Here is a 208,712-nt window from a genome sequence, read left to right on the forward strand (position 1 = left end):
CGAGATCACGTTGGGATTGGTCGCCCCGATCCGGTCCAGCACCGCCCCGAAGGCGACACCGATCACGATTGCCAGAAGGATTTCCATCGTTCAGCCCTCCTTGTACATCATCATTGCGGTGGGAATGGCGGCGGCAAAGGCCCCGGCGGCGAAGATGTAGCCTGACAGAGCGGTCTGCATCATGCCCGACATCATGTGCCCCGAGGTACAGCCCCCCGCCAGACGCGCGCCGTAGAGCACGACAAACCCGCCCAGAAAGGCCACGGCATAGCGTTTCCACGGCGTGTCACCGAAATTGGCCTCCCAGATCTGCGGCAACCGTTTTTCGGCCCGTCCGACGCCCCCGCGCGAAAAGGCCGAAAGCGCAGCACCCGCTGCCATCGCCAAAACGAAGATGAACGAGTAGTTCAGCGGATTGGCCGCACTCTTGGCATATTTGCCCGACGACTTGGCCATGTAGGCATTGGTCGAGGTATATCCGTCCTCGGTCTGAGTGATGAAATCCGGGTTGACCGCATCCGCCACAATCCCGTCCAGGATCACGAATTGCGTCGAGACACCGATGGGCTTGACCAGCAGCACCGCCGCAAAGAAGACGACGCCCAAGAGCACGCCTCCAAGTTTCCAGTCGAGAGTCATGCGCTCTCTCCCCCTTTGTATTTACATTCCACTTTCAGAATATCACTCGAGCAAGGAGGGGCGGATGATCCAGATCAATGCGCAACTTAAAATGTGCAAGAAACAGAATGTTTCGTTCGGATCGTGAAACGGGAAAAGCCCCCGGCGCGTGCCGGGGGCTTGTCCCATGTTCAGAGGGCAGGATCAGGTATCGGTCAAAAGCGGGGTGATCCGGCGGACGGCGGCGCGTCGGTTGGCCTGTTCCGCCTGGTCGGTCACGACCAGCAGATCGCTTTCGCCGTAGCCCTGCAGCACCAGATTCTCCGGCGGCACGCCGAAATACTCGATCAGGGCCAGGGCCACCGATTCAGCCCGCCGGTCGGACAGCGACAGGTTGTAGGCCTCCTGCCCGCGCGCATCCGTGTGCCCCTCGATCAGAAAGACCTCGCCCGGATCAAGGGCGATCGCCTCCAGCATGGCATAGCCCAGCGCGGCCAGTTCCTCGGCTTCTTCCGGTCGGATCGCGGCAGAGTTCGAGGCAAAGTGGATCGTGTCGATGTTGATCCCCGGCGCCATCTTGCGCACGGCGTCGATGTCACGCACCTGCGCCAGCGAGAACAGCCGCCCCGCATCGACGGCAGTCTCGGCGCCCAGCGCCCCGTTCACGTCGCTGTCGCTTTGATAGGCGACGACGCTGGGCCCCTTGACCTCTGGCAGGTTGGTGACGACCACCTGGTCACTCTGCTGCGTGTCGTCGAACAGCACGACCTCGGTCCCGTCGGGCGCGATGGTGGACCGGCGCAGCACGCGCCCGTCCGGTGCGCGCACCGTCTCGACCTGGCTGCCATCCTGGTAGAGCATCACGTTGCGAGTGGAGCCGTCCTTGTACTGAAAGGTCTGCACGTTGGTGCCGGGCCGGTTCAACAGCACGTCGTCGTTGCGCAACACGCGCATGACACCGTTGTTCTGCACCACCATGCGGTCACCGCTGTTGGTGATGACCTTGTCACCGTTCTGCAGAACCTTGCCCAGGTCCACGCGGCGGAAATCCAGCGTGCCGGTCCTGATACCGATCTGGCGGGCCACCTTGTCGAAGTCCTCGGACGAGCGGCGCACGTCCTCGGCGGTCAGCGTCCGGTCCAGCACCTTGACCGCCCCGGCCGCGATGCCGACGGCCGCGGCCACCTTGGCCACGTCACGCAGGGCCACGATATCGGCCTGTCGCTGGCTGGACCCCAGGTCGATGCTGCCGACCGGCAGTCGCACGGTCTTGCCCGGGCGCGGCGCGATCTTGACCCCGCCGGAGGGCTTGCCGCCGACGATATCCTTGGCAAGCTGCTTTCGCAGCGCATCCAGGTCCACGGCACCGGGCTTGACCGTGACCTTGCCGCCGGGCGCGACCTTGATGGCGGGCTGGCGGGTTTTGGGCGGGATCGCGATCGTGACGTCCGGCACCTTGACGCCCGGCGCGATTGTCCCGGTGGGCACACGGATGGTCGGTGTCTTGCCCTTCGGGCGCACGATCTGGACGTCGGGCACCCGCACCTTGGGCGTCACCTGCTTGGGGATGACGACCTGCGCGGGGCGCTTCTTGGGCTGCGGGGTCACGATGACCTGGGGCACCGGGATGGTCTTTTTCGGGGTGCGTAAGGTCTTTTGCGGCGGCTGAACGATCACCTGCGGCGTCTTCTTGACCTGAGGCACCCGGCGGATCGTGCCCCTGTCGAGATCGCACTTGATGCCCAGCGCGGGATTGCAGAGTTGCTTGAGGTCAAAGTTCTGGGCCGCGGCGGGGCCGGCAAAGCCAACCGTCAGCAGGCCAAGCGCAGCCGAGGCGAGGAGGAGGCGTTTCATTCGGCAATTCCTTTCCAGCAAAGGCATGGACGGAGGTAAAGTCCTTGTCGCACCAGTCTCGACACCGAATGCGCGGCCCTGCCCGGTTAGGGCGGCCAGCAATGAAAACAATACTCCCGGCAGCGGGTCTGGTGACGTGGCGTCATCAAACCCCGTCCGACGATTTCGGACAACGGAGGTATTCCAGACCCGCAAAGGAAGACCCCCGGCAGAGGCTCTGCCGGGGGTCCGGAAATGGGCGGATCGTGAGCGTCAGCGCGCCGCAAGCAGCGGCGTGATCCGGCGCACCGCGGCGCGGCGATTGGCACGTTCCGCATCCTCTGTGCGCACCAGAAGGTCGCCCTCGCCATAGCCCTGCAACACGAGGTTCTCCGGCGGCACGGCGAAATACTCGGTCAGGGCCAGGGCCACGGATTCCGCGCGGCGGTCCGACAGGGCCAGGTTATAGGCAAAGCCCCCCACCGCATCGGTGTGCCCCTCGATCAGGAAGACCTCGCCGGGGTTCTTTGCGATGGCCCTTCGCATGGCCTCGCCCAGCACCGCCAGCGCCTGTGCCTCCTCGGGCCGGATCGCCGCCGAGTTGGTCTCGAAGTTGATCGTATCCACCGTGATCTCGGGGACCAGGTGGCGCACGGCGTCGATGTTGCGCACCTGCGCCAGCGAAAAGCTGCGGTTCACGCCATCGGCCCCGGTCGCAGCCAGCGCACGCGCCAGCGACTCCGCCGTGGTGTCGCGATAGTCGATGCGGTTGCGCTCGGTCACGCGGGGCAGTTCGCTTACCTCCACCCGGGGACTGACCTGGGTGTCATCGAAGAGAACCGCCTCGGTGCCGTCCGGCAGGACACGCACCCGACGCAGGACCCGGCCATCGGCGGCGCGGATGGTCTCGACGACAGAGCCGTCTTCGTAGCGCACGCGCGTGCGGGTCGATCCATCGTCGAACCGGCGGGTCTCGACCTCGGCACCGGGGCGGCGCAGCAGGACGTCGTCATTGCGCAGAACGCGGAACTGGCCATCCTGTTCGACAACCACCCGGTCGCCCGAGTTGGAGACCACGCGGTCATCCTCGTCCAGGATCTCGGAGAGGGCCACGGCGCCAAGGCCCAGCAGGGCTGCCTTGGCCCAGGGTTCCAGCCCGTCGTCGTCGCCATTGTCCTTGCGCGCTTCGGCGCCCGGCTTCACCGCGCCGTCCAGTCCGGTGCGGAAATCCTCGTCCGAGCGGCGCACGTCGCCCTCGTCCAGGGTTTCCTCGACCAGTTCGCCGTCGTCGCGCGGATCCGTGGCCGCCGCGGCGGGCGAACCTTCCAGCAGGCGCCGCAGGGCATCGACCTGGGCCTGGGGATCACGCCTCTCCGGGGCGGGCGCCGCTTCGGCGGCCTCGGGCGGATCCTGCGCCTCGGGGGCCGGATCCTTTGGCGCATCCGCGGTTTCGGGCGCGGGCTCTGGCGCTTCGGGTGCCTCGGGCACCAGGACATCGCCGGGATCGGCTGTCTCGGGCGGATCCGTTGCCTCGGGGGCCGGGTCTTTCGGCACATCCGCCGTCTCCGGCGCATCGGGTTCCGGCGGGTCCGCCGGTTCCGCAACTTCGGGCTCCGGTGTCTCGGCCGGCTCCGCAGCTTCCGGCGGCTTGGGCACATCGGCGGTCTCGGGCGGCGCGGGTTGAGCCGGTTTCAGCGCATCGGCCGGGTCCGCCGCCGGGTCCACGTCGGCCTGGTCCGGCTTGTCCTTGCCGCCGCCTTTGTTCTGCAGCGCCTCGGCCACATCATCGCAGGTCAGCCCGTCCGGCAGGTTGCCACCGACTTCGCAGATTCCGCTCAGCAGTTCCAGTTGCGCCGGGGGTAGGCGTTTGGCGGCGTTTGCACCGTCCTGCCCCTGCGCCATCGCGCTCCCTCCGACGACGAGCGTCAGGGCTCCGGCCAGCGCCGTGGCGTTGCGAATGGGGGTCATGGCAGTCTCCTTTCCTTGTGCCCGCGTGGGGCTTGGACAGGAAACGCACGATGCACCGCCCCGGGTTCCCCCGGATCTTAAGGACAGGCGGCAACCCGCCTAGAGCAGTTTCATCAGCCGCGCCTTTTCTCCCAGGTCGTCGGGGCGCGAGATCGCCTCGGCCAGGTCTTCCAGCGAGGCTATGGAATGTCCGGCGCGGAAACTGTCCACATGCGGCAGCATGGCCCGGATACCCGTCGCCTTGGGCGCGAAGCCGTCCCAGCGCAAGAGCGGGTTCAGCCAGATCAGACGGCGCGCCGACAGATGCAGCCGTTCCATCTCCTTTTCCAGCGCGCCCGCATCGTCGCGGTCCAGCCCGTCGGTGATCACCAGCACGACCGCCCCCTGCCCCATGACCCGGCGCGACCAGTCGCGGTTGAAATCATGCAGGCAGGCCCCGATCCGCGTGCCGCCTTCCCAGTCCTGCGCCTCGGCGCCTGCCGACTTCAGCGCCGCGTCGACGTCGCGGGTGGCCAGGTGCCGGGTGATGTTGGTCAGCCGGGTGCCAAAGGTGAAGGCATGGACCTTGGCCCAGCCCTGCCCCTTTTCATTGGCCACCGCGTGCAGGAAATGCAGCACCATGCGGGAATACTGGCTCATCGAGCCGGAAATATCGCAGAGCACCACCAGGTTCGGCCAGCGCGGCCGCCTCTTGGCCCGGGCGATGGAGTGGATCTCTCCGCCCTTGCGCAGCGCGTCGCGGATCGTCTTGCGCGCATCCATCCGGTGGCCAAGGTGCGATCCCATCAGGCGGCGGCTCTCGATCGGCTTTACGGGCAGCGTCAGCCGCGCCAGCATCCGCTTGGCCTGGGCGATTTCCTCTGTCGACATCTGCTCGAAATCGAGGCTGCGCAGCTTTTCCTCGGCGGACATGGTCATCGAGGCGTCGACCTCGATCTGGGTGCCCTCTTCTTCCTCTTCCTCGGTGGGCACTTCGGGCATCTGGTCACCCAACAGGGCCTGCGCCGCCCGTTTCTCGGCGGCCACGGCAGAGTGATCCTCCTGCACGCCACGAATGGCGGGCAGCATCATCGACATCATGTGTTCCAGGAATCGCGGATCGCGCCAGTAGAGGCGGAAGATCTGGGCAAAGACGACGCGATGCTCGGGCCGGTTCACGAAACAGGCGTGCAGGGTCCAGTAGAAATCCATCCGCTCGGTAAAGCCCGCCGCCTCGACCGCGCGGATGGCGTCGATCACCCGCCCCGGTCCCACGGGCAACCCGGCCCGGCGCAGGGCGCGTGCGAAATGGATGATGTTCTGCGCAAGGCGCGGGTTTTCCGGGATTTCAAGCGGCAGGTATTCAGGCATGACGGGTACCTTCGCAGTCTGACCGCCCAAGACAAGGCGACTTTCGGGTGATAGCCTGCGCCCTCAGGGGCCCGGCCGGGTCAGGAGACCTTCGATGAACCTTTTCACCTCGCAACAGGCGCCGGCCATCCTGGCGGTCATCCTCTCGGTCATCGGCTTCTACATCTCGACCGTCATCGCGGAAATCCGCAGCCAGCCGGTCGTGACCTATCGCTTCAGCCAGTCTGCTGACGGCACCGCCCAATTGCGGCTCAAGAACGTCTCGCTGGCGCAGGTTGTTGCGGACGCCAGGTTCGAAATCGCCTGCACCGACGGGCGCGAGGATTGTCTCATGGCACAGCCCTCCGGCGGCTATGCCTTGCTTGACCGGACACCTCCGGTATCGCCGACGAATGTCACGCTCGAGGCCGGCCCGCGCGAGGCGGCGATCCGGGCGAACCTCGTGCCAGGCGCCGTGGTTGCCCTTGCGGTCCGGCAGGCGCCGACGGCGAACGCCGTGCCGCTGGAGTTCTACTATACCGCCTCGAAAACCGCGCCGGAGGCACTGTTGCTCTTCGACGCCCGCAGTCTGACCGCCCTTTTCGTCGATAATTATTTCACCCTCATGCTGGTCGTCTTCCTCGTGGCCGCCGCCGCGCTGACACTGGTGATCGTCGTTCCACCCCTCGTTGCCCTCAGAACGCGAAGGACCGGGCCGGAAGACCCGGGCCAACCTGCGCCTCCCGAGGGCTGAGGCACCCCGCTCACGCGGCCTCGATGGTGGCCCTGGCCTCTTCGAGGATGCGCTTGGCCTCGGAGCCTTCGATTTTCGCGATGTCGTCCTGGTACTTCAGGATCGCGCCCAGCGTGTCGCTGATCACCTCGGGGGACAGGTCCACCACGTCCAGCGCCAGCAGGCATTTCGCCCAGTCGATGGTTTCCGCCACCCCCGGCTTCTTGAAGATGTCCTCGGTGCGCAGGGACTGCACAAAGGCCACGATCTCGCGGCTCAGCGTCTCGGAGACATCCGGTTCGCGGGCGTTGAGGATTTCCACCTCGCGGTCGAAGCCCGGGTAGTCGACCCAGTGATAGAGGCAGCGCCGCTTGAGCGCGTCATGCACCTCTCGCGTGCGGTTCGAGGTCAAGATGACGATGGGCGGCTCGGGCGCCTTGATGGTGCCGATCTCGGGGATCGTGACCTGGAAATCCGACAGCGCCTCCAGCAAGAAGGCCTCGAAGGGTTCGTCCGTCCGGTCCAGCTCGTCGATCAGAAGGATCGGCGCGCCGTGTTCATCCGGGCGCATCGCCTGCAACAGGGGACGTTCGATCAGGAAATCCGGACCGAAAAGCTCTCGGTTCAGGACGTCGCGGTCTGCACTGCCCTGCGCCTCGGCGGTGCGGATGGCGATCATCTGGGCCGGGAAGTTCCATTCGTAGACCGCGCTCGAGGCGTCCAGCCCCTCGTAGCATTGCAGCCGGATCAGGCGCCGTCCCAGCGCCGCGGACAGCGCCTTGGCGATCTCGGTCTTGCCAACCCCGGCCTCACCCTCGAGGAACAGGGGCCGGCCCAGGCGCAGCGACAGGAACACGACGGTGGCCAGCGCCCGGCCACAGACATAGCCCGTGGCGCCCAGCGTTTCCTGAACTTCGTCGATTGATGCAGGCAATGTCATGGCGGTCCTCCTGCCCCCGGTTTCCCAAGCCCCGCGAGGGGCGTCAATAGGACGGAAGTCACGCCCCGATGCCCTTGACGACGGCGCGGATTGACGGGGTGCTCACGGAATGTCATGATTCGGGTTATAAAATCCGGGAAGAAACCCGGGGTTCTGGCAGACGAGCAGACATGGCTGATATCAAGGCGGGCGCCGCGCGGCGCATCACCGCTGTAACCTGCGTGAAGAACGAGGGCCCGTTCCTGTTGGAATGGATCGCCTTTCATCGTCTTCTGGGCATCAGTGATTTCCTGTTCTATTCCAACGACTGTACCGATGGCACCGATGCGCTGCTGGACGCGCTTGCCGCATCCGATCGTCCGGAAACCGGCCATGTCGTGCACCTGCCCAACCCCGCCGAGGGCCGCAACTACCAGATGGAGGCGCTGAAGGCGGCGGCGAAACACCCGCTGGTGACGGGCGCCGACTGGGTCTGGATCGCCGATGTCGACGAGTTCCTGAACGTGCACGTGGGCGATCACACCATCCCCGCGCTGATCGCCGCATGTGGTAATCCGCAGGCGATTTCCGTCAATTTCCAGTTCTTTGCCAACGATGGCGTGACGGATTTCGTTGATCGTCCGGTGATTGCCCAGTTCACCCGGTCCCACAATCCCGATCTCTGGTGCGCCGAAACCGCGATAGAGGTCAAAAGCCTCGTGCGCCGCGATTTCCCCCTGCAGTATTTCGGCGCGCATCGGCCCTTTTTCCGCAAGTCCCTGCCAGAAGACAAGTTGCCGGCCTGGACCGATGCCTCGGGGCGCAAGGTCCCGCCCAAGTTCCTGGCGGCCGCCAATCCGCGCCGCATCCGCAAGTTTCCCGCCGCCGGGGCGCGCAATTTCGCGACGCTCAATCACTATGCCCTGCGCTCGCTGGACAGTTACCTGGTCAAGAACGACAGGGGCGACGTGAACCGCGAGGGCCGCGTCTTTGACGACACCTATTGGCGCGAGCGCAACGATGCCGCCGTCGAGGATCGCTCGATCCTGCGCTACCTGCCGCGGCTCGAGACCGCGCTGGACACCCTGAAGGCGGACCCGGACATCGCGCGCCTGCACGGCGACTGCGTGCGCCTGCACCGCGAAAGGCGCGATGCTCTGATGGCGCAGGCGGACTACGCCAAGATGTACGCGCACCTGGCGGCCCTGCCCGCGCTTCCGCCCGGCGAGGCGGACCTGATCGAGGCGCTGGGACTATGAGCGACCTGACCGTCAAGCTGGTGAACCTCGGCCTGCCCAAGACGGGCACCACGACGCTGGCCCATGCCTTGAACGAAGGCGGCTGGCGGGCGGCGGATCACAAGGTGCGCCGGGTGCATTGCCGGACCCCCGGCCTGGGCGGCACCTCCATCGCGCGGCAGCTGTATAACGGCTATTTCGAAACCGGCGACCCCTTTGCCCATCTCGACGGGCTTTACGATGCGCTGACGGAAATCAGCATGTTGAACTCGTCGGCCTCGCTCTGGCCGCAATGCGATTACACGATGATCAAGGCAATGCGCCTGGCGCGGCCCGACATGCTGTTCGTGGCCACCTGGCGCCCGTCGGCAGAGATTTCGGACAGCATGCGCCGCTGGGGCAATCTCGGGCAGGATCGCCTGCCCGGCGGGGCCATCCCGGGTCTGCCACAGGGCTATGGCGCCAACGACGACCAGCGCATCCGCTGGATCGAGGGGCATTATGCCATGCTGCGCGACCTCTTTGGCGAGGATCCGCGCTTTCTGGAATTGCCGGTGGGCGCCGCCGATGCACGGCAGCGGCTCTCGGCACATCTCAGGATCGACCTGCCCTGGTGGGGCAGGCTGAACAAGAACCCCGAAACGGGGACGACAGGCAAGAAAACCAAGGCCGGAACGGCACGAGGGGCAGCGTGATGAGGATCTATCTACATATCGGGCCGGATGGTCCGTCCAGCGACCGGATACAGAGGGTTCTCGACGCCAAGCGCGGGCGGCTCAGGGACGAGGGCGTTCTTTACGCCCGCAGCCCCGGCGCCCGAAATCACACACGCCTGTTCATGGCCGTCAGCGACCCGGACCGCCCGGATGTGCTGCGCTTCAACCGCGGCCTGATGCTGCCCGAGAAACAGCAGACCCTGCGTAACGAGGTGGCCCGCCAGTTGGCGCATGAGGTCGCCCGTGACGCGCCGCAGGCCCTGATCCTCTCGGCGCATCAACTGGGAACCTCGCTGAGCACCCGGGCCGAGCTGGAGCGCCTGCGCGACCTGCTGGCGCCGATCTCGACCGATGTCCGCATCGTTGCCTGGCTGGACGAACCGGCCCGTGCGTTGGTCGCACGTTATGGCGCGCAAGTCCTGGACGGGCGGGCGCGCTCTCTGGACCTGGAACTGGGCCTGTTGGCGGCCCCGGACTACTGGCAGGCCGCGCTGGACACCCGGCCCGAGACCGCGCCCCTGGCCGGGCTGTTCGGCGAGGTGCAGGGCGCCAACTTCTGGCTGGACTACACCCGCCTGCAAGAGGAATGGGAGGCGGTCTTTGGCCCCGACACGGTGCAGTTCCGCTCGATCAACCGCGACCGGCTCTGGGCAGAGGAGGCCACGGATGAACTGCGCGCCGCCTTCGGCATTTCCGCCCAGATCGGCAAGGCCGAGGCAGAGGATCTGCCGCGCCTGCCCGCGGCGGCCTGGCTGACCCGCGCGCGGCTGTTCAACGACGCGGTGCTGCGCCTTCTCGACCGACAGGACATCCTGCTGCCCCGTCCGCTCTGGCGCAAGCTGCTGGCAGAGATCAAGGTGCCCGGCGGCGCGATCCTTGCGGGCGGCCTCTCGGCCCTTTCCATGCGCTTCGAAGAGGACATCGCCGCCCTTTGCGCCGCCCATCCCGGCATGTCGCCCGAGGACATGGAGGCCGACCCCATGTGCGGCGACTGGACAGAGACGGACCCGACGCGTGGTTTCCGCGCGACGCAGTACCTGATGGCCTTCCGCTGGCGCATCGCCCAGGGCGACAAGGAAGAGCGTGCTGCCCGGGCCGAGGAACTGGCCCATCTGACCGGCGACACCCCGGCAGAGCCGGACACACCGCCCCTGACCGACGCCGCGGCAGAGACCCTGCCCGCGCAGGCAAAGCAGAATTTCGTGCGGCTGCACGGCTCGCCCTACGCCCCACACAACAAGCTGGGCCGCGTCAACGAAGAGGACCTGGCCGCCGCCTTCACCCCTGCCCCGCATCGCCTTTTGCCCAAGGGGTCGACCGGCAATGTGGTCGTGGCCTGCATGAAGAACGAGGGGCCCTATATCCTCGAATGGATCGCCTATCACCGCGCGGTCGGTTTCGACAATTTCCTGATCTATACCAACGATTGTTCCGACGGCACGGTCGAGATCCTGCAGCGGCTGGATGCCCTGGGCATCGTCCATCACCGCGACAACAACACCTGGTCCGGCAAGTCCCCGCAACAGCACGCGCTGGATGCCGCGCTAGACGAGGAGGTGATCAGGCAGGCCGACTGGATCGCCCATATCGACGTCGATGAATTCGTCAACATCCGCTGCGGCAATGGCACGCTCTCGGACGTGTTCCAGCGGGTGCCGGACGCCACCAATATCGCGATGACCTGGCGGCTGTTCGGGCACAATGGCGTGCGCCGTTTCCAGGACCGTTTCGTGATCGAGCAATTCGACACCTGCGCCCCGAAATACTGCCCCAAGCCGCACACGGTCTGGGGCTTCAAGACCATGTTCCGCAACATAGGCGCCTACGAAAAGATCTCGTGCCACCGGCCCAACAAGCTGGCCGAGGGGTTCGAGGACCGCGTGAAATGGGTCAACGGCTCGGGCCGCGACATGACGGAGGCGGCGATCCGCAACGGCTGGCGTAGTCCCAAGCGGACCATCGGCTATGACCTGATCCAACTCAACCATTACGCCCTGCGGTCCGCCGAAAGCTTCCTGATCAAGCGTCAGAGGGGCCGCGCCCTGCATGTCGACCGCAACATCGGGCTGAACTACTGGATCCGCATGGACTGGTCGGTGCACCGTGACATCACCATCAAGCGCAACATCCCCCGCGTCCGGGCCGAATACGACCGGCTGATGCGTGACGACACCCTGCGCGCCGCGCATCACCGGGCCCTGGAATGGCACCGCGCCAAGGCCGCCGAACTGCACGGCATGCCCGAGTTCGAGGAACTCTACCGGCAGGCGCTGGCGCTGGACCTGACGGAAACCGAACGCGTGGCCTATGCGCTCGCCCTCGACATGGAGACCTGAGATGGACGGCGCCGAGCCCGCCCCCCGCGATCCCTACCTGCACTCGCGCGGGCTGAAGATCCCCAAGCATCCGCAGATCACCAAGGGCCGCATTCGCGGCGCACTGAAATCCGACGCCTACGAGCGCAAGGAATGCGACGCGGTCATGCGCGTCGTGCGCCCGGGCGACCGGGTGCTGGAGCTGGGCGGCGGCATCGGCTACATGTCCACGCTTCTCTCGGTGAAGAAACAGGTCGCGCGCGTGGTCAGCTACGAGGCGAACCCGGCGCTGATCCCCTACATCCGCTCTGTCCACGCGGCCAACGGGGTGGAAAACGTCGACCTGCGCAACGCGCTGCTGTCACCGCAAGCGGGCGATCCCGTCCCCTTCTACGTCCGCAGGAACTTCCTCGCCTCCTCGATGGACCGCGAGGCCGACCCGGACAGCGTGACAGAGGAAGTCTCGATCATGCAGCACGCCATCGCCCCGGTGCTGGAGGCGGAAACGCCCGATGTCCTGGTCTGCGACATCGAGGGCGCCGAGGCCGATCTGCTGCCGGCCGGCGACTGGTCCGGCTTGCGCGCCGCCGTGATCGAGCTGCACCCGCAATGGATCGGGCAGTCGGGCGTGCAGGCGGTCTTTGACACCATGCACCGCGCCGGGCTGACCTATTTCCCCAAGGCCTCCGAGGCCAAGGTCGTCACCTTCCGCAAGGGCTGGTGATGGCTCTCGGGACATGTCCCCGTCCCGGCCTCTGCGCCGGGACCTTCCGCCACGGGGGCGCCGCGTGAAGATCACCGCCGTTCTCTGTGTCCGTAACGAGGGCGCCTTCCTGCTGGACTGGCTGGCGCATCACCTGGCCTGTGGCGTGACCCATGTGGTCGCGCTCTCGAACGATTGCCAGGACGGCACCGACGCGATCCTCGACCGGCTGGCACAGGTCGCGCCGCTGACCCATATTCGCAACGATGGCCCCCATGACGAACGCGGCATCCAGTTCACCGGGTTGAAACTGGCCGACGCGGCGCCCGCCGTCACCGGGGCCGACTGGCTGCTGGCGCTGGACATCGACGAATACGTCAATGTCCACGCAGGCGACCGCACCCTGCCCGCGCTGATCGCCGCCCTGCCCGAGGCCACGGCCATCACGCTCACCTGGCGGCTCTTCGGCAATGCCGGGGTGGCGCGGTACGCCGATGCGCCGATCACCGGGCAATTCACCGCCGCCGCGCCGGTGGTCATGCACTGGCCCTGGCGCGCGGCGATGTTCAAGACGCTCTACCGCAATGACGGCACCTATGCCCGGCTGGGCGTCCACCGCCCCCGCGCGCTCGACAAGTCAAGGCTCGACTACGCGCGCTGGTTCGACGGCGAGGGCCGCGAGCTGGACGACCAGTTCCGCACCCGCCGCATCTTTTCCCAGTACGGCCGGTCGAACTATGCGCTGGCCCAGCTGAATCACTACGCCCTCGGCGCGATGGAAAGCTACCTGCTCAAGGCCGACCGGGGCCGCGCGGTCCATTCGGACCACGCGCTTGGCATGGACTACTGGGTCGAGCGCAACTGGTGCAACGAGGAAGACCGCAGCATCCTGTCCCTGCCCGGCGTGGCAGAGCGCCGCGCCGCGTTCGCCGCCGACCCGGAGCTGGCCCGGCTGCACGCCGGGGCGGTCGCCTGGCGCCACCAGAGGCTGGAGGCCTTGCTGGCCCAGGAACCCTACCGCGCTCTCTTTGCGCGCCTGCTGATGACTCCGCCCTCACGCCCGGTGCCGATCCAGGCCGCGCGCGTGCTGGCCCGTCACGCCACCCACGCAAGACAGGCCGGCGACCAGCATTGATTTCGCGCGGCTGCGTGTGCACGCGGATCGGACGTCAAGGATAAAATGTTTTTTCTTTTTGCACCTTTTTCGGCTGAACGGTTGAATCCTCAACCTGAAACCCTAGCAATTCAATGGGTTGAACGTTCCAACTTTTTGCTAAGGAGATTTACATGCCCACCAACTACGAAGCACAGGGCAATGTCCTGCTGTCCGGCGTCACATTCAACGGCACCGAAGGTGCCCCGGGCAGCAGCCTGAACTGGGGTGGCCTGTTTTCCGCCGATGACACTTCGGGCACAATCGTGGACCAGGACGACGACGGCCGGCTGGACGCGGGCGTCGACACCTTCGCCAGCGGCGGAGCAACCTTCACCGGCTACACGATTTCGGGCGGCGACGGTGTCGAATACCCCGTCTTTACCGACGGTGGCGGCAACTATGCGCTGGTCATTCCCGATGCGACAACGCAGACGCTGGTTGCCAATTCCGGCACCTCGAACACGTTCCAATCCGAAACCAGCGACAGCAACGTCTACCTCTGCTTCGGCAAGGGCACCCTGATCTCGACCCCCGAGGGCGCGCGCGCCGTGGAAACCCTGTCGATGGGTGACCCCGTGCTCACGCCCGATGGCCGCAGCGTGCCGGTGAAATGGGTCTGGACGCAGGAAGTCTCGACCCGCTTCGGCCCGGCCGACCGCCTGCAACCCGTGCGCCTGCGCGCGGGCGCCCTTGGCGATGGCCTGCCGCAGCGTGACCTGGTACTGACCGCCGACCATGCGCTGCTGATCGACGGGATGCTGGTCAATGCCAGTGCGCTGGTCAACGGCGATACAATCGACTGGCTGCCGCTGTCCGAGCTTGGCGAGAGCTTTGCCGTCTATCACATCGAGACCGAGGACCACGAGATCATCCTGGCCGAGGCCACGCCGTCGGAAACCTATATCGACCACGTCGGCCGCCGCAGCTTTGACAACTACGCCGACTACATCGCGCAGTTCGGCGAAGAACCGGCGCTTGCCGAGATGCCGATGCCGCGTGTCAGCTCGCGCCGCCTGCTGCCCCCGGCGCTCAAGGCACGCCTGGCTGGCAACCGCGCCGCCTGAGGCAACACACAGAACCAAGCGCCGCCCTCACAGGGCGGCGCTTTCACATCACGGCGCCGCCGCACCCTTTTGCCACCCGCGCACCACAATCTCGCCGAAAATACCGGGTATATTCGCCTCAAATCCGCGTCTTATTTTGCGGAATACGAGGGACCGCCCGGTATGGAATCGCACCAAAGCACTTTTGCCCCCGACCTCAGCCACCTCTCCCGCAGCGAGTGGCTTGGCGCGCTCAGGCGCATCGGAGAGGAACAGGGGTTTGCCGAACCGATGGGCAAGACCCATGCCGCCATCTTCGTCGAGGACGGCGACACGCTGATCGTGAGCTTTGAAAGCATGTCGGGGATCGAGGCGCTGTCGGAAACCCGCACCCCCATCGGGTTCGACATGGTGGGCGGCGCGGGCTGGTCCTCGCTCTCGTTGCTCAGCCACGGCGACACATGGTTCCGCGATCCCCGCGTCTATGCCTTTTTCGACCAGCTGCAGGACGACGGTTTCTTCGACGAGTTCGAGACGGTGCTGTTCTACGGCGCCGGTCCCTGCGGCTATGCCGCCGGCGCCTATTCCGTCACCGCCCCCGGCGCCCGCGTCCTGATGCTGCAACCGCAGGCCACGCTGGACCCGCGCGTCGCCGAATGGGACGACCGCTTTGCCGAGGAACGCCGCCGGGACTTCACCTCGCGCTACGGGTTCGCGCCGGAAATGATCGACGCCGCCGACAAGGCCTGGGTGATCTACGACCCCCGCGAACGGCTGGATGCGATGCATTCCGCCCTGTTCGAAAAACCCAATGTCGCCCGCTACCGCGCGCCCTTCATGGGCGGCGCGCTGCAGGCCGATTTCCGGGCGCTCGACCTGCTGCCCGGCCTGCTCTCCGCCGCCGCGGAGGACCGCCTGTCCCCGGCGCTCTTTGCCTCGATGCTGCGCGCCCGGCGGGACCACCCGCCCTACCTGCGCCGCCTGCTGCATCGGCTGGACGCCGATGGCCGGACGGAACTGGCCCGCATCCTGTGCGAGAACGTGGTGGCGCGGATGCATGCCCCCCGCTTCCGTCGCCGCCTGGCCCAGATCGAGGCCACCGACGACAGCGCCTGAGACGCCCCACGACAGGCTGGCGCGGCGCCGGTCCGCGTGCTAACGGCTCCGGCATGGAACAGATCAGCATCCGCCGCCCCGACGACTGGCACCTGCACCTGCGCGACGGCGCCATGCTGCAGGGAATCGCCCCCGAAAGCGCCCGCGACTTCGCCCGCGCCATCATCATGCCCAACCTCGTGCCGCCCGTCGTGACCGGCGACCAGGCCGCCGCATACCGCGACCGCATCCTGGCCGCCCTGCCCGAGGGCGCCGACTTCAAGCCGCTGATGACGCTCTACCTGACAGAGGAAACCGACCCCCACGACGTGGTCCGCGCCCATGCGGACGGCATCGTGACGGCGGTGAAACTCTACCCGGCGGGCGCCACGACCAACTCTGCCTCCGGCGTGCGCGACTTCGACAAGGTGCGCGGCGTGCTCGAGGCGATGGCAGAGGCGGGCATTCCCCTCTGCGTGCATGGCGAAGTGGTCGACGCGGATGTCGACATCTTCGACCGCGAGGCCGTCTTCATCGACCGCATCCTGGACCCGGTCCGCCGGGCCACCCCCGGCCTGCGCGTCGTGATGGAACATATCACCACCCGCCAGGGTGCCGACTACGCCCGCGCGGGCGGCGATGACCTGGGGGCCACGATCACCACGCATCACCTGGTCATCAACCGCAACGCCATCCTGGTGGGCGGGATCAAGCCGCATTACTATTGCCTGCCCGTCGCCAAGCGCGAGGAACACCGGCTGGCGCTGCGCGCCGCCGCCACCTCGGGCGACGCCAGCTTTTTCCTGGGCACCGACAGCGCACCGCACATCGACCCGCTCAAGGAAAACGCCTGCGGCTGCGCGGGCTGTTTCACCGCCACCAACACCCTGTCGATCCTCGCCGAGGTCTTTGAACAGGACGGCGCGCTTGACCGGCTTGAGGCGTTCACCTCGCTCAACGGCCCGGCCTTCTACCGCCTGCCCCCGAACGAGACGCGCGTGACCCTGACCAAGGGCGAACCGGTCAGCTACCCCGACAAGATCGAGACCGGCGACGGCCCGGTGACGGTCTTCAATCCAATGATGCCCCTGCACTGGCGCGTGGGCTGAGCGGCACACCCGCGGCCCTTGCCCCCGAGTACAGCCGATCACGCGTGGCCGGATCATGGATCGCGCGGGCGACAGCATAGGTGTCCAGGCTGAAATCGGGTTTCAGTTCAAGCAGGCGATCCCTTGCGGCCTCTGCCGCGGGCTGGTCGCCCAGATGCGCCGCCGCCGCCGCGGTATAAAGATGGCGCTCGATGAAATCGGGCGCCTCTTCCAGCGCCAAGATGGCCGCGCGGTACTGGCCAAGGTTGAACCGCGACAGACCCGCGCCCACGGCGTACCAGGCCGGCCAGTCCGGGTTGAGCACCTTGGACCGATCCGACCAGGCGACGGAATCCTCGCCCAGTTCGCCGCGCCAGTTCCCGATCCAGGCGGCCTCGGCCAGGATGTCGGGGTTGTTGGGCGCCAGCTCCACCGCCCGCCGCAACAGCTGCTCGGCGCGCAGCGTCTCGCCCCGGTGACCGGCCAGCCAGTTCATCTGTACCAGCACCTGCGGTTCTTCCGGTGCCAGGCGCGCCGCCATCTCGATCGCCTCGATCCGGTCCGCAAAGATCGGTGCTAGCGCCTCGGGCGTGGCCGCGTTGCTGCCGCGCAGGGCATGCACGACCGCCAGTGTACCCCAGGCCTGAACAAACTGCGGGTCCAGTGCGATGGCCGTTTCAAGATGGGCCACGGCGATCTCGTAGTCGGCGGGGGTAAATCGGTGCTTGTGCTCGGTTCCGATCAGGAAATGTTCATAGGCGTCGAGGTTCTCGGTCCCGCGCCGATGCACCGCGCGGCGGTCGTTGCTGGCAATCGCACCGGTCCATGTCCCGCGCAGCGCGCCGGTCACACGGTCGGTGATCGCATCCTGGATTGCAAAGAATCCGCCCGTCCCGTCTCGCCATGTTTCGCCCCAGACGATCTCTCCGCTGGACACTTCCACAAGGCGCGCCTGCACGGCGATCCGGTCGCCCTCGGCCTGGATGCTGCCGGCAAGCCGATAGCGGGCCGCGCCCTGTTCGCCCTCGATCACGCGCAACCACCCCTCATCCGACAAGGTATTGGCAATATCCCCCGCCAGGGCCCGGCCCAGTCGGTCCCAGCGTGCGTCGTCGCTGTCGTTGCGGAACGCCCCGACCAGCACGGAAGGACGTTCTGCCAGTGAGGCCTCGCCCTTGAGACCCGGCCAAAGCAGCACGGCCAGCGCGACAAGCATCCCTCCGGCCAGCACACCCAAACCCAGCAGGGCCGCGCCGCCCGGTCGGGCGACCTGCCCCGAACCGGGACCCGCGCCCGCCTCTTCGCCCGTAGCCTCCAGTACCAGCCGATAACCCCGGCGCGGTACGGTTTGCAGCGCCATTCCAGCATGATCTTTCAGCGCCCTGCGCAGTTCCGAAACGCATTGATACAACGAGTTCTCGGAAACATGCGTCTCGGGCCAGACTGCATCCAGAAGCTCTTCCTTGCTGACCACCTCACCCGGACGAGCACGGAAGTAAGCCAGCATCGCGGCCGCATGGGGCCGCAGCGCACTGTCATCAAATTCCCTACCCGACGTCGTGTCGGCCTGCTGCGATTCGGCAATCATTTCGGGCAATCACGCTCCTATAGCCCTCAAATTAGCAGAGTTTGGCGAGAATTCAGAAAACTTTCAGGACCAGTTCAGGACTTTCCGGCCGTTCGCGTCTCAGACTCCTGGCATTTGCAAGGGAGACTTTGGTCGTGGATATCCTCATCGACGCATTGCTCGCCTGGATTGGCGAAGAGACAGACTATGACACCCATGACCTGCCGCACCCGATTGTGCGCGTCATGAGCCCGCAGGAGCTGACCCGCGAATATTACAGCGGCGTCGCCCACCTGATGCCCGAGGACGGGGTAGACGACCGTCTGAACGCGCTCTTTGCACGCACCGACGGCCCCAATGGCACGATCTACCTGTTGGCCCCGGCCCATATCGACTATGCCGAAGACTTCGACAGCCCCACGGACAACCCCCTGTGGCGAGAGATCCTGCTGCACGAACTGGTCCACTACGTTCAATGGAAAAGCGGCGCCTCGCAAAGCTGGGACTGTCTCGCGATGGGCGAGCCGGAGGCCTACACCCTGGGCGGGCGCTACCTGAAGAAAACGCGCACCACCGACCCGCTTCCGAACCGGATGTTCTGGGGCCGGATCTACGCCCGCTGCTGAGCACTGCGCACGGTTTGTACAAAATGCGGATTTCGGCGTACAAAACGTACGTTTTGTACAAGACCCGCGGGATGCGATCCCCCCTTCAAAACCGGCGCGCAACGCGCTAATCCGGCGCGACCCAGACAGCCGGAGCACGCGCCATGATCCCCTCGACCTATCCCACCGCCGAAGAAATGGCCCGCCTGACCGCGCGGATGCTCTGGGAAATCGAGGCGGTCAACTTCATGACCGATGAACCGTTCAAGCTCGCCTCCGGCCAGCTGTCGCCCGTCTACATCGACTGCCGCAAGCTGATCTCCTTCCCGCGCATCCGCTCGACCCTGATGGATTTCCTGACCGTCACAGTCATGCGCAACGCAGGCTTCGAGGCCTTCGACAACATCGCCGGGGGCGAAACCGCAGGCATCCCCTTTGCCGCCCTGGTGGCCGAGCGCATGGGCCTGCCCATGACCTATGTGCGCAAGAAACCAAAGGGTTACGGTCGGAATGCCCGGATCGAGGGCGCCATGACCGAAGGCCAGCGCGTGCTGCTGGTCGAGGACCTGACCACCGACGGCGGCTCGAAACTCAGCTTTGTCGATGCCATTCGCGACACCGGCGCCACCTGTGGCCACACGGCGGTGATCTTTTACTACGGCATCTTCCCCGAGACGATCAAAACCCTGGGCGACCACGGCGTAGACCTGCACCACCTCTGCACCTGGTGGGAGGTGCTGGCCGAGGCCCCCGCGAAACATGCCGGCGTCCTGTCCGAGGTCGAGTCGTTCCTCAAGGATCCCCACGCCTGGCGCGCCGCCCGCGCCGAGGGTTAACCACGCGTTAAGCTCTGCAAAGAGCACGTTGCCTGTGGCACACCCACCACAGCCCCGAGTCGTGCTGTCAAGATATTGACGGCAGGGCGCCCCGGCTGGCAATATCATGTGGTGGGGAGCGTCCCCGGCTTATCCCCAGAAACATACATTTTGCACCCCGGCGGCTGCGCTTGCTATGCCGCCATCCCGAGCAGTGGGGGAGAAAAATGAACGAGATCGCCACAATCAATCCGACCGGAATCGAGGTCCAATCCGCCGAGACCATGCCCCATTCGATCGAGGCCGAGCAGCAGCTCCTGGGCGCGATCCTGACCGAGAACGACATCTACGACCGCATTGCCGCGATCATCAGCGCGCAGCACTTCTACGATCCCGTGCACGCCCGTATTTTCGAAATCGCCGCTGCACGCATCGCCAAGAACAACCTCGCCTCGCCGGTCACGCTCAAGGCCTTTATGGAGGACGACGAGGGTCTCAAGGAACTGGGCGGCACCGCCTATCTCGCCCGGCTTGCCGGCTCCGCCGTCTCGACCTTCGCGGTGCGCGACTACGCGCAGATGATCTATGACCTGGCCGTGCGCCGTGACCTGATCCGCCTGGGCAAGAACATCTCGGACAAGGCGGCCAAGGTCGACGTGAAATCCGAGCCGCGCGAACAGATCGTCGAGGCGGAACAGGCGCTTTACAAGCTGGCGGAACAGGGTCAGACCGAAAGCGGATTTCAAAGCTTTCTCAAGGCCGTAACAGAGGCGGTTAATGTCGCCAACGCGGCCTACCAGCGCGAAGGCGGGCTTGCCGGCATCTCGACCGGGCTGATCGACATGGACAAGAAGCTGGGAGGACTCCATCCCTCGGACCTTCTGATCCTCGCCGGACGCCCCTCGATGGGCAAGACCTCGCTGGCCACCAACATCGCCTTCAACATCGCCAAGGCCTACAGGAAGGGCGAACGCCCGGACGGCAGTACCGGCGCAATCGACGGCGGTGTCGTCGGCTTTTTCAGCCTGGAAATGAGCGCCGAGCAGCTGGCGGGCCGGATCCTGGCCGAGGCCTCGGAAATCTCCAGCCACAAGATCCGCCAGGGTGACATGGACGAAACCGAGTTTCGCCGCTTCGTCCAGGCCGCCAAGGATCTCGAGGCCTGCCCGCTTTACATCGACGACACGCCCGCCCTGCCGATCAGCCAGGTGGCGGCGCGGTCGCGCCGTCTGAAACGGACGCACGGGCTGGACCTGATCATCGTCGACTACCTGCAACTGCTGCGCGGCACCGCCGACAACCGGGTTCAGGAGATCGCGGAAATCTCGATGGGTCTCAAGGCCATCGCCAAGGAATTGAACATCCCGGTCATCGCCCTGTCCCAGCTCTCGCGCCAGGTCGAAAGCCGCGACGACAAGCGGCCCCAGCTTTCTGACCTGCGGGAATCGGGCTCGATCGAGCAGGACGCGGACGTGGTCATGTTCGTGTTCCGCGAGGAATATTACGCCGAACGGGAAAAACCCTCGGACGACCGGCTGGACGAAATGGCCGCCTGGCAGGAACGCATGAGCCGGTTGCACGGCAAGGCCGAGGTCATCATCGGCAAGCAGCGCCACGGCCCCATCGGCACGGTCGAACTCTCCTTCGAAAGCCAGTTCACCCGCTTCGGCAACCTCGTCAAGCCGTGGCAGCACGGCGACGCGGGCCAGGTGTAATCGAACGACCGTCGGGCAGACCGGCAATCCGACCCGGGACAAGAGGCGTCAGATCCGCCGGGCCGGGTTGCCGAAGGCTGAAAGAGACGCCTTCGTGCGCCACCTGAAGACCGCCATGCAATGGCCTGATATTACACTTGAAACCAGATAATTAACCCGAGGTAGAACCCGAGTTCTCCGAACAGGACGGACCCACCCAGGCAATCGCCGGTATATCCACCGATCCGCGCCACGCAGACCGCCCGGAACGCCTGCGCCAACAGGATCGCCCCGATGAATGCGCAGAGCACCGCGCCGCCCCCCAGCGGCATCAAGACCAGCGCCAGCACCATCAGCGTGCAGGCCAGCGCGACACGATATCCGTCGGGCGTGACCTTGGGGACGAATTTCTGCATCCCCTCGCTGCGGGCATGAACGGTGATCAACGTGACATGCACCGCCGCCATCCGGCCCACCGCATGCGCGGCGATCAGCGCCAGGCAAGCCTGCCCCAGCGACATCCCCGCCAGGAGCGTCAGTTTCAGCCCCAGGACAACGGCCAGCGTCAGGGCGCCATAGGTGCCCAGCCGGGTGTGATCCATGATCTGGATGACCTCGGCCCGGTCTTGGCCCACAGACAGCCCCTCGGCCGCATCGGCCAGCCCGGCCTCGTGAAATCCCGCCGTCGCCAGCAGGGTGGCGGCCAGCGACAGGATCACCGCCGTGGACCAGGGCAGGACGGGCGCCGCCGCCCAAAGCACCAATGCCCCGATCCCGCCCACCAGCGCGCCCACGGCGGGGTGGTATTTCACCGCCCGCACCATCAGGTCGTCCGAGACCGGCAGCCCCCGCGGCACCGGAATACGGGTCAGATAGCGCAGCGCCAGGAGGAACAGCAGACCCTCAAGCCGCAATGCCGCATACATTCCTGACCCTCCCGTACCGTCCGGAAACCCAGCATAAGCGGCAAAGGCCCGCCGTCCAGCCCGCACGCGCGGCGATTTCGCGCTTGACCCTCACCCAGAACCTGAGAAAGACAGCGGGCATGGCTCAGGCACGTCTTACCATCGATCTCGCGGCGCTGCGCGCCAACTGGCGTTCACTTGCCGACATGGCACAGGCCGAGGCCGGCGCCGTGGTCAAGGCGGATGCCTATGGCCTCGGGCTGTCACAGGTCGCCCCGGCGCTGGCCGCCGAAGGCGCGCGGCGGTTCTTTGTCGCCATCGCCGAAGAAGGCGCCGAGTTGCGCCGCATCCTGGGCCCGGGTCCGGAAATCTGCGTCTTTTCCGGCCACATGGCGGGCGATGCCGGGTTGATCCGCGATGCGCAGCTGACCCCGATGATCAATTCCATCGACCAGATGCTGCGCCATGTGGAAAGCCTGCCGGGCCACGGATTCGGCATCCAGCTGGACAGCGGCATGAACCGTCTGGGGATGGAACCCGCAGAGTGGAGCGCGCTGCGCGACATCGCCCTGTCGCAGCACCCTGCCCTCATCATGAGCCACCTTGCCTGCGCCGATGAACCCGATCATCCGATGAATGCCCGCCAGTTGCAGGCCTTCCGCCAGATGACCGACGGGATCGAGGCGCCCCGGTCCTTGTCGGCCACCGGCGGGGTGTTGCTGGGGCCGGATTATCATTTCGAGATCACCCGTCCCGGGATCGGCGTCTATGGCGGTCTGCCCTTCGTCGATGCGCGGCCCGTGGCCTTTGTCGATCTGCCGGTGATCCAGGTCCGCGACGTCGAACCGGGCGAAACCGTGGGCTATGGCAACACCTGGACCGCCCAAAGGCCGACCCGGGTCGCCACCGTTGCCGCCGGCTATGCCGACGGCATCCTGCGCACAATGAGCCACAAAGCCCATCTCTGGGCGGGGGAAACCCGGTGCGAGGTACTGGGCCGCATCTCGATGGACCTGATAGGCGTCGACGTGACGGCGGTGGCGGAAACGCCGGAAAGCCTTGAACTGCTGGGCCGTCACCAGAGCGTCGACACACTGGCCGACTGGGCCGGCAGCATCGGCTACGAGATCCTGACCTCGCTGGGTGCGCGTTACGCCCGCACCTACACCGGCGCGTGATCCTGCTGTCGCCCTTCGGCGCGCTGGGGCGCGCCACGCTGGCGCTGATGGCCGTCGTCGGGCGTGTCACGCTCTTTGCTCTGACCGCGCTCAGCCACGTGCTGCGCCCGCCTTTCTATGGCCGCGAACTGGGCCTGGCGCTGTTGAACATCGGCTGGCTCTCGCTGCCGGTCGTCGGGCTGACGGCGATCTTTACCGGCGCAGCCCTGGCGCTGCAGATCTATTCCGGCGGCGCGCGTTTCAACGCCGAGGCGGTGGTGCCCCAGATTGTCGCCATCGGCATGGTGCGCGAGCTGGGCCCGGTACTTGTGGGCCTGATGATCGCCGCACGCGTGACCTCCAGCATCGCGGCAGAAATCGCCACCATGAAGGTGACGGAACAGATTGACGCGCTGGTTACGCTGTCCACCGATCCGATGAAATACCTCGTCGCGCCGCGAGTGCTGGCCGGGCTGATCGTGGTGCCGCTTTTGGTGGCGGTGGGGGATGTGATCGGTATCTTCGGCGGCTACGCGGTGGCGACCGGTTCGCTGGGGTTCAACCCGGCCGCCTATCTCAAGAACACGATGGATTTCCTGGAACCGCTCGACGTGATTTCCTCGCTGGTCAAGGGCTGCGCCTTTGGCGGGCTGGCGACGCTGATGGGCTGCTATTTCGGCATGGCCTCAGGCCGCGGCGCCCAGGGCGTGGGCCGCGCCACCAAGGGCTCGGTCGAGGCGGCGGCGGTGCTGATCCTGGCCGCGAACTTCCTGCTGACGGGGGCGTTCTTTTCGCTATGAGCGTCAGCTTGCGCAACCGATTGGCCAAAGGCCGAAAAAGCGTCTTGGAAGACGCTTTCCAAGCGCGTTCGAACGCGCTTGTCCCTGGCCCCTTGGATGGTGCCTCATGATCGACCTCAGCCATGTCTCCAAGGCCTTTGGCGACAACCACGTCTTGCGCGACGTGAACCTGACCATCGACAAGGGCAGCTCGATGGTCATCATCGGCGGCTCGGGCACCGGCAAATCGGTGCTGCTGAAATGCATCCTGGGCCTCGTCCCCCCCGACAGCGGCACCATCACGCTGGACGGACAGGACGTGACCAAGGCCGACCGCGACGCCTTTCTGGCCCGCTTCGGGATGCTATTCCAGGGCGCGGCATTGTTCGACAGCCTGCCTGTCTGGCAGAATGTGGCCTTTCGCCTGCTGCGCGGCTCGCTCAAGAAACCGCGCGACGAGGCCCGCGCCGTCGCGATCGAGAAACTCCGTCGCGTGGGCCTGAAACCCGATGTGGCCGACCGCCTGCCGGCGGAGCTTTCGGGCGGGATGCAGAAACGGGTCGGCCTTGCCCGCGCCATCGCCGCAGAGCCGGAAATCATCTTTTTTGACGAACCGACAACCGGGCTGGACCCGATCATGGCCGGGGTCATCAACGAGCTGATCCGCGAGATCGTGACCGAGATGGGCGCCACCGCCATGACCATCACCCATGACATGACCAGCGTCCGCGCCATCGCCGACCGCGTGGCCATGCTGCACGATGGCGTCATCCAGTGGACCGGCCCCGTGTCACAGCTGGACAGCAGCGGCGACCCTTACGTCGACCAGTTCATCTCTGGCCGCGCCGAGGGCCCGATCGAGGCGGTGCGATGAACGGCATCTTCCAGCCCGATCCGGTGGTTCTTTTCTTTCTCTTCGCCAAGAAGTTCCTCTACCTGGAAGTCCTGGCGATCCTCGCACTCTTGCGTCTGTTGCTCGGCCGGGGCCTTGCCCAGGGACTGGCGCTGGTGGCGTTCATGATGTCGCTGGCCGGCGTCGCGACGGTCTTTGCGCCCGCTTTCGGCCTCAACAACGGGGTTCTCTACACGGCTGCCGCACGCACCATGGCCGAGGGCGGCGGCCTGCCCGTCCTTGTCGTGCCCTCCATCATCCTGGGCCTGAGCGGGACGCTGCCCGGTGTCCGGGCCCGCTGGATCGATCTCATACACCTGGCGATGCTGGCCGGGCTCGTGGGTCTGTGGTGGTGGACCTCGTGACAGCGGCCTCGGGGGCCGCGGACTGGCGCCGCCACCTGCGCTGGCTCAACCTCTTGCTGTTCCTGCTCTACCCGATTTCCTGGTTTGCACCACTGATGCGTGCCGGGTTGCTGCCGCTGTTCGGCATGAGCGAGATAAGCCTGGTCTCGGGTTTGCAGTCACTTTGGGGTACGGATGTATTCCTGGCACTGCTGGTGACGCTCTTTGCGCTGGTGGCGCCACTGATCAAGACACTGGGGCTGGCGCTGGTACAGTTCGGCTTTCTGAACAGGCGCGCCCTGCCCGCCCTGAACGTGATCGGACGCCTGGGGATGGCGGATGTCTTCCTGATTGCGCTTTACATCACGCTGGCGCAGGGCATGGGCGTGGGCCGGGTCGAAACCGCCTGGGGGCTCTACCTGTTCACCGGCTGCATCCTTGGATCGGTCGTGCTGGGCCTTGTGGAAAAGTCCCGGCCGTTGGGTTGACCCAACCGGGTCAGGGGGCGCTGCCCCCTCTGGACCTGCGGCCCATTCACCCCCGGAGGTATTTTCGGCCCAAAGAAACACGCGCGCGTCGCAAGGCTCCGCCGCCCCATTGGCCCCGGCGGCGGGATGCGGCATAAGCCCCCCGTGACCTGCCAGCGGAGACCACATGGCCAAAGCTTCGACCCGTTTCGTCTGCCAGTCCTGCGGCGCCGTCGGCACCAAGTGGGCGGGCCGCTGCGAGACCTGTGGCGAGTGGAACACCATCGTCGAGGAAAAGCCGCTGAGCCAGGGTCCTTCGGGCAAGAGCCTGGGCAAGTCGCGTGGCCGCGCCGTGGTGCTGAGCGACCTGTCCACCAAGGAAGATCCGCCGCCGCGCACCGCCAGCGGCCTGGACGAGTTCGACCGTGTCCTGGGCGGCGGGCTGGTGCCTGCAAGCGCCGTGCTGATGGCGGGCGACCCGGGGATCGGCAAGTCGACACTCCTGTTGCAGGCGGCGGCGGCCTTTGCCAATGCCGGGCTGAAGGTCGTCTATATCTCGGGCGAGGAAGCCAGCGCACAGGTGCGGCTGCGCGCCCGCCGGCTGGGCCTTGAAAAGGCGCCGGTGAAACTGGCGACGGAAACCAACCTGAGGGACATCCTGACGACCCTGGACGAAAGCCGCCCCGACTTGGCGATCATCGATTCGATCCAGACCATGTGGGCCGACAACGTCGACAGCGTGCCGGGATCGGTCAGCCAGGTGCGCGCCGCCGCGCATGAGCTGACAACCTTTGCCAAGCGCACCGGCAGCGCCGTCATGATGGTCGGCCACGTGACCAAGGAGGGCCAGCTGGCGGGCCCCCGCGTGGTCGAGCACATGGTCGACAGCGTGATCTACTTCGAGGGCGAGCGCGGGCACCAGTTCCGCATCCTGCGCAGCGTCAAGAACCGCTTTGGCCCCACCGATGAGATCGGCGTCTTCGAGATGACCGGCGGCGGCCTGTCGGAAGTGCCCAACCCCTCGGCCCTGTTCCTCGCCGAACGCGGCCAACCGGCGCCGGGATCGGTGGTCTTTGCCGGGATCGAGGGCACGCGGCCCGTTCTGGTCGAATTCCAGGCCCTTGTCGCCCCCAGCCCGCACAGCCAGCCGCGCCGGACCGTGGTGGGATGGGACGGCGGGCGGCTGGCGATGATCCTGGCGGTTCTCGAATCGCGCTGCGGAATCCCCTTTGCCGGTCTGGACGTCTACCTGAACGTGGCGGGCGGCATGCGCGTGGGCGAACCGGCCGCCGATCTTGCTGTGGCCGCTGCGCTACTTTCCGCCCGTGAGGACGCCCCGCTGCCCCCGGATACTGTCGTTTTCGGCGAAATCAGCCTATCAGGGAGCCTGCGTCCCGTCGGGCAGTCCGAAAACCGATTGAAAGAGGCGCGCAAACTTGGTTTCTCCAAGGCGATCCTGCCGGAGGGAGGAAAGGCCACGGCGTCCGGCGGCATGGCGCTGACCCGGATGCCCGATCTGACCGCTTTTGTCGGCGATGTCTTCGGTGCGGGATAGCGGACCGGGGGAAACCACGGTAACAGTCACGACAAAGTGGCCAGAGGGCCCGAGCAGAAGAGGCGGACGCGGCAGATGGAAGGCTTTACAATCGTCGATGGCGTGGTGGGCGTCGTCATCCTGCTTTCGGCGTTGCTGGCCTATTCCCGTGGCCTGGTGCGCGAGACGATGGCGATCCTGGGCTGGGTCGCCGCCGCCATCGTGGCCTTTCTCTTTGCCGATCAACTGCAACCGCTGGTCAAGGAGATCCCGGTCATCGGCGAATTCCTGGCCGACAGCTGCGAACTGGCGGTGATCGCCAGCTTTGCCGCCATCTTTACCCTGGCGCTTGTGGTCGTGTCGCTGTTCACGCCGCTGTTTTCCTCGCTCATCAAGCGGTCTGCGCTTGGCGGGCTGGACCAGGCGCTTGGCTTTCTCTTCGGCGTGGCGCGCGGCATCCTGCTGGTTGCCATCGCCTTCTTCGTCTACGAAGTGGTGATCACCTCGCAGGATATTCCGATGATCAACGACTCGCGGTCGGCGGCGGTCTTTGCCCAGTTCACCGACCAGATCGAGGAACAGAACCCCGAGCAAGCGCTTGGCTGGATCACCGCGCAGTACGAACAACTGGTCAGCGTCTGCGAAGCGCCCTGACCTGAGCCCCGAAATCACCCCCAATCTGTTCCCCGGCTCGCCTGTAGTTGGCAGAGCCCGCAAAAAGGCGCGTGGTGCCGACATTCGGCTGCCTCCATCCTGTTTGCAGGATGCAAAACGGGGCAGCAAAGGGTCCCGGGGCGGGATCATGCAACCATCGAAAGAATAGCCCCAGGCCAAAAGAGACGCAGAGGTTGTGCAACCGGCCCTTTGAGCGGGTCTGCGCCGCCGCCCAAGGCCGAGGCTGCGAAACCTCTTGTAATCGTTTCGTGACATTCGGCGCGCTGGCGACTAAGTAATGCTGCAAATGCGAAGCGGATTCGGAGCTGCTCTTGTCCGACCCTATTTTCCCACCGGCACATCCTTTCGATTTCGACGCCGTCCGCGATCCGGACGATGGCGACAAGCTGAAAGAGGAATGCGGTATCTTCGGCGTGGTCGGTGTGACCGACGCCGCCAACTTCGTCGCGCTCGGCCTGCACGCCCTGCAGCACCGGGGACAGGAGGCGGGCGGCATCGTCTCGCACCACCCCGACCACGGGTTCAACTCTGCCCGGCGCTTCGGCTACGTGCGCGACAACTTCACCCGCGCCTCGTTGATGGAAACGCTACCCGGCCAGCTCGCCATCGGCCACGTCCGCTATTCCACCGCCGGCTCGAAGGGCCAGACCCAGATCCGCGACGTGCAGCCCTTCTTCGGCGAATTCAGCATGGGCGGTGCGGCGATTGCCCATAACGGCAACATCACCAATGCCGAGGCCCTGCGGCGCGAGCTGATCGAGCGTGGCTCGATCTTCCAGTCCTCCTCGGACAGCGAATGCATCATCCACTTGATGGCCCGGTCCCTGCAACGAGACATCCCGGCCCGGATGGAAGACGCGCTGCGCCGTGTCGAAGGCGCCTTCAGCGTCGTTGCCATGACCCGGACCAAGCTGATCGGCGTACGCGACCCGCTGGGTGTGCGCCCGCTGGTTCTGGGCAAGGTGGGCGACGGCTGGTGCCTGTCGTCCGAAACCTGCGCGCTGGACATCATCGGCGCCGAATTCGTACGCGAGATCGAACCGGGCGAAATGGTGGTCATCACCGCCGAGAAGGGCGTGGAATCGTCGCGCCCCTTCCGCCCGGCGAAACCGCGGTTTTGCATCTTCGAACATGTCTATTTCTCGCGCCCCGATTCGATCATCGGCGGCCGGTCCGTCTACGAAACCCGCCGCCAGATCGGCGTGGAACTGGCCCGAGAGGCGCCGGTTGACGCGGACCTGGTCTGCCCGGTGCCCGACAGCGGCACCCCCGCCGCCATCGGTTTCGCCCATGAAAGCGGCATTCCCTACGGCATGGGCATCGTGCGCAACCAGTACATGGGCCGCACCTTCATCGAGCCGACAGAGCAGATCCGCAACATGGGTGTGCGGCTGAAACTCAACGTCAACCGCGCGCTGATCAAGGGCAAGAGGGTGATCCTCGTGGACGATTCCGTCGTGCGCGGCACCACCAGCCGCAAGATCAAGGAAATGATCCTGGACGCCGGCGCCGCCGAGGTGCATTTCCGCATCGCCAGCCCGCCGACCGCCTGGCCCTGTTTCTACGGCGTGGACACGCCCCAGCGCGAAAAGCTGCTGGCCGCCACCATGTCCGAGGACGAGATGTGCGCCCACCTGGGCGTCGACAGCCTGAAATTCATCTCGCTCGACGGTCTCTACCGCGCCGTGGGCGAGGCCGAAGGCCGCGACACCAAGTGCCCGCAATACTGTGACGCCTGTTTCTCGGGGGAATACCCGGTGGAACCGGCGGACATGATCGAAAAGGGCTTTCAGATGAAGGCGGCGGAATAGCCGCCTTCGCCTGCACCCCGCGATAGCGGAAAAGCGCCCAGGACGGAGGCCGCACCGGCAGGCCTCCGCACATGCCAGTGTGCCGCTCTTCCCCCTGATGCTGCACCGCAGTATGGCCCCTGATCTGTTCAAAACGGAACCAGGACATGGCACAGGAAACCGCAACACCGCAGGCCGTCATCGCGGCGGCCACCACGCCCGCGACGGGCAACCTCGACAAGCTGATCCTCTTGGGCACCTTCGGCGGCGGCGAGGCCCGCAAGGCCCTTGTGCGGACCTCACGAGGCAAGGTCGTCACGCTGAAAGCCGGTGACAAGATCGGCCGCGACCCGATCGTGGCTATCGAGGATGGCCGCATCGCCCTGCTGCAACAGGGCAAGACCCGCTGGCTGACCCAGCCCGTCGCGCAATAAGGTCAGCTGGTCACGTCGCGACAGCGCGTCCAGCTGACGGGCGCGCCTTCGCCGAAACTGACCAGCGCCTCTTCCTCCGACAATTGCCGGATCACGACGGTCACGCCCGCGTCGTGCCCTCCCTCGGGCATGACGAACTGATAGCGATGGCGGCTGTATTGGCCATCGGTCTCGATCCCCGAGGGGGCGACCACCCGGCTACCCTTGATGGTCAGCATCTGCCCGTCCGGCGCGCACCAGTTGCCCGAGATCTCATCCGCCGCCAGGGTCCCCGGCACCAGCAAGGCACAGACCATCAGACTCCGTTTCAGCATCGTCACTCTCCAGTCTTTCCCATGCCACCAGCATGCCGCAAGGCGGACTGGCTGCCCAGCCTCTTGACCACCCCGGCAAAGCGCCGCACACCAGAGCCATGACCCTTCTTGCCCTCGACAGCCGCTGGCGCCGTTTCAATGACCCCGACCGGGCCTGCCCCTGCTGCGGGCGACAGTTTTCCGGCATCTACGACATCGGGTTCGACGCGCCGGACGACTGGCCGCACGGGCCGCGCCCGGATGAGGACGACCTTGAAATCGGGGACGACCGGCTGGGGCCGGAGTTCTGCCGCATCGGGGCGCGCTATTTCCTGCGCGCGGTGCTGACCCTGCCCCTGCGTGGCAGCGACGACGTGTTCTCCTTCGGTCCCTGGGTCGAGGTGCCCGAACCGGTGTTTCGCGCCTATCTGGCCACGGTCGATAACCCGGACCAGCCCTTCGGCCCCGCCGAGGGGCTATTGGCCAACGCCCTTCCCCTGTTTGAGGACGAGGCCGATAGCGCGGTCACCCTGACCCTGCCCGACCCGGCGCAGCGCCCGCAGGTGACGGCGACAGACGGCCCGCTGGCCGAGGCGCAGGCCCAGGGGATTTCCTTTGACGACCTGCTGGAGATCTACGCTGCCTGCGGCGACGACATCCGCCCCCACCTGGCCGCGGATTGAGGCAACGCGCCGCGCTTGACGCGCCCGCGAAAGCCCGGCACATGGCCTGACATGACCAAGCTCGCCCTCATCACCGGCGCCTCTCGTGGCCTGGGCTTTGCCCTGGCAGAGGCGCTTGCGCCCGATTTTCACATCATCGCCGTGGCCCGCACCGTCGGCGGGCTCGAAGAGCTCGATGACCGCATCAAGGCAAAGGGCGGCCAGGCCACCCTGGCGCCGATGGATGTCACCGACCGCGACGCGATGGCCCACCTCTGCCGCTCGATCCATGACCGCTGGTCGCCCGAGACGCCCGAGGGCGAGGGCACGCTGGCGCTCTGGGCACATACGGCGGTTCATGCCAGTGCGCTGACCCCGGCGGTCCATATCGACCCGAAGGAATGGCAGAAATCGCTGGCCACCAATGCCGACGCGATGGGCCACCTGGTGCCTTTCGTGGCCCCCCTGCTGGGCGAGACCGGCCAGGCGCTGTTCTTCGACGATCCGGTGAAGGGACAGAAATTCTACGGTCTCTATGGCACCACAAAGGCCGCGCAGATCGCCCTGGCCCGCAGCTGGGCGGCGGAATCCGAACGCACCGGCCCCCGTGTCCATGTGCTGGAACCGCGCCCGATGGCCACCGCCGTACGCGCCCGGTTCCATCCCGGTGAAAACCGCGACGCCCTGGCCACGCCAGAGGCAGAGGCCGCGCGCCTGCTGGCCGCACTCGCCTGACAATCCGTGGCTTCGGCACCTCGCCCCCGAGGTGCCGGACCTCAGCGCCCATGATAGGGTTGCAACGCAGGCGCCCCAGCCCCTAGAGAAGAACAAATCAGCACGGGCACGCCTTTCATGCGCATTCTCATCACCAACGACGACGGCATCAACGCGCCGGGTCTCAAGGTTCTTTCCGACATCGCCGCCGAGTTGGCCGGGCCATCGGGCGAGGTCTGGACCGTGGCCCCCGCCTTTGAACAATCGGGCGTGGCGCATTGCATATCCTACAGCCACCCGACGATGATCGCCCAACTGGACGAACGTACCTTCGCCGCAGAAGGCAGCCCGGCAGACTGCGTGCTGGCCGGGTTGCACGACGTGCTGAAGGACAATGCGCCGGACCTGGTGCTGTCGGGGGTGAACCGGGGCAACAACTCTGCCGAGAACGCGCTTTATTCCGGAACGCTGGGCGGCGCGATGGAGGCCGCACTCCAGGGCCTGCCCGCCATTGCCCTGTCGCAATATTACGGCCCCGCCAATGCCCAGGCCGACAATCCCTTCGAAGCCTCGGCAAAACATGGCGCCGCCACGGTGCGTGCCATCCTGGCCGCCGATCCCGCCCACGCGGGCGGCTATCGCCGTTTCTACAACGTGAACTTTCCGCCGGTCCCAGCCGCTGACGTGGCGGGCACCACCGTCGCGCCGCAGGGCCTGCGCCGCGACACCCGCTTTTCGGTCGAGGCGACGCATTCGCCGTCCGGCCGGCGGTTCCTCTGGGTACGCGGCGGCGACCAGCGGGCCGCGACCGACAGCGGCACCGACGCGGACATGAACCTCAAGGGCTGGATCACGGTCACGCCGATGCTGGCCGACCTGACCGACCACGCAGCGCTGAACAGCCTGAAAGACGCCTTTTCATGAGCTTCGACGCCGAAGCCAAGATGCAATTCCTCTTTGCGCTGCGCTCGAAGGGCGTGACGGACAAAGCCGTGCTGAACGCAATGGAAAGCATCGACCGCGGGCGTTTCATCCAGGGCTATTTCACCGACCGCGCCTATGACGACATGCCCCTGCCCATTGCCTGCGGTCAGACCATCTCTCAGCCCTCCGTCGTGGGCCTGATGACCCAGGCGCTGAAGATCGGGCCGCGCGACAAGGTGCTGGAGGTGGGCACCGGATCGGGCTACCAGGCGGCGATCCTGTCGCAGCTGGCACGGCGGGTCTACACGGTCGACCGGCACCGGCGGCTGGTCCACGCCGCGCGCCAGGTCTTCGAGGCGCTGGAACTGACCAACATCACCGCTTTCACCGCCGATGGCTCTTTCGGATTGCCCGACCAGGCGCCTTTTGACCGCATTATTGTGACCGCAGCCGCCGAAGACCCGCCCGGCCCCCTATTGGCGCAACTGAAGATTGGCGGTATCATGGTCGTGCCGGTGGGCCAGTCCGACGCCGTGCAAAGCCTGATCCGCGTGACGCGGACGGACAGTGGGTACGAGTATCACGAGATGCGTCCGGTGCGTTTCGTTCCCCTGGTCGAAGGGCTTGGCAAGGACTGACCGCCCGGTGTGGTGTCGGACAGGCGCCGCCAACCTGTGACGCCCCGGAGACAAGGGGTGCATGTGAGGATATCGAGATGACACTTGCCTCCCGCCCCATGACGGCTCTTGCCCTTGTTGCCCTGCTTTCCGCCTGTTCCGACGGGCTCGATTTCGACCTGCGCGGCGGGATCGGCGGTGGCGTCGACACCACCGATGCCGCGCTCAAGGCGACAACCGCCCGGCCGGAACCGGACAATCGCGGCATCATTTCCTACCCCAGCTACCAGGTCGCCGTGGCCCAGCGGGGCGATACATTGGCCGACGTGGCCGCCCGCATCGGACTGCCGGCCGATGAGCTGGGCCGGTACAACGGCATCCGTCCGAACGATCCGTTGCGCCGGGGCGAGATCATCGCCCTGCCCCGCCGCGTGGCGGAACCCTCGCCCGCGACCGGCGCCACCACCACCGGCCCGATCCGTCCGCCGTCCAGCGTGGACGTGACCACCCTGGCCTCCAACGCGATCGACGGCGCCCCGGACACCTCGCGCCGCTCAGCCGACCCGCAAACCGGCGTCGAACCCGTCCGGCACAAGGTCGCGCGTGGCGAAACCGCCTTTACCATCGCCCGGCTCTACAACGTGTCGCCGCGCGCCCTGTCGGAATGGAACGGGCTGGACCGGGATTTCGCGATCCGCGAAGGCCAGTACCTGCTGATCCCCGTCGCCAAGCCGACGGAGCCGCGCAGCAGCGCCCCCGCGACCACGCCCCCGGGATCGGGGTCTCCAACGCCGGTGCCGCCCTCGGCTGCGGCGCCGCTGCCCGCGGAGACACCGAAACCGCGCGGCACCGCCGACCCGACGCCCAAGCCCGAAGAACCCGTGGCCGACATCGGCCAGAACAAGGCCAAGGCCAAGGGCAGCATGACCATGCCGGTCTCCGGCTCGATCATCCGCGAATACAATCCCGGCTCGAACCCTGGCATCGACATCAGCGCCTCGCCCGGCACGCCGGTTTCGGCCGCCGCCGCCGGATCGGTCATCAGCGTGTCGAAAAAGACCAACGGCTCCAGCTTCATCATCGTCCGTCACCCGGACAACGTGAACACGGTCTACCTGAACGTCGCGGACATCAGCGTGAACGTGGGCGATTCCGTCAGCCGTGGACAGCAGATCGCGCGCGTCGCCCCGGGCGAGGTCGGCTTCCTGCACTTCGAAGTGCGCCAGGGTCTCGACAGCGCGGACCCGATGTCCTACCTGCGCTGATCCCGCAAGCATAGTATTGGCCCCGTCGCCTTGCGACGGGGCCGGTCCGTTTGCCCCCCGGACTCAGGCGGACTGCGGTCCTTTGGTCCAGACCGCGATATGCGCGGGCGCCGGAAACGCCACGCTGCCGTCACCGCCGACAAATCTCGCCAGGCGCTGTTCTGCCGCTGTCACCAGGGCCTCGAACCCCGCGTCATCGATGAACTCCGACAGGGTCCATCCCCTGACATCCGTGCGCACCCAGTCGCGGATCGAGGCAAAACGCGCTGTGCCGGTCAAGGTGGTGACATGCGCCCCGCCCAGCCCGCCGGCCTCGAGCACCTCCCTGACCGCCGCCATGTCGCCAAGCACAAAAGGCGCGCGCAGCGCCCCGGCGGCATCGGCACCGAACATCTCGTCGATGAGCGCGATCATGGCGGCATAGCCCGGCGAGTTGGCGACACGGTCCCAGACCGACAGGGCAATCCTGCCGCCGGGACGCAGCACCCGCCGCATTTCACCGATCGCCGCCACCCGGTCGTCAAGGAACATCAGGCCGAACTGGCACAACACCACGTCTAGACTTTCCGGCGCAAAGGGCAGGTCCTCGGCAGGGCCTTCGACCCAGGTGATGCCGGCCTCGTTCCGGCGGGCCACGGCAATCATGCCGTCATTGCGGTCAAGCCCGGTGACCTGCCCCCGGTCGCCGGCCCGGTGCGCCGCCTCTCGGGTTGTCGCTCCGGTGCCGCAGGCGACATCCAGCACGCGGTTGCCCGCCTCGATTCCCGCAGCGTCACAGAGCGGCCCGGCCCAGGCGCCAAACAGGGCCGGGACAAAGAAGGCGTCGTAGATTTCGGCGGCCGATGTCGAAACTTGTCCGGCCGCAGCAGTGGATGTGGTCATGGTCCGTCCTCCAAGGCTGTTGGCTTGTCCCCTGAAGGTGACGCACGGAGGCCCATGCGGTATAGTTCAAGATCTGTAGCAACGGGGGCCGGCGTGAAATCCTACGGCCAGTTCTGTCCGGTCGCCAAGGCGGCGGAGCTTTTTTGCGAGCGCTGGAACGCGCTGATCGTCCGCGATCTCGCCGCCGGTCCGCGCCGCTTCAGCGAGTTGAAACGCGGTGTGCCGCTGATGTCCCCCTCGCTGCTGTCGTCCCGCCTGAAATGGCTGATCGAGGAAGGCGTCATCGAACGCTACGATATGGGAGAAAAACGCCCCGGCTACCGCCTGACCGAAGCGGGGGAGGAGTTCGTACCGCTGGTCGAGGCCCTGGGCATCTGGGGCCAGCGTTGGACCCGCCGCGCGCTGAAAGAACACGAGATCGACCTGGGCCTGCTTGTCTGGGGGCTGGAAAGCGGCAGCGATCCGGGGGCCTTCGGTCCCGGGCGCTGCCTGGTCCGGCTCGACCTGACCGACCAGGTCGACTCGAAACGTTTCTGGTGGTTCCTGAACCAGAAAGGCACCTGTGAGCTTTGTGTCGACGATCCGGGCGGCGAGGTGAACCTCTACCTCGCCTGCACGCTGCCGGATGCGATTTATCTGCTGCGCGGAGACATCAGCCCCTCCCGGGCGGTCGAAACCCGGCGGCTGGAAGTTCTGGGAGACAGCTGGGCGATGCGGCGCTTGCCCGAGTGGCTCAACCTCGGCCCGCTGACCCGGATCGCCTCACGCCGTGGCGAACGCCCGGGGGCCTAGAGTTCACCCCAGCGAGACGCCCTTGCGACCCGCCAGGTCGGTAAAGAACTGCCAGGCCACCCGGCCAGACCGCGCCCCGCGCGTCGCTTGCCATTCCACCGCTTCGGCGCGCAGCTCGTCCTCGACCACGCTGACACCATAGGCGTCGCAATAGCCCCGGATCATCTCGAGGTACTCGTCCTGCGAACAGGGGTGGAAGCCCAGCCACAGGCCAAACCGATCCGACAGCGACACCTTTTCCTCGACCGCCTCCGACGGGTTGATGGCCGTGGACCGTTCGTTCTCGATCATGTCGCGCGGCATCAGGTGGCGGCGGTTCGACGTGGCATAGAACAGAACGTTTTCGGGCCGTCCCTCGATGCCACCGTCCAGCACGGCCTTGAGGCTCTTGTAGTGCTCGTCGTCATGGCTAAACGACAGGTCGTCGCAGAACAGCACAAAGCGATGATCGGTGCTCCGCAACACGTTCAGCAGACGACCGACAGAAGCCAGGTCCTCGCGCTGCAACTCGACCAGTTTCAGGTCGTGCCCCTCTGTGCGGACGGCGGCGTGGATCGCCTTGACGATGCTCGACTTGCCCATGCCCCGCGCGCCCCAAAGCAGCGCGTTGTTGGCCGGCAGGCCACGGGCGAACTGGCGGGTGTTCTCCAGCAGCGTGTCCCGGGACCGGTCGATCCCCACCAGCAACGCCAGCGGGATGCGGTTGACCTGAGGCACAGGCACCAGCCGGTCCGGCTCTACATGCCAGACAAAGGCTTCTGCCCCGTCAAACTCCGGCTCTGCCTGCGGTGCCGGCGACATCCGTTCCAGCGCCGCGGCGATGCGTTCCAGCGCCGCGGTGCTCTTGGCCTTCTTTCCGCTCATTTCTGGCGGCCCTCGCCTTCGTCGAATTCTTCTTCGTCGAACTCGTCCATCAGCGGATCATTCTCGGTGTCGGGTTCTTCCTCGAACCACAGACCCTGTTCTTTCAGGTCGGCCTCGCGCTTCTTCTCGACGCGGCGCACCAGGATGATCGAGATCTCGTAGAGACCGTAGACCACCGTGAACAGGATCACCTGCGTGACCACGTCCGGCGGCGTCACCAGCGCGGCCAGCACCAGGATGCCGACCATCGCGTATTTGCGCACGCTGCCAAGACCATCGGCCGAGACCAGCCCCGCCTTGCCCATCAGCGTCAAGAGAACCGGCAGCTGAAAGCACAGGCCGAAGGCCATGATGAAGACCAGGGAGGTTTGCAGGCTCTCGTTGACCTTGCCGAAGAAGGTGATCTTCAGCCCTTCGCTCGTCTCTGGCACCACGGCGGCGGCGATCCCGTCAGGGTCGACCGTGCCCGACATGAGGTTGGCAAAGACCGAAGGCGCATCGGTGAACCCCAGGAAAAAGGCCATTGCCAGCGGCGTCACCACGAAATGCGCAAAGCTTGCCCCCAACAGGAACATGACCGGCGAGGCCACGAGGAAGGGCAGAAAGGCGCTTTTCTCGGACCGGTAGAGGCCCGGCGCCACGAAGCGCCACATCTGGTGCGCGATGACCGGAAAGGCCATCGCGAAGCCAAAGACCAGACCGATGCGGAACAGCACGAACAGGTATTCCTGCGGGCTGGTGTATTGCAGCGTCGGCGAGGGGTCTCCCAGCGCGCGCAGCGTCGTTTCGATCGGGACCAGCAGGAACCGCAGGATGTGTTCGGCGATGAAATCGCCGCCCAGCGGGATGAAACAGATGCAGATACCGATCAGCAGCGCCACCACCGACCGGATCAGTCGCGTGCGCAGCTCTGCCAGATGCTCGATCAGCGGGGCCGAGCTGTCCTCGATCTCGTCCTGGGCATTGTTCATGCCGGTTTGTCCCCTTCGTCCGGGGCCGCCTTGGGCGCGGCCGCCTCATCGGGAGCCTTCAGAGAGGCCTCCAGTTCCTCGGCCCGGCGCGCGGCCTCTTCGGCCTCGCGCTGCTTGCGCTCGGCGGCCTTGCGCGCGGCGTTGGCCTCGATCTTCTTCCTGGCCTCGTCGCGTTCCTTCGCCAGCTTGCCGGTCTCGCTGTCTGGGTCCAGGTTGGTCATGGACTTGGCGGCGTCCTTGACGCCGTCCATCGCGCTGCTGACCGGGTTGGTGGCCGTCTTGAAGGTCTTGGCCACGTCGCGCATGCCGGATTCATCCGCCGCGTCGTTCATCGCGCGACTGAACTCGCGCGCCATGCCGCGCGCCTTGCCCATGAACCGGCCCACGTTGCGAAAGAGCACCGGCAGGTCCTTGGGACCGACGATGATCAGCGCAACGATGCCGATGACCAGCAGTTCGCCGAAGCCGAGATCGAACATGGTGGCTTACACCTTGTCCTTGTCTTTGCTTTCCTCGGCGGGGGTCACGTCCTTGGCCTCGTCCGCCTTCTGGTCTTCCAGTTCCTGCTGGCCGTCGCTCACGCCTTTCTTGAAGGCGGTGATGCCTTTGCCCACTTCGCCCATCAGCGACGAGATCTTGCCGCGGCCGAACAGCACCAGCACGACGACGGCGATCAGCAGAAGGCCGGGAAGGCCGATGTTTCCGATACCCATGATATCTCTCCTCAGGTCGGCGGAGACCGCACCGGCTCCGCGCATCAATGCCACTGCGGCTATCTATATAGACTTTGAGCCCCGAAAAAGGGCCAAAGCGCCGCGCTCGCGCACTCGTTTTGTCATGAGCTTGTCAGTTGTCAGGATTTTGTCAGTATGTACGCGGCTTCTTGCTCGGAATCGCCCACCGCGACACCGGGCAACAGGCGCGAATCCCGGCCCCGCTCGCCGGTTGGACAAAGGAAAGGACGCAGGCGGATGAACCGCAAGGACCGGCTATATGCGCTGACCCAGCGCCTGCGCGACGGCAAGCTGCACACCGCCGAGGCGATGGCCCAGGACCTGGGGGTCTCGGTGCGGACGATCTACCGCGACATGGAAGTTCTGGCCGCCTCTGGCGTGCCCGTCGAGGGCGCGCGCGGATACGGCTATACGGTGCAGGCAGCGATCACCCTGCCGCCGCTGAACCTGACCGAGGACGAGCTGGAGGCGCTGCACCTCGCGTTGGCCGCGCTGGGGGCTTCCGACCTGCCGGAACAGGCCGGTGCCGCGCGGTCCCTGGCGGCCAAGATCGAGGCGGTCCTGCCAGAGGACGCAGGCCCCGCCCCCGCCCCTTTCGGCTTTGCCACGGAATCCTTTGCCGAGGCGGCGCGCGGTTTTGTCCATATGCCGGTGATCCGCGCGGCGATCCGCGCCCGTCAGCGCCTGCGGGTGAGTACCGGCGGCAAGAGCCATGACATCCGCCCCCTGCACCTGGATTACTTCGGCCGGGTCTGGACCTGCGTCGGCTGGGACGAGACAGAGGGCGGGTTCCTAAGCCTGCGGGTCGATCGGATCGACGATCTCACCCCTTTGCCCGGACTCTTCGTGGACGAACCCGGCAAGACGCTGGCCGACTGGCGGCGCGGCACGTCCGGATGAGGCAGGCATGAAATGACCCCGGTGCGGGAGGGGAGCACCGGGGTCTTCGGGGCTGGCGCGGCCAGGAGGAACGTGGGGATGGCCGCGCTCGGACCAGCCCGAAATCAGTACTTGTAGGCCGAGCCGCCGTAGCCGCCGCCATAGCCCCCGGTGTAGCCGCCGGCGTGACCGGCATAGCCGCTGCCATAGCCCAAAGTCGGCACTTTCTTGTGGCTGCCATAGGCAGGGGCCTTGTGGCCGTAGCCCTTGGCCGGCTTGTAGCCATCATAGCCGCCGTTGTAGCCGGTCTTGACGTCCTGGTAGCCGCTCACGATGCAGGACCAGGGCGCGCTCTGGTCGCCGCCGACCCGGATCACCTCACGCGAGAAGGTGGTGATTTCGTTGGTGCTCTTGGCGTAGTTCTGCACGCATTCCATCTGGCCGACATAGGCGGTGTTCCAGTCGGCGTAGCCATAGCTTTCATGCGCCGCAGCGGTCCAGGTCTGGATGGTGACGATCTTGGCCTGTTGCTGGGAATGGCCGTATCCCATCGCGGTGATCTTGTCCCCCTGCCCTGCGGCAGCGGAGGTGGCGGTCAGGGCGAGGGCGGCGAAGGCGATCTTGGCAAAGTTTTTCACGGGTTTGTTCCTTTGACTAAAAAGCTTGGTCCTGGGTCCTTGGTCCGTCCGGGGGCGGTTGCGTCCTGCCTTGGTCCGAACGTCGAATATGAGACGCAAGATAGGCGGCAATCCTTGGCCCGCGCAGGTGTGGAAAACCCCCGTCCGGCGCCAAGCACCTGAAATCACGGCAAAGCTTTCCGGAAAACTCGCGACAGATCAGCAAAAAGCCCCGCGTCCGGTGTGGACGCGGGGCTGATTTGACTGTCGGCTACTGCCGTGGATCAGGCGGAAGCCTTGTAGATCTTGTCGATGTTCGCCGCCAGCGCCGCGTTGAACTCGGCATCCGAGAGCTGCTTGGTCAGCCCTTCCGCCAGCGCGCGGCTGAACGAGGCGATCATCTTGGGCTGGCGCGCCAGGCGCTCGCAGGCCTCGTCGGTGGAATAGCCGCCGGACAGGGCCACCACGCGGATCACGCGGGGATGGTCGGCCAGGTCGTCATAGAGACCGTCCTCGGTCGGGATCGTCAGTTTCAGCATCACGTCCTGCCCCTCGGCCAGCTGATCGAGATGCGCCTTGATCTCGGCCTTGAGCAGTGCCTCGGCCTCGGCCTTGGTGGCCGAGTTGATGTCAACCTCGGGCTCCAGGATCGGCACAAGGCCCGCGGCCAGCACGGTCATGCCCAGCTCGAACTGCTGAGCGACGATGGCCTTGATGCCCTCGGGGTTCGCCTCGTGGATGACGGACCGTTCCTTGGTGCCGAAGATGCCGAACTCGGCGGCCTCTTTCAGGGTCTCCTCGACGCCCGGGATCGGCTTCATCAGCTGGACGCCGTTCGCCTTGTCTTCCAGCCCCTTGTCGATCTTCAGGAAGGGCACGATGCCGCGCACGTCCCAGAGCGCCTGCGGCGTTGGCCGGCCCTCGACCTCGCCGCGCATTGTGCGTTCGAACAGGATGGCGCCGATGACCTTGGCATTGGTGAAATCCGGGGCCGTGATGATTCGGCTGCGCATCTCGTGGATCTCGCCGAACATGGCGTCTTCGCCGTCATACATGTCCTCGGTCACGCCGTAGAGACGCAGCGCCTTGGGCGTAGAGCCCCCGGACTGGTCCAGCGCGGCGATGAAACCGGCTCCGGTGCGCATCTGGTCGACCTGTTTGGCAAAGGTGGCGGCGTCCTGTCCCATGAAATCCTCGTGTGATGAGAAGAAAGGCGTTTGCCGCTTCGATAGCGCAGGCCGTGCGGTGGGTATAGTGGCCGCGACAAGGGTTATCGCTAACTGCGACGCACAGACGGGATTTCGCCGGTATTCCGCCTCAGCGCCGCGTCACATGCAGCCAGATCCCGTCACGCGACCGCACGGTCAGATGCGCCTCGGGCACCGGTTCGCGGCCCGCGACCGGCGTCACCCGCAGGTCGCGCAGGATCAACGAGAGCAGCAAAACGCCCTCGACCATCGCGAAACCGGCCCCGGTACAGACGCGCGGCCCGGCGGAAAAGGGCATGTAGGCCTCACGCCCGCAGCGCTTGCCGTTCTCGGTCTGCCAGCGGGCGGGATCGAAACCGTCGGGGTTGTCCCACAGCCCCTCGTGACGGTGCAGGTGCCAGGGGCTGAGCACCATCTGCGCGCCTTGCGGGATGTCGCGATCCCTGAACCGTTCCGGGCAGGTGGTTTCGCGCACCATCATCGGCACCGGCGGGTAGAGGCGCAACGCCTCGCGGAAGACGTCGCGGCTGATCCGCAGTTTCGAGATGTCGGCGAAATCGCAGGTCGTCAGCACCTGGGCCTCTTCGGCCACCTTCTCCTGCCACTCGGGATGCGTCGCCATGAGGTACAGCGCCCAGCCCAGGGCCGAGGCGCTGGTTTCATGCCCCGCAAGGAAGAAGATCGCCACCTGGTCCACCATCTCCTGAGCGCTGAAGGTCTGGCCCGTCTCAGGATCGCGCGTCGTCATGATCTTGGTGGCCAAGTCGTCGGGCGCGGTCCCGGCGGCAATCGCCACCTGCCGGTCCTCGGTCAGCCGGGTGATGAGTCCCCGAATGCGCCGGGCGGCGGCCTTGGTGTCCCGCCGGAAGAACCGAGGCATCCAGCGCGGAACCGGGATGAAGGCGGCCAGGTTCAGGATCGGCTGGGTGCGCTGGTAGGCGCGGAACTCGTGAAAGACCTCTTGCGCGATCTCGTCCTCGATGGGGATGGAAAACAAGGTGCGAAAGATCACGTCCGCCGCCGCGTGGCTGGTGATCTCCTCGATCTCCACCTCTTGCCCTGCCCGCGCGGTCAGACGCGCCAGCGCGGCCTGCGCGGCGTCCCACATGGCCGGATAGGTCTCACGCAGGCGCCCGCCCTCGAAGGCCGGGTCGATGATGCGCCTTTGCCGCAGCCAGGTTTCGCCATTGGTCAGGAAGACGGACTCGCCCAGCAGGGGCCGCAGCCCCTCGCCGATACGGTCGGATTTCGGGAAATCCATCGGGCGATCCTTGAGCACCGTCTTCACGAGGTCAGGCTGGTTCAGCAGGTAGGAGCGAAAGAAGGGCGTGCGGAACTCGGCCATCTTGGCCCGGTACAGCCGCGCGGGCTGGGCCGAGAGGATGTCCTGCCGGAAGAGCTTGATATAGCGCCAGAGCGAGACCCGGTCAGGCCGCGCCGCCGGTTTCGGTGGGGTCATGCGGCAATGCTCGTGTATTTCGACACCGCCACGTCGATCCGGCTGGCCGAGGGCGGACGGTTCGCATAGCGCGTGCCCAGGCTGACCGGCCCGGCGGTGATCTGGAAATAGTCGTAGTCCAACGGTCGGTCGAAGGCGCAGAGGTACTGGAAATGCAGGCGAAAGAACTTCCACCGCAGTTCCTTCCAACGCTCGGGCGACAGCGAGCGCGTGAACTGCGCCGAAAAAACCAGCGGCCAGCGCTTGTTCCCTGGCGCCACACCCGAAACGCTGACCGGATCGCAAAGCGCAAAGGCACAGCCATCGCCCGGCGCCGTCACGTCGACCCAGGTCAGTTCCTCGCGCGCGCTGAGGTATCGCAGGTCAGCCCGCAACCGGTGCGCGTCGCGCAGGAAAGAGACCATAGGCACCACTTGCCCAAGGCTCAGGAACGCCAGTTTAGGGCCATCGGCGGGCACCCGTCCCGCGCGGATCAGGTCGGCCAGGATCGAGACCGCCAGATGCGCGCCGGAGGAATGTCCGACCACCAGCACCTCGTCCACATCGTCGCGCAACGCCTCGGCGATGATCCCGGCGAACTCGCCCATGCGCGCCTCCAGCTCGGGCGGGTTTGCCCCCCGGAACCGGGCCGAATAGGCGTAGTCATGCATCAGGTAATAGGCGAACAGCTTGCCGTCCTTCTTCTTGAACCAGCGCAGCAGCGCCCAGGCGATGCTGCCCCAGACGAGCAGGCCCAGTGCGTTTGCCCCGATGCCCCGCCAAGGCGACAGCTGCGCGATCAGCGCGAACCCGGCCCACCCCACCAGCAGAGCCAAACCCAATTGCAGCAAGAGCATTCCGATCGGGTAAAGCGCAGCAATCACCGGCCCTTTGCGCAGCCGCATCAACCGGAACAGCGCGCCGGACGCGATATACTCCCAGGCGGTGCGGACAAGCTGTGCGTAGGTGGCGGGGATGGAGGTCGACATGCTGTCGCGCACGATGTCGGACCAGACCAGAACCTCGACATCCGCCGAGACCTGCTGCCCCGCCATCACGCTTTCGACATGCCAGCCGTAGAGCCCGCCGGTGCGCTTGGGCTTCAGCCCGATCTCGTAGCCGGAGATCGCCGCCTGTGTGGCGCCCTCCTTGCGGTAAAGCTCGCGGTAGCGGCGCGGATGAATCGGATCGTAGCCGGGAATATAGAAGACCCGGCGCCTGCTGACGTCCTGCGATGTTTCGGCCTGACCAATGCCCATCGTCCGCACCTCATTGTTGCGACAATGGTAACGGGGCTTTTCGGCGAGAGTAAGGCAGCAGCCTCAGCCCAGGGTCGCCAGCGCCGGGAAGGTTTCCAGCAGCCAGAAGGACAGCGACGAGAAGCCGCCCGTCAGCATCAAGAGCCCGATGGTCCACAGAAGCAGGCCCATCGCCCGCTCGATCTGTTCCATGTGCCGTTTCATCCAGCCCATGAGGCCGCCAAGCCGGGGCAGGAAGGCCGCGACCAGCAGAAAGGGAATGCCCAGTCCCGCCGCGTAGACCCCCAGCAAGACCGTGCCGCGCGTAACCGAGGCCTCGGAGGCGGCAAGGCTCAGGATCGCGCCCAGTTGCGGACCGATGCAGGGGGTCCAGCCAAAAGCGAAGGCCAGGCCCAGGATATAGGCGCCAAAGGCCGAACCGCCCCGGTCGCCCGCGTCCAGCCGCGCCTCGCGGTCGAGAAAGCCGATCCGGTAGACACCCACGAAATGCGCACCAAAGACCATGACGGTGATGCCCGCGGCGGTGTTGAACCAGTCCTGGTACTGCAAAAAGGCCGCGCCCACCGCCGAGGCGGCAAATCCCATCAGCAGAAAGACCGTCGACAGGCCCAGCACGAAGAACAGCGCCGGCATCAGCGCCTTGTTCCGTGTCGCCCCCGCGCGGTCGCCCAGATCCGTCAGGGACACCCCGCTCATATAGGCAAGGTAAGGCGGCACCACGGGCAGCACGCAGGGGCTGAGAAAGGAAATGACCCCGGCCAGAAGCGCCACGAACATGGCGGGCAAAAGCGATGCGTCGATGATCTCGATTCCGAACATGGGTCCGACATAGGCTATTGGCGCGGCGGCGTCACCTGACCTCTCTGTCACATCTCCGGCATGGCGCGAGAGCGCTTTTCTTTGCCGGGACAAGCGGCTAGATCAGGCGCATGACGCATGAACTCGACGCCCTCGGCCTGCTTTGCCCCCTGCCCGTCCTGAAGGCCCGCAAGCGCCTGCAGGGCATCGCCCCGGGCGAGCTTCTGCTGCTGATGACGGACGACCCGGCAGCGGTGGTGGACGTGCCGCATTTCTGCGTCGAGGCCGGGCATGTGCTGGAAGGCCACGAGGAAGCGGACGGCGCAATCACCTGGCGCATCCGCAAGGGATGACGGCTGACATGTCCCGGCGCCGGGCCGATTTGCCCAGCCTCGGTCGTAAGGCTTGGTGACTGGGACCAAAGCTGTATAGTGGCGTCACAATTTGGCTGTCCGCCTGCGGCGGCGCCCCTTCAGTTTGTGAAAAAGGATACGATCATGGGCAGCTTCACGGCCACCTACTCCGTCACCTATGAGAACGGCGCGCTGGCAGGCGCCGCGGTCCAGGGGCCGTTCAACGAGGTTTTGACGGATGGTGAAGCCGACACCAGTTTCGAGATCGGCGACAGTGTCAATGCGTTCTCAAGTGGCTATACCTACGTCGGTACGGCGGTCGTGAACGGCAAGGTCTGGCCGGTGTTCAACTGGGACTCCGATCCGACCTACGACGTCGTCTTCATGGACGAGGTCCCTGCTGGCCCACCGGCCACCTACACTGACAATGGCGCGACCTTCACCGGCGCCTGCTTTGCCCCCGGTACGCTGATCGCAACACCGGGAGGAGAGGTTGCAGTCGAGCGGTTGCGGTCCGGCGATCTTGTCGCCACGGATGAGGGCGGCGCAACACAGGTGATCTGGATCGGCGTCGTGACACGGTTGAACGCGGTGGCGGGCAACGCCCTGCAGGCCGTTTGCGTTCGTGCCGGGGCATTGGGCAATGGCTTGCCCCACAGCGATCTGATTGTTACGGCAGATCACGGCCTGATCGTGGACGGACTTGTCGTGAACGCGGCTGCCCTTGTGAACGGCGACAGCATCGCCTTTGTTCCCATGTCTCAGCTCCCCGAACGCGTGACCTATTTCCATATCGAAACCGCCGCCCATGACGTGATCCTGGCCAACGGGGCCCCGGCCGAAACATTCGTGGACGCGGTCGCCCGCAGCCAGTTCGACAATTTCCAGGAATATCTGGACCTCTACGGGGCGGAGCGGATCATTCCCGAAATGAACCGGCCCCGCGTCTCTTCGCGCCGCCTGCTGCCCGCCGAGATTCGCGATCGGCTGGATCGCACGATTGAGGCGACTCGCCTGACCGCGTAAGCCACGGCCTCCGGGAAAACGAAAAAGGCCCCGCCGGTTCGGCGGGGCCTTTTTCTTGTTTCATTATCGGATCAGCGGCCCAGGGACCACCAACCGCGCCGCTTGGGCTTGTCCTCAGCCTCGGCGGTTTCCGTCACCGGTTCCGGTGCCTCTTCGGCCACAGGTTCCGCAGGCGCTGCGGCGGCCTCTGGCTGAGCCTCTTCCGATGCGTCTTCGGTCGTTTCCTCGGGTGCCGAGGCCGGTTCCACGGCGGTTTCCGCGACCGGGGTGCCAACCACGGCAGCAATCACGTCAGAGGCCTTGCGACGCGTGCGCGCGCGCTTGGGCTTGTCCTCGGTCGTTTCCGCTGCGGGCTCGGCCGAGGCTTCGCTCACCTCGGGTTCGGGCGCTTCCGCTGTCTCTGCGACAGGCGCCGCCTCGGCGACTGGCTCCGCCACTTCGGCGGCGGGCGCCTCGGTGGCTTTCGGTGTCGGCTCCGGTGTCGCTTCGGGCTTGGCCTCGGCGGTCTCGGCTACTGCCACCTCCACCTCGTCCGTCTCGGTCTGGGCATCGGCGGGTTTGCTGCGCGTGCGGCGCGACCGGGTGCGAGTCCGCTTGGGCTTGGCCGTATCCTCACCCTCGTCTGCCTTGGGCGCATCCGCCTCAGCCGCCTCGGAGGTCTTGGCTTCATCCGCAGCCTCGGCAGCCTCGACCGGCTTCTCGGCCTCCTTGGCCGAGTCGTCCTTGTCGGTGCTGCCCTCTGCGCCGGACTCCGATCCCTCACCGTTGTCCTTGGACTTCGACTTGCGGCGGCGGCGGCGACGGCGCTTCTTGGGCTTGCCCTCGTCACCATTGTCGTCAGAGGGGGTCTCCGGCTTTTCGGCCTGGGGCGCCTCTTCCTCTTCTTCCTGCTCGGCCTCGGTGTCCTCGTCGACCTGATCCATCAACGACGTGTCGACAGACACAACGGGTGCGGTGGCCTCGGGCACGACGCGGGTCGCGGTCTTGAACTTCTCCATCGAGAAGTCGGGCGCCACCAGATGCGGGTCACCCTCGATGCGCACGGACATGCCGTAGCGCGCCTCGATCATGGCGACATGTTCGCGCTTCTGGTTCATCAGGTAGTTGGCGATGCCGATGGGGCATTTCACCAGCACCTCGCGCGAACGGCGGCGCACGCCTTCTTCCTCGATCTGGCGCAGGATCTGCAGCGCCATGTTGTCGTCCGAGCGGATCAGGCCGGTGCCGTGGCAGGCGGCGCAGGGCTGCGTCGTCGCCTCGATCATGCCGGGGCGCAGGCGTTGGCGCGACATTTCCAACAGGCCAAAGCCCGAGATGCGGCCCACCTGGATGCGGGCGCGGTCGGTCTTGAGCTTGTCCTTCAATTTCTTCTCGACGGCGGCGTTGTTCTTGCGCTCGTCCATGTCGATGAAGTCGATGACGATCAGACCCGCGAGATCGCGCAGACGCAACTGGCGCGCCACCTCCTCGGCAGCCTCCAGGTTGGTCTTGGTCGCGGTCTCCTCGATCGAGCCTTCCTTGGTGGCGCGGCCCGAGTTCACGTCGATAGCCACCAGCGCCTCGGTTACGCCGATCACGATGTAACCACCGGATTTCAGCTGCACGGTCGGGTTGAACATCCCGCCCAGGTAGCTTTCCACCTGGTAGCGCGCGAAAAGCGGCATCTGTTCGTTGTAGTGTTTCACGTTCTTGGCGTGGGACGGCATGATCATCTTCATGAAGTCCTTCGCGACCCGGTATCCCCGTTCGCCTTCCACAAGGACTTCATCGATTTCGCGCGAATAGAGATCGCGGATCGACCGTTTGATCAGGTCGCCTTCCTCGTAGATCTTGGCCGGCGCGATGCTCTTCAGCGTCAGTTCGCGGATCTGCTCCCACAAACGCTGCAGGTACTCGTAGTCGCGCTTGATCTCGGTCTTGGTGCGCTTGGCGCCTGCCGTCCGGATGATCAGGCCCGCACCCTTGGGCACGTCGATCGACTGCGCGATTTCCTTGAGCTTGGAACGGTCGGTCGCATTGGTGATCTTGCGGCTGATGCCACCGCCACGTGCCGTGTTGGGCATGAGCACGCAATAGCGGCCCGCCAGGGACAGGTAGGTGGTCAGCGCAGCGCCCTTGTTGCCACGCTCTTCCTTGACGACCTGCACCAGCATGATCTGGCGGACCTTGATGACCTCCTGGATCTTGTAGCGGCGCGGGCGCGGCTTGCGGACCGGGCGGATGTCCTCTTCGGTGTCGTCGTCGGCCACGGACTCGATCGAGGCATCGCGCGCCGCGGCATCGTCCTTGTCGTCTTCGTCTTCTTCGTCGTCATCGTCCGACGCCTCGGGCGCGAGGTCGTCCTCGGCACTGTCCTCCGCCACGGGGGCAGGATCGGCCTCTGCGACAACCTCGGCCACCGGCTCTGACGCGTCGGGCGCCTCGACCGGGGTCTCTTCCGCAGTTTCTTCAGGCGTTACGGTATCATCGCCGGTGTCCGGCTCTTGCGAGACGACGGCGGCCTCGTCCTTGGTGCCTTCTGCGATGGGGCGCGGCGGCGTTTCGCTCTCGGGTGCGTCCTCGGGCTCTGCCGCTTCGGCGGTGTCCTCGTCGTCCGGGGTCGGCGCCGGTTCGGCGGCGGCCTCGGTGTCCAGAGGCGTCAAGGCCTCGGTCGCCGGGGCGGGGTCCGCCGCGGTTTCGGAACCGGGCACCTCGGGCGCCTCGGCAGGAGCGGGCACTTCGGCCGGGGCCGGGTCGGCCTGGGGCTCAGGCTGCACAGGCGTTTCGACGGGCGCGGGTTCCGGCGCCGGATCGGTTTCGACCGGGGTTTCCTGAGGGGCGGGATCAGCGGCCTCCGGCTCTTCAACCGGGGTCTCGTGCACGGTTTCCATCGGCGACAGGCCCTCGCCCGGCTCGCCGGTTTCCAGGTCGTCGTCGAGGTCGATGGTTTCCATGCCGCTGGGTTCGCGCGGCTTGGTTTCCTTGGCGGTCTCGGCCTGCTTGTCGGCCTTCTCCGCCTTGTCCGTCTTGTCGGATGCCTTCGTGGACCGCTTGCGCGAGCGCGAGCGGGACTTCTTGGGCTTTTCCTCTTCCTCGGCAGCGGCGCGCGCGGCCTCTTCCTCTTCCTCCATCAGCGCCTGACGGTCGGCGATGGGGATCTGGTAGTAGTCGGGGTGGATTTCCGAGAAGGCCAGGAAGCCGTGACGGTTGCCGCCGTAATCGACGAACGCCGCCTGCAGCGAGGGTTCGACCCGTGTGACCTTGGCTAGATAGATGTTGCCGGCGAGCTGCCGCTTGTTCTCGGACTCGAAGTCGAATTCCTCGACCTTGTTTCCGTCCACCACCACGACGCGGGTCTCTTCCGCGTGGGTGGCGTCGATGAGCATTTTCTTTGCCATGTTATCCGTTTGCACACCCAACGCACCGCCGGCCCCGGGGGGCGCGCGGCGGTTGAAGCGTGTCTTGTCTGGGCGAGATGGTGCGCGATGGCATGGCGGGAAACCGATGTCCCTGCCTCATGCCTCATGTCAGTCGCGCGCTTCATCGCGGTTCTTCTCCGACGCGCGTCTGCGGCATTGGGCCGGGACGGCGCCCATTCATTGCGCCCGTCGCTTGTGGCGGTCCGGGCAGGGACTATGGCCTTGCGGCCCGATCGGTCTGGCCGGGTCCGGTATGTCAGGGTCCACGGTCAGCGAAATCTTCGGCGCGGCATGATCTGCGCGCAACCTGACCGCTAACATAAGGCCAGCAGGATGGGAATGACAATAGCGATTGCGACGCGCGTGGCCCCTCGTCCCGCTCTCAGCGCGTTTCAAGGGCCTCGCGCAGGGTCCGGGCCAGCACAAGCGGCGTGCAGGGTTTCTGCAGGTGGCGGAACCGGGGACCGGCCGCGCCCACGTCCGGATGCAGGGCAAACCCCGACATCAGGATCACGGGGCGCGCCGGGTCACGCGCGGCGACGCGTTCCGCGAGGTCCAGCCCGGACAGGCCCCCGGGCATGAAGACATCGGTCAACAGCAGGTCATAGGCCTGCCCGGCTTCGATCAGCGCCCAGGCCGCCTGCGCCGTGGGCGCCGTGACGACCTCGTACCCCAACCGCTGCAGCAGTCCCCGGGTGAGATCAAGCAGATCCGGCTCATCCTCGACCAGCAACACCGTCTCTCCCGCCCCGGCAGGTATGTCGGCCCAGCTGTCCGCCACTGTCAGACCCGGGGTTCCGGCGACACGCGGCAGCGTCAGCCGCACGGTCGTCCCCTGCCCCGGGACCGAGTAGATCCGCATGTCCCCGCCGGACTGCTGGACAAAACCATAGACCATCGCCAGCCCCAGCCCGGTGCCGCCGTGGCCGCGGCGGGTGGTAAAGAACGGGTCAGCCGCGCGGCGGCGCACCTCGTCCGACATGCCTTCGCCATCGTCGCCGACCGACAGTTCGACAAGATCATCGCCAACCGCCCGCGCGCCAAGCGTGATGGTCCCGGCCCTGACCGCCCCCCGGATCGCGTCCCGCGCGTTCAGGACAAGGTTCAGCAAGGCATTCTGCAATTGCCCCGGATCGCATCGTACCTGCAGCTGCGGTTCTTCGGGCAAAAGTTTCAGCGCGACCTCACCGCTGAGGGCCGCACGCGACAGGATCTCAATATCTTCCAGTACACCGTCGACGGCACAGACCTCGACCCGGCCGGGTTGTTGCCGGGCAAAGGCCAACAACCGGTCCGTCAGGCCGCGACCGGACCAGACCGCCTCTCGTGCGCGACGCAGCAGCGATGCGGCGCGTTCGGATTGTTCTTCTTGCAAAGCAAGTTCCATCGAAAACAGAAGAGTGGCCAAAAGGTTGTTGAAATCATGCGCAATTCCGCCTGACAGCTGCCCCAGCGCATCCAACCGGCTGTCACGTTCGATCACCTGCCGGTTGCGTTCTTCCAGGGTCACGTCCTGCATGTAGAGCAGCGCGCTCAACCGGGTGCCCGGCAGGTTGATCCGGGCACTGCCAAGCCGCATGTAACGATCCGGTTCCTGCCCGATCGCGATACGAAGCTGCCGGACTTCTTCACCGTTGGACCCGGCGGACATCGCCCATGTGACGGGATCCAGGGGCGGTTCATCCCCCTCCGGGCCGGACGGCAGGCTGACATGTTCCGGCCAGTCAAATGGCACCGCGCGATCGCCGACATGCAGGAACCGGCGCGCCGTGGGGTTGATCAGAACGATCTGCCCGGCCTCGTCGAATCCCACCAGTCCGCCCGTCAACGCGGCAAAGATGGCATCCAGCTGGGCCTGCCGTTCCATCGCGGCCCGGAAATCGCGACGGGCGGCCAGCAGGAACCAGACCGAAAGCACCAGCGGAAACAGCACTCCGACAAGGGTCATCGCGGCGTAGTCACGCTGCAGCGCGGTCAAACGGTCGTCCAGGGTTTGCCGCGCAAGGTCCAGCGTGGCGCGCAGGCCTTCGACCGCCGGTTCATCGTCATAGCGCACCAGGACATCGATCTGGCCAGCGCTCAGGCCCCGGTCATGCGCCGCGCGCACCCGGTCCACCCGGGCGCCGTAATCCGCCGCCGACGCCCGGACAGCGGCCAGGTCCAGGACCAGCCCGTTCGCCTCGGCCACCTCGTCCATGCGATCCAATACCGCCAGCGCGCGGCGAGCCTCGACCTCGGCCTTGTCGCAATATGCAGGCTCGGTGGCACCGCGCAGAACGCAATTCTTGAAGTCATGGATCATGCCATCGAAGCCGATGGCGCCCAACAGCTCCTGCGACAGGTCGGACAGGCGAAGCTCGGCCTCGCGCAGCCGGGTCGAATCCACGTGGCTCCGGTAGAAACCGGCTGTCAGCACTCCGACCGCCAGCAGCGCCGCTCCGGCCCCGAGCATCAGAAGGGCACTGGATCTGGGTCGGTAGGGCATCCGCTCCGATCAGCCGGGGGCCCGGCGCAGCGCCAGGTCCCCGGCAAAAGCCATCGGCCTTACCCCATCGCCCGCAGGCGCTTGATCAGCGAGGACGTGTCCCAGCGCCCGCCGCCCAGTTTCTGCACGTCCTTGTAGAACTGGTCGACCAGCGCTGTCACCGGCAGCGAGGCGCCGTTTTCATTTGCGGTGCGCAGGCAGATATCCAGGTCCTTGCGCATCCAGTCGACGGCGAACCCGTGCTCGAACTCGTCGGCGATCATCGTCTGGTAGCGATTGACCATCTGCCAGGACCCAGCAGCCCCGCCGCCGATCACATCGACCACCGCGGCACCGTCCAGCCCCGCCTTCTCGGCAAAGTGCAGCCCTTCGGACAGGCCCTGCACGAGACCCGCGATACAGATCTGGTTGACCATCTTGCACAATTGCCCGGCGCCGCTGTCGCCCAGGCGTTTGCACAGCTTGGCATAGGATTGCATGATCGGCTCTGCCGCGTCGTAGTTCGACTGATCGCCGCCGCACATGATGACAAGCTGGCCGTTCTCGGCCCCCGCCTGCCCGCCGGACACCGGCGCATCGACGAATCCCAACCCGCGCTCCGCCGCCTGTTCGGCCAGTTCCAGCGTCACCTGCTGGGACACGGTAGTGTGATCGACAAAGGTCGCGCCCGAGGACATGCCGGCAAAGGCACCGTCTTCGCCGGTGCAGATCCCGCGCAGGTCATCGTCGTTGCCGACACAGGCCATGACGAAATCCGCGCCCTGCGCCGCCTCGCGCGGGGTTGCCGCCGCTGCGCCGCCGTATTCGGCCACCCATTTGTCGGCCTTGGCGGCGGTCCGGTTGTAAACCGTGACCTCGTGCCCGGCCTTGGCCATGTGGCCCGCCATCGGATAGCCCATCACCCCAAGGCCCAGAAACGCCGTTTTCGCCATCTTGTTCTCCCCTCGTCGCGTCAGCCAGCCTGCCCTTGGCAAGCCCGGGCTGGCAAGTTAATCCCGGTGCGATCTGACCTAGCCCATATGGACGGAGAACGAAATGGCGGTTGTGTTCCGATGGCTGTTGCGGCTGGCCAGCCTGGCCGTCGCCCTGATCGTCATCGGCGTGGCACTTGCCTACTACCTCGGGTCCCGCTCGCTGCCCGACTACGACAAGACCCTGCCCGTGGCCGGGATCACCGCCGATATCGAGATCGTGCGCGACAATTCCGCCGTTCCGCATATCATGGCCCTGTCGGACCGCGACGCATTCTTCGGGCTGGGCTACGTGCACGCGCAGGACCGGCTGTGGCAGCTGATGATGATGCGCCGCACCGCGCAGGGCCGCCTGTCGGAACTCTTTGGCCGCCGCACCCTGCGCACCGACACGCTCTTGCGCCGGCTGGACATCTACACCGCCGCCAAGGCCTCGGTCGAGCATCAGGACGCGCGCACGCTGGACGCGCTGGAAGCTTATTCCGCCGGCATCAACGCGCGCATCGCCGAGATCAACGCCAACAGCCTGGGACGCGGCGCGCCCGAGTTCTTTCTCTTCGAGGCGGAAATCGCGCCCTGGCAACCGGCGGATTCGCTGGCGGTGATCAAGCTGATGGCGCTGCAACTGTCGGGCCAGATCGGGGACGAGGTGCTGCGCGCCCGGACCTCCCTGCTGTTGGGGGATGAACAACGCCTGTCCGACATCCTGCCCGACATGCCCGGCAGCGGTGTCGCCGCCCTGCCCCGTGTCGCGCAACTGCCGCAGGGCAGCGGCACGCGCCAGGCCAGTGCCGCGCCGGTGGGGGGGGATTTCCTGTGGCCGGTGCCGCGGCGCGGGCTGGCGGGCGCGTCCAACGTCTGGGCCGCCGCGCCGGAACGCTCGGCCTCGGGCGGGACGCTGCTGGCCAATGACCCGCACCTTGGCTTTACCGCGCCGACCTTCTGGTATCTTGCCCGGATGCAGTTGAAATCCGGCGGCGTGATCGGCGCCTCGATCCCCGGCATTCCGGCCCTGATGGTGGGCCGGTCCGAGCAACTGGCCTGGGGCATCACCTCGTCCTACCTCGACGATCAGGACTTGTACTTTGAAGAGCTGAACCCGGACGCCCAGGGCGAGTATCGCACGCCCGACGGCTTCAAACCCTTCGAAACCCGCCAATCCATCATCCGCATCAAGGGTGAGGCGCCGGTCACGCTGAACCTGCTGTGGACGGACAACGGCCCGATCCTGCCCGCCTCGCAATTCAACCTGGACAAGATCACGCCGCCGGGGCACCTGGTCTCGCTGGCCTGGACCGCGCTCAGCCACCAGGACACCTCGGCCTCCGCCGCCATCGGGCTGATGATGTCGCAATCGGTCGAAGAGGCGATGGAAGCGTCCCGCCTCTATGTCGCGCCCTCGCAGAACCTGACCCTGATCGACGCGGATACCGTGGCGTTGAAGCTGGTCGGCGCCATGCCGCGCCGCGACCCCGCGCATGAAAGCCTGGGCCGCCTGCCCTCGCGCGGGTGGATCGCGGCGAACCGCTGGCAGGGGATCTTTCCCTTTTCGGCCAACCCCGAGTTCCTCGCCCCCGAGGGCGGCATCGTCGGCAATACCAACAACAAGCTGGTGGACCGCGCCTTCCCTGACCACGTCAGCTATAACTGGGGCGACAGCCAGCGCGTGCAGCGCTGGCAGACCATGATGCAGGGCCGCAAGGTCCACACCCGCGACAGTTTCGTCGAGGCCCAGCTGGACACGGTGTCGCCTGCCGCGCGCACCTTGCTGCCGCTGATCGGGCGGGACCTGTGGTACACCTCCGAGGCCGCGCCCGAGGGCACGCCGGAACGCCGCCGCCAGCGCGCGCTGGATCTGCTGGCCAACTGGAACGGCGAGATGAACGAGCACATGCCCGAGCCGTTGCTCTATTCTGCCTGGCTCCGCGCGTTGCAGGCCCGCCTGATCCGCGACGATCTGGGCCCGCTTGCCGAAGAGTTCGACCACGTCGAGCCACTGTTCATCGAGCGCGTCTTTCGCGATGTGGACGGGGCCAGCGCCTGGTGCGACGTGATCCGGTCAGCGGCAGTGGAAAGCTGCACCGACATCGCACGGCTGGCATTGGACGACGCGCTGATCTGGATCGAGGAACATTCCGGCAAGGCGCTGGAATCGCTGCGCTGGGGGGACGAACACCTGGCGACGCACGAACACCCGGTTCTGGGCCAGGTGCCCATCCTGCGGTACTTCGTGAACATCCGCCAGACGACCTCGGGCGGTGATCACACGCTTCAACGGGGCGTGACCTCGGGGCGCGATCCCGATCCTTTCGCCAATGTGCATGGCGCAGGCTATCGCGGCGTCTACGATTTCGCCGATCCCGACAGTTCGGTCTTTGTCTCTGCCACAGGCCAGTCGGGCCACCCGCTGTCGCGCCACTACGACGACCTTGGCCAACTCTGGCGGCGCGGCGAATACATCCCGATGTCGCTGGACGTGGGTCTGGCACGCGCCGCCTCTGTCGGGATCACCCGGCTGGTCAAACCATGAGCGAGGCCCGCGCGACCGAGGTGTTGAAAAAGCTCTGGCCGGAGTGGTCGGGGCGGCTGGAAGTGCTCCGCGACGGTCCGGATACCTGGGTTTACCGCCCGTCGCGCGGACGTGTCCCGGCGGTGGTCAAGCTCTGGCCGCGCAAGGCCGAGGCAAAGGCCTCGCGCCAGGCGCTGCGGCAGGCGGAACTGGCGGCGGTGCTCTCGCATGGTCCTTATCGCGTGCCGCGCGTGTTGTGGTTCGGCAAGGGCGCGCTGGTCATGCAGGACGCGGGCGGCCCCGACTTTCGTGAACGGCTGGAAACCGAGGCCCCCGGCCCGCTGCTGCGCTCCGCCGGGGAATGGCTGGCCGCCTACCACGGGCTGAGCCTGCGTGATCGCAAATTCCTGCCCAAGGGACAGGTCAACTGGCTGACCCGGCTGGTGGATGCGGTCGAGGCCGGTGAGCGTACTCCGATCGACGCAAAGGGGCTGGTCTCTGCCGCACGCGCGCTCAAGGAGACGCGCGCCACGGTCCGTGGCCTGCCTGCCACCCGGGCCATCACCCACCGCGACCTGACCCTCTCCAACCTCGTCAGCGGCGCCGAGGGCACGGTCTGGGGCATCGACTTCGAAAACGCGAAAGAGGACGAACCTCTGCGCGACGTCTTTTCCCTTGCCCTGGACGTGCTTGAGCTCACCGGGGACGAGTCCGTCCTGGCGGCGCTGCGCGAGGGCTATGGCGACGATGTCACCGCACCCGAGGTCCGGCTGTTCCTGCAACGCTGTTTCGCGATCAGCCTCTGGGCCAATACGCCGGTGTCGCCCTCGAAACGGCAACGCCGGCGCTGGGAGATTGCCCGCGACCTGCTGGAACGTGACAGCGCCGTGATCTGACCCCGTCCCGGGCCTGCCCCGGGACCTCCGGCCCCGTCAGGAGTCGTGCCGCACCACGTAGAACCCTTCCTCCGGCCCCGGTGGCATGAAGTGGCGGGAGAATTGGTGGAACTGCTCATCCGTCACGACAAAGGGGTGTGCACCCGAGGCATTGCGCCTGCGCAGCCGGTCCAGGCAGACCTCGTCCGGCGGGGCCAACAGGTGCAGTTCATGCGCGGCGCCCGTCGCCTCCAGGATGCCGCGCATCCAGGCGCGCTGGTCCAGGGTATTGGCCGCGAAATCCAGCACGACGGAGACCCCGGCATCCAGCAGCGCCGCAACATGCGGCCCCATGACCGCCCGCAGTTTCCCCGTGCACCGCAGGTAGTCGCGCGGCGTGGCCATCTGGTCGGCGAAAAGCCCGTCCAGCCAGCTATCCTCGGTGATCAGAACGGTGCCCTCGGGGCGGGCCAGTTGGGCCGCAAGGGTTGATTTTCCAGCGGCGATCTTCCCGCACATCATGTGCAGGGTCGGAAATTCAGAAGACATGACAGTGATCCTTGTGCGGCGCATCCCGCGCCATAGACGTTCAGACGACAGCTCACCCGGCCCGGCGGTTCAGGCCGGGAGCGTAATTCGGATGCGGCGCAGGGCGCCGGATGTCTGAACATGGATCAACATGCACCCCGGATCGCATGAAACGGGGTGCATGTCCACCGGGAGCCGGTCAGCCCAGCGTCTCGAACCGCGCCTTGTCGAGTGCGGACCAGAGCACGCGCAGGTGAAAGCCGTCCTCTTCCTGGCGCTCGTCCTCGACCAGGCCCTTTTCGAACAGCCAGGCCCGGCGCTTGCCCTCGGCAAAGCCCAGCACCAGGTCCTCTTCGACCCGTTCGGCGCCAAGCGCCTCTGTCACCGCCTCAAGGAACGCGTCCAGCCCCTCGCCCGTCAGGGCGGAGGTGACAAAGACGTCCGGGTTGCGTGCGGCGCGGATACGCACGGTTTCCAGCTCTTCCGGCCCCAGCCGGTCCAGCTTGTTCCACAGTTCGATCTGTGCGGTTTCCTCGCCCACGCCCAGGCTGTCGAGAATGCCGCGCACGTCCTCGGCCTGCTCTTCGGTCTCAGGGTGGGAGATGTCGCGCACATGCACGACCACATCCGCGGCAAGCACCTCTTCCAGCGTTGCCCGGAAAGCGGCCACAAGTTCCGTCGGCAGATCGCTGATGAACCCCACCGTGTCCGACAGGATCACATCGGCGCCCGTCGGCAGGCGTACCGCCCTCATCGTCGGGTCCAGCGTCGCAAAAAGCATGTCCTTGGCCATGACCTCGGCGCCGGTCAGCCGGTTGAACAGCGTCGACTTGCCCGCGTTGGTATAGCCCACCAGCGCGACAATCGGGTAAGGCACCTTGGCCCGCGCCTTTCGGTGCAACTCGCGCGTCTTGACGACCTTGTCGAGCTGCCGTCGCAGGCGCACCAGCTGTTCGTCGATGGCACGGCGGTCGGCCTCGATCTGGGTTTCGCCGGGGCCGCCGACGAATCCCAGCCCGCCCCGCTGGCGTTCCAGGTGGGTCCAGGCGCGCACCAGGCGCGTGCGCTGGTAGCTCAGGTGCGCCATTTCGACCTGCAACACACCCTCGCGGGTGGCCGCACGATCCGAGAAGATCTCCAGGATCAACCCGGTCCGGTCCAGCAGCTTGACCTTCCAGTCGCGTTCGAGGTTGCGCTGCTGCACCGGCGTCACCGGGCCATCGACCAGGACCAGGTCGATGTCCTCGGCCTCCAGCTTGGCGCGCAACTCCTCGATCTTGCCCGAGCCGAACAGCGCACCCGGATTCGGATCGCGCAACGGCACGATCTGCGATCCCACGACCTCAAGCCCCGGCAAGGCATGTGCCAGCGAAACGGCCTCTTCCAAGGCCATTTGGGCATCGCGGCGTGCCGGGTCGCTCTTGATGTCAGGATGCAGGACCCACGCCCGGGTCACAGGCGGCGCGTGTTCTCTCACGCGTCCCCTTCGCCGTCATACAGGTTGATCGGCTGGCTGGGCATGATGGTCGAGATTGCATGTTTGTAGACAAGCTGCGACTGGCCGTCACGGCGCAGCAGGACGCAGAAATTGTCGAACCAGGTGATGACACCCTGCAGCTTGACCCCGTTGATCAGGAAGACCGTCACAGGGACCTTTGTCTTGCGGACGTGGTTTAGAAACGCGTCCTGCAGGTTCTGTCTATCAGAAGCCATTGAATTGCCTTTATTCTTGCCGTGCCCGCGCGCCGGGCTGCCCTCGTCTGGGAGAGTATGGTATGCTGCGGCGGGAGTTTCCAGCCGAAAATCCCCGAATCCGTGCGCCCGATGCCCGGGGGATGTTCCTGCGCAACTATTCGCGCCAGACCTCTGGACTGATCATCACGATGATTGCCAGCAGTTCAAGCCGTCCCAGCACCATCGCCAGGCACAGGATCAACTGCGCGTCCCAGGGGATCGACGCCAGGTCGATCACCGCGGCGGTTTCGATCAGTGGCCCGGTGTTCGACAGTGTCGCAATGGTCAGCACCGTAGCCCGTTCGAAATCCACCCCGTAGGCCCCCAGGATAAGCGTCATTGCCGCCAGAGTCAGCGCGAAGAACATGAAGAAAACCCAGGCGATAAAGGCCCCTTCGCGCCGGATGCGGCGCCCCAGGGGGCCCGCCCGCCCCACGGAATGCGGATGCACCAGGCGCTCGATCTCGCGCTTGCCGTTGAGATAGAGCGCGTAGACCCGCAGCAGCTTGACGCCCCCGGCGGTCGTCGCCACGCCGCCGCCCACCAGCGCCAGCCCCATCAGGATGATCCCCGGCGTCGGCAGCCCGGACCAGTCCTGTGCCGTATCCCAGTCGCCGCTGATGAACCCGGTCGTGGTCAGGAACGAGGCCGCCGTGAACAGCCCGCCCCAGAGCGCCCGCAGACCCGCGATCCAGTTCTGTTCTTCTCCCACCTCGAAAGAGGCGACCCAGTGGCGCAGGAACATGGCCAAAGGCACGGCCACAACGATCATGACGCCAAGACGGAACTCTGGGTCGTAGAACAGGCCCCGTTCCTGGCGGGTATCGGCGGAAAAGGTCAGCCGCGACAGGGCGAAAAAGAGAAAGCAGAAGAGAATCATCTCCCCCGCGAGGCCGCTGGGCGCGGCCCCCAGGTCAGCTAGCGGCGTGATCCCGGAGGTCGCCATGACCGACATCGCATGGCTGACCGCGACCAGCGGCGGATCGCCCGCCACCAGCAGCATCACCGTCAGCGCCAAAGTCAGCCCCGTATAGACCGGGAACAGGACGTGCGCGCTGCGCATCAGCCGTTCCGCCGGGCTGGTCGGCCCGGTGTTCATGGCGCCCTGGGCGATGGATTGCCCGGGTTCACCGCTGGCCGTGACCTCGAATCCCCCCAGCGCCAGCGGTGCCAGGATCGCCGAAGCGGCGATCCACATCACCAGCCCGCCCATCCAGCCGACCTGCGCCCGCCACAGGTGTTCCGGCCCGGACAGGCGCGCGGCGTCGAACATCGTGGCCCCGGTGGTGGTAAAGCTCGACACCATCTCGAAATAGGCATTGCCGAAGCCGGTGGTCCGCACCGCCTCGTGGAAGGGCACCGCAAAAATCAGCGGCAGCACGACAAACCCCGCCGCCAGCGCCACGAGCTGGCGCAGCGCGCTCTGGTTGTGATGCCGGTTGCCCAGGGCCAGCGCCACCAGCGCGGTCAGGATCAGCCCCAGCAGCGCGCCATAGAAAAAGGTTCGTGCGTCGTGGTGTTCTTCGATGACATAGGCAAAGACTGCCGGCAGCAGCATCGAGAAGGAACCGAGCCCGGTGAGAAGCAGGAACAGAGGCAGACGCGCGATGGTCTTCATCGGCGGTTGCCTCGCCCTTGTACGCCTGTCACGGCAAAGGTCCCCATCTGCCTCACCGGACCGCGCCTAGAAGAAATCGATCGAGACCTGCAACAGGCGCTCGACCTCCGGGACATCGCCGGCGAGGGCAAAGATGACGATCTGATCGCCCTCGTCGATCCTGAGCGAGCCGGTGGGCTTGACCACCTTGTCCCCCTTGCGGACCGCTCCCACCAGGACGCCTTCGGGAAAGTCGATCTCGCGGATCCGGCTGCCGGAGATCGGCGACGTCGACAGGACCTCGGCCTCGATCACCTCGGCCTCGGCATCGCCGATGGAATAGACCTGGCTGACACGCCCGTGCCGGATATGGCGCAGGATCGAGCTGACGGTGGTCGACCGCGGGTTGATATAGGCGTCGATCCCCAGCGGTTCCATCAAGGGCACCAGCGTCGGGTCGTTGATCAGCGCGATCACCATCGGGCAACCGGCCGCCTTGGCCCGTACAGCGGCCAGCATGTTGACCTTGTCGTCATCGGTCACGCAGAGCGCCGCATCCGCCCGCGCCACCCCGGCCTCGACCAAGAGCGCCGCGTCCAGCCCGTCACCATGCAGGACGATGGTGCGCTCCAGCTCTTCGGCGGCCCGTTCGGCGTTCTTGCGGTTGCGCTCGATCATCTTGGCCCGCACGCGGATCTTGCCGGTCTCCAGCCGCCGCGCGACGGACAGGCCGACATTGCCGCCGCCGACGATCACGACGCGTTCCTGTTTGCGCAGGGACTTGCCAAAGATCTCCATCGTGCGTTGCACGTCATCCGCATGCACCATGACGTAACAGCTGTCCCCCTCGAACAGCTGGTCGCCGGATTCCGGCGCGAACAGCACCCCCTCGCGCCGGACCCCCACCACCACGGAGCGCAGCGTGGAAAACAGGTCGGTCAGCTGCCGCAAGGGCGTGTTCACGATCGGACAGCCCGCGTCGATGGTCAGCCCCATCAACTGGGTCTTGCCGTCCAGAAAGCTCTCGGTGTCAAAGGCCGCAGGTGCCGCCAGCCGCTGCAGGGCTGCGTCGGCCACCTCGCGTTCAGGCGAAATGACCACGTCGATGGGCATGTGATCGCGCCGGTAGAGGTCGGAATAGATCGCCGTCAGGTAGCTTTCGGCCCGCAGCCGCGCGATCTTGCGCGGCACCGCAAAGACCGAATGCGCCACCTGGCAGGTGACCATGTTGACCTCGTCGGAATAGGTGGCCGCAATCACCATATCGGCGTCGCGCGCGCCCGCCTTGTCCAGCACGTCGGGGTAGGATGCAAAGCCCGCGATCCCCTGCACGTCCAGCGTGTCGGTGGCGCGGCGCACGAGATCGGGATTGTTGTCCACCACCGTGACGTCGTTGCGCTCTCCGGCAAGATGGCGGGCGATCTGCCAGCCAACCTGGCCCGCCCCGCAAATGATGACCTTCATGCGCCCTGCGCTCCGATCTGCACCGCGTCCCGGCTCTGGCCTCATTGCCTCGCACGCGGGGGCAGCGCCGTCAATGGGTTGCATCCTCGGTCCCGAGCCGCTGTTCCCCGGAGCCATCTCTCGCATGATGCCGATCGGGGCCAGACGGCGCCGGGGCGCAAGGGGGCACAGCCCCGCGCGAACGCGCGGCTTGCCCTTGCGCCCCGGTGATGGCTGGTCCAGGCAGCAGGAAAGCGAGGGATGGGTTCGGGGAACAGCGGCACGCCTGTTCCCTGGTGATTCCTTGAGCGGTAAGACCGCGCCGAATGGCGCGCATCAGGGTCGGCGGGCGGGCGCCTTTGCAGCAAAGCCGCAAACAGTCCCGTTCCGACGACTATCGCTCCTCGCGGCGCGCGCGGCGGGCCCGTTTCATGGCAAAGACCTCGGCGCGTGGCACCCAGCGGTATTTCGGGTCGCTGGCAACCGGGCCGAACCACAGCCGCCCCCGCCCCAGCCGCCAGGGGTCCAGCACCAGCCCCCGGTCCATCGGCGCGCCACGGGTCGAGACGATGACCGTCGAATGTTCGATCCGCAGGTTGTCGGCATTGGCGATGGCCCGATGCAGCGAAAGGCTGCGCAGCCCTTCACGCTTCAGCCGCGCCTCGAGATCGTCCGCCCAGTCTTTGCACAGCCCGCGCGGTTTGCGGCCGGTGTTCACCTGGATGTTGTGGATCAGCGGCGGGTCCACAGCGTCCCAGCGGTCCGCCCAGACCAGAGGCTCGCGCACGGAAATGCGCGCCACCGCTGCCGCTTCTGCCGGGTCCACGTCCGGCCCCAGGTCCAGCACGGCCCGTTCCAGCAGCGCGATCTTCTCTGCGGGGGCCTCCGGAACCTCGGCAAAGGCGGGACCCGGCAACGCCTCGCCCGGCACTCCGGCCCCTGGGGGCGCCGCGCAGCCCGCCAGCGCCAGGCCCCCCATTCCCAGGGCCGCCCGCCGTGTCATCCTCATCCCGGCCACGCCGTTCAGGACACTTCCGAGATCGGCGCATCCACGCGCGCCACCCGCGCCCCGGACTTGGCCGAGGTGACGACGCCCAGAGACTTCAGCTTGCGGTGCAGGGCCGAGCGCTCCATGCCCACGAAAGAGGCGGTGCGCGAGATATTGCCGCCAAACCGGTTGATCTGGGTCAGCAGGTACTCCCGCTCAAAGGCCTCGCGCGCCTCGCGCAGCGGCAGCGTCGCCAACGTGCCCGACAGCACCACGCGTCCCTCCGCATCCTCGCCCGGCGCGGTTTCCTGCGGCAGTTCCCGCGCCTCGATCGGCCCGGTGCCATCGCCCAGGATCAGCACCCGTTCGACCAGGTTCTTGAGCTGTCGCACGTTGCCCGGCCAGGTCATCGTCTGCATCAGCGCCACCGCCTCCTCGGTCAGTTCGCGCACTGGCAGGCCCTGGGCCTGGTTGCACTGTTCGATGAAATGCCCCGCCAGCACCGGGATGTCCTCGCGGCGTTCGGCCAGCGAGGGCACGGCGATCGGCACAACGTTCAGCCGGTGGTACAGTTCCTCGCGGAAGCGGCCGGCGGCGATCTCGTCCTGCAGGTCGCGGTTGGTCGAGGAGATCACGCGCAGGTCGACACGCACCTTGTCGTTGCCGCCGACGCGGGTGAACTGCTGGTCCACCAGCACGCGCAGGATCTTGGACTGGGTGCCGGTGGGCATGTCGGCGACTTCGTCGAAATAGACCACCCCGCCATGCGCCTGCTCCAGAAGGCCCGGTTCGATCCCGCGCTTGGCGGTTTCGCGACCGAACAGCATCGCCTCCATCATCTCGGGTTCGACCCCGGCACAGTTGACCGTCACGAACGGCGCCTTGGCCCGGTTCGACTGGGCGTGGATATAGCGCGCGGCCACTTCCTTGCCCGCCCCCGCGGGGCCGGTCAGCATTACCCGGCCGTTGGATTTCGTGACCTTTTCCAGTTGTCCCAATAGCGCGCGGAAGGCGGCGCTTTCACCGATCATCTCGGCGGATTTCACCTCGCCACGTTTCAACTGCACGTTCTCACGCCGCAGGATCGAGGTTTCCATCGCGCGCCGGATCACCACCAGCAACTGGTCGATGTTAAAGGGCTTTTCGATGAAGTCATAGGCACCCTGCTTGATGGCGGCCACGGCGATCTCGATATTGCCGTGGCCCGAAATGATGACCACGGGAATATCGGGGTTGTCGCGCTTGACGGTCTTGAGAATGTCGATCCCGTCCATCTTGCTGTCCTTCAGCCAGATATCCAGGATCAACAGCGCCGGCGGCTCGGCGTTGATCTCGTTCATCGCCTCCTGGCTGTTGCCTGCAAGCCGGGTGGCAAAGCCCTCGTCCTCGAGGATATCCCCGATCAATTCCCGGATATCGCGTTCGTCGTCGACGATCAGGATGTCGCTCATTGTCTCTGCCCTCTCATTTCTTCGTGCTCAAACATCTTCCAGCTCCGCCGCCCGCGGCAGCTCTGCCGCACGGTTCAGCGGCAGCCGCACAACCGCCATCGCGCCCTGGTGCGCGCCCTCGGCGAAGGCGGGCGCATCTTCCAGCACCAGCGTTCCGCCATGTTCCTCGATGATCTTCTTGACGATCGGCAAGCCCAGACCGGTGCCTTTGTCGCGTGTCGTCACGTAAGGCTCAAACAGCCGCGCGCGGTCCTCGGGCAGGCCGATGCCATTGTCCATGATACGGATCTCGGCGCGGCCCTCCTGCGCCTCCGCCGTGACGCGGATTTCCGGCTGATAGTCTTCGGGCGCGCCCTTTTCCTGCAGGCTCTCGACCGCTTCACCCGCGTTCTTGATCAGGTTGGTCAGCGCCTGGCCGATCATGGTGGAATCCAGTTCCGCCGGCATCGGCTCTTCCGGCAGGTCGGTGACAAAGCGGACACCAGGCTGGCCGGTTTCCTGCATCAGGACTTCGCCGCGCAGGATCTCACACAGGTCCTCGGGGCGACGTTCCGGTTCCGGCATCCGCGCAAACTTGCTGAATTCGTCCACGATGCGGCGCAGGTCGTCGGTGCGGCGCATGATCCGTTCCGTCAGGTCCGCGACCTTTTCCGCATCCGGTCCGTCCAACCGCTTGGCAAAGCTGCGCTGGATGCGTTCCGCCGACAGCTTGATCGGCGTCAGCGGGTTCTTGATCTCATGCGCGATACGCCGCGCCACGTCGCCCCAGGCGGCCATCCGCTGTGCGCTGACCAGGTTCGTCACGTCGTCAAAGGCGACAACGTAGCCCTCCAGCGAGCGATCCTGGCGCCGCCGCGTGGACAGGCGCACCAGCAGGTGTTCCAGCCGCCCCTCGCGGCTGACCTTGACCTCTTCCTGCGCGGTTTCCACCGCCTCGGCCCGTAACCGTTCAAAGAGCGCGCCGAACTCGGGCACCGCCACGCCCAGCGGCACGGCGCGGTGGGTTTCGTGCCAGCCCAGCAACCGCTCGGCAGAACGGTTGACGAAAGTCACCTTGCCTTCGGCGTCCAGTCCCACCACCCCGGAAGTGACAGAGGACAGGACGGAATCGAACAGCCGCTGGCGGCGTTCGATCTGGCGGGTGTTCTCCAGCAGGGTTTCGCGCTGGCCTTTCAACTGGCGCGTCATCTGGTTGAAGTAACGCCCCAGCATGGAAATCTCGTCGTCGCCCTCTTCTTCGGGCACCTGCACGTCCAGATCGCCGGACCCGACGCGCTGCGCCGCCCCGGTCAGGCGCCCCACCGGGCGACTGAGCCGCTCGGCGAACCACAGCCCCGCCCAGGTCGCCGCCAGGATCAGCAACAAGGCAAAGCCAAGGTACAAGAGCGCAAAGTCGAACAGCCGCCGCCCCCGTTCACTTTCCTGCTGCTGGTAGAACCGCGCGGTTTCCTGCGTCTCGTCCAGCAGGTTGAGGATCTGCCCGTCGACCTCGCGGCTGACATAAAGGTATCGGTCGGCAAAAGCTTCCAGCGGCAAGAGGGCGCGGAACTCGTTGTTGTCCCAGTCCGGGATCACGGTCACGCCCTCGGCATCGGCGCGCAGAAAGTCGGCCACCGAAGGTTCCTCGAAATCGAACAGGTAGGACCGTTCGCCGCGCGCCCGGATGCGGCCGGCGCTGTCGATGACAAAGGCCTCGCGCAGCCCGCGCTGGATCTGGGCCTGCCCCTGGCTGAGAACCTGGCGCAGCTCGCCGTCGTCCATGACGAAGTTGCGGCGGCGGTTGGCATCGAGAAAGGCCCCCAGGGCGCGCGCATCCTGAATCAGCCCGGCGCGGCTTTCTTCCTCGTAGGCCTCGGCGGCGGAGAGCGAGGCGCCGACGACGTTCTGCACGCGGCTGGAAAACCAGGTTTCCAGGCCGATGTTGATGGTCAGCACTGCAAAGACCGCCACCGTGACGGTCGGCAGCAGGGCCATCAGCGCAAAGGCCGCGGTCAGCCTGAGGTGCAGGCGGGAACCCGCCGATTGCGCCCTCCGGTCGGCCACCATGCGGGCCACCCGCGCCAGAAGCAGCGCCGCCAGCAGCAGGACATAGACAAGGTCGGCCAGCAGGACGAGTCGCAGCGACAGCGCCCCTGCCCCCTGGTCCAGCGGTCCCAGCACCATGAAGGTGGCAAAGGCCAGAACCGGCCCCAGCGCCACCAGGAACAGTGCCACGATATTCTGGAAAAGCCTTGTCCGACGCAGGCGTGAGAATGACCCCCAGGTCGGAAATCGGTACAAAGAGCGTGCCCGCGTGGCCACAGCCTATCCTCGTCAATGTGCCGACTCTGGGTATCCAGAGACCGGCGACCGCCATATTTTGTGGCCTTCTCACCACGCCGAGGCGGCGGGGCCACACTTATGTGGCCCTTTTACATCAACTTCCGGCGGCGTGTCACGCGAATATCAAGGTCGGTGATCTTCTTGCGCAAAGTATTGCGGTTGATGCCAAGCAGATCGGCGCATTTGGCCTGGTTGCCGCCCGTCGCCTCCAGCGCGATCTCGATCAGGGGCGCCTCGACCTCGCGGATGATCCTGCCATAAAGCCCCGGCGGCGGCAGCATCGCGCCATGCAGGTCGAAATAGCGCCGCAGGTGGCGGCCCACGCTTTCGCCCAGCTTGTCGCTGTCGCCGCCGCGCAGGACCGGTCCGGTTTCCGGCTGGTTGCCCAGCACCGCCTCGACCTCGCTGCGCGTGATTTCCTCGGCCCGGCTGGTAAGGCTCAGGCGCCGCACGGCGTTTTCCAGCTGGCGCACGTTGCCAGGCCAGGAATAGACGCGGAACAGGTCCGCCGCCCCTTCCGACAGCCAGCGTTTCGGCGCGCCTTCGCGTTCGGCCCGGTTCAGGAAGTGTTCCGCCAAGAGCGGGATGTCCTCGACCCGTTCACGCAGGCTGGGCACCGCGATCGCCGCCCCGTCGAGTCGATAGAACAGGTCCTGTCGCACCTTGCCGTCCTCGATCAGCGACTGCGGGTCATGCTGGGACGAGGCGAGGAAACGCGGAACGTGATCGCCCGGCACATCCATCATGCGCACCACGCGGGCCTGGATCTCGTCGCTGATGTCGGCGATCTCGTCGATCAAGAGCGTGCCGCCCTTGACCCGCGCCAGCACCCGCGCCGGCCCGTCGAGGTCCGACAGATCCGATCCGGTGACAGTGATAAAGGGCAGCGTTCGCCGATCGCTGAAATCATGCAGCGCGCGGGCGATCAGGGATTTGCCCGTGCCGCTTTCGCCGGTGATCAGCACCGGCAGGTCGGTGTTCATCACCCGCGCGACAAGCCGGTACAGCCCCTGCATCGCCGGGGTCTTGCCCACCAGCGGCAACTCGTCCGGTTCATCCGCACCCACCACGGGCTCTTCGCGCTTGGGCGCCTTGTTGCGGTTTTCCAGCGCCCGCGCCGTGCGCTTCATCAGGTCCGGCAGGTCAAATGGCTTGGGCAAGTAGTCGTAGGCCTCGGCCTCGGCCGCCTGGATCGCGGTCATGATCGTGTTCTGCGCCGAGATCACGATGACCGGCAGCCCGGGCCGGTCCTCGGAAATCTTGGGCAGCATCTCCAGCCCGTTGCCATCGGGCATGACGACGTCGGAGATGACCACGTCCCCCTTGCCCTCGCTCACCCAGCGCATCAGCGTCGTCAGGCTGGACGTGGCATGCACTTTGCATCCCGCCCGTGTCAGCGCCTGCGTCAGAACCGTGCGGATCGTGCGGTCGTCATCGGCGACCAGAACTGTGCCATCCATCTAGCTGCTCTCCTTTGGCGCCGCAGGTGCCCGCGGCAGGGAAATGCGAAAAACCGTCTTGCCCGGAACGCTGTCGACCGAAATCCATCCGTCGTGATCCGAGATGATCTTGCTGACCAGCGCCAGGCCGAGGCCGGTGCCGTTCTCCTTGCCCGATACGAAGGGGTCAAAGATGTCGCCCTTGATGTCCGGGGGCAGACCCGGGCCGTCGTCGATGATCTCGACCTGCAACGGCAGCGTCTGGCCCGAGCCATCGGCCCGCCGCAGCCGGAAACTGTGTTCGTAGAAGGTATGCAGGCGGATCGTCCCGCCCTCCTTCGGATCGGCGGCCTCCGAGGCGTTCTTGATCAGGTTCAGGACAACCTGCAGCAGCTGATCCGGGTCTCCCAGGGCCATCGGCAAAGAGGGATCGTAGTCCTCGATGATCTTCATGTGCGCCCCGAACCCCAGCAGCGACGAGCGCCGCGCACGGTCCAGCACATCGTGGATATTGACCTCGCGCAGTTCCGGCGCCGAGAGGTTTCCGAACTGCTCGACCTGCTCCAGCAGCTTCACGATCCGCCGCGTCTCGGCCACGATTAGATCCGTGAATTCAAGGTCATCCTGGCCGATGCTCATGCTGAGAAGCTGGGCCGCTCCGGCGATACCGGCCAGCGGATTCTTGATCTCGTGGGCCAGCATCTCGGCCATGCCGATGGCCGATTTCGCGGCGGATTTCACCGAATGGCTCTGCGTCATGCGCCCGGCCAGCTCGCGCGGCGAGATCAGCATCACCATCCAGCCCGGACGCCCGGACAACGGCGCAATCTGCAGGTTGCAGACCAGCGGCGGACGCGCGCCCGTTCCCACGTCGACGTCATTGACGAAGAGCGGCGTGCCATGCTCTCGCGCCCTCAAAAAGCTTTCCTCCAGCGGAGCATCCACCGCCAGCCGGTCCCAGATCGGCTGACCTGTCAGCCACTTGGAGGAATTGTTCATGAAGCCTTCGGCCGCCGGGTTCAGGTCGGCGATGCGATCGTCCTCGTCGATCAGGATGGCCGGAACGGGCAGCGAAGACCAGATGTTGGGGTCTGTTTCACTCATCAGGCTGCCTCCACCTCGGCGCTCAGCGCCTCGGGCAGGAGATCCAGCACCGCCTGCGTGTCCCGTTCGGTCAACAGGCGCTTGCGCAGGCCCGGCGGCGTATTGGCCGCGTCCATGTACCAGCCAAGGTGCTTGCGCGCGACGCGGTTGCCCAGCGTCTTGCCGTAGAAGCCCAGCATGGCTTCGTAGTGCCCCGACACCATGTCGATCAGAGCCGCGCCCTCGGGCACCTCCGGCGCTGGCGTTCCATAAAGCGCATGGGCCACCTCGGCCAGGCGCCAGGGCGCGCCCTGCGCCCCGCGCCCGATCATGACACCATCGGCGCCAGAGCGGCTCAACGCCGCGCGCGCCGCTTTGGCGTCAATCACATCTCCATTTGCGATAACAGGCACTTGCACCGCCTTCTTCACCTCCGAAATCGCGGCCCAATCGGCCTTGCCCTTGTAGAACTGGCAGCGTGTGCGGCCATGAATGACGATCATCTTCACCCCGGCCGCCTCGGCACTGCGGGCGATCTGCGGCGCGTTCAGGTGATCCTCATCCCAGCCCAGTCGCGTCTTCAGCGTCACCGGCAGGTCGACCGCCTCCACCACCGCCTCGACCAGGCGCAGCGCGTGATCCGGCGCACGCATCAATGCCGATCCGGACCAGCCGCCCGTCACCTTCTTGGCGGGGCAGCCCATGTTGATGTCGATCACCCGCGCGCCCATGTCGGCGACCACGCGCGCCGCCTCGGCCATCGGCCCCGGTTCGCGCCCGGCGATCTGCACGCTGGTGTTCTCGATCTGTGCGCCCAGTTCCGCCTTTTCGCGGGTTCCGGGACGTTCGGTCAGGAACTCGCCGCTGGCGATCATCTCGGACACGACCAGCCCCGCGCCAAAGCGCGAAACAAGCGTGCGAAACGGCAGATCGGTGATTCCCGCAAGCGGAGCCAGCAAAACGGGTACGGTGATCCGCCGGTCTCCAAGATCAAAGCCCAATTGCCCAGTCCTTGTGCGATGGCGTGTAAGTAACCTCTGTCTTCGAGACTTATGGGAGAGCTTTGTTTTCTTCAATCTATCCGGCCCAATTCGAGGGCGCCCCCAGAACAAATGCCCATTTTTTAATCAATCACCCCGCCGGATTGCGCACCACCGTACCTGCGCCTATGAGAGGACGGCACAGATCGGACGGACCATGCAGACAGGGATCATCATCGTTGCGGCCGGACGCGGAACGCGGGCCGGCGGCGGGTTGGCGAAACAATGGCGGCGCGTGGCGGGCAAGCCGGTGGCGCGCTGGACGCTCGAGGCCTTTGCCGGGCGCGGCCCCTTGGTCATGGTGGTGCATCCCGACGACATGACTCAGGCACAGGCTGTTGCGGCGGGGCTGGACCTGCGGATCGTGACAGGTGGTGCGGACCGTTCCGCCTCGGTCCGCGCGGGGCTGGAGGCCCTGGCGCAGGACTCGCCGGACCACGTCCTGATCCACGATGTTGCCCGGCCCTGCGTGTCGCCTGCGGTCATCGACGCCGTGCTGGACGCGCTGGACCACCATCCCGGCGCCGCACCGGCCGTGCCCGTGACCGATGCACTCTGGACGGGCGACGGCACCCGCGTGACCGGCACCCGCGACCGCGAGGGCCTGTACCGCGCGCAGACGCCGCAGGGGTTCCGCTTTGCCGAGATCCTGGCCGCCCATCGCGCGCATCCCGGAGGGGCCGCCGACGATGTGGCCGTGGCCCGCGCCGCCGGGTTGGACGTGGCCATCACACAGGGCGACGAGGCCAACCTAAAGATCACCACGCCGGGGGATTTTTCCCGCGCTGACAGTTACTTGCGAGGACAAATGGACATTCGCCTGGGAAATGGCTTTGACGTTCACGCCTTCGAGGAAGGCGACCATGTCATCCTCTGCGGCGTCAGGATTCCGCATAGTCACAAGCTGAAAGGCCACTCCGATGCGGATGTGGGCATGCATGCCGTGACCGACGCCATCTATGGCGCCTTGGCCGAGGGGGACATCGGGCGGCACTTTCCGCCTTCGGACCCGCAGTGGAAAGGCGCGGCCAGCGAGATATTTCTGCGCCATGCGGTCGAACTGGCGCGGGACCGCGGCTTCGCGATCGGCAACATCGACGTGACGCTGATCTGCGAGCGCCCGAAGGTCGGACCGCATGCGCATGAAATGACGGGTAAAATGGCGGAAATCATGACATTGGACGCGGGACGCATCTCGATCAAGGCCACCACTTCGGAACGGCTGGGCTTCACCGGACGCGAAGAAGGGATCGCGGCGCTGGCCACCGCGACGCTGGTGTCGGCATGAGATGGCTGGCCTCTGTCGGCGGGGTCGGCTACCTGCGGCCCGCCTCGGGCACCTGGGGATCGCTGGCGGCGCTGCCGCTGGCCTACGGGATTCACCTGCTGGGCGGGTTCTGGCTTTTGCTGGTGCTGACGCTGCTGGCCTTCGGGCTGGGCTGGTGGGCGGTGCAACACCTGACCGCGCAGGGCCACGGCGAAGACCCATCCTGGGTCGTGATCGACGAGCTTGCAGGCCAGTGGATTGCTATCTTTCCAGTCAGTTACGGCGCCATGTTCATGGGCGTTGATGTCTGGCGGCTTTGGCCCGGCTGGGTCGCGGGCTTTGTCCTCTTCCGTCTCTTCGACATCTGGAAGCCCTGGGTGATCGGGCGCATCGACCGCATGGGCACCCCCTTGGGCGTGATGTTGGATGACGTGGTGGCGGGCCTGTTCGCCGCGATTGTCGCAATCGCCCTCGCCGGCCTGTCACATGGAGTCCTGATGTGAGCATTGCCAGGCAGGTCATTGAAAAGGCTTCTGAAAGCGGAGTCTCGATCACCACAGCCGAAAGCTGCACCGGCGGCATGGTCGCTGCCGCGCTGACCGATATTGCCGGATCTTCGGCGGTCTTCGAACGTGGGTTCGTGACCTATTCCAACGCCGCCAAGACCGAAATGCTGGGCGTCCTGCCCGCCACGCTGGAAGCGCATGGCGCGGTGTCCGAAGAGGTCGTGCGCGAGATGGCGCTTGGCGCCCGCGCCGCGGCACGGGCGGATGTGGCTGTTGCGATCAGCGGGATTGCCGGGCCCGGCGGGTCCGAGTTCAAGCCCGAGGGCCGGGTCTGTTACGGCCTGGCCAGCGCAACGGGCGTGATCACCGAGACCATCGAACATGGTGCAATCGGTCGCGCAGAAGTGCGCGCCGCGGCAACGAAACACGCGTTGGACCTGATCCTTTCGGCGCTTTGACGGGCGCTTTCAGTTTGTACAAAACGTACGAAACGTACGTCGATTCCAGCATTTTGTACAAAGTGACCCCGGACGCCTGACCGGGTGGCTGACCAAGCCGTTCCGGGGGCGCATCGGGCTTTTGCTAGCCTGAAGGCATCGCAACATGCCTAGAAAACAGGCAGTTTAACGATTCCGTCGCCCGCCGCCGTACGCCGGGGTAAGCCATCGTAGACGGAGCTTGAGACTTCCTTTCTTTGCCCGATATGCGGGCATTATCCAAAATTTAAGCCTATTCTTGAGGCTCTTTGCAAAGAGCCACCGTTTTGCGCGCCTCTTGACCCTGATGCCGCTTTTTTCCGCATCCAATTTCGTCTTTCTGCCCCGCAATCCAAGAGGAGGGACAAGAGACATGAACGGAGCGGATACCGCCTGGATCATCGTGGCGACAGCCTTGGTGCTGTTCATGACGCTGCCGGGGTTGGCGCTGTTTTACGGCGGCCTCGTGCGGGCACGGAACGTGCTGAGCGTCTTCATGCATTGCTATGCCATCGCCTGCCTGATGAGCGTGCTGTGGTTTGCCATTGGCTATTCCATCGCCTTCGGCGAGGGCAACGCGCTCTGGGGCGGGCTGGACAAGGTCTTTCTGAACGGCATCGACGCGGACACGCTGGCGGGCACCCTGCCCGAGGTGCTGTTCTTTGCCTTCCAGATGACCTTTGCCATCATCACCCCGGCGCTGATCGTGGGCGCCTACGTCGAGCGCGTGGGGTTTGGCTTTGTCCTGATCTTCTCGGGGCTGTGGATGCTCTTGTGCTATGCGCCGGTGGTGCACTGGGTCTGGGGCGGCGGCCTGCTGGCCGGCGATGCGCCTCTGTTCGGTGAGGCGGTCAAGGATTTCGCCGGTGGCATCGTGGTGCATGAGACCGCTGGCCTGGCGGCACTGATCATCGCGGTCTTCCTTGGGCCGCGCCGGACGCAGACGCATCCGCCGCACAACCCGGGCTATGTCATGATCGGGGCGGCGATGCTCTGGGTCGGCTGGTTCGGCTTCAACGGCGGCTCGCAACTGGCGGCGGACGGCGGCGCGGCGATGGCGCTGACGGTCACGCATCTGAGTGCGGCAGCGGCCTCGCTGACCTGGGCGCTCTGGGAAAAGGTGAAGTTCGGCAAGGCCTCGATGGTGGGCATGGTGACGGGGACGATCGCGGGGCTGGCCTCGATCACCCCGGCGTCGGGCTTTGTCGGCCCGGTGCAGGCGCTGATCATCGGCGCGGTGGCGGGTATCCTCTGCCAGGAGGCGGTCAACCTGATCCGCAACAAGCTGCGGATCGACGACACGCTGGACGTCTTCGCCGTTCACGGTGTCGGCGGGATTTTCGGCACGGTGATGATCGCGGTCTTTGGCCTGGGGTCCTGGGCGGCGCAGCTGGGGTCGCTGGTCGTGGTCGGGGTCTTTACCACGGTCGTGACGGTGGTGCTGATCTACCTGGTCAAGGCGGTTGTGCCGCTGCGGGTCGACGAGGAAAGCGAGGTCAACGGGCTGGACATCTCGGTGCATGGCGAACGGGCCTACGACCACGCCAGCTGAGGCAGCTGACCTGTGACGACGAACGGGCCCCGGCGGGGCCCGTTTTCCTTTGGTGAAAGGTCCCGGGGCAGGCCCGGGACGGGGTCACGCCTAAGCCAGCAACCCGCAGAATGCGGCGCGGTCGCCACGATCCACGGCCTGCCAGAGCGCCTGGGCACGGGTTTCTCCGACAAGGGCCGCGGCCTTGGCGTGCAGCCGGGCGCGGCGTGTGTCCAGCGTCATCGGGCTTTCGAGATCGAAACTGGCCATCCGCCCCTCCTTGGGGCCGTCCAGCGTGACCAGCGCCTCGGTCTCTTTCAACTCATCCTTGCCCACCACCTCGACCCGGTCACGCAGGGCGATCACCGCCGGATCGGCGCAGAGCGCGTCGCTGTAGGTCTCCAGCGCGGCGGTGTCATGAGCCAGGAGCGCCAGCGCGACGACGGTGCGATAGCTGAACTTGGCGCCAAGCCCCGTGGTCGGCGCGGGCAAATTGCAGACGGTGAGCCAGCGCGGATGGGTGAAAACTGTGATCCCGGAGATCTGCGCCGGGTCCAGATCGGGCATCGTGGCCAGCGCCTCGAGCGTGGCGTGCAGCCCGTGACAGCAGGCGTGAAACTTGTGGCTGAGGCTTTCCAGCAGGGCGCCCAACGGCTGGTCCGTGCTGCCGTCGCAGAGGTGGGTCTGGACAAAACCGTTGGTACAATCGAGCGCGTCCGGGTTGGATATGAATCCGCGCGCGGCGAGGAAAGCCGCCTCTACCCCGTTGGCGGCGGCGATGCCGGCGTTGAAGGGTTTGCCCATCGTGCCGAATTGCGACTTGAGGCCGGAGGCGCGGGTGGCGGTCAGACCAAGCGCATGCAGGCATTGATCCTCGGTCAGGTCCATCAGTTCGGCGGCGGCAAGGCAGGCACCGAAGGCCCCGGCGGTCGCGGTCTGGTGATAGCCCGCCTGGTAGTGCGACCGGCCAAAGCGCAGGCCGAACCGGACAGAGGCCTCTGCCCCCAGGCGCGCGGCGGCGAGGATCTGTTGCAAGGGTTTGTCGAGCCTCTCGCCCACCGCGAGCGCCGCCGGCAGGACGGCCACGGAGGGGTGGCCGATATGGGCGAAATGCGTGTCGTCATAATCCAGCGCGTGCGAGGCGGCGCCATTGACCAGCGCGGCGGTCCGCATCGGCGCCCGTCCACCGCCAAAAAGCGTGGCCTGCGGCGTGCCGCCCTCGTCCTCGGCCAGGGCGCGGGTCAGTTGCGACACCGGCTCTCCCTGCCCCGCGATGCCGCAGGCGGCCCAGTCGAGCGCGGAAAGCGCCATGATGGCGCGCGCGGTCTCGGTGTCGGCGGCGCGGGCGGCCTCGATGATCGGGGTGAAGGGGGATGTCATGGGGCGCCTCCGGCTGTGGTCCGCGGCGCAGACTAGCCGGATGCCCGGCGAGGTAAAGTCACTCTGCCGGGTCGGGTCCGGTGACGCTGCGGGCGGCGGCATAGGCCGGGGCGGCCCGTTGCAGGGCGGAACTCGCTGGCGCCGGCCCGCCGGGCAGGCCCTGCGGGGGTGCCGAGCCGTCCAGGACTGCCTGTTCGGGGGCATGATCGGGGGCATGATCGGGGGCCTGTTCGGACGACTGTTCCGACGGTGGGTCGCGGCGGCGCCGGTCGCCCTGCCGGTCCCGGCCCTGGCGGTCCTTTGGGCGCCGGTCCAGCCCGTTGATCGCCGCCGCCGCAAGCCTGCCGGTCTGGCTGGTCGAGACGACGGGCGGCGGGGCGGGAACGGGCAGCTGTGCAGAGGGTGGCAGGACCGCGCCCGTGGCCATCGGCGCCCCGGCGCCATTGGGCGCGGCCCCCGAGGGCGCGCCCTGGGCGGCGGATTGCGGCGCCTGTCCCGGCGGCACCTTTTGCGCCGCGTTCCTGGCCGCCTGCGGCAGGCCGATCAGCTGCACCAGCGGCAGTTTCAGCGCGGCAATGTTGAAGACGGCGGGCATGAGCGGCTCCGAAACAGAGGTAACGGCCTGTTCGGAGATACGCCCGAAATCGGGCGAATTGGGGGCGAAGGCCCCCGGCAAGGGGGGATTCGCGAAAGTTGGTTAACGGCGCGCTGGTGGCGCCGGGGCCCGGGCCAAGCCCGCACCCATGTCACCCATACAGCTCTGCGGCGCGGCGTTCGAAGGCCCGCACAATGCGCTGCATGGCATCGTAGAAGAACATGCCCGCCGCCCCTTGCAGGATGCGGTTGCGGAACTCGAAGTCGACGAAGAAGGAGACCTCGCAGCCGCCCTCGACATCCTTGAACCCCCATTTCGACACCATGTGGTGAAAGGGGCCGTCGAGGTATTCCGTGTCGATGCGCATGTCGGCCGGCCAGAGCGTGACGCGGCTGCCGAACTTTTCCCGGAAGACCTTGAACGAGATCACAAGGTCGGCAAGCATCACCTCGTGATCGCCCATCTCCTGGCGCGAGCGGATGCGCGCCGCTGCCGTCCAGGGCAGGAATTTCGGGTAGGAGGCCACGTCCCCCACCAGGTCATACATCTGCTGGGCGCTATAGGGCAGCTTGCGGGTTTCTGAGTGGGTCGGCATGTCGCTCTTTTCGGGACTGAACAATGCGGCGGGATTTCGTATTGTCGGGCGGGAATTTCAAGGGAAAGCCATGACAAAGCGTCCTTATGTCGTAGACGAGATGATCTCGGCCAAATCCATCGCCGCGCGGATCGAGGCCCTGGCACAGGAGATCGACCGCGAGTTCGCCGACACCGACAAGTTGGTGGTGGTGGGCCTGTTGCGCGGCAGCTTCGTCTTCATCGCCGATCTCGTGCGCGAATTGCACCTGCCGGTGGAGGTCGATTTCCTCGAGGCCTCGTCCTACGGAGACGGCATGGAAAGCAGCCGCGAGGTGCGTATCCTCAAGGACCTGCGGTCGGGGATCGAGGGACGCGACGTGCTGGTGGTCGAGGACATCATCGACACCGGCTTTACCATGAGCCATGTCCTGCACATGCTGAGCGGGCGCGAGCCGCGCAAGCTGAAGGTCATCGCGCTGCTGGACAAGCCCACGCGGCGCGAGGTGGAGATCAAGGCCGACTGGACCGGCTTCGAGATCCCGGACGAATTCGTCGTGGGCTACGGCATCGATTTTGCGCAGCGCAACCGCAACCTGCCCTATATCGGCAAGGTCCGTTTTACCGACTGAGCACTGGGGTGCCTGACCGGCTGCCTAAGATGCATCGAAAGGGCATTTTTGTCCGCCGCGGGTTTGGTGTCAGGCTGCGCCCGGGGGGATTGGCATCATGGCGGTCATCACGGTCACATCGCTTGGGGACGTCACGGCAGACGACGGGCTGACCACGCTGCGCGAAGCGGTCGAACAGGCGGCCTCGGGCGACACGGTGGTTTTCGACGCCGCTCTTGCCGGCGGGCGCGTGGAGCTGACGCAGGGCCGGATCGGCATCGAGAAGGACCTGACCATCGACGGCGATGTCCTGGGGGCCGACCGGCGTGCCGACATCACGCTGGATGCCAATGGAGTCGACCAGATCTTTGCGGTCCGGGGCGTGTCCAGCCTGACGTTGAACGCGCTGGTGCTGACCGGTGGATCGGTCGGCGGCGGCGGGGCGGTCTATATCGCGGGCGACGCGACGCTGATCGTGGAGGCCTGTACCTTCACCGGCAACGCGGCCCCGAACGGCCCGGGCGGCGCGATCTGGAACAACGGCACGTTGACGATCACCGACAGTACGTTTGCCTACAACCATGCCTTCGGCAAGGGTGGCGCGGTCTTCAGCCAGGGGGTCATGACGGCGACGAACACGACCTTCACCAACAACACGGTCATTGCGGGCTATCCCGGCGAAGGCGGCGGGATCAGCGCCAGCGGCAATGCCAGCACCCAGTTGACGCTGATCGACTGCACGGTGACCGACAATGTCGCGGCGGGTACCGGCGCCACGGGCGGCGGCATTTTCCAGCAATTCGGATCGATGGCGCTGACCAATACCATCGTCAGCGGGAACACGGCGGATATCGGCCCCAACGTGACCGGCGATTTCACCGACAACGGCGGCAACGTGATCGACGTCGACCGGGCGCTGATCTTCGGCACCAACACGCTGGCCTACAACGGCGGGCCGGTCGCGACCGTGGCGCTGGTCGACGGCGCCACCAACCCGGCGCTGGACGTGGGCGTCTCGGCCCTGGCGGACGCGCGGGGCAAGCCGCTTTACGATGTGCCGGGCGTGGGCAATGACGGCAGCGCCTTTGCCGATGCGGGAGCCTACGAAGTGCAATGCTTTGCCGGTGGAACGCGGATCGCCGTACCCGGAGGAACGCTGCCGGTCGCAGAGCTGCGGACCGGCGACATAGTCGACACCGCCGACGGCATCCCCGTGCCCGTGCTGTGGATCGGACGGCAGAGCGGCCCGCCGCGCGCGTTGCAGGCGGTGCGCATCGGTGCCGGGGCGCTGGGGCGGGGCCTGCCCCTGCGCGACCTCGTGGTAACCGGCGATCACGGCCTGGTGCTGGACGGCACGGTGGTCAACGCCGCGGCGCTGGTGGATGGCGCGGGCATCCGCTGGATCCCGGCGCGCGACCTCCCCGCCCGGATGACATGGTATCACGTCGAAACCGAGGCCCATTCGGTGATCCTGGCCGAGGGTGCCCCGGCCGAGACCTTCATCGACTTTCGCGGCCGCCGCGCCTTCGACAATTTTGACGAATACCTTGCGCTATACGGCGCCGAGCGGATCATCCGCGAGATGCCCCTGCCCCGGATCTCGGCCCGCAGGCTGCGGGCGCAGGGATGCCGGGCACAGGACGCCTGAGGCTCAGCGCGCCTTGAGGCTCTCGGCAAAGGCCCGCGCCGTGGCGCGCCGGGTCTCGTCGAACCCCTCGGCGATCTCCTCGCAGTCGGCGACGGCATCCCCCTCTTCCAGGCTGTGCCCCCAGTCGAGGCCCAGCAGGCAATAGCCGTAGCCCTTGACCGGATCGTGCCAGAATCCCTCGTAATCCTCCCAGGCGACGAACAGGCCCAGTTCGAAGGCCGCCTTGGCCACGCCCTTTTCTACGCCCATGCGATAGAGAAGGTAGGATTTCAGCAGGTCCTGCGCGATGCCATCGTTGCCCTCGTACAGCCAGGCGAGGTCGGGAATCGATTTCGTGTCGCCCGCCGCCACCGCGCGTTCCAGGTAGAGGCGGCTGAGGTCCACATCCCGCGCCACGCCATTGCCGTGGTAATAGGCATAGCCGACCTCGCGCAGCCCGTTGAAGGTGCCGGCATCCGCCCCCTTGCGGTACATCTCCAGCGCCATGACCTTGTCCGCCTCGACGCCGCGACCGTGGAAATACATGTCACCCAGCAGGTTCCAGCCCTGCGGATAGTCCAGCGCGATCGCCTCTTCGGCCAGGGCGCGGGTCTTGTCATAGTCGATGCCGAAGCCGTCGTGATCGTTCTGCCAGAACAACGCCATGTTGAAATGTGCCCGGGCAAATCCCTGTTCGGCGGCACGCCGGTACCAGTCCAGCCCGGCCGCCGGATCATAGGCCAGCCCCCTGCTGCCGTCCTTTTCGGTCAGGCTGGCGCCCAGGATGTTCTGCGCCACCGGGTCGCCCGCCTCTGCCGCGGCGCGCACGGTATCCCAGATCCCCTCGTAGCGCCCGTTCAGCCAGGCGTCGCGCGCTTCGGCCAGGGCTGGAGAAATTTCCCGGTCAAGGGCGCCCTGGGCGGATGCGGCCAGCGGCCAGAGCGCGATCAGCGCGGCAAGGAAACGGGACATGGCAAAGGACTCCGTGAAAAAAGACGTTATCTGCAGCAAGGATAGTCAGGCGGTTGTCCGCCGGTCAAACGCCAAGGATGCTGCGCGAGCTTGCAGATCACACCTGCGCGAGAGCACATGGTATCCGGCAGGCAAGAATGTGATTGTCACATTGGCCTGCGATATTATGCTGCAGGTATTCAACACAGGGAGATACCCATGAAAACTCCATTTGCCGCACTGGCGCTTCTGGCCGTTCTAGGCACCCCCGCCCTCGCACAGGACCTTCCGCAGCCGGTCAAGGCACGCCAGGGCCAGTTCAACATCATGGCGCTGAACCTGGGCGTCCTGGGGGGAATGGCGCGCGGCACGGTCGAGTATGACGCCGAGGCGGCACAGGCCGCAGCCGATTCGCTGGTGGCCGTGTCGTCGCTGTCGCAGGGCGCCATGTGGCCGGACGGCACCGACGACGGATCGATCGCCGGCACCCGCGCCAAGGCCGACATCTGGGGCAACATGGACGACTTCGCGTCCAAGTGGGCCGACTTCGGCGAAGCCGCCACCGCGATGGCAGCCGCCGCCGGCACTGGCCGCGATGCACTGGGCCCGAACATGGGCGCGCTCGGCAATGCCTGCAAGGCCTGCCACGACACCTATCGCGCGCCCGAGTAAGCCGCGGTGCGCAGCTTTCTGAAACTTCTGGTCCTGGCGGCGATTGTCGGCGCCGGGATCGGCCTGTGGGTGACAGCCCCCAACCGCGTGGACGCGGCCCGTTTCGACGGGCTGACCGGCGATGCCGCGCGCGGCGAGACGGTGTTCACCGCGGCGGGCTGTGCCTCGTGCCACCATGCCAAGGGGTCCGAGGACAAGCTGCTGCTGACTGGCGGAATGGAATTCGTGTCGGATTTCGGCACCTTCTATGCCCCAAACATCTCGCCCCATCCCGAGGCGGGCATCGGCGGCTGGAGCTTCGAGGATTTCGCCAATGCGGTGACGCGCGGCGTGTCCCCGGAAGGTCAGCACTATTACCCTGCCTTCCCCTATACCGCCTACACCAAGATGCAGGACCAGGACCTGAGCGATCTCTGGGCCTACATGCAGACGCTGGACCCCAGCGACGTGGCCAGCAAGCCGCATGACGTGGGTTTTCCCTTCAACATCCGCCGCTCCGTCGGCGGCTGGAAGTTCCTCTTCATGTCGGATGACTACGTGATCGAGGCCGCGGACAACGAGCGTGGCCGCTATCTCGTGGAAACGCTGGCCCACTGTGCCGAATGCCACACCCCGCGCAACCCGCTGGGGGCGCTGGACAAGGCCCGGTGGATGGGCGGCGCGCCGAACCCCTCGGGGAGCGGTACCATCCCCGCGCTGACACCGGACAAGCTGGACTGGTCCGCAGCCGACGTGGCCTATTACCTCGAATCGGGCTTCACCCCGAGTTTCGACGCGGTGGGGGGCCACATGGCCGAGGTGGTCGAAAACTTCGCCGCTCTTCCGGCAGAAGACCGCGAGGCGGTGGCCGCCTACATCAAGGCCCTGCCGCCCCTGGACGAATGACCCCGGTCAATTGATCCCGGGCTGAACCCGCGCGCCGGGTTCAGCCGCCTTCCCCGCCTTTCCCAAACGCATCAGCCACCGCGCCGCGGGGATGCAGCTATTGTGCTTGGGGAGGGCGCGCCGGCCTGTCAGGGCGCGAAACAGGCGAGGGAGGAAACCGGGGAGAAAGCCGGCTTTCACTTTGGTGAGTCCCGAGCCGAGCGACACCTGCCAAATGGCGTGCAAAGAAACGAAAGCGTCAGGCATCCAAGGGCGGATTCAGCCTGCAGCAGCAGGCCTTTGGAGCACGCCCCGGTCACGCCCAGTGCCTCAGTTGGCGAGGCGCGCCTCGCGGGCCGCGCGCAGCCGCGCGAAATCGTCCCCGGCATGATAAGAGGATCGCGTCAGCGGCGTCGCGGACACCATGAGGAAGCCCTTGCCATAGGCGGATTTCTCGTAGTTGGCGAATTCCTCGGGGGTCACGAAACGGTCGACGCGGTGGTGTTTGGGCGTGGGCTGCAGGTATTGGCCGATGGTCAGGAAATCCACGTCCGCCGCGCGCATGTCATCCATGATCTGCGTGACCGCCTGCCGGTCCTCGCCCAGGCCCACCATGATGCCCGACTTTGTAAAGATCGTCGGGTCGATCTCCTTGACCCGCTGCAACAGGCGTAAGCTGTGGAAATAGCGCGCGCCGGGACGCACGGTCGGATAGAGGCCGGGCACGGTTTCCAGGTTGTGGTTGAAGACGTCGGGCCGCGCGGCCACCACGATCTCCAGCGCCTCTGGGCCGCATTTCAGGAAATCCGGCGTCAGGATCTCGATCGTTGTGCCGGGGGCCCGGTGGCGCACGGCGCGGATCGTCTGGGCAAAATGCTCGGCCCCGCCATCGTCCAGGTCGTCGCGGTCGACCGAGGTGATAACGACGTGGTTCAGGCCCAGTTTCTGCACCGCATCCGCCACGCGGCCCGGCTCGAACACGTCGAGGTCATCGGGCCGCCCGGTGGCGACGTTGCAGAAGGTGCAGCCGCGGGTGCAGATCTCTCCCATGATCATCATGGTGGCGTGGCCCTGGTTCCAGCATTCGCCCGCGTTGGGACAGCCTGCCTCTTCGCAGACGGTGACCAGGTTGTGCTCGCGCATGATCCGGCGCGTCTCGGCATAGCCTTTGCCGCCGGGCGCCTTGACCCGGATCCACTCCGGTTTCTTCGGCTGCGCATTGTCCGGGCGATGTGCCTTCTCCGGGTGGCGTTCGGCGGGCATTTTGAGATCGCGCACGGAAATTTCCCCTCATGTGGCAAGGACCTTACCCTTACTACCGTAATGCAGGGGGCGTTTCCAGAGTACCCGGCCGCAGTCCCTGCGGCCTATCCCCGATGTTAACGATTTCCCCCTGCACCTTTCCCCGGTGTTTCAAAAGCTTAGGCCCCGGAGCGGCGTGATGCCGCCCCGGGGCCATGCAAGAGGTGTCTGTCGGGGTTGCCCTAGGGGCAGAGCTTGCGTCAGCGGATCAGGTCACCGCCCCCCTTGCTGCGCTCCTCGTAGTGGCGGCGCAGACGCTGCAGCGCGATGCGCAGCACGATCTTGCCCGACCGGGCCGACCAGCCCAGCCTTTTTCCGTGGTCTCCAGTCCTTCGAGATAGCAGCAGCAGCGCAGTGCCACGTCCCCAAGGCCGGGGCCCAGGTCGCGCAGTGCCGCCTGCAGGCGGGCCTGCGCGGCTGCGGAGCCGCTGTCCTCCTGCCCGCCGGGGGCCGTGACAACACCGGCGGTCAGGAACTGGTCCCAGTTCTGCGCCGTGCGCGGCCCCATCTGGGCCAGCTCGAAATCCTCTCGCAGACGTTCGCCTGCGGCGATGAGTTCGTCGGACAGGAAGGGTTCGCCATCCTTGCTCCGGCGGCGCCCCAGGGCGGTCAGCGGGCTTTCGGCCAGCATGTAGCGCCCCTTGCGGGCACGCGGATCGCGCTCGACCTCGTCCAGCGCAGCCTCTGCGTCGCGCCCGGTCTCGAACCCGGCCTGGGCCTCGGCAAAGCCGCGCACACGGCTTTCCTGTTCGGCGACAAGGCGGTTGAGCGCCGCGCGCCCCGCCGAGGTGATGCGATAGCGAGAGATCCGCCCCGGCGCATCGCAGCCGATCCAGTCCTTGAGCGCCATCGCCTGGGCAACGGCAACATCCACCACGGCGGTGCGCGTGCTGCCGCCATCGCCGGTGTCGCGCACGACCACGGCCTTGTCCATCTCGACCGCAACGGCCAGCACTGCGCCGCTTTCGCACAATCGGCGCAGCACGCGCCGTGCCTCGCGGGCGAGCGTGGCCTCGTCCGGCGGCGTGGGTGTCATGGCAGCGTTCATCGGGTCCGTGTCCTTTCTGGTCTCTTGTGCCGGATCCGTTTCCCCGGCAGCCCCCAGGTTGCACAAAGCCGCATCAACCAAAGGATCGTCCCTGCGGGTCTCGATCCTGCGCACCTGTCGCAGGACGGTCGACGCGTGGCACCCAGCTTGCCGCGCGAGTTCCCGGATCGAGCACCCCTGTTCGGTATGCGCAAGGTAGACGCGCGCCGCATCGGGCACCCAGTTCGGCAGATGATCCGCCGGGATGTCGAGCCGCGCGTCACGCATGGGCGCATACTGAAAGAGGGGTAATTTCCACAGACTTATCCCCAGTGGCAACTTGAGCAACCTAAACGTGTGTTCCTTACTGGACCGTTAACAGAACACCGCAAAAGTGATTGTTTATAAGAAAGTTAAACTAGTTCTGAACTCTGCGTTCGGACCGTACGCCCCGCACGCAACACTCGCCAAAGCTGTGCATAGTCAGCCGGTATTCGCATGACGCGAACTGCATGGAGCGAGACGATGAAAGACATTCTTGGTTTGCTGAACGACCTGCGCCGCCCGCGGCTGCTGATCCGCGCGGCGCGCATCGGGGCGCAGGACTATCGGCGCAATCCGCACCTCAACCGTCTGCTGGGATATGGCGCCCTGCCCCGCCCCGGCGCCGCGCTGATGCGGCTGGTCGAGATCGAGGCTGAACTGAACGAGCGGCGCCATGCCGATGACGCCGCCTATTCGGTCAGCCGCCATGTCGAGGTGCTGACCGCGATGATGGGCGAAGCCCGTATCCTGCGCGAGGCGGCCTACTGAGGCCGCCCGCAATCTTTCAGCCCGACCCTCAGGAGAAGGCGTCGGGCATCGAGGCCTTGCGCTCTGCCACGTAGGCGTTGAGCGCCTCGTTGATCGAGGGATCGAGCATCGGCTGCTGGTAGGTATCCAGAAGCTTCTGCACCCGGGCGGTCGCAAGGGCGACGGTGTCGCGGGCGCCTTCCTCGGACCAGGTTTCGTAGGGTTTGTAGTCGAAGACCTCGGAGCGCCAGAAGGCGGTCTTGAAGTTGGCCTGCGTATGCGCGCAGCCCAGGTAGTGACCGCCCGGACCGACCTCGCGGATCGCATCCATCGCCAGCGTGTCCTCGTTCACCGTCACCCCCTGCGCCATCTTGTGCAGCGTGCCCAGCTGGTCGGCATCCATCACGAACTTCTCGAACGAGGCGACTAGCCCGCCTTCGAGCCAGCCGCAGGAATGCAGCATGAAGTTCACGCCGGACAAGAGGCCCATGTTCAGCGAATTCGCCGTCTCGTAGGCGGCCTGTGCATCGGGCAGTTTCGAGCCGCAGAACGACCCGGCCGACCGGAACGGCAGCCCCAGGCGCCGCGCCAGCTGCCCGGCGCCATAAGTGACCTGCGACGCTTCCGGCGTACCGAAGGTCGGCGCGCCCGAGTTCATGTCGATGGACGTCACGAAGGCGCCCATGATGACCGGCGCGCCGGGACGTACCAGCTGCGAATAGGCCACGCCCGCCAGCGTTTCCGCCAGCACCTGCACCAGCGTGCCCGCGACCGAAACCGGCGCCATCGCACCGCCCACGATGAACGGAGAGATGATGCAGGCCTGGTTGTTGGCCGCGTAGATTTCCAGCGCGCCCATCATCACGTCGTCGAAAGTCAGCGGCGAGTTGATGTTGATGAGCGAGGTCATCACCGTGTTTTCCTGCACGAACTCCTTGCCGAACAGGATGCCTGCCATGTCCACACTGTCCTGCGCGCGGCTGGGTTCGGTCACGGACCCCATGAAGGGCTTGTCCGACAGGGTCATATGCGCCAGCAGCATGTCCAGGTGACGCTTGTTCACAGGCACGTCGGTGGGTTCGCAGACGGTGCCGCCGGAATGGTGCAGCCATTTGCACATCTGGCCCAGCTTCACGAACTTGCGGAAATCCTCGATCGTGGCGTAGCGGCGGCCGCCGTCGGCGTCGCGCACGAAGGGCGGGCCGTAAACCGGGGCTAGCACCAGGCTGTTGCCGCCGATCTCGACGGATTTGGCCGGGTTGCGGGCGTGCTGGGTAAACCGCGACGGTGCGGTCTTGACCAGCTCGCGGGCAAGGCCGCGCGGAATGCGCACGCGCTCGCCGTCGATATTGGCGCCAGCGGCCCGCCAACGCTCCAGCGCCGCGGGGTTCTGTACGAAGTTGACGCCGACTTCTTCGAGCACCGTTTCGGCGTGCTCTTCGATCATCTCCAGAGCGGCTTCGTCCAGCAGCTCCATGTTGGGGATGTTTCGCTCGATGTAACGAGCGGTCTCCACCTGGACCGAGGTCCGTTCCGCGCGGCGTGCGGCACCGCCGCCACCTCTGGACCGTTTGCGCGCTGCTGCTTCTGCCATCTGTTTCAGCCCTCGTCTGCGGGAGCGGAGCCGTCATCGGCCCGCCGGATCATTCCCCGTTCTAACGCTTCGCGCAGGGGGTCCATCGGTCTTTTCCGGCAGGTGCGGGGAAAAAGCGACATTCCTCCACCGGTCTTTGCCATGCGGGCGGCCCCTTGCCCCTGCCCGCCGGGAATCGGACCGCTGGAGGGACGATCCCGATTTGATGACCCGGAGAATAATATTTGGTGACAAGTTACATTCCGAATGCTTAATATCAAAATTACGGAATACAAAATCCGGCCTGCAACGACGGGGCGGACAAACCAAATCCAAAGCAGGCCGGACAGCGGTCGCTGACAAGGGAGGGACACCCGGGATGGTGCTCATGAAACTGCGCGGCCTCACGGCCGGCGCACTGGTTCTCTGCGGGTTGGGCACAGGCCCGGCAGAAGCCACGAACGGCTATTTCGCAAACGGATTCGGAGGCGCCTCCAAAGGGATGGCCGGGGCTGGTGTCGCGGTGCCTTCGGGCGTCCTTGGCCTGGCGCAGAACCCTGCGATGGGCCACAAGGTCGGCAACATGGCCGGTCTATGCCTGACAAGCTTTCTACCCGACCGCTCGGTCGAGATCGCGCCGGGCGGCCCACTGACCCCCGGCACCCACAAAAGCCGAAACGACTATTTCCTGATCCCCTGCGGCGGCGCAAACTGGGTGCTGAACGACCGACTGACCTTCGGCGCATTTCTGTTTGGGAACGGGGGGATGAACACCGAGTACGGGACAAACTTCTTTGCCGGGTTCGGCGCCGGATCCGAACCGCTGGGGGTAAACCTCGAACAGGCCTTCATCAGCCTCAACCTGTCCTACAAACTGTCCGACCAGGTGACGGTTGGCGTCTCGCCGATCCTGGCGGTGCAGCGGTTCAGTGCCACGGGGCTGGAGGCGTTTTCCTTCATGTCGACCGCGCCGGGCAATGTCACCAACCGAGGCGACGACTGGTCCCACGGATGGGGCGCGAACCTGGGCATCCTCTGGGAACCGGGCAACGGGCTGGCGTTCGGCGCCTCCTACCGGACGCGAATCGAGATGCAGAAGTTCGACAAGTATGCTGGACTTTTCGCCGAACAAGGCGGTTTCGACATCCCCGCCTCGGCCACCATCGGCCTGGCCTACACGCCGCAAACCGCGCCGAAATGGACCTTTACGGGCGAATATCAGCGCATTTTCTACGGCGACATTCCGGCCATCTCGAACCCGAATGCACCGCCGCAAGGGCCGCTGGGGGCCGACAACGGGATCGGATTCGGCTGGACGGACATGGACATCTGGCGCCTCGCTGCCATCTATCGGCACAATGAGACATGGACCTTTCGCGGCGGGATCAGCCATGCCAGCGCCTTCGCCGAAGGCAAGAACGCGGTCATGAACAGCCTGACCCCGGCCACGCCGCAATGGCATGCCTCGCTGGGCGCCTCGTACCGGATCAACGACCGCTGGGGCGTCACCGGGTCCTGGACACATGCCTTTGACAACAGCATCAAGGGCACCAACCCGGCGCTGACCGGCGTGCCGCAAGAGGTCCGCGCCCGCATGTCCCAGAACGAGATCGCCCTGGGCCTGACCTACCGCTGGTAGACCGGGTCACCTGCTGTCAGGCCACCGGCCCCAGCGGAAAGACCTCGATCGCCGCGCTGACCATGACCAGCGCGGCGCCCCCCGGTTGCGGCACGGACATTCCGCCGGGCACCACGCGCACCTCGACCTCAGCGGCGCCGAAGGCCCGGTTCACCCCGCTGGTGTCCAGCTCCGCTGCCTCGGGCACGCCCAAGGTGACATGCACCGCGCAATCCACATCCACATGCAGGACCGCACGCGCCTGCGCCGAGGCGATGGCGCGCTCTGCGGCCAGTCCGGCGGTTTCGCCCACGCCCATGCCCATCTGCACGATCAATCGCTGTCTCATGGTGCCACCTCCGCAAAGGAGACGGTCAGCGCGGCCAGCGCCATGACGGTGGGATTGCCCTGCCCTTCGGGACGCGGCACGTCCAGTCCGCCAAAGACCACCTCGATCTGCGCCTCGCCGTAGGGAAAGACCTTTTGCAGTTCAGCCCGGTCCACGAGGTCGGGCTGTTGTACCGCCACGCGCACCGCCAACCGCATCTCTGACTTCTCGCGACCCAGCCATTCGGCGGCGTTGATCGAGGCCTTCCACAACAGATCGCGCAGCGCCCGGGCCGAGGCCTCGGTGTAATCGCCCCGCCTGAGCGAGGTGCCCAGGCCGAATTCCGTCAATACCTGCATGTGCCCTCCATCCCGTCGGTTGCCCCAGAGGAGCCAGACCACCGAGCCGGGGTCAAGCGGCGAAACGGCGATGCGACTTTGACCTCTGCGCAGAGACGCGGCAGAGTGAACGAAAATGGAAAGGAATCCGGCATCATGGGAGGAGAGGCCGCAGCAGAGGCGCCCGAGCTGGAGCGCAAGACGCTGAGTTCATCCGAGATCACCGCAGTTGCCCATCTTTACCGGGGCGAGGTCTATCGCAGCACGATCTGGCGCACCCGGCTGGACACGACAACCAACTGGGCGGTGGTGACGCTGGGCGTCGCGCTGTCGATCTCTTTCTCGGCACCGGGGGCCTCACCCCTGCCGCTGGTGCTGGTGGGTGTCCTGATCCTGCTGTTCCTGATGCTGGAGGCGCGGCGCTACCGCTACTTCAACGTCTGGCGCGCGCGCTGCCGCTGGATGGAACAGCATTTCTACGCCCCCATGCTGGACGATGGCGACCTGCACCTGGAAGAAAACTGGCAGAAGACGCTGGCCGCCGACTACCTGCGGCCCACCTATCACGTCACGTTGATGACCGCCGTGGGACGCCGAATCCGCTCGAACTACCTGTGGATCCTGCTGATCCAGTCACTGGCCTTTGCCGGGAAACTGGCGGTGCATCCGACCCCGGTGAAAACCTGGGACGAGGCGGTGTCTCGCGCCGATGTCGGGCCAGTGGCGGGTGAGGTCCTGATCGTGGCCGGCGTCCTTTATGTCGCCGCAGCGGCGGGCATGGCGCTCTGGTCCTGGCAGTCGGACGTGAAGCGGGGCCGGCAGCGCGGGCGCGTCAAATCTCATTCGATGGGCTGAACAAGGTGCCCCACGCACCGGAGAAGGGACATCCCCTTTTCGGCACGCGGGGCCGGGCCTGACGGCTGGCCGGGCGCGTCAGGCCGGGACACCACCAAACAACCGGGCAAAGCCACGGCGACGGTGGGGTTTGGCGGGTTCAGGCGAAAACATGGCATGGGCCGCCTGCGAGCGCATGTGGCGACCGCGCGCCATGTAATAGGCCGTGTCGATGGAACCGTCGGGGCGGGTGCGGATCTTGGTGTCCTGCTGGGTCATTGTCTGTCTCCGGGTCTGGGATGGCATGACCTCATCTGACCTGATCACGGCCCGCCGCGCTTGAAGACGGTCTTGTCCTTGTCTTGTGAAATCCTTGTCATTCCCCCTGCCCTTGCGAAAACCTTTGCCAATGGCGCCGGGATTGCCGGAAACTGGTCGCATGATCCTGAGATTCAACAACTGCGCGCTCGACCTTGACCGCCGGACATTGGTCCGGGGCACGCAGGAAGTGCACCTGGAGCCGCAGGTCTTTGACCTGCTGGCGCATATGGCACAGTCCGGCGGAAGAGTGGTGTCCAAGGACAAGCTGGTCGAGGTGGTCTGGAAAGGCCTTGCCGTCTCGGATGCGACCATCGCGGCACGGATCAGCGCAGCGCGGGCAGCCGTGGGCGATTCCGGCAAGGAACAGGGCGTTCTGCGCACGATCCCACGGCGCGGCCTGTCCTTTGTGGCCGAATTGCGGGACGTCCCCTTGGCCGCGCATCCTCCCACGACCACCCCGACCGAGGTCGCCTATGCCCTGTCGCAGGACGGCAGCGCCATCGCCTGGAGCATGACCGGCGACGGCCCGCCCCTGATGCGAATCGGGCATTGGCTGTCGCACCTCGAACTGGACCGGGGCGGCACCGTCTGGGGACCGCTGATCGACCGTCTGTCACAGCGCCACCAGCTTTTGCGGTATGACCTGCGCGGCACCGGACTGTCGGCGCGGGATGCGCCGCTGACCGGCATCGACGTCTTTGCCGAGGACATGGCGGCGGTGGCCGATGCCGCCGGGTTCGACCATTTCGACCTCTTCGCCGCCTCGCAGGCCGCGCCGGTTGCCATCCGCTTCGCCGCGCGCTGGCCCGACAGGGTGCGGCGCATGGTGATCGTCGGCGGCTACGTTCAAGGCCGCGTGCATCGCGCCGCCGGGACCGAAGACGTGGACGAAGAGACCATCCTCGCCATGATCCGGGCAGGCTGGGGCAAGGCCGACAGCCCTTTCATGCAGGCCTTTTCCACGCTCTTCGCACCGGACGCCACGCGTGAACAGCGTGACGAACTGGTGCGGATGCAACTGTCCAGCGCCAGCCCCGAGACCGCCGTCACCCTGCGCCAGGTCATCGACCGTTTCGACGTGACCGAGGACCTGTCCCGCGTCGACGTCCCCGCGCTGATCTTTCATGCCGAACAGGATGCCATCCACCCCCTCAGCCAGGGCTTGAAACTGGCCGCGCATCTGAAAGGGGCGCAATTCGTCCGGCTGGACAGCCGCAGCCACATGCTCTTGCCGCAGGACCCGGCGTGGGAACAGGTCCTTACCCGGACAGAGGCCTTTCTGTCCGAAGGCTGACAGCGCGATTGCACTTTTCCGCGGCCCTGCCTAATGGAAGGCATGACCGAGACCCAGCACGACCGCCTCCTCATCATCGACTTCGGCAGCCAGGTGACGCAGCTGATCGCGCGCCGCCTGCGCGAGCTGAATGTCTATTGCGAAATCCACCCTTACCAGAACGTCACCGAAGCCTTCCTGGCCGACTTCGCGCCGAAAGCGGTGATCTTCTCGGGCGGGCCCGATTCGGTGACCCGAGAGGGCAGCCCGCGCCCGCCGAAAGGCGTCTATGACCTGGGCGTGCCGATCCTGGGCATCTGCTATGGCCAGCAGGTCATGATGCAGGATCTGGGCGGCAAGGTCGTGGCCGGCGAAGGCACCGCCGAGTTCGGTCGCGCCTATGTCGTTCCCGGCGAAACCCGGATCGACATGCTGAACGGCTGGTTCATGGATGGCTCGGGCCGCGAGCAGGTCTGGATGAGCCACGGAGACCACGTCTCGGAAATCGCGCCGGGCTTTGCGGTCTACGGCACCTCGCCGGGGGCGCCCTTTGCGATCACGGCGGATGTCGCGCGCAATTTCTACGCGGTGCAGTTCCACCCCGAGGTGCACCACACGCCCAACGGCAAGACCCTGTACGAGAATTTCGTACGCGCCGCCGGTTTCAAGGGCGACTGGACCATGGGCGCCTACCGCGAAGAGGCCATCGCCAAGATCCGCGAACAGGTGGGTGACGCCAAGGTGATCTGCGCGCTGTCGGGCGGTGTCGACAGTTCGGTCGCGGCGGCGTTGCTGCACGAGGCGATTGGCGAGCAGCTGACCTGCGTCTTTGTCGACCACGGGTTGCTGCGCCTGCACGAGGCAGAGGAAGTCGTGGGCATGTTCCGCGACCACATGAACCTGCAGGTGATCCACGCGCAGGAACAGGACCTGTTCCTGGGTGAGCTGGAGGGCGTCAGCGACCCCGAGGTCAAGCGCAAGACCATCGGCAAGCTCTTTATCGACGTGTTCCAGAAATACGCCGACCAGATCGACGGCGCCGAGTACCTGGCGCAGGGCACGCTGTATCCGGACGTGATCGAAAGCGTGTCGTTCAGCGGCGGACCCTCCGTGACGATCAAATCGCACCACAACGTCGGTGGCCTGCCGGAAAAGATGGGGCTGAAACTGGTCGAACCGCTGCGCGAACTGTTCAAGGACGAGGTGCGCGCGCTGGGGCATGAGCTGGGCCTGCCCGCCTCCTTCATCGGCCGCCACCCCTTCCCCGGCCCCGGTCTGGCGATCCGCTGCCCCGGAGAGATCACCCGCGAAAAGCTGGAGATCCTGCGCAAGGCGGATGCGATCTATATCGACCAGATCCGCAAGCACGGCCTTTACGACGAGATCTGGCAGGCCTTCGTGGCGATCCTGCCGGTCCGCACCGTGGGCGTGATGGGCGACGGGCGCACCTATGACTATGCCTGCGCCCTGCGCGCGGTCACATCGGTTGACGGGATGACGGCGGATTACTACCCGTTCAGCCATGAGTTCCTGGGCGAAACCGCCACCCGGATCATTAACGAGGTCAAGGGCATCAACCGCTGCACCTATGACATCACCTCGAAACCCCCGGGCACGATCGAGTGGGAATGACACGACTGCTGCGTTGGCTGGTCCGCGCGGCGGTCATCTATACCCTTGCCTGCGTGGCGCTGACACTGGGCTCGCTGCTGCTGACCCCGGCCTGCAGCAGCGTCGACCGTTCGTATGACATCGCAGTTGTCCTCGGCGGCGGCGACGAACAGCGCAAGGCAGTGCAGGACGCGGAAACAGGCCGCGTCCATTCAGCGGTGCGCCTCTACCAGCGCGGGCTTGTCCAGCACCTGCACCTGACCGGCGGCGGACCCGATGGCCGCAGCAGCAATGCCACCTTGCTGGCCCGCCTTGCCCGGGAAAAAGGCCTGCCAGATACGGCCCTCAGCCTGGAATCCCGTTCGCTGTCGACCTTGCAGAACGCCCTGTTCTCGCGCCCGTCCCTACCACCCGACGCCGACCTGATCGTGGTGACAGAGGCATTTCACGCCTGGCGTGCCAAGGCTTCTTTCTTCTGGGCCGGGCGGCCCGCGGCGATTTGCGCCAGCCCAGAACCCGGCCGGCGCCTGCCCCACCGGGCCCTCTTTCTGGCGCGGGAGGTTGCGGCCTGGGGCGTCAACATCCTGCGCGCCGGGGCGTGGTCGCTGGGCCACGCGATGGGTCTGGAAAACCAACTGCCCGAGGTCCTGCTGATCTGATCGGGCCGACATCTGCCCCTTGGTGTGGCAAACAACCCTCATGACAATGATGATGATTATGAATTTGCCTCCAGTGGGTAGATGTGAAACACGCAAATCAACGACGTCCGGAAAAGGCAAGAACGATGAGCGACGCACTTTCCCGGGCCCTGACACAGCGCGACTGGCTGCTGGCGGACGGGGCGACGGGTACCAACCTCTTCAACATGGGTCTGCAGTCCGGGGATGCCCCCGAATTCTGGAACGAGGATGAACCGGACAAGATCCGCGCGCTTTACCGCGGCGCGGTCGAGGCGGGATCGGATCTTTTCCTGACCAACAGCTTCGGCGCCAATGCCTCGCGGCTGAAGCTGCACGAGGCCGGGCACCGCGCCTATGAACTGTCGAAACTTGCGGCCGAACTGGGCCGCGAGATTGCCGATGCCTCGGGCCGCGAGGTGATCGTCGCGGGCTCTGTCGGTCCGACGGGCGAGATCATGGGCGAGGCCGGAAACCTGACCCACGAACGCGCGGTCGAGATGTTCGAGGAAACCGCCGCTGGCCTCAAGGACGGCGGCGCGGATGTACTCTGGGTCGAGACGATCTCGGCCCCCGAGGAATACAAGGCCGCCGCAGAGGCCTTTACCAACGTGGGCATGCCCTGGTGTGGCACCATGAGTTTCGACACCGCGGGGCGCACGATGATGGGCATGACCTCGGCCGACATGGTCAAGATGGTCGAGGGCCTGCCGAACCCGCCGCTGGGCTTCGGGGCCAACTGCGGCGTCGGCGCGTCTGACCTCTTGCGCACGGTGCTGGGCTTCGCCGCACAGGGCACGGAACGTCCGATCATCGCCAAGGGCAACGCCGGCATTCCGAAATACGTCGACGGTCACATCCACTATGACGGCACGCCCGAGCTGATGGCCGAATACGCTGTCATGGCGCGCGATTCCGGTGCCCGGATCATTGGCGGCTGCTGCGGTACGATGCCCGAACACCTCAAGGCCATGCGCGCGGCCCTGGAAACCCGCGAAAAGGGCCCGCGCCCGACGCTGGAACAGATCACCGGCATGCTGGGTGGGTTCTCGTCCGACAGCGACGGCACGGGCGACGACGGCCCCACCCGCGAGCGCCGGGGACGGCGTCGGCGCGGCTGACCGGACAGTGGCGGATTTCGCGTCCGCCACTTCGATCCGGATCAAGGTCTGGTTAATTCCCATGCCCTACCTTCGTCCCGCCGACCCGGATGGGATTCGGTTGGCAGGTAAGGGGTAAATCATGGCGGATCACAGATGGGTCGCGGATGTTCTGAGCGATCTTGAAAGGTATCTACAGGTCAATGGCGGACAAGCGACAAGGGCAGCACTGCGCGTTGCACGGCGTGTCGCGATGGATGAACTGGGCCTGCACGATGCAGCGTTCGACGCCGAACCTGAACGCGACACAGCCCAGACCCTGGGCCGCTATGGCATGGTCCGGCTGGTCGTCGACAACGGTTAGGACCCGGTCAGACACCGAACAGCACGCGCATCCTGTCACGGTCATCGGCGGCACGGGCGCTGATCCAGTCCCGGAACTTGCGCTGAAACGGACCCAGCGGGCGCTTTTCATACCACAACAGCCGGTGCCAGTACTGCGCCGGGACAACGGCTTCCGCTCCGAAAGGCATGATCAGGGCGCCGCTTTCCACGGAATGCACGACGTCGGACAACCCGCCAAGCACCAGGCCGATCCCGGCCCGGGCAATCCTTGCTCCGCTGCCCTGCAACGCGAACTGCGGCCCGCCGCTGGCGCTGGATATGTCGATGCCGGTGGCACGGCTCCAGCCCTGCCAATCCAGCCAGGCCGCGTCCGAGGTGGGCACGTCGATATGGGCGATCGGCACGGCGCCAAGATCCGTCTGGCCGGGGGACAGTTCGTAGCGGCGGGCGAAATCCGGCGTGCAGACCGGCACCACCCCACTGGGCAACAGGTCGACCGCACCGTAGCCGGGGCCGGGCGGCGCCATGAAGCGGATGGCAAAATGCACATCGGAACTGGCCAGGTCCACCACCTCCCAGCTCGTGTCGATGCGCAGGTCCACGGCACCGACCTGGGCAAAAAGATCCGGCAGATGATGGGGCAGCCAGCTTTCCGCGAAGGTCTGGGTGACGGTCAGCGCCACGCGCCGCTCGACCTGCCCCGAACAGAGCGCGTCCTGGACCGAGGCGATGCTCACGAACCCGCTGCGCAGCGAATGGGCCATGCCAGCCAGATCCTCGACCGGTTCCAAGCCTCCGGGGGTGCGCCGGAACAGCGTCCGGCCCAGCCGTTCTTCCAGCCGGCGTATCTGCGCGCTGACGGCGGCCTGCGTCACGCCCAGCTCTCCGGCTGCGCGCGCCACCGAGCCTTCGCTCAGAACGGCATCCACCGCCCGCCACGCATTGAGATGCGAAAGCGGCATGCTCCCTCGACAACATTCTGTTACCCGTCGGATAGAATAACTCAAATGATCGCAGGACAGAACTGCGCTCTACTGGGGATGAGACAACAAAGTCTTGTCCACCAGGGAGGCCCAGATGAAGACCTATCTGATCGAACGCAACATTCCCGGCGCCGGGTCCATGACGCAGGACGAACTGTGCGGCGCGGCCAGCGCATCGAATGCCGCCCTGGCGAAACTGTCGCCTCGGGTGCAGTGGAACCATTCCTATGTCGCCGGCGACAAGACCTTCTGCGTCTACCTGGCAGAGGACGAGGATGCGATCCGCGAACACGCACAGTTGAGCGGCTTTCCTGCCGACACGATTACCGAGATCAAGACCCGCATCGACCCGACAACCGCCGGCTAAAACAGGCTCAGTTGGTCGCCCATTCGTGCAGGCGGGGCAAAGAGATCGCAGCGCAGCGCGGGCTGGTCGCGGTCCAGCCCCAGCGCCCGCGCGGCGCGCCGGAAACGGGCGGCCACCAGGTCGGCATAGGGGCCCTCGCCGCGCATGCGGGAAAACCATTTCGAGGAATAGACCTCACCGCCGTGCATGTCGCGCAGGTGGCCCATGATGCGCCCGGCCCGGTCGGGATAGTGTTGATGCAACCAATCCTGCCAGAGGTCGGCCACCTCCAGCGGCAGACGCAGCATGATCCAGCTGGCCGCATCCGCGCCCGCCTCTGCCCCGGCCTCGAGGATCGACTCGAGTTCCGGGTCGGTCAGCGCGGGGATCATGGGCGAGGCCATGATGCGCACCGGGATACCCGCCTCTGTCAGCCGTCGAATCACCTGCAAGCGGCGCTGCGGCCCGGGCGCGCGCGGTTCCATCCGGCGCGACAGGACCGGGTCCAGCGTGGTCACGGATATGCCCACCCGCGCCAGTCCCTGCACCGCCATTTCCGACAGGATGTCGATGTCGCGTTCGATCAGCACACCCTTGGTCACGATGGCCACCGGGTGCCGGAAATCGCGCAGCACCTCAAGGCAGGCACGCATGATGCCCCGGTCCCGCTCGACCGGCTGGTAGGGATCGGTGTTGGTGCCGATGGCCAGCGGCGCAACCTGGTAGCGCCTGCTTCGCAGTTCGCGGGCCAGCACCTCGGGCGCGGCGGGCCGCGCCACAAGCCGTGTCTCGAAATCCAGGCCAGGCGACAGGCCCAGCCAGGCATGGGTTGGCCGCGCGAAACAGTAGATGCAACCGTGTTCGCAGCCCCGGTACGGGTTCAGCGACCTGTCGAAGGGCAGGTCCGGCGACCGGACGTAGGTGATCACCTTGCGCGGCACTTCCTCGCTGACCTCGGTCCGGAACACCCCGCCCTCTTCCGGCAGGTCCCATCCATCATGCGCATCCTCTCGTCGCAGCCGTTCGTAGCGGCCGCAGTCGCGACTCGTCGCGGCGCGGCCGCGGGCGCGTTCGGGATCGACAGGGCGGGATGGGGGTTTCATGCCGACAAGTTAGAACACAACGGGAACACTGGCAAGATTCGCGGCACTTGGGTGTCGCAGGTCGGTCCAGCTTTACCCAATGTCGCAATCCGCCAATTGAAATCTGCAGAAAACGACGAATAGTCGTTCAAACGACGGCATGCGATGCCATGCCAAGCCAAGGGAACCGCGCCATGTCCGATGAAGAAGACGACATCATCCTCTCCGAACTCGATGACGAGGAACTCGTCCAGCAGATGTTCGACGACCTCTACGACGGTCTCAAGGAAGAGATCGAAGAAGGCGTGAACATCCTGCTCGAGCGCGGCTGGGCCCCCTACGACATCCTGACCAAGGCACTGGTGGGCGGCATGACCATCGTCGGCCACGACTTCCGTGACGGCATCCTGTTCGTCCCCGAGGTTCTGCTGGCCGCGAACGCGATGAAGGGCGGCATGGCCATCCTGAAACCGCTGCTGGCCGAAACCGGCGCGCCCAAGCAGGGCAAGATGGTTATCGGCACGGTCAAGGGCGACATCCACGACATCGGCAAGAACCTGGTGTCCATGATGATGGAAGGCGCCGGCTTCGAGGTGGTCGATCTGGGCATCAACAACCCGGTCGAAAACTACATCGAGGCGATCCAGAAGGAAGAGGCCGACATCCTCGGCATGTCCGCCCTGCTGACCACCACCATGCCCTACATGAAGGTGGTGATCGACGCGATGGTCGAACAGGGCATCCGCGACGACTATGTCGTGCTGGTCGGCGGCGCCCCGCTGAACGAGGAATTCGGCAAGGCGATCGGCGCCGACGCCTATTGCCGCGACGCGGCCGTGGCGGTCGAAACCGCCAAGGAATTCATCTCGCGCAAGCACAACCAGATGGCGGCCGGCTGACATAGCTGCCGGTCGATGAGGCGGGGCCCGGGTACCGCCTCTTTTCTTTTGCGCCCCCTGCGGTCAGAATGGATGCAGAGGGGTGTGCCATGAAACTCGACAGGCTCGTACTGATCATCGTCTGCGTCCTGGCCGGCAGCGCCGTGACCTTCTGGCTTGGGATGATGCTTCTGGCCTCGTTCAGCGTTCCCTTCGCATGGCTGGCGCTGCTGCCCGCGGCGCTGGTGGGCTATATCCTCTACCGGGTCATCGCCGAACGGGTCGGCAATGCCGAAGACGACCATTACGACGGGATGAAACACTGATGCTGATCGTCACCACCGAACAGGTCGCCGGGCGCGAAATCACCGCCTCGCTTGGTCTTGTGCGCGGCGCCACCGTGCGGGCAAAACACCTGGGCACGGACATCGTCGCCGCGCTCAAGATGCTCGTCGGCGGAGAATTGACGGGCTATTCCTCGCTGATGGCGGGCGCCCGGGAACAGGCGCTGGACCGCATGGCCGCCGAGGCCGAGGCGCTTGGCGCCGATGCGATCGTATCCATGCGGATGCAGACCTCTGCCATCGCGAAAGGCGCCTCCGAGATCGTCGCTTATGGCACGGCGGTCAAGCTGTCGCAGTAAGCACCACCGCGCGTATTGATGCCTCAAAAGCGCGAATGGGGTTTTTCTTTCGTAACCTTTGGCCCATATTAAACAGTAAGGAAGGAGAGCCCAATGCCCGTGACATCCTTTGCCCTGCTTGTATGCGCCGTGATCGTGGCGGCTGGTCTGACGGTCTGGGCGGTGTCTTCTTTCGGGGTTCTGACGGTGGTGCCGGTCCTGCTGGCGCTTGCACTACTGGCCCGCTGGGCGCTTGCCCATGTCCCCTATGACGACAGCCGCACCTGACGCGCTTTCCGACCGTGCCCTGACAGAGCACGGGTTGCGCCCCGATGGCGAGGGTCGCATCCTTCTGCTGGCCTGCGGTGCGCTCGCCCGAGAGATCCTGGCACTGATCCGGCTGAATGGCTGGGAGCATATGGACCTCGCCTGCCTGCCCGCAATTCTGCACAACCACCCGGAAAAGATCACAGATGCCGTGCGCGCGGCGGTCGACAAGCACCGCCCCAACTACGCGCGTATCTGTGTCGTTTACGCCGATTGCGGCACCGGCGGGCTGTTGCGGGCCGCCTGCGACAAGATGGGGGTCGAGATGGTCCCCGGCCCGCATTGCTATGCCTTCTTCGACGGGCTTGCGGCCTTCGAGGCCCGCGACGAGGTCACCGCCTTCTACCTCACGGATTTCCTTTGCCGCCAGTTCGATGCCTTCGTCTGGAAGCCGCTGGGACTGGACCGCCATCCGCAGCTGCGCGAGATGTATTTCGGCAACTACGAGAAACTGGTCTACCTCGCCCAGACCGAGGATGCCGAGCTGACCGCCCGGGCCGAAGCCTGCGCCGAACGGATGGGCCTTGCCTTTGAGCGGCGCTATACGGGTTACGGCGACCTGGCGCGCGTGCTGGAGGGCTGGGCCGACGCACCGGCCACCGCCTGACCCTTACTCCGCCGCCAGCGACTCGGCCAGTACGAGTGAGGTGGGAACCAGCGCGATCGTGCCGCTGCGATCCTGCAACCCCCAGAGCACCAGCGCAGAGATCGTGTCGGCGCGCAGCCGCCCCATCATGACCACCCCGCCTTCTTGCCGGGCGCGAAAGGCTGCCTGGTCCAGGGTGCGGCGGATCATCGTCGCGTCCTGTCCCTCACCGTCGAAATCGCGGAACAGCGTGACAGAGGGCACACCATCCTTCAGCGCCAGTTTCTGCGCCGTGTTCAGCCCCTTGGGCTGGGTGATCAACCCATGCCCGCTATCCGCAAGAAAGGCCGCAACCTGACTCGACACATCGCGGGTCTCCTGCAGGTCGCCATCCGGGTCCTCAAGCACGGCCACGACATCCGGCACCGCCCGCATCAGCCCCTCCATCGCGACCTCGACATCGGCGGCCTGGGCACCGTCGGGCATGTCCCCCAGCACCAGCACCTCGAATCCCAGGTCCCGATACCCCCGGGCCGCCGCGGCGGCGTCCGGATGGTTGGGAGAAATGGCAAAGCTCACCGGAAAGGGAAAAGCCTCCAGCCCGGAGGGGCCAAGCGGGCCACTGCCGTCGTCGATCAGCACGATGGCCATGCGCGGCACATCGCTGGCCACCTCGACCGGGGCGGCGAACCGCACCAGCGGGCTGTCCGCAGGCAGGGCTGCCAGCGCAGAGGGCGGCGCGGCGGGTTCGGTGTCTTCTGGCTCGGGAGTTGGAACAGGGGCGGCAGGCGTTGCGCGATCCACAAGCGAGCGCGCGGGTTTGCCGATGGCCGGTCCCGTGGGCTCTGGCGCGGGTTCCGTCGTTTCCAGCACGGGTTCCAGCGCCGGATCCGGAGCAAGGGTGGCCGCGCGCGGCCCATCGGGTTCTGACGCGGGCGCGTCCGGATCGGGAACAGTGGCGGGTTCGGGCGCCTCGGGTGCAGGATCGACCGGCGCCGGGTCCACCGGTGCCGCGTCGGCCGCATCGGGCCCGTCCACCCGTTCGGTCACCAGTGCGCTGTCGCCGTCGGGTACGACCGGGGCCGGCGGCTGGGCCGGGCCGGTGACGATGATCGGTTGGGCTTCGGGACGGGGTGCGCCGGGGGCCGAGGTCTTTGCCCCCGGTTTGACCGGCGCGTCACGCCCGACGGAAACCGGCGCTGCTCCATCCGGAGCCGGGGCAGCGCCCTCTGGTGCATCCGGCGCCCCGCCGACCCGGGGGGCCGCGAGTGGCGCGGTATCCGCCCCTACCGCCACGGGCCCCGAGGGCGCGGCTGGTGCCCCAGCCGGCGCAGCAGGCCGGTCGACGCCGCTTTCGGGCACCGGGCGGCGTCCCGGCTCTGACAGGTCCGGTTTCGGGTCGGCGACATCGCCCGCCTCGGGTGTCTCGACCACGCGCGGCGCCGAGGCATCGGGGGCCGGGTCATCCACTGTCTCAGTGGCCGGATCGGGCTGGGCCACCGGCTTTCCGTCGGGCCCGGCATCCGGGCCCGCATCGGGCGTCTTGTCCAGCAGGCTGCTGTCCACCGCCCCGCCCGGCGGCGGCACGATGGCCGGGCTTTCGGGCAATGGCGTGTTCAGCGATACCGCCGCCAGCCCGGCCCCGGAAAAGACCGCGCCCCAGATCGCCCCAGACAGAAAACCCCGTGCCATGCTGCTCTCTCCGACCTCTTGCGCGCCTGTCCCGGCGCCTTTGTCCTGCAGTCCGGTCCCCCTGGCGGGCTTGACGCCACCGGGAGGGCCTGCGCATGTATACCGCGACGTGGCCCCGGGCCGCCAGCCCCCGATCACGTCCCCGCTCTATAGACCTGTAAACGTTAGTCCAAAGGCGACCCGCGCCATGCTGCTCCTGATCGATAATTACGACAGTTTCACCTACAACCTCGTCCATTTCCTGGGCGAGCTGGGCGCAGAGGTACAGGTCTGGCGCAACGACGCCCTGAACGTGCAAGAGGCGATGGCGCTGAAACCCGAGGGCATCGTGCTGTCCCCCGGTCCCTGCGACCCCGACCAGGCGGGCATCTGCCTTGCCCTGACCGAGGCCGCCGCCGAGGTTCGCATGCCTCTTCTGGGCGTTTGCCTTGGGCATCAGACCATCGGTCAGGCCTTTGGCGGCACGGTCGTACGCCATGACGAGATCGTGCATGGCAAGATGGGCGAAATCCATCACCAGGGCGAAAGCGTGTTTGCGGGCCTGCCCTCGCCGCTGAAAGCCACCCGATATCACAGCCTGGTGGTGCGTCGATCCGACCTGCCCGACAGCCTCAAGGTGACGGCGGAACTGGCCGATGGCACCATCATGGGCCTGATGCACCGCGAGCTGCCCATTCACGGCGTGCAGTTCCACCCCGAATCCATCGCCTCGGAACATGGCCATGCCATGCTCCGCAACTTCCTCGACGCGATGAAGGTGCCGGCATGAGCGACGATCTTCGCCCCCTCATCGGCACCTCTGCGGACCGCCCCCTGACCCGCGCCGAGGCCGAGACCGCCTTTCAGATCCTGTTTGACGGACAAGCCACCCCCGCCCAGATCGGCGGGTTGCTGATGGCACTGCGCACGCGCGGCGAAACGGTGGACGAATACGCCGCCGCCGCCGCCGTCATGCGCGCCAAGTGCAACAAGGTTGCCGCGCCCACGGGCGCGATGGACATCGTCGGCACCGGCGGTGACGGCAAGGGCACGCTGAACATCTCGACCGCCACCGCCTTTGTCGTGGCCGGTGCGGGTGTGCCGGTCGCGAAACACGGCAACCGCAACCTCTCGTCCAAGTCCGGCGCGGCGGATGCGCTGGGGCAGATGGGGATCGAGGTCATGATCCCCGCCGACAAGGTCGAAAAGGCGCTGGCCGAGGTCGGGATCTGTTTCATGATGGCGCCCATGCATCACCCGGCGATGGCCCATGTCGGCCCGGTCCGGGCAGAGCTGGGCACGCGCACGATTTTCAACATCCTAGGGCCACTGACCAACCCGGCGGGCGTCAAACGCCAGCTGACCGGCGCCTTCACGCGCGAGTTGATCCGCCCGATGGCCGAAACCCTGGGCCAGCTGGGCAGCGAGCGCGCCTGGCTGGTGCATGGGTCGGACGGCACGGATGAGCTGACCATCACCGGGGTCAGCTGGATCGCCGCGCTGGAAGAGGACGGCAGCATCCGAGAGGCCGAGCTACATCCCGAGGATGCAGGCCTGCCCGTGCACCCCTTCGAGGAGATCGTCGGCGGCACGCCCGAGGAGAATGGCCGCGCCTTCCGCGCCCTTCTGGACGGTGCGCAATCGGCCTATCGCGACGCGGTTCTGCTGAACGCCGCTGCCGCGCTGACCATCGCGGGCAAATCCGCCGACCTGCGAGAGGGCGCGGCGCTGGCGCGGGAAAGCATCGACAGCGGTGCAGCGCTCGGCAAGGTGCAGGCGCTGGCAAAGGCGACGCAGGCGGCGTGACCCACGCCGCCCTGACGCCGCCCGACAACTGGCGCCACCTGCCCTTTTTCGTGCAGGATCTGCCCCGGATCGCGGGGCAGCTTGCACAAAGTGACGCCCAGGTGCTGCCGCCGGCCCATCAGGTCTTTGCCGCGCTCGACGCCTGCCCGCCGGACCGCACGCGGGTGGTGATCCTGGGCCAGGACCCGTACCCGACGCCGGGCCATGCTCATGGACTTGCCTTTTCCGTCGAACCCGACGTGCGCCCCCTGCCCCGGTCGCTGAACAATATCTTCAAGGAAATGACGGATGACCTCGGCGCCTGCCCAGATACCGGCGACCTGCACTTCTGGGCCGAGCAGGGCGTGCTCCTGCTCAACACGGCGCTGACGGTCGAGGCGGGCAAAGCCGGGGCCCATGCGAAACTGGGCTGGGCACGACTGACCGAACAGGTGCTGGCCGCGCTGTCGGACCGTCCCCGGGCCTTCCTGCTCTGGGGCGGTCACGCGCAAGGGTTCGCAAGGCACATCACCGGCGACGGCCACCTTGTCCTGTCCAGCGCCCATCCTTCGCCCCTCTCCGCGCGCCGGGGCTTTTTCGGCTCGCGCCCCTTTTCCCGCATCAACGACTGGCTTATGGACAAGGGCCAGACGCCGATCAACTGGACGACGCCCAAGGGACCGTGATGACCACCACCATTCTCGACAAGATCAAGGCCTACAAGCTGGAAGAGATCGCCGCCGACAAGGCCGCCAAACCGCTCGGCACGGTCGAGGACGAGGCCCGCGCCGCGCCGCCGGTGCGCCGGTTTGCCGGTGCCCTGATGGATGCCGCCGAGAGCGGCTACGGCCTGATCGCCGAGATCAAGAAAGCCTCTCCCTCCAAGGGCTTGATCCGCGAGGATTTCGACCCCGAGGCACTGGCGAAAGCCTACGAAGCGGGGGGCGCCACCTGTCTCTCGGTGCTCACCGACACGCCCAGTTTCCAGGGCGCCAAGCCCTTTCTAACCGCCGCCCGCGCGGCCTGTTCGCTGCCCGCGCTGCGCAAGGACTTCATGTACGACACCTACCAGGTGGCCGAGGCCCGCGCGCTTGGTGCCGATTGCATCCTGATCATCATGGCCAGCGTCAGCGACGCACAGGCCGCCGAGCTGGAAGAGGCCGCGCAGAGCTGGGGCATGGATGCCCTGATCGAGGTACACGACGGCGAAGAGCTCGACCGGGCGCTGACGCTGAACTCACCCCTGATCGGGGTCAACAACCGCAACCTCAAGACCTTCGAGACCACGCTGGACACCACGCGGACCCTGTCGAAACGCCTGCCGGAGGACCGTTTCCTGATTTCCGAATCCGGCCTGAACACGCCTGCCGACCTCGCCGACATGGCCGGGCACGGCGCGCGCGCCTTCCTGATCGGCGAAAGCCTGATGCGGCAGGCGGACGTGGCCGCCGCCACACAGGCGCTGCTGAAGAACCCGGTGCCGGCATGAGCGGGCTGAGCCATTTCGACGACCAGGGCAACGCCCATATGGTCGATGTCTCGGACAAGCCGGTGACGGACCGTATCGCCACCGCCGAGGGCCATGTGACAATGGCGCCCGAGACCTTTGCCATGATCACCGAGGGCCGCGCGAAAAAGGGCGACGTGATCGGCGTGGCGCGGCTGGCGGGCATCATGGGCGCCAAGAAGACGCCCGAGCTGATCCCGCTTTGCCACCCGTTGCCCGTGACCAAGGTCACCGTCGACCTGACCCAGGACCCGGACCTGCCCGGCCTGCGCATCATCGCAACGGTCAAGACCTCCGGCCAGACCGGGGTCGAGATGGAGGCGCTGACCGCTGTATCGACCGCCGCGCTGACGGTCTATGACATGGTCAAGGCAGTGGACAAGAACATGCAGATCGGCGGTATCCGCGTTCTGTTGAAAGATGGCGGAAAATCGGGGCGTTACGAGGCGAAATGAGCAAAGGCCGATCCCTGGAACTTTTCTTCGTCGATGGCCGCCCAGACGGAATGCTCACAGCAGAAGTGTTCAATTGGACGGGCCATATTCTACGCATTCCCCGTTCGCGACTCGCCGACGGCTTGAAACGTGCACATTCGCAGCAGACAGGTGTCTACGTTCTCATTGGATCCGACAACCAAGGGCCGCTCGCATATATTGGCGAAGCCGAGAACGTCGCAAAACGCATACCAGGCCACGACACCGACAAAGACTGGTGGGAAGAGGTGGTAATTGTTACGACCGCCGGTGATGCTCTGCATAAAGCTCATGTAAAATACTTGGAAAGCCGCTTGGTCGAGTTGGCGAAGTCTGCAGGTGCCCGCCTGAAGAATGGGAATGCACCGCCCCGGGCGAGCTTGAACGAAGCCGCGATCACAAACATGGAAAGCTTCGTAGAAACCGTTCTGATGGTCTTACCCGCAATTCGAGTTGATCTTTTTGAATCAGGGAGACGCGCAGCAACAAGTTTCTCGGAGATGCCTTCCGAAAATTCGGAGCGTTTTCTCGTTCGCCACTCAAAGGGGTGGCAAGCCAAGATTGACTTGATTGATGGTGAATTTGTCGTACTCGCGGGCGCAAGACTTCGTCCAAGCGATGATATTCCCCCCTCGCTTATTTCGATTGCTAAGAAACGACAGCAATTGTTGGCGACAGGAGCACTCGAGAGGGCGACTGATCATGACGTACTATTGGAAAACTTGGCATTCAAGAGCCCGTCAGGGGCCAGCGACTTCATCATGGGGCAAGCTACAAGCGGGTTGGAGTTGCTTGTTCATGATCAGACGGGTCTTAAATACAGGCAGTGGGAAGAAAGCGAACTGAAAAGGAGTGCCAGATGATCTCCGTTTCCGAGGCGCTCGACCAGCTTTTTGCCCTTGCCGCACCCCTGCCGGTGGAAACCGTCCCGCTAGTGCAGGCCGCGGGCCGTGTGCTGGCCAGGCCCGTCACGGCGCGCCGCGATCAGCCGCCCTTTCCCGCCTCGGCGATGGACGGCTATGCCGTCCCCGGGGCCGCGCCGGGCCAGAGGTTGACCGTGATCGGCGAAAGTGCCGCCGGGACCCGTTTCGAAGGCAGCGTCGGCCCCGGTCAGGCCGTGCGCATCTTTACCGGTGCCCCGGTCCCCGAGGGCGCCACGCGCATCGTCATCCAGGAATACGTGACCCGCGACGGCGAGAGCATCACGCTCCATGACGATCTGGACGAAAATCCCTATATTCGGCCCGCTGGCACCGATTTCCGCATCGGCCAGACGGTCGAGGCGCCCCGGCTCCTGACACCGCAGGACGTGGCCCTGCTGGCGGCGATGAACATTGCCGAGGTGCCCGTCACCCGAAAACCGCGCGTCGCACTGATCTCGACCGGGGATGAGCTGGTGATGCCGGGTGACACGCCCGGCCCGGACCAGATCATCGCCTCGAACACTTTTGGCCTGCACGCGCTTTTGCGAGACCTCGGCGCGGAACCCCGCATCCTGCCCATCGCCCGCGACACATCGGAGTCGCTGGTCCATTGTTTTTCGCTGGTCGGGGACGCGGATCTGGTTGTCACCATCGGCGGCGCCTCGGTCGGGGACCATGACCTCGTGGCGCGCGTGGCCGGCGAACTGGGGATGGAACGGGCCTTTCACAAGGTCGCCATGCGTCCCGGCAAGCCGCTGATGTCGGGTCGGTTGCAGGGTGCCATGATGGTGGGCCTGCCGGGCAATCCGGTGTCTGCGATGGTCTGCGGTCACGTCTTCCTCGCGCCCGTGATCCGGGCAATGCTGGGGCTGGGCACCGCACCCGCGCCCCGGCTTACAGCCCGGTTGAGTGCTCCGCTCACGCAGAATGGCCCGCGCGAACACTACATGCGCGCGCAACTCGACGGCGACGGGATCAGGGCCCTGGACCGTCAGGATTCCAGCCTGCTCAGCGTCCTGGGCAAGGCAAACGCGCTGCTGGTGCGCCCCGTGGGCGATGCGGCACGCCAGATCGGCGATACGGTGGACTACCTGCCTCTGTAGCGCCCTCCGCGCGGCGCCTCACAGACCATCAAGGACAGGTTACTCCCTGCGCCCGGTTGACGCCAATGCGCAACAGGGCGCAGGGCTTATCCACATGATCGTTGACACAAAACATGAACAGCCATAGAACAAAAGTTAACAATTGTGGGGCTGAGCATGCTGACCAAGAAACAACTCGACCTTCTCGACTTCATCAACAAGCGGATGACACGTGATGGTGTCCCCCCCAGTTTCGACGAGATGAAAGACGCGCTCAACCTGCGATCGAAATCCGGCATTCACCGACTGATCACCGCGCTGGAAGAGCGCGGCTTCATTCGCCGCCTCGCCCACAGGGCGCGCGCAATCGAGATCGTCAAACTGCCCGAAAGCCTTGGCGGCCAGCCTGCCGGGTTCTCGCCCAAGGTGATCGAGGGCGACCGCCCCGACAACCGGCCGTCGGGTGCTTTCGACCTTGGACCGGCGACCCTGGCCGAGCTGCCGCTGGTCGGCAGCATCGCCGCCGGTCGCCCGATCGAGGCGATCAACGATCCCGCGCCGGGGGTCTCTGTCCCCGGACAGATGCTGCACGGCCAGGGCCGCCACTACGCGCTTGAGGTCAAGGGCGACTCGATGATCGAAGCAGGTATCAACGACGGTGACGTGGTGGTGATCCGCGAGACCTCGGATGCCTCGGACGGCGACATCGTCGTGGCCCAGATCGAAGGCTACGAGGCTACGCTGAAACGGTTCCGCCGCAAGGGCGACATGATCGTCCTCGAGGCCGCGAACCCGATCTACGAACCGCGCGTGCTGCCGCAGGGGGCTGTCACCGTGCAGGGCCGTCTTGTCGGCCTGATCCGCACCTACTGATCCGCAACCGCAGAGCGCGCCAGCCGTACCGGTTCCGGCGCGCCACCGTGCCAGAGCCTGTGGCCTGAAAGGTCACGGTCCGTCACCACCTGCACACCGCCCCTCAGCCAGACCGCGACGGATCCGCTCTCTTCGAGGCGCGGCGGGTCGAAGACCTCGCAGCCGCCCGGCAGGCTCAGCGCCACGCTGGACACCACGATCTGACCCGAATGGCAGCTGGTGACGCTGCGCGCGGCGCGCTTGCCCTGCAGGTGCAGGATCTCGAGATCCCCGATGGTGGCCCGCGCCACGCGGTCCTCGACCGGCGCGGGCCAGAGCGCCGCCGCCTCGGGCTGCACATGACCCAGCCCGTCGTTTTCCAGCCAGACCCCCGCCACGAATCCGGAACCGCGTTCGCGCGACAGCGCCCGCCCCTCCGGCAGCATGATCCCCACCAGCGTGCCACTGTCCGAGATCAGCACCCCGGGCCTGTCGGTTCCCACCCAAAGCACCACCGCCAGGCCCAGTGGCGCCAACCCGGCCAGCCGCCCACGGCCGCGCCAAAGGCACAAGAGCAGCCCGCCAAGGGCGATCAGCGGCAGCACCCAGGAACCGGGTGCCACGACATGTCCGACAGAGCCTTCCCAACCCGCCACCGTATGCGCAACGCCCAGGATCCAGCCCAGTCCCAGCGCCATCAGTTCCAAAGCGATCCAATCCAGCCCCAAGGGCATCAGCAGCGCCGCCAGCACAGCCAGCGGAACCACCCAGATCCCCATAACCGGCACGGCCACCAGGTTCGCCAACAGCCCGTAATGTGCCACCTGGTTGAAATGTGCCATACCCACCGGGGCCGTTGCCGCCCCTGCCACGGCCGAGGACACCACGACCGACAGGATCGGCGCGATCCAGCGTGGCCACTTGCGGTCGCGCTGGAGCAGGCTGAACTGTTCAAAGACCGCGACCAGCGCGGTCGTGGCGGCAAAGGACATCTGGAACCCGGGCCCCAGCAGCGCCTCGGGCCGCATCACAAGGACCACCAGCGCCGCAATGGCCACGCTCCGCAGGCTCAATGCCCGGCGGTCCAGCATCAGAGCACAGAGCGCCGCCGCCACCATGATGAAGGCCCGTTCCGTCGCCACGTTGCCACCCGAAAGTGCAAGGTAGCCTGCGGCGGCCAGCAACGCCCCAAGGGCCGCCAGCTTCTTGCCGGGCCAGTGATGGCGCGCGTGACGCGGCAGAATCAGCGCCAGCCGCAGGGCCGCGAACACGAAGCCCGCCAACAGTCCCATGTGCAGGCCCGAGATGGCCAGAAGATGCGCCAGGTTGCTGTCCCGCAGCGCCTGCAACGTCTCCTGCCCCATGCCGGATCGGTCCCCGGTCATGATCGCGGCGGCAAAGGCGCCCCGTTCACCCGGCAGGGCCGCCTGGACCCGCGCCGACAACCACAGCCGCATCCGCGCCACGGGCAGGCCCTCGCCCGCCTCTTCCAGCAGCAAGACCGGCGAGCGCGTATAGCCCACGGCCCCCAACCGCAGGAACCAGGCGTGGCGGCGAAAATCGAACCCGCCGGGTTCGACCGCGCCGCCGGGGGGCGACAGGTGCCCGGTCAGGATCACCACCTGGCCCGGACGCGGATCGAGATAGCCCTGTGTCCCGTGCAAGGAGACCCGCACCCGGTGTGGGGTCTCGTCCGGGTCCATACGTTCCAGCACCACCCGGTCCAGCGTCAGCCGCAGCGCGTCCGAGGCAGAGCGGTCGATCTGGATCACGCGTCCCTCGATCGCGCCGTAGTACCGGAAATCCAGCACCGGCCCGGCCACCTGCTGCGCCCGGACACCCGCCAGAGCGAACCCGGCTGCCGCCAGCGCAACCGCGCCCAGCAAGGGCCCCCAAAGCGGTCCGGCGCGATGCTGGACCAGGGCAAGACAGCCAAGCCCGCCACAGGCCCAGAGCACCGCCGCCGAAGGTTCGGCGCGGAGCGCGAAATAGACCCCGATGCCGGTTGCCAGGCAAACCGGCGCCCAGGGAAATAGATGGCCGCGTTGCCCCAGGAGGAGGGCGGCCAGCCACGTCAGGACCTGACCCATGCTTGCCCCCCGTTGGGCGGCTCGTTAAGGAACGGCAAAGCCTAGCCCCGATGCCGTTATGAAAAGGTTAACCAAGATGTCCGACGCCCAGGTCGTCACCCGCTTTGCCCCCTCGCCCACCGGTTTCCTGCACATCGGCGGCGCCCGCACCGCGCTGTTCAACTGGCTCTATGCCCGGGGCCGTGGCGGCAAGTTCCTGTTGCGGATCGAGGACACGGATCGCGCGCGCTCGACCCCCGAAGCGACAGAGGCGATCCTGCGCGGGCTGGACTGGCTGGGACTGGACCATGACGGCGAGGTCGTAAGCCAGTTCGAACGCGCCCCCCGCCATGCCGAGGTTGCCCATCAGCTGCTCGCCAAGGGCGCGGCCTACAAGTGTTTCTCTACGCAGGAAGAAATCGAGGCCTTCCGCGAAGCGGCCCGGGCCGAGGGACGCTCGACCCTGTTCCGGAGCCCCTGGCGCGATGCCGATCCCGCCACGCATCCGGACGCCCCCCATGTTGTCCGCCTGAAAACACCGCAGGACGGCGAGACGGTTATCGAGGACCAGGTTCAGGGACGCGTCACCATCCGCAACGACCAGCTGGATGACATGGTGCTGCTGCGCTCGGACGGGACGCCGGTCTACATGCTGGCCGTCGTGGTCGACGATTTCGACATGGGCGTGACCCATGTGATCCGGGGCGACGACCACCTCAACAACGCCGCGCGGCAGATGGGCATTTATGCCGCGATGGGCTGGCCGCTGCCGGTCTACGCGCATATCCCCCTGATCCACGGGCCGGACGGCAAGAAGCTGTCGAAACGTCATGGCGCGCTTGGCGCCGACGAATACCAGAAGATGGGCTACCCGGCAGCGGGCATGCGCAACTACCTGGCGCGGCTGGGATGGAGCCACGGCGACGACGAATTCTTTACCGATGCGCAGGCGCAGGAGTGGTTCGGCTTGGACGGGATCGGCAAGTCGCCGGCCCGGTTCGATCTCAAGAAACTGGAAAACCTCTGCGGCCAGCACATCGCGATCAGCGACGATGCTGCACTGCTGCAAGAAATCGAGGCGTTTCTTGCAGCCATAGGCGAATCCGCCCTGACCGCGACGCAGCGTGACGGATTGCTTCGTGCGATGTATTGCCTCAAGGACCGGGCCAAGACACTGCCGGAACTACTTGAAAAGGCGCATTTTGTTTTGGCGGATACGCCCATTCAGCCGGATGAGAAGGCATCGAAGAACCTTGACACGGTATCCCGTGGTATACTGGCCTCGTTGACGCCGCACCTGCAAGATGCTAGCTGGTCCCGAGACGAACTGGAGGCGGTTCTGAACCGTTTCGCCGAGGATCAGGGAACCAAGTTCGGCAAGCTGGCCGGCCCGCTGCGGGCCGCTCTTGCCGGACGCGCCGTGACGCCTTCGGTCTTCGACATGATGCTCGTCCTGGGCCGCGACGAAAGCCTTTCGCGCCTGGCCCGGGCCGCGGCCGAACAAGAGGGCTGAAGCCCCGGACCGGCCATGTGACTTCAACCGGCAGGGCCGTCTCACGGCCCCGCTTCACGATATAAGAGGGATGACAAGCATGGCTGAGACCAGCAAGACCGCGACGCTTTCGATCGACGGCAAGGATTTTGAACTGCCGATGCATTCGCCGACCGCCGGTCCGGACGTGATCGACATTCGCAAGCTCTACGGCCAGGCCGGTGTCTTCACCTACGACCCCGGTTTCACCTCGACCGCCTCCTGCGATTCGACCATCACCTTCATCGACGGCGACAAGGGCGAATTGCTGCATCGCGGCTACCCGATCGACCAGCTGGCCTCGAAATCGCATTACCTCGAAGTCTGCTTCCTGCTGCTCTACGGCTACCTGCCCAAGGCCGATGAACTCGAGAACTTCGAGAACACGATCACCCGTCACACGATGATCCACGAGCAGATGTACAACTTCTTCCGGGGGTTCCGGCGGGACGCGCATCCGATGGCCGTGATGGTGGGCGTGGTCGGCGCGATGGCGGCCTTCTACCACGACTCGACCGACATCAACGATCCGCGCCAGCGCGAGATCGCATCGCACCGCCTGATCGCCAAGATGCCGACGATCGCCGCGATGGCCTACAAGTATTCGGTCGGCCAGCCCTTCGTCTATCCGCGCAATGACCTGGATTACGCGGCGAACTTCCTGCACATGTGCTTCTCGGTCCCGGCCGAGGAATATGTCGTCGACCCGATCCTGAGCCGCGCGATGGACCGGATCTTTACCCTGCACGCCGACCACGAGCAGAACGCCTCGACATCGACCGTACGCCTGGCCTCGTCCTCGGGTGCCAACCCCTTTGCCTGCATCGCCGCCGGCATCGCCTGCCTCTGGGGCCCAGCCCACGGTGGCGCCAACCAGGCCTGCCTGGAAATGCTCAAGGAAATCGGCTCGCCCGAGAACATCCCCGAGTACATCGCCCGCGCCAAGGACAAGAACGACAGCTTCCGCCTGATGGGCTTTGGCCACCGGGTCTACAAGAACTTCGACCCGCGCGCGAAGGTCATGAAGCAATCCGCCGACGAGGTGCTGGACCTGCTGGGCGTCGAAAACAACCCGATCCTCGCCACCGCGAAGGAACTGGAGAAACAGGCGCTCGCCGATCCCTATTTCTCCGAGAAGAAACTGTTCCCGAACGTCGATTTCTACTCGGGCATCATCCTCGAGGCGATGGGTTTCCCGACCTCCATGTTCACGCCGATCTTTGCGCTGTCGCGCACCGTCGGCTGGGTCAGCCAGTGGAAGGAAATGCTGAACGATCCGCAGAACAAGATCGGCCGCCCGCGCCAGCTCTACCTGGGCGAGACCATGCGCGACTACGTCGACATCGAAAACCGCTGAACGCGGGACAGATCAAAATGAAAAGGCCCGGGCGCACCGCCCGGGCCTTTTCCATTGGCCCCTCGCTGTTTCTTTGGGCCGAAAAATACCTCCGGGGGAGCCGAAGGCGGGGGCAGAGCCCCCTGCAGGCCTCACCGCCCCTCGTAAACCGCCGGGCGCTTTTCGTGAAAGGCCACGACCCCCTCCTTGAAGTCCCGCGTCTTGCCGCATTCCCCCTGCAGTTTCGACTCGACACCCAGTTGTGCCTCCAGGTCGTTGTCGTACGAGGCGCGCAGGGCCTGTTTCACCCGCGCATAGGCCGCCGTCGGCCCCTGCGCCAGATGCCGCGCGCGCGCCGCGACATGGGCGCCAAAGACGTCGTCGGCCACTGCTTCCCAGATCATGCCCCAGGCATCCGCCTGCGCCGCCGTGATCTTTTCGGCGAACAGCGCCGCGCCCATCGCCTTGGCCAGCCCCATCTGCCGCGGCAACAACCATGTGCCCCCCGCATCCGGGATCAGCCCGATCCGGGTGAAAGCCTGCAGGAAGAACGCCGATTCCGCCGCGATCACAACGTCGGCCGAGAGCGCAAGGTTGGCGCCTGCCCCCGCGGCCGCGCCGTTCACCGCGCTGATGGTCGGCACCGGGCAGTCATAGATCGCCCGCAGCATCGGTACGTATTCGTCACGCAGGGTCCGCTCTAGGTCCAGGTTGGCGGCATTGCCGCCATCGCCCAGGTCCTGCCCCGAACAGAACGACCGGCCGGTGCCCGTCAGCACGACAACCCGCGCCTCGCGCCCGCCACGCTCGACCGCATCGGTAATCTCGGCCCGCATCTGGGTGTTCAATGCGTTCATCACGTCTGGCCGGTTCAGCGTCACGGTGGCGATGTCCTCGGCCACCGCGTAGGTGATCATGTCGTATTGCATGGGTTTGCTCCCTGTAACCTTGGCGGCATCAAACATCGCAGCCGGGGGAATGGCAAAGCCAAACGCCGCGTCACGGGCGCAACACACGGGCGATCAGGGCACGCGCCTCGGCGCTGGGACGCCGTTCCAGCCGGACATAGGCGCAGCCCGCCCGATCGCGCCGCAACAGCCCGTGTTCGATCATCGCCCGGCGAATCTGGGCCGCATCGCGAAAGACGCAAAGCCTGTCGATCCGGGCACTGATCTCACGTTCCGTCCAGCTGGTCTCCGGCGGTAGCTGCGCCCAGACCACCCAGAGGCAGAGGCCCTGTACGGATGTGCGCCCCGGCCAGTCCGTGAACCGGGCCGCATCGTCAAAGAACCGGGCGGCGCGGGCAACCGCACGGTCGTCCAGAGGCTCTGCCGGGCTGTCGCCCAGCCGCGCGCGCATGTGCTGGTAGTTGCGATAGCCCGCAGCGCGGGCAATCAGCCCCAGCATCTCGAGGTGCGAGGGCGGGTTGTCCAACCCTGCGCGCAGGGACTTGGCAAAGGCCGAGAGATCGGGAATGGTCAGGGCAATGGGATCACGAGACATGATGTCCTCCGTCACCGATACCGCGTCCCCATATCGGGGAAAGGAGGGCCGCCCTTGTCCAGGGGTATCGCGAAGGCAATCCACGGGATCATGCTGTCGCAGGTTTAGCGAAAGGCGGCGCCTGGGTGAACTGCGGACCCGTGAAAACCGCTTAGCAGAAAGCCGGGGTCCGGTCCATCGCCGTTGACCCTAGCAGCCCCCGCCTGTCATGCTTGCGTCCATGAGCTACAAACCGGACGGCTATACAGATCTTTCGCCCTATCTCGTCGTTCCCGATCCCGAGGCGGTCCTGCAGTTCTGCGAGACCGTCTTTGGCGCCACCCGGCTGCGGGTCTTTCACGATGGTGACAGGATCCTGCACGCAGAGTGCCGCATCGGGGATTCCGTGCTGATGATGGGCGGGGCAGAAGGCGCCGCCGGAACGGTCGTGCATCTCTATTTGCCCGATCCGGACGCGGCGCATGCAAAGGCGCTGGAACTGGGGGCGGAAGAAATCCAACCGATGCTGGACAAGGGTGACGGCGACCGTCGCGGCGGGTTTCGCACCCCCTGTGGGACACAGTGGTTCGTGGCAAAACAGATGGGCGCGCCAGCCTGACGACGCCCGGGGGCCTCAGCCCTCCTCGCCCTTCAGCAATTCGTCCAGGCGCTTCTGCTCTTCCGGAGACAGCCCCTCATCCCCTGCCCCGGCCGCCAGCGAGCGGCGGCGCACATAGGCCATACCCACGACCAGCGCCAGCAGGAACAGCCCCGGCCCCGAGGCCCAGAGCAGCCAGTTCCAGCCGCCTGTCGTGGGTTTCAGCAGGACAAACTCGCCGTAGCGATCGACGATGAACGCCACCACTTCCTCGTTGGTGTCGCCCGCCATGATCCGCTCACGCACCAGGATGCGCAGGTCACGCGCCAGCGAGGCATTGCTTTCGTCGATGCTTTCATTCTGGCAGACGAGGCAGCGTAGCCCGGCTGAAATATCCCGCGCCCGGGCCTCCAACGCTGGATCGTCCAGCATCTCGTCCGGCTGAACCGCCAGCGCCACGTTAGCCACGAGGGCGAACAACAGGCCAAGGATGTAGGACGGGGTTTGTCCCCGCCGCCCGGTGTTCCCCATCATTCCGCGGGCACCCCCTGTGCCGGTGCCGATTTCCGCGCCCCGGCGGCAATCCGGTAACGCCGGTCGGACAGACTCAGGCAGCCGCCCAGGGCCATGATGATCGCCCCGGCCCAGATCCAGTTGGCCAGCGGCTTGATATAGATCCGCATGACCCATCCGCCGTTGTCCTGCGGATCGCCGATCACGACGTAGACGTCCCGCATCACGCGGTAGTCGATGGCTGCCTCGGTCGTGGGCATCTGGGCCACCGGATAAACACGTTTCTCCGGGTTCAGCACGGCGATCTCACGCCCATCGGTCGTCACCCGGACCTCCCCCATCGTGGAGTTGTAGTTCGGCCCCTGAACCCTGTTGACGCTCAGCAGGGTGAATTCGAAATCCCCAACGGCCCAGGGTTCGTCGATATGGGCGACACGGATGTCTTCCTCTTGCCAGGCCAGCAGCCCGGCGATCCCCAACATGGTGATCCCAAGGCCTGCATGGGCGACAGCCTTGCCCCATTCCGCGCGTGGCAACCGCAGCAGGCGCGAAAAATCCCGCGACTGGCCGGTGCGCCCGATCAGGTCGGTGACGGCCCCGGCAACGATCCAGGTGCCCAGGAAAACGCCAATCGGTCCCATCAGGCTGCGTCCGGTCTGCATCGCCCAGACCAGCCCCATCAACGCGATGGCAAGACCGAAGGCAGGTGTCAGAGACCGCAGCACGCGATCCAGCTTGCCCCGTTTCCAGCTGATCATCGCGCCCACTGGCAGGATCAACCCAAGCACCACCATGAAGGGTGTGAAGGCCATGTTGAAGAAGGGCGCACCCACCGACAGCTTCCGGTCGAACAGCATTTCGGCCACGAAGGGCCACATGGTGCCGACGAAGACGACAAAGCTGGAAACCGCCAAAAGAATGTTGTTCACCACCAGGGCGCTTTCACGGCTGACAACGCCGAAGACGCCCTTGGATTCCATCACGTTCGACCGCGCCGCGAACAACGTCAGCGCACCGCCGGTAAAGAACAGCAGGATATAGAGGATAAACTTGCCACGCACCGGGTCATTGGCGAAGGCGTGGACCGAGGTCAGCAGGCCGGACCGCACGATGAAGGTGCCAATCAGCGAGAAACCGAAAGCCAGGATTGCCAGCAGGATGGTCCAGCTTTTCAGCGACTCGCGCTTTTCCACGACGATGGCGGAATGCAGCAGCGCTGCGGCAAAGAGCCAGGGCATGAAGCTGGCATTCTCGACCGGGTCCCAGAACCAGAAGCCACCCCAGCCCAGTTCGTAATAGGCCCACCATGACCCCAGCGCGATGCCGATGGTCAGAAAGATCCAGGCCGCCAGGGTCCAGGGGCGCACCCAGCGTCCCCAGGCCGCGTCCACCCGTCCCTCGATCAATGCGGCGACCGCAAAGCTGAAACAGATGCTCAGCCCGACGTACCCCAGGTAGAGAAACGGCGGGTGAAACGCCAGCCCCGGGTCCTGCAGCAACGGGTTCAGGTCCGTGCCATCGATCGGCGGAATGCTGAGACGCGTGAAGGGGTTCGAGGTGAAGATGATGAAGGCATAGAACGCCGCCGAGACCGAGCTTTGCACTGCCAGCACGCGGGCGCGCAAAGTCGGTGGGATATTGGTGCCGAACCAGGCCGCGCAGGCCCCGAAAAGCGCCAGGATCAGAACCCAGAGCAACATGGACCCCTCGTGGTTCCCCCAGACGCCCGAGATCTTGTAGATCATCGGCTTGGCGGAGTGGCTGTTCTCATAGACCAGCTTCAACGAGAAGTCGGAGACGACAAAGGCATAGGTCAGCGCCGCGAAACTGCTGGCGACCAGCAGAAATTGCAGCGTCGCCGCCGGTTCTGCAACGGCCATCCACCCGGGCCACCGCTTGTGCGCGCCCACCAGGGGCATGACCAGCTGAACCAGCGAGACCAGGAAGGCCAGGATCAGGGCGAAGTGTCCGAGTTCTGTAATCATGTCTCGGGTTATAGTTGCGCCGCCCTTCCGGGCCAATCGTTTTCGCCCGGATACCCCGATCACATTGTCGCAATGATATGCGTGCCGCCCTGCTCCATCAAAAAGCCGCGCCCCCGTGCAGGAGCGCGGCCATCGAAATGAAACTTGGAGATTGGCTAGCCGGCGGTCCGCCTCCAGTCGGCAAGCGCCGGGTTGTCCGATGGCACCTCGAAAGTCGCGGTTTCGACCGGGGCATCGGCATCCGGAGTCACATTTCGCAGCGCCTCGACATCCTTGACCGTCTGCACCACTTGCGGGACCGCCGCCATCGTCACCGCCAGGTCACGCTGGAAATCCTGCCCCTTGGCCTGGTGGCGCGCGCCGAAGTAGAAACTGACGATGGCCGCCAGCAGCCACCACAGGGGCTCTGGCACCAGCGCGATGCCCGCCATGCGCGCCGCGAACCAGACCGGATCGACCATCGCCGCCACGAACATGCCCAGCGTCCCCAGGGCCATCGCCGGACGCGGAACGCGGTTCAGTGCGTCCATCAGCCTGTCGAACCAGCCGCGACGGCGAATGCGGAACTCGCCCGCCATCTGCGCCAGCGCCGCGGCCTGTGCCTCGGCGCCGCGCTGCGCCTGGGCCTCGGCATTGACGCGGAACACCTCCGCCGTCTCCGTCACCACGTTGCGGCCAGAGCCGAACAGCACACCAAGAAGCTGACCGATCAGCCCCATGCCGCCACCCGTGCGTGAAACTCGGCCTCCGTCATGTGGTACTTGGGCGCGATGAACTCCTCGGCGCGCTTGATCCAGCCGCCTTTGCCGCCGGCGCGGGTCCGCGCGTACTTGCGCGACGCCGGGCGGTTGTCGGCGATGCGGAAGTAATAGTTGCGCCGCGCGATCCCGTAGGCGTCCGCCATGTGATGTGGCGCCTTTGCAAAGGCGCGCGCCGTAGCGGCGACAGTCTGCGGCCCGATGGCCCCATCCACCGTCACCTGTTCGCCCATCTGGTTCAGCAACCGCTGCAGGATCTTTACCGCGTTGCCACCCGCATTCACGTACATGTCAAAGACCGTGGCGTGCAGCGGCTCCGGCAATTCGGCGATGCGCGGTTTCAGGAAGTAATGTGTCAGGAAGATCGTCACCGCCTGTTCGCGGGTGATCTGGCGCACATCGGCGGCATCGACGCGCCCGTTGCCATCCAGGTCCAGCCCAAGACGGCGCATTGTATGTATCGTGACACCATATTTCGTGGCACCGCCCGGATCGTCCGGATCGTTGACATATCCGCCCTCGCGGGCAACGATTTCCTCGGCCATCCTGAGGACACGGGGGGTCAGAGTCGACATCCAGTCTCTCCTGCTCGGTTCACTCTCGATGGCCTGAGGGTGCGCCGCAGCTCTTAACCAATCCTCACAGGACCGTACGTTGCATGACCGCTGACGAGATCATCGCCCTTCTGGGCCTGTCACCGCACCCCGAAGGCGGGCATTACAGGCAGACATGGGAGGCCGACACCGGCAGCGGCGAGCGCGCGCCGGGAACCTGCATCTATTTCCTGCTGAAAGGGGAAGAGCGCAGCCATTGGCACCGCGTCGATGCCGGCGAGATCTGGCACTACTACGCCGGCAGCCCGCTGCGCCTGATGCGGTCCGCAACCGACAATGGCCCACGCGACGACATGGTTTTGGGACCGGACCTGGCCAGGGGTCAGCGCCCGCAGGGCATCGTCGAAGCCGGTCACTGGCAGGCCGCGCACTCCCTGGGCGACTGGACCCTTGTGGGCTGCACCGTCTCACCTGGCTTCCGCTTCGAAGGTTTCGAACTCGCCGCGCCGGGGTTCAACATTCCCGGATGACGCGCACGAAAACGCCCGGGGCACTGGGCCCCGGGCGCAATTGCTTTGCCCTTGCAGCGAGTTACTCCACCCGTTCCATTTCGGACAGCTGATCGCTGGTGAACGGCGTGACGACGGCGTAATCCGCCTCGCTCACCATGATCATCTTGGTTTCATCCATCGGCAGCATGACAAACTTGTCACCCACCCCCAGGAAACCGCCGACCTCGGCCACGAGGCCCATGATCTCGCCGTTCTCGTCGACGATGAAATCGTCGATCGAGCCGATGCGCGTCCATTCGTCGGCCACGGTGTCATAGCTCACGTTCACGTCCCAATCGACGCTTTCCGAGGCGGACAGGGTGTAGATCGGCGCACCGACGATCACCGAGGCCTTGACCGGCGCGGTCAGCCCGGTGTCCGCCTTTGCCGTATCCGTGGCATCCGCTTTTGGTGCGGCCGGATCGTCGCTCTCGGCCATATCCTTGTCGGTCATCTCCGGATCGTCGGATTTGGCGACGTCCGGGTCAGCGGCCATCGGATCCGCGGTGTCGGCCTGCTCCATCGGCATCGGGTCGGCGGCCGGGTCCATCGCATCACCGGTTTCGTGGCTTTCCGCCAGAGCGACAGCGGGGATGAGAGCGGTTGTAGCGACGGTCATCATGAAGCGTTTCATGTTGAACTCCTTCCGTTTTTTCCGTTCGATCTGCCTGAAGAACGTGTCTCTTTTCGCTCATGTTCCCCGCTATATTTTTTTCGACTGCCGGAACTTCAGCCGCGTCCGTGCGTATGCACGAACTCCAAAAGCTGGGCGGTCGACGCGTCCTTTCCCTCGACCGGCGCAGCCCCCGTCACCATCGGCCCAAGGGCGGTCGCAAGCTCCTTGCCCAGCTCCACCCCCCATTGGTCGAAGGAGTTGATGCCCAGAATCACCCCTTCGACAAAAACCCGGTGTTCATAAAGCGCGATGATCTTGCCCAGCGTTTCGGGGTCCAGCAGCGGATAGATCAACGTGGTCGACGGACGATTGCCCGGGAACACCCGGTGCCGCGCCTGCCGTTCCAACTCGTCGCCTTCGAACTTGTCCGCCACCTTGCCGCGCGCCTCGTTCAGCGACCGGCCGCGCATCAGTGCCTCGGACTGGGCAAGGCAGTTGGCCACCAGCAGGTCGTGGTGATGTTTCAGATCAGCTTCATGGCCTTTTGCCGCGACAAGAAATTCCGCCGGGATCACCCGCGTGCCCTGGTGAATCAGTTGGTAAAAGGCGTGCTGACCGTTCGTGCCCGGCTCTCCCCAGACCACCGGACCGGAGTGATAGGGCAGATCGGCGCCGTCCATGCTGACGCCCTTGCCATTCGATTCCATTTCCAGCTGTTGCAGGTAGGCGGGCAGGCGCAGCAATCGGTTGTCATAGGGCAGCACCGCGCGCGTGGCATGGCCCAGCACCTGGTTGTGCCAGATGCCCACCAGCGCCAGCAGCACCGGCAGGTTCTCGGCCAGGGGTGCCGTCTGAAAATGGCGGTCCATCTTCATGCCGCCGGTCAGGAAGGCGCGAAACCCCTCCGGCCCCACTGCCAGCATCAGCGACAGACCGATCGGCCCCCAGACCGAGTAGCGTCCGCCGACCCAGTCCTCGAATCCGAACACGCGCTCCGCCGGAATTCCGAATTCCGCTGCCTTTTCCTTGTTCGACGACAGCGCCACGAAACGCCCCTCGTCCGACACGCCCTTGCCGGCCAGCCAGGCCTTGGCGGTGCGCGCGTTGGTCATCGTCTCGATGGTGGTGAAGGTCTTGGAGGCAACGATGAACAGCGTTGTTTCGGGGTTACACAGCGCCAGCTTGTCCGCAATATCTGCGCCATCGACATTCGACACGAAATGCGTGCGCGGCCCGTCGTGATAAGGCGCCAGCGCCAGCGTCGCCATGACCGGGCCAAGGTCTGAGCCGCCGATGCCGATATTGACGACATCCGTGATGCCCGAGCCGCGAACCTCGCGCGCCAGGGCCTCCATGCGGCCCAGCGTCTCCAGCACCGGCGGCATCACGTCCACGCCATCCACCCGCACTTCGGCCCCGTCCAGGTTGCGCAGCGCTGTGTGCAGCACCGCGCGCCCCTCGGTCTCGTTGATCTTTTCCCCGGCGAACATCGCGTCCCGACGGGCCGCCACGCCGCGCGCCTCGGCTAGGGCCAGCAGGCCTGCGCGCACCTCGGCGTCGATCTGCGTCTTGGAATAGTCGAAGAGCATATCCTCTGCGGACAAAGAGAACGCCCCTGCCCGGCCCTCATCCGCGAACAGCGTTTCGATCCGGCGCTCGCCGATGCCTGTGGCCAGTGTTTTCAGTTCTTCGAACATTCCATCCCCCTCGCCGCCCGTGATGCGACCCTTTGAACATGTGCCCACCCCATAGCAGGCAAAAAATGACAGATTTGCGACCCCGGCGCGCAGCTTACGGCGCCCAGTGCACCCGCGCCTCGGACAGGACCGCGTTGATCGGCGCCTCTGCGACCGGTTTGCCGCGCGCGCTTTCCAGCGCGGCACGCTTGTCCTCGCCAAAGATCAGGACGTGTTTGGACAGCGCCCCGTTCAGCACCGGGGCGCTCAACGTGATGCGCGGCTCGGGCGCGCCCGGCGCCCGCATTGGCAGCAGGACGGGCGCTTTGGCGGACAGGGCCTCTTCCAGCCGGTCCGCCCCCGGAAAGATCGAAGCCGTGTGCAGATCGGCCCCCATGCCCAGAAGAACCACCGCCAGAGGCAGTTCCTCGGCAATTGGCGCCTGCAGCGCCTCTAGCGCCCCTTCCGGCTGTTCCGCCGGGGCATAGAGCGGCAGGTACCGCGCCGCTTGCGCCCGATTGATCAGCAGCCGCTCACGCAGAAGGCCGGTGTTCGACCGCGGGCTGTCCTCTGGCACCCAGCGTTCATCGGTCAGCAGCACGTCGACACGCGACCAGTCAAGGTCGACGGTGTTCAGATCGTCGAAGACCGGCCCGGGCGAGGTCCCGCCCGGCACCGCGAAACCGACCCGGTCGCGCTGGGACAGGGCCTGCCGCAAATCGCCGGCCAGTTGGTTGGCCAGGTCGATGACCAGCATCTCCCGGTCCTGGTACTCGATGAATTCGTAACTCATGCTCCCGGCCTCCCTTGCCTTGCCAGGCTCATACGCGGATGTCGCGCCAGCGGCGCCCGTCGCGATGCATCAGCATCAACGCATCATCCGGCCCGGCCGAGCCCGGGTCATAGGGTTTCGGCACCTCGCCCCGGCTCTGCCATCCGGCGATGATCGGGTCGGTCCAGGCCCAGGCGGCCTCGACCTCGTCACCGCGCATGAACAGGGTCTGATTGCCCCGGATCACGTCCATGATCAACCGCTCGTAGGCATCGGGAACCTCTTCCGCTTCCGGCCCCAGCGCCTCGGCAAAGCTCATGTCCAGCGGCACATCCACCAGCCGCATGCCGCCCGGCCCCGGTTCCTTGATGGTCACGCCCAGTGTCATGCCCTCATTGGGCTGCAACCGGATCGACAACACGTTGCGATGCGTGCCCGCCTCGGGGCCAAAGATCGAATGCGGTGCATCCTTGAAGACCACGGCGATCTCGCTGGCCCGGGCCCGCAGCTTCTTGCCCGTGCGCAGGTAGAAGGGCGTTCCGGCCCAACGCCAGTTCGAGATATGACATTTCATCGCGACGAAACTCTCGGTGGTCGACCGCGGATTTTCCACATGTGCGCGATAACCGGGTTGGTCGTCATCCGCGTCGTATTGGCCGCGCACGATATGATGATAGTCCACCGGGTCCAGCGCCCGGATCACTTTGAGCTTTTCGTCCCGCACCGAATCCGGCTCGAACCGCGCGGGCGGTTCCATCGCGATCAGGCACAGCAACTGCATCAGGTGGTTCTGCACCATGTCCCGCATGGCGCCGGACTTGTCGTAGTAGCCACCACGCCCGCCCACGTCGACGGTTTCGGCCACGGTGATCTGGATGTGATCGACGTATTGCGCGTTCCACAGCGGTTCGAACAGCATGTTGCCGAACCGTACCGCCATCAGGTTCTGGACCGTTTCCTTGCCCAGGTAGTGGTCGATCCGATAGATCTGATCCTCGTGAAAGTGCTGGCGCAGGGTCGCGTTCAGCGCTTTGGCGCTGTCCAGGTCATGTCCAAAGGGTTTCTCGACCACCACGCGGCTTTCGTCATCCGCCAGCCCGAAATGCCGCAGCCGTTCCGCCAGCGCACCGAACAGCGCCGGCCCAACCGAGAAATAAAACGCCCGCACCGTCCCCGGCCGCAGATGTGTCTTCAGCGCCTCCCAGCCACCTTCCCCCATCGCGTCGACCGCCTCGTAGTCGATACGTTCGAGGAATTGTTCCAGCGTGCCGTCCTCGCAATGACGGCCACCGCCGAACTCGCGCGTGGCCTCGGCCACCATGCGCCGAAACCCTTCGGTGTCCATGTCGCTGCGAGCGGCACCGATGATCCGTGCGTCCTCGGGCATCTGGCCGCTGCAAAAGCGCCTGAACAGCCCCGGCAGGATCTTGCGCCGGGCCAGATCGCCCGTCGCCCCGAAAATCACCAGATCGAAAGGGTCGACCGGAATTACGCGTGAAACCATGAGTCCCCTGCCTTTCCTGTTGGGCGGCGCGGGCCGCCTCTTGCCTTCGGCAATGTTCCGTTAGCGCTAACGCATCCTGTTCGCGCTTCGAATACCCCATGTTCGTTTCAAAGTCTAACACCCAATTGATGCATCACAATGGCGTCAGGCGGAATCTTGTGACTGGCACAGGCTTTGCCTACTGCGTACGCCTTGGGTGACGAATTGAAGGACTGGAAATGAAAGACGCTTCCACCGCCAATATCGACAAGTTCAAGGACCCGGCCCACACCGCCAAGGGTGAGCCGCGCGCGCATGTGGCCCTGTCCGATCCCCAGACGCTGTGGTTCAACACCGGCACGCTCTGCAATATCGAATGCCTGAACTGCTACATCGAAAGCTCGCCCGATAACGACAAGCTGGTCTATATCACCGCGGACGAAGTCACCGAGTATCTCGACCAGCTTGAGGCGCGAAACTGGGGTGTGGCTGAGATCGGATTCACCGGGGGCGAGCCCTTCATGAATCCCCAGATGATCGAAATGACTCGCCGCAGCCTCGCCCGGGGGTACCAGGTCCTGATTCTGACCAATGCCATGCGGCCGATGATGCGCCCCATCGTGCGCGAAGGACTGCAGGCACTACAGGCGGAATATGGCGACCGGCTCACGCTGCGCATCTCGCTTGATCACTGGTCGGCGCGCCAACACGATGCCGAACGTGGCGCGGGCACATTCGAGAAAACACTCGAAGGGATGCGCTGGCTGCGCGATACCGGCATCCGCATGGCGGTCGCCGGCCGCACCATGTGGGACGAGACCGAAGCGCAGTCGCGCGATGGCTTCGCCCGCCTGTTCCGGACCGAGGGGTTCGACATCGACGCACATGATCCGGGCATGACCGTCCTCTTCCCGGAAATGGATCTCAGCGTCGAGGTGCCAGAGATCACCACCGCCTGCTGGGGCATTCTCGACAAGCATCCGACACAGGTGATGTGTTCCTCCTCGCGCATGGTGGTCAAGCGCAAGGGCGCCGCACGCCCCTCTGTCGTGGCCTGCACCCTCCTGCCCTACGAGCCGGAATTCGACCTGGGCGAAACCCTTGAGGCGGCAGAACGCGACGTCTCGCTGAACCATCCCCATTGCGCCAAGTTCTGCGTCCTTGGCGGGGCCAGCTGTTCCGCCTAGCGGCTGGACACGACGTCCCGGCAAGCCCCCGCCGAACCGCCGATCCAGCTTGCGCCGCCCCCTGCCCCGTGTCACTCCTCCGGCACCGAGCAGGAGAGACAGATGGCAGCGCGCAAGATCATCATCGACACCGACCCCGGCCAGGACGACGCCGTGGCCATCCTCCTGGCCCTTGCATCACCCGCCGAGCTCGAGGTCCTGGGAATCACCGCCGTCGCCGGCAACGTGCCCTTGGAACTCACCGCGCGGAACGCCCGCATGGTCTGCGAGTTGGCGGGCAAGCCCGAGACCCCTGTCTTTGCCGGATGCGACAGGCCCCTTGCGCATGACCTGGTCACCGCCGAACATGTCCACGGCAAGACCGGCCTCGACGGACCCGACCTGCCCGAGCCGACCATGCCGCTGCAGGACGGCGATGCCGTCGACTTCATCATCGACACCCTGCGCGCCCAGCCGGAAAAGACTGTTACGCTCTGCCCTCTGGGTCCGCTGACCAACATCGCTGCTGCCCTGCAACGCGCGCCCGACATCGCGACGCGCATCCAGGAAATCGTCCTGATGGGCGGCGCCTACTTCGAGGTGGGCAACATCACGCCCGCTGCCGAGTTCAACATCTACGTCGACCCGGAAGCCGCTGAAATCGTGTTCAAATGCGGCGCACCGATCACCGTCATGCCGCTGGACGTGACGCACAAGGCGCTGGTCACATCCGCCCGGAACGAGGCCTTTCGCGCCCTCGGAACCCCGGTCGGCATCGCCGTCGCCCAGATGACCGATTTCTTCGAACGCTTCGACAAGGAAAAGTACGGATCGGACGGTGCCCCGCTGCACGACCCCTGTGTCACCGCCTACCTGCTGCAACCCGATCTCTTTTCAGGACGGTTCATCAACGTCGAGACCGAGACCCGCTCCGACCTGACGCGCGGCATGACGGTGGCTGACTGGTGGGGCGTCACCGACCGCGCCCCCAACGCCATGTTCATGGGCGATGTCGATGCAGACGGCTTTTTCGCCCTGCTGACCGAAAGGCTGGCGCGGCTATGAAATCCCTCCACCTCGCTGGCGAAGCGGATGCTGACAAGCTGCTGCCGCTCGTCGCAGCCTTCCATACCGAAATGGGCTATGGCACCGACGACGAGCATCGCGCCACCGCCATCTCGCCGTTGCTGCAGGGATCGCCCCACGGCGCCGCCTGGCTGATCGGCCCGCGCCGCGCACCGGTAGGCTATATCGTGCTGACCTTCGGATGGTCGGTCGAGTTCGGTGGGCTGGATGCCATCGTTGATGAGCTGTACGTCCGCCCCGCCGTGCGCGGGCGTGGCATGGGGATCGAGGCGCTGGACGGCATCGCCAAGGCCATGCGCGAGGCGGGCGTGCGTGCCCTGCACCTGGAAGTCGACCGCGAGGACGAACGCGCGCAGCGCTTCTATGGCCGCGCGCGTTTCAAGCCCCGTGATCGCTACATCTTCATGAGCCGGGTGCTCTGAGCCCGGCTCACATCGCGCTCACGACGATCACCATGAGGATCGAGTAGAGCATGATGCCCCCGCCGATCAGCCAGATCGGATAGTTGCGCCCGACGCTTGCCTTGGCCAGCTCCTTGGCCTGGTAGATCAGGTCGGGCCATGTGTAGCTGACAAAATCGCCCTGGGTGAAGACCGCCTTGATGCGCTCGTGCTCGTCCACCACCGGCAGGCGGCGGAAGCGCTCGTTCGACATGATGCGCAGCCAGTCGATGACCTCGTCGGTTTCCCGCGCCACGCGTGGATCGCGGGTCGTGATCTCCTCCAGCGTCAGGCTGGCGGCGTCGGCATTCCGGGCCACGACCTTGCGAAGGATGTCGCGTTCCGTTGCCACGCCCAACACGCGATTGTCCGGATCCACCACGACAACCGAACCGAAATTGCGTTCGTTCATCGCCTGCGCGGCGGTCGTGACCAGCGTGTCCGGCGAAAACGTCAGCGGCTGCGGCTTCGAGGCAAACTCGGGCCGGTCCATCAGGCGCATCGCGTAGGCATTGTCCGTCTGCATCGTCTTGCTCCTGTTCGTTGCGTCCCCGACAACCATAGCCCTCGGACAGCCAGGGCAAGACTGCTGGCGCAACCGTGATCGGGCCCCTATATCTCGGGCATGACCTTGCAGATCCCCTTCGACAATTCCTATGCCCGCCTGCCCGAGGGCTTCTTTGCGCGTCTCGGCCCCACCCCGGTCAAGGCGCCGCAAACCGTGGCCTTCAACCACGACCTGGCCGATCTCCTTGGCATTACCGGCGCCGAGGACCCCGCGCTGGCAGCCCAATTCGGCGGCAACGCCGTGCCGGAAGGGGCCGAGCCGCTGGCCCAGCTTTATGCCGGCCACCAGTTCGGGCAGTTCAACCCCCAGCTGGGCGACGGACGCGCCCTGCTGCTGGGCGAGGTCGTCGGCACCGATGGCATCCGCCGGGACATCCAGCTCAAGGGCTCCGGCCCGACCCCCTTCTCTCGCCGTGGCGATGGCCGGGCCTGGCTGGGACCGGTCCTGCGTGAATACGTCGTCTCCGAGGCGATGCACGCGCTTGGCGTCCCGACAACCCGCGCGCTGGCCGCGATCCGCACGGGCGAGGAGGTCATCCGCGAACGTCCCCTTCCCGGCGCCGTCCTGACCCGCGTGGCGCAAAGCCATATCCGGGTGGGCACCTTCCAGGTCTTTGCCGCGCGCCAGGACAACGATCGTCTGCAGACGCTCTACGACTACACGGTCGACCGCCACTACCCGGATGCACGCGACCCGCTGGACCTGCTGAACGGCGTGATCGAACGGCAGGCGCAGCTGGTGACGCAATGGATGGGCGTCGGTTTCATCCACGGGGTGATGAACACCGACAACTGTGCGCTGTCCGGCGAAACCATCGACTACGGGCCTTGCGCCTTCATGGATGCCTATGACCCGGACACGGTGTTTTCCTCGATCGATCGGTTCGGCCGCTACGGCTATGCCGCTCAGGCCGATATCATCGTCTGGAACATGGCGCAGCTGGCCACCGCGCTGGTTCCGCTGATGCCCGACACCGACAAGGCTGTCGTGGATTTCACCAAGGCCGTGCACGCCATGCCCGACCGTCTGCGCGCGCTTTGGCTGGAGCGGTTCGGGGCCAAGATCGGCCTGTCCACCCCGACGCAGGAGGACCTGTCGCTGATCGGCGACCTGTTGACCCTGATGCATAAGGGCGGCGCCGATTTCACCAATACCTTCCGCGCCCTGACGGATGGCGATGCTCGCGACCAGTTCACCGACCGTGCGGGCTTTGGCGCATGGGAGGCACGCTGGCAGGCGAGACTGGAACAGGAGGAGACCCCGCAGGCGCTGATGCGCGCGGTGAACCCGGTTCTTATCCCCCGCAACCATCGAGTCGAACAGATGATCGAGGCCGCAGTGGCGGGCGACGATGCGCCATTCCACCGCCTGAACGCCGCGCTTTCGGCGCCATTCGACCTGAACGAAAGCTATGCCGACCTGCGCCGCCCGCCGTCGAGCGGCGAAAAGGTCCGTGCGACCTTTTGCGGGACATGACCCACCGGACGTGACCCCGCCCCGGGCCTGACCCGGGGCCTCTGCCCAAGCCTAGCCTTCTTTGCGCAGAGTCTCCTGCCCGGGACCGGGCGGGACCTCTGCCCGCGTCTTGCGGCGCCGGTTGATCAGCACGATCCCCACGGCCGTCAGCGCCAATGCGCCCAGGAAATCCGGCCCCACCGGCTCGTCGAAGACCAGCCAGCCGAAGACCACGGCCAAGACCGGGGACAGAAAACTGAAAGAGGCAATGTCCGACGCCGGATAGATCCCCATCAACCGTAACCAGAACAGGAAGCCGAGCGAAGCCACCAAAGTCCCGTAAACCAGCCCGAAAAGGCTCAACAGGTCGGTCTCTCGCCACAGCGGTCCAAAGAGCGGCGCCACCACGCAGAGCACCACCGCCGAGACCGCAAGCTGCCAGAACAGCTGTCCCTCGGCATTCAGCTCCGAGGTGCGAGTCAAACGTACGTTCAGTGCAATTCCCGCCCAGGCCCATGAGGCCAGCAGCGCCAGCAGGTCGCCGCGGATGTCCCCCGCCCCCCGGCTCTGCGGATCCGCCAGCGCCCAGCCCACCCCGGCCATCGCCAGAACCAGCCCCAGCAGACGCCGCGAAGACAGCCGCTCACCCGGCAGGGTGAAATGCGCCACCAGGGCCAGCCAGACAGGCATGGCGTAAAAGGTGATCGAGGCGCGCGAGACGCTGGTCAGGTCCAGCGAGGTGAACAACAGGATGAACTCGACACTGAACAGACCACCCAGAAACAGCCCCGACCACAGCGTGCGCCGCAAGCCTGTGATCCGCCGACCGCTGACCAGCAGCCAGATCCCCAGCACCGCCAGCGCCAGGGTCGAGCGCAGCCCCGCCGCAAAGACCGGGCCGATCCCGGCATTGGTCAGCTTGATCGCCACCTGGTTGAAAGCCAGGACATTGGCAAAAACCACCATCCCCACCGCACCGGCGAGGTCCATCTGTTGCTTGCGTTCCATGCCCTCTTGGACACCCGGACGCCGGCAAGGTCAATCCGCCGCCGACGCTCCCCCTGTGCGCGGCGGCAAACATCTGTCACAGTCTTCCAAGGGAGATCATCGGCTGAGAGGAGAAAGCACATGGGTCTGATGGGAACACTGGCAAAACTCGCCATCGGTTACGCCGCCGCACGCGGGGTCGATCGTCTGTCCGGCGGCCAGGGGCTTGGCAGTCTCCTGGGCGGCGGCGCGCAGGTTCCGGCGAAAACGCCGACCGCGACGCTGCAGGCACAGATGGGCAAGCTGATGGGCGGCCAGGCACCCCAGGGCGGCGGCTGGCAGGAGATGATGGAAGCGGCGCAGAAAAGCGGCTTTCCCGGCATGCCCGGCGCCGGTGGCGCAGGGGTCAATCCCTTGGCCGACATGATGAAGAACATGCAGACCGGTGGCATGGACCTGTCCGCCTTCACGGGCCAGGCCGGTAGCGGAAAGGGTGGCGGGCTGCTGTCGCAACTGGGCGAAGGTGGCTCCGGCATGGCCGGAATGCTTGCGGCCTTCGCGGGGTCGGCGGCCCAGGCCCAGGGCAAGGGCGCCGCCGGGTTGATGGACGCCATGAACGCCCATTCCACCGCGCCAGAGGCCGAAGCAGCCGCTGCCCTGATGCTGCGTGCGATGATCCAGGCCGCCAAGAGCGACGGCGGCATCGACAAGGCCGAACAGGCCAAGATCCTCGAAACACTGGGCGAGGATGCCGATCCCGAGGACCGCGCCTTCATCCAGGCGCAGCTGAAGGCCCCGGTCGATCCCGAGGCCTTGGCCTCGGAAGTCCCCGAAGCGCAGCGCATGCAGGTCTATTCCGCCTCGCTGATGACGATCCGCGTCGACACCCAGGCCGAGGCCGAATACCTCGACACACTCGCCAAGGCCATGCAGCTCGACGAGGCGGTGGTGAACATGCTGCACATGCAGATGGGCCTGCAACCGCTCTACGGTTAAGACATCCATGACACGCACCCCGGCCTTCGGCCTCGGCCTCGCGCTGGCCGGGGCGCTGATCCTGACACCCGACGCGCTGCTGATGCGGCTGTCGGGCATGTCCGGCTTTCAGATGCTGGGCTGGCGCGGGATCTGCATGGCACTCATCTTCCTCGCCGCCTGGGCCCTGACCAGCCGGACCCACCGCGCCGACCTGACCGGGGTTGCCGCGCCGACCGCGCTCATGGTGATTGCCTGCCACGCGCTGAACGCGATGCTGTTCCCGATCGGCATCGCTGTTTCACCGGTGGCGCCGGTGCTTCTCGGCGTGGCCAGCGTGCCGGTCTGGGCGGCGCTTCTGACCCGCCTCCTGCACGGCGAGACAACCTCGCGCGCCACCTGGATCGCCATTCTACTGGTGCTGGCCGGACTGACGCTCGCCGTGACGGACAAGGGCGCGGCTGCACTGGATGCAGCCGCACTGACGGGCGCCGCTTGCGGTCTTGGCGTGGCTTTCGCTCTGGCGCTCAACTTCGTCACCCTGCGTCATAATCCGGACATGCCCCTGCTGCTGGCCATCGGCCTGGGCGCTCTGATCGCCGGGACGACAGGCTGGGCCGTCACTGGCCCCGCGCAGATGACACAGGGCACGCTCTGGGCCATCCTCGTGGCCAGCATCCTGGTCCTGCCGCTGTCCTTCTTTGCCCTCAGCCAGGCGTCCCGCCACACCGCCGCCGCCAATGTCAGCCTTCTGTTGCTGCTCGAAACCGTGCTCGCCCCGATCTGGGTCTGGCTCGGCACCGGCGAGGCTCCTTCGCGCCGGATGATCCTGGGGGGCGCCGTGGTCATCGTCACCCTGGCCGTCTACGTCGCACGCGCCCGCCGCGTTCGAGGCTTGGCCTCGCCCGCCGCTTTGCCTAAAACGGGCGCCAGACCAACGACTCCGGGCCCATGACCGATAGCATCTCAGACCGCTGCACCGCCAAGGGCCTGCGCATGACCGACCAGCGCCGGACCATCGCCGAGGTGCTGGAACGCGCGACCGATCACCCGGACGTTGAGGATCTCTATGCCCGTGCCTCTGCACGCGATCCCAATATCTCGATCGCCACGGTCTATCGCACCGTCAAGCTCTTCGAAGAGGCCGGCATTCTCGAAAGGGTCGATTTCGGAGACGGCCGCGCCCGCTACGAGGACGCGGAACGCGAACACCACGATCACCTGATCGATCTCAACAGCGGCGAGGTGATCGAATTCGTCGATCCCGAGATCGAGGCACTTCAGGAAAAGATCGCGGAAAAACTGGGCTACCGGCTCAAAGGCCACCGCATGGAGCTCTACGGCGTCCCGCTCAAGAAACGCTGACAGGGCCCACCCCGACTGCCGATCTTAGTTCTGGTGAGGCCAGAAGCTGCACTCCACCGAGCCACCCTCACCCACGCGGGGCAAAACCGTCATCTGGCGAGATGCGGATAAGTGCGCGCGGAAGCGCCCATTGCTTCAACCGCCCCGTCCCCGCCAGCCGATCACGCCAGTGCGATGGACACGCGCCGGTTCTGCTTGCCCTTGTTCTCGATCTTGCCCAGCTTCAGGGCGCCGATTTCCCCGGTGCGCGCGACATGGGTGCCGCCGCAGGGCTGCAGGTCCACCTGCTCGCTGCCCGAGCCGATCCGGACCAGCCGGATCTGCCCCGCGCCGCGTGGCGGCTGAACGGACATCGTCTTGACCAGTTCCGGACGTGCATCCAGTTCCGCCTCGGTGATCCAGCCTTCCGTCACTTCCAGGTCGCGGTCGACCAGCCGGTTCAGGGCCTCTTCCACCGCATCACGGTCCTGTGGCGGTTCGGGCATCTTGAAATCAAGACGCCCTGTCCCGGCCCCGATCTGCCCGCCTGTCACAGGCAACGGGATCACCACGCTCAGGAGGTGCAGCGCGGTGTGAATGCGCATGTGCTTGTGTCGCCGTTCCCAATCCAGCATCTGGACCAGTTTCGTCCCGACCGCCGGCAGCTGTGCCGGTTCCGCCGGCACGAGGACGCAAGCGCCCCCATCGCCCTTGACCGCGGTCGCGATCTCCAGCGTCCGACCATCCCATTCCAGCCAGCCGCTGTCACCCGGCTGGCCGCCACCGGTCGGATAGAAGAGGGACTGCGACAACACTATGCCGCCCTCGTCGGTCAGGGCCACGACCTCGGCAGGCGCATCGCGCAGGTAGGGATCGTCGCGGTAGAGCAGGGTCTGGTTCATCCGTCCTCGCCATCCTCTGCGACGCGCTCATCCCCCATGATGGCATTGGACTTGCGCGCCACCGGGCGGGACTGCCCCGATTGGGCATCGCGTTCCTGCGATGCGCTCCAGCGGCTTTCCACCGCGTCGGCCAGCACCTCCGGATTGCGCAACCACAGATCACGCTGCGCAAAGGGAATCTCGATACCCTCGCGGGCGAACTCCTCGACGATCTGGTGACGCATCTCGGTCTTGACCGCCAGGCCCTGTCCCACGTCAAGCAGGATCGCCCGGATACGGAAATCCAGCGAGTCCGCGCCAAAACCCATGAAATCCACCGCCGGCGCCGGGTTCATCAGAACCATGTCGTGCTGGCGCGCAATGTTCAGAAGAATGCGCTCGGCCTTGCGCGTGTCGGTGCCGTAAGCCACCCCAACGTCGATGATGATCCGTCCCAGCGAATTGCCGCGGGTGTAGTTCGACACCGTCCCCGACACGAGGTCGGCGTTGGGAATGATCATGTCGTAGCGGTCGAAGGTTTCAAGCCGGGTCGAGCGGACAGAGATGTCCTTGACGATCCCGTGGGTGCCGTTGACCTCGATCCAGTCGCCTTCGCCGATGGGTCGTTCGATCAGAAGGATGATCCCCGAGACAAAGTTCGACACGATGTTCTGCAGGCCGAAACCGATACCGACAGACAACGCACCCGCAACGATCGCCAGCGACGAGAGGTCCAGCCCCCCGGCCGTGACCGCGATAATGACCGCCAGGAAAACCCCGACATAGCCCACGCCGGACACGATGGCGTTTTGTGCGCCCTGGTCCATCTTGGTCTTGGGCAGGACCGACGTCCGCAGGGCCCCCTGCATCAGCCGGGTCAGCATGTACCCGGCGGCAAAAACCAGCACCACCACGATGATCGAGGTCGGCGAGATGCGTGTGTCTCCCAGGGAAATCCCCTCCTGCGCACGGGCCCAGATCTCTGTCAGGTCGGCGACGCGCGCGCCCCAGATCAACGCCAGCAGGGGCAGCGCGGCCAAGGACAGGATAAACCCTGCCAGCACCGGAAGCAGGCTCTCGGAATGGTCCGGCTGACGGCCCAGGATCAACTCGTGCAGGTTGTTGATGAAACGCTGCAGCACCATGACAAGGCCGACAAGCGCCAGCGTCGCGATGGTCGGATAGACCAGTGCCTCGCCCACCTTGAAATAGCCGATGGCAGCCATGATCGGGCCGATGATGCCGACGATCTGGGTGATCCGGCCCAACAGCTTGGCAAAGCGCAGCCGGAAATCCCCGGCGCCTTCCTCGCGCGCGGCGTCGGATCCGACCATTGCCGCGTCGTTGCGCAAGCGGCCAAGGCGGAACAGCAAAAAGGCCGACAGCACCAGTATAGGGAATTGCACCACGGCCGCCGTCTGGGGCGAATACCCGTCCAGTTCGATCAGCGTGGCGACCAAGGATTCCATCACGTAGAGCACAGCCAGCAGGTTCGACAGGCGGCGCGCCTTGGGGCGTTCCTCTGCCGGCAGCGGCAGGGCCGCCACCTCATCGTCCTTGTTGAAGGCCTGGTCCGCCAGCCAGCGGATTCCGAACAGCATCGCAGCCCAGAGCGGCAGCTTGTTCAGCAGCACGTCCCATTCGTCGATGGCGAATCCGGTCGCTGCCACCGCCTGCAGCAGGGCAACGATCCCCAGGTAGGGCAACAGGATATGGCCCAGAGAGACCAGGAACCGGAACACACCCGTGCCGCGCCGCGTGCCTGCGCGCAGTTTCTCGACACCGGCGCGCGCCCAGTACTGGCCCCGCGCGATCAGCATGATGCCGATCACCAGGTACAACAGCACGCTGGGCGCGTTCCGCACGGCCGCCCGGCGGTTGGCAGGCGTGCTGACGTTCTGCACGATCTCCTGCCAGAGCGTGACAAAGGTGGTCTGGACGTTCTGAAGGGCGCCCGGCCAATGCACCGGGTTCAACGGTGACGGCCCGAATTCCAGCAGCGCATCGGCCTGCCGTTCCCGAATGATCCGGTCGATCCCGCCGATGATCGCATCGGCGCGGGAATAGGCAGCTTCAGCCCTCAGAACCGGAGCCCGCTGTTGGGCCAGTTGCTGGTTCAAGACCGCCCGCTGCTCCGAGATCTCCGCAGTCTCGGTGCCATCTTCCGGCTCCGGACCAAGCGCATTGATCTGCGCCTGCAGGGTCTGGATACGAGAGGCATTGGCGTTCTGTGCTGCCAGGAATTGTTCCCGCCAGTCCGCCACCTGCGTGCGCAGGGTCTCCAGCCGGTCGTCAGAGGCGCGCTCGGCGTCGATCATCGCCTCGGCCCGCGTGGCGATCGTGTCCCAAGCGGAATAGTCGGGCGTCGTGGCCTGCTGGGCCAGGGCCGCCGCGGTCCACAGAAAAAGCGACAGGGCAAGCGCCGTCAGCGCCCGCAGAAAGAAACGGGAAGTGGAGGTCATGCGTCCTCGAATACACCGGGAATGCTGGACGGTCCGCGCGTCATCCAGGGCGGGGTCGGCAGGCCCTTGTCGCGCAGAAAGTCCGGGTTGAACAGCTTGGACTGATAGCGGGTGCCATAGTCACAGAGCACGGTGACGATCGTGTGACCCGGCCCCATCTCGCGCGCCATGTGGATGGCGCCTGCGACGTTGATGCCGGTCGATCCGCCCATGCAGAGCCCTTCATCGGCCAGCAGGTCGAACACGATGGGCAGCGCCTCTTCGTCGCTGGCCTGGGTCAGGAAGTCGGGCTCGAACCCTTCGAGGTTGGCGGTGATCCGCCCCTGCCCGATCCCCTCGGAGATTGAGCTGCCCTCGGGTTTGGCCTCACCGTCCTTGTAGAGACTGTAGATACCGGACCCCATCGGATCGACGATCCCGCATTTCACGCCCTTTGGCTGCAGCGCCATGCCGACACCCGCCGCCGTCCCGCCGGAGCCAACCGCGCAGATGAAGCCATCGACCTTGCCACCGGTTTGTTCCCAGATTTCCGGGCCGGTGGTCTCGATATGGGCCTGGCGGTTGGCGACGTTGTCGAACTGGTTGGCCCAGATCGCGCCGTTGGGCTCGCTGGCGGCCAGTTTCTCGGCCAGCCGGCCCGAATAGCGAACATAGTTGTTGGGGTTCTTGTAGGGCGCAGCCGGCACCAGCACCAACTCGGCCCCCGCAAGACGCAGCATATCCTTCTTTTCCTGGCTCTGCGTCTCGGGCATGACGATGACGGTCTTGAACCCCATCGAGGCGCCCACCAGCGCCAGGCCGATCCCGGTATTCCCTGCGGTGCCTTCAACAATGGTGCCGCCGGGCGCAAGCTGTCCCTTCGCAATGGCATCCCTGATGATGTAGAGCGCCGCGCGATCCTTGACCGACTGGCCCGGGTTCATGAATTCCGCCTTGCCCCAGATCTCGCACCCCGTAAGCTCCGATGCCTTGCGAAGCCTGATCAGCGGCGTCTGTCCGACAGCTTGTGCGAGGTCCTGCGATTTGCGCATGACGTGTCCTTTCCGAAACGTGTTCCCATTGGTGTAGGGCCGAGGTCGGGGGAACTCAAGACGCAGCGGCGCGCCGTTCACGGCCGCGCCAGTCCGGCCCGCGCCATCGGCGTCCCGGGCGCGCCGCGATCAATGCACAGCGCAAGGCAGCCAACCGAGCGCGAACGCCCGCCGACCCATCCTGTAACCCGTTGAATCCGGGTCACTCCCTTGTGTCCTTACGATTGCCCGACCTGCCCCGCGCGCAAGTCCGCCCGCCGCGCCGCCACCCAGTTTATCAGCATTGCCAGCGGCAAGGCGTTGATCTCTCCCGTCTCAATCAGCTCCATCGCATGATCGAAAGTGACGACATGGCTGCGAATGTCCTCGTGCTCTTCGTCCAGCCCGCCGATCCTCTTGTCTCGACCGGACAGATCGCAAAGCCCCACGAAGGCATGATAGAATTCCGTGGTGTACCCCGGTGAGGCATAGCCCTTGCAGGCGGGCAGCAGGGCGTGCACCTCAAGCCCGGCCTCTTCGACCGTTTCGCGCCGGGCCGCCTCTTCGGGGCTTTCGCCGGCGTCGATGACACCGGCCACCGCCTCAAGCACCCAGGGGGCCGGATCGCCCCGATGGATCGGGCCAAAGCGCATCTGTTCGATCAGCAGAACCTTGTCCAGCACCGGGTCGTAGGGCAGCACAAGTGCCACGTCGAAAGCGATGAAACACTCCCGTTCCAGCGGCGCGCTCCATTCCCCGTCAAAGCGACGGTAGCGCAGGCGGAACGGGTCGATCCGGAAGAATCCGCGGTAGGGCCGACCGCGCAGCCCCTGGTAATCCACGTCCTCGATCCCGCTGGCGCGGCGCAGGGTCTGCGGCGCGCCCTCTGCGGCGATGTCCTGCGCCCAGGCCCGCGCGCGGAAAAACGGCAGCATCCCCGCCACCTCGCGCGCCGCATAGGCGCCGCGCCGGTCCATGACCTCCTGCGCGGCGCGCATCGTCACCCCGCCCCAACGGTCCAGCCAATCGTCCAGCGACCAGGGCGCCCCCGGTTTCCAGCGCTCCTCTGACACGGGGAAAAAGACCTCTGCCGCGCAAGACCCTGCCCCGGTCTCGACCGTCACGGGGCGCAATTCGTAGGCAAAACCGCCCTCGTAGTAATCCAGCGCCGCGCGATCCGCCTCGCTGAGCCCCCGCACGAGCAGCCCTTCGGCCCGCGCCCCGCGTTGCGCCACGATCATCGGAAAGGCCTGGCCCGCCGCCCAGAGCACCGCGTGATCGGCCAATTGCGCTGGCTCGACCTCGGGCGCATGGCCCAGCACCAGTTCCAGCAGCGGCAGATGCCGCAGCGTTCCGTAGAAAAACAGGTCTGACAAGGTTAACTCCAGCGTCTGCCCAAGGCCTCGGCCACGAGCGCGGCGACGATCCCGCCGCCCAGCAGCGTCACGATCACCTGCATGTCGAGAAGGATCATCCCGTAGTCCAGGCTGATCTCGAAGATGGCGGCAATCGCCTCGAACGGGGTGTCATAGCGGCGGGCAAAGGACAGGCGCACCATCTCGTTTACGCCCTGTACCAACAGGCCCACGATGACCATGACAATGGCGGCGGTGATACCGTTGTTGATCGCGGACGTGATGCCCTGCCCCGCCCGGGGCCCCAGGAAAAGCCAGCCGACCAGCACGCCTATCGCCGCGTTGACGTAGTTGAACCAGCCGAAATCGACGCTGAAGGGCACCAGGGGCCTGATCATGTCCGAGACGATCCATCCCAGCGCCGCGAGACCGAGGGCAGCAATCAGTTTCGCGGCGTTGGGCATAAGTCAGGCGGGCTTTGCGATGGTGATCTGGGTCACGTCACAGTTACCGCTGTGAAAGGTCGCCGCGCAAGAGGCCAGGTAGAAATTCCACATCCGGCGGAACCGCGCGTCGAATCCAAGGGCGGAAACTTCGTCCCAGCGGTCGTTGAAGGTCTCGTGCCAGCGGCGCAGGGTTTGGGAATAGCTCTCGCCGAATTCCAGGCTGCGGACCACCTGAAGGCCGGCACGCTCGACCTCGGCGCGCAGCACCTCGGGAGAAGGCAGCATCCCGCCCGGGAAGATGTACTTCTGGATAAAGTCCACACCCCGGCGGTAGATCTCCCACCGCTTGTGCTGCACCGTGATGATCTGCAACGTGGCGTGTCCACCGGGTTTCAGGCGCGCCTGCACGGTCTCGAAATAGGTGGGCCAGTATTTTTCGCCCACGGCCTCGAACATCTCGATCGAGGCGATCCCGTCATAGCTGCCGCGTTCGTCGCGATAGTCCTGCAGTTTCAGGTCCACCCGATCGGTCAACCCGGCCTTTGCGATCCGGTCCTGCGCATAGGCGAATTGTTCCTGGCTGATGGTCAGCCCGGTCACGCGCAATCCGCGCTCCCTGGCGGCATATTCGGCAAAACCGCCCCAGCCACAGCCGATTTCAAGCACATGATCGCCCGGCCTCGCCCCCATCTGGTCGATCATCGAGGCGTATTTCAACTCTTGCGCCTTTTCCAGGCTCTCCTGCCCGGTGCGGAACAGGGCCGAGGAATAGGTCATCGTGTCGTCCAGCCACAGGCCGTAGAAATCGTTACCCAGGTCGTAGTGATGGGCGATGTTCTTTTTCGCCTGCTTCCTGGAGTTCGATTGCATCCAGAACCGGAACCGCTCCCACATGCGCACCAGCCCACCGCCGGGGTAGCCGTCGAACATCTCCTCGTTGGCATGCACAAGGTCAAGGAAGGCCATCAGGTCCGGGGTGGACCACCAGCCGTCAAGATAGGCCTCGCAGAACCCAAGGTCGCCTTCGCGGATCAGCCGGGCAAAGATGTCGTCGTGATGCAGGTGCAGCTCTGCCACCGGGCCAGGCACACGACCCTCGGCACGAAACACGCGCCCGTCGCGCAGCACGAAATCAAGCCGGCCGCAGCCCATCCCACGGGCCATGTCGAAGACCCGCGCGAAGTACCGGGGCAGCCGTTCCTGCCCCTGGGTGTCTGTCAATAGCATAAGTTTCTTTCGAGAAGCCGATATTTTATCGAAGTTTATGGCCCAAACCACCTGTGGCAAGGATTTGTGCTTTGGATTTTCGTCAACATGGTGTTTTCTGGTATCAGTCCGGAGCGATACGTTCCCTCACAACGGGAGATGACAGATGAAGAAGCAATTGGTAGCGGTGTGCCTCATGGCTCTTGCAACCTCTGGATGTGGCAAGGTGATGAGTTTCGTTGGCGTCGAGAAGGGCGAGACCAAGGCTCCGCAAGCGCGACCGGCCATGACCCTGTCCGAACCCGTCCGCGAGGTGCAGCCCAAACCGGTTTCTGGTGGATCCTGGGAACGCAACGTGGCGCGCGACATCCCCTACTTCAACATGTCCGCCCTGCCCATCGCGGTCTATAGCGACGTCGAGTTCACGCAGAAGGTCGGCACCCTCGCCCCCGGCGAAGGCGGCTACGTCGAGACCTGTTCCGACGCCAAGCCGGTCTGCAAGATCGCCTATGCCGGCAATTCCAGCGGCTGGGTCAAAATGGACCGCATGGGCGGCGTGACCAACTGAGCCGTCCGGCACGGGATCAGAACCCGCGATTTTCATAGGCCGCAAGGGCGCGCTTGCGCCCTTCGTCTGCGTCGACGACCGGGTCGGGATAACCGTCACCGGCGGACAGCCCCCAGCTGACCGGGACCGCATCGAAATAGCTCAGCGCCTCTTCGGACGGGTGCCTGCGGTCTTCCGCGATCCAGCGGTCGATGTATTTTCTCTTGGGATCGAACTTTTCGCGCTGGGTGACGGGGTTGAAGACCCGGAAGTAGGGCGTCGCATCCGGACCGGAGCCGGCCGACCACTGCCAGCCCATCGCGTTCGAGGCCGGGTCCCAGTCGATCAGGCAATCCTCGAACCAGCGCATCCCGATCTTCCAGTGCGTCAGCAGATGCTTGGTCAGGTATGAGGCCACGATCATACGGGTGCGATTGTGCATCCGCCCGGTGACATACATCTCGCGCTGGCCGGCATCGACAAAGGGAATGCCCGTGCGCCCCTGTTTCCAGGCGATGACCTCCGGGCGGGTCTCGTCCTCGTTCCAGGGGAAGGCGTCCCATTCCTCGCGCCAGTTGCTGTCCAGCAGGTGCGGCGTGTGCCACATCAGGTGATAGGCAAACTCGCGCCAGGCCAGTTCCTTGAGAAAGGTCTCGGCCCCTTTCTTGCCGTCCTCCATCGCGCGCCGCCCGGCGTGCCAGCATTGGCGTGGAGTGATTTCCCCCAGTGCCAGGTTCTCGCTCAGGCAGGAGGTGCCATCGGTCCAGGGCAGATCACGGGTGTCGCCATAGGCGGCCACCTTCTCGGCGATGAATGCGCCCAGCCTGCCCTGCGCCGCCTCCTCGCCCAGCTGCACCCAGGGCCGCACCACTTCCGCGCCGCGCCGCATCGCGGCCTCCAACGCCCAATCCTCCAGTGACTCGCTGCTCGGCCAGGCATCCGGTGCCGGGATCCGGCCCGGCGTCGGCAACGGCGTTGCCACGTCCAGCCCCCGCACGGCCTTCCAGAACGGGGTAAAGACCTTGTAGAACCCGCCCTGCTTCGTCTCGACGCGCCAGGGTTCGAACATCAGGTGCCCGGCAAAGCTGGTCGCTTCGACGCCAGCCTCTTTCAGCGCGGATTTCACGGCCGTGTCCCGCTCTACGCTGGCCGGGTCATAGGCCCGCATCCAGTAAACGGCCCCTGCCCCGGTTTCCTCCACCAGCGCCCGCATCACCTCCACCGGGTCGCCCGACCGCAGTACCAGCCGCGATCCCTTTGCCTCCAGCCGCTCTGCCAGGTGCCCGATGCCCAGCCCCATCCGCCATTTCGGCGCGGCGCCCAGCCCATCCATCACCGCATCGCGGATCACGACCGGGATCACCGGGCGTCCGGCCTTGCAGGCGGCATCCAGCGCCGGATGATCGGACAGACGCAGGTCGCGCCGGACCCAGAGGATAACGGGAGATGTGTCGGACAAGGCGCGCTCCTCCTCTGGCTTGCCGGATGCGACATAGCGCAAACCTGCAAAGGACAAGCCCCGGATCAGAGAACTGCGTCGAGCGCCTCGATCAGCTTGGCCACCTCTTCCTCGCTGGTGTAGTGCACGAAGGACAGGCGCAACACGCCGCGCGCCGGGTCGACCCCCATCGCCTGCAAGGGGCGCACAGCGTAGAAATCGCTTCCCCCGGCCATGATACCACGCGTCGCCAGCTCCGCCGCCGCGGCTTCGGCCAAGCTTGGCAAGGCCAGCGCCACGGTCGGCGCACGGTTGGCCGCGTCACGTGGCCCCAGCAGGCGAACGCCATTGCGTCCCGAAACCGCGTCCAGAAGGGGCTGCAACAGCCGTGTTTCATGCGCGCGCATCAGGTCGTGCAACTCATGCGCCTCACAGCCATGATGTGCGGCCAGCCCATCGACGTAATCCGCCATGCCGGCACAGGCGGCCACCTGGGCGTGGTCCGGCCCGGCAGGCGTGAACTTCTTGGTCAGCACGTCGCCGTTGAAGAAATGCGCCTGGTTCGGCAGCACCTCGGCCAGCGCGCGGCGCACAACCATGATCCCCTGGTGCGGGCCATAGGTCTTGTAGCTGGAAAACAGGTAGATATCCGGCCCCAGCTCGCCCACATCCGGGAAACCGTGCGGCGCATAGCTGACCCCGTCGACGCAGACAAAGGCCCCCGCCGCATGGGCGCGGGCGGTGATTTCCGTCACCGGGTTGATCTCTCCAACGACGTTGGAGCAGTGCGGAAAGCAGACCAGCCGCACTTTTTCGTCCAGCAGCGGTTCCAGCGCCTCGGGGTCGAGGTGCCCGGTGTCCGGGTCGATCTTCCATTCGCGGATCTCGATGCCCTCGGCCTCCAGCCGCCGCCAGGGGCCGGAATTGGCCTCGTGATCCTGGTTCGTGACGACAATCGCCTCTCCGGGCTGCATGAACTGCCGAAAGGCGCGCGCAAGGACATAGGTGTTCTGCGTCGTCGAGGGGCCAAAGCTCAGCTCGTCGCTGTCCACGCCAAGCAGCGCCGCCAAACGGCTGCGCGCCTCGTCCATTTCCGCCCCTGCTGCCGCGCTGGCGGCAAAGGGGCCGTAGGGCTGCACCTTGCGTTCGGTGTAAAAGCGCGTCAGCCGGTCGATCACCTGCTGACAGGCATAGGACCCGCCGGCGTTTTCAAAGAAGGCCTGCCCCTGAAGAGAGGGTTCGGAAAAGGCGGGGAACTGCGCCCGCACGAAATCGATATCCAGCATGTCACCCCAATCGCTCTTGCTTGCCGGAGACAATGCGCCTGTGACGCCGCGCGTCAACCCATGCCGCCAGGGCGAAACGGAAAAGGCCCCGGCGTCACCGCCGGGGCCTTTCCTGTCATGTATTGCGATGACCGCTTACAGCGCCTTCCGCTCGGCCATCAGCCCCTTCCAGATGGCAAAGCACATCACCAACAGGACCACCGTGAACGGCAGGCCGGTGGAGATCACCATCGACTGCAGCGACGACAGGCCACCCGCCGAGAGCAGCAGCACGATGGCCACGGCACCCTCGAAGATGCACCAGAACACCCGCTGCGGCACCGGCGCGTCGACCTTGCCGCCCGCCGTGATCGTGTCGATCACCAGCGAACCGGAGTCCGAGGAAGTGACGAAGAACACGATCACCAGGATGATGCCGATGAAGGAGGTGATCGCCGCCAGCGGCAACTCGTCCAGCATCTTGAACAGCTTGAGTTCCAGCGAGGCGCTCTGCGCGGCTGTATAGCCGTCAGCCACCACCTGGTGCACCGCGGTGCCGCCAAAGACGCTCATCCACAGGACGCAGACCAGCGAGGGGATCAGCAGCACGCAGATGATGAACTCGCGCACGGTGCGGCCACGGCTGACGCGCGCGATGAACATGCCGACGAAGGGCGACCAGGAGATCCACCAGGCCCAGTAGAACGAGGTCCAGCCCTGGCTGAAGTTGACATCGCCCCGGCCCGCTTCGCCCGCGATCGTCTGGGTCATCGGGTTCGACAGTGCCGGCAGGTACTCGATGTAGGCAACCAGGTAGTCGACGAAGCCCGTAAGCAGCAGGATCGTCGGCCCGGTCAGCAGAACGAAGACCAGCAGCAGGAAGGCGAGGCCCATGTTGATCTCGGACAGGACCTTGACCCCGCCGTCGAGGCCACGCACCACCGAAACCAGCGCAACGGCGGTGATCGCGGTAATCAGGACCACTTCCGTGGCCGACCCGACGGGGATGCCGAAGAGCTCGTTCAGACCCGCGTTGGCCTGCGTCGCACCAAAGCCCAGCGAGGTGGCCAGACCGAACAGCGTGGCAAAGACCGCCAGCGTGTCGATGATGTGACCCCACCAGCCCCAGACGCGATCCCCGAGCAGCGGGTAGAAGGCAGAGCGCAGCGTCAGCGGCAGACCCTTGTTGTAGGAGAAGAGCGCAAGCGCCAGGGCCACGATAGCGTAGATCGCCCAGGGGTGCAGCCCCCAGTGGAAGATCGTCGCGGCAAAGGCAAGCCGCACGGCCTCCTGCTCGTCCGCTGCGGCGCCGCCCAGCGGTGCCCAGTCCGCACGGTTCGGCGACACGGTGAAGGCATCGCGCTGATCGGCGGGAACCGCGTCATCCAGCGCAGCCGCCAGCGCCGCAGGATCGGGGTTGGTCAGTCCGACCGCCGCGTCAAAGGCCTCGCGGCTTTCGAACCCGGCTGGCGCCCCTTCCTCCGGCACTTCGCCGGAGAAGCTCACGTTGTGATAGGCCCCACCGGAGGACGACGAGAAGTGGCTCATCGGTTCCGACACGCCGTAGAACATCAGGCCGATGCCCATACCGGCGGCAAACAACATCGCGAACCAGCCGACATAGCCGTAATCCGGCGTCGCATCTTGACCGCCCAGCCGCACGCTGCCGACCGGCAGGACGATCAGCAGCAAGCAGAACAGAACGAAGATGTTCGCCGCACCGAGGAAGAACCAGTCAAAGCCCTTGGTCACGGCACCAAAGAGCCAGCTGAAGATCTCGCCCGCCTGTTCCGGCAGAGCGAGCGTGTAAAAGACAAAAGCGATGATCGACAAACCGGAAATCAGGAAAACCGGATTGTGAATGTCCAGACCGAAGGGACCGATCTGTGTTTCGATGTTGTCCTGCCCGATTTCGTAATCGGTGTCGATCAGGTCCGAGACGCCTTCCGGCTCCGGTATGCCCTGATCGTCTGAGGTGTCAGCCATGTGAGGCCTCCCTGTACTTGCGTTTCCTTGGATGATCGGCGTCTGTGCGCCAATTGTTCGCCGTCAGCGCACCACCATGACCGAGACCTTGGCATGGCCCGCCACCGTGCCCCCGTTCGAGGGCCAGATGTAATCGGTGATGTTGGGAATATGGCTGGCCATGATGACCAGGTCCGCGCCGGTCTCGTCCACCGCCTTCAACAGCGTCGGGTCCAGGTCGATCGACGGGTCGTGGCTGGTGACCGCGTGGGGTTCGGTCGACACCCCGTGCGCCCCGGCCTGCGCCTCGGCGAATTCCTTGAGTTTCTCGGCGAATTCCGCCGGCGTATGGGCGATCGAACTGGGCGTCGCCGCCGCGACGCCCACGTAGACCACCGTGGCCTCGTAGTGTCGTGCCAGATCGGCCGCACATCCGAGCGCCTTTTCAAGGCGATCTATGTGCTTGAGGTCGACCGGCACCATGATCCGTTTGAACACGTCCCACTCCCTTTGATTTTTTTGCCGGAAGCGCGCGTCCTGGGCGGAACGGCCATCCGGCACTTGCATGTCCGTGACGTCCTGCTCGGCGTCGCGACCTTCAAAGCCTAACCCGGAAACGAGGGTGAGGACAAATCATCAAGACACTCGATCAACCAAAAGCGACATCCCAGGTCGCGAAAATGTTGCCAAAACAACAAAATAGCCCCGCAGCCGAAAACCGGCAGCGGGGCTGTCATCGGCACCGCGCGCCCTGGCGGGCGCGGCCTAAGGCACGCGGTTCAGTCCAGAACCTTGCGCAGTTTCCCGGCGATTTCGGCGATCTGCGCCATGTCCCCTGGCTGCCCCGGCGGACGCAGCGAGACACCTTCCCAGCGCGGCAGGATGTGGAAATGCAGGTGAAAGACCTCCTGCCCGCCCGGCGCCTCGTTGAACTGCTGCACGGTGACCCCGTCCGCGCCCAGCGCCGCCATCGCGGCATTGGCCACCTTCTGCGTGGTCGCCATGACGCTGGCCAGCTGGTCGGCCGAGGCGTCCAGCAGGTTGCGGCAGGGTGTCTTGGGGATCACCAGGCAATGACCGTCGGCCCGCGGGAAGATGTCCATGAAGCACAGCGTGTCCGCGTCCTCATAGACCCGGGTCGAGGGGATCTCGTCGCGCAGGATCTTGGCAAAGATGTTCTGATCGTCATAGCTCATGCGTTCACGTCCACCACCACGCGGCCCTTGACCTGGCCCTTGAGGATGTCCTTGCCAAGTTGCGGCAAGTCGGACAGCGTCGCGGGCTGGACCATCGATTCCAGCTTGTCCATCGGCAGATCGCGCGCGATCCGCTGCCAGGCCCTTACGCGGTTGTCATAGGGCTGCATCACGCTGTCGATACCCAGCAGGTTGACGCCGCGCAGGATGAAAGGCGTGATCAGCGCGCCTTCGATCGCGGCGCCGCCGGCCAGGCCGATGGCCGCGACGGATGTGCCGTATTTCATCTGTTTCAGCACCCGACCCAACATGGCCCCCGCCACCGCGTCGACACAGCCGGCCCACAGCTCGCTTTCCAGCGGCTTGCGGGTGACTTCGGCAAACTCCTCGCGCGGGACGATCTGCGTCGCGCCCAGCGCGCGCAGATAGTCTTCCTGTTCGGGCCGCCCGGTGACAGCGGCCACCTCGTGACCCAGCCGGGCCAGGATCGCCGTGGCGACCGAGCCGACGCCGCCCGCCGCCCCCGTCACCAGGACCGGCCCGTGACCGGGTTGCAGCCCGTGATCTTCCAGCGCCATGACCGCCAGCATGGCGGTCAGCCCGGCAGTGCCCACGGCCATCGCCGCGCGCGTGTCCAGCCCCTCGGGCAGCGGCACCAGCCAGTCGGCCTTGACCCGCGCCTTTTGCGCATAGCCGCCCCAATGCGCCTCTCCGACGCGCCAGCCGGTCAGCACGACCTTGTCACCCGGTTTGTATCGGTCGTCCGAGGACTCCTCGACCGTTCCGGCAAAGTCGATACCCGGCACATGCGGGTACTTACGAACCAGCCCGCCCCCCGGCCCGATGCACAACCCGTCCTTGTAGTTGACGGTCGAATATTCCACCGCCACCGTCACCTCGGCGTGGGGCAGGTCATCCGGACCGATCTCCCGTACCGCAGCAGAGGTCTTGCCGCTCTCTTCGTCCTTGTCGACAACCAGTGCCTTGAACATGGGTCACTCCCTTCCCTGTTGTTCGTTTCACACGGCCCCTGCGGGGCGGCGGGCGGGGCGTCTTTCGCCGTCAGGCGAAACAGCGTCCGTCCGGCCCGCCCGTCACAGCCAGGGGCCCTCTTCCGGCATGAAGGCCAGGTCGCTGACCGGGGCCGCGACACCGGCGGCGGTCAGCATGGCATGCACCTGGCCGCGATGGTGGGTCTGGTGGTTGAACATGTGCGTCACACATAGAGCCATCGGCTTCGACACGTTGCGCCCCACCGCCCCCGAATACCATGACAATTCCCCCGCAAGATCCACAGCCCGCAGCCTTTCCGCCCAAAGCAGGATCTCGGCATCCGTGCGGAAGCGCGCGATTTCCCATTCTCCGCGCGACGCGGTCTGCGTCGGGCTTTCCGTGATCCCGCCCTCGGGGCGTGCGGTGCCGGCAAAGCGCGACATCCAGATCATGTCGCCCCAGAGCAGGTGGTTTGCTGTCCCCAGGATCGACCCGAAAAAGGCCTTGCGATCCTTTCCAAGCTGCGCCTCGTCCAGGGCTTCGAAAGCATGTTTCATCTGCCGGTTCTGCCAGGCGTTGTAGCGCGCCATGACCAGGCAATAATCGGGTGAGATCATCATCCGCCAGGTTCCTTTCCCTCGGCCGCCGCGACCCGCTCCGACAGCCCAAAGCCGGGGCGCTTGCCCGGCGCATTGCCGAACGCCCCACGGCAGAGGTTTGCAGAGCCCGCAGGCAAGGGCAATCCGATAAAGCCCCCGAACTGTCCCGCTGCGCCGACCGGACCACATCGACGGCACTTCTGAACCCTGACGCGGCGTCCATCCCCCGCCCGTTCACCATTGCACGCAACTGTGACAGTCTGGCCCTAGAGAGGAACTGAGGAAGCCCAGCCAACCCAACGGAGAAAAATGAGCAAGACCGAACCGACAACCCTGCTGTTCCACGGCGATCTGCGCGCGACGCTGGCCGGGGACCACCGCGTTTCGCCCCTTGGCCATGAAACACGCACGCAAGCCAAACTGGTCGACACGTTCGACACGGAACTGGCTCATGCCGGGATGCTTCTTGTCGCGGCGGAGGAAACCCTGACACTGCTGGACGCTGGCGGAGCGGAAACCCGGCAGGACAGCGCCCGGGCCGGGTTCATCGACGAGATGCCGGAAGGCCCCGTGACCGACATCCTTGCAAAACGCCTGTCGCCGCTGCGACGGCTCCTTGATCTGGTCGCGGCAGAGAGCCGGGCACAGGACGTTGCCCTCCGCGACGCCAAGGACAGGCTCTTGTGCCACGGCCACCTTCGCCTCCTGACGACGAAAGACGGGCATCAGGTCAGCCTGCTCGGGCTGCGCCCCTTGTCCGGCCGGAAAGGTGATTTCAAGCGGCTGGTGAAACACCTGCGGTCCGACCCTTCCCTCTGCCCCCCGCGCCAGGCGCTGGAGGCGCTTGCCCCCGGCGTGACCGCCTATCAGCCCAAGCCGGATGTGCCGCTTTTGCCGGACATGCCGGCCTTTGACGCGGCCTCGGCAATCATCGCCGCGCACCTGCCCGTCGCGCGCGCCAACGAACCGGGCATCATCGCCGATCACGACAGCGAGTTCCTGCACGACTACCGTGTTGCCTTGCGCAAGATCCGCTCTGTCCTGTCTCTGTTCAAGGGGGTCTACAGCCCCGAACAGGTCGCAGACCTCAAGGCGCGGTTGTCGGCCCTCATGTCCGTCACGGGCCTCCTGCGTGACCTCGACGTCTACCTGATCGAACGCCCTCGCTACGTTCAGATGGTTCCCGACAGCCTGCGCCCCGGCGTCGGCCTTCTGTTCGACCATTTCGCCAGGGAACGGCACGGCGCCCATGACGCGCTCTGCCGCCACCTGCAGAGCGAGACCTACGCCGCCGAGATCGCGGCCCTGCAGGACCTTTTTGCAAAACCCCAAGAGCGCCTGCGCAGGGGGGAAGAGGCCGATCACCCGGCCCGCGACTACGCCCGGCAGCTGATCCGGAAACGCTATCGCAAGGTCCGCAAGATCGCCCGCGCCATCGACGCGGACACGGCGGACGCGGAGATCCACCAGCTGCGCATCCAGTGCAAGAAACTGCGCTACCTGATGGAGTTCTTTGCCCCGCTCTTTGGCAAGGCAGAGATGAAACGCCTCATCAAGGCGCTGAAAAAGCTCCAGGACAACCTGGGCGATTTCAATGACAGCGTCGTCCAGCAAGAGGCCCTGTCCTCTGTCACCGGCAGGCTGACGGACACCGATCATGACGGGCAGCTGGAAATCGCCCGCAGCATCGGGGCGCTCACCACCGTTCTGCATCAGCGCCAGGATGCCGAACGCGCCCGGATCATGCAGACCTTTGCCGCTTTCGACGCGCCGAAGACACGCGCCGGGTTCAAGGCGTTGCTGGAGCCGCAGATCGGCTCTGACTGACGCCGGGCCGCGGGATTCGGCCGCGCAGCTGTCCCATCGTCCGGCAGGGCGTATCCGGACGACCGAACGGGTTCAGAAGGTCAAGAACCCGCCGCAACCATTTGTCTCGAAATGGTATTCCAAAATACGCATATTTCTTGATCTGCCTCAAGGTGGCCTGTCCCCGATTGGAGGAGGCTGAAAACACAGGCACCCGAATACCAGTGCAGTATCAGTATCAGACGGTTTCCTTGACGGGTGTCCAACGCATCGCCGTGGGGGAGACGACATGCACAAGACCCGAAAACGACTTTCCATCCTGTTTGCCGTCGCGGTCGGAGCCCTCTCTCCGGCCCATGCGCAAACCAATACCGAAACCCTGCAACTGGACACATCGCGGGCGGACAGCGTTACCGCGATCATCAAGTCGCTGGCGCCGATGGCCGGTCAGCCCGCCACGCCGCCGACCGGATCGCCACCCGTGGTCACGCATCCCCTGCCGGACGTGTTCCTGCCGCCGGTGATCCTGGGGCGGCCCACGACCATCATCATCGACCGGCGGCCCATCGTCCTGAACTATGGCTACAGCCTGGACGTGACGGTGTATTTCGCCCATGACAGCGCCTTTCTGACGCCGCCCGCACGGCGGGACCTGGACCTGATCGGCCAGGCCCTGCGGTCGGCGCAGTTGATGAACAACCGCTACCTGATCGCCGGGCACACCGATGCGCGCGGTCCCGAGGACTACAACGTCGACCTGTCTTATCGCCGGGCCTGGGCGGTCAAGCGCTACCTGATGCGCTATCACTCTATCCCCTCGTGGCGGCTGGAAGTGGTCGGCTGGGGCGAGCGCTATCCGCGCAACCCCGCCGATCCCTATGCTGCCGAGAACCGGCGGGTCGAGATCACGCTGATCGACACGGTACAGCCGGTGGTCCCACAGCCTCTGCCCGTGCCGCAACCGGCGCCGCAGACCAGCGACCTCGACAAGCAGCCGGCGCCGCAACCCATGCTGCCGCCGCAGACCGGCGCGCAGTACGTTCCGCCGCTGCCGCCCTGCCCCGCCGGTGTCGTCAGCCCGGACGGCAAGGCGCTGGACCTCGACGATTTCTCGCCCGAGCCGGGCATCGACTGCGACCCGGCCCTGCCGGCCTCGGGCCGCGTGATCGTCCAGCCCGACGGCCGCATCATCGTTCTTCACTAAGCCATTGGCGCCGCGCCCGCCCAGGCGCTGCGCGGAAATCCGGACCACATTGGAGGAGTCCCACATGAAAACCCTGACCAAGACCCTGATGGGCGCCTTCGCGAGCCTGGCGCTCGTGCTGGCCCTCTCGCTTGCCCCGGCACCAGGCTACGCAGGCGACCAGCCCAACATCCTGCCGGTGCCCGAGGACGCAGACCTCGACACGGTGCCCGGCAACTCGCGCGTGTTCGAACGCGTGCTGCGAGCCGTCATCACCGAGATGCAGACGATGGGCTTTCGCGTCTACGACCAGACCGGCGTCATCATGAGCTTTACCGATCCCAACCGCGTGCGCCGGTCGGATGCCGAGCTGATCGCCCTGGCCCAGCGCGTGCCCAACGTGCCGATCGACGTGATCCTGCCGATCCAGATCTACGCCTCGGCCAACCAGAACCCCTATGTCCCCGACGTGCTGGACCTGCGCATCCGGGTGACGGGCCGCATGCTGCACGCACAGACCATGCAGAGCCTCGGCAATTTCGAGGTCGCCTTCGGCCCCGGCGCAGGCGAGATCCCTGTCGCCTCGCTGCCGCGTGTCTGCAACCGCGACTGCGTGCTGGAACATGTCGGCAACGAGGCCAAGACCATCGGCGCCGAAGTCGGTCGCGTCCTGGCCACGAAACTCGACGTGCTCTCGCCTGCCAGCCCCCAACCCATGCCGCAACAGCCGGTTGTCGTGACACCCCCCGTCGCCCAGCAGCCGGTCGTCCCGGCACCCGCGGGCTGCACCGGCCTGACCACCGCCTACACGCTGGCCTTCACCGGGTTCCAGCCCCAGGAGATGACCCTGATCGAAGGCTACCTGGCGGGCTTCAAGGGCTATGACCACCACCGCCCTGTCCGCGTGACCATGACCAGCGCCGATTACTGGTACGAGACCTGTTCGGACGTGGCGCGGCTGAACCGCAACCTGCGCCTGATGGTCGAGTCGATGGGCGTCCAGGCCCGGATCGCAATGGCGGGCAACCGCTTCGAGATCCAGAAGATCGGGTTGATGGGCAACCGTTGAACCCAATCGAAGACCGGGATGCGCCGTGCCTCGGCGCATCCCAAGGCCCCCGCAGATCGAAAGACCCACAGGATGTTCCGTCTCGCCTTCGCCCTCACCCTGTCGCTGGCCACGGGCCCGGCACTGGCCCAGGTCGCGACCTTCTCTGCCGATGACTATGGCAAGACCGACCTCGTCTTCCTGGAAAGCTCCGGCAATGCCAGCGCCTATATCGCGGCCCAGGACGGTGCGTTCGAGCCGATCCGCGAACTGCCCGCTGACGATCCCATCCGCCGCCTTGCCGCGGCCATCGGTCGGGTAGACCTGCTGGAACAGAACGACCGGGGCGGGCGTGACCTGGTGACCTGCACCGGCGCGATCCTGCCCGGCGGCTGGGTCCTGACCAACCACCACTGCATTCCCGAGAACGCTTCGCAAAAGTTGCTCGCCGCCTCGATCCTGACCGGCTACCTGGTGCAGGGCGACAAGGACACACGACGCTACACGCTGTCCATTGATCCTGCCGACTGGCATTCGGTACTGGATTTCAGCCTCGTGCGCATGACCGACATGCCGCAGGATGTCCTGCCGCTGCTGATCGAGGATGTCGCCGTCGACCCGGGCGATCCGCTGATGGTGATCCATCATCCGCTGGGCCGCCCGCAGGTCATGACGCGGTTCCGCTGTTTCGCCCTGCGCGAGCAGGACGGCGGGCCGATCCTGCGCCACCGCTGCGACACCCAGCCCGGCAGTTCCGGCTCGATCCTCTTTGACCGCGAACTGCGCCCCGTGGCGCTGCACCATTCCGGCGGCATGACCCCCAACGACGACCGCAGCTTCAACAAGAGCACCCGTTTGAGCGCGATCCTGCAAGACTCCGGCCTGCTGCGCGAAATCACCGGCGCCGCCGCTTCGGCAACACCCGCCACGCCGCCCGCCGCCCCCGCAACCGACGTGCCGCTGGAAAGCCGCCGCGCGCCCTCGGGGGCCGGCCTGAGCTCTGGCGGCGTCACCGACCTGCTGCGCGGAAACTGACCCCACGCCGCCGTACCCAAGGGAGAAGAGACATGACAATCACCGCCCCCAAGTGGCTCACCGGACTGAGCCTTGCCCTTGCCGCCGCCCTGCCCGTACAGGCCGACCAGGCCGAAGACATCCAGAAGATCATCACCTCGCTGGCGCCGGTCCAGCAGGAAAGCACCGCCCCTGCGCAAGAGGCCGCACGCGGTGTGCAGATCGGCGGGCGCACGGTCTGGGTGGTGCCGCAGCACAGCATCGACCTGCAGGTCTTCTTTGCGCTCGACAGTTACGAACTGACTTGGCGCGCGCGTGAGGACCTGGCCGCGCTGGGTCATGCGCTGGCCTCCTCGGCTTTGCGCCCGCACCGCTACCTGATCGCGGGCCACACGGACACCACGGGCGATGATGCCTACAATCTCTGGCTGTCGGAACGCCGCGCCGAAAGCGTCGCGCGCTTCCTGGTTGAGAACTTTCCGATCGACCCGCAACGCCTGGTGGCCGTGGGCTTTGGCGAGACGCGTCTCAAGACGCCCGGCAATCCGACCGCCGCGATCAACCGCCGGGTCGAGGTCACGCTGCTGCTGCCCGCAAGGCCAGAGGCGAACGCCCCCGCAGCCGCACCGACGGCTCCGCCGCCCGTCGAAAGCGTCGAGCCGGTTGCCCCGCCCGAACAGCCCCTGCCCGGCACGCTGCAAAAGGACAAGGACGGCAACATCACCATCACCTGGTAAGACATACAGGATGGCCTCCACCATGCGACGCAACCCGCCCATGCCCCGGTTCGCCCTCGCGATTGCCCTGGCCGTGCTTTGCCCAATCGGCCCGCTCTGGGCCGAAGACCCGGCCTCGACCGTGCTGACCGGCCACCAGGGCGCCATCGACGCCGCTACATTCAGCCCCGACGGGCGGCATGTCCTGACGGGCAGCGCCGACTACACGGCCGAACTCTGGGAGGTCTCGACCCAGCGCGGGCTGGCCATCCTCGAAGGCCACGAACATCGCGTCAGCGGTGTCGCCTTCAGCCCCGACGGCACCCGCGCCCTGACCGCCAGTGCCGATGGCACCGCGCGGGTCTGGGACCTGTCCACCGGCAAGGAAGTCCTCAAGCTGACGCAGGACGGCGGGCGCTTTACCTCTGCCGCCTACAGCCCCAACGGGCGGCAGGCCGTCACCGGCGGCAATGACGGCATCGCCCGGCTCTGGGACCTGCGCAGCGGCGCCGAGCTGCGCAGCTTTGCCGGCCACGCGGAAACCATCACCTCGCTTGCCATCAGCCCGGACGGCACCCGCCTCTTGACCGGCAGCACCGACCGCACCGCCCGGCTCTGGGACATGGCCAGCGGCGAGGAGATCCGCCGCCTCGACGGGCACGAGGCGCTGATCCTCTCTGTGGCCTTTGGCCCCGAAGGCAAGCAAGCGATCACCGGCAGCTGGGACAAAAGCGCGATCCTCTGGGAAGTGGAGACCGGCAAGGTCCTGCGCCGCTTTCCCGGCCATGAGGCCGCGATCCGCGCCGTCGATCTCAGCCCGGACGGCGCGCTGGCGCTGACGGGCGAATGGAACCGCAAGGCCTATCTCTGGAACGTCGAAACGGGCGAGGAACTGCAGGTCTTCGACGGTCACGGCGCTTCGATCGACGCGGTGGATTTCGCGCCCGACGGGCGCAGCCTGCTGACCGCCAGCTGGGACGGCACGGTTCGGCTGTGGTCGCTGCCAGAGGCGCTCTGGCCCGATCTGCCCGAACGCCAACCGGTGATCGCGGCCCCTCAGCCCGCCCTCAAGGCGCCTGTCACCGTGGCCGTCGCCCGACCCGAAACGCTGGTCCTGATCATCGGCAACCGCAGCTATGCCGAGGCGCCGCCCGTCGCCTATGCCCACAACGATGCCGAGGCCTTTGCCCGTTATTTCCGAGAGACCCTGCACGTCCCGCAGGAAAACATCATCGTCGAAAAGGACCTGAACTCGATCGGCATGGCGCGCTGGTTCGGCACCGACGAGGTGCCGGACGGGCGGCTGGCCCGCCGGGCGCGCTTTGTCGACGAGATCGTGGTGATCTACTCCGGCCACGGTGTCCCGGTCTTTCACGAAGAGGGCCTGCCCAGCGGCTACCTTCTGCCCGTGGACGTGCCCGCCGCCGAGCCCGGCTTTGGCGCATACCCGCTGGACATGCTGATCCGCCAGCTGGAAACCCTGCCGGTGAAATCCGTCACCGTCCTGCTGGACGCCTGTTTTTCCGGCCTGTCGACGCAGGGCAGCCTGGTGCCCGGCGTCTCGGGCGCCTTCGGCGTCGCGGTGGCCCCGCCGCAGGAAAAGGCCCGGGTGTCCGTCCTGACGGCCACCGATTTCCGCACGCCTCAATTCGCGCATTGGCTGGACGACAAGGAACAGGGCGCCTTCAGCTATTACACTTTGGAGGGGCTGCGCGGTGCGGCGGATGCCGATGGCGACGGGCGGATCCGCCTGTCCGAACTGCGCGATCACATCGACGAAAGACTGGCCCAGCAGGACCTGCGCCAGTCGCCCAGCCTGTTGCCCGGCAGCGAGGACAACGTGCTGGCCGAATACGTCACGGAAGACTGACCCATGCTGCGCCTTGCCCTCTTGTCCGCCCTTGTCTCGCTGGCCTTGCTCCTGCCCCGCACCGCTTTGGCGCAGGCTGAAACCCAGCTGGGTGCGGAACTCTGCCGGATGGCAGAGGGACAGATCCCGGCCGGCAGCACCATTGCGCTTGCGGCACCGCTGGCGGCGGAGACCCCGTTGCCGGTGGCCCAGGTCGAGGCAGTCATGAGCCGCGCCGCCCAGGAGATGTGCGCCGACTGGCCTGCCAAGCCCCGCATCCTGGCCGGCAGTGCCGAATTGCGCGCCTCGCTGGCCCTGGTGCTGAACCGGCAGGGCACCGCCGCCTGGCAGGAGACCGTGCAATCCACCCTCCGGCAAGAGGCGGATTTCGTGCTGGTCGGGGAAACCGGCATCGCGGGCGGCGACGTGACCCTGCGGCTGACGCTGGTCGATCTCAGCGACGGGCGCGTGATCGTCAAGACCTCGGACAGGCCACTGACCGGGTTGACAGGGCAGGCCGGGGGCGATCCGCGGGCCGCCATCGGCGCCGCCATCCGCCAATTCCTGGACATGCTGCCCGAGGCGCGGGCCGAGATCACAATCGGCGCCTTCGTGAACGAGACCTCGGGGCTGGAAACGCCCGTCGGTCGGGCGTTGGCGGACATGGCGGTCGAGGCCTGGCTGGACGCGGCCAATTCCGTCACGGCGCTCTTGCGTGATGCGCCCCCCGCGCGTGTACGGCGCGGCCCGCCGCCCGCGAGCGGCTATTACCTGGGCGGAAGTGTCCGCCTGATCGACCGCAACCGCTTTCAACTGGTGCTGCGCCTGTCGCAGGACGGTGCCCTGCGGGCCTCGCGCACGCTGGACCTGTCCTCGCTGCGGATGCCTGCGCATCTGCGGGCGCTGCTGGATCCGGCCAACATGGCGCAGGGCACCGGGCTGGACGGGATCGCGGGCGCGCTGGCGGCGATGGGCAAGGGGCAATTGACCCTGACACCCTCCGGAGGGCGGGCCGGGATCTACCCCGTTTGCCGCGCCACGGACGCGGCCCGCGTCCCCAGTGATTGCGCCGACAGCCTGATGCGGCTGACAGTGGCAGCCGACCGCGCCGGGGCGCTGGTCTGCCTGTCGCTGGATGAACATGGGCAGTTCTACATCGTCCTGCCCGCCGATTATGCGCCTGACGTGCGGGTCAATGCGGGTCAGAGGCTCACCCTGCCCGACGACCTGCCACCGCTGCCCGGCGGGAACCGTGTCTATTGGCCCGCGATGGGGCCACCGGCGGAGACGCTGCTGGGGTGCCTGTTGTACCCCGCGTTGCCGCCCGGCCTGATGCAGGCGCTGCGGGGACTGGACGGCGCACGGCTTGCCCCCGCCGACCGGCTGGCGCTGCTGGCGATCCTGCGCAATGCGGGGCCACTTGCAGGCGCCGCCACCCGCGTCCGCATCATCGACGGCACCCGCGTGAAATGAACCCAACGGAAAACGGGCGGACCCGGGGAAGCCCCCGGACCCGCCCGCACGTGCCTGGCCAGAGGGATCGGCTCAGAACGTCTTGGTCAGGCTGACCTTGAAGGTCCGGCCCGGCGCCTTGCGCGTGGGCGAGGACAGGTGACCGACGTAGTCGGCGTCAAAGGCATTCTCGATCCCGAACCGCACTTCGGTGCCCGCCATCCAGGCCGCCCGGTCCGGCCGCCAGGTGGCGCGCAGGTTGTGCACGGTGACATTGTCCAGGTCGACGCCCAGCGCATCGCGGCGGTCGGCGGAATGCACCACCTCCCAGCTCAGATCCAACCCGTCCTCCCACTTCTTGCCCAGCGTCAGCTGCACGCGGTCGGCGGCGGTGTTGCGCCATGTGATGCCGCCCGCCCCCGGGGCGAATTCCTCACCAGAACCGACGTGGCCCGCGAAATCGACATAGGCCCCGCTGGCATGCCCGTAAGAGGCCTCCAGCTCCAGTCCCCGTGTCTCGACCCGGTCGAGGTTGGTCGAGGTGGACCCTGCGGCGGTGTAGCTGGTGATGTCCCACATGGTCGTGGCATAGAGGTTGCCGCGAATGGTGAATGTATCGCCCGTGCCAAAGACATCCGAGCCGGTGTATTCAGCCCCGAACTCGAAGGTATGCGATTTTTCGGTGGTATCCATGCGGGCAAGTGCCGTGGCGCTGGCGCCCAGGTCGTCGATGATCGGCAGGCCCTCGGTATAGGCGGCGCTGCCGAAGACCGAGACCCCGTTGCCGATATCATAGGACAGGGCCAGCCCGCCCATCAGCGCATCATTGGTGAACTTGCCATAGGTGGTGGCGCTTTCGACGGTCGAGGTCTCGTAGCGCAGCGCCGGCGTGACCGTGAAGGCGCCCATCGAGATCTCGTCCACGAGGAACAGGGCAAAGCGCCGGTCCGACCCGCCCGGGGCGCCGGCGGCATCGTTGTCCTTGCGGTCCCGGTGAATGAACTCGACGCCCGCAAGCAGGTCATGCCCGATAGCGTCCGACCCGAACAGGGCCCGGTTCGACAGGGTCAGCTTGGTCGTCTGATAGCGCTGGTCCGCGTTGACCGTGCTGACAAGAACGGGAAAGGTCGGCGTCCCCTCCAGCGGTGATGAGCCGGGGAGATAGTCATATTCGATCACCTGGTCCGCGAAGGACAGGTTCACCCGCATGTCCACCAGGTCGCTGACCGGATTGAACCGGTAGTCGATCACCGCCTGCCGCGTATCGGTCAGCCGGTCGACATTGCCGAATGTGCCTCCGGTTGTGGCGAACTGGTCATAGGGCACGTCCTTGTCATCGGCCACGGTCTGCGAATAGCTGAAAGTCAGCTCATGCGCGTCGTCCTGGCCAAAGGTGAACTTGGCCTTGGCCAGCCCCGAGGGCGTGCGAAAGGCGCTGTTGCCGATGGTCCGCCCGTCGCCCGAGGTCAGGTCGTCCTGATCCCGGAGCGTGTAGTTGAGCAGGAACTCCGCGCGATCGGCAGGCTGCCAGGCCAGGGTCGTCGAACTGACCTTCCCCGCCCCGTTCGAGCTGAATTCAAAGGTCTGGGCCCCGGCAAAGCCCGGAACGCCGCCGGTGAAATCCGAAGCATCCTTGCTTTCCAGCTTGACCACCCCGCCGGCAATCCCCGACCCGTAGGCAAAGCTGCCGATGGTGCCGCGCAGGACCTCGGCGTTCTTGTAAAGCAGGGGATCGGTGAAGAGTTGCGTGCCGATGCGGTACAGTTCCTCTGACCCGACGGCGGCGCCATCCACCAGCACCGCGATCTTCTGGTCCGAGCCATAGGTGGTGTTCGCGCCGAACCCGCGAATGTTGATCCCGGACCCCTGCGGCGTGGTCCCGTTGACCAGGGTCACGCCGGGCACGGAATCAATAAGCTGCGCCACCGTGCTGGCCTGGCGGTCCTGGATCTCTTCCTCGTCGATGACGGTGCGCGACAGCGCCGTGCCATAGGTGAGGTCCCGTTTGCCGCCGGTCAGAACCAGCGTCCCAAGGAACCCCGGGGCGTCCTGTGCAGCCGCTGGCAAAGCCAGCGACATGCAGACAAGCGCGGTGGTTCCGCGCAGGAGATGAGTGAGCATATGCGCCTTCCTTCGTGTCCATGTAGGTGCCGTGGCTTGCGAAGGCTGGCGCGGGCGAATTGTTGCCTGGGCGATAAAACTTATCGTGACGGGTTGCAGCCTTAGGGTATTCAGACTAAAATAGTCAAGTAATTAGCGTAAGCCACGCGGGGCAGCAGTCCGGCGAAGCCAGCAGACTTTCCCTGACCCGAGGACGTCATGACCGAGCAGCTTACGCCGTCACCAGAACAAATCCGTGCCGCCGAGGCGGGCAACCCCAGGATGCGCACACGCGATCTTGCCACTCAGCTGGGCATCACCGAGGCCCAGCTTGTCGCCGCCCGTGTCAGTGACGGCACAACCCGCATCGACGCCCACCCCGACCGGATCATGCCGGGCGCAGAGCGCCTGGGCGAGGTCATGGCCCTGACCCGGGTCGAGGGCTGCGTGCACGAAAAGGTCGGGACCTATGCCAACTATCATCCCGGAGAACATGCCGCGATGGTGCTGGCCGAGGACATCGACCTGCGCATCTTCCCCTCGCACTGGGTGCATGCCTACGCGGTCGAAACGCCTGGCCAGGACGGCGCCGCCCCGCGCCGGTCGTTGCAGGTCTTCGATGCGGCGGGCGACGCGATCCACAAGATCCACCTGCGCGAGACCTCGAACCATGACGCATGGGCCGGTCTGGTGTCCGAATTGGCGCTGCCCGACCAAGCTCCGGGTCAGGCGGTCGAGCCCCGCACACCCGTCGAGGCGGCGAAATCGCGTCCCGACAAGCTGGACATCCTGCGCGAGGAATGGGCGCGGCTAACCGACACGCACCAGTTCCTGCGGCTTTGTTCCAAGCTCAAGATGAACCGTCTTGGCGCCTACCGGATCGCGGGCGAGCCCTTTGTGTGCGCGCTGGCGCCAGAGGCGGTCAACGCCATGCTGGAGGCGGTGCGCGATGCCGGGATCGATGTGATGATCTTTGTCGGCAACCGGGGCTGCATCCAGATCCATTCCGGCCCGATCAAGACCCTTCACCCGATGGGCCCCTGGCAGAACGTCATGGACCCCGGATTCAACCTGCACCTGCGGCTGGACAAGGTGGCCGAGGTCTGGGCCGTCGAAAAACCCACGCAGCGCGGGCCCGCGGTCTCTGTCGAGGCCTTCGATGCCGATGGCGCCCTGATCTTCCAGGTCTTCGGCCTCGGCAAGGAAGGCCGTGACTCGCGGCCCGCCTGGGGCCGGATCGTCGCGGCGCTGCCGACACGCGAAGAGGTGCCGGCATGAGGCCCCTTGGGTTTTCCAACGGTCTGGCCATATTCACCGGACTTTCGACCGCGCTGTTCGGAGGACTTGTCGCGCTGACTGTCTCCGCGCAGGAGCCTGCCCACCCGCAAGCGGATGTCCTGTCAATCGGCGGATCTGTGACGGAAATCGTCGCGGCCCTTGGCCAGCAGCACCGCTTGCTGGCCCGCGACACCACCTCGACCTACCCCCCGGCAGTGACCAACCTGCCGGACGTGGGGTACATGCGCGCGCTGTCTCCCGAGGGTGTGCTCTCGGTCGGCCCGAGCCTGATCCTGTCAGAGGAAGGCGCCGGGCCGCCCGAGGCCCTCGACGTGATCCGCGCAGCCGACGTGGCCTATGTCGAAGTGCCCGACGCATTGGACGCCACCGGCATCCTGGACAAGATCGAGATCATCGGCAGCGCCCTGGGCGTGCCGGACCGGGCCGAGGGACTGGCCGCAGAGGTCGGCGCGGCACTGGACGCGGCACAGGCACGCGCGGACGTACCCGCTGAGGATCGCAAACGCGTGCTCTTTGTCCTGTCCACCGATGGCGGCAAGATCAATGCCTCGGGCACCGGCACGGCGGCGGATGCGATCATCCGCATGGCCGGCGGCGTGAACGCCATCGACGATTTCACCGGCTACAAGCACCTGACCGACGAGGCCGTGGGCATCTCGGCCCCCGACGTGATCCTGATGATGGACCGCACGGGCGACCATGCGGCGGCGGACGACGAGCTGTTCGACATGCCCGCCATCCGCCTGACCCCGGCGGCAGAGACCCGGTCCGTGGTGCGCATGGACGGGCTGTTGATGCTGGGTTTCGGCCCGCGCACGGCAGAGGCGGTCGAGGCGCTGAACGCGGCGCTTTACGGGACGCCGGGCTGATCCGATGACCGCGATCACGTACCCTCTTGTCCCGCCGCGCGACCGTCTGGCCCGCGCCCGCGTGCTGCACTGGATGCTGGCCGCATTTCTGCTGCTCTGCGCGCTGGCCAGCCTGCAGGTTGGCGCCGCCGATGTGACCCTGACCGCCCTGCTGGGCAAACTGGTCAGCGGCGAGGCCCTGAGCCAGATGGAACGGGTTGTGCTCTTGGACATCCGCTTGCCACGCCTGACGATGGGTATCCTTGTGGGTGCCGCGCTGGCCGTGTCCGGCGCGGCCATGCAGGGGCTGTTCCGCAACCCTCTGGCCGATCCGGGCATTGTCGGCGTGGGCGCAGGCGCCGGGCTGGGCGCAATCCTGGCCATCGTCTTGGGCGCCTTGCTGCCCGCGTGGATGCAGGAGCTGACCGGCAACCATCTGACGCCCTTCGCCGCTTTCCTTGGCGGCTGGGGGTCGACCCTGCTGCTTTATCGCGTGTCCACCCGCCACGGGCGCACCTCTGTCGCGACAATGCTGCTGGCAGGCATCGCGCTGGGGGCATTGGCCGGGGCGCTCTCGGGCATCCTGGTCTATATCGCCGATGACCGGCAGTTGCGCGACCTGACATTCTGGGGGCTGGGGTCGCTCGCCGGGGCAAGCTGGGCCAAGGTGTTCGCGGCAGGGCCTTTGATCCTGCTGTCCATCGGCGCGGCCCTGATGCTGGGGCGCGGGCTGAACGCGCTGGCGCTGGGAGAGGCGACCGCCGCCCATATCGGCATCAACGTCCAGCGCATGAAGAACATCGCCATCCTTGCCGTGGCGGGTGCCGCCGGCGCCGCGGTCGCCGTCTCGGGCGGCATCGGATTCATCGGGATCGTGGTGCCACACCTTCTGCGGCTGCGGTCCGGCCCGGATCACCGCACGCTCTTGCTGAATTCGGCGCTTCTGGGGGCCAGCCTGCTGATCCTGGCGGATGTGATCGCCCGCGTCATCATCGCCCCCGCCGAACTGCCCATCGGGATCGTCACCGCCGTTCTGGGCGCGCCGGTCTTTCTGTGGATCCTGCTGAAACGACGGGGGATGGTCGAAACATGACACTGGAGGCACAGGAAATCCGGGTCCGCTATGGCCGCCGCGAGGCGCTGCGCGGCGTCAGCCTGACCGCAGAGCCGGGCGAGATCACGGCCATCGTCGGCCCCAACGGGTCGGGCAAATCCACCCTGCTGGGTGCGATCGACGGCACCCTGCCTCACGAGGGCCACGTACGCCTGAACGGGCAGGACGTCTCGGGGCAGCCCGCCTGGAAACTGGCGGCCACGCGCGCCGTGCTGCCGCAGACCTCGCGGCTGGCCTTTCCTTTTACGGTGGTCGAGGTCGTGCGCATCGGGCTACAGGCGGGCACGGCGGGTGACCGGCCAGAGGTGCCGATGCAGGCACTGGCCCGCGTCGGGCTGGCGCATTATGCCGACCGGCTGTTCCAGGATCTCTCGGGCGGCGAGGCGCAGCGCGTCATGCTGGCGCGTGTGCTGGCACAGGTCTGGGCACCGGTCGAGGACGGCGCGCCGCGCTGGCTCCTGCTGGATGAACCCGTCTCCAGCCTCGACATCGCGCACCAGTTGCAGGTGATGGAGATCGCGCGGGATTTTGCGCGCGGCGGTGGCGGGGTCCTGGCCGTCATGCATGACCTGAACCTGACCGCGCTATTCGCCGACCGGATCGCCGTCCTCGCCGATGGGCGGCGCGTGGCCTTCGGCCCCCCTGCCGACGTCCTGACCGACGACACCCTGTCGCGCGCCTACGGTTGTGCGCTGCGCGTCTCTGCCCCGCCGCCGGCGGACATTCCCTTTATCCTGCCGCACGCAGCATCCGCCTGAAAGGTCACCCATGCGCCTTGCCGCCCTCATATTCTGCCTTGCCACGCCCGCGCTCGCCGATCCCGATATCGTCATCCTCGGAGAGGTCCACGACAATCCCGACGCGCACATCGGGCAGGCGCGAGCACTGGAAACCTTGCAGCCCACCGCCGTGGTCTTTGAGATGCTGACACCCGACGACGCACGCCGCGCCGATCAGGACCGCGACCAGATCCCCGCGATCTGGGGCAATTCTGGCTGGCCGGACTACGCGCTGTACGCCCCGATCTTCGACGCCCTGGGCGCGGCGCGCATCGTCGGCGCTGCAGCACCGCGCGAGAACGTGCGTGCGGTCTATGGCGATGGCGCCGCCGCGCTCTTTGGCAGCGATGCGCCAAGGTTCGGCCTGGATGCCCCCTTGCCCGAGGCACAGCAGACCCAACGCGAAGAGATGCAGTTCGAGGCCCATTGCCGGGCCATGCCGCGCGAGATGATGGCGGGCATGGTCGAGGTCCAGCGCTACCGTGACGCCGTCTTCGCCCACGCCGCGCTGGAGGCGCTGGACCGCTACGGCCCTCCCATCGCAGTGATCGCGGGCAATGGTCATGCCCGCACCGACTGGGGCGTTCCCGCCATGATCGCCCGAGCCGCGCCAGAGGTGACGACCCATGCAACGGGCTTTGTCGAAGGCACGGCCGACATGCCCTTCGACACGGTCACCATCATACCCCCGGCAGAGCGTGACGATCCCTGCGCCAGCCTGAAAACCAACTGAGGAGAGACCGCCATGTACCTGGCAATGAACCGTTTTACCGTCCTGCTCGAAAACGCGGCCGAGTTCGAGGATCTCTGGCTGTCGCGCGAAAGCCACCTCCGCGACATGGCGGGATTTGTCGCATTCGACATGCTGCGCGGCCCCGAGGAAGACGGCAGGATCCTCTATGCCTCGCACACCGTCTGGGAAACCGAGGTTCATTTCCGCGCCTGGACCGGCAGCGAGGAATTCCGTGCCGCCCACGCCCGTGCCGGCCAGACCCGCAAGCTGCACGAAGGTGCGCCCCGGTTCGAGGGCTTCACCTCGATCCAGAGCATCCAGGCCCGCGCGGCATGAGCGCCCCCCGCCAGGATCAGGACGACCGTTTCCGCACGGTCTGTTGGCGCGAGATGCTGCAATCCGGCACGGATCCGTCTGACAGCACGGGTCTGGCGCTGGAGCAGCTGATCGACCTGCAGCGAGCTACGGGACCGGCGCCCGATCCGCGCCGCCCTCAATAGCCAATTCTTTCTGTCAGGTATTGCCTGACAGGACCCCGCCTGCTAGGCACATGATTAACCAGCCAGGGTGTCCAGCCCCAGCCAGACACGAAAACCCACCGATGGGGGCTGGTTTGATGAACCTTCCGTCCTTTGGCAGTCTGGCGCTCTGCGCCCTTGCCATCACCCTTGCGGCACCCGCGCAGGCAGAAACCGTGCAGGGTGCGCATGTCTCGCTGGAACTCAACGCGCTGGAGCCGGTCGACGGCGCCTGTCGCATCAGCTTCCTGATCCAGAACGGCCACACCAACGACATCGCGCAGGCCGTCTACGAGGCGGTTCTGTTCGACACCGAGGGCCGCGTGGATCGTATGACCCTGTTCGATTTCGGGGATCTTCCCGCCGCCCGCCCCCGCGTGCGCCAGTTCCTTGTTTCCGGCCTGGCCTGTTCCGACCTGGGCCGCCTTCTGATCAACGGCGCCGAGACCTGCGAGGCCGACAGTGCCGACGCCTGCACGCAGGACCTGGACCTGCGCAGCCGCACGGACGTGGAGATCATCGGATGATCGAGACTTTGCGAGACGCCCTGCAACGGATCTTTGACCTTGGCGGCCCGGTCGTCATCCTGCTGGGTGCGCTGTCGATCGTCGTCTCGGCGGTCGTGCTTTACAAGTTCTGGCAGTTCACCACCGCGGGCGTCGGGCGCCACCGCGCCCTGCGCGAGGCAACCGAGGCCTGGGACATGGGCAACCGTCTGGCCGCGCGCCGCCACCTGGACCTGTCGCGCAGCTATTTGCGCCCGGTGGTGGCGATGGCGCTGGACGGCCAGGGCGATGCCGACCGGCTGGAAGCCGAGGCGGAAGCGCGATTTGCGCGGCTGGAATCCGGGCTTCGCCTGCTGGATTCCATCGCGCAACTGGCGCCGCTTCTGGGGCTTTTCGGCACGGTTCTGGGCATGATCTCGGCCTTTCAGGCCCTGCAGGAGGCCGGGGCGCAGGTCGATCCCTCGATCCTCGCGGGCGGCATCTGGGTCGCTCTGCTGACCACCGCCGTGGGGCTGGCCGTCGCCATGCCCACCGCGCTGGTGCTGAGCTGGTTCGAAGGCCGCATGGATGCCGAACGAGTGCTGGCGCAAAAGGCCCTGCGCACGATCCTGGCCCCCGCCGGCCAGGCCCAGACCTTTGCCCCTGCACCGACCGCAGCGCCGGCCCATGCGTAGGCGTCACCGGCGGCGAAAGCTGTCGATGACCTCGCTCATCGACGTGATCTTTCTTCTGCTGCTGTTCTTCATGCTTTCCTCGACCTTTTCGCGCTTTGCCGAAGTCGAACTGGCTGCGGGCGGCGCCGGGACTGGCGCCGCCTCCAACCTGCGCCCGGTGTTCCTGCGGCTGTCGCCGGACGGGCTGAGCCTCAACGGCACCCCGCATGAGTTCTCGGCTTTGCCCAAAGCGCTGCGCAAGCATCAAACCGACACGGAAACCGACCTGCCCGTCATCGTCGCCCTGCAGGGCGAGGTCACAGCCCAGCGCCTGACCGACCTGCTGGTGGCAATCCGCGCCCTGCCCGGCCTCAAACTCACGGTACTGGAGGCCTCATGAGAGCGCGCCGCCAGAAAGCCGAACGTGAACCGACCATCGCGTTGATCAACATCGTCTTCCTGATGCTGATCTTCTTCCTGGTGGCGGGCACGCTGGCGCGTCCGCTGGACAAGGACCTGACCCTGGTCCGGACGGCAGAGCTGGACACGACCGCGCCCGCCGATGCGCTGGTGATCCACGCGGACGGACGCATGACATGGCGCGGCGCCTCGCAGGACAGTGCCGCCAGCTTCATGACCCAGCTGCCTGCAGAGGCGCGCGCCCGGCTGCGCGTGATTCCCGACCGGGATCTGAACGCCGCCGATCTGGTCCGGATCGGTCGGGCGCTGCGCGGGGCTGGCGCCGAAAAAATTGTCATTGTCACCGAGAAGGCCCTGGAATGATCGTCTCGTCCCGACTTGCCAAATCCTCCGCCGTGTCGCTGGCGCTGCTGGCCCACGGCGCCGTGGCGCTGACCCTTGCCAGCCCCGAAGACCCCCGGACCGAAGGCGCCTCGGGTGGGGCCGAAGTGCGGCTTGGCTCGTCTTTCGCCGACATGGCCGCAGGCCGAGTCCGACCCGAGCCCGCGAAGACACCAGCAGAGAAAGCAGACCCGGAAAAACTGACGCCTGATCGGGTCAAAGCCCATGCAGAACAGGCAAAGCCGGACCAGATCTCGCCGGAACGCCCCAGGGATGCCGCCGAAATGGCACAAAAGCCGCGCTCTGCCGTCCAGGCGCCGGAACCGGTGGCCCGCCGTCTGGCTGCGGTCGACCCGGCACAGACGGACACCGGCCCGCGCCTGGATTCGCTGAAACCCGATCCACCCGAAACGCAGGACCTTGCCGCCTTGGCCCCCGCGCCGGAACGGGTCACACCGGAACGGGCAGCCCCCGCGCCCGCGATCAAACCCGTCGCACCGGACAACGCCCCCGCGGAACGGGTGACCGGCGAGGCACCGAAAAGCGCGGCGGTCTCTCGTTCGCTGCGGCCAAAGATGCGCACACCAGAGTTCGAAGCCGCGAACAAGCCGGTGGCCAAGCCCAAAGCCAAGCCAAGGGCGAAACCCGCACCGCAGGGCGGGGGCGCCGCACGCAACGCCCGCGCCGGCAACCCCACCGGCAACGACGCGGCCAAGGCGCGTAACTCAGGCAACAACGGTCGCAAGGCCGCGCCCGGCAACGCGGCGGCCAGCAATTATCCCGGGCTTGTCATGCGCAAGCTGTCCCGCGCCGGACGGCCCCGCGTGAATGCACGCGGCACCGCCGTCGTCGCCTTCTCGATTTCCTCGGGCGGCGGCCTCGCGTCGCTGTCGCTGGCGCGCAGTTCCGGGTCTTCGGCGCTGGATCGCGCGGCCCTCGGCGTGGTGCGCAGCGCGGCCCCCTTCCCGCAACCACCCAACGGCGCAAGGCGCAGCTTCTCGATCCAGATCCAGGGACGCTGAACCGCTACAGGATCTGGCTGAGGAATTCCTTGGTGCGCGGGTCCTTTGCCTCGGCAAAGAAGGTGGCGGGCGGCCCGTGCTCCACGATCACGCCCCGGTCTGTAAAATAGATGTGGTCCGCCACCTCGCGGGCAAAGCCCATCTCATGCGTGACAAGGATGCAGGTCATGCCCTCGGCGGCGAGGTCCTTGATCGTGACCAGCACTTCCTTGACCGTCTCGGGGTCCAGCGCGGCCGTCACCTCGTCGAACAGCATAACGTCGGGCCGCATGGCCAGGCTGCGGGCGATGGCCACGCGCTGCTGCTGGCCGCCTGACAGCTCTCCGGGGTAATTGTCCTCTTTCCCCTCCAGCCGCACCTTCTTGATCAACGAGCGCGCCCGGTCCTCGACCGTCTCGGGATCTTCCTTGAGCACCTTCAACGGCGCCATCATGACGTTTTCTAGCGCTGTCTTGTGCGGGAACAGGTTGTACTGCTGGAACACCATGCCGACCTTCTTGCGCAGCGCCAGCTTGTCCAGTTTCGGATCGCTGACCTCCTGCCCCTCGACGGTGATCGACCCGCCCTGGATGTCGTTCAGGGCATTGATACAGCGGATCAGGGTCGACTTGCCCGACCCCGAGGGGCCGATGATGCAGATCACCTCGCCCTTCATCACGTCCAGGCTGACGCCCTTCAGAACCTCGAAGTCGCCAAAACTCTTGTGCACGTCCTTGAGGGACACGATGGGCAAATCGGGGGTCCAGCTCATGCCTGTCTCTCCTAGTAGAGGCGGTTCTTGGCGTCGTCGGCGATGATCTGCGCCATCTCGTCGACGTCCGCGACCAGCTTTTTCTCGACCAGCTTGCCGTGGGCGACCATCGCCTCGGCAAGGCTGGGCACGTCCGAGGTGTCCGGCCAGTTATCGGGCTGCCACATCCGCGAGCGGATCATGCATTTCGCGCAATGCAGATAGGCCTCTTCGACCGTCAGCAGCAGGACGAATTGCGCCGGGCGCCCGTTGACGGCCAGCCGTTCACACAGGTCGGGGTCACGGGTCAGCCGCGCCTTGCCCGCAACCCGAAGCGTGTCGTTGTGGCCGGGGATCAGGAAGATCAGCGCGGCCTCGGGGCTGTGCAGCACGTTCTCGAAACTGTCGAAACGCTTGTTCCCCAGCCGGTCCGGCAGCGCCAGCGTCTTGTCGTCCAGCACGGCCACGAATCCCGCCGGATCGCCCTTTGGGGAAAGATCCAGCAGCCCGTCCGCCCCCCGGGTCGCCAGCAGGACAAAGGGCGATGCCGCGATAAACCGTGCGCAAAGCGGGTCGATATGGTCAATGACCTTGCCGGCGGGCCGCTCACCCGCCTCGCCGGTGATGGCGCGCAGGTCTTCGCGGGTGGCGATGGCGTGGGGATCGGACATGACAGCCTCAGAGTTTCACGGAATAGCGCCGTTCCAGCGCGATGGTCAGCCGGGCGATCGGGTAGCAATAGGCAAAGAACAGGACCAGCGCGTAGCCATAGAAGGGCATCAGCAGCTCGGGGTGGTTGTTCTCGGCCTCCATCGCCTGGCGGGAAAAGGTGATGATCTCGCCCACGCCCAGGAGGGAACAAAGCGGCGTCGCCATTGTCAGGATCGCGTACCAGTTCATCCAGGGCGGGATCATCCGCTTGAAACACTGCGGCAGGATGATCTGCCACAGGGTCTGCGTGCGGGTGAAGGACAGGCTTTCCGCGGCCTCCCACTGGGCCGAAGGCACGGAGTTGACCGCACCGCGCACGATTTCCGAGATATTGGCCATGACCGGCAGGCTCAGCCCGATCACCGCCTTGACCCAGGCCGGGATCGGGATGGTCAGGCCAAGGATGGTAATTTCGAACGGAAAGGCCAGCAGCACCACGAAGAGCAGCACGAGCCAGGGTGAATTGCGGAACAGCTGGGTGATCGCCCAGGAAATCCCGCGCGTCACCTTGTTGCGCGACACCTGCGCCAGGCCCAGCGCCGCGCCCAGAGTCGTGCCGATCAACATGGCAAACAGCGAGATCAACACGTTGAACAGGAACCCCTGGAAGGTCAGGAAGGGGATCCAGCGCCAGAGCGCGGCAAAGGCATCCGCCGTGCCGAAACTGGCCGATTGCGCAAAGGCCGCCGCAGGCCAGAGCGCCAGCAGGACAAGAAAGCTCCACGGCGGCAGACTGCCCAGCCAGCGCACCAGGAACATCTCGTCGTATTGGTGTCCACGCAGGACATAGGGTTTCATGACCGGCAGATCGGTCTGCCCGTGCAGCCTACTGTCCATAGCCGGGGATCCTCATCTTGCGTTCCCAACGGTTCATGCCCATCACGAGGATGCCGACCAGCAGGATATAGGTCACGAATAGCAACAGCATCGTGGGGTTCTGCGCCGAGGGGAAATCGTTCCAGACCGACACGCTTTCATACAGCAGTTCCGGCACGGCGATGGCATAGGCCTGCGTCGTCGTCTTGACCAGGTTCACCAGATTGTTGTTCAGCGACGGGATCGACACCCTCAGTGCCAGGGGAAAGACCACCTCGCGGTAGGTCTGCGTGCGCGTCATGCCCAGGCTCTCCGCCGCCTCGACGGTGGACTCCGGCACTGCCTCGATGCCTGCGCGGAAGATTTCCACGTTGAAGGCGCCCGCGAAGAAGGACAGCGAGATGATCGCCCAGCCGACATTGGAGATGATCGGCACCTCCAGCCAGCCGTCCGGGCTGTAGGACGGCGTGAACTGGCCCAGCGCAAAGTAGAAGAACAAGAGCTGCACCAGCGGCGGCGTGTTGCGGAAGAACTGGATATAGCCCTGCACCACGCCGCGCAGCACACGGTTCTGGGCGCCCTGCGCCCAGGCGCCGAAAACGCCAATGATGACCGAGAGCAGCACGCAGGCAATGCTTAGCTGAATGGTCATCCACAGGCCGGACAGAATCCGCCCGGCCTGTTTCTCGTCATAGAGCCAGATGAAGTTCCACCGCGCATGCTCGGCGGCGAGTTCGCGAAAGAACTCCTCGAATCCGTTCATGTTATTCCGGCATCGGCGTCGTCTGCTGGATCAGCTCCTGCTGCTTGGCCAGGAAAGCGGTGGGCTTGATACCCCACTTTTCTTCCAGCTCGACCAGCGTTCCGTCGAGGTGCCACTGGTACTGCATGCCTTTCATGAAGGCCCCGAAGACGCAGTTTTCCTCGGACTTGGGCACGGCCAGCGCCCAGGGGCTGTCATCCTCAGAGGGCAGCGGCATTTCGAAATCGTCCCAGTTTCCGCTGGCGATGTCCGACCCAATCGAGCTGTCGTCGTAGACAAAGGCCACGCATTTCTTGTCGCGCAGCGCCTGCTTGGCCTCGGCAGTGCCGGAGAAGGCCACGACCTCGACGTCGTAGCGGTCCTCGACGATCTGGTTGTAGAAGGCGCCCTGGATGCCGCAGACCGGTTTGCCGGTCAGGTCGCTCCACTCGGTAAAGCCCAGCTGCTTGGGCGCCATGACGTTAGTGCCCGAGGTGTAGTAGTTGGGGCCGACGATGCCCACCAGTTCGCGCCGGTCGGGGCGGTCGGTCATGGTGGCGATCATCAGGTCGATCTGCCCCTGTTCAAGAAACTGCATCCGGTTCGAGCTGACAACGGCCACCAGTTCAAGATCGACGCCCATCGTGTCGGCGATCATCTGGGCCATATCCGGCTCCATGCCGATGATGGACCCGTCGGTGCCGCGATAGCCCCAGGGCTTGTAATCGGCCTTGACCCCAACGGTGAGCGTGCCGCTCTCCATGACCTTGTTCCAAGTGTCGTTGGTGCATTCCTGTGCCGCCAGGCTCAGCGGGGCCAGCGCGGTCGACGTCACAAGTGCCGTTGTGATAAATCGTTTCATGAGTTTCTCCCTTGTTGTCGAACAGTTTTTTTGACGATCGTTCACTGCCGACACTTTGGCACAGCCTACGGGAGAGTCAAAAAGGTTCGGGCCAGAGACTTTGGTTTTCCGAAAAGTGGCAAGGTTCGCCCAACTCTGCGGCACAGTCCGATGAGCGCGTTTCGCCTCCGCGCGCCCTATCTGCAAACTGCGCTTGTCATCCCGCCGCGGTCATCGGGACACGTCCCGGTCGCGCCTTGATTTTATGCAATTCCGCTGTTTGCGCCCATCTATGCGGCACCGCAGCATTCCCCCTGCGGCGCCCCTCCTGCGCGACACCCGGACTGAACCCGCAGCACCCGGTTGCTGAACGGCGCAATCCACGCCTGCGCCTCGACCGGAGAGGGGTCAGCCTGACACGGACGGTCCGCCCCCTGTCCGAGGTCCGCAGTCCCTTGCAAAACATGCGAATATTGCGATCAGGACAGCCGGGATGCATCCCCGGCCAAGGCCGGCGAGGCTGCCGAGGCACTGTCACCCGGACGCCGCTTTACCTCGACATCTGTGGGGCCACCCCGCCAATCGTTGCCATTTTGGCAACGCAAACCTCTAATTTCGCCGCTTTTACTGCATCAAAAACCGCGACAACAGTCAGGTGAATCACTCGAACACCTGACGGAGACGGCGCAGATGAAGCTCAAATCGAACTGGTGGTGGGATCTCTCCACCAAGGATTTTTCCGAACTGGACATGAGCAAGGTCGTCGCCGTTTTGCCCACGGCCGCGGTGGAACAGCACGGCCCCCACCTGCCCGTCCGCGTCGACAGCGCCATCAATGCAGGCATCATGGAGCGCGTCGCCCAGCGCATCCCGGACGACCTGCACGCCCTGATCCTGCCGATGCAAGCGGTGGGCAAATCGGTCGAACACCTGGAATTCCCCGGCACCCTAACGCACAGCTACGAGACCCTCGCCCGGGTCTGGTTCGAGATCGGTGAAAGCGTCGCGCGCACCGGCTGCCGCAAGCTGGTCTTTGCCAACTGGCACGGCGGCCAACCCCAGGTGATGGAAATCGTCTGCCGAGAGTTGCGGGTCAAGCTGGGCATGTTCGCGGTCAGCGCCAATGCCTCGGCGGACCTCGATGTCTCGGACCTCTTCGACGGACAAGAGATGAAGCACGGCATTCACGGCGGCGAATTCGAAACCTCGCTGTTGCTGGAACTGCACCCCGAACTGGTGGACATGGACTTGGCCGAGGATTTCGAGCCGCTCTCGGTCGAGATGGAAAAGGCCGGCGGCATCCTCACCCCCGAAGGCCGCATCGGTTACGGCTGGCAGACGCAGGACCTGCACCCCTCCGGTGCCTGCGGCAATGCCGCCGCCGCCGATGCGAAACGCGGCCGGATCGCGCTGGACCGTGCCGCCGACCGGTTCGTCGCGCTGTTGAAGGAGGTCCGGGATTTCCCGATCGAACGCGTGACGCAGAAAACCATGTTCAACGATGCGTGACATGGTGGACAGCCCACGACGGCCCCTCCTGCCGGTGCAGGCCCCTGTCCGGCAGGAGCTGCGCCTGAAGGACGGAACCCGGCTGGTCGCCGACATCTGGCGGCCGGACACGCAGGACACTCTGCCGGTCCTGCTGATGCGCCAGCCCTATGGCCGCGCCATCGCCTCGACCGTCACACTGGCCCATCCCGCATGGTACGCGGCGCGCGGCTATATCGTCGCCGTCCAGGACGTGCGCGGCACCGGCGACTCCGAGGGCGATTTCGATGCCCTGGTCAACGAGGCGGCGGACGGCGCCGAGACCCTCGACTGGGCGCGCGACCTGCCGGGGTCGAACGGCAAGGTCGGTACATACGGATTCTCCTACCAGGGCACCACGCAGTTCCAGATGCTGGCCGGCGGCGCGCGGCCCGACGCAATGGCCGTCTCGATGGCATCGTGGTCGCCCTTGACCGACTGGCTCTCCGAGGGCGGATTGTTCCGCTGCCGGATGTCGGCCTCCTGGGCGGCGCAGATGGCCAGGTTGAAGGCCCGCCGGATGGGTGATTCAGTCGCGCTGGCGGCCTTGGCGCCGGAGCGGGGTTGGCAGGCGCATTTCGACTTTCTCATGTCACGCCCGGACCTGTCGCATCTTTCCCGCTGGGCCAAGGGCCAGCCGGGGGCAAACCCCGCTGCCGACCTGGCCCCGCCCCCTGCCGTACCCCTGATCCAGACCGCCGGGACCGCCGATTTCTTCCTTCGGGGCACGCTGGCCGCCGACAGGGCCTTTCGCGCGGTCTCACCTGACACCACGCATCTTGTCCTTGGTCCCTGGGGACACATCGGCTGGAACCGCTCCGCCGGCGCGGCGCGGCTGGCCCCGGGGGCGGAATTCTCTGTCGACCGGGCGCAGCTCGCCTTTTTCGATCACTACCTCAAGGACCACGGCCCACGGCCCGCTGCCGTCACCGCCTATGATGCGGGCAGGGACAGCTGGCATGACACCGACACGCTCGAAGGGTCCGGCGCAAAGGTCTATCACCTTGTGTCAGACGGCCTTGCCGCGCAGATGGTGACAGATGGCCGCCTGACGACAGACCCCGCGACGCCGGGGACCGACATGCTGGTCCTCGACCCCACCCGGCAGGCGCCGCTCTGTGGGGGCGCCTTCACCGGTCCGGTCGATATTGGCCCGCTGCACGACCGGTCCGACGTTGCCTGCTATACTACCGCCCCCATGACCTCATGCGTGCAGTTGCGCGACCGGGTCGAGGCCGAGATCGCTCTGGACGTCGATGGCCCCCATCCCGGGCTGGCGGCCACGCTTGCGGTCGTCGACCGGCAAGGCACCGCCACGGCACTGGCTACGACCGTCGCGCGCCTGAAAGGCGGGACGCTGCGCCTGGTGTTCGAGGGTCTCTTTCACAGCCTGCACTCCGGACAGTCCCTGCGCCTGTCCCTGCAGGCCGCCCCCCTGCCCGACTTCCAGCCCTATCCGGCCACCGCGCTGACCGATCCAGGCGTGTATGCCACGACCATCGCCATCGACCACGGCGCCAGCCGGCTTCTCGTCTTTACCGCAGATCAGGAAACACCCCATGCGTGACCGCAACTATCTCATTCTTGACGCGATTACCGCCATGTACGGAGACACCGTCGCGGTCGACCAGCTAACGCTGGAAATCGCACGCGGCGAGCTCTTGTCCCTGCTCGGCCCCTCGGGCTGTGGCAAGACCACGACGCTGCGCATGATCGCCGGTTTCATCCAGCCCACCTCCGGGCACATCATGGTAAACGGGCAGGACATCACGCGCCTGCCCCCGCACAAGCGCAACATCGGCGTGGTCTTCCAGGCCTATGCGCTGTTCCCGCACCTCTCGGCACTGGAAAACGTGGGCTTCGGCCTGCGGATGCGCAACATCCCCAAGGCCCGGCGACAGGAACGCGCCCGTGCGGCGCTGGACACCGTGGGCCTCGGTGCCTTTGCCGACCGCCTGCCCGGAAATCTCTCCGGCGGCCAGCAACAGCGCGTCGCCCTGGCCCGCGCGCTGGTGATCGAACCCGAGGTCCTGCTGCTGGACGAACCGCTGTCAAACCTCGACGCCAACCTGCGTTCGGAAATGCGCGACGAGATCCGCGCCCTGCAACAGCGCCTGGGCATCACCACCATCTTCGTCACGCACGACCAGCAAGAGGCGCTGTCGATGTCCGACCGCATCGCCGTCATGGACGGCGGGCTGATCTCTGAACTGGGCACCCCGGAACAGCTGTGCGATGCGCCGACGTCGGCCTTCACGGCCAAGTTCCTGGGCGCGCGCACGGTGCTGAACGGCAGCGTCGACAAAGGCGTGTTCCAGACCAAGGGCGTGCGCTGCGAAGGCGCGCCGGACGGCGCGACCAAGATGGTGCTCCGCGCCTCGCGCCTGCGCCTTGGCGACGCCCCGACCGGGCCGCTGTCCCTGTCGGGCACCGTCACCTCGGTCAACTACCTGGGCGAGACCTTCGAGATCGACCTTGCCTCGGCCAGCGGACCGGTCCGGCTGACCATTCCCTCGGACCTGACCGCCCCGCCCGCGGGCGCGACCGCCTCTGTCCAGGCCCTGCCCGGCGCCGTGACCTTCATCTGAACGACCCAACCACCAACCAACAGGAGTGACTAACATGGCTATGAACCGCAGACAGTTTACCGGCCTGATGGCCGCGGGCCTCGCCGCCCCGGCGTCGATCATCCGTCCGGCCTACGCCCAGCCCAAACCCGGCGACGAACTGGTCGTCGGCATCTGGGGCGGCGCGCAGGAAAAGATCGTAAAGAAGCACATCGAACCCAAGCTGGTCGAGAAATACGGCTGCAAGGTGTCCTACGTCCTTGGCGGCACCGGCGAACGCCGCGCGCGCGCCTACGCGGAACGTGGCCGGCCCAGCTTTGACGTGCTGTACCTGAACATCTACGAAAGCCGCCAGGCCGTTGCCGATGGCGTCACCCAGCCCGCAAGCCCCGCGGTGCCGAACTACGAATACCTCTACCCGCTGGCCCGCAAAGGCGGTTACGGCGTGGCCTTCAACCCCTGCACCATCGTCTACGACAAGACCGCCGCCTCGGCGCCGATCACCTCGTGGAAGGACATGTGGAACCCGGAATGGAAAGGCCGGATCGCCTGGCCGAACGGCCTGGGCGCCGAGGGCATCTCGGCCCTGATGATGACCGCCAAGGCCTGGGGCTACGGCATCGACGAGTTCGACAAGGTGGTCGAGAAGGTCAAGGAGCTGAAACCCTTTGCCGGCATCCAGGGCAGCCAGGCACAACTGTTCGACATGCTGGACCAGAACGTCGCCGACCTGTCGGTCGAGTTCGCCTCCTTCACCCGCATGTACGCCGAAAGCCGCAATCCGAACTGCGCCATCGCAGAGCCGATCGAGGGCCAGGCCGTGACGATGAACGTGGCCTGCATCACCGAGGGCACGCGCAACCAGAAGCTGGCCGAGGAATGGGTGAACCTCCACCTCAGCCCCGAGACCATGCTCGCCTACGCGAACGAGATCTACTACTCGCCCACGGTCAACAACGTCGAGATCCCGCCCGAGCTTCAGGGCAAGGTCATCACCGCCGGCAATGTCGACAGCCTCGTCGACTTTGACTGGGACTACATCAACGCCCACCGCTCCGAGTGGCAGGCGAAATACGACCGGGAGATCGCTGGATGAAACGTTGGATCGGTCCGGTTCTGTCCTTTCCCGTAACCGCATGGCTGCTTCTGGCTTTCGCGGCGCCGATGATCGTGGTCGTGCTGCTGTCGCTACACGAATACCCCAGCCCCTTCGGCCCGGTGATCCAGAGCCCGTCCCTGGTACAATTCGTCAAGATCCTGACCGATCCATTCTATCTTTCGGTGATTGCCGAAACGGTGCTGCTCGGCCTGGCCGTGACCGCCATTTCGGCTCTGCTCGGATACCCACTGGCCTACTGGCTGGCGCGCATGCCATCGAAATGGCGTGCGCTGTCCTTCGCGGTGATCCTCATCCCGCTGCTGACCAACGTGGTTGTCCGGTCGCTGGGGATCATGTTGCTGCTGTCGCCGCAGGGATTGATCAACACCTTCACGGGATGGTTCGGCATTCCGCCGGTGGAAACCATGCTGTTCAACCACGGGGCGGTCATCATCGCGCTGGCGCAGGTCTTCATGCCCTTCATGGTGCTGGCGCTCTATGACAACTTGCAGAACACCTCTCCACGCATCCACGAGGCCGCCGAAAGCCTGGGCGCCTCGCCGGGGATGCGCTTTCTGACCGTCGATTTCCCGATGTCGCTGCCCGGGTTGCGGTCGGGCGTCATCGTGGTCTTCCTGATGGCGACCACCTCTTACGTCTCTGCCACGCTGCTGGGCGGTGGCAAGGTCTGGACGATGGGGATGCTGGTCCTGAACGAGGCGATCAGCAATCTCAACGCAACGATGGCCTCGGCCCTGTCGCTGGTCATGACGACGGTCGGGCTGGGCTTCATCGCGCTGGCGACCCTCTGGCTCAACCGCTTCATGCGCTGGCGCCAGGGCGTGCCGTCCTCGCCGTGGACGATCCCCGCCTGGGTGGCGACCCTGGTCGACACCGTCGGGGCGCCGCTGCGCTACCTGCTGCTGTTCTGCTCGATCGGGCTGCTGATCCTGCCGCTGGTGCTGGTCATGGTCCAGAGCTTCAACGACGTGCCGCTAGCCACCGCGGCCGGGTTCAAGGGCTTTACCCTGGAATGGTATCGCCGCGTCCTGATCGAGGGGGACTACACCTCCAACTTCGTGGTGTCGGTCAAGCTGGCCCTGGTCGCCGTGGCCATCGCGGTCGCGCTGGCGATGCCCGCCGCCTTTGCCCTTGCACGCTATCCGTTCCGGATGCGTCCGCTGCTGCTGGCCTTCTGGATGCTGCCCCTGTCGCTGCCCGGCGTAGCCATCGCCGTCGGCATGTTGAAGCTGCTTCAGGTCTACCTGATCATCCCGCCCTTTGCCGGGTTGGTCTCGATCCACGTCGTCGTGATCCTGCCCTTCATCATCACCCTGCTCACCACCTCTGCCATGTCCCTCGACCGTTCACTGGAAGAGGCCGCCGCCAGCCTGGGCGCAAACAAGATGCGTTGTTTCCTGCTGGTGACGCTGCCCGGCATGGCGCCGGGGATCTTCGCGGCGGCGCTGGTCGGCTTCCTGATGAGCTTTGGCGAAGTCACGGTGACCAGCTTCCTGACCACCGCCCGCCTGACGACACTGCCGGTCAGGATCTATTCCGAGGCAACCTTTGCGCTGGAACCAACGGCGCATGCGATCTCTGCCCTGCTGATCGTCGTCACCACGGTGGCGCTGGCGCTGCTGGGCAAGTTCGTGCGCCTCGACCGGCTCTATTCGAGGTGACGCCGATGGAACGTCTCTCAGCCCAGGGCGGCGCGGAAATGCTCTGCCAGGACACTGCCCAGCGCGGACGGGTTCCGGTCCGGCCCCAGCAGGATGAGCCGCTGCGTCTCGCGGGCGAATTCCTCGACCGGAACAAAGGCAAGCTGACCTGCGGCCACCTCCGTCTCGATGTCGAAGGGCGTCAGGAAGGTGATGCAGCCCCCCAGCCGTGTCAGGTGGCGCATCATCTCGATCGAGTTGGTCTCGATCAGGTCGCTGGGTCGTCCGCCGGAACGGGCAAAGAGCTTTTCCAGGTGCGGGCGGATCACCATGCTCGTATCCGCCACCACCATCGTGTAGTCGGCGCATTCGTCCAGCCGGACACTGGAGCGCCCCGCAAAGGGGTGGTCCGGCGGCACGACAACGCCAAGGTTGACCATCGCGACCGCCAGTTGCCGGACGTTGGGACGCGGTGGAAAGTCGAAGCCGATGGCGAGGTCCGAATGCCCCTCGGCCACGGCGGCGATCATCTCGTCCGGGTCGGTCATCAGCTGCAGACGCACCGCGACCTTGGGGTTCGCCTTGCGGAACTGCATCACCACGCGCGGCACGATGTTCGAGGCAAGGCCGCTCATCAGCACGACCGAAACCTCGCCCCGGCGCAGCCCCTTGAGGTCCTCGATCAGGGCCAGGTTCCGGTCCATCTCGCGCAGGGTCTCACGGATGTGGACCAGCAGGATTTCCCCTGCCGCCGTCAGCGTCAGCGACCGGGGCGCCCGGTTGAAGATCGGCGTGCCCAGGTCATCCTCCAACGACTTGATCTGCCGCGAGATCGCCGAGGCCGCGACGTTCAGCTTGTCCGCCGCCGCCCGGATCGACCCCTGTCGCGCCACCTCGTCCACATAGGTCAGAACCCTCGCGTGCATCCGTTTCTCCGTTGCCAATCCGTCATCGAAACTCGGGTTTCCGATGCCATTCATGGCACGTCCGCCCCCTCATCACCATCCCGCAAGACTGCGTACTGACAAGAGGTTTCCCCAGATGATCAAATCCTTCTCACATGAACAGGTGGCCAAGGCCGAAGCCTGGAAGATCGCACCCTCGGACAGCAATTATTTCGTGATGCTCTTCGACCCCGCCAATGCGCCCACCGACAACATCTACGTCGTCGAGATCTTCACCAAGGGCGGCGCGACCCCGCCGAACAGCCATTCCAAGGCGCATGAGTTCTTTTACGTCATCGAGGGCGAGGGCTATGCCTCGTCCGATGGCGACCGCCTGCCCATCGCGAAAGGCGACGCGCTGCTGCTGAACCCCGGTTCTGTCCACGTCGTCGAGAACACCGGCGCGGGCAAGCTCTATACCCTGACCGTCATGACCCCGAACCAGGATTTCTCCGAGCTGATCCGGTCGGGAGAGCGGGTAGAACTGGACGACGAAGACCTGCGCGTCCTGACAGAGGCCTGAAATGACGGACCTTTCCCCCGACACCCCCCTGCCCCTTGGTGCCACGCCGCGCAACGCATGGCATGTCAGCAAATCCAGCGTCGACATGACCCGCAGCCAGCCGCCGGTACGTCCCGTCACCCTGCGCGACCGCGACCGTGCCGTCACCATCGACTTGTCGCGAACGGCGATCATCGTGATCGACATGCAGAACGACTTTTGCCACGGCGACGGCTGGCTGGCTCAGCTCGGCGTCGACGTGTCCCCCGCACGGGCGCAGATCGCGCCGTTGCAGGCCTTGTTGCCTGAACTCAGGGCACAGGACGTGCCGGTCATCTGGCTCAACTGGGGCAACCGGCCCGACCGCATGAACTTGCCGCCCTCGGTGCTGCATGTCTACGATCCCGACGGTCGTTCGACCGGCATCGGCAAGCCGCTGCCCTCGAACGGGTCGCATGTGCTGGAGGAAGGCAGCTGGGCCGCCGCCGTGGTCGATGAGTTGGCGCCGGAACCGGGCGACATCGCCGTGTCGAAATACCGGATGTCCGGGTTCCAGGACACCGAACTGGACAGCATCCTGCGCAACCTCAGCATCACCACCGTGCTGTTCGCGGGCGTCAACGCCGATCAATGCGTGCTGTGCACGCTGCAGGACGCCAATTTCCTCGGCTACGACGTCATCATGCTCGAGGACTGCTCGGGCACGACCTCGCCCGGATATTGCATGGATGCGACGCTCTACAACGTGCGACAGTGTTTCGGCTTTGTCGGAGACAGCAAGGACATCCTGAAAGCGATCGGAGACGGCGCATGACCGTGACGTTGAACCAGCCCGAGGCGCTGGCAGAGCTGACCGCCGCCTGCGACCTCTACGAAACCGCGCTGATGGACAATGACCTGGAGGTCCTGGACGGCTTGTTCTGGGACAATCCAAACACGCTGCGATACGGCGTGGGCGAAAACCTCTACGGGATCGAGGAAATCCGCGCCTTCCGCAAGGGCCGCACCGGCGGATCGCCCCAACGTGAGGTCATCCGGCGCGAGATCACGACACTTGGGCCGGATGTCGGCATCTGCAACCTGCAGTTCCAGCGCGTCGGCTCGACCCGCATTGGCCGCCAGAGCCAGACCTGGGTTCGCACCGAAGACGGCTGGCGCGTGGTCGCGGCCCATGTCTCGCTGATGCAGGACGGATCGTGATGCATTTCAGCGCCCCTCCCTTCGTCTCGATCTTCGACCCGCCGCTGTCCGCGGGCAAGGGGCCACTGACGGGTCTGCGCCTTGCCGTGAAAGACAATTTCGACGTCACCGGGCATGTCACCGGCTGTGGCAACCCCGAATGGGCCGCGACGCATGAGGCGGCCGAAACGACCGCCCCCCTTGTCGCTCGGCTGCTGGACCTCGGGGCCGAGGCCATCGGAAAGACCCAGATGGACGAACTGGCCTATTCCCTGATGGGACAGAACGCGCGCTACGGCACCCCCGTGAACCCGATCACGCCGGACCGGATGCCCGGCGGTTCCTCGTCCGGTTCCGCCGTGGCGGTGGGCTCCGGTGCCGTCGAAATTGGGCTGGGGACGGACACCGGCGGGTCCGTGCGCCTGCCTTCGGCCTTTTGCGGTGTCCATGGCTGGCGCCCGACCCACGGCCTGTTGCCGGCAGAGGGCCTTGTGCCGCTGGCCCAGAGCTATGACGTGCCGGGCTTCATGACGCGGGACACGGAAACGCTTGCCTTGGTGGCGGAGCAGTTCGCACCGGCGGCCGCCCCCCTGGACGGCGCGTTCCTGTATCCCGAAGACCTCTGGCACTTGGCAGAGCCGGAGACTGCCGAGGCGCTACTGCCCCCCGGCCAGGATCTTGGTCCCCCACTGTTTTCCGATGACCTGCGCACCCTGCTCCTGCCGACTTTCCGGATCTGCCAGGGAGCAGAGGTGGCCGCGAATTTCCGCGACTGGATCGCAGAGACCGCGCCGGCCTTCGGCCCCGGCATCCAACAGCGGTTCGAAGGCGCGCTTGCCCTGACGGTCGAAGAGATCGCGCAGGCGCGCAAGGACCGCTCCCGGATCGAGGACCACCTGGTCGCCAGTCTTGGAGAGCGGAACGTGATCGTCCTGCCCACGGCACCGGGTCCTGCCCCGCTGCTGTCCGTCAAGGGCGAAGAAATGGAAGACTACCGCAACCGCGCTCTGACGCTGCTGTCCTTGGCGGGTCATGCCGGGCTGCCACAGGTCAGCCTGCCGATGCGCACCCGCGCCGGGCTGCCTGTCGGTCTGTCGCTGGTCGGTCCGCGTGGCAGTGACCGGGCGCTCATTGCACTGGCGCGCCAGATGCAGGCGTGACCGCGTCACGCCAAGTTGGCCGCCCCGAACAGGGGCGGCCCATTCGAGTCACGTGATGCGCCGGATGCTGGCGGCGATCTCGTCCATTTCAAAGACGTTTTTCCAGTCGTCGCGCATCAGGGCGGGCTTGCCGAATTCGATGGCCTTGTTGCAGGCGTCCGAGAACTGTCCCTCGACCTCGTCGAAGATCACCGCGCCGAGGATGTTCATGTGCCCCAGCAGGAAATCCCGCGCGCAGTCATAGCTGACACCGCGTTTGACGACCTCGTCCATCGCCTCGCGCATCACCACCAGCAGCGAGGCACAGACGGTTTCCGACAGGCCCGGCTCCAGCAGGGCCATCTGTTCGACGGTGACCCGATAGGTGCGGGCGACCGGGGCATAGATCGCGCGGGCGATGGCATCGCCCAGCGCGTAATGCTCTTCCGGCCCCTGCATCAGCGCGTTGACCACGCCCTGTTGCGCCGCGACGCCGCCGAAATGGTCCTTGCGACCGGCCTCGGTGGATTCGTCGTTGAAGATCGGCGGGTGGCAGGGATGGGTCACGAAGTAGGTGATGTCCTCCCGTTCCGGCAGGTGCCCGGCATAGGGCGCCGCCGCATCCAGGATGACCACCATCGTGCCCGCCGCCAGCGTCGGCACGACGTTCGCCGCAACCTTGCCGATCACGGTGTCCGGCACCGCAAGGATGACAACTTCTGCCCCCTGCAACCCGGTTTCGGCATCGACCGCCTCGACACCGACCTCGGTCTTCAGGCGCGCCTTTCCGGGGTCGCTGATCTCGATATGGCTGACGTCGAAATCCGTCTTCGCGAGGTTCAGCGAAAGACGGACCCCCATTTTGCCGCCAGCTCCGAAAAGCGCGACTTTGGTCATTATGGAATCCTCCGGTAGGGCTTGCTTAACTGGTATGATCAGATAATATCATGCGAACAATGTCAACAGGCGACAGGCCTCTTGCCACGGGAAGGACCACATTTCATGACGCCAAGACTGGCCTGGCTGGGCGACGATTTCACCGGATCGGCCGCCGTGATGGAGGTGCTGGCCTTTGCGGGCCTGCGGACGGTGCTGTTTTCCGGCCCTCCGTCCGAGGCGCTGGCCGCCCGTTTCGCCGATGTCGAGGCGGTCGGCATCGCCACCACCGCGCGCACCGACAGCCCCGACGCCATGCGGGCCAACCTGCCTGCCCCCCTCGCCTGGCTGGACGCGACGGGCGCACCGATCCTGCATTACAAGGTCTGTTCCACCTTCGATTCCGCGCCGCACAGCGGCAACATCGGCACCGCCATCGAATTGTGCCAGGCCCAGCGCGCCTCGGCAGGTGTGCCACTGGTTACCGCTGCCCCGCAAATGCGGCGCTACCAGGCGTTCGGGCACCTGTTTGCGGGCACCTTCGAGGGTGTCTTTCGGCTGGACCGCCACCCGGTGATGTCCCGCCACCCGGTCACGCCGATGACCGAGTCCGACCTCTTGCGCCACCTCTCGGCGCAGACCGACCTGCCCTCTGCCCTGCTGGACCTGGAAACGCTCTGGTCCGGCGAGGCCCAGGCGGCACTGGATCACGCCCTGGACAACGGTGCACGCATCCTGTCTTGCGATAGCATGGAGCCGCTCAGTGAAACTGCCGTCGGCAAGCTGATCTGGGAGAACCGCAATCGCCTGCGCGTGGCGGTCGGCTCTCAGGGGCTGGAATATGCGCTGGTGCGTTACTGGCAGGAGAGCGGCGAGCTGCCACCGCCCCCGCCGGTGCAGGGCGCCGGCAAGGTGGCGCAGATCGCTGCCGTCTCCGGCTCCGTCTCGCCCAGCACGGCGCGGCAGCTGGACTGGTCCGCCGCAAATGGCTTTGCGGTGATCCCATTCGATACCGTATCCGTGCTGGGCGATCCCGGTACGCTGGCGCGTGAGATCGACCGTTGCGCAGGTGCCGCGACCGATGCGGCGCAGACCGGGGCCAGCCCGCTTGTCACCTCGGCCCAGGGTCCCGACGATCCGCGCGTCGCGGCGTTCCGCACCGCCCTAGCCACCAGCGGCGTGTCGGCGGAAACCGCCAATGCCCGGATCGGCCAGTCTCTGGGCCGCATCCTGGACTGCGTGCTTCAGCAAACCGGCTTGCGCCGCGCCGTCATCTCGGGCGGTGACACCTCGGGCCACGGGATGCGCGCGCTGGGGCTGGACGCACTGCAGGCACTGGCCCCCACCATCCCCGGCGCGGCGCTTTGCCAGGGCTTTGGCGGCAGTACCCATGACGGGCTGCAAATCGCGCTCAAGGGCGGCCAGATGGGCAGCGAGGATTACTTTGGCTGGATCCGCGACGGCGGCGGGCCGCGTTAACCGTGCGGCCCGAAGGACACGCGTGAGCGTTCCAGGTGGCGGCGCATCTCCTCGACCGCGCCCTCGGCGTCATGCGCCTCGATGTGATCGACGATCTTGGCATGTTCGGCCAGGGTCACGTCCTCACTGCCGGAACGGTGCAACAGGCTGACATGGTATTCGAACAACCAGCCCAGCATGGCATCCGACACCGACTGGATGATCGGGTTGCCCGCCAGCGAGGCCAGCTTGCGGTGAAAGGCCATGTCGGTGGTGATGAAGGCATTGGCATCGCCCAACTGGCTGCGCTGCAAGTCGATCAGGGCGCGCAGTTCCGCCACGTCGTCCGGCGTCGCATTCTCGGCGGCGACGCGCACCATGCCCAGTTCGAACATCTGGCGGGCGTGTTTGAGATGGTCGAGGTTGGCGGGTGCAGAATCCAGTACCAGCCGCGCCAGTTCGTCCGACTGGGTCAGCACGCTGGCCGCATTGAGTTCGTTCACCCGAGACCGTTCGCCGTGGCTGATGGTGATCAACCCACTGTTGTGCAGCGATTGCAGCGCTTCGCGCACCGCCGGGCGACCCACGCCGAACCGTTCCATCAAGGCGCGCTCAGAGGGCATGTAGTCGCCGGGCTTCAACTCGCGCGTGCGGATCATCTCGTGCAGACGCTCCAGCACCTGTTCCGACAATTTGCGGCGGACAATCTTGTCGGGGGCAGATTTCATGGGGCTGTCCATTTCATGGGCTCCGGCGCGGACTCGTCAGGTAACATGATAAGTAGCCGTTTCAACTGCGCGGCTCAATCCATACCGCCGGACCAGCCATAGGGCATCAGCCCATGTCCGTCCTGCGGGGTCAGGTTGGCGCGCAGCCGCGTGGTCCCGGCGTCCAGCACCGCCAGCCCGTCGCGGACAGCGGCCTCTTGCACGTGTTGCCCCGCGATCCCGGACAGGGCCCGCAGGACCTGCGGCAAGGGTCCCGGATTGCCCACCACCCCGCGCGGACCATAGAGCGCCGCTGGCGTCCAGACGGCAATGTCGAACGGCGCCAGAGCCGCCGCCAGGCCCAGGGCATAGGCCGCGCCAAAGGCTCCACGGTGGCGCGGATCATCATCGGTCATGCAGACGCGCCCGGCGTCCGGGTTGGGGATCGTGCGAGAGCCATAGGGGTTCTGGCGCATGGCGATGGTCGCCGGTCCGATGCGATACGCGCGGTCCCCGATGAGCGCGCGGGCGGATCTTGCGATATGGGGCACGGCCTCCAGCGTTTCCATCACCGACAGGTCATCGGCGGCATGGACGATGGGGCAAAGCCCGTGGCTGACGAAATCCAGCGTCGCCAGTGGCGGGCGTTTGCGGTTGAGTTCCGTGAACAGGCTTGCCATCCCGCCGCCCCGGACGAGGCCGGGAAAGGCCCGCGCGGCGGCGGCGTGGATCTCTGCCAGCGGCGGACAGGCAGGCCATTCGGACCCCGGCGGCGTCGATTGCCGATCTACAGAGGGCACGACCAGCACAGAGGCCGGGGCAAAACCGCTGGCCGCGACGGCGTCGGCATGGGCCTGCAATTCGGCCTCCGGCGTCTGCGTGCCGTCGAACCGGCAGATCAGTTCCAGGTCATAGGCCACGTCCGGCCGCGCCGCCTGTGCCCGCGCAAAGGCCTCGATCTGCGGCGCGGCAGGCCCTTTGGCCGCGTCCACGTGGCACAACAGGCGCTGCGGGCACACCGGGTCCAGATCGCCGGGATTTTCCGCCAGCCGCGCTGCGTCCGCCGCATCCAGCACCAGCGCCATTTCCGGAAAGCGCGCCTCCTCCGGCGTGGGACGGGTGGCGACAGGCGCCGTCTGGCACGCTTCCCAGGTGATCTCGACGGATTGTTCCAGCACCTCGCCATCCGCAATGACATAGGGCCAGGGCAAGGCCAGCGGGCGGTTGTAGGTCTTGTACGATGCATCGCCCCACTGGCGCTGATCCTCCATCTCGAAGGTATCGCCACGAAATGCGCAGTGCACGCGCAACCCGTTGGCCCGATGGTCCAGCGTGGCAATGTCCATGAAAGGCTGCCAGGGGTCGATCAACTCGGGAAAGTGACTGTCCTCGACCTGCCCGTCCGCATGGGTGACACGCGCCGGACAGCCCGCGACACCCTCGATCGGATGCAACAGGGTAAAGCCGGCGCGGTTGGTTTCGAAATCCCCGGAGGCCTTGCCCCGGGCCTGGACCGTCAGCCGCCCTGCCCCGAGGGAGATCATCAGGTCGACATCCAGCCGCGCCGTCCCGGTGTCGAAGCGCATCGGCAAGGCGAGGTGCAGCGCAACGTCCCGGTTGTCGTGGGTCAGTGTCCCAAGGGTCGGCGCTATGGTGCCCCAGTCGCGATCCCGTGCGAGGAAAGCGACGGAGCGGATGATTTCGACACCACCCACGCGGATGTGGCGCAGCGCGCCGTCCTGCAAGTGCAGCGTCACCTCGCCATGCCGGATCTCCTCGGAGGCGGCGGGCGGCTGATCGGTGCCGTAAAGCGCCAGGTTCATAGCTCTGACAACGCGACGCTGCGCCCCTCCGCCGCCGACAGGTAAGCGGCCTCGACCAGCGCAAAGGTCCGCAGGTTGTCCGCGCCCGAGGTCTCGGGCGTGCGGCCCGCCGCAAGGCAATCGACGAAATGCTGCTGGATCAGCGCCACGCTTTCCTGGATGTTGTGCCAGGGCCGCTCCGCCCAGGGCAGCACAGGCGGCGAGACATCGCGCACCTCCTCCTGCCCGTCGCGCTGGATCGTCAGGCGATAGCCCGCGTCCAGCCGCAAGCTGCCCTCGGTGCCGTCGATTTCCAGCAGGGTTTCGGGAAAGGTCTCGGGCATCCGCCGCGTGGCATAGGAACAATCCACCACGGAGGTCACACCGCCACCGTGGGACAGCAGCATGGTGGCCACGTCCTCGCCACGGATATTCGGGTTGATCCGCCTGGTGGTGGCGCTGATCCGGTCCACGTCCCCGAACAGGGCACGGGCAATGTCGAGGATATGGATGCCCAGGTCCTCGATGATGAAACGCTCGCCTTCGGCAAGGTAGGGCTGCCCGGAAAAGACGTCATAGCCGGACCGGAAACTCACCCGGCCAAAGAAGGGCGTTCCGATGGCTCCGCCGCGCAGGGCCTCGATGGCCGCGCGCACCGCCGATTGCCAGCGAAAGTTCTCATGCACCATCAGCGTCTTGCCCGTGGCCTCGACCGCCGCGATCATGGCGCGGGCGTCGTCCATGTTCAGCGCAAAAGGCTTTTGGCAGATGACATGCACAGCGGCCGCTGCCGCCATTTCGACCAGAGGGCGATGCGATGGCACGGTGGTCGCGATATCGACGAAGTCGAACCCGCCTTCCGCAAACATCTCCGCCGCATCGGTGTAGCGGCGGTCGATGCCGAAAGCCTCGCCCGCCTCAGCCAGGCGGGTCTCGTCCCGGTCGCAGATCGCGACGATCTCGGCCCCCGTCACATCCGCCCAGCCGTGCAGTTGATTGCGGGCAAAGAAACCGCAGCCGATAAGTGCGCCCTTCATGCCATCCCTCCTCTTACTTGCCCAGCGCGGCCTGGGCCTGCAGCGCGACCTTGGCCTGGACCTTTTGCTGCGCCTGGTCGATGACCACGGCCGCGATGATGACAAGCCCCTTGATAACGGTCTGCCAGAAGGCTGACACCCCCATCATCACCAGCCCGTCCGACAGCACACCGATCACGAAGGCGCCGACGATCGTCCCGCCGATGCGCCCGCGCCCGCCGGACATGGAGGTGCCGCCCAGAACCGCCGCCGCGATGGCGTTCAGCTCGAAGGTGTCGCCGGTGGCCGGATGGGCGGCGACCAGCTGCGAAGAGATGATGATCCCCACCAGCGCCGCGCAGAAGCCCGAGAACATGTAGACGAAATACTTGACCTGGGTGACCTTGACCCCAGACAGGCCCGCCGCGCGTTCGTTGCCGCCGACGGCATAGATGAACCGGCCCAGGGGCGTGCGGCGCGCGATATAGGCGGCCAGGACACCCACCGCGATCAGCATCCAGATCGAGATCGGCACGCCAAGGAAATCGCCCGATCCGATCATGCGGTAGCTCTGCGAGCCGTATTCCGCGTTGCCCGAGAGGTTCGGAAAGGTCTTGCCGTCGCTGGACAGCATCGCCGCCCCGCGCGCGATGTAAAGCGTCCCGAGCGTGGCGATAAAGGGCGCCACGTTCAGCCTGGTGATCAGGAACCCGTTCAGCGCCCCGATGGCGATCCCCACCAGCGCGACCATCAGGCAGATTTCCAGCGTGTTGAACTGGATCGACCAGCCAAGCCCGATGTCGATCCCGTTCAGCAGCAAGTAGCCCGCCACCATCCCGCAAAGCCCGACGATGGAGCCCACCGACAGGTCGATCCCGCCCGAGACGATGACAAAGGTCATCCCGATGGCCAGAAAGGCGTTCAGTGCAACGTGTTTCGACATGATGACCATGTTCGCCGCCGACAGGAAGTTCGGCGCGAAGATCGAAAAGAACACGAAGACGAGGATCAGCGCGATGAAGGTCCGCGCCTTCAGGATCAATAGCAGCGTCGCGTTGGGGCTGGAGGCCCCGGCGGCACTTGCGGTCATGTCGGTCATTGTGCGGTCTCCCTTTCCGCGTCCTGTTCTGACAGGGGCGCGTGGCCGACGGCGGATGCGCTGACCAGCGCCGTTTCCGTGACCTCCTCCCTGCTGAATTCTCCGGTGATCCGCCCGTCCGACATCACGATGATGCGGTCCGACAGGCTCATGACCTCTTCGAGGTCGGATGTGACAAAGACGATGCCCAGCCCCTCGGCGGCCAGCTGGCGCATGACGCGAAAGACTTCGGCCTTGGCGCCGATGTCGATCCCGCGCGAGGGTTCGTCCATCAACAGCACCTTGGGCCCGGTCATCAGCGCCTTGGAAATCACCACCTTCTGCTGGTTGCCGCCCGAGAGCGCGGACACCGGATGTTCCGGCGAGGCGATCTTGATCACCATGCGGCGCACGAAATCCGCCACGCGCGAGCGTTCCTTGCCCAGGTCCATGTGCACGCCCCGGGTGAAGCTGCCGACAGAGGACAGCGTCATGTTCTCGCGGATCGACAGGATCTGGACCAGCCCGTCATGCTTGCGGTCCTCCGGGATCAGGGCCAGTCCCTTGGCGATCCGGTCGGGGACCGAGGGCCGGCCCATCTTATCGCCCTGCACCCAGACATCCCCTACGGCATGGGAATGCCGGCCGATGATGGTCTCCAGCAGTTCGGTCCGTCCGGCGCCCATCAGCCCGTAGATCCCCAGGATCTCACCCGCGCGCAGCGACAGGGACACACCGTCCACCGCAAAGCCGCCGCTGGTATCCGCCAGGCGCATGTTCTCGACCCGAAGGGCCTCGTCGCCGAAGGGATGTTCGATCTCCTTGGCGAAATCCTTGGAGCTGTCGCCGATCATGTTGCGCACGATCCAGGGAATATCGACGCCTTCCATCGACTGCGCCCCGGTGATCATCCCGTCCCGCAGGACTGTGATGTAGTCTCCGACGCGGATCAGTTCCTCCAGCCGGTGCGAGATGTAGACGATGCCGACGCCTTCGGCCTTCAGTTCCTCGATCACGCGAAACAGGATCTCGACCTCTGCGTTCGACAGGGCCGAGGTCGGCTCGTCCAGGATCAGAATGCGGGCGTCGCGCGACAGGCTCTTGGCGATCTCGACGATCTGCTGTTGCCCGACCTTCAGATCACCGACCAGCGTGTCCGGGTCGATGTCATGTTCCAGACGTTGCATCAGGGCGCGCGTGGCCTCGCGCTGCGCCGACATGTCGATATCGATGCCGCCGCGGGTCTTTTCATGCGCCATGAAGATATTGTCGGCCACGGTCAGGTTCGGGAACAGGTTGAGTTCCTGGAAGACGATGCCGATGCCATGCCGTTCGGCATCGTCGGTGGAGGTGAAATGCACCTCTTCGCCGTTCATCGTCACCGCGCCCGAGGTCAGCTGTTCGACCCCGGCGATGACCTTCATCATGGTGGATTTGCCGGCACCGTTCTCGCCCACCAGCACGTTGACCGCCCCCATGCGCAGGTCGAAATCAACCTCCTTGAGGGCGATGGTGCCGGGATAGACCTTGGTGCCGCCACGGATCGACAGGCCGATCGGATGGGCGCTGCCGGGGTCGGGATCGAGAGTCATGGAGTGGCCCCCATCTCGATTTCGACCGGCACGATTTCCGGCGTATCACCTGCGGCACGCAGGGTGAAGACGCCGGTGAAACTGACCGTCTGGCCGATCACGTCGCCCTCGGGCCGGGTCAGCCCGGCACTGGCACGTTCGTTCATCGCACGGGCCAGCTTGGCAAATTCGATCTGGTCGCGGAAATCGGTGAAAACGACAAAGGGCATGGCGTCGCGCATGGCGGTGCCGCGAATGATCGGCCCCAGCTGCAGCACCACGTCGGCGGCGCCGTCACCGTCCATGTCCACCTGCATCTTGGCGGCACGGCTGTCGAGCTTGGCCTCTGTTACGGTCCCGGTGCCCGAGACGACGAAATTCCAGGGGTTGGCCTCACCGTCCGGGCGCAGGCCGTGCGCTTCGCCGGCCGCGTCCAGCCCTTGTGCCAGCGCCTGACGCCAGGTGTCGTACGCCACCTCATGTTCGGCGATGACCGGCAATACCTGCGACTCCCAGTTCGCGTCGACATAGGCCGCCATGCGGGTCTCGTCGGTCTGGCTTGCCAGGGCTTCGGATTGGTCGTTGGGATCGGGATTGGGCACGATCTTGCAGGCCGCCGCAGGCAGCAACAGACAGACCAGCGCACCCGACAGGATCGCTTGGCGCATGGGACTTCCGGTGTTGTTCGAGGATGGGGCGGCCCGGCTTCAGAGCCGGGCCGCCGGGGTCAATCAGCTTGCGTCGGCAAGGGCGAAGGTTTCCAGCCGCCCTGCGTTGTCCGGCGTGATCAGCACGCAGTCCATCAGCTGTTTCTCCGGCTGACCGGTCGACCCGGTGCGCAGGTATTCGTCCGCCTGCTCGACCGCCAGCTGTGCCTGGCGATAGGCCGGTTGCAGCACGGTCGCCTTGATCCCGCCGGCCAGGATCGAATCCCGCACGTCGTTGGAACCGTCAAAGCCCACCACGATCACGTCGGTGCGGCCCGCCGCCTCGAGCGCGGCCCAGGCGCCCATCGCCATCGTGTCGTTACCGCAGATCACGCCCTTGATCCCCGGATTGGCCTGCAGGATGGTTTCCATCTTCTCGTAGCCTTCGGTCTGCGACCAGTTGGCGGACTGCTGCGCGACCATCTGAAGATCCGGGTACTGGTCGATGATGTCGTGATACCCGGCCGAGCGGATGCCCGCGTTGGTATCTGCCTCGCGGCCCAGCAGTTCGACGTAGGGGCCCTCTTCGCCCATGAGCGCGACGAATTCCTCGGCCCCCAGTTGCGCGCCCTGGTAGTTGTTCGACACGATCTGGCTGATGGCGATGCCGCTGGTCTTGATCTCGCGGTCGATCAGGAAGGACGGGATGCCCGCGTCCTTGGCCCGCTGGACCGGCGCGACAGAGGCATCGGCCCCGGCATTGTCACAGATGATCGCGACCGCGCCGCGTGCGATGGCCGTGTCGAACATCTCGGACTGCTTGTTGGGATCGTCGTCATGCACCAGGACAAGGGTCTCATAGCCCAGTTCCAGTGCCCGCGCCTCGGCGCCCACGGCTTCGGCCTTGAAGAAGGGGTTGTCGTGGCTCGGGGTGATGATCGCGATCAGGCCTTTGCCTTGTGCCTGGGCCGCGCGGACAGTCGGCAGAACCGCCGTAATGGCCAGACCGGATACAAAGAGACGACGTGTAATGCTCATGAATCATTCCTCCAAAGATCAGTCGGCCCGTTACGGGTCCTACCTCCCTGATCACGGTTAACCTGTGATATGATTACATGATTGTCAACAGGTATGATGAGTACTACAGTCCACCCCTGACAGGAGACCTCATGACCGACGATTTCATCCGTGTGACCTATCGCATCGAATGCCCCGGTAGCGTCGAGGCGATGGCGGCAAAGATCGCCTCGGACCAATCCACCGGGACCTTCACGGAATTGCCTGGCGAAACCGACGCGGTGCGCAAACGCTGCGCGGCCCGGGTGGAAAGCGTGACCGCCCTGCCCCCTGTGGACCGGCCCGGCTTTCCGACCGACACCCCCGGGCCCTACAACCGTGGCGACGCAGTGATCGCCTATCCGCTGGAAGCGATCGGCACCGACATCGCGGCGCTGATGACGGTGACGGTCGGCGGCGTCTATGCCGCACGTGGGCTGACCGGGGTGCGGGTGATGGACTTCGACTTGCCTGATGCCTGGTCCTGCCATCCCGGACCGCAATTCGGCATCAAGGGGTCCCGGCGCCTGACTGGCGTCGAAGAAGGGCCGATCATCGCCTCGATCATCAAGCCCTCGCTGGGGCTGACACCCGAGGACACCGCCGAAGTGGTGGCCGAGCTTTGCGCCGCCGGGGTCGATTTCATCAAGGACGACGAAAAGATGATGAACCCCGGCTACGCCCCGCTAGAGGCGCGGGTCGACGCCATCATGCCGGTGATCGACGCCCATGCGCAGAAGACCGGCAAGCGGGTGATGTATGCCTTTGGCATTTCGTCGGCCGATCCCGACCAGATGATGCGCGGGCATGACCATGTCGTGAAACGCGGCGGCAACGCGGCAGTCATCAACATCAACTCGATCGGACCGGGCGGCATGAGCTTCCTGCGCAAACGCTCGCAGCTGTGCCTGCACGCCCACCGCAACGGCTGGGACATCCTGACCCGCCATCCGGCGCTGGGGATGGAATTCCGCGCCTACCAAAAGCTCTGGCGCCTGATGGGCGTCGACCAGTTTCAGATCAACGGCATCGCGGCCAAGTACTGGGAACCGGACGAGAGCTTTGTCAAAAGTTTCCACGACGTGATGACTCCCATCTTTTCGGAGGACGACAGGCCCCTGCCGGTCGTCTGTTCGGGCCAGTGGGGCGGACAGGCGGTCGAGACCTACAACCGCACGGGCCGGACACTAGACCTGATGTATCTGGGCGGTGGCGGCATTCACGGGCACCCGATGGGCGCCGCCGCAGGCGTTCAAGCGATCCGGCAAGCCTGGGAGGCCGCTGCCGAAGGCCTGTCACTGCCGGACAAGGCGCGGCAGCATCCAGAGCTGCGGGCCTCGCTGGACAAGTGGGGATAGGCGGCGCGCGTACATGACGACCGCTGTTCCCGGGAGGGGACGCCGAAGACGGGTGCGCAGGCGGCGAAAGCGCGGTTTGCAGGTGATCACGCAGGCGTGTATCAGGTCCTGAGGGCGGCACTCTGCCCAGCCTGCGCATTTCCTCTGTAGCCAAGCGTGTCCAAGATGCCCAATCTTCTGATCCACATCGGCCAGGGAAAGACCGGCTCGACCTCTATCCAGAACTTCCTGCGCACCAATCCCGAGATGCTGCGCGACGCGGGTGTGCTGTTCCCCGAGACCGGCAAGCACACCAATCACCAGGACATCTTTTCCTATCTCACCGACGACGTGAAACAGCACGATCCCCGGCTGAGTGGCGCCCGTGCCGACAACCGCAAACGGGCCCTGGGGGAGGCGTTCTGGAAAGATGCCCGCGACACCATCCGCAAGACCAACCCACGGCTGGTGATCCTGTCCTGCGAAAACCAGTTCCGCCCCTTTCCCGCGGCGGCGCTTCAGCGTCTGACCGAGGAACTGCGCCCCCTTTTCAGCCACATCGACGTCTGTGCCTACCTGCGCGACCCGGCTTCGCATTTCCTGTCCTCCGCCCAGCAGGACCTGAAGAAACGTCCCGATTTCGCGATTCCCTCGCGCAGCTATTTCCGTGACACACTGGACCCCTGGCGCCTTCATGGCCCCGGCCCCCTGACCTGCGTGCGCTTTGCCCGGTCCGAACTGGCCGGCCAGGACGTGGTGACGGATTTCTGCCAGCGCTTCGCCGGGATCGATCCTGCCGGCGCGAAACACTCGGCCACCGAGGACAACACGAGCCTCAGCCCCGAGGCGATGGAAATCATGCAGCGCTACCTGCGCGGCGAGATCGACGCCCCGACCCGCTATCACGCCAAACGCACACAACGGATGAAGGCCCTTGTGCAGGAGGCCGACGGCAATTGCCCCGGCTTTTCGCGGCCCCGTTTGCGCGACGGTCTGAAAGAGGCGATCGAGGCCCGGGCACAGGACCTCGACTGGCTGGACCAGACATTCGGTGTCCGCTTTCCCGACATCGGCCAGCCCGCCCTGTCGCCAGAACAGGCAGACCAGCGCATCCGCGGCCTGAGCAGGGTTGCGGACGTCTGCGTCACCGACCCCGACCGGATCGAGGCCCTGCAGGCAGAGATTGCCCGCCTTGCAGCGGGCCGCCGGAGCCTGTTCGGCCTGTTCGCGAGGGGGGCGCGCAACTGACGCAGGTAGGCTTGGAAAGGGTTGAATGGTCTTCAAAATGATCGAGGCAGGTGGCACTAAACCCCCGCATTGACCGGAGCGAGGCAGACGATGCGCGACAGAGCAATTGGCCTGATGATCTCGGGCTCCGGCCGTTCGCGAACGACGAACCTCAGCATTCTTTTGTCGCAAGGCGAAAACGTCTTGAACATCGGCCAGTTGCGCGATGTCTGGGCGGGTTGGCCCCCGATGTCCCCTGCACCTGCGGCCATAGCCTGACGGACTGCGCGTCCTGGGGGCCGTGCGCGCCGAGGCCTACCCGGGACAGGCCGCCGAACAGGCAGACCGGCTGGACGCCGAAAGACGCGCCTTCATGACAGAGGCGGCGAGCCTGACCGGGCCCCGCCACCGCAACCATTCAGGGTGAGAAGAGGTAGCAGCGATACCGTCTTTGGCCCAAGTTTCGGCGTAGCCCCGATGCCGCGCGCGCGCCGTCAAAACGGTGTCCCCCTGCGAGAGCGTAGGAGCGATCTGGTGGGATTTCGTCCTGCCCGACGGGCGCAGCGGCTGGACTGTGGCAAAACACCTGTTGAGGTGACGCCCAAGCGAGCCCTGCCCGCCCCAGTCCCCCAAAAGCGATACTGCACTCGGACCGAAGAACCGCGGCATGTCCGATCCAGCAGCCGGACGTACAATTTGGTGAACGTCACCACCATCGCGCCCATCAGTCCTTTGAGCGCAATCGAGCCGTTTTGGCCGCGGGAATCTCGACATTGATCTCGAGGCTCGAAACGTCCTTGCTCCGGTCCATCCGGACGTCGACATCGTCCATCTCGATATCCACGTATTTCCGAACCGCCTGCACGATGTCACGCTGAAGAGCCGGCAGGTAGTCCGGCGCACCCGAACCCCGACCACGTTCATGCGCCAGCAGGATCTGCAGGCGATCTTTCGCCGTCTGCGCCGATTTTGTGCGGCGCGACCTGAGAGACAGTCCGAACAGGCTCATGCCGACCGTCCGAAAAGCCGATGGAACAGCCCCGGGCGGCGCTCGCCTGTAACCCGCATCTCCACTTCCTGGCCGGTCAGCCGAGCGACCGCGTCCTCATAGGCTCTGGAGGCGGCGGAGGGTTCGTCCAGCACGACCGGCGTGCCGACGTTTGATGCCCGCAACACCGCCTGGCTTTCCGGAATGATCCCCAGCAAAGGCACCGCCAGGATTTCCAGCACGTCCTCGACCGTCATCATCTCGCCCCTGTCGACCCGGGCGCGATCGTGGCGCGTCAGCAGGACTTGGGCCTTGACAGGTTCGGCACCCTCGGTTTCCGCGCGCTGTGTCTGGCTGCTGAGCAGCCCCAGCACTCGGTCGCTGTCGCGCACGGAAGAGACCTCGGGATTGGTCACGACAACGGCCTCGTCAGCGAAATACATCGCAAGATGCGCACCGCGCTCGATCCCGGCGGGGCTGTCGCAAATGATGTAGTCGAACTCCCTCTTCAATTCGTCCAACACTGCCTCGACGCCCTCCTTTGTCAGAGCATCCTTGTCGCGCGTCTGCGACGTTGGCAGGATCGAGAGCGTCTCCAGGCGCTTGTCACGAATAAGCGCCTGTTTGAGCCGCGCATCCCCTTGAATGACGTTGATGAAGTCGAACACCACGCGCCGCTCGCAGCCCATCGTCATGTCGAGGTTGCGGAGGCCTACATCGAAATCGATGACCACCGTCTTATGGCCCAGCTTGGCAAGACCGGCAGAGATGGCAGCAGCCGAGGTGGTCTTGCCAACGCCGCCCTTGCCGGATGTGATCACGATGACCCGACCGAGGGGCGGTTCTGCTTTCATTTGCGTCGTCATGCGATCGCCTCCATGCATAGTTTTTCTTTTTCGAGGAAGATCTGCGCGCACCGGTCGCGTGCCGCGGGGTCGAGCGTATCACTGGTCTTGTAAAGTCCGGCGATGGCCACGAGTTCAGCGTCAAGTTTCCCGCAGAAGATACGCGCGTTCACGTTGCCATGTACGCCTGCCACGGCCCGGCCTCGCAGGGTGCCGTAGATATGGATGTTGCCGCTGGCGACCACTTCTGCGCCCGATGCCACAGAGCCGACCACGGTCAGATCGCCGCGTTCGGCAACCACGATCTGCCCCGAACGAACCGGCGCGGTGACGATCTTGTTATCGGGCGGCAACAGTTTTTCGGCGCCGCGTTTGCGGCGTGTCGCGTCATCCGGGCCCGGCTCGTCCCGCCCGGGACAGAGTGGGATGAGTCCCATGGACTGCAGGGCCGATTGATCTATGGGACCCGCGTTCTGAACGCCGAAGACCAAAAGGTTCCGTTCGCGAAGCTCATGCGCAAGGTCGCGAATCTTCTCTGGCGTGGCGATGCCGGGAGCCCTGGCGAAATCGAGCACCACCGGCGCCGCGGAAAAGAACTGCGGCGTCTGCTGCAACTGCTCGTCTAGCGCTTCGTAAAACGCGACATCGGGTGGGCCGCCTTCGAGCCGGAGCGCGAGCGCAGTCAGGAAACGGCCGCGGATCTGGAATGGTTTGACGACTGCCCGCGCGCGCGTGGGCCGTTCATTGGCGTGACGTGACGACACGATGATGCTCTGCTCCTGCTCGTTTTTCGGTAGCGAGTCGCCTCGCCCCGTTTTTGCTCTGGCTAAAGCGTTGAGACGCGAGTGCCACATTGAAATTCGGACACCGCCGGATTTCAGCAGGAAGTCGCTGAAAGATATCCGCGCTAGCACGGTCTCGGACCCCGGCGGCCGATGTCAGGGCAAAACCGTCAGGTGCAAACGTGAAGAAGGACGCGCCACGCCAAACCGCCTCCACTTTTAATTTAATTTCATTATATTACCTGAAATCCACGCCAGCCGATCTGGCTTGCTGACATCAATGACCCGGTCCTCATTGAGTCCGCGTTTATGAGTTCGCTCTGTTCAGGGTTTGGTCCTCTACCGACCGTTGGTGATACTCCCACGGGGTGAGCCCGTCGAGGCTCGTGTGGGGTCTCTTGCCCATCACGCGTATCCTTCGAGCCTTTTACTCTCCGGTAAATCCGGGACGGTTCACATCGGTCGGCTCGTCTGGAACCGACAGCGTTTCGTGAAGGACCCTGACACCGGCAAGCGACAGGCCCGTCCGAACCCGCCGGAGGTGTGGGTGATCAAAGATGTTCCAAACATGAGGATCATCGAAGACAATCTCTGGTTTCGGCTGAAGCGTCGGCAAGGCGCGATCCGGGATGAGATCCTGGAGGCGCGTTCCGAAGAACCGGGTTCACGGGCGACGGAACGTGGCCGTCGGCCGCGTGACCTGCTTTCAGGGCTGTTGAACTGCGGACACTGTGGTGCAGGCTACATCATGATCAGTGCGTCGCGTTACGGATGTTCTGCGGCTCGGAACCGCGGAACCTGCGATAATCGGCGCAGCATCGCACGGACGATCGTCGAGGCACGCGTGCTTAACGGGCTTCAGCATTATCTGATGCAGCCCGAGCTTGTTTCCGAGTTCATTCGGACCTTCCAGGACGAGATACAGAAGGAATGTTTGGCCACACTGGCCCCCCGGACCGAGGAGGAACGTCGCCTCGCAAAGGTGGTCAAGGAGATCGACAGGATCGAAACAGCGATCACCGAAGGACTGTTCCATCAGAGCATGAAGGCGAAGATGGATACTCTGAAGGCGGAGCGAGCTGAGTTGGAGGCTAGGCTTTCTGCCACTCCGGCGCCAGAACCTGTGGCGCTGCACCCGGGGCTTTCGGATATTTATGCCCGGAAGGTGGCAGACCTCGTAGCGACACTCAACGCACCAGACACTCGGTCGGAGGCAGCGGATCTCCTGCGGAGTCTTATCGACAGGATTGTTCTGCACCCCGACGCGGATGCACCAAACGGCCATGAGATTGAACTTTTCGGGGAACTTGGAGCGATCTTATCGTTTCGCGTCGGTGAGTTACCGGAAACGCCGAAGGCCCGCCATGGTGGCGGGCCTTCGAGGCAAGTAACGTTGGTTGCGGGGGTAGGATTTGAACCTACGACCTTCAGGTTATGAGCCTGCGGGCCAGTATCGGAAAACATCAAAGAAATCAGTGATCACATCCATATTTCGCGAAATATCAACAATTTACGTTGACGCAAAGAGTCATCCACTGTCATACGTTCGCACAAATAGTCGGACACAAGACGGACACGATATGCTCAAGATCAACGAGACATTCTGCAAGAAGGCGGAGCTGCCCAAGAGCGGTTACAAGTTTCATCGCGACAGCGAACTCACCGGATTTGGTTTGCGAGTGACAGCTGCCGGCGCGCGCTCGTTCGTCCTGAACTACTCCATTCATGGTCGCGAACGGAGGAAGACCATCGGGAGCTTTCCGACGTGGAGCGCAGCGGCGGCTCGTGACGAAGCCAAGCGGCTACGCCGACAGATCGATCAAGGGTTCGATCCTCTGGCTGAAGAACAAGACCTGCGAAAGGCACCAAGGGTTTCTGACCTCTGGAACGAGTACGAGCGCGTCCATCTGCCCAACCTGTCGAAACGCGGGGCGCAAGATCAGAAGAGCATGTGGCATAAGTACATTCTGCCAAAACTCGGCACGACGCTGGTACGGGAACTGAACAGCCGACAGATTGACGCTCTACATGCCGAGGTCAGCCGGACTGGCAGCACTCGTGCAAATCGCGTTCTCGAGGCCTTCCGCAAGGCGCTGAACCTGGCGATGCGCTGGGAATGGATCGACGCCAATCCAGCAACCGGGTTTCGCAGGAACAGGGAACATGCAAGGGAGCGTTATCTGTCGAACGCTGAATATGAGAGGATCTTCGATGCTCTGGATCGGATGCCCAACCAGAAGGCTGCAAACGCTATCCGCCTCCTGGCGCTGACAGGCGCGCGTCGCAGCGAAGTGCTGACACTCGAGTGGCGTGACCTTGACCTTGAACTCGGCCTATGGATCCGCCCGCCAGAAAAGACCAAGGATCGGACGCGCAAGCGGATCACCCTATCTAACGCGGCAGTTGCCCTACTACGTGGAATGCAGGAGACGGCAGAGCATCCTTTTGTGTTCCCAACGTCGAAGGGAACAGCCATGCCGGATCTGAAGCGTCCTTGGGCTTGGCTCAAGGAGGAGACCGGAATTGCAGACTTGCGCATCCATGATCTCCGCCACTCGTTTGCTTCCCTGCTGATCTCAAGCGGCGAGACTTTGGAAACCATCGGGAAGCTGCTCGGGCACTCTCAGCATCAGACGACCCTTCGCTATGCGCACTTGATGGATGACCCTATGCGACGTGCCGCAGAGCGTGTTTCGCAGCACCTGTCAACCGCGAGCTTCGCGAAATGATCCGGCGCATTTCGCGAAATAAAGCAAAATATCAATGACTTACAAGGTCATTTCGCGAAGCCAGGGGAAGACAGGCAGAGTCAGGAAAGGGTACAAGGTCTCCACTTGCAACAAGTAATGGAGACCATCGTGTCACAGACTGAATCACAACTGACTGCCACCGAAGTAGCCGACCTTCTCGGCGTCTCGGAGCGCACCTTGAACCGTTGGCACGCCCTGCGTGTTGGCCCGCCCCGGTGCAAGCTTGGGCGGAAGGTTCTGTACCGCCGCGCGGCGCTCGAAGAATGGCTGGCCGCAAACGAGGTACTGCCGACCCGCACCTTTGTGGGAGGTGCAGCATGACCATGATGCTTAAGGCGCTTGAATACGCTCAGCGCGGATGGGCCGTTTTTCCGGTGCATGGGATCGTAGACGGTCGCTGCACCTGCGGATCAGACGACTGCAAGAGCCCTGGGAAGCACCCCGTGTTTCCCGGCGGCTTCAAGAACGCTACGACCGATGGAGAGACCATTCGTGACTGGTGGTCGCAAGTCCCGGACGCCAACGTTGCTATCGCCACCGGCGAGGCATCTGGGATCTTCGTCCTGGATGTCGACATCGGTGCCGACAAGAGTGGCGAGCGGTCTCTTGCAGAGCTCGAGGAGCGGATTGGCCGGCTCCCTGCCGAGGCCGTAGTCCGGACCGGCAGCGGGGGTCTCCACTTCTATTTCGCAATGCCCTCCGCGCCCATCCGCAGCAGTGCCAGCAGGCTCGGCCTCAATCTCGATGTTAGGGGGACCGGTGGTTACGTCGTCGCTCCCCCTTCCAAGCACATCTCTGGAAACAACTACACTTGGGAAACCCTCAATGTCTGACATGCCCGTAAACATCCCGGCCGCCCCTACCGCACTCATCAAGGAACTGACGGATCCTGCGCCGGCGCGCGTTCCCGCAAACTCCAACTATCCGCCTGCAGCCTTCATGCGTGAGGGAGGGCGTAACGAAACTCTCGCGAGCATTGCAGGAGCAGCCCGCCGGCGGGGAGCGAGCCACGAAGAGCTTTTCACCATGCTCGAGGCAATCAACCGGACCAGCAATAACCCGCTTCCGATCGAAGAGGTGGATCAGGTAGCAAGGAGCATCAGCAACTACGCACCCGCCAATGACGACGTGCCTTTTGACGACATTCCGCTTTCGGTTGTCGCGGCTCGCGAGCTTGCGCCCCATTGCTGTATGACGTCCGCGACGGGCTGGATGTATTTCGACGGGAAGAAGTGGAGCCCCGAAGGAGCGTCTGCCCGCGTTGCGGAAGCAACCAAGAACCTGCTTCAGAACCTTTATCGGACGGTTGCCGCATCAGGTGATGTCGAGCGGATGAAGAGCGCCAAGAGTTTGCTTTCCGCAGCTCGGGTGAACCGCATCACTGATTTGGTCAGCAGTGCTCCTAGCATCTTCAGGGACCTTGACGACTTTGACGCACCCGGTCCGCTTCTGAATCTGCAGAACGGCGTGCTCGATTTGGATTCGATGGAGTTGCGGGCGCACAACCCCGCACTTCGGTTCACGAAGCTTGCAAACGTATCCTACGATCCTGACGCGACCTGCCCCACGTTCGATCGCTTCATGGACGACATCATGCCGGAGGAAATGCAGTCATTCTTGATGCGTTTGTTCGGGTATGCACTGCTTGGTAAGCCGAACAGGCAGGTTTTCACGATTTTCCACGGGGCGGGCAGTAACGGAAAGTCGACCCTTATCAATATCGTCCAGCATATCTTCGGCGATTACGCCCGGTCGGCCGAGCCCAATACGTTCATCAGGCAGCGCACTGAACGTGTGAGGGACGATCTCGCCCGCCTTAAGGGAGCACGGATGGTTGCAACGTCCGAGCTCGCAACGGGCGAGATCCTTGATGCCGCTCTGGTCAAGCGTCTCACCGGCGGTGACACTATCACCGCGCGCGCACTGTACAAGGAGTCGTTCGAGTTCCAGCCGCAGTTCACTCTGTTCATGGTGAGCAACGCCTTGCCGGTCATCGATGGCGGAGATGCAGCTTTGGCGCGCCGGCTTATTCTGGTTCCGTTTGAGAACGTGATCCATAATCGCGATGACACCCTGCCGGAGCGCTTGCGCGAAGAGGCAAGCGGTATCTTCAACCGCATCCTCGCAGGACTCGCCGATTATCGTGAAAATGGCCTGGGCGTTCCCGAGACGGTCGCGACCGCCGCCGCTCGCTATGCGGCTGACTCAGACCTGATCATGGCGTTCCTTGAAGAGAGCTGTGAAATCAACGAAACTGCCAGTGTCGGCGCCAGTGACCTTTATCGGGCATATCGGACTTGGTGTGGCAAGGGCGGGTACTCACAACTGAGCCAGAACATCTTTCGCCAGGAAATCATCAAGCGGACCAGTATCTCGCCCAAGCGTACGAACAAGGGTAATGTTTGGCCGGGGATTGGCCTGCGGTGGCGGCAATATGACCTGCCGGTAGCCTAAGAGCGTGTAGGCCGTGTAAGCCAGAACCCTAACCTTTTATATATTCTCTCCTCTATAGGGAGTTAGGGTAAAAGACTACACGGCCTACACTCATCTGCATTTCAGCAAATGAGCATCGAAAAATATGAGTGTGAAAACCGGTCAAAAGCTGTTTGAAAACCCCACCAAATGGCCGCTGTTGCCTCCTTGGTGGCTCCTCCCTCGTCCGCAGGCCGCTGCCCTCCTCAACGTGACCTCCGCAACGATGCGCAACTGGCGCATCCGTGGCGAAGGCCCGCCGCAAGTTCCCCCGATGTACCTGCGGCCCACCCAAGGCGATCCCGCGTACTACAGGTATGCCGACATCCGCGAATGGGCGGCGAGCCGCGTCGGACTGCAATACGCATTCGAGGATCAGTGCCGCGACTTCTTCGAGCAAATCTTCCCGAACCTAGCCGGCGGGACGGATCAGATGAAGGGGCGAGCATGGACGTTCGACCGCATCTATCGCGAAGACCGGGACAGGCTCAGGTCCGGGAGGAAGACCTGGTATCTCTCCCAGGAGACCATCGAAGCGCTGGACCTGCATTTTTCTCGGCAGCCGGTATGCCTTAAGTAATCGGGCCTGTACCGATTTGGCAGCGTAACCTACCGTCCTGTTCGTGAAACACGCACAGATGTCCGGAGTTGCCCCAGTAAGTAAGACTTCACAGACATCCGCGACGGGCATATCAGAGCCGCGCCGCGTTGCGTCGGTGTGCATCCGACGCCTCTGAGCCAAGGGCTGAGAAACCCGCAGCGGACGGATTGAGACTCTCCTGGTTAGAACGACAGTGAGAGATACGACGCCCGTTTACTATACGCCGTGGAAAAGTTTGCTTTACGCAAGTGCGCGCACCACCGGGTTGCCGCTTGCCTTCCAATGGCGGAACCTCACCTACTCCCGCTGCCTTCCGGTGTAGAAGTGCGGAGCACAACCAAAGCTAGTCAGGCCATCTGAGCTTTATTCTCAGGCTTGCATTCGCTAGACTGAGCTCTGGCGAAGATGTTTGCCGTGAACGTGAGGAGACAATGGCGAGAGTATTCATCAGCTTTGCTATGGAAGACAAAGTTTTGAGAGGTTTTCTTGTTGGACAGAAGAAGAATGCCAAGACTCAAATAGATTTTACTGATTACTCAGTGAAACAACCTTGGGAATCAAATTGGAAGACCAATTGTAGGGCCCGGATCAAAGGATGCTCCGGCTGTATTGGGATCATTACGAAAAACACCTCCAAAGCTCACGGGCAGCTTTGGGAGCTGAAGTGCGCCATCGATGAGGGCGTGCCACTCATGTTGATCCATGGATACACTTCCGCCGACATGAGGGTTGGGTCGCTGCCTTCTGTGATATCAGGCCGACGGATTAACCTTTGGACTGAGAGTAATATTGTGAACTTTCTGAATAAAATTGGATGATGGAAATGAAAAAGGCGTTGATTGTAGGGATTGACGATTACGACAGCCCAAACAAACTCACTGGCTGCGTCAACGACGCGGTTGAGCTTTCTTCACTTCTCGAGACAAACGGTGATGGCTCTCCAAATTTTGATGTCAGGCGGATTACGAGCAACGATACCGAGGTAACAAGTGAAATCCTTCACAAAATGATTGGGGAACTTTTCTCCGGAGAGGCAGAGACCGCGCTTTTCTACTTTGCTGGCCACGGAATAGTTGACGAACAGACTAACTCTGGTTTCCTTGTTACCCAAGATGGGCGAAAACCCAGCTGGGGGATTAGTCTTGGCGAGATACTTTCTCAGGCAAACGACGCGCACCCAAGAATAAAATCAACAGTAATACTCCTGGATAGCTGCCAATCTGGTTTCGCTGGCGAAGTGGTCGGCTTGGGTGACCAGGGTCGCGTTTCCCATATCGGCAATGGTGTAACAATCTTGACGGCATGTCATCGTGCAGGGTTTGCTGCCGAGGAGAATGGGCACGGCTCTTTCACGGGGATCATTCTGGACGGTCTAGCGGGGTCAGCGAGCGATATAGTCGGGCGTGTTACTCCGGCATCGCTTTATGCACATGTAGATCAAACGCTTGGCGGATGGGAGCAGCGACCGATATACAAGGCTAATGTGCAGAGCTTTGTTACTTTACGGGAGGTCGCTCCCAAAGTTCGAAGGGAAGTCCTCAGACGTTTACCCAGTTACTTCCCGACGCCAGGGCACGAATTCAAGCTAGACCCTTCATACGAGCCTGATAGAGGTGAGGAGCACGATCGATTGAAAGACATTCCGGTAGACGACGAGCACGTACGGATTTATCGCGAGCTTCAAGAATGCAATCGACATGGTTTGGTTGTCCCCACTAATCATGAGCACATGTGGCATTCAGCCGTCTTCTCTGGTGGCTGTCGGCTTACGGCTACCGGTGCCCATTTTCGTAGGCTGGCCGAAAAGAAGAGGCTATAAATTATATGGCGAAAAAGGTCTTTATTTCACACAAAAACACCGACTCTCGAACTGCAGAAAGGGTGGCACATCGCGTGAAATCAAACGGACTTCAGACGTATCTTGACATGATCGACGATGCTCTCGCCCAGGATGGGCCTGATCTAGCCGATCTCCTGCTTGATAGAATGTCAAATTGCGACCAACTCATTGCGGTGGTTTCACGGGATACTAAGGATTCATGGTGGGTGCCGTGGGAGATTGGGGTAGGCTCGGAAAAGGGTTTTCGGATGGCTAGCTACTCCGAGGGCTACGTAGACCTGCCATCATACTTAGAGAAATGGCCCGATCTTCATTCCAACTCCGACATTGATCTGTTCTGCAAACTCTCAAAGCGGGCTGATTTAGAAATTCTGCGCCGATCCAGGATAACCGTAGGTGAAGATAATCGCGTGCACATTCAGAAGAGCGAAGCGATCAATTTCCACAAATCTTTACGCTCCGAACTAAAACGGGGTCGCTGGCAATTTTAATAACTCGGTGACCAGGAAGCCATTGGAGAGAGAATGAAAGTACCCGTATTTATAAGTCACCCAACACCGCACCTTTATTCGCAGATGCGGTTTCTGGAGGAGTTCAAAGCGGATTTGATTTCGCGCGGGTTCGAGCCTCTAACCTTGGGGCCCGAGAGCAGCTATGATTACGACGCCCCTCTTGTCGGCATAAGACGGATTCTCACACATTGCTGCGGCTTGGTCTCGGTAGCGTTCCGCCGCACTCATGTGGCATCCGCAACAAAGTACTTGGGTGCTGACATCGTGGGCCGAGCCCAAGAACCTTCATCCGACTTTTGGTTCACGAGTCCATATTGTCAAATCGAACCGGCAATGGCGTTCCAACTCGGCCTGCCGATTCTCATCCTACGTGAGGAAGGTGTTCTCCCAGAGGGCGTACTTGAGAAGGGCGTGACGGGTCTTTATCTACCCGAATTTAGACTTGATGCTGCCACTTCTTTCATCGGCGGCGAGGAGTGCCGCCGGCTTCTAGATCAATGGGGAGGATATGTACGAACTGTCTATAAAAGGCGTGGCGACCCGCCAGCATTGTTCACCTGACCTTTCTAGAGAATCTTCTTTTTTGTTTGGAAAGTGCCGATGAAAGCTGCAATTGTGATTGGCGTCGATGCAATCAACGGGGACCTTCCTCGACTTCGGGCGGCAGCCTCCAGCGCCGTCGAAGTTGCCAGCTGGCTGCGACGCAGTGAGTATGAAGTGAACCTCTTCACTGACGAAGATGGTCCGGTGACACGGAGCGATATTTTCAGTGCGGTGACTTCTTTAGTTCACAAGTGCACTGTTAAGCAGTTAGTCATTTACTTTGCTGGACATGGCTTCCTCAAAGGACCGCTAGACGAGCATTGGCTGCTAAGTGGCGCACCAGTTGATCCCTCTGAATCTGTCAACGTGACCTATTCTGCGGCCGCTGCCCGTTATCGAGGCATACCTCGGATCATTTTTATTAGCGACGCCTGCCGAGTGGCCCCTAAGAGCGATGTTCATTCTGGCATCACCGGCGGGTCAATTTTTCCCAATATCGCACCGACGCCGAGAAGTGCTGAGATAGATTTCTACTATGCCACTCAGCCCGGAGACCCCGCTTACGAACGCGATGCTACAGAGGCTGAATGCGCGCATGGCCTTTTCACAAAGGAGCTCCTAGACGCGCACAAAGAAGCTCCGCCGGAGGCGCTGCTCACAATCGGCAGACGGCTTTATGTACGCAACGACTGGTTAAAAGACGTTCTCGAGGAACGAGTTTGCGCAAGTGCGGAGAATATCTCACTGCGCCTTACCCAGATACCGGATGTCCAAATCCAGATGCGTGACGGCTATATCGCGCTCAAGGACGGCGATACGCCATCTGTTCGGACACGGAACTTTTCCGCTAAGCGCGGCCATCCTTCGCTGGGTCTACAGACGGCTATCAGAAAGCGGCGCTCTGGGTCCACATATGGGCCCGACGGCATTATCAAGGATCGGGCCCGTGAAAATAAGCGCTTCAAAGAACGTCTAGGTGTGCTCCAGCGTGCAGAACAGGCGGGGCGAATTAGGGTGCGCGATGATGTGTTTGAGACGCACCTCACGTGCGTAGGCGATAAATTTGCCGTCATAGCCTCAGGTTCTGGTCTCCTCGCCGAACTTTCAGAACAGGAAATTGGTACAACATACCGAATCCGTCTCGCCGGAAACTCTTCACAAGTCGCAGTCCAGTTTTCTGACGGCTGCGGTATGTTGTTGCCGGTTCTCTCCGATTATGCGTGCGAAGTCGTTCGCGACGAGGGTCGTACACTTTCGGTAAGCTATTCTTGTCGACCCTTTCAAGATCCGTGGCTCGGAGAACTTCGTGCGGAAGTTCTGAGCGCAGCCACATTGGGACTTCTGGATCTCAACAGCGAGTCTGCCCGCGCGCTAGCTCAAAAGCTGCGGAGGGGGAAGCGATCCGATCCTATTCTCGGCTTGGTCGCAGCGCTCGCGTACGCCCTTGCTGGCGACTCGAAAGGTGCGAGCTCGGTTCGCGAATATATGCGACGAGACTTGAATGTCGACCTTTTTGATAGTTGGCTGCTCGGTGGAGCTGGAAAAGACCTCCCAATCCAACCGAAAATGCCGCTTTTGGCTCAAACCTGGAACTTTTTGGAAGTGTTTGGCACACCTTTCGCGGAAGAAATGAAGCACTTGCGTAGAGTCGCCGGTTTTTGGACTGTATTTGAGGCGGACGCCATGGATAAGGTCGCAGGTCTCGTTCAATCTAGTAAATGGGGCTTTTAACAAATGCCTATGGCAAGATTGGTGTTAATCCACGGACGAGCACAAGAAGGGAAATCAGAAGCCGCACTGATTGAAGAATGGATGACTCCTCTTCGGAGAGCTTTAGGTGATAAGGCGTCTTGCCTCGACAAAGTTGAGGTTAGGGCTCCGTTTTACGGAGATCGCTTGGTTGAGTTTTTGTCTTCACTGGGCGAACCGACGCCCGGTGACATTCTCGTAAGAGGATCTAATATTTATGAGGACGACGAAAAGTATCGCGCATTCTTGGGTGAGCACTTTGAGGCTCTTCGGCAACGAAAGGGAATTGAGGACGCGGCACTGTTAGAAGAAGCAAACATTGATTTGATCGAGCGTGGACCACAGAATTGGCTTTGGGTCTTGGCGGTCATTCGCTTTTTAAACAAGATTCCCGGCATCGATGCAGAGGTAATTGAAAGTTTGCTCCGAGATGTATGGATTTACTTTCAGCGCCAGACGGTGCGCAAAGAAATCGATAAAATCGTAGCGTCTGCATTTAAAACCGAGCTGCCTGTTGTATGCATTGCACACTCGCTGGGCACGATAGTCGGTTACAACATACTGAAAAATTTTACCAAGGGTTCTGTTCCACAGTTCATGACGCTCGGCTCTCCTTTGGGGTTGGATATATCGCGCCGAGCACTGTCTCCCTTAGTTCACCCGCCGACTGTTGGACGCTGGTTCAATGCGCGGGATCGCCGAGATGTGGTTGCCCTTTATCCTTTGAGTGGCGATCGATTTCCAGTTGTTCCAGTGATCAGCAACTACGACGACGTCGAAAATCAGACATCTAATTCACATGGTATTAGCGGTTACATAGGCAGTCCGGTCGTCGCCAAAGAATTGTACAGCACACTATCAAACTTAGAGGGGGTTCATGGCCGTAGATTTTAACACCGCGTTGGCATCCTCACTGAGAATACAAATTTTTAAGTGCAGATAGCCGATTCAAAAATAGTGACTGATACAGCGCCAGACCGTCGACGCGGGCGGAGTTCTGACAGACTAAGTTCAAGCCGGGCGTTGCTCGGGAAGCATCCATTAGAGCCGCGTTATTTGGTGACGGCTGGCGTGGCGTGTGGCGACTTTACGCGTATTCGCCTTGCAAATGCTGGAAAGGGTAGTCGCAGCCACGACCGCCTCAAGACATGGATGGTCACCGAGGCTAAGTCTGTCTAAACGGGCGAACGCGATGTTTCAGCAACCGCATGAGCTTCGAAGGATTTTGACGCTTCCGGCTGATTTACGCCAGAGGAGCAACCTGGATTCGGACAATTGCGACTGGTGCACCAAGATGAACCATCCGAAGATCTCGAATCTCCCTGGGGATGACAATCGCACGGTGAGTTCGTCGCGCGTGCTTTGGTCGCAAAACTCGTGGTACGGGGTAGGTTTGGGGTGTCGAGGTCTGCAGCAAACCGCGTCGCGTTTCGGACATGTGTCGGACACAAGCAAAAGGGCTTAGCGGTGTTACCCTGCTAAGCCCTTGATTTAGTTGGTTGCGGGGGTAGGATTTGAACCTACGACCTTCAGGTTATGAGCCTGACGAGCTACCGGGCTGCTCCACCCCGCGCCAATTCCGGGTTTGTCTTCCGGTATTTTGGGCGACATTGGTTGGTGCACCAATGGTCGATTTTGACTTTTTGCATAGAGGGATTTGGTTTTTACTAGGTTTGGCGGCGACCTACTCTCCCACGTCTTGAGACGCAGTACCATTGGCGCGGTGGCACTTAACGGCCGGGTTCGGAATGGATCCGGGTGTTTTGCT

General features: G+C 65.2%; 205 protein-coding genes, 1 tRNA gene, 1 rRNA gene and 1 pseudogene (1 of these 208 cut by a window edge). 116 read left to right on the forward strand and 92 right to left on the reverse strand.

Translation table 11 applies throughout. The annotated features are described in order from the left end of the window. From G9Q80_RS09595 to G9Q80_RS09615, 5 genes are all read right to left on the reverse strand, one after another. Window positions 1-87: the start of a YeeE/YedE thiosulfate transporter family protein gene (locus G9Q80_RS09595; protein WP_069211482.1), read on the reverse strand. It extends 504 nt beyond the left edge of the window; only the first 87 of its 591 coding nucleotides appear in the window; the start codon lies at window positions 85-87; its stop codon lies off the left edge, out of view. Window positions 88-90: 3 nt separating this feature from the next. Then, window positions 91-639 carry a YeeE/YedE thiosulfate transporter family protein gene (locus G9Q80_RS09600; protein WP_074620389.1) on the reverse strand — a complete coding sequence of 183 codons (549 nt, stop codon included), beginning with the start codon at window positions 637-639 and terminating at the stop codon, window positions 91-93. A gap of 183 nt (window positions 640-822) precedes the next feature. Further along, window positions 823-2,472 carry an OmpA family protein gene (locus G9Q80_RS09605; protein WP_232788190.1) on the reverse strand — a complete coding sequence of 550 codons (1,650 nt, stop codon included), beginning with the start codon at window positions 2,470-2,472 and terminating at the stop codon, window positions 823-825. 252 nt (window positions 2,473-2,724) lie between these two features. Beyond that, the gene (locus G9Q80_RS09610) at window positions 2,725-4,419 is read right to left on the reverse strand and encodes an OmpA family protein (protein WP_088714975.1); all 1,695 of its coding nucleotides are present in this window, start codon (window positions 4,417-4,419) and stop codon (window positions 2,725-2,727) included. A gap of 99 nt (window positions 4,420-4,518) precedes the next feature. Next, the gene (locus G9Q80_RS09615) at window positions 4,519-5,769 is read right to left on the reverse strand and encodes a vWA domain-containing protein (protein WP_168246450.1); all 1,251 of its coding nucleotides are present in this window, start codon (window positions 5,767-5,769) and stop codon (window positions 4,519-4,521) included. A 94-nt stretch (window positions 5,770-5,863) separates the two neighbouring features. On the opposite strand from G9Q80_RS09615, the gene G9Q80_RS09620 reads away from it, so the two are divergent. Further along, on the forward strand, window positions 5,864-6,502 hold the full coding sequence (locus tag G9Q80_RS09620; RefSeq protein ID WP_088714976.1) for a hypothetical protein: 639 nt from the start codon (window positions 5,864-5,866) through the stop codon (window positions 6,500-6,502). A gap of 10 nt (window positions 6,503-6,512) precedes the next feature. Here the strand turns inward: G9Q80_RS09620 and G9Q80_RS09625 are convergent, their stop codons facing one another. After that, window positions 6,513-7,421 carry an AAA family ATPase gene (locus G9Q80_RS09625; protein ID WP_088714977.1) on the reverse strand — a complete coding sequence of 303 codons (909 nt, stop codon included), beginning with the start codon at window positions 7,419-7,421 and terminating at the stop codon, window positions 6,513-6,515. A gap of 170 nt (window positions 7,422-7,591) precedes the next feature. Between G9Q80_RS09625 and G9Q80_RS09630 the strand changes: the two genes are divergently transcribed. From G9Q80_RS09630 to pyrC, 8 genes are all read left to right on the forward strand, one after another. Next, entirely contained in the window at window positions 7,592-8,659 is a 1,068-nt protein-coding gene (locus tag G9Q80_RS09630) for a glycosyltransferase family 2 protein (protein WP_088714978.1), read from the forward strand. Beyond that, a complete protein-coding gene (locus tag G9Q80_RS09635; protein ID WP_232788191.1) occupies window positions 8,656-9,333 on the forward strand; it encodes a sulfotransferase family protein in 678 nt (225 codons plus the stop codon). The genes G9Q80_RS09630 and G9Q80_RS09635 overlap by 4 nt, the downstream gene beginning before the upstream one ends. Beyond that, window positions 9,333-11,690, forward strand: coding sequence for a glycosyltransferase family 2 protein (locus G9Q80_RS09640; RefSeq protein WP_168246451.1), 2,358 nt, complete (start codon window positions 9,333-9,335; stop codon window positions 11,688-11,690). The genes G9Q80_RS09635 and G9Q80_RS09640 overlap by 1 nt, the downstream gene beginning before the upstream one ends. 1 nt (window position 11,691) lies before the next feature. Then, on the forward strand, window positions 11,692-12,393 hold the full coding sequence (locus tag G9Q80_RS09645) for an FkbM family methyltransferase (protein WP_088714980.1): 702 nt from the start codon (window positions 11,692-11,694) through the stop codon (window positions 12,391-12,393). Between the two features lie 64 nt (window positions 12,394-12,457). Continuing rightward, window positions 12,458-13,507 (forward strand): glycosyltransferase family 2 protein, encoded by a 1,050-nt coding sequence (locus tag G9Q80_RS09650; protein WP_088714981.1) that lies wholly within the window; start codon window positions 12,458-12,460, stop codon window positions 13,505-13,507. 152 nt (window positions 13,508-13,659) lie between these two features. Next, entirely contained in the window at window positions 13,660-14,592 is a 933-nt protein-coding gene (locus G9Q80_RS09655; RefSeq protein ID WP_052244374.1) for a Hint domain-containing protein, read from the forward strand. A gap of 162 nt (window positions 14,593-14,754) precedes the next feature. Continuing rightward, window positions 14,755-15,687 carry a phosphoadenosine phosphosulfate reductase gene (locus G9Q80_RS09660; RefSeq protein ID WP_088714982.1) on the forward strand — a complete coding sequence of 311 codons (933 nt, stop codon included), beginning with the start codon at window positions 14,755-14,757 and terminating at the stop codon, window positions 15,685-15,687. Between the two features lie 53 nt (window positions 15,688-15,740). Next, on the forward strand, window positions 15,741-16,775 hold the full coding sequence (pyrC, locus tag G9Q80_RS09665; RefSeq protein ID WP_043139671.1) for a dihydroorotase: 1,035 nt from the start codon (window positions 15,741-15,743) through the stop codon (window positions 16,773-16,775). Here pyrC and G9Q80_RS09670 read toward each other — a convergent pair. Beyond that, on the reverse strand, window positions 16,738-18,342 hold the full coding sequence (locus G9Q80_RS09670; RefSeq protein ID WP_088714983.1) for a winged helix-turn-helix domain-containing protein: 1,605 nt from the start codon (window positions 18,340-18,342) through the stop codon (window positions 16,738-16,740). The genes pyrC and G9Q80_RS09670 overlap by 38 nt on opposite strands. 134 nt (window positions 18,343-18,476) lie before the next feature. Between G9Q80_RS09670 and G9Q80_RS09675 the strand changes: the two genes are divergently transcribed. The 3 genes from G9Q80_RS09675 to G9Q80_RS09685 all read left to right on the forward strand — a co-directional run bounded on the left by G9Q80_RS09675 (window position 18,477) and on the right by G9Q80_RS09685 (window position 21,456). Then, window positions 18,477-18,947 carry a DUF6647 family protein gene (locus G9Q80_RS09675; protein WP_043139675.1) on the forward strand — a complete coding sequence of 157 codons (471 nt, stop codon included), beginning with the start codon at window positions 18,477-18,479 and terminating at the stop codon, window positions 18,945-18,947. Between the two features lie 143 nt (window positions 18,948-19,090). Further along, complete coding sequence (locus tag G9Q80_RS09680; RefSeq protein ID WP_043139676.1) at window positions 19,091-19,762, forward strand: orotate phosphoribosyltransferase; 672 nt, start codon at window positions 19,091-19,093, stop codon at window positions 19,760-19,762. Window positions 19,763-19,968: 206 nt separating this feature from the next. Beyond that, on the forward strand, window positions 19,969-21,456 hold the full coding sequence (locus G9Q80_RS09685) for a replicative DNA helicase (protein WP_043139679.1): 1,488 nt from the start codon (window positions 19,969-19,971) through the stop codon (window positions 21,454-21,456). Between the two features lie 131 nt (window positions 21,457-21,587). Here the strand turns inward: G9Q80_RS09685 and G9Q80_RS09690 are convergent, their stop codons facing one another. Then, on the reverse strand, window positions 21,588-22,361 hold the full coding sequence (locus tag G9Q80_RS09690; protein WP_088714984.1) for an adenosylcobinamide-GDP ribazoletransferase: 774 nt from the start codon (window positions 22,359-22,361) through the stop codon (window positions 21,588-21,590). 119 nt (window positions 22,362-22,480) lie between these two features. On the opposite strand from G9Q80_RS09690, the gene alr reads away from it, so the two are divergent. The 9 genes from alr to G9Q80_RS09730 all read left to right on the forward strand — a co-directional run bounded on the left by alr (window position 22,481) and on the right by G9Q80_RS09730 (window position 30,412). Beyond that, window positions 22,481-23,518, forward strand: coding sequence for an alanine racemase (gene alr, locus G9Q80_RS09695; protein WP_088714985.1), 1,038 nt, complete (start codon window positions 22,481-22,483; stop codon window positions 23,516-23,518). A gap of 47 nt (window positions 23,519-23,565) precedes the next feature. Further along, a complete protein-coding gene (locus G9Q80_RS09700; RefSeq protein ID WP_052244402.1) occupies window positions 23,566-24,297 on the forward strand; it encodes an MlaE family ABC transporter permease in 732 nt (243 codons plus the stop codon). A 106-nt stretch (window positions 24,298-24,403) separates the two neighbouring features. Further along, complete coding sequence (locus tag G9Q80_RS09705; RefSeq protein ID WP_088714986.1) at window positions 24,404-25,150, forward strand: ABC transporter ATP-binding protein; 747 nt, start codon at window positions 24,404-24,406, stop codon at window positions 25,148-25,150. Then, window positions 25,147-25,533, forward strand: a complete 387-nt coding sequence (locus tag G9Q80_RS28145; RefSeq protein ID WP_232788192.1) for a hypothetical protein — start codon at window positions 25,147-25,149, stop codon at window positions 25,531-25,533. Before G9Q80_RS09705 ends, G9Q80_RS28145 begins: the two co-directional genes overlap by 4 nt. Next, on the forward strand, window positions 25,530-26,000 hold the full coding sequence (locus tag G9Q80_RS28150; protein ID WP_416045624.1) for a paraquat-inducible protein A: 471 nt from the start codon (window positions 25,530-25,532) through the stop codon (window positions 25,998-26,000). The genes G9Q80_RS28145 and G9Q80_RS28150 overlap by 4 nt, the downstream gene beginning before the upstream one ends. A gap of 166 nt (window positions 26,001-26,166) precedes the next feature. Next, window positions 26,167-27,534, forward strand: coding sequence for a DNA repair protein RadA (gene radA, locus G9Q80_RS09715; protein WP_043139690.1), 1,368 nt, complete (start codon window positions 26,167-26,169; stop codon window positions 27,532-27,534). 75 nt (window positions 27,535-27,609) lie between these two features. Beyond that, complete coding sequence (locus G9Q80_RS09720; protein ID WP_069211497.1) at window positions 27,610-28,167, forward strand: CvpA family protein; 558 nt, start codon at window positions 27,610-27,612, stop codon at window positions 28,165-28,167. Between the two features lie 332 nt (window positions 28,168-28,499). Next, window positions 28,500-29,999, forward strand: coding sequence for an amidophosphoribosyltransferase (gene purF / locus G9Q80_RS09725; protein ID WP_209037479.1), 1,500 nt, complete (start codon window positions 28,500-28,502; stop codon window positions 29,997-29,999). A gap of 146 nt (window positions 30,000-30,145) precedes the next feature. Beyond that, window positions 30,146-30,412 carry a hypothetical protein gene (locus G9Q80_RS09730; RefSeq protein WP_052244376.1) on the forward strand — a complete coding sequence of 89 codons (267 nt, stop codon included), beginning with the start codon at window positions 30,146-30,148 and terminating at the stop codon, window positions 30,410-30,412. A 2-nt stretch (window positions 30,413-30,414) separates the two neighbouring features. Here the strand turns inward: G9Q80_RS09730 and G9Q80_RS09735 are convergent, their stop codons facing one another. Next, window positions 30,415-30,726, reverse strand: coding sequence for a hypothetical protein (locus G9Q80_RS09735; RefSeq protein ID WP_088714988.1), 312 nt, complete (start codon window positions 30,724-30,726; stop codon window positions 30,415-30,417). Between the two features lie 98 nt (window positions 30,727-30,824). Between G9Q80_RS09735 and G9Q80_RS09740 the strand changes: the two genes are divergently transcribed. From G9Q80_RS09740 to G9Q80_RS09760, 5 genes are all read left to right on the forward strand, one after another. Next, window positions 30,825-31,388, forward strand: a complete 564-nt coding sequence (locus G9Q80_RS09740) for a DUF2199 domain-containing protein (protein WP_157903820.1) — start codon at window positions 30,825-30,827, stop codon at window positions 31,386-31,388. A 51-nt stretch (window positions 31,389-31,439) separates the two neighbouring features. Continuing rightward, window positions 31,440-32,102: an SDR family NAD(P)-dependent oxidoreductase gene (locus G9Q80_RS09745; RefSeq protein WP_043139699.1), complete on the forward strand. Its 663-nt coding sequence runs from the start codon at window positions 31,440-31,442 to the stop codon at window positions 32,100-32,102. Between the two features lie 117 nt (window positions 32,103-32,219). Continuing rightward, on the forward strand, window positions 32,220-33,005 hold the full coding sequence (gene surE / locus G9Q80_RS09750) for a 5'/3'-nucleotidase SurE (protein ID WP_069211501.1): 786 nt from the start codon (window positions 32,220-32,222) through the stop codon (window positions 33,003-33,005). Further along, complete coding sequence (locus tag G9Q80_RS09755) at window positions 33,002-33,643, forward strand: protein-L-isoaspartate(D-aspartate) O-methyltransferase (protein ID WP_043139704.1); 642 nt, start codon at window positions 33,002-33,004, stop codon at window positions 33,641-33,643. Before surE ends, G9Q80_RS09755 begins: the two co-directional genes overlap by 4 nt. A 77-nt stretch (window positions 33,644-33,720) precedes the next feature. Next, window positions 33,721-34,887, forward strand: a complete 1,167-nt coding sequence (locus tag G9Q80_RS09760; protein WP_088714990.1) for a peptidoglycan DD-metalloendopeptidase family protein — start codon at window positions 33,721-33,723, stop codon at window positions 34,885-34,887. A gap of 63 nt (window positions 34,888-34,950) precedes the next feature. On the opposite strand, the gene G9Q80_RS09765 is transcribed toward G9Q80_RS09760, so the two are convergent. Next, a complete protein-coding gene (locus G9Q80_RS09765) occupies window positions 34,951-35,769 on the reverse strand; it encodes a class I SAM-dependent methyltransferase (RefSeq protein ID WP_088714991.1) in 819 nt (272 codons plus the stop codon). A 93-nt stretch (window positions 35,770-35,862) separates the two neighbouring features. Here G9Q80_RS09765 and G9Q80_RS09770 point away from each other — a divergent pair, with 93 nt between their 5' ends. Continuing rightward, window positions 35,863-36,561: a winged helix-turn-helix transcriptional regulator gene (locus G9Q80_RS09770; protein ID WP_069211503.1), complete on the forward strand. Its 699-nt coding sequence runs from the start codon at window positions 35,863-35,865 to the stop codon at window positions 36,559-36,561. Window positions 36,562-36,564: 3 nt separating this feature from the next. Here the strand turns inward: G9Q80_RS09770 and G9Q80_RS09775 are convergent, their stop codons facing one another. From G9Q80_RS09775 to tatA, 4 genes are read right to left on the reverse strand one after another with little or no spacing between them, the layout of a single operon-like run. Continuing rightward, complete coding sequence (locus tag G9Q80_RS09775) at window positions 36,565-37,425, reverse strand: ATP-binding protein (RefSeq protein ID WP_088714992.1); 861 nt, start codon at window positions 37,423-37,425, stop codon at window positions 36,565-36,567. Then, window positions 37,422-38,396 carry a twin-arginine translocase subunit TatC gene (gene tatC, locus G9Q80_RS09780; protein WP_043139717.1) on the reverse strand — a complete coding sequence of 325 codons (975 nt, stop codon included), beginning with the start codon at window positions 38,394-38,396 and terminating at the stop codon, window positions 37,422-37,424. Before tatC ends, G9Q80_RS09775 begins: the two co-directional genes overlap by 4 nt. Continuing rightward, on the reverse strand, window positions 38,393-38,875 hold the full coding sequence (tatB, locus tag G9Q80_RS09785) for a Sec-independent protein translocase protein TatB (protein WP_043139719.1): 483 nt from the start codon (window positions 38,873-38,875) through the stop codon (window positions 38,393-38,395). The genes tatC and tatB overlap by 4 nt, the downstream gene beginning before the upstream one ends. A 6-nt stretch (window positions 38,876-38,881) precedes the next feature. Further along, complete coding sequence (gene tatA / locus G9Q80_RS09790) at window positions 38,882-39,109, reverse strand: twin-arginine translocase TatA/TatE family subunit (protein ID WP_043139721.1); 228 nt, start codon at window positions 39,107-39,109, stop codon at window positions 38,882-38,884. 258 nt (window positions 39,110-39,367) lie between these two features. Between tatA and G9Q80_RS09795 the strand changes: the two genes are divergently transcribed. Beyond that, window positions 39,368-40,030, forward strand: coding sequence for a helix-turn-helix transcriptional regulator (locus G9Q80_RS09795; protein WP_043139723.1), 663 nt, complete (start codon window positions 39,368-39,370; stop codon window positions 40,028-40,030). 104 nt (window positions 40,031-40,134) lie between these two features. Here the strand turns inward: G9Q80_RS09795 and G9Q80_RS09800 are convergent, their stop codons facing one another. The 5 genes from G9Q80_RS09800 to G9Q80_RS09820 form a co-directional block, all read right to left on the reverse strand. Next, window positions 40,135-40,647 (reverse strand): hypothetical protein, encoded by a 513-nt coding sequence (locus G9Q80_RS09800; protein WP_043139725.1) that lies wholly within the window; start codon window positions 40,645-40,647, stop codon window positions 40,135-40,137. A gap of 263 nt (window positions 40,648-40,910) precedes the next feature. Next, window positions 40,911-41,813: a fructose bisphosphate aldolase gene (locus G9Q80_RS09805; RefSeq protein ID WP_043139727.1), complete on the reverse strand. Its 903-nt coding sequence runs from the start codon at window positions 41,811-41,813 to the stop codon at window positions 40,911-40,913. A 130-nt stretch (window positions 41,814-41,943) separates the two neighbouring features. After that, a complete protein-coding gene (locus G9Q80_RS09810) occupies window positions 41,944-43,293 on the reverse strand; it encodes a cytochrome P450 (RefSeq protein WP_088714993.1) in 1,350 nt (449 codons plus the stop codon). Next, window positions 43,290-44,531: a hypothetical protein gene (locus G9Q80_RS09815; protein ID WP_088714994.1), complete on the reverse strand. Its 1,242-nt coding sequence runs from the start codon at window positions 44,529-44,531 to the stop codon at window positions 43,290-43,292. Before G9Q80_RS09815 ends, G9Q80_RS09810 begins: the two co-directional genes overlap by 4 nt. A 63-nt stretch (window positions 44,532-44,594) precedes the next feature. Next, window positions 44,595-45,350, reverse strand: coding sequence for a cytochrome c biogenesis CcdA family protein (locus G9Q80_RS09820; RefSeq protein ID WP_069211508.1), 756 nt, complete (start codon window positions 45,348-45,350; stop codon window positions 44,595-44,597). A 110-nt stretch (window positions 45,351-45,460) separates the two neighbouring features. On the opposite strand from G9Q80_RS09820, the gene G9Q80_RS09825 reads away from it, so the two are divergent. After that, window positions 45,461-45,682: a sulfurtransferase TusA family protein gene (locus tag G9Q80_RS09825; protein WP_043139736.1), complete on the forward strand. Its 222-nt coding sequence runs from the start codon at window positions 45,461-45,463 to the stop codon at window positions 45,680-45,682. A gap of 144 nt (window positions 45,683-45,826) precedes the next feature. Next, on the forward strand, window positions 45,827-46,708 hold the full coding sequence (locus G9Q80_RS09830) for a Hint domain-containing protein (protein ID WP_088714995.1): 882 nt from the start codon (window positions 45,827-45,829) through the stop codon (window positions 46,706-46,708). A gap of 71 nt (window positions 46,709-46,779) precedes the next feature. Here the strand turns inward: G9Q80_RS09830 and G9Q80_RS09835 are convergent, their stop codons facing one another. From G9Q80_RS09835 to G9Q80_RS09845, 3 genes are all read right to left on the reverse strand, one after another. Then, window positions 46,780-50,085: a ribonuclease E/G gene (locus tag G9Q80_RS09835; RefSeq protein WP_088714996.1), complete on the reverse strand. Its 3,306-nt coding sequence runs from the start codon at window positions 50,083-50,085 to the stop codon at window positions 46,780-46,782. A 403-nt stretch (window positions 50,086-50,488) separates the two neighbouring features. After that, on the reverse strand, window positions 50,489-52,558 hold the full coding sequence (locus G9Q80_RS09840) for an ATP-binding protein (protein WP_168246452.1): 2,070 nt from the start codon (window positions 52,556-52,558) through the stop codon (window positions 50,489-50,491). 92 nt (window positions 52,559-52,650) lie between these two features. Beyond that, window positions 52,651-53,523: an NAD(P)-dependent oxidoreductase gene (locus G9Q80_RS09845; RefSeq protein ID WP_069211513.1), complete on the reverse strand. Its 873-nt coding sequence runs from the start codon at window positions 53,521-53,523 to the stop codon at window positions 52,651-52,653. Between the two features lie 103 nt (window positions 53,524-53,626). Here G9Q80_RS09845 and G9Q80_RS09850 point away from each other — a divergent pair, with 103 nt between their 5' ends. Both G9Q80_RS09850 and G9Q80_RS09855 read left to right on the forward strand, forming a co-directional pair. Next, window positions 53,627-56,092 (forward strand): penicillin acylase family protein, encoded by a 2,466-nt coding sequence (locus G9Q80_RS09850; RefSeq protein ID WP_088714998.1) that lies wholly within the window; start codon window positions 53,627-53,629, stop codon window positions 56,090-56,092. Continuing rightward, window positions 56,089-56,967, forward strand: a complete 879-nt coding sequence (locus tag G9Q80_RS09855) for an aminoglycoside phosphotransferase family protein (protein ID WP_088714999.1) — start codon at window positions 56,089-56,091, stop codon at window positions 56,965-56,967. The genes G9Q80_RS09850 and G9Q80_RS09855 overlap by 4 nt, the downstream gene beginning before the upstream one ends. Window positions 56,968-57,003: 36 nt before the next feature. Here G9Q80_RS09855 and G9Q80_RS09860 read toward each other — a convergent pair whose 3' ends face one another. The 11 genes from G9Q80_RS09860 to dusB form a co-directional block, all read right to left on the reverse strand. After that, window positions 57,004-57,495, reverse strand: coding sequence for a P-loop nucleotide/nucleoside kinase family protein (locus G9Q80_RS09860; protein ID WP_088715000.1), 492 nt, complete (start codon window positions 57,493-57,495; stop codon window positions 57,004-57,006). Window positions 57,496-57,673: 178 nt separating this feature from the next. Continuing rightward, window positions 57,674-58,930, reverse strand: coding sequence for a GTPase HflX (gene hflX / locus G9Q80_RS09865; protein WP_184757092.1), 1,257 nt, complete (start codon window positions 58,928-58,930; stop codon window positions 57,674-57,676). A 17-nt stretch (window positions 58,931-58,947) separates the two neighbouring features. Further along, the gene (gene hfq / locus G9Q80_RS09870; RefSeq protein WP_023849333.1) at window positions 58,948-59,187 is read right to left on the reverse strand and encodes an RNA chaperone Hfq; all 240 of its coding nucleotides are present in this window, start codon (window positions 59,185-59,187) and stop codon (window positions 58,948-58,950) included. Between the two features lie 136 nt (window positions 59,188-59,323). After that, entirely contained in the window at window positions 59,324-60,826 is a 1,503-nt protein-coding gene (locus G9Q80_RS09875) for a TrkH family potassium uptake protein (protein ID WP_088715002.1), read from the reverse strand. A gap of 66 nt (window positions 60,827-60,892) precedes the next feature. Further along, window positions 60,893-62,269: a Trk system potassium transporter TrkA gene (trkA, locus tag G9Q80_RS09880; protein ID WP_074620357.1), complete on the reverse strand. Its 1,377-nt coding sequence runs from the start codon at window positions 62,267-62,269 to the stop codon at window positions 60,893-60,895. A gap of 373 nt (window positions 62,270-62,642) precedes the next feature. Beyond that, complete coding sequence (locus G9Q80_RS09885; protein WP_232788194.1) at window positions 62,643-63,251, reverse strand: hypothetical protein; 609 nt, start codon at window positions 63,249-63,251, stop codon at window positions 62,643-62,645. 20 nt (window positions 63,252-63,271) lie between these two features. Continuing rightward, window positions 63,272-64,687: a nitrogen assimilation response regulator NtrX gene (gene ntrX / locus G9Q80_RS09890; protein WP_043139756.1), complete on the reverse strand. Its 1,416-nt coding sequence runs from the start codon at window positions 64,685-64,687 to the stop codon at window positions 63,272-63,274. Window positions 64,688-64,714: 27 nt separating this feature from the next. Beyond that, window positions 64,715-66,988, reverse strand: coding sequence for a sensor histidine kinase NtrY-like (locus tag G9Q80_RS09895; RefSeq protein WP_088715004.1), 2,274 nt, complete (start codon window positions 66,986-66,988; stop codon window positions 64,715-64,717). A 110-nt stretch (window positions 66,989-67,098) separates the two neighbouring features. Continuing rightward, window positions 67,099-68,469, reverse strand: coding sequence for a sigma-54-dependent Fis family transcriptional regulator (locus G9Q80_RS09900; RefSeq protein WP_043139759.1), 1,371 nt, complete (start codon window positions 68,467-68,469; stop codon window positions 67,099-67,101). After that, window positions 68,470-69,552: a two-component system sensor histidine kinase NtrB gene (locus G9Q80_RS09905; RefSeq protein ID WP_043139761.1), complete on the reverse strand. Its 1,083-nt coding sequence runs from the start codon at window positions 69,550-69,552 to the stop codon at window positions 68,470-68,472. Next, window positions 69,552-70,532, reverse strand: coding sequence for a tRNA dihydrouridine synthase DusB (gene dusB / locus G9Q80_RS09910; RefSeq protein WP_088715005.1), 981 nt, complete (start codon window positions 70,530-70,532; stop codon window positions 69,552-69,554). The genes G9Q80_RS09905 and dusB overlap by 1 nt, the downstream gene beginning before the upstream one ends. 196 nt (window positions 70,533-70,728) lie before the next feature. Between dusB and G9Q80_RS09915 the strand changes: the two genes are divergently transcribed. From G9Q80_RS09915 to G9Q80_RS09930, 4 genes are all read left to right on the forward strand, one after another. After that, entirely contained in the window at window positions 70,729-71,859 is a 1,131-nt protein-coding gene (locus G9Q80_RS09915) for a bifunctional 2-C-methyl-D-erythritol 4-phosphate cytidylyltransferase/2-C-methyl-D-erythritol 2,4-cyclodiphosphate synthase (RefSeq protein ID WP_088715006.1), read from the forward strand. Then, the gene (locus G9Q80_RS09920) at window positions 71,856-72,341 is read left to right on the forward strand and encodes a phosphatidylglycerophosphatase A family protein (RefSeq protein ID WP_088668999.1); all 486 of its coding nucleotides are present in this window, start codon (window positions 71,856-71,858) and stop codon (window positions 72,339-72,341) included. The genes G9Q80_RS09915 and G9Q80_RS09920 overlap by 4 nt, the downstream gene beginning before the upstream one ends. After that, on the forward strand, window positions 72,338-72,802 hold the full coding sequence (locus G9Q80_RS09925; protein ID WP_232788195.1) for a CinA family protein: 465 nt from the start codon (window positions 72,338-72,340) through the stop codon (window positions 72,800-72,802). The genes G9Q80_RS09920 and G9Q80_RS09925 overlap by 4 nt, the downstream gene beginning before the upstream one ends. Window positions 72,803-73,193: 391 nt before the next feature. Further along, the gene (locus G9Q80_RS09930; RefSeq protein WP_043139773.1) at window positions 73,194-74,372 is read left to right on the forward strand and encodes an ammonium transporter; all 1,179 of its coding nucleotides are present in this window, start codon (window positions 73,194-73,196) and stop codon (window positions 74,370-74,372) included. Between the two features lie 90 nt (window positions 74,373-74,462). Here G9Q80_RS09930 and G9Q80_RS09935 read toward each other — a convergent pair whose 3' ends face one another. The 3 genes from G9Q80_RS09935 to G9Q80_RS09945 form a co-directional block, all read right to left on the reverse strand. Beyond that, entirely contained in the window at window positions 74,463-75,731 is a 1,269-nt protein-coding gene (locus G9Q80_RS09935; RefSeq protein ID WP_088715007.1) for an MmgE/PrpD family protein, read from the reverse strand. 58 nt (window positions 75,732-75,789) lie between these two features. Further along, a complete protein-coding gene (locus G9Q80_RS09940; protein WP_088715008.1) occupies window positions 75,790-76,326 on the reverse strand; it encodes a hypothetical protein in 537 nt (178 codons plus the stop codon). A gap of 151 nt (window positions 76,327-76,477) precedes the next feature. Then, window positions 76,478-76,921, reverse strand: coding sequence for a type II toxin-antitoxin system RatA family toxin (locus G9Q80_RS09945; RefSeq protein ID WP_074620348.1), 444 nt, complete (start codon window positions 76,919-76,921; stop codon window positions 76,478-76,480). 70 nt (window positions 76,922-76,991) lie between these two features. On the opposite strand from G9Q80_RS09945, the gene hpt reads away from it, so the two are divergent. Together hpt and G9Q80_RS09955 are read left to right on the forward strand one after the other, a co-directional pair. Next, window positions 76,992-77,531, forward strand: a complete 540-nt coding sequence (gene hpt, locus G9Q80_RS09950) for a hypoxanthine phosphoribosyltransferase (RefSeq protein ID WP_043139779.1) — start codon at window positions 76,992-76,994, stop codon at window positions 77,529-77,531. 97 nt (window positions 77,532-77,628) lie between these two features. Then, a complete protein-coding gene (locus G9Q80_RS09955) occupies window positions 77,629-79,158 on the forward strand; it encodes a Hint domain-containing protein (protein ID WP_088715009.1) in 1,530 nt (509 codons plus the stop codon). A 3-nt stretch (window positions 79,159-79,161) separates the two neighbouring features. On the opposite strand, the gene G9Q80_RS09960 is transcribed toward G9Q80_RS09955, so the two are convergent. Next, entirely contained in the window at window positions 79,162-80,109 is a 948-nt protein-coding gene (locus G9Q80_RS09960; protein WP_088715010.1) for a tetratricopeptide repeat protein, read from the reverse strand. Between the two features lie 198 nt (window positions 80,110-80,307). On the opposite strand from G9Q80_RS09960, the gene G9Q80_RS09965 reads away from it, so the two are divergent. Together G9Q80_RS09965 and G9Q80_RS09970 are read left to right on the forward strand one after the other, a co-directional pair. Then, the gene (locus tag G9Q80_RS09965) at window positions 80,308-80,760 is read left to right on the forward strand and encodes a c-type cytochrome (protein ID WP_043139783.1); all 453 of its coding nucleotides are present in this window, start codon (window positions 80,308-80,310) and stop codon (window positions 80,758-80,760) included. Window positions 80,761-80,766: 6 nt separating this feature from the next. Next, a complete protein-coding gene (locus tag G9Q80_RS09970) occupies window positions 80,767-81,645 on the forward strand; it encodes a cytochrome c (RefSeq protein WP_043139786.1) in 879 nt (292 codons plus the stop codon). A gap of 309 nt (window positions 81,646-81,954) precedes the next feature. Here G9Q80_RS09970 and lipA read toward each other — a convergent pair whose 3' ends face one another. Both lipA and G9Q80_RS09980 read right to left on the reverse strand, forming a co-directional pair. Continuing rightward, window positions 81,955-82,902, reverse strand: coding sequence for a lipoyl synthase (lipA, locus tag G9Q80_RS09975; RefSeq protein WP_088715012.1), 948 nt, complete (start codon window positions 82,900-82,902; stop codon window positions 81,955-81,957). A gap of 224 nt (window positions 82,903-83,126) precedes the next feature. Next, window positions 83,127-84,241 (reverse strand): annotated as a pseudogene (locus tag G9Q80_RS09980) (DUF6456 domain-containing protein). A gap of 237 nt (window positions 84,242-84,478) precedes the next feature. Here G9Q80_RS09980 and G9Q80_RS09985 point away from each other — a divergent pair. Next, window positions 84,479-84,766, forward strand: coding sequence for a DUF6477 family protein (locus tag G9Q80_RS09985; protein WP_043139790.1), 288 nt, complete (start codon window positions 84,479-84,481; stop codon window positions 84,764-84,766). A 28-nt stretch (window positions 84,767-84,794) separates the two neighbouring features. On the opposite strand, the gene G9Q80_RS09990 is transcribed toward G9Q80_RS09985, so the two are convergent. Continuing rightward, a complete protein-coding gene (locus G9Q80_RS09990) occupies window positions 84,795-86,339 on the reverse strand; it encodes a trimethylamine methyltransferase family protein (RefSeq protein ID WP_069209844.1) in 1,545 nt (514 codons plus the stop codon). Between the two features lie 367 nt (window positions 86,340-86,706). Here G9Q80_RS09990 and G9Q80_RS09995 point away from each other — a divergent pair, with 367 nt between their 5' ends. Beyond that, window positions 86,707-87,957 carry an OmpP1/FadL family transporter gene (locus tag G9Q80_RS09995; protein WP_157903821.1) on the forward strand — a complete coding sequence of 417 codons (1,251 nt, stop codon included), beginning with the start codon at window positions 86,707-86,709 and terminating at the stop codon, window positions 87,955-87,957. A gap of 16 nt (window positions 87,958-87,973) precedes the next feature. On the opposite strand, the gene G9Q80_RS10000 is transcribed toward G9Q80_RS09995, so the two are convergent. Both G9Q80_RS10000 and G9Q80_RS10005 read right to left on the reverse strand, forming a co-directional pair. Then, on the reverse strand, window positions 87,974-88,285 hold the full coding sequence (locus tag G9Q80_RS10000) for a Lin0512 family protein (protein ID WP_083242334.1): 312 nt from the start codon (window positions 88,283-88,285) through the stop codon (window positions 87,974-87,976). Continuing rightward, window positions 88,282-88,623 (reverse strand): Lin0512 family protein, encoded by a 342-nt coding sequence (locus G9Q80_RS10005; protein ID WP_043139799.1) that lies wholly within the window; start codon window positions 88,621-88,623, stop codon window positions 88,282-88,284. Before G9Q80_RS10005 ends, G9Q80_RS10000 begins: the two co-directional genes overlap by 4 nt. A gap of 135 nt (window positions 88,624-88,758) precedes the next feature. Here G9Q80_RS10005 and G9Q80_RS10010 point away from each other — a divergent pair, with 135 nt between their 5' ends. Beyond that, the gene (locus G9Q80_RS10010; protein ID WP_052244384.1) at window positions 88,759-89,457 is read left to right on the forward strand and encodes a DUF2270 domain-containing protein; all 699 of its coding nucleotides are present in this window, start codon (window positions 88,759-88,761) and stop codon (window positions 89,455-89,457) included. A 78-nt stretch (window positions 89,458-89,535) separates the two neighbouring features. Here G9Q80_RS10010 and G9Q80_RS10015 read toward each other — a convergent pair whose 3' ends face one another. Next, the gene (locus tag G9Q80_RS10015) at window positions 89,536-89,715 is read right to left on the reverse strand and encodes a hypothetical protein (protein ID WP_043139801.1); all 180 of its coding nucleotides are present in this window, start codon (window positions 89,713-89,715) and stop codon (window positions 89,536-89,538) included. A 160-nt stretch (window positions 89,716-89,875) separates the two neighbouring features. Here G9Q80_RS10015 and G9Q80_RS10020 point away from each other — a divergent pair, with 160 nt between their 5' ends. The 5 genes from G9Q80_RS10020 (at window position 89,876) to G9Q80_RS10040 (ending at window position 94,782) form a co-directional block, all read left to right on the forward strand. Further along, window positions 89,876-91,051 carry an alpha/beta hydrolase gene (locus G9Q80_RS10020; RefSeq protein ID WP_168246453.1) on the forward strand — a complete coding sequence of 392 codons (1,176 nt, stop codon included), beginning with the start codon at window positions 89,876-89,878 and terminating at the stop codon, window positions 91,049-91,051. 42 nt (window positions 91,052-91,093) lie between these two features. Continuing rightward, window positions 91,094-92,662, forward strand: a complete 1,569-nt coding sequence (gene guaA / locus G9Q80_RS10025; RefSeq protein WP_043140068.1) for a glutamine-hydrolyzing GMP synthase — start codon at window positions 91,094-91,096, stop codon at window positions 92,660-92,662. Continuing rightward, entirely contained in the window at window positions 92,659-93,300 is a 642-nt protein-coding gene (locus G9Q80_RS10030; RefSeq protein WP_088715015.1) for a YdcF family protein, read from the forward strand. Before guaA ends, G9Q80_RS10030 begins: the two co-directional genes overlap by 4 nt. Window positions 93,301-93,425: 125 nt before the next feature. Continuing rightward, entirely contained in the window at window positions 93,426-94,439 is a 1,014-nt protein-coding gene (gene bmt, locus G9Q80_RS10035; RefSeq protein ID WP_088715016.1) for a betaine--homocysteine S-methyltransferase, read from the forward strand. 121 nt (window positions 94,440-94,560) lie between these two features. Further along, the gene (locus G9Q80_RS10040) at window positions 94,561-94,782 is read left to right on the forward strand and encodes a hypothetical protein (RefSeq protein ID WP_133065634.1); all 222 of its coding nucleotides are present in this window, start codon (window positions 94,561-94,563) and stop codon (window positions 94,780-94,782) included. Window positions 94,783-94,789: 7 nt separating this feature from the next. Here the strand turns inward: G9Q80_RS10040 and G9Q80_RS10045 are convergent, their stop codons facing one another. Beyond that, window positions 94,790-95,725, reverse strand: coding sequence for a LysR substrate-binding domain-containing protein (locus G9Q80_RS10045; RefSeq protein ID WP_088715017.1), 936 nt, complete (start codon window positions 95,723-95,725; stop codon window positions 94,790-94,792). Between the two features lie 115 nt (window positions 95,726-95,840). Here G9Q80_RS10045 and G9Q80_RS10050 point away from each other — a divergent pair, with 115 nt between their 5' ends. Then, complete coding sequence (locus tag G9Q80_RS10050) at window positions 95,841-96,113, forward strand: DUF4242 domain-containing protein (RefSeq protein WP_088715018.1); 273 nt, start codon at window positions 95,841-95,843, stop codon at window positions 96,111-96,113. Here the strand turns inward: G9Q80_RS10050 and G9Q80_RS10055 are convergent. Continuing rightward, entirely contained in the window at window positions 96,110-97,195 is a 1,086-nt protein-coding gene (locus G9Q80_RS10055; protein WP_088715019.1) for a PA0069 family radical SAM protein, read from the reverse strand. The two genes, G9Q80_RS10050 and G9Q80_RS10055, sit on opposite strands and share 4 nt — an antisense overlap. 173 nt (window positions 97,196-97,368) lie before the next feature. Here G9Q80_RS10055 and G9Q80_RS10060 point away from each other — a divergent pair, with 173 nt between their 5' ends. The 5 genes from G9Q80_RS10060 (at window position 97,369) to G9Q80_RS10080 (ending at window position 99,608) form a co-directional block, all read left to right on the forward strand. After that, the gene (locus tag G9Q80_RS10060; RefSeq protein ID WP_074620336.1) at window positions 97,369-98,073 is read left to right on the forward strand and encodes a corrinoid protein; all 705 of its coding nucleotides are present in this window, start codon (window positions 97,369-97,371) and stop codon (window positions 98,071-98,073) included. An 89-nt stretch (window positions 98,074-98,162) separates the two neighbouring features. Continuing rightward, entirely contained in the window at window positions 98,163-98,378 is a 216-nt protein-coding gene (locus tag G9Q80_RS10065; RefSeq protein WP_069209853.1) for a hypothetical protein, read from the forward strand. Next, complete coding sequence (locus G9Q80_RS10070; protein ID WP_043139820.1) at window positions 98,378-98,695, forward strand: YbjQ family protein; 318 nt, start codon at window positions 98,378-98,380, stop codon at window positions 98,693-98,695. The genes G9Q80_RS10065 and G9Q80_RS10070 overlap by 1 nt, the downstream gene beginning before the upstream one ends. Before the next feature lie 93 nt (window positions 98,696-98,788). Continuing rightward, the gene (locus G9Q80_RS10075) at window positions 98,789-98,962 is read left to right on the forward strand and encodes a hypothetical protein (protein WP_162846260.1); all 174 of its coding nucleotides are present in this window, start codon (window positions 98,789-98,791) and stop codon (window positions 98,960-98,962) included. Then, a complete protein-coding gene (locus G9Q80_RS10080; RefSeq protein ID WP_088715020.1) occupies window positions 98,943-99,608 on the forward strand; it encodes a DUF1638 domain-containing protein in 666 nt (221 codons plus the stop codon). The genes G9Q80_RS10075 and G9Q80_RS10080 overlap by 20 nt, the downstream gene beginning before the upstream one ends. A gap of 3 nt (window positions 99,609-99,611) precedes the next feature. On the opposite strand, the gene G9Q80_RS10085 is transcribed toward G9Q80_RS10080, so the two are convergent. Then, window positions 99,612-101,279 (reverse strand): divergent polysaccharide deacetylase family protein, encoded by a 1,668-nt coding sequence (locus tag G9Q80_RS10085; RefSeq protein ID WP_088715021.1) that lies wholly within the window; start codon window positions 101,277-101,279, stop codon window positions 99,612-99,614. 187 nt (window positions 101,280-101,466) lie between these two features. Between G9Q80_RS10085 and G9Q80_RS10090 the strand changes: the two genes are divergently transcribed. The 8 genes from G9Q80_RS10090 to lexA all read left to right on the forward strand — a co-directional run bounded on the left by G9Q80_RS10090 (window position 101,467) and on the right by lexA (window position 107,901). Then, the gene (locus G9Q80_RS10090) at window positions 101,467-102,048 is read left to right on the forward strand and encodes an anthranilate synthase component II (protein ID WP_088715022.1); all 582 of its coding nucleotides are present in this window, start codon (window positions 101,467-101,469) and stop codon (window positions 102,046-102,048) included. Next, window positions 102,045-103,064 (forward strand): anthranilate phosphoribosyltransferase, encoded by a 1,020-nt coding sequence (gene trpD / locus G9Q80_RS10095; protein ID WP_088715023.1) that lies wholly within the window; start codon window positions 102,045-102,047, stop codon window positions 103,062-103,064. The genes G9Q80_RS10090 and trpD overlap by 4 nt, the downstream gene beginning before the upstream one ends. A gap of 11 nt (window positions 103,065-103,075) precedes the next feature. Continuing rightward, the gene (locus G9Q80_RS10100) at window positions 103,076-103,729 is read left to right on the forward strand and encodes a uracil-DNA glycosylase (RefSeq protein WP_088715093.1); all 654 of its coding nucleotides are present in this window, start codon (window positions 103,076-103,078) and stop codon (window positions 103,727-103,729) included. Continuing rightward, on the forward strand, window positions 103,729-104,532 hold the full coding sequence (gene trpC, locus G9Q80_RS10105; RefSeq protein WP_088715024.1) for an indole-3-glycerol phosphate synthase TrpC: 804 nt from the start codon (window positions 103,729-103,731) through the stop codon (window positions 104,530-104,532). Before G9Q80_RS10100 ends, trpC begins: the two co-directional genes overlap by 1 nt. Further along, window positions 104,529-105,005, forward strand: a complete 477-nt coding sequence (gene moaC, locus G9Q80_RS10110) for a cyclic pyranopterin monophosphate synthase MoaC (protein WP_043139834.1) — start codon at window positions 104,529-104,531, stop codon at window positions 105,003-105,005. The genes trpC and moaC overlap by 4 nt, the downstream gene beginning before the upstream one ends. Further along, the gene (locus G9Q80_RS10115) at window positions 105,002-105,886 is read left to right on the forward strand and encodes a GIY-YIG nuclease family protein (RefSeq protein ID WP_088715025.1); all 885 of its coding nucleotides are present in this window, start codon (window positions 105,002-105,004) and stop codon (window positions 105,884-105,886) included. The genes moaC and G9Q80_RS10115 overlap by 4 nt, the downstream gene beginning before the upstream one ends. Then, a complete protein-coding gene (locus tag G9Q80_RS10120; protein WP_088715026.1) occupies window positions 105,883-107,049 on the forward strand; it encodes a molybdopterin molybdotransferase MoeA in 1,167 nt (388 codons plus the stop codon). Before G9Q80_RS10115 ends, G9Q80_RS10120 begins: the two co-directional genes overlap by 4 nt. A gap of 156 nt (window positions 107,050-107,205) precedes the next feature. Next, entirely contained in the window at window positions 107,206-107,901 is a 696-nt protein-coding gene (lexA, locus tag G9Q80_RS10125) for a transcriptional repressor LexA (protein ID WP_043140079.1), read from the forward strand. On the opposite strand, the gene G9Q80_RS10130 is transcribed toward lexA, so the two are convergent. Continuing rightward, the gene (locus G9Q80_RS10130; protein WP_088715027.1) at window positions 107,895-109,970 is read right to left on the reverse strand and encodes a ComEC/Rec2 family competence protein; all 2,076 of its coding nucleotides are present in this window, start codon (window positions 109,968-109,970) and stop codon (window positions 107,895-107,897) included. The genes lexA and G9Q80_RS10130 overlap by 7 nt on opposite strands. Before the next feature lie 76 nt (window positions 109,971-110,046). Here G9Q80_RS10130 and gltX point away from each other — a divergent pair, with 76 nt between their 5' ends. Then, the gene (gene gltX, locus G9Q80_RS10135) at window positions 110,047-111,462 is read left to right on the forward strand and encodes a glutamate--tRNA ligase (protein WP_088715028.1); all 1,416 of its coding nucleotides are present in this window, start codon (window positions 110,047-110,049) and stop codon (window positions 111,460-111,462) included. Between the two features lie 79 nt (window positions 111,463-111,541). Further along, window positions 111,542-112,837: a citrate synthase gene (gene gltA / locus G9Q80_RS10140; protein ID WP_043139843.1), complete on the forward strand. Its 1,296-nt coding sequence runs from the start codon at window positions 111,542-111,544 to the stop codon at window positions 112,835-112,837. A gap of 131 nt (window positions 112,838-112,968) precedes the next feature. Here gltA and G9Q80_RS10145 read toward each other — a convergent pair whose 3' ends face one another. Together G9Q80_RS10145 and G9Q80_RS10150 are read right to left on the reverse strand one after the other, a co-directional pair. After that, a complete protein-coding gene (locus tag G9Q80_RS10145) occupies window positions 112,969-113,745 on the reverse strand; it encodes an enoyl-CoA hydratase-related protein (protein WP_069209860.1) in 777 nt (258 codons plus the stop codon). Window positions 113,746-113,815: 70 nt separating this feature from the next. Further along, on the reverse strand, window positions 113,816-114,319 hold the full coding sequence (locus G9Q80_RS10150) for a DUF2087 domain-containing protein (RefSeq protein WP_088715029.1): 504 nt from the start codon (window positions 114,317-114,319) through the stop codon (window positions 113,816-113,818). Between the two features lie 220 nt (window positions 114,320-114,539). Between G9Q80_RS10150 and G9Q80_RS10155 the strand changes: the two genes are divergently transcribed. After that, a complete protein-coding gene (locus tag G9Q80_RS10155) occupies window positions 114,540-114,917 on the forward strand; it encodes a VOC family protein (protein WP_088715030.1) in 378 nt (125 codons plus the stop codon). Window positions 114,918-114,932: 15 nt separating this feature from the next. Here G9Q80_RS10155 and G9Q80_RS10160 read toward each other — a convergent pair whose 3' ends face one another. From G9Q80_RS10160 to G9Q80_RS10175, 4 genes are all read right to left on the reverse strand, one after another. Beyond that, window positions 114,933-115,430 (reverse strand): cytochrome c-type biogenesis protein, encoded by a 498-nt coding sequence (locus tag G9Q80_RS10160; RefSeq protein WP_168246454.1) that lies wholly within the window; start codon window positions 115,428-115,430, stop codon window positions 114,933-114,935. Beyond that, window positions 115,427-117,394 carry a heme lyase CcmF/NrfE family subunit gene (locus G9Q80_RS10165; protein WP_088715031.1) on the reverse strand — a complete coding sequence of 656 codons (1,968 nt, stop codon included), beginning with the start codon at window positions 117,392-117,394 and terminating at the stop codon, window positions 115,427-115,429. Before G9Q80_RS10165 ends, G9Q80_RS10160 begins: the two co-directional genes overlap by 4 nt. 155 nt (window positions 117,395-117,549) lie before the next feature. Further along, entirely contained in the window at window positions 117,550-118,113 is a 564-nt protein-coding gene (locus tag G9Q80_RS10170) for a holin family protein (protein WP_184757084.1), read from the reverse strand. Further along, window positions 118,104-118,727, reverse strand: coding sequence for a holin-associated N-acetylmuramidase (locus tag G9Q80_RS10175; protein WP_232788196.1), 624 nt, complete (start codon window positions 118,725-118,727; stop codon window positions 118,104-118,106). The genes G9Q80_RS10170 and G9Q80_RS10175 overlap by 10 nt, the downstream gene beginning before the upstream one ends. Before the next feature lie 83 nt (window positions 118,728-118,810). Here G9Q80_RS10175 and G9Q80_RS10180 point away from each other — a divergent pair, with 83 nt between their 5' ends. After that, entirely contained in the window at window positions 118,811-119,236 is a 426-nt protein-coding gene (locus G9Q80_RS10180; RefSeq protein ID WP_088715032.1) for a cupin domain-containing protein, read from the forward strand. A 61-nt stretch (window positions 119,237-119,297) separates the two neighbouring features. Here G9Q80_RS10180 and G9Q80_RS10185 read toward each other — a convergent pair whose 3' ends face one another. The 4 genes from G9Q80_RS10185 to zwf all read right to left on the reverse strand — a co-directional run bounded on the left by G9Q80_RS10185 (window position 119,298) and on the right by zwf (window position 123,825). Then, window positions 119,298-119,891: a PRC-barrel domain-containing protein gene (locus G9Q80_RS10185; protein ID WP_088715033.1), complete on the reverse strand. Its 594-nt coding sequence runs from the start codon at window positions 119,889-119,891 to the stop codon at window positions 119,298-119,300. A gap of 95 nt (window positions 119,892-119,986) precedes the next feature. Then, window positions 119,987-121,570: a glucose-6-phosphate isomerase gene (gene pgi / locus G9Q80_RS10190; RefSeq protein WP_088715034.1), complete on the reverse strand. Its 1,584-nt coding sequence runs from the start codon at window positions 121,568-121,570 to the stop codon at window positions 119,987-119,989. Between the two features lie 94 nt (window positions 121,571-121,664). Next, window positions 121,665-122,342 carry a 6-phosphogluconolactonase gene (gene pgl, locus G9Q80_RS10195; protein ID WP_088668971.1) on the reverse strand — a complete coding sequence of 226 codons (678 nt, stop codon included), beginning with the start codon at window positions 122,340-122,342 and terminating at the stop codon, window positions 121,665-121,667. A 28-nt stretch (window positions 122,343-122,370) separates the two neighbouring features. Then, the gene (gene zwf / locus G9Q80_RS10200; RefSeq protein WP_043139862.1) at window positions 122,371-123,825 is read right to left on the reverse strand and encodes a glucose-6-phosphate dehydrogenase; all 1,455 of its coding nucleotides are present in this window, start codon (window positions 123,823-123,825) and stop codon (window positions 122,371-122,373) included. Window positions 123,826-124,043: 218 nt separating this feature from the next. Between zwf and G9Q80_RS10205 the strand changes: the two genes are divergently transcribed. From G9Q80_RS10205 to G9Q80_RS10215, 3 genes are all read left to right on the forward strand, one after another. Beyond that, entirely contained in the window at window positions 124,044-124,991 is a 948-nt protein-coding gene (locus tag G9Q80_RS10205; protein WP_088715035.1) for a radical SAM protein, read from the forward strand. A 102-nt stretch (window positions 124,992-125,093) separates the two neighbouring features. Further along, window positions 125,094-126,035 (forward strand): nucleoside hydrolase, encoded by a 942-nt coding sequence (locus tag G9Q80_RS10210; RefSeq protein WP_088715036.1) that lies wholly within the window; start codon window positions 125,094-125,096, stop codon window positions 126,033-126,035. Then, window positions 126,032-126,478 carry a GNAT family N-acetyltransferase gene (locus G9Q80_RS10215; RefSeq protein ID WP_088715037.1) on the forward strand — a complete coding sequence of 149 codons (447 nt, stop codon included), beginning with the start codon at window positions 126,032-126,034 and terminating at the stop codon, window positions 126,476-126,478. Before G9Q80_RS10210 ends, G9Q80_RS10215 begins: the two co-directional genes overlap by 4 nt. A gap of 7 nt (window positions 126,479-126,485) precedes the next feature. On the opposite strand, the gene G9Q80_RS10220 is transcribed toward G9Q80_RS10215, so the two are convergent. Further along, a complete protein-coding gene (locus G9Q80_RS10220; protein WP_168246455.1) occupies window positions 126,486-127,022 on the reverse strand; it encodes a CBS domain-containing protein in 537 nt (178 codons plus the stop codon). A gap of 99 nt (window positions 127,023-127,121) precedes the next feature. Here G9Q80_RS10220 and G9Q80_RS10225 point away from each other — a divergent pair, with 99 nt between their 5' ends. Further along, the gene (locus G9Q80_RS10225; protein ID WP_088715038.1) at window positions 127,122-128,540 is read left to right on the forward strand and encodes a protein adenylyltransferase SelO; all 1,419 of its coding nucleotides are present in this window, start codon (window positions 127,122-127,124) and stop codon (window positions 128,538-128,540) included. A 51-nt stretch (window positions 128,541-128,591) separates the two neighbouring features. Here G9Q80_RS10225 and G9Q80_RS10230 read toward each other — a convergent pair whose 3' ends face one another. Next, on the reverse strand, window positions 128,592-129,527 hold the full coding sequence (locus G9Q80_RS10230) for a DMT family transporter (RefSeq protein WP_232788197.1): 936 nt from the start codon (window positions 129,525-129,527) through the stop codon (window positions 128,592-128,594). A gap of 120 nt (window positions 129,528-129,647) precedes the next feature. On the opposite strand from G9Q80_RS10230, the gene G9Q80_RS10235 reads away from it, so the two are divergent. The 3 genes from G9Q80_RS10235 to G9Q80_RS10245 are packed head-to-tail and all read left to right on the forward strand — an operon-like array spanning window position 129,648 to window position 131,846. After that, window positions 129,648-130,502 carry a tellurite resistance TerB family protein gene (locus tag G9Q80_RS10235; RefSeq protein ID WP_088715039.1) on the forward strand — a complete coding sequence of 285 codons (855 nt, stop codon included), beginning with the start codon at window positions 129,648-129,650 and terminating at the stop codon, window positions 130,500-130,502. A 7-nt stretch (window positions 130,503-130,509) separates the two neighbouring features. Further along, window positions 130,510-131,436 (forward strand): DMT family transporter, encoded by a 927-nt coding sequence (locus tag G9Q80_RS10240; RefSeq protein ID WP_088715040.1) that lies wholly within the window; start codon window positions 130,510-130,512, stop codon window positions 131,434-131,436. Further along, window positions 131,433-131,846: a Fur family transcriptional regulator gene (locus tag G9Q80_RS10245; RefSeq protein ID WP_043139880.1), complete on the forward strand. Its 414-nt coding sequence runs from the start codon at window positions 131,433-131,435 to the stop codon at window positions 131,844-131,846. The genes G9Q80_RS10240 and G9Q80_RS10245 overlap by 4 nt, the downstream gene beginning before the upstream one ends. 161 nt (window positions 131,847-132,007) lie before the next feature. Here G9Q80_RS10245 and G9Q80_RS10250 read toward each other — a convergent pair whose 3' ends face one another. The 6 genes from G9Q80_RS10250 to G9Q80_RS10275 form a co-directional block, all read right to left on the reverse strand. Continuing rightward, window positions 132,008-132,727 carry an alanyl-tRNA editing protein gene (locus G9Q80_RS10250; protein ID WP_088715041.1) on the reverse strand — a complete coding sequence of 240 codons (720 nt, stop codon included), beginning with the start codon at window positions 132,725-132,727 and terminating at the stop codon, window positions 132,008-132,010. Further along, window positions 132,724-135,168 (reverse strand): DUF3772 domain-containing protein, encoded by a 2,445-nt coding sequence (locus G9Q80_RS10255; protein ID WP_043139885.1) that lies wholly within the window; start codon window positions 135,166-135,168, stop codon window positions 132,724-132,726. Before G9Q80_RS10255 ends, G9Q80_RS10250 begins: the two co-directional genes overlap by 4 nt. Then, entirely contained in the window at window positions 135,165-136,199 is a 1,035-nt protein-coding gene (locus G9Q80_RS10260) for a cysteine synthase A (protein WP_088715042.1), read from the reverse strand. The genes G9Q80_RS10255 and G9Q80_RS10260 overlap by 4 nt, the downstream gene beginning before the upstream one ends. A 218-nt stretch (window positions 136,200-136,417) precedes the next feature. Next, the gene (locus tag G9Q80_RS10265) at window positions 136,418-137,554 is read right to left on the reverse strand and encodes an NUDIX domain-containing protein (RefSeq protein ID WP_074620315.1); all 1,137 of its coding nucleotides are present in this window, start codon (window positions 137,552-137,554) and stop codon (window positions 136,418-136,420) included. A 2-nt stretch (window positions 137,555-137,556) separates the two neighbouring features. Beyond that, a complete protein-coding gene (locus G9Q80_RS10270; protein WP_088715043.1) occupies window positions 137,557-137,997 on the reverse strand; it encodes a TrgA family protein in 441 nt (146 codons plus the stop codon). 3 nt (window positions 137,998-138,000) lie between these two features. After that, window positions 138,001-139,206: an SAM-dependent methyltransferase gene (locus G9Q80_RS10275; RefSeq protein ID WP_088668962.1), complete on the reverse strand. Its 1,206-nt coding sequence runs from the start codon at window positions 139,204-139,206 to the stop codon at window positions 138,001-138,003. A gap of 208 nt (window positions 139,207-139,414) precedes the next feature. Here G9Q80_RS10275 and G9Q80_RS10280 point away from each other — a divergent pair, with 208 nt between their 5' ends. Then, the gene (locus G9Q80_RS10280; protein ID WP_069209818.1) at window positions 139,415-139,753 is read left to right on the forward strand and encodes a hypothetical protein; all 339 of its coding nucleotides are present in this window, start codon (window positions 139,415-139,417) and stop codon (window positions 139,751-139,753) included. Between the two features lie 16 nt (window positions 139,754-139,769). Here G9Q80_RS10280 and G9Q80_RS10285 read toward each other — a convergent pair whose 3' ends face one another. The 7 genes from G9Q80_RS10285 to G9Q80_RS10315 form a co-directional block, all read right to left on the reverse strand. Further along, entirely contained in the window at window positions 139,770-141,191 is a 1,422-nt protein-coding gene (locus G9Q80_RS10285; protein ID WP_088715044.1) for a cryptochrome/photolyase family protein, read from the reverse strand. A 65-nt stretch (window positions 141,192-141,256) separates the two neighbouring features. Continuing rightward, window positions 141,257-142,456 (reverse strand): aminotransferase class V-fold PLP-dependent enzyme, encoded by a 1,200-nt coding sequence (locus tag G9Q80_RS10290; protein ID WP_088715045.1) that lies wholly within the window; start codon window positions 142,454-142,456, stop codon window positions 141,257-141,259. Between the two features lie 135 nt (window positions 142,457-142,591). Further along, window positions 142,592-144,421 carry a BCCT family transporter gene (locus tag G9Q80_RS10295; RefSeq protein WP_043139902.1) on the reverse strand — a complete coding sequence of 610 codons (1,830 nt, stop codon included), beginning with the start codon at window positions 144,419-144,421 and terminating at the stop codon, window positions 142,592-142,594. Between the two features lie 63 nt (window positions 144,422-144,484). Continuing rightward, window positions 144,485-144,898: a universal stress protein gene (locus tag G9Q80_RS10300; protein ID WP_043140094.1), complete on the reverse strand. Its 414-nt coding sequence runs from the start codon at window positions 144,896-144,898 to the stop codon at window positions 144,485-144,487. A gap of 281 nt (window positions 144,899-145,179) precedes the next feature. Continuing rightward, window positions 145,180-145,596 (reverse strand): HIT family protein, encoded by a 417-nt coding sequence (locus tag G9Q80_RS10305; RefSeq protein WP_043139904.1) that lies wholly within the window; start codon window positions 145,594-145,596, stop codon window positions 145,180-145,182. Next, complete coding sequence (acuI, locus tag G9Q80_RS10310; protein ID WP_043139907.1) at window positions 145,593-146,588, reverse strand: acryloyl-CoA reductase; 996 nt, start codon at window positions 146,586-146,588, stop codon at window positions 145,593-145,595. Before acuI ends, G9Q80_RS10305 begins: the two co-directional genes overlap by 4 nt. Window positions 146,589-146,690: 102 nt before the next feature. Next, window positions 146,691-147,209: a DinB family protein gene (locus tag G9Q80_RS10315; RefSeq protein ID WP_168246456.1), complete on the reverse strand. Its 519-nt coding sequence runs from the start codon at window positions 147,207-147,209 to the stop codon at window positions 146,691-146,693. Window positions 147,210-147,497: 288 nt separating this feature from the next. Between G9Q80_RS10315 and G9Q80_RS10320 the strand changes: the two genes are divergently transcribed. The 7 genes from G9Q80_RS10320 (at window position 147,498) to G9Q80_RS10350 (ending at window position 156,277) form a co-directional block, all read left to right on the forward strand. After that, entirely contained in the window at window positions 147,498-149,015 is a 1,518-nt protein-coding gene (locus tag G9Q80_RS10320; RefSeq protein WP_088715046.1) for a CHAD domain-containing protein, read from the forward strand. Window positions 149,016-149,283: 268 nt separating this feature from the next. After that, window positions 149,284-150,198 carry an OmpA family protein gene (locus G9Q80_RS10325; protein ID WP_088715047.1) on the forward strand — a complete coding sequence of 305 codons (915 nt, stop codon included), beginning with the start codon at window positions 149,284-149,286 and terminating at the stop codon, window positions 150,196-150,198. A 64-nt stretch (window positions 150,199-150,262) separates the two neighbouring features. Beyond that, complete coding sequence (locus G9Q80_RS10330) at window positions 150,263-151,246, forward strand: hypothetical protein (protein WP_088715048.1); 984 nt, start codon at window positions 150,263-150,265, stop codon at window positions 151,244-151,246. 72 nt (window positions 151,247-151,318) lie between these two features. Beyond that, window positions 151,319-152,260 (forward strand): trypsin-like serine peptidase, encoded by a 942-nt coding sequence (locus tag G9Q80_RS10335; protein ID WP_157903822.1) that lies wholly within the window; start codon window positions 151,319-151,321, stop codon window positions 152,258-152,260. 32 nt (window positions 152,261-152,292) lie between these two features. Continuing rightward, window positions 152,293-152,976: an OmpA family protein gene (locus G9Q80_RS10340; protein ID WP_069209810.1), complete on the forward strand. Its 684-nt coding sequence runs from the start codon at window positions 152,293-152,295 to the stop codon at window positions 152,974-152,976. Between the two features lie 40 nt (window positions 152,977-153,016). After that, the gene (locus tag G9Q80_RS10345; RefSeq protein WP_168246457.1) at window positions 153,017-154,825 is read left to right on the forward strand and encodes a caspase family protein; all 1,809 of its coding nucleotides are present in this window, start codon (window positions 153,017-153,019) and stop codon (window positions 154,823-154,825) included. 3 nt (window positions 154,826-154,828) lie between these two features. Further along, window positions 154,829-156,277 (forward strand): hypothetical protein, encoded by a 1,449-nt coding sequence (locus G9Q80_RS10350; protein ID WP_088715051.1) that lies wholly within the window; start codon window positions 154,829-154,831, stop codon window positions 156,275-156,277. Window positions 156,278-156,349: 72 nt separating this feature from the next. On the opposite strand, the gene G9Q80_RS10355 is transcribed toward G9Q80_RS10350, so the two are convergent. Then, window positions 156,350-158,377, reverse strand: a complete 2,028-nt coding sequence (locus tag G9Q80_RS10355; RefSeq protein ID WP_184757088.1) for a TonB-dependent receptor domain-containing protein — start codon at window positions 158,375-158,377, stop codon at window positions 156,350-156,352. 198 nt (window positions 158,378-158,575) lie between these two features. Here G9Q80_RS10355 and G9Q80_RS10360 point away from each other — a divergent pair, with 198 nt between their 5' ends. The 12 genes from G9Q80_RS10360 (at window position 158,576) to tolA (ending at window position 166,629) form a co-directional block, all read left to right on the forward strand. Continuing rightward, complete coding sequence (locus G9Q80_RS10360; protein ID WP_088715052.1) at window positions 158,576-159,634, forward strand: hemin-degrading factor; 1,059 nt, start codon at window positions 158,576-158,578, stop codon at window positions 159,632-159,634. Further along, entirely contained in the window at window positions 159,631-160,524 is an 894-nt protein-coding gene (locus tag G9Q80_RS10365; protein WP_088715053.1) for a heme/hemin ABC transporter substrate-binding protein, read from the forward strand. The genes G9Q80_RS10360 and G9Q80_RS10365 overlap by 4 nt, the downstream gene beginning before the upstream one ends. 4 nt (window positions 160,525-160,528) lie before the next feature. After that, entirely contained in the window at window positions 160,529-161,596 is a 1,068-nt protein-coding gene (locus G9Q80_RS10370) for a FecCD family ABC transporter permease (protein WP_088715054.1), read from the forward strand. Continuing rightward, complete coding sequence (locus tag G9Q80_RS10375) at window positions 161,593-162,375, forward strand: heme ABC transporter ATP-binding protein (protein ID WP_088715055.1); 783 nt, start codon at window positions 161,593-161,595, stop codon at window positions 162,373-162,375. Before G9Q80_RS10370 ends, G9Q80_RS10375 begins: the two co-directional genes overlap by 4 nt. A 10-nt stretch (window positions 162,376-162,385) precedes the next feature. After that, complete coding sequence (locus G9Q80_RS10380) at window positions 162,386-163,129, forward strand: ChaN family lipoprotein (protein WP_088715056.1); 744 nt, start codon at window positions 162,386-162,388, stop codon at window positions 163,127-163,129. Window positions 163,130-163,141: 12 nt separating this feature from the next. Further along, a complete protein-coding gene (gene hmuQ, locus G9Q80_RS10385; RefSeq protein WP_088715057.1) occupies window positions 163,142-163,465 on the forward strand; it encodes a heme-degrading protein HmuQ in 324 nt (107 codons plus the stop codon). Continuing rightward, on the forward strand, window positions 163,462-163,629 hold the full coding sequence (locus G9Q80_RS10390; protein WP_157903823.1) for a hypothetical protein: 168 nt from the start codon (window positions 163,462-163,464) through the stop codon (window positions 163,627-163,629). The genes hmuQ and G9Q80_RS10390 overlap by 4 nt, the downstream gene beginning before the upstream one ends. 116 nt (window positions 163,630-163,745) lie before the next feature. After that, window positions 163,746-164,174: a hypothetical protein gene (locus tag G9Q80_RS10395; RefSeq protein WP_088715058.1), complete on the forward strand. Its 429-nt coding sequence runs from the start codon at window positions 163,746-163,748 to the stop codon at window positions 164,172-164,174. Then, on the forward strand, window positions 164,171-164,827 hold the full coding sequence (locus G9Q80_RS10400) for a MotA/TolQ/ExbB proton channel family protein (RefSeq protein ID WP_088715059.1): 657 nt from the start codon (window positions 164,171-164,173) through the stop codon (window positions 164,825-164,827). The genes G9Q80_RS10395 and G9Q80_RS10400 overlap by 4 nt, the downstream gene beginning before the upstream one ends. After that, entirely contained in the window at window positions 164,820-165,206 is a 387-nt protein-coding gene (locus tag G9Q80_RS10405; protein WP_246870495.1) for a biopolymer transporter ExbD, read from the forward strand. The genes G9Q80_RS10400 and G9Q80_RS10405 overlap by 8 nt, the downstream gene beginning before the upstream one ends. After that, the gene (locus G9Q80_RS10410; RefSeq protein WP_088715061.1) at window positions 165,203-165,589 is read left to right on the forward strand and encodes an ExbD/TolR family protein; all 387 of its coding nucleotides are present in this window, start codon (window positions 165,203-165,205) and stop codon (window positions 165,587-165,589) included. The genes G9Q80_RS10405 and G9Q80_RS10410 overlap by 4 nt, the downstream gene beginning before the upstream one ends. Continuing rightward, on the forward strand, window positions 165,586-166,629 hold the full coding sequence (gene tolA, locus G9Q80_RS10415; protein WP_088715062.1) for a cell envelope integrity protein TolA: 1,044 nt from the start codon (window positions 165,586-165,588) through the stop codon (window positions 166,627-166,629). The genes G9Q80_RS10410 and tolA overlap by 4 nt, the downstream gene beginning before the upstream one ends. A 4-nt stretch (window positions 166,630-166,633) precedes the next feature. On the opposite strand, the gene G9Q80_RS10420 is transcribed toward tolA, so the two are convergent. Genes G9Q80_RS10420 through G9Q80_RS10440 form a run of 5 tightly spaced genes read right to left on the reverse strand, consistent with a single transcriptional unit; the run spans window position 166,634 to window position 170,490 of the window. Then, complete coding sequence (locus tag G9Q80_RS10420) at window positions 166,634-167,380, reverse strand: amino acid ABC transporter ATP-binding protein (RefSeq protein ID WP_088668942.1); 747 nt, start codon at window positions 167,378-167,380, stop codon at window positions 166,634-166,636. A gap of 11 nt (window positions 167,381-167,391) precedes the next feature. Next, window positions 167,392-168,030: an MSMEG_1061 family FMN-dependent PPOX-type flavoprotein gene (locus G9Q80_RS10425; RefSeq protein ID WP_088715063.1), complete on the reverse strand. Its 639-nt coding sequence runs from the start codon at window positions 168,028-168,030 to the stop codon at window positions 167,392-167,394. A gap of 7 nt (window positions 168,031-168,037) precedes the next feature. Next, window positions 168,038-168,907, reverse strand: coding sequence for an amino acid ABC transporter permease (locus G9Q80_RS10430; RefSeq protein WP_232786204.1), 870 nt, complete (start codon window positions 168,905-168,907; stop codon window positions 168,038-168,040). Continuing rightward, window positions 168,897-169,649 carry an amino acid ABC transporter permease gene (locus G9Q80_RS10435; RefSeq protein WP_069209795.1) on the reverse strand — a complete coding sequence of 251 codons (753 nt, stop codon included), beginning with the start codon at window positions 169,647-169,649 and terminating at the stop codon, window positions 168,897-168,899. Before G9Q80_RS10435 ends, G9Q80_RS10430 begins: the two co-directional genes overlap by 11 nt. A 1-nt stretch (window position 169,650) precedes the next feature. Beyond that, the gene (locus G9Q80_RS10440) at window positions 169,651-170,490 is read right to left on the reverse strand and encodes a transporter substrate-binding domain-containing protein (RefSeq protein WP_088715064.1); all 840 of its coding nucleotides are present in this window, start codon (window positions 170,488-170,490) and stop codon (window positions 169,651-169,653) included. Between the two features lie 669 nt (window positions 170,491-171,159). Here G9Q80_RS10440 and G9Q80_RS10445 point away from each other — a divergent pair. From G9Q80_RS10445 to G9Q80_RS10465, 5 genes are read left to right on the forward strand one after another with little or no spacing between them, the layout of a single operon-like run. Next, complete coding sequence (locus tag G9Q80_RS10445) at window positions 171,160-171,978, forward strand: creatininase family protein (RefSeq protein WP_088715065.1); 819 nt, start codon at window positions 171,160-171,162, stop codon at window positions 171,976-171,978. Beyond that, complete coding sequence (locus tag G9Q80_RS10450; protein ID WP_088715066.1) at window positions 171,971-173,563, forward strand: CocE/NonD family hydrolase; 1,593 nt, start codon at window positions 171,971-171,973, stop codon at window positions 173,561-173,563. Before G9Q80_RS10445 ends, G9Q80_RS10450 begins: the two co-directional genes overlap by 8 nt. Then, on the forward strand, window positions 173,556-174,584 hold the full coding sequence (locus G9Q80_RS10455) for an ABC transporter ATP-binding protein (RefSeq protein WP_088715067.1): 1,029 nt from the start codon (window positions 173,556-173,558) through the stop codon (window positions 174,582-174,584). Before G9Q80_RS10450 ends, G9Q80_RS10455 begins: the two co-directional genes overlap by 8 nt. Window positions 174,585-174,618: 34 nt before the next feature. Continuing rightward, window positions 174,619-175,659 (forward strand): ABC transporter substrate-binding protein, encoded by a 1,041-nt coding sequence (locus G9Q80_RS10460; RefSeq protein ID WP_088668936.1) that lies wholly within the window; start codon window positions 174,619-174,621, stop codon window positions 175,657-175,659. Next, entirely contained in the window at window positions 175,656-177,344 is a 1,689-nt protein-coding gene (locus tag G9Q80_RS10465) for an ABC transporter permease subunit (RefSeq protein WP_069209792.1), read from the forward strand. The genes G9Q80_RS10460 and G9Q80_RS10465 overlap by 4 nt, the downstream gene beginning before the upstream one ends. A gap of 17 nt (window positions 177,345-177,361) precedes the next feature. Here the strand turns inward: G9Q80_RS10465 and G9Q80_RS10470 are convergent, their stop codons facing one another. Beyond that, window positions 177,362-178,303: a LysR family transcriptional regulator gene (locus G9Q80_RS10470; protein ID WP_198549977.1), complete on the reverse strand. Its 942-nt coding sequence runs from the start codon at window positions 178,301-178,303 to the stop codon at window positions 177,362-177,364. A gap of 61 nt (window positions 178,304-178,364) precedes the next feature. On the opposite strand from G9Q80_RS10470, the gene G9Q80_RS10475 reads away from it, so the two are divergent. The 4 genes from G9Q80_RS10475 to G9Q80_RS10490 are packed head-to-tail and all read left to right on the forward strand — an operon-like array spanning window position 178,365 to window position 181,108. Then, entirely contained in the window at window positions 178,365-178,790 is a 426-nt protein-coding gene (locus G9Q80_RS10475) for a cupin domain-containing protein (RefSeq protein WP_043139959.1), read from the forward strand. Between the two features lies 1 nt (window position 178,791). Then, window positions 178,792-179,583 carry a cysteine hydrolase family protein gene (locus G9Q80_RS10480; RefSeq protein WP_088715068.1) on the forward strand — a complete coding sequence of 264 codons (792 nt, stop codon included), beginning with the start codon at window positions 178,792-178,794 and terminating at the stop codon, window positions 179,581-179,583. Further along, window positions 179,580-179,969, forward strand: coding sequence for an oxalurate catabolism protein HpxZ (hpxZ, locus tag G9Q80_RS10485; RefSeq protein WP_175459213.1), 390 nt, complete (start codon window positions 179,580-179,582; stop codon window positions 179,967-179,969). Before G9Q80_RS10480 ends, hpxZ begins: the two co-directional genes overlap by 4 nt. Further along, window positions 179,969-181,108 carry an amidase gene (locus G9Q80_RS10490; protein ID WP_088715069.1) on the forward strand — a complete coding sequence of 380 codons (1,140 nt, stop codon included), beginning with the start codon at window positions 179,969-179,971 and terminating at the stop codon, window positions 181,106-181,108. Before hpxZ ends, G9Q80_RS10490 begins: the two co-directional genes overlap by 1 nt. 48 nt (window positions 181,109-181,156) lie before the next feature. Here the strand turns inward: G9Q80_RS10490 and G9Q80_RS10495 are convergent, their stop codons facing one another. After that, window positions 181,157-181,984 (reverse strand): phosphogluconate dehydrogenase C-terminal domain-containing protein, encoded by an 828-nt coding sequence (locus G9Q80_RS10495; RefSeq protein WP_088715070.1) that lies wholly within the window; start codon window positions 181,982-181,984, stop codon window positions 181,157-181,159. A gap of 105 nt (window positions 181,985-182,089) precedes the next feature. Here G9Q80_RS10495 and G9Q80_RS10500 point away from each other — a divergent pair, with 105 nt between their 5' ends. After that, window positions 182,090-183,442: a four-carbon acid sugar kinase family protein gene (locus G9Q80_RS10500; protein WP_088715071.1), complete on the forward strand. Its 1,353-nt coding sequence runs from the start codon at window positions 182,090-182,092 to the stop codon at window positions 183,440-183,442. Here the strand turns inward: G9Q80_RS10500 and nanR are convergent. From nanR to G9Q80_RS10535, 7 genes are all read right to left on the reverse strand, one after another. Continuing rightward, the gene (gene nanR / locus G9Q80_RS10505; RefSeq protein WP_043140126.1) at window positions 183,439-184,149 is read right to left on the reverse strand and encodes a transcriptional regulator NanR; all 711 of its coding nucleotides are present in this window, start codon (window positions 184,147-184,149) and stop codon (window positions 183,439-183,441) included. The two genes, G9Q80_RS10500 and nanR, sit on opposite strands and share 4 nt — an antisense overlap. Window positions 184,150-184,223: 74 nt before the next feature. Beyond that, entirely contained in the window at window positions 184,224-185,951 is a 1,728-nt protein-coding gene (locus G9Q80_RS10510) for a D-apionate lactonase family protein (protein WP_088715072.1), read from the reverse strand. Continuing rightward, entirely contained in the window at window positions 185,948-186,967 is a 1,020-nt protein-coding gene (locus G9Q80_RS10515; RefSeq protein ID WP_088715073.1) for a Gfo/Idh/MocA family protein, read from the reverse strand. The genes G9Q80_RS10510 and G9Q80_RS10515 overlap by 4 nt, the downstream gene beginning before the upstream one ends. A gap of 13 nt (window positions 186,968-186,980) precedes the next feature. Next, complete coding sequence (locus G9Q80_RS10520) at window positions 186,981-188,045, reverse strand: ABC transporter permease (protein ID WP_074620279.1); 1,065 nt, start codon at window positions 188,043-188,045, stop codon at window positions 186,981-186,983. After that, window positions 188,042-189,616, reverse strand: coding sequence for a sugar ABC transporter ATP-binding protein (locus tag G9Q80_RS10525; protein WP_088715074.1), 1,575 nt, complete (start codon window positions 189,614-189,616; stop codon window positions 188,042-188,044). The genes G9Q80_RS10520 and G9Q80_RS10525 overlap by 4 nt, the downstream gene beginning before the upstream one ends. Then, complete coding sequence (locus G9Q80_RS10530; RefSeq protein ID WP_088715075.1) at window positions 189,613-190,263, reverse strand: DUF2291 family protein; 651 nt, start codon at window positions 190,261-190,263, stop codon at window positions 189,613-189,615. The genes G9Q80_RS10525 and G9Q80_RS10530 overlap by 4 nt, the downstream gene beginning before the upstream one ends. Before the next feature lie 63 nt (window positions 190,264-190,326). Beyond that, window positions 190,327-191,280: a D-ribose ABC transporter substrate-binding protein gene (locus G9Q80_RS10535; RefSeq protein WP_043139973.1), complete on the reverse strand. Its 954-nt coding sequence runs from the start codon at window positions 191,278-191,280 to the stop codon at window positions 190,327-190,329. Between the two features lie 131 nt (window positions 191,281-191,411). Here G9Q80_RS10535 and oiaX point away from each other — a divergent pair, with 131 nt between their 5' ends. Then, window positions 191,412-192,656: a 3-oxo-isoapionate-4-phosphate decarboxylase OiaX gene (oiaX, locus tag G9Q80_RS10540; protein ID WP_088715076.1), complete on the forward strand. Its 1,245-nt coding sequence runs from the start codon at window positions 191,412-191,414 to the stop codon at window positions 192,654-192,656. 165 nt (window positions 192,657-192,821) lie between these two features. Then, window positions 192,822-193,883 (forward strand): hypothetical protein, encoded by a 1,062-nt coding sequence (locus tag G9Q80_RS10545; protein WP_088715077.1) that lies wholly within the window; start codon window positions 192,822-192,824, stop codon window positions 193,881-193,883. A 703-nt stretch (window positions 193,884-194,586) separates the two neighbouring features. Here G9Q80_RS10545 and minE read toward each other — a convergent pair. From minE to minC, 3 genes are read right to left on the reverse strand one after another with little or no spacing between them, the layout of a single operon-like run. Continuing rightward, window positions 194,587-194,871 (reverse strand): cell division topological specificity factor MinE, encoded by a 285-nt coding sequence (minE, locus tag G9Q80_RS10550; protein WP_043139982.1) that lies wholly within the window; start codon window positions 194,869-194,871, stop codon window positions 194,587-194,589. Next, window positions 194,868-195,716: a septum site-determining protein MinD gene (gene minD / locus G9Q80_RS10555; protein ID WP_043140129.1), complete on the reverse strand. Its 849-nt coding sequence runs from the start codon at window positions 195,714-195,716 to the stop codon at window positions 194,868-194,870. The genes minE and minD overlap by 4 nt, the downstream gene beginning before the upstream one ends. Beyond that, entirely contained in the window at window positions 195,713-196,549 is an 837-nt protein-coding gene (gene minC / locus G9Q80_RS10560; RefSeq protein WP_088715078.1) for a septum site-determining protein MinC, read from the reverse strand. The genes minD and minC overlap by 4 nt, the downstream gene beginning before the upstream one ends. A gap of 475 nt (window positions 196,550-197,024) precedes the next feature. Here minC and G9Q80_RS10565 point away from each other — a divergent pair, with 475 nt between their 5' ends. From G9Q80_RS10565 to G9Q80_RS10615, 11 genes are all read left to right on the forward strand, one after another. Next, window positions 197,025-197,915 (forward strand): recombinase zinc ribbon domain-containing protein, encoded by an 891-nt coding sequence (locus G9Q80_RS10565; RefSeq protein ID WP_133066398.1) that lies wholly within the window; start codon window positions 197,025-197,027, stop codon window positions 197,913-197,915. 142 nt (window positions 197,916-198,057) lie between these two features. Next, the gene (locus G9Q80_RS10570) at window positions 198,058-199,206 is read left to right on the forward strand and encodes a tyrosine-type recombinase/integrase (protein ID WP_088715080.1); all 1,149 of its coding nucleotides are present in this window, start codon (window positions 198,058-198,060) and stop codon (window positions 199,204-199,206) included. Between the two features lie 117 nt (window positions 199,207-199,323). Then, window positions 199,324-199,548 carry a helix-turn-helix transcriptional regulator gene (locus tag G9Q80_RS10575; RefSeq protein WP_088715081.1) on the forward strand — a complete coding sequence of 75 codons (225 nt, stop codon included), beginning with the start codon at window positions 199,324-199,326 and terminating at the stop codon, window positions 199,546-199,548. Further along, window positions 199,545-200,060 (forward strand): bifunctional DNA primase/polymerase, encoded by a 516-nt coding sequence (locus tag G9Q80_RS10580; protein ID WP_157903824.1) that lies wholly within the window; start codon window positions 199,545-199,547, stop codon window positions 200,058-200,060. The genes G9Q80_RS10575 and G9Q80_RS10580 overlap by 4 nt, the downstream gene beginning before the upstream one ends. Next, window positions 200,053-201,681, forward strand: a complete 1,629-nt coding sequence (locus G9Q80_RS10585) for a phage/plasmid primase, P4 family (RefSeq protein WP_168246458.1) — start codon at window positions 200,053-200,055, stop codon at window positions 201,679-201,681. Before G9Q80_RS10580 ends, G9Q80_RS10585 begins: the two co-directional genes overlap by 8 nt. 124 nt (window positions 201,682-201,805) lie before the next feature. Continuing rightward, entirely contained in the window at window positions 201,806-202,279 is a 474-nt protein-coding gene (locus tag G9Q80_RS10590; protein WP_088715083.1) for a helix-turn-helix domain-containing protein, read from the forward strand. Window positions 202,280-203,114: 835 nt separating this feature from the next. After that, window positions 203,115-204,119, forward strand: coding sequence for a caspase family protein (locus G9Q80_RS10595; RefSeq protein ID WP_232788199.1), 1,005 nt, complete (start codon window positions 203,115-203,117; stop codon window positions 204,117-204,119). A 5-nt stretch (window positions 204,120-204,124) separates the two neighbouring features. Next, window positions 204,125-204,631: a toll/interleukin-1 receptor domain-containing protein gene (locus G9Q80_RS10600; RefSeq protein ID WP_088715085.1), complete on the forward strand. Its 507-nt coding sequence runs from the start codon at window positions 204,125-204,127 to the stop codon at window positions 204,629-204,631. Between the two features lie 33 nt (window positions 204,632-204,664). Beyond that, window positions 204,665-205,213 carry a hypothetical protein gene (locus G9Q80_RS10605; protein ID WP_133066400.1) on the forward strand — a complete coding sequence of 183 codons (549 nt, stop codon included), beginning with the start codon at window positions 204,665-204,667 and terminating at the stop codon, window positions 205,211-205,213. 39 nt (window positions 205,214-205,252) lie between these two features. Further along, complete coding sequence (locus G9Q80_RS10610) at window positions 205,253-206,926, forward strand: caspase family protein (RefSeq protein ID WP_121497601.1); 1,674 nt, start codon at window positions 205,253-205,255, stop codon at window positions 206,924-206,926. A gap of 9 nt (window positions 206,927-206,935) precedes the next feature. Then, window positions 206,936-207,838, forward strand: a complete 903-nt coding sequence (locus tag G9Q80_RS10615) for a hypothetical protein (protein ID WP_133066401.1) — start codon at window positions 206,936-206,938, stop codon at window positions 207,836-207,838. Window positions 207,839-208,440: 602 nt separating this feature from the next. On the opposite strand, the gene G9Q80_RS10620 is transcribed toward G9Q80_RS10615, so the two are convergent. Both G9Q80_RS10620 and rrf read right to left on the reverse strand, forming a co-directional pair. Beyond that, window positions 208,441-208,517 (reverse strand) — tRNA-Met (locus G9Q80_RS10620). 98 nt (window positions 208,518-208,615) lie between these two features. After that, a 5S ribosomal RNA gene (gene rrf / locus G9Q80_RS10625) occupies window positions 208,616-208,712 on the reverse strand; the annotation flags it as partial.

Source organism: Mameliella sp. LZ-28 (assembly GCF_012274245.1).
GTDB classification, from domain to species: Bacteria; Pseudomonadota; Alphaproteobacteria; order Rhodobacterales; family Rhodobacteraceae; genus Antarctobacter; species Antarctobacter albus.

Coding starts and splice junctions, on each gene's coding strand:
- G9Q80_RS09600 (WP_074620389.1), bottom strand. CDS start 639: ATGACTCTCGACTGGAAACTTGGAGGCGTGCTCTTGGGCGTCGTCTTC.
- G9Q80_RS09605 (WP_232788190.1), bottom strand. CDS start 2,472: ATGAAACGCCTCCTCCTCGCCTCGGCTGCGCTTGGCCTGCTGACGGTT.
- G9Q80_RS09610 (WP_088714975.1), bottom strand. CDS start 4,419: ATGACCCCCATTCGCAACGCCACGGCGCTGGCCGGAGCCCTGACGCTC.
- G9Q80_RS09615 (WP_168246450.1), bottom strand. CDS start 5,769: ATGCCTGAATACCTGCCGCTTGAAATCCCGGAAAACCCGCGCCTTGCG.
- G9Q80_RS09620 (WP_088714976.1), top strand. CDS start 5,864: ATGAACCTTTTCACCTCGCAACAGGCGCCGGCCATCCTGGCGGTCATC.
- G9Q80_RS09625 (WP_088714977.1), bottom strand. CDS start 7,421: ATGACATTGCCTGCATCAATCGACGAAGTTCAGGAAACGCTGGGCGCC.
- G9Q80_RS09630 (WP_088714978.1), top strand. CDS start 7,592: ATGGCTGATATCAAGGCGGGCGCCGCGCGGCGCATCACCGCTGTAACC.
- G9Q80_RS09635 (WP_232788191.1), top strand. CDS start 8,656: ATGAGCGACCTGACCGTCAAGCTGGTGAACCTCGGCCTGCCCAAGACG.
- G9Q80_RS09640 (WP_168246451.1), top strand. CDS start 9,333: ATGAGGATCTATCTACATATCGGGCCGGATGGTCCGTCCAGCGACCGG.
- G9Q80_RS09645 (WP_088714980.1), top strand. CDS start 11,692: ATGGACGGCGCCGAGCCCGCCCCCCGCGATCCCTACCTGCACTCGCGC.
- G9Q80_RS09655 (WP_052244374.1), top strand. CDS start 13,660: ATGCCCACCAACTACGAAGCACAGGGCAATGTCCTGCTGTCCGGCGTC.
- G9Q80_RS09660 (WP_088714982.1), top strand. CDS start 14,755: ATGGAATCGCACCAAAGCACTTTTGCCCCCGACCTCAGCCACCTCTCC.
- pyrC (WP_043139671.1), top strand. CDS start 15,741: ATGGAACAGATCAGCATCCGCCGCCCCGACGACTGGCACCTGCACCTG.
- G9Q80_RS09670 (WP_088714983.1), bottom strand. CDS start 18,342: ATGATTGCCGAATCGCAGCAGGCCGACACGACGTCGGGTAGGGAATTT.
- G9Q80_RS09680 (WP_043139676.1), top strand. CDS start 19,091: ATGATCCCCTCGACCTATCCCACCGCCGAAGAAATGGCCCGCCTGACC.
- G9Q80_RS09685 (WP_043139679.1), top strand. CDS start 19,969: ATGAACGAGATCGCCACAATCAATCCGACCGGAATCGAGGTCCAATCC.
- G9Q80_RS09690 (WP_088714984.1), bottom strand. CDS start 22,361: ATGTATGCGGCATTGCGGCTTGAGGGTCTGCTGTTCCTCCTGGCGCTG.
- alr (WP_088714985.1), top strand. CDS start 22,481: ATGGCTCAGGCACGTCTTACCATCGATCTCGCGGCGCTGCGCGCCAAC.
- G9Q80_RS09700 (WP_052244402.1), top strand. CDS start 23,566: ATGGCCGTCGTCGGGCGTGTCACGCTCTTTGCTCTGACCGCGCTCAGC.
- G9Q80_RS09705 (WP_088714986.1), top strand. CDS start 24,404: ATGATCGACCTCAGCCATGTCTCCAAGGCCTTTGGCGACAACCACGTC.
- G9Q80_RS28145 (WP_232788192.1), top strand. CDS start 25,147: ATGAACGGCATCTTCCAGCCCGATCCGGTGGTTCTTTTCTTTCTCTTC.
- radA (WP_043139690.1), top strand. CDS start 26,167: ATGGCCAAAGCTTCGACCCGTTTCGTCTGCCAGTCCTGCGGCGCCGTC.
- G9Q80_RS09720 (WP_069211497.1), top strand. CDS start 27,610: ATGGAAGGCTTTACAATCGTCGATGGCGTGGTGGGCGTCGTCATCCTG.
- G9Q80_RS09730 (WP_052244376.1), top strand. CDS start 30,146: ATGGCACAGGAAACCGCAACACCGCAGGCCGTCATCGCGGCGGCCACC.
- G9Q80_RS09735 (WP_088714988.1), bottom strand. CDS start 30,726: ATGCTGAAACGGAGTCTGATGGTCTGTGCCTTGCTGGTGCCGGGGACC.
- G9Q80_RS09740 (WP_157903820.1), top strand. CDS start 30,825: ATGACCCTTCTTGCCCTCGACAGCCGCTGGCGCCGTTTCAATGACCCC.
- G9Q80_RS09745 (WP_043139699.1), top strand. CDS start 31,440: ATGACCAAGCTCGCCCTCATCACCGGCGCCTCTCGTGGCCTGGGCTTT.
- surE (WP_069211501.1), top strand. CDS start 32,220: ATGCGCATTCTCATCACCAACGACGACGGCATCAACGCGCCGGGTCTC.
- G9Q80_RS09755 (WP_043139704.1), top strand. CDS start 33,002: ATGAGCTTCGACGCCGAAGCCAAGATGCAATTCCTCTTTGCGCTGCGC.
- G9Q80_RS09760 (WP_088714990.1), top strand. CDS start 33,721: ATGACACTTGCCTCCCGCCCCATGACGGCTCTTGCCCTTGTTGCCCTG.
- G9Q80_RS09765 (WP_088714991.1), bottom strand. CDS start 35,769: ATGACCACATCCACTGCTGCGGCCGGACAAGTTTCGACATCGGCCGCC.
- G9Q80_RS09775 (WP_088714992.1), bottom strand. CDS start 37,425: ATGAGCGGAAAGAAGGCCAAGAGCACCGCGGCGCTGGAACGCATCGCC.
- tatC (WP_043139717.1), bottom strand. CDS start 38,396: ATGAACAATGCCCAGGACGAGATCGAGGACAGCTCGGCCCCGCTGATC.
- tatB (WP_043139719.1), bottom strand. CDS start 38,875: ATGTTCGATCTCGGCTTCGGCGAACTGCTGGTCATCGGCATCGTTGCG.
- tatA (WP_043139721.1), bottom strand. CDS start 39,109: ATGGGTATCGGAAACATCGGCCTTCCCGGCCTTCTGCTGATCGCCGTC.
- G9Q80_RS09795 (WP_043139723.1), top strand. CDS start 39,368: ATGAACCGCAAGGACCGGCTATATGCGCTGACCCAGCGCCTGCGCGAC.
- G9Q80_RS09805 (WP_043139727.1), bottom strand. CDS start 41,813: ATGGGACAGGACGCCGCCACCTTTGCCAAACAGGTCGACCAGATGCGC.
- G9Q80_RS09810 (WP_088714993.1), bottom strand. CDS start 43,293: ATGACCCCACCGAAACCGGCGGCGCGGCCTGACCGGGTCTCGCTCTGG.
- G9Q80_RS09815 (WP_088714994.1), bottom strand. CDS start 44,531: ATGGGCATTGGTCAGGCCGAAACATCGCAGGACGTCAGCAGGCGCCGG.
- G9Q80_RS09820 (WP_069211508.1), bottom strand. CDS start 45,350: ATGTTCGGAATCGAGATCATCGACGCATCGCTTTTGCCCGCCATGTTC.
- G9Q80_RS09825 (WP_043139736.1), top strand. CDS start 45,461: ATGACGCATGAACTCGACGCCCTCGGCCTGCTTTGCCCCCTGCCCGTC.
- G9Q80_RS09830 (WP_088714995.1), top strand. CDS start 45,827: ATGGGCAGCTTCACGGCCACCTACTCCGTCACCTATGAGAACGGCGCG.
- G9Q80_RS09835 (WP_088714996.1), bottom strand. CDS start 50,085: ATGGCAAAGAAAATGCTCATCGACGCCACCCACGCGGAAGAGACCCGC.
- G9Q80_RS09840 (WP_168246452.1), bottom strand. CDS start 52,558: ATGCTCGGGGCCGGAGCGGCGCTGCTGGCGGTCGGAGTGCTGACAGCC.
- G9Q80_RS09845 (WP_069211513.1), bottom strand. CDS start 53,523: ATGGCGAAAACGGCGTTTCTGGGCCTTGGGGTGATGGGCTATCCGATG.
- G9Q80_RS09850 (WP_088714998.1), top strand. CDS start 53,627: ATGGCGGTTGTGTTCCGATGGCTGTTGCGGCTGGCCAGCCTGGCCGTC.
- G9Q80_RS09855 (WP_088714999.1), top strand. CDS start 56,089: ATGAGCGAGGCCCGCGCGACCGAGGTGTTGAAAAAGCTCTGGCCGGAG.
- G9Q80_RS09860 (WP_088715000.1), bottom strand. CDS start 57,495: ATGTCTTCTGAATTTCCGACCCTGCACATGATGTGCGGGAAGATCGCC.
- hfq (WP_023849333.1), bottom strand. CDS start 59,187: ATGGCTTCTGATAGACAGAACCTGCAGGACGCGTTTCTAAACCACGTC.
- G9Q80_RS09875 (WP_088715002.1), bottom strand. CDS start 60,826: ATGAAGACCATCGCGCGTCTGCCTCTGTTCCTGCTTCTCACCGGGCTC.
- trkA (WP_074620357.1), bottom strand. CDS start 62,269: ATGAAGGTCATCATTTGCGGGGCGGGCCAGGTTGGCTGGCAGATCGCC.
- G9Q80_RS09885 (WP_232788194.1), bottom strand. CDS start 63,251: ATGACACGGCGGGCGGCCCTGGGAATGGGGGGCCTGGCGCTGGCGGGC.
- ntrX (WP_043139756.1), bottom strand. CDS start 64,687: ATGAGCGACATCCTGATCGTCGACGACGAACGCGATATCCGGGAATTG.
- G9Q80_RS09900 (WP_043139759.1), bottom strand. CDS start 68,469: ATGGATGGCACAGTTCTGGTCGCCGATGACGACCGCACGATCCGCACG.
- G9Q80_RS09905 (WP_043139761.1), bottom strand. CDS start 69,552: ATGAGTGAAACAGACCCCAACATCTGGTCTTCGCTGCCCGTTCCGGCC.
- G9Q80_RS09915 (WP_088715006.1), top strand. CDS start 70,729: ATGCAGACAGGGATCATCATCGTTGCGGCCGGACGCGGAACGCGGGCC.
- G9Q80_RS09920 (WP_088668999.1), top strand. CDS start 71,856: ATGAGATGGCTGGCCTCTGTCGGCGGGGTCGGCTACCTGCGGCCCGCC.
- G9Q80_RS09930 (WP_043139773.1), top strand. CDS start 73,194: ATGAACGGAGCGGATACCGCCTGGATCATCGTGGCGACAGCCTTGGTG.
- G9Q80_RS09935 (WP_088715007.1), bottom strand. CDS start 75,731: ATGACATCCCCCTTCACCCCGATCATCGAGGCCGCCCGCGCCGCCGAC.
- G9Q80_RS09940 (WP_088715008.1), bottom strand. CDS start 76,326: ATGCCCGCCGTCTTCAACATTGCCGCGCTGAAACTGCCGCTGGTGCAG.
- G9Q80_RS09945 (WP_074620348.1), bottom strand. CDS start 76,921: ATGCCGACCCACTCAGAAACCCGCAAGCTGCCCTATAGCGCCCAGCAG.
- hpt (WP_043139779.1), top strand. CDS start 76,992: ATGACAAAGCGTCCTTATGTCGTAGACGAGATGATCTCGGCCAAATCC.
- G9Q80_RS09955 (WP_088715009.1), top strand. CDS start 77,629: ATGGCGGTCATCACGGTCACATCGCTTGGGGACGTCACGGCAGACGAC.
- G9Q80_RS09960 (WP_088715010.1), bottom strand. CDS start 80,109: ATGTCCCGTTTCCTTGCCGCGCTGATCGCGCTCTGGCCGCTGGCCGCA.
- G9Q80_RS09965 (WP_043139783.1), top strand. CDS start 80,308: ATGAAAACTCCATTTGCCGCACTGGCGCTTCTGGCCGTTCTAGGCACC.
- G9Q80_RS09985 (WP_043139790.1), top strand. CDS start 84,479: ATGAAAGACATTCTTGGTTTGCTGAACGACCTGCGCCGCCCGCGGCTG.
- G9Q80_RS09990 (WP_069209844.1), bottom strand. CDS start 86,339: ATGGCAGAAGCAGCAGCGCGCAAACGGTCCAGAGGTGGCGGCGGTGCC.
- G9Q80_RS09995 (WP_157903821.1), top strand. CDS start 86,707: ATGAAACTGCGCGGCCTCACGGCCGGCGCACTGGTTCTCTGCGGGTTG.
- G9Q80_RS10000 (WP_083242334.1), bottom strand. CDS start 88,285: ATGAGACAGCGATTGATCGTGCAGATGGGCATGGGCGTGGGCGAAACC.
- G9Q80_RS10005 (WP_043139799.1), bottom strand. CDS start 88,623: ATGCAGGTATTGACGGAATTCGGCCTGGGCACCTCGCTCAGGCGGGGC.
- G9Q80_RS10010 (WP_052244384.1), top strand. CDS start 88,759: ATGGGAGGAGAGGCCGCAGCAGAGGCGCCCGAGCTGGAGCGCAAGACG.
- G9Q80_RS10015 (WP_043139801.1), bottom strand. CDS start 89,715: ATGACCCAGCAGGACACCAAGATCCGCACCCGCCCCGACGGTTCCATC.
- G9Q80_RS10020 (WP_168246453.1), top strand. CDS start 89,876: ATGATCCTGAGATTCAACAACTGCGCGCTCGACCTTGACCGCCGGACA.
- guaA (WP_043140068.1), top strand. CDS start 91,094: ATGACCGAGACCCAGCACGACCGCCTCCTCATCATCGACTTCGGCAGC.
- G9Q80_RS10030 (WP_088715015.1), top strand. CDS start 92,659: ATGACACGACTGCTGCGTTGGCTGGTCCGCGCGGCGGTCATCTATACC.
- bmt (WP_088715016.1), top strand. CDS start 93,426: ATGAGCGACGCACTTTCCCGGGCCCTGACACAGCGCGACTGGCTGCTG.
- G9Q80_RS10040 (WP_133065634.1), top strand. CDS start 94,561: ATGGCGGATCACAGATGGGTCGCGGATGTTCTGAGCGATCTTGAAAGG.
- G9Q80_RS10045 (WP_088715017.1), bottom strand. CDS start 95,725: ATGCCGCTTTCGCATCTCAATGCGTGGCGGGCGGTGGATGCCGTTCTG.
- G9Q80_RS10050 (WP_088715018.1), top strand. CDS start 95,841: ATGAAGACCTATCTGATCGAACGCAACATTCCCGGCGCCGGGTCCATG.
- G9Q80_RS10055 (WP_088715019.1), bottom strand. CDS start 97,195: ATGAAACCCCCATCCCGCCCTGTCGATCCCGAACGCGCCCGCGGCCGC.
- G9Q80_RS10060 (WP_074620336.1), top strand. CDS start 97,369: ATGTCCGATGAAGAAGACGACATCATCCTCTCCGAACTCGATGACGAG.
- G9Q80_RS10065 (WP_069209853.1), top strand. CDS start 98,163: ATGAAACTCGACAGGCTCGTACTGATCATCGTCTGCGTCCTGGCCGGC.
- G9Q80_RS10070 (WP_043139820.1), top strand. CDS start 98,378: ATGCTGATCGTCACCACCGAACAGGTCGCCGGGCGCGAAATCACCGCC.
- G9Q80_RS10075 (WP_162846260.1), top strand. CDS start 98,789: ATGCCCGTGACATCCTTTGCCCTGCTTGTATGCGCCGTGATCGTGGCG.
- G9Q80_RS10080 (WP_088715020.1), top strand. CDS start 98,943: ATGACGACAGCCGCACCTGACGCGCTTTCCGACCGTGCCCTGACAGAG.
- G9Q80_RS10085 (WP_088715021.1), bottom strand. CDS start 101,279: ATGGCACGGGGTTTTCTGTCTGGGGCGATCTGGGGCGCGGTCTTTTCC.
- G9Q80_RS10090 (WP_088715022.1), top strand. CDS start 101,467: ATGCTGCTCCTGATCGATAATTACGACAGTTTCACCTACAACCTCGTC.
- trpD (WP_088715023.1), top strand. CDS start 102,045: ATGAGCGACGATCTTCGCCCCCTCATCGGCACCTCTGCGGACCGCCCC.
- trpC (WP_088715024.1), top strand. CDS start 103,729: ATGACCACCACCATTCTCGACAAGATCAAGGCCTACAAGCTGGAAGAG.
- moaC (WP_043139834.1), top strand. CDS start 104,529: ATGAGCGGGCTGAGCCATTTCGACGACCAGGGCAACGCCCATATGGTC.
- G9Q80_RS10115 (WP_088715025.1), top strand. CDS start 105,002: ATGAGCAAAGGCCGATCCCTGGAACTTTTCTTCGTCGATGGCCGCCCA.
- G9Q80_RS10120 (WP_088715026.1), top strand. CDS start 105,883: ATGATCTCCGTTTCCGAGGCGCTCGACCAGCTTTTTGCCCTTGCCGCA.
- lexA (WP_043140079.1), top strand. CDS start 107,206: ATGCTGACCAAGAAACAACTCGACCTTCTCGACTTCATCAACAAGCGG.
- G9Q80_RS10130 (WP_088715027.1), bottom strand. CDS start 109,970: ATGGGTCAGGTCCTGACGTGGCTGGCCGCCCTCCTCCTGGGGCAACGC.
- gltX (WP_088715028.1), top strand. CDS start 110,047: ATGTCCGACGCCCAGGTCGTCACCCGCTTTGCCCCCTCGCCCACCGGT.
- gltA (WP_043139843.1), top strand. CDS start 111,542: ATGGCTGAGACCAGCAAGACCGCGACGCTTTCGATCGACGGCAAGGAT.
- G9Q80_RS10145 (WP_069209860.1), bottom strand. CDS start 113,745: ATGCAATACGACATGATCACCTACGCGGTGGCCGAGGACATCGCCACC.
- G9Q80_RS10150 (WP_088715029.1), bottom strand. CDS start 114,319: ATGTCTCGTGATCCCATTGCCCTGACCATTCCCGATCTCTCGGCCTTT.
- G9Q80_RS10155 (WP_088715030.1), top strand. CDS start 114,540: ATGAGCTACAAACCGGACGGCTATACAGATCTTTCGCCCTATCTCGTC.
- G9Q80_RS10160 (WP_168246454.1), bottom strand. CDS start 115,430: ATGATGGGGAACACCGGGCGGCGGGGACAAACCCCGTCCTACATCCTT.
- G9Q80_RS10165 (WP_088715031.1), bottom strand. CDS start 117,394: ATGATTACAGAACTCGGACACTTCGCCCTGATCCTGGCCTTCCTGGTC.
- G9Q80_RS10170 (WP_184757084.1), bottom strand. CDS start 118,113: ATGGGGCTGATCGGTCAGCTTCTTGGTGTGCTGTTCGGCTCTGGCCGC.
- G9Q80_RS10175 (WP_232788196.1), bottom strand. CDS start 118,727: ATGTCGACTCTGACCCCCCGTGTCCTCAGGATGGCCGAGGAAATCGTT.
- G9Q80_RS10180 (WP_088715032.1), top strand. CDS start 118,811: ATGACCGCTGACGAGATCATCGCCCTTCTGGGCCTGTCACCGCACCCC.
- G9Q80_RS10185 (WP_088715033.1), bottom strand. CDS start 119,891: ATGAAACGCTTCATGATGACCGTCGCTACAACCGCTCTCATCCCCGCT.
- pgi (WP_088715034.1), bottom strand. CDS start 121,570: ATGTTCGAAGAACTGAAAACACTGGCCACAGGCATCGGCGAGCGCCGG.
- pgl (WP_088668971.1), bottom strand. CDS start 122,342: ATGAGTTACGAATTCATCGAGTACCAGGACCGGGAGATGCTGGTCATC.
- zwf (WP_043139862.1), bottom strand. CDS start 123,825: ATGGTTTCACGCGTAATTCCGGTCGACCCTTTCGATCTGGTGATTTTC.
- G9Q80_RS10205 (WP_088715035.1), top strand. CDS start 124,044: ATGAAAGACGCTTCCACCGCCAATATCGACAAGTTCAAGGACCCGGCC.
- G9Q80_RS10210 (WP_088715036.1), top strand. CDS start 125,094: ATGGCAGCGCGCAAGATCATCATCGACACCGACCCCGGCCAGGACGAC.
- G9Q80_RS10215 (WP_088715037.1), top strand. CDS start 126,032: ATGAAATCCCTCCACCTCGCTGGCGAAGCGGATGCTGACAAGCTGCTG.
- G9Q80_RS10220 (WP_168246455.1), bottom strand. CDS start 127,022: ATGCAGACGGACAATGCCTACGCGATGCGCCTGATGGACCGGCCCGAG.
- G9Q80_RS10225 (WP_088715038.1), top strand. CDS start 127,122: ATGACCTTGCAGATCCCCTTCGACAATTCCTATGCCCGCCTGCCCGAG.
- G9Q80_RS10230 (WP_232788197.1), bottom strand. CDS start 129,527: ATGGAACGCAAGCAACAGATGGACCTCGCCGGTGCGGTGGGGATGGTG.
- G9Q80_RS10235 (WP_088715039.1), top strand. CDS start 129,648: ATGGGTCTGATGGGAACACTGGCAAAACTCGCCATCGGTTACGCCGCC.
- G9Q80_RS10240 (WP_088715040.1), top strand. CDS start 130,510: ATGACACGCACCCCGGCCTTCGGCCTCGGCCTCGCGCTGGCCGGGGCG.
- G9Q80_RS10245 (WP_043139880.1), top strand. CDS start 131,433: ATGACCGATAGCATCTCAGACCGCTGCACCGCCAAGGGCCTGCGCATG.
- G9Q80_RS10250 (WP_088715041.1), bottom strand. CDS start 132,727: ATGAACCAGACCCTGCTCTACCGCGACGATCCCTACCTGCGCGATGCG.
- G9Q80_RS10255 (WP_043139885.1), bottom strand. CDS start 135,168: ATGACCTCCACTTCCCGTTTCTTTCTGCGGGCGCTGACGGCGCTTGCC.
- G9Q80_RS10260 (WP_088715042.1), bottom strand. CDS start 136,199: ATGCGCAAATCGCAGGACCTCGCACAAGCTGTCGGACAGACGCCGCTG.
- G9Q80_RS10270 (WP_088715043.1), bottom strand. CDS start 137,997: ATGCCCAACGCCGCGAAACTGATTGCTGCCCTCGGTCTCGCGGCGCTG.
- G9Q80_RS10275 (WP_088668962.1), bottom strand. CDS start 139,206: ATGCTATTGACAGACACCCAGGGGCAGGAACGGCTGCCCCGGTACTTC.
- G9Q80_RS10280 (WP_069209818.1), top strand. CDS start 139,415: ATGAGTTTCGTTGGCGTCGAGAAGGGCGAGACCAAGGCTCCGCAAGCG.
- G9Q80_RS10290 (WP_088715045.1), bottom strand. CDS start 142,456: ATGCTGGATATCGATTTCGTGCGGGCGCAGTTCCCCGCCTTTTCCGAA.
- G9Q80_RS10295 (WP_043139902.1), bottom strand. CDS start 144,421: ATGGCTGACACCTCAGACGATCAGGGCATACCGGAGCCGGAAGGCGTC.
- G9Q80_RS10305 (WP_043139904.1), bottom strand. CDS start 145,596: ATGAGCTATGACGATCAGAACATCTTTGCCAAGATCCTGCGCGACGAG.
- acuI (WP_043139907.1), bottom strand. CDS start 146,588: ATGTTCAAGGCACTGGTTGTCGACAAGGACGAAGAGAGCGGCAAGACC.
- G9Q80_RS10315 (WP_168246456.1), bottom strand. CDS start 147,209: ATGATGATCTCACCCGATTATTGCCTGGTCATGGCGCGCTACAACGCC.
- G9Q80_RS10320 (WP_088715046.1), top strand. CDS start 147,498: ATGAGCAAGACCGAACCGACAACCCTGCTGTTCCACGGCGATCTGCGC.
- G9Q80_RS10325 (WP_088715047.1), top strand. CDS start 149,284: ATGCACAAGACCCGAAAACGACTTTCCATCCTGTTTGCCGTCGCGGTC.
- G9Q80_RS10330 (WP_088715048.1), top strand. CDS start 150,263: ATGAAAACCCTGACCAAGACCCTGATGGGCGCCTTCGCGAGCCTGGCG.
- G9Q80_RS10335 (WP_157903822.1), top strand. CDS start 151,319: ATGTTCCGTCTCGCCTTCGCCCTCACCCTGTCGCTGGCCACGGGCCCG.
- G9Q80_RS10340 (WP_069209810.1), top strand. CDS start 152,293: ATGACAATCACCGCCCCCAAGTGGCTCACCGGACTGAGCCTTGCCCTT.
- G9Q80_RS10345 (WP_168246457.1), top strand. CDS start 153,017: ATGCCCCGGTTCGCCCTCGCGATTGCCCTGGCCGTGCTTTGCCCAATC.
- G9Q80_RS10350 (WP_088715051.1), top strand. CDS start 154,829: ATGCTGCGCCTTGCCCTCTTGTCCGCCCTTGTCTCGCTGGCCTTGCTC.
- G9Q80_RS10355 (WP_184757088.1), bottom strand. CDS start 158,377: ATGCTCACTCATCTCCTGCGCGGAACCACCGCGCTTGTCTGCATGTCG.
- G9Q80_RS10360 (WP_088715052.1), top strand. CDS start 158,576: ATGACCGAGCAGCTTACGCCGTCACCAGAACAAATCCGTGCCGCCGAG.
- G9Q80_RS10365 (WP_088715053.1), top strand. CDS start 159,631: ATGAGGCCCCTTGGGTTTTCCAACGGTCTGGCCATATTCACCGGACTT.
- G9Q80_RS10370 (WP_088715054.1), top strand. CDS start 160,529: ATGACCGCGATCACGTACCCTCTTGTCCCGCCGCGCGACCGTCTGGCC.
- G9Q80_RS10375 (WP_088715055.1), top strand. CDS start 161,593: ATGACACTGGAGGCACAGGAAATCCGGGTCCGCTATGGCCGCCGCGAG.
- G9Q80_RS10380 (WP_088715056.1), top strand. CDS start 162,386: ATGCGCCTTGCCGCCCTCATATTCTGCCTTGCCACGCCCGCGCTCGCC.
- hmuQ (WP_088715057.1), top strand. CDS start 163,142: ATGTACCTGGCAATGAACCGTTTTACCGTCCTGCTCGAAAACGCGGCC.
- G9Q80_RS10390 (WP_157903823.1), top strand. CDS start 163,462: ATGAGCGCCCCCCGCCAGGATCAGGACGACCGTTTCCGCACGGTCTGT.
- G9Q80_RS10395 (WP_088715058.1), top strand. CDS start 163,746: ATGAACCTTCCGTCCTTTGGCAGTCTGGCGCTCTGCGCCCTTGCCATC.
- G9Q80_RS10400 (WP_088715059.1), top strand. CDS start 164,171: ATGATCGAGACTTTGCGAGACGCCCTGCAACGGATCTTTGACCTTGGC.
- G9Q80_RS10405 (WP_246870495.1), top strand. CDS start 164,820: ATGCGTAGGCGTCACCGGCGGCGAAAGCTGTCGATGACCTCGCTCATC.
- G9Q80_RS10410 (WP_088715061.1), top strand. CDS start 165,203: ATGAGAGCGCGCCGCCAGAAAGCCGAACGTGAACCGACCATCGCGTTG.
- tolA (WP_088715062.1), top strand. CDS start 165,586: ATGATCGTCTCGTCCCGACTTGCCAAATCCTCCGCCGTGTCGCTGGCG.
- G9Q80_RS10420 (WP_088668942.1), bottom strand. CDS start 167,380: ATGAGCTGGACCCCCGATTTGCCCATCGTGTCCCTCAAGGACGTGCAC.
- G9Q80_RS10425 (WP_088715063.1), bottom strand. CDS start 168,030: ATGTCCGATCCCCACGCCATCGCCACCCGCGAAGACCTGCGCGCCATC.
- G9Q80_RS10430 (WP_232786204.1), bottom strand. CDS start 168,907: ATGGACAGTAGGCTGCACGGGCAGACCGATCTGCCGGTCATGAAACCC.
- G9Q80_RS10435 (WP_069209795.1), bottom strand. CDS start 169,649: ATGAACGGATTCGAGGAGTTCTTTCGCGAACTCGCCGCCGAGCATGCG.
- G9Q80_RS10440 (WP_088715064.1), bottom strand. CDS start 170,490: ATGAAACGATTTATCACAACGGCACTTGTGACGTCGACCGCGCTGGCC.
- G9Q80_RS10445 (WP_088715065.1), top strand. CDS start 171,160: ATGAAGCTCAAATCGAACTGGTGGTGGGATCTCTCCACCAAGGATTTT.
- G9Q80_RS10450 (WP_088715066.1), top strand. CDS start 171,971: ATGCGTGACATGGTGGACAGCCCACGACGGCCCCTCCTGCCGGTGCAG.
- G9Q80_RS10455 (WP_088715067.1), top strand. CDS start 173,556: ATGCGTGACCGCAACTATCTCATTCTTGACGCGATTACCGCCATGTAC.
- G9Q80_RS10460 (WP_088668936.1), top strand. CDS start 174,619: ATGGCTATGAACCGCAGACAGTTTACCGGCCTGATGGCCGCGGGCCTC.
- G9Q80_RS10465 (WP_069209792.1), top strand. CDS start 175,656: ATGAAACGTTGGATCGGTCCGGTTCTGTCCTTTCCCGTAACCGCATGG.
- G9Q80_RS10470 (WP_198549977.1), bottom strand. CDS start 178,303: ATGAATGGCATCGGAAACCCGAGTTTCGATGACGGATTGGCAACGGAG.
- G9Q80_RS10475 (WP_043139959.1), top strand. CDS start 178,365: ATGATCAAATCCTTCTCACATGAACAGGTGGCCAAGGCCGAAGCCTGG.
- G9Q80_RS10480 (WP_088715068.1), top strand. CDS start 178,792: ATGACGGACCTTTCCCCCGACACCCCCCTGCCCCTTGGTGCCACGCCG.
- hpxZ (WP_175459213.1), top strand. CDS start 179,580: ATGACCGTGACGTTGAACCAGCCCGAGGCGCTGGCAGAGCTGACCGCC.
- G9Q80_RS10490 (WP_088715069.1), top strand. CDS start 179,969: ATGCATTTCAGCGCCCCTCCCTTCGTCTCGATCTTCGACCCGCCGCTG.
- G9Q80_RS10495 (WP_088715070.1), bottom strand. CDS start 181,984: ATGACCAAAGTCGCGCTTTTCGGAGCTGGCGGCAAAATGGGGGTCCGT.
- G9Q80_RS10500 (WP_088715071.1), top strand. CDS start 182,090: ATGACGCCAAGACTGGCCTGGCTGGGCGACGATTTCACCGGATCGGCC.
- nanR (WP_043140126.1), bottom strand. CDS start 184,149: ATGAAATCTGCCCCCGACAAGATTGTCCGCCGCAAATTGTCGGAACAG.
- G9Q80_RS10510 (WP_088715072.1), bottom strand. CDS start 185,951: ATGAACCTGGCGCTTTACGGCACCGATCAGCCGCCCGCCGCCTCCGAG.
- G9Q80_RS10515 (WP_088715073.1), bottom strand. CDS start 186,967: ATGAAGGGCGCACTTATCGGCTGCGGTTTCTTTGCCCGCAATCAACTG.
- G9Q80_RS10520 (WP_074620279.1), bottom strand. CDS start 188,045: ATGACCGACATGACCGCAAGTGCCGCCGGGGCCTCCAGCCCCAACGCG.
- G9Q80_RS10525 (WP_088715074.1), bottom strand. CDS start 189,616: ATGACTCTCGATCCCGACCCCGGCAGCGCCCATCCGATCGGCCTGTCG.
- G9Q80_RS10530 (WP_088715075.1), bottom strand. CDS start 190,263: ATGCGCCAAGCGATCCTGTCGGGTGCGCTGGTCTGTCTGTTGCTGCCT.
- G9Q80_RS10535 (WP_043139973.1), bottom strand. CDS start 191,280: ATGAGCATTACACGTCGTCTCTTTGTATCCGGTCTGGCCATTACGGCG.
- oiaX (WP_088715076.1), top strand. CDS start 191,412: ATGACCGACGATTTCATCCGTGTGACCTATCGCATCGAATGCCCCGGT.
- G9Q80_RS10545 (WP_088715077.1), top strand. CDS start 192,822: ATGCCCAATCTTCTGATCCACATCGGCCAGGGAAAGACCGGCTCGACC.
- minE (WP_043139982.1), bottom strand. CDS start 194,871: ATGAGCCTGTTCGGACTGTCTCTCAGGTCGCGCCGCACAAAATCGGCG.
- minD (WP_043140129.1), bottom strand. CDS start 195,716: ATGACGACGCAAATGAAAGCAGAACCGCCCCTCGGTCGGGTCATCGTG.
- minC (WP_088715078.1), bottom strand. CDS start 196,549: ATGTGGCACTCGCGTCTCAACGCTTTAGCCAGAGCAAAAACGGGGCGA.
- G9Q80_RS10570 (WP_088715080.1), top strand. CDS start 198,058: ATGCTCAAGATCAACGAGACATTCTGCAAGAAGGCGGAGCTGCCCAAG.
- G9Q80_RS10575 (WP_088715081.1), top strand. CDS start 199,324: ATGGAGACCATCGTGTCACAGACTGAATCACAACTGACTGCCACCGAA.
- G9Q80_RS10580 (WP_157903824.1), top strand. CDS start 199,545: ATGACCATGATGCTTAAGGCGCTTGAATACGCTCAGCGCGGATGGGCC.
- G9Q80_RS10585 (WP_168246458.1), top strand. CDS start 200,053: ATGTCTGACATGCCCGTAAACATCCCGGCCGCCCCTACCGCACTCATC.
- G9Q80_RS10590 (WP_088715083.1), top strand. CDS start 201,806: ATGAGTGTGAAAACCGGTCAAAAGCTGTTTGAAAACCCCACCAAATGG.
- G9Q80_RS10595 (WP_232788199.1), top strand. CDS start 203,115: ATGATGGAAATGAAAAAGGCGTTGATTGTAGGGATTGACGATTACGAC.
- G9Q80_RS10600 (WP_088715085.1), top strand. CDS start 204,125: ATGGCGAAAAAGGTCTTTATTTCACACAAAAACACCGACTCTCGAACT.
- G9Q80_RS10605 (WP_133066400.1), top strand. CDS start 204,665: ATGAAAGTACCCGTATTTATAAGTCACCCAACACCGCACCTTTATTCG.
- G9Q80_RS10610 (WP_121497601.1), top strand. CDS start 205,253: ATGAAAGCTGCAATTGTGATTGGCGTCGATGCAATCAACGGGGACCTT.
- G9Q80_RS10615 (WP_133066401.1), top strand. CDS start 206,936: ATGGCAAGATTGGTGTTAATCCACGGACGAGCACAAGAAGGGAAATCA.